Source organism: Microbacterium aurugineum (genome assembly GCF_023101205.1).
Taxonomy (GTDB): Bacteria; Actinomycetota; Actinomycetes; order Actinomycetales; family Microbacteriaceae; genus Microbacterium; species Microbacterium aurugineum.
On the sequence record NZ_CP078078.1, the window covers coordinates 2807314 to 3037999 of the forward strand.

Sequence of the window (230686 nt, forward strand, 5' to 3'; positions counted from 1 at the left end):
GGCTGTCTCTTCGACCGGGCTCGCCTGCCGCGTGTTCGCGACTCCGACACCGCGGACCCAGCCGAGCTTGCCCGCCACGATGTAGAGCGCCATCGAGAGGAAGAGACTGAGCAACGACGGGATGCCCCAGGTCACGAAGTAGCCGACGAGCGCGGACACCAGCCACACGACGATCGTCGCGGGAACGATGCGTGGCGCGGTGGCCGGAAGGGTGCCGGCCTCACGGGTCGCGTCGAGCTCAGGACGCCAGCGGCGCACCACGTAGTACTCGGCGACCATGATGCCGGCGATCGGCGGGAAGGCGACGCTGAGCACGATCAGGAACTCGGTGAACTGTCCGAGGATGCCGACCGCGGCCAGAATGGATCCGACGACGCCCAGCACGATCGTCGTGGTGACGCGGTGCAGGTTCTTGCCGAACGCCGTCGAGATGAAGTTCACCAGGCCCAGGGTCGACGAGTACAGGTTCCAGTCGTTGATCTTCAGGGTGCCGGTGAGCACGATGAAGAGGCCGATGAAGCCGACGGACGACGTCACGATCGCGACGATGTCACCGGTGGCGGCCGCGTGCGCCAGCAGGACACCGGCGAGTCCGATCACGAACTCACCGAGCGAGACTCCGAGCACGGTCTGCTTGACGACGTCGGCGCGAGAACGGTTGAAGCGGGTCATGTCACCCGTGATGATCGCGCCGACGATGAGACCACCCGCGACGATACCCGTACCGGCCCAGACGCTCATCGTGGGTCCGGGTGCCGGCCCCGTGAGCAGCTCGCCGATGTCGTGACGGCTCAGCTCGGTGATGACCGACCAGCCGACCAGGATGAGGAAGAGCGGCACCGTGATGTTCGCGAGCCACTGCATGCCGACGAAGCCGAAGGCGACGATCGCGGTGACGGCGAGACCGAAGATGAGGCTCCACGCCCAGACCGGCAGCGCACCGGGCATCAGGGCGTCGAGGGACTGTGCCGAGATGGCCGACTGGATGCCGAACCAGCCGATGAGGCTGATCCCGATCGCGAGCCCGACCAGCGAGGCACCGATCTCCCCGAAGCCGGTCCACCGGGCGAGCAGTGCGGTGTTGAGGCCCTCGCGCTGGCCGATGAAGCCGACCACGCACATGATCACCTCGAGGATGATCGAGCCGAAGAGGAAGGCGAGGACGGCCTCGCCGAAAGTCATGCTGTAGCCGAGGGTCGCGCCGAGGAGGAACTGCGAGAGGGCCGAGACCTGACCGAATCGCTGCACAGCGATTCCGAACCAGGGTTTGCGGGCCTCAGGAGTCACTCGGGAGAGCGCGAAGTCGTCGGGGTGCGCCGTGCGTGCCATGAGGATCCTTCGGGAGAGGGAACGGGTTGTGCGCCACAGTAGCGATGCCCTGCGCCCGGCCCACATGTGCAGATCGCACGAACATCCCGCACGGATGTGCAGATCGCACACCCCCCGATCGTCTGCCTCCTGTCACCTCTGTCCGTCTCGTCGACGCGCCCTCCCCGCGTCCAGACCCTCGCCCCACGTCGGCGCCCCCTCCCCACGTCGGCACCCCTCCCCACGTCCAGACCCTCGCCCCACGTCGACGCCCCCTCCCCGCGTCGACGCCCCCTCCGATTCGCGGCACGCAGAGGGGGTATCGGCGGGCGGAGGGGGTGCCGACGGACAGAGGGGGTACCGACTGGTGATGGGGACGTCGACGGGCGGGGGCGGGGACGGACAGAGGGGGCACCGACTGGTGATGGGGACGTCGACGGGCGGGGGTGTCGACGGGTGGAGGCGGAGGGGATGCGGGGACGCGGGAGGCGCGGATGTGCGGATGTGCGGGTGTGCTCAGCTCACAGCGTTCGCGGCGATGAACTCGCGGAGTGCGTGCTCGTCGTCGGGCATCTCGGTCACGTGCTGCGGGGCGTCCAGCATCTCCTGCAGCTCGGGTGCGTAGCCGAGCTCCACTCCGAGCGCCTCGTGGATCGTCTCAGCGAACTTCTCGGGCTTCGCCGTCTCGAGCACGAGCATGGGAACACCGGGCTCGACGTACTCTCGCGCGACCTTGACACCGTCGGCCGTGTGCGGGTCGATGACCTCTCCCGTCGTCTCGTACACCGAGCGGATCGTCGCCAACCGGTCCTCGTGCGTCGAGGTGCCGCTGACGATCCCGAACTCCTCGACGAAGCGCTCCTGCTCCGCGGAGAAGTCGAAGAAGCCGCTCTCGTCGAGCTCACGCCAGGCACCGACGACGCGCTCCGCGTCACGGCCGACCAGCTCGAAGATGAAACGCTCCAGGTTCGACGCCTTCGAGATGTCCATCGACGGACTGGAGGTCGCGAGCGTCTGGGCGGCGCTGCGCGGGCGGTAGACACCCGTGCGGAAGAACTCGTCCAGCACGTTGTTCTCGTTCGCGGCGAGCACCAGGCGACGGATCGGCAGGCCCATCTGCTTCGCGAAGAACCCGGAGAGGATGTTGCCGAAGTTGCCCGACGGAACGGTGAACGACAGCTCGGTCCAGCCGCCTGCATCGGTCGCCCGCAGCCACGCCCAGAAGTAGTAGACCGTCTGCGCGGTGATGCGTGCCAGATTGATGGAGTTCACGGCACCGAGGTGGTGGGCACGCTTGAAGTCGAGGTCGCCGGCGAGCTTCTTGACGAGGTTCTGACAGTCGTCGAAGACACCCTCGACGGCGATGTTGTGCACGTTCGCGTCGTCGAGGGAGAACATCTGCGCGCGCTGGAACGCACTCATGCGCCCTTGCGGTGACAGCATGAACACCGCGACGCGCTCCTTGCCCCGCAGCGCGTGCTCGGCCGCCGACCCGGTGTCTCCCGAGGTCGCGCCGAGGATGTTGAGCACCGATCCCTTGCGCTCCAGCGTGTACTCGAGCACCTGGCCGAGGAACTGCATGGCCATGTCCTTGAACGCGAGCGTCGGCCCCTCGGAGAGCCCGACGAGGGTGAGTTCGTCATCGATCGCCCGCAGCGGCACGACGCCGTCAGGGAAGTCGGCGTACGCGGCGGCGGTCATCCGGGCCAGGTCTGCGCGAGGGATGTCGGTCGCGAACAGTCCGAGCACCTCTGTCGCGAGCTGTGGATAGGTCAGTGCCCGCCAGCGCTCGAGCGTCTCACCGTCGACGACCGGCATGGTCTCCGGCACCGCCAGCCCGCCATCGGGCGCGAGGCCCTCCAACAGCGTCTCGCTGAACGTCTGCGGCTGCATGCCGCCGCGGGTGGAGATGAACTGCACGTTGGCTCCTCGGCTCGGGACTCGGCACGTCCATTCTCGCAGGGTGTTCCCGGGCCGAGTGACGGGATGACGGACGCCACCGCTCGCCGTCAGAACAGGGAGCTCGGGAGCGCCCCCTCATGCTCCAGCAGCCAGCGCTTCGTCTCGAGGCCGTGCCCCTCTTCTCCGCCGGAATAGCCGCCCAGCCCATCGCCGGCGACGACGCGGTGACACGGCACGATCAGGGGAACCGGGTTCGCGCCCATGATCGAGCCGACCCCCGGGCCGGCACGTCGGTGCCACTGCGTGCGGCGAGACCGCCGTACGTGATCGTCTCTCCGTGCGCCACGGTCTCATGGAGTGCGGTGAGGACAGCACGCGTGGCCTCGGTCTGCAGGCCGAGATCGACCGGCAGATCGAAGCGACGCAGTGTGCCATCGAAGTAGGCCGACACCTGTGCGAGCGCCTCGACCAGCAGGGGACCGGACCCGGTGTCGGGCACGACGACACCGCCGCCGGGCGGGGTGGTACGCCACGTGACCCGGGTGACGGCCGCACCGTCGCTCACGATCCCGATGACGCCGACCGGGGTCGCGAGCGTGCCGAAGGCGGACATGCGTCGAGAGTACCTCCGCCGTCCGACAGCGGAGTCACGATCCCGCGCCTCATCCGCGGGAGACCTCACGCCAGAGCGCCGCCCAGTGCTCCGGACGCAGATCCCGCGGCCATCGACAGCTGGTCGCGCCCGCTGCCATCACGGCGCGCCGCGCGCGCGACATCGGAGCGCGAGTCGCCGCCGCCAGCACCGCGGGAAGTGTGGCCCCTCTCCCCGTGAACATCGCACGGACGAACGCCTCGTACCCCCGTCGGTCGGACACCGGAACGAGCGGTGAGGCCCGTCGCGTGATCGTGAGCACGCCCCCGTCGACGCTCGGTTGCGGGGAGAAGCCCCAGGCCGGGACCCTCCCCTCGAGGGAGAAGGCGAACCACGGAGCCGACTGCGCGGTCATCATGGTGCCGCCGCCGACGCCCGCACGCTTGCGCGCCACCTCCCACTGGGTCAGCAGCACGGCCTCCCTCCACTCCTTCCGCGACAGAAGACGCCGGAGGATGGGGGTGGTCACGTGGAACGGGATGTTGCCGACGACCACGGCGGCGTCGAGGGGATGACGGGTCGCGTCCCCGAACTCGACGCGGACCCCGGGCAGGGCCGCACGCAACCGCCGCACCCGGTGCTCGTCGATGTCGATAGCCGTGAGCGGTCGGCCGAGCCCCGCGAGTCGGCGCGTGAGGGCGCCATCGCCGCACCCCAATTCGAGGATCGGTCCGGACGTGCGGTCGACGAGAGCCGTGATCCGGGCGAGGGTCGGACGGTGGGTGAGGAAGTTCTGGCCGAGTTCGTGACGGCCGCCATGGGGTGAACGAGGCATGAGTGCGCTCCAGAAGACGAATCGGAGCACCTCGGAAGGAGGGAGGACGCGAAGAGGCGTCAGTGAGTTCTGCCCGTCCCGAGGTGCGATGACATCTCGGTGGACGGCGCGCAGATGCGTGCGGTGAGCGAGCGCGCCGTCAGGCGCGGCGGTCGCGGAACACGAGGGTGCGCCCCATCACGGGCGCGGCGCATATTGTTCCCATGCGTGCCAGCATATCGGCGCTCAGATCCACCCGCGCTCCTCGGCGGTGAGCACAGCCTGCTGGCGGGTGTCGACGGCGAGTTTGCCGAGGATGACGGAGATGTGGTTGCGCACGGTGCCGGGCGCGAGAGCGAGAGCCCGCGCGATCTGACCGGTCGTCTCGCCGCGCCGCCCCGCGCGCAGCACATCGAGCTCGCGATCGGTGAGGGGCGAGCGCTCATCGCTCAGAGCATCCGCCGCGATCTCCGGATCGACATAGCGGGCTCCTGCCGCGACACGGCGGATGACGGCGGCGACCTCGTCCGCACCCCGGGACTTGGGCAGGAAACCGGAGACGCCGGAGGCCAGGGCTCGCCGCAGCACCCCCGGACGCGCATGACGGGTGACCACCACGCAGCGCGTTGCGATCGCCCGGTGCAGTTTCTCGGCGACCTGCACCCCGTCCAGTCCGGGCATCTCCAGGTCCAGCAGACACACGTCGGGGTGCAGGCGCAGCGCCTCGGCGACGGCCTGCTCGCCGTCGGCGCACTCCGCGACGACGTCGATGTCGGCTTCGAGTCGCAGCAGTGCGGCGAGCGCAGAGCGGATCATCGCCTCGTCGTCGGCGAGCAGCACGCGGATCAACGCCCCTCCTCCGGCTGCGACGGAACGGTCACGACGACTGCGAACTCGTCGGCATCGCGCCGCACCTCCAGAGAACCGTGCGCCTCCTCGATCCGTCGCCGAACCCCCTCGAGGCCGGATCCGTCGTGATCGAGCGGCGCGCCGGGCATCCTGTCGTTCGCGATCTCGTATCGCCAGGAATCACCGATCCGTGCCAGCTGCAGCCGCGCGCGACGGCCACCCCCGTGGCGCAGCACATTCGTCGTGGTCTCCCGGATCACCGGCCCCAGCGCAGTCCCCGGTGCGGCATCGGCATCCGGATCGATCACGGCCTCCACGGTGAGACCCGCTGCGGTCAGGAGATCCCGCGCGTTGGCGAGCTCATCGCCGAGCGGAACGGACCGGAAGCGGGTCGCGAGGTCTCTGGTCCCCTGCCGCGCCTCGTCGACACTGAGTCGCGCGGCCCGGAGCTGTTCCATCCCGGCCTCCGCATCGGTCGGCAGGAGCCGCTCCGCGAGTTCCAGCTGCAACGCGATGACCTGGAGATGATGCCCCTGCAGGTCGTGCACGTCGGTCGCCACCCGCAGGCGCTCCTGCGTCGCGGCGAGCTTGGCCTCGGAAGCGCGGGCCCGGTCGAGCGTGACCAGGACATCCCACCACCAGAGCGAGCTCACGGTCATCGCCGGCAGCAGGACGGCATACACAGCGGGCAGCCAGAACGGGAGGCCCGTGTCGAGGCCTCTCGCGGTCGAGTCCACCACCGTCAGGGCCACGAGCAGCAGGGTCGCCGTCGCGGCCACACGCATCCGGATTCCGCGTGGCCATCGCAGGAGCACGAAGAACTGCGCGACCGGCATGGCCGCGAGCGCCCAGCTCCCGACCGCCGACCCCGCCACCAATCCGTATGCGACCGCAACCAGGAAGGGCACGGCCAGGCGCCCCCAGGCGATGCCGGGACCCGCGTCGATACGGCTGCGGTAATCGGCGAGCAGCAGCATGGTCGACGCACACCAGAGCACGCCACCGATCGCGACGACGAGGATCGCGCCGCCGCGCAGATCGACGGCGGCGGTGATGCCGGTCCACGCGACGACCAGCATCAGCTCGAAGAACACCACGGCGCTCGCGGTGTACCACCAGGTGGCGGTGATGCCCCGGGCGAGCTGGCGCGATCCGGGCGTCGGATCGGCGACGGGGAGGGGAGGGACGGAACTCACGCTCCCACGATAGAGGCGTGACACATGTCACGGGATCACCGTGCGAACCGCAGGGGAACAGGTGACGGGCCGACACTGCCGCCACGGCTGCTCCTCGGCTGGACTGGAGTCATCGCAGCGGAGACGCCGCTCGCACCGACAGCAGGGAGCACCCCATGAACCTCATCGAGACCTTCCAGAACCTGGTCGCCCAGGTCCCCGAGCTCGTGCAGCCGCTCATCGTCGCCCTCGCCGGCGCGATCCCCTTCATCGAGGGCGAGGGCGCGGTGAGCATCGGGATCCTCGGCGGCATCCCTCCGGTGGTCGCGGCGATCGCCGCGATGGTCGGCAACTTCCTGTGCGTCGCGGTGCTGGTGCTGGCGAGCTCCGGTGCGCGTCAGGCGGTCGTGAACCGCTCGCGTGCCAGGAACGCTGTCCTCGCCGGCGGCGGCACGACGGACACGGCACCGGCAGCGGAAGCCGTCGACTCCGGGCGCGGTTCCGCCCGGAAGGAGAAGTTCCAGCGCGCCTTCGAACGCTACGGCGTACCCGGCGTCAGCCTGCTCGGCCCGCTCCTGCTGCCGACGCAGTTCACCGCGACGATGCTCGCCGCCTCCGGCATCGGGAAGGCGCGCATCCTCTTCTGGCAGGCCATCGCCATCATCGGCTGGACGACCGTCGTCGCCGTGATCATCGGCAGCGCGGTCTACGCGATCCGCTGATCCCGTCCGGGGGCGCGAGACGACGTCGCGCCCCCTCGCATTGAATACATGAGTACATGAATTCACGGTTTTCTGTATCATCGAGTGCGTGACGACCACTCTCGCATCGCTGACCCACACATCCGCTGTCGCGCGTCTGGGACACGCACTCTCCGACCCGACTCGCGCCGCCGTGCTCCTCGCTCTGCGCGAAGCCCCCGGCTACCCCGCTGATCTGGCCGAAGCCCTCGGCGTCTCCCGCCAGGCCCTGTCGAACCACCTCGCCTGTCTCCGCGGCTGTGGGCTCGTCGAGAGCGTGCCTGATGGGCGTCGCAGCAGCTATCGTCTCGCCGACCGTCACCTCGCACCGGCCCTCGACATGCTCCTGCGGGTCACCCTCATCGTCGAACCGGACTGCTGCTCGGATGAAGGATGCACCTGCTGATGTCGTCGACGCTCACCGACGCGCGTCGGGAGACCCTGCATCGTCGCATCCGCCTCCTCGTCGGTGTCACGATCGGCTACAACGTGGTCGAGGCGATCATCGCGATCACGGCGGGGACGGTCGCATCGTCCGCGGCTCTCATCGGCTTCGGGCTGGACTCGACGATCGAGGTGCTGTCCGCGGCCGCCGTCGCCTGGCAGTTCACCCGCCGCGATCCGGAGCGCTGGGAGAAACCCACCTTGCGCGTGATCGCCGTGGCGTTCTTCGCCCTCGCCGCCTACGTCACCACGACCTCCGTGACCGCGCTGGTCACGGCCGAGCGCCCGGAGCACAGCACGATCGGCATCATCCTCACGGCGGTCAGCGTCGCGGTCATGCCGTTCCTGTCGTTCGCCGAACGTCGCGCGGGCCGGGAGCTCGGATCGGCGACGGCGGTCGCAGACTCGAAGCAGACTCTCATCTGCACGTACCTCTCCGCCGCCGTGCTGATCGGCTTGGTCGTCAACTCGCTGCTGGGGTGGTGGTGGGCCGACGCCGTCGCCGGACTCGTGATCGCCGCCTTCGCCGTGCGCGAGGGCATCGAAGCCTGGAAGGGCGACGCCTGCGCCACCTCGATCGGAATGCTCCTCGAGAACGAGGACGACCACGACCACGGCCACTGACCGTCGGCGCGCACAGCGCCTAAGTTAGGGAGATGGATGCCGCTCCTCTCACACCTGCCGGAGACCTGCGCGGACGCACGGTGCTGGTCACCGGGGCGAACGCGGGCATCGGCTACTGGTGCGCCGAGCAGCTGGCCGCTCGCGGAGCCCGCGTGTTGTTGGGCTGCCGCTCATCGGAGCGCGCGCAGACGGCGGCCTCGGCGATCCGGAGCCGCGTGCCGGATGCCGAGCTGCACGTGCTGGCGCTCGACCTCGGCTCGCTCGACAGCATCACTCACGCCGCTGCGGAGGTGGGCGAGCGGATCGAGGTGGTGATCTGCAACGCGGGGGTGAAGGCGGCCGACCCTGCGGCGCGTACGAGCGACGGCTTCGACCTCATGGTGGGCACCAACTTCCTCGGCCACTTCGCCCTCGTGGCGCAGCTCGAACCGCTCTTCACACCGGATGCCCGCGTGGTCGCGGTGGGCTCGATCGCACACCGTTTCGCGCGGCTCGACCCCGCGACCCTCGACGCCCCGTGGAGCGGTTCCTCGCTCCGCCAGTACGGACGCTCGAAGGCGCTGTTGATGGCCTTCGCTTTCGAGCTCGCACGGCGTTGGTCGGACTCTTCGCGGTCGGCGGTCGTCGCGCACCCGGGCTATGCCGTCGACCCGCTCACTCCCCCGCGCCCCGGCCTCGCCCACGTCTCCGGGTTCCTCCGCGCCCTGACGGCGCCCACTCGGGTGCTCGTGCAGGGCAAGGACGGCGGAGCGCTGCCCATCGTGCACGCGGCGACCTCCGCGGAGGTGGTGAACGGCGACTACTGGGGACCGGGTGGACTGCTCGAGTTCCGTGGGGCACCACGACGAGTGACAGCCTCGGACGAGGTCCGCTCCCCCACGACCGGAGCCGCGGTGTGGGCGGCCGCCGAGCGTCTCACCGGCGTGCGCCCCTGACGAGAAGGCTCACCCGTCGGCATCAGTCCTCGACGGGCTCCGGGCTCTCCTGCGGTGTGACCCGCACACGGGAGATGCGACGACGATCCAGGGCCATGACCTGAATCGAGGCACCGGGCACCTCGACCGTGTCGCCGACGACCGCGAGGCGACCCAACTGCTCGGTCACGAAACCTGCGATCGTGTCGGACGAGCCCCGCGGCATCGCCAGCCCGGTCGCCTCCTCGAAGTCCTGCAGGTTGAGCCGCCCGTCGAGTCCCTCTTCCGCGGAGAAGTACTCCTCGGCGTCGTACTCGTCGAAGATCTCGCCGACGACCTCCTCGACGAGGTCCTCCAACGTGACGAGACCGTCCGTGCCGCCGTACTCGTCGACGACGACCGCGATGTGGTGCCCTTCGGCCCGCATCCGCGTCAGCGTAGGCAGGACGCGCGCGCTGGAGGGGATGTACGGGATGTCGCGGACGAGCGCACGGAGCGGACGCGCTGGGTCGTCGGACGACGCCTCGAACAGGTCCCGTACGTGGACGAACCCCGCGATGTCGTCGATGGACGTGTTCGAGACGGGGTAGCGCGAATACGGGAGGTCCCGCACCTGGGCCAGCACATCACCGACGTTGGCATCTTCGTCGAGGGCCACGACCTCCGGCCGCGGTCGCATGACCTCGCTGACCTGGCGTCCCCGCAAGGACAGCACATCGTCGAGGATGCGGCGTTCGTCTTCGGGCAGACCCTGGTGGCTCGCGACGATGTCGCGCACCTCCTCGTCGGTCATCTCGTCGCCCATCTTCCGGGGGTCACCGCCGAGCAGTCGCACGAGCGCGTCGGTCGACACGGAGAGCAGCCAGATCACCGGACGCATGATCACCGCGAACCCGTTGAGAGCGGGGGCCACGGCGTATGCGAACTGGGCGTTGCGCTGGATCGCGAGCCGCTTGGGCACGAGTTCTCCGAGCACGAGCGACAGGTAGGCGATCACGAGGGTGAGGATGACGGTCGCGATCGTGAGGGCGAGTGCGGGGGCGAGGCCCCATGACTCCAGCAACGGCGCCAAGGACGGTGCGATCGATGTGGCGCCGTACGCGGCCGAGGCGAAGCCCGCGACCGTCACGCCGATCTGCACAGCCGAGAGGAAGGTGTTGGGGTTGCGGGCGAGTGCCGCGACCTTCGCCCCACGGCGGCCCCGTTGCCCGATCGCGTTGATCTGGCTCTCGCGGAGCGTGACCAGGGCCATCTCCGTCGCAGCGAAGACACCGCCGATCAGCACGAACGCGAAGACGAGGGCGATGTTCCAGAGCAGGTCGCCCATCAGCGGGCCACCTCGTCTGTGGTGGGATGAGCGCCCGGGATGAACCGGGCGCTCGTACTGTCAGAGTCCGAAGAGTCAGAACAGCGCTGCGCGCTCAAGAGTGCTCCTTGTGAGTAGGGGTGGTGTCGGTGGAAGAGGTGACCTCGCCGGGCGCGCGACGGGTCTTGAGGAGGCTCGCGGCGGTGGCCACCGCGATGGTCGCGCCGATGAACAGCAGGGAGAACCAGATCGGGATCTCCGGCGCCCACTCGACGCCCTGGCCGCCGTTGATGAACGGCAGCTCGTTGACGTGCAGCGCGTGCAGGACGAGCTTGACGCCGATGAATCCGAGGATGACGGCGAGGCCCTGAGCCAGGTACACGAGACGCTCCAGCAGTCCTCCGATGAGGAAGTACAGCTGGCGCAGACCCATGAGCGCGAAGGCATTCGCCGTGAAGACGATGTAGGCCTGGTCGGTGAGACCGTAGATCGCGGGGATCGAGTCGACGGCGAACACAAGGTCGATGAACCCGATGGCGATGATCGTGAGCAGCATCGGCGTGACGAAGCGCTTGCCGTTCTTCACGACCGTGAGCCGGTCGCCGTTGTACTCGTCGCTGACGGGCAGGTGACGGCGGACGAACGTCATGAACCGTCCGTTCGCGGGGTTGCTCTCATGGTTGCTGAACGCCTGGCGATACGCGAGCACGAGGAGCAGGGCGCCGAACAGGTAGAAGATCCACGAGAAGTTCTCGATGAGCGTCGCGCCGATGGCGATGAAGATCCCTCGCAGGATCAGCGCGATCACGATGCCGATCATCAGCACCTTCTGCTGGTACTTCTTCGGCACGGCGAAGCCGGTCATCACGATCAGGAAGACGAAGAGGTTGTCGATCGACAGCGCCTTCTCGGTGAGGTAGCCGGCGAAGTACTCGCCGCCGAACGTCCAGCCGGAGAAGACGCCGATCCCGACGCCGAACAGCAGCGCGAGGCTGATGTAGAAGATCGACCAGCGCGCCGACTCCGCGATCGTCGGCTCGTGCGGGGTGCGAACGTGGGAGAAGAACTCGTACACGAAGAAAGCGATCGTGATCGCGATCGTGATGATCCAGATCAGCGGGGTGATATCCAAATGAGGGCTCCAGACTCGGGGTACGACCGTACCGCCAAAGTCTTCTCCATTCCGTGAAACAGGAACCGGTGGCCCGGGATGCGACGTGCATCCGTAATGACGATCCCACCGTGTCGGAGTACTCCCCTTGGGAGATCCCAGAGTACGAGGACACCCTTTGCGGTTCCTGTGGATTGGCCGGGAATGCGGCGCGGTGTGGCTACTCCGGGTCGGAGCGGACGAGACCCCGCTCTTCGGCGCGGTCGATCATGCCGCTGAGCACATCGTCGAAGAGAGTCACGAGAACGCTTCTGGTCTCCACCACGTCACGCTCGATCAGCGCCACGCGAAGTGCTTCGACGCACGCGGAGACGGCCTCCGCGTCGAAGGCATCACGAGCGTGCTGAGCGAATCGGCGGATCTGGGGGTCGAGACGCTCGATGGCAGCTGCGCGCGCACCGTTGCCTTCGATGCGGGCGAACGCGGTCGCGAGAGACCGGAGCGCGATACCGAAGCCGGCCACGTCGCGCACGCGTGCGGCCTCGACCACCTCGTCCGCGAGGGCGGTCAGGTGCGCGAGGTCATCGGCCTCGATCACCGCCTTCTCATGACGGAGGGATCCGATCCAGATGTCACCGAAGAGGTCGACGGCGTTGCGGACTCGTTCGAGATCGATCGGGGCCACCCGCGTGTAGCGGTTGCGCTGCATCTCGACGAGGCCGTGATCGGCCAGACGGTCGAGCGCGTGGCGGATCGGAGTCTTCGACGTGCCCAGGCGCTCGGCGAGGTCATAGTCGCGCAGACGTTCGCCCGGGGGCAGTTCGCCCGAGATGATCGCGTCCTGCAAGCGGGCATAGGCCTCGTCGCTCATGGACTTGCGCTCGAGCGGTCCACCCGACAGTGCCACATGTCCTCCAGCGAGAGAGAAAGAACGTAGAACCTGACGTTCTACCCGCTGTGCAATATATCGCATTGCTTTGTGCCGGTCAGGCGGAGATTCGATCCGATCTGTTACAGCCATGAGCAGGGGGTGGCGAAGCCGGACGCCGGCGCGTACCTCACCGCCCTCGAACGGATGGGAGCGCGTGCGGAGGATGTCCTCTTCATCGATGACAACGACGCCCCGGCGCGGGGAGCAGAGAGTTGCGGGATCCGCGCGGTTCCCCACCGCGACAACGCCACGACGATCGCAGCGATCGAGCGGTTCTTGGCGAACTGAACTGCAACTTCAATGTTGCATTCCCCGTGGCACCTCGGTATCGAGATGAGATCGAAGATCTCGGCCCCGGATTCGACGGCTTGTGGATCTCGTCCGGTCTCGCGAGAGCGTCGTGAGCGTGGAGTTCTACGGAATCCACTCCGTGGACCAGTAGTCGACGATGAGGTTCAGGACACTGCCCGCCGGTCGCGCCGACACCCAGACGGTGCGAGGGTCCCAGAAAGTGCCGGGTATCGACATCTGCGGGGTGGCGCCCATCTCTTCTGCGAGCGCCTGCGGGGACTGTCCCGCGGGAGGTCGCACGGTGAAGGTCACCGAGCATCCGCCGCTTCCACAGCCGATGCTGTCGCCGAGTACCTCCGCCCCCTCCGGCAGCGGAACCGACGACGCCGGCGGGACGTCCCCTTCCGTCGCCATCATGGTCAGCCAGGCGACGCGTCCGCCGTAGAACAATGCCAGCAGCGCTGCCGCGATGATGAGCGCGGTCCACATCACCCGTCGCCGCTTGGCCGCTCTCTGTTTCGCGACCCACGCGGCTTGGTCGAAGGGCGTAGCGGTGTCCACGCTGTGAGCCTAGTAGCCGGCCCACGGAGCCGACTCCGAAATATGACCGCGTCAGGAGAAGAGTTGGCGGAGGGCGTTGAGGTCGCCGGAGTCGACGACCTTCTGGACGGCGGCGACGGTTTCCTGGCTGGTGAACATAGCCTTCAGGGTGCCGTTCCAGATCTTCCGCACGGTGTCCACATCACCGGCGTCAACGGCCGCGCCGGCAGACTCAATCGCCTGCTGGTAAGGAATCTGCGGGAACCCGGCAGGCGCATCCCAAGGGTTGTAGTACGGCACCCAAGGGAGGTCGGGGTCGGGCGTGAGCCAAAGCACCTGGCCGGGGTGAATGTCGCGCCTGTGGTTCATCGAGGCAAGAGCTGAGTACGCGCAGAGTCGTTCAGCGACCACCGCCTCGACGTCTCCAGGCTGAACGGTATAGGTCACGGGAGTGCCGTCCCCATCGACTGTCACCTCGCCCCGCGCGAACTCACGTGGGCCCAGATCTCGGAGAGTCCCCCGCCGTTCCCAATACAGACCGCCGCCGTCTCCGTAGACCTCCGACATGCCGGAGCAGGATTCCGGCTCGGTCGATCCCGGCGTCGGCATAGCCCCGGTACTTGGGTCGCCGACAGCCGTGGGAGCGGATGACTTAGATGTCTGATCTGCCGCTGGCACTGTGGCGGTGCACCCGGCCAGCGCGGCTGCAGCCAAGGCGAGTGCGGCGAGTACAGGCGCGAGCTTGTGTGTGCCGGACATGACGCCATACTGACAGACCGGTTCAAGCTTCTCGACGTCGACCGGGGCGGGCAGCGGACGCCCCGCCGATTACCTCCGTAGATCGACGGTTCTGAAGGACGTTAGTTGGTGCCCATCTGGCCCGTTCGGCGGCGTCGTGCCAGAAACGATCCTTTCCGGCCGCCCGGAAGGTATGTGCAAGTTCCACCTGATGAGCTCGCCTCGTTATGGCAGTAACTGTAGAAAGTTGCTACAGTTACTGCCATGAACAGTGAGCAAGAGTCCTCTCCCCTCCTGGAGGCGCGTGGGCTGTCCAAGTGGTACGGGAAGGGCGAAGGGCGGTTCCGGGCCCTCGACGACGTCACGGTGCGGATCCGCAAAGGCGAGTCCGTGGCGATCGTCGGGAAGAGCGGGTCGGGCAAGTCGACGCTGATGCATCTGCTCGCCCTCCTGGACGCGCCGGACGAGGGCGCCGTGATCGTCGAGGGGCGCGACGCCTCCGGGCTGCGGCCGCGGGAGGTGAACGAGCTGCGCAACCGTCAGTTCGGGTTCGTGTTCCAGCAGTTCTTCCTCACCGCGAACACGTCCGTTCTGGATAACGTGACTCTGCCGCTGAAGATTGCCGGTGTCTCTGGGCGCGAGCGTCGCGCCCGCGGCCTTGCGGCGTTGCAGAAGTTCGGCCTGAAGGACAAGGCCAAGAATCGGGCAAGCGATCTTTCCGGTGGACAGAAGCAGCGCGTGGTCCTCACTCGCGCGCTGGTCGGTGAGCCAGCGGTGATCTTCGCGGACGAGCCCACTGGCAACCTGGACTCGGCGACGGGGAGCCTGGTGGAGGAGGAGCTGTTCCAGCTGAATCGGGAGCGGGGGATCACTCTCGTGCTCGTCACGCACGACGAGGATCTCGCCGCTCGGTGCGACCGCCAGATCCTCGTTCGGGACGGCCGCATCGTCGACACGGCGGAGGTGGCGGCATGAAGACTACCGATCTGATCCGGACCGCGTTCGCGAACACGTTCCGAAGCAAGCTGCGCACGACCCTCACCGTCCTCGCGCTGTTCATCGGCGCGTTCACCCTCACTCTCACGACGGCCCTCGGGGCCGGAGTGTCGGACTACGTCACCAAGCAAGTCGCGTCTCTCGGCGCGAACGACGTGTTCCTCGTGTCCAAGGACTCGAGCGCGACCGCTACCGACAGCGGTCCGCAAAAGTACGACCCCGCGACCTCCAGCCCCGGAACGGGCACCGGCAATCCGCTGACTGGCTCCACAAGTGCTTTGTCGGACTCCGACATCAGGACACTCTCTGAGATCGGTGGTCTCCGGGACGTGGAACCCGTGTCGACAGTCGCCATCGACTACGTGGAGGCCGATGGCAGCGACAGGTACCAGTTCACGATCGCGCCAACCTCTTCGATCGCCCAGGCCGACCTCACCGCGGGCGATCAGCTGGACTCGTCGAGCTCCGAGTATCAGGTGATCCTGCCCGAGGACTATGTCAATCCCCTCGACCTGGGCAGCAACGAAGAGGCGGTGGGCGCCACCCTTACGCTCGGATTCACCGACGTCACCGGAACACAGCACGCCGAGACCGCCACCGTCGTGGGTGTCTCGAACACGAGCCTGCTCAGCGCGGGAGCGGGCGCGAACTCGGCGCTGGTTGCCGCGATCGCCCAGGAGCAGAAAGCTGGCTCCAGCGCTCCCGACCGCTACCAGGTGGCCGTGGCCTACTTCGACGCGGACGCCACTGATGCTCAGATCGCGCAGCTGAAAGACAGGATCACCGAGGCCGGGATGTCGGCCCAGACCATCAAAGATCAACTCGGAGTCGTGCAGACGATCATCACCGGGATCACGGGCGTGCTGAACGCCTTCGCGATTATCGCGCTCCTTGCCGCCACCTTCGGCATCGTGAACACGCTCCTGATGAGCGTGCAGGAACGAACAAGAGAGATCGGCCTGATGAAGGCGATGGGAATGGGCAGCGGCCGCATCTTCACCCTCTTCAGCCTCGAAGCCGCCGTGATCGGCTTCCTCGGCAGCGCGCTCGGCGTGGTCGTTGCGATCGCTGTCGGGCTGCCACTCAACGGCGCACTCGCCAGCGGGCCTCTCTCGGGGCTCTCGGGCCTGACCGTCCTGCTCTTCCAGCCCAGCGGGATCATCGGCGTCATCGCACTCATCGTCATCATCGCCTTCCTCGCCGGAACACTTCCCGCGCGACGAGCGGCGAAGAAGAACCCGATCGACGCCCTGCGGTACGAATAGAGGATGAGCGAAACGATGAGCGCGCGCGGGAACAGCAACGCGAGAGGACGAGCCACCGCGCGCGCCATCGAGTCCGCCGCGGTGCGCCTCGCCACAGAGCACGGCGTAGCGGCAGTGACTGTCGATCAGATCTGCGCGGAAGCCGGCATCGCTCAGCGCACGTTCTTCAACCACTTCGACACGAAGGAAGACGCACTTCTCGGCAAGGATCTCCCCCAGGTCGACGAGCAGCGCACCCGTGAATACCTGAGCTCCACCACTGTCGGTGTGCTCGCCGGCGCCCTCAACCTCGTGCGACTCCCGACACCCGGGGACAGCGACCACGAACTCCTCCTCGCCCGGATCGCTCTCCTCTCGACATCACCCGCTCTCGCCGAACGTCAGGCGCTCCGGCTGCGCCCCCTCGCCGACGAGGTGCAGAGCATCATCACGCTCAAACTCACCGACATCGCGCCCGACCGCACCCGAGAAGAACTCCACACGTCCGCCACACTGATCACGCAGATCGCCTCCGGGCTCATGCTCACGTCCGCCCTCCCCCGCCCCGACCAACCGCTCGCCCCGTCGATCCAGGACCTCGCCTGGGTCTGGCCCCGACTGCTCTAGGCCCGACGCGCCACTTCTGGCCCCGCTGACCAACGAAGGAATGAGCACTAGCCGACCACGTCGAATCCGTCTGCCGAAAGCGGGTTCTGGTGATCCGTTCCGGCAGCCCATCACAAGCCTGACAGCGCACACCGCCGGAAACGATCGTTTCCGGCGGGGTCGATGACCCTGCCGAAAATCACAGGTCCGACACCTCTCGTGAGCATCAGACACGTTTCGTGAGTCGTTCCGCCAACTACGCGAGAATCCGCCACCTTTCGTGAGAAGGGACATCTGTCCGATCTCACGAAACTTGTCGGTTGGTGAGACGGAGCACCCCCGGAAAGACGGGTGAGTGGTGCGCTGCGGAAACTGCCGGTTGTCTCACGAAACTTGTCGGAAATCGCGGCCGCTTTCACATTGCCTAAAGGGTCGGGCGGGCCGTTTCGGCGCAACAGGTTCGGGCAGGGGTTTTCGGCAGGTGCGCGACCGGCGTGTCGCACAATCGGCCGGCGACCTCGGTACGTCGGCCGGAAACGATCGTTTTCGGTGATAGCCCTCCACCACAAATGGGTCACGACATCAGCAGAGAATCGAGGATGATTGAGTCGTGGAGATTGAGCTGCTGCATATCGCTGATTGCCCTAGCTGGGTTGAGGCCAGTCGTCGTGTTGCCGAGGCGCTTAGCGAAACAGGCCACGACGGATTGAGCCTGCGTTATCGACTCATCCGAACAGAGGAAGACGCCGCCGGGGTTCAATTTGCGGGCTCCCCGACGATCACGGTGGACGGAAACGATCTCTTCCCGGGGTCGGATCGTAGTAGTGAGTTGGCTTGCCGCATCTACAGCACACCTGCTGGGTTGGCCGGGATGCCAACGGTTGAACAGATCCGAGAGGCAATGAGGGCCTATGGAGACTGAGCTCGATGTCGCCTGCACGTGCTGCGGCCGGCATCTACCACGAAGGAAGCTGCACGCCCTCGGAGACGACGGTGCGTTCATCTGTCGACGATGCGGTTTGTGGGTCGCGCTTCGCTTACGACGTGACCGCCCGCCTACGTAGTCCCCACACTCAGAAGCCGCACGCACGGGCGAGCTACACCACGGCGATTGTCCGGACTTCGCGCTCCCATGCCTGTGTTGCGACCTGCACGGCATCCCAGGGGGAGCCGAGCGGGGGCGTGTAGGAGAGGTCGAGGTCGCTCATTGCGGCGATCGTCATGCTGTGGTGCAGCGCTGCCGCGTAGGTGTCGATGCGCTTGGAAATTTCCGCACCGCGGGTGCCGACGAGCTGCGCGCCGAGCAATAGCGCCGATGTAGAGGGCGAGTTGATGGGTTGTCCCCGCTTCTCAAAGCGGTTTCACTTTGTGGCCTCATCGCCGGCGCGGATCATGAGGAGCGCTCCGGTGACCGCTGCGGCGAAGATCACGATGTCGGCGATGTTCCCGATGAACCAATTTCCGTAGGCGAGAAAGTCCACGACGTGTCCGCGGGCGAATCCCGGATCGCGGAAAAGGCGGTCGCCTGCGTGTGAGGCGGCAGCTCCTCCGAGCGCGCCGATGACGATTGCCCATCCCAGGCGTTGTACTCGGAACGCGAACACGATTGCTGTGACGGTGGCGGCGACGGCTAGCAGCGCGAACACCCAGGTGAAGCCTTCCCCGAAGGAGAATGCCGCTCCGGGGTTGTAGGCGAGCTGCAAACCCAACAGGTCACCGATTAGGGGGACGCGCTCACGCTCAGTGAGGGCCGCTTCAGCCCACACCTTCGTTCCCTGATCAATCAACACGACAATCACGGCGATCAGGAGCGCTCCACCAGTGAGCTGCCACCGCCGCGCCGACGACCGCTCGCGCACAGCGGGCGGGTGAGCTTCTGTTTCGGAAGGGATCATGCGAGGACCTCGATCAGACGGACGATGACCCCGGATTCGATCAGGATGAACAGGCCCAGACCGATGAAAACTGCCGGTACAAGCCAGTGCTCGACGCGCTCCAACCCCTCGGTGACTGCCTTGTTAGTGCCGATGAGCCGGCCCGCCGCGCACCAGACGGCAACGAGGATGAGGAACACGACGATCATGATCGCGACGTCGCCGGGCGTGCTGGTGCGGAAGATCGGCGTGTAGAGGGAGATGTTGTCCGCCCCGTTGGCGATCGTGATACCAGCGACGCCCCACAGTCCGACCGCGGTGATCTTGGAGTCGTCGTCATCGTCATCGCCGTTGCGGCGCAGGCCGCGAATGAGCGTCCAGATGCCGATGCCGAGCGGGATCAGGCCAAGGAAGCCGACCCATTCGTCCGGGACGATGGTGAGGCCGAGCGCGGCGATCACGCTGATGACGACGAGGGTGATGAACCCGAGGTACTGGCCTGCGACGATCTGCCACGGCCGGGGTTTCCCTCGGCTGGAGGCGAGGAAAAGCACGGTGAGCACGACGATGTCGTCGATGTTGGTTGCCGCGAACAGGCCGATCGCTGATCCAATGGTGGCGAGCATCAGCGTCCCAGTCGTGGCGTGCGGGTGCGGGCGGCCCGCAGGCCGTTGAGGATCACGATGACCTCGGCGACCTCGTGGACCAGGACGACAGCCGCGAGCCCCAGGACGCCGAAGAGCGCGAGCGGGAGCAGGGCGGTGATGATCAGCAGCGACAGGATGATGTTCTGGTTGATGATCCGTCGACCGCGCCGGGCGTGATCGAACGCCCGCGGGATGAGGCGTAGATCATGGCCGGTGAAGGCCACGTCCGCGGATTCGATCGCTGCGTCGGAGCCGGTCGCGCCCATCGCGATGCCGACGTCTGCGCCCGCGAGGGCGGGGGCATCGTTGATGCCATCGCCGATCATCGCGACCGGTCCCGCCTTCGACAGTTCCCCGATCGCGGTCGCCTTGTCCTCCGGGCGCAGCTCCGCGCGCACATCGCTGATCCCGGCCTGCGCAGCCAGGGCACGAGCGGTCCGGGCGTTGTCGCCGGTGAGCATCGTCACCCCGACGCCCTGGCCGGTGAGTGTCCGGACTACCTGGGGGACTTCAGGGCGCAGCTCGTCGCGGACGCCGATCGCGGCGACCGGTGACCCGTCTCGGTGCACGATGACGACGGTCATGCCCTGCTCTTCCAGCGTTGCGACCCGCTCAACGAGGTCGCCGGCGTCCAGCCAGCGGGGACTGCCGACGGTGATTCTCGATCCGTCGACGGTGCCGTCAATACCGTGGCCGGCCTGCTCGGTCACATCTGCAGCTGCCGGTGTCCCCGGAGCTGCGGCGGTGATCGCTGAGGCAAGAGGATGTGTGCTGTGCTGCTCCAGCGCAGCCGCCCACGCCAACGCCTGGACCTCGGTTACACCGTTCGCGGTGAGTACGGCGGTGACCACGGGTTCGTTGCGGGTAAGGGTTCCGGTCTTGTCGACGGCGACGTGCCGGACCGTACCGAAGCGCTCGAAAACGGCGCCGGACTTGATGATCACACCGAACTTGCTCGCGGCGCCGATCGCAGCGACGACCGTCAGCGGGACCGAGATCGCCAGCGCACACGGAGACGCCGCGACCAGCACGACGAGCGCGCGGGTGATCCACACCTCCGGGTCACCCAGCAGCGAACCGATGATCGCGACGAGCGCCGCGAGGATCAGAACGCCGGGCACCAGTGGGCGGGCGATCCTGTCCGCGAGACGGGCACGCTCGCCCTTGTCGGTCTGCGCTTTCTCGACCAGCTCCACGATCGTCGTGAGCGAGTTATCGGTGCCCGCAGCCGTCGCCTCAACCTCCAGCGCGCCGGCACTGTTGATCGCACCGGCCGACACAACATCGCCAGGCTCGACCTCGACCGGGATCGACTCCCCGGTGATCGCCGATGTGTCCAGGCTGGAGCGCCCGGATCGGACGATCCCATCGGTCGCGATCCGCTCACCCGGGCGGACCACCATGACCTGGCCAACCGTCAACTCTCTCGCCGGTACCTGCGCGGAGACACCGCCCTGCAGCACCGTCGCTGTCTCCGGCACGAGCTTCAGCAGTGCCCTTAGCCCGCCGCGGGCGCGGTCCATCGCCTTGTCCTCGAGCGCCTCAGCGATCGAGTACAAGAACGCCAGAGCTGCAGCCTCCTCCACGTACCCGAGGATGACTGCGCCGATCGCGCTGATCGTCATCAGCAACCCGATGCCGAGCTTGCCCTTGAATAGTTTCCGGATCGCGCCCGGCGTGAACGTCGACGCGCCCAGCAGTAGTCCGACCCAGAACAGCACCAACGCCGGGATCTCTAAGCCGGACCACTCGAGGATCAGACCCCCCAGGAACGCGACACCCGAGAAGATCGGCACCATGATCCCGCGGTCTTTCCACCAGGGCCGCTCAGCCTCTTCGTGTTCCTCTCCCGCCGTGGCGGCAGGCTCATGCTCGCAACCACACGCCTCGCTCACGCGCCAGCCCCCGCTCCGCAGCAGCCCGCCACCGTGCACGCCGAGTCCACGCACGGGGCGTGCACGTCGACAGCCAGCGTCACGTCCACCAGTGCGACGAGGGCAGCAGCTAGGTGCGGGTCGGCGATTTCGTATCGGGTCTGACGGCCCTCCGGCTCGGCAACGACGATGCCGCAATCGCGCAGGCAGGTGAGGTGGTTCGACACGTTCGAGCGCGTCAGCTCCAGTTCGCGCGAGAGCACAGCGGGATAGCTCGGTCCGTCGAGCAACGTCATTAAGATCCGGGAACGGGTCGGATCAGCCATGGCCCGGCCGAGTCGGTTCATCACATCAAGACGGGAAGCAATGGTCAGCATGCACTGAACTATACAGTGACCGCTGACTGGTTATCAATTCGATCGAATGTTATGGCGTTCTGTTCGTCGCCGCGTCAACCAGTCGTGAGGTGCGCGATCCTGCTGTGGTGGACGACGCCGCATGCCGCCGGGCGCTCGATAGCGATCGTCCCGCGAAACTGCAGCCGGAGGCTGTCGTTCGGGAATAGGCCGGTGCCTGTTGAGTTACATACCCCCAGGGGGTATGTTGTGGGTATGAACGGTTACACCGACAACAAGGCGGATCTGCGCAAGCGATTGAGTCGGGTTGAGGGTCAGGTGCGAGGTATCTCGCGGATGGTCGATGAGGACAAGTACTGCATCGACATCCTGACGCAGGTCGCTGCGGCCACGAAGGCGCTCGAAACGGTGGCCTTGTCGCTCCTGGGTGACCATCTGAGCCATTGCGTCGCTCAGGCAAGCGCTGAGGGTGGCGAGGTTGCGGCGGAGAAGGTCCGCGAAGCTAACGACGCCATCGCTCGCCTGGTCCGTTCATAACCACACGTCTAACGATCTGGAGAAATTCACTATGACTGACCGCATCGAACTCGGACTGAAGGACGCAAACGCTGGTTGCGCATGCTGCGCAGCCCCATCGAACATCGAGGCATCCGCTCCTGTGGCGGCCCCGGTCTCGGAAGAGGTACTGGTCACGGGAATGACGTGCTCGCACTGTGTGTCGAGCGTCAGTGAGGAACTGAGCGCGCTTGACGGTGTCGCGTTCGTCGCTGTCGACCTGAACGCCGGCGGCTCGTCCCGCGTGACGATCCACAGCGCAGCCCCTGTCGATCCCGCTGCCGTGAGGGCTGCGGTCGAAGAGGCCGGTTACAGCCTCGCGACCAGCCAGGCCTGATTCACTTATCCGTCCGCACCCGGCTCGACCCCGGGCGCATCGAACAAGGAGTTCTGATGAGCCAGCACGACGAGCACACCCATCACATCGCACACGAGAATCCCGGCACCGCGCCGACGGCGCAGCATGACCACGCGGCGATGAGCCACGACCACGGCGCTCCTCAAGGTCACGCGGGCCACGGCGGTCACGCGGGCCACGGCGATCACGTGGGCCAGTTCCGGCGGTTGTTCTGGATCATGCTGGTCCTTGCGGTCCCGGTTGTCGGGTTCTCGGGGATGTTCTCGATGCTGCTCGGGTACCCGTTGCCGGAAGCCGCCTGGGTTGGGTGGGTGTCCCCGGTTCTCGGGACGGTCATGTACATCTGGGGTGGGGCCCCGTTCCTCACCGGCGCGGTGAGTGAACTTCGTGCCCGCAAGCCCGGAATGATGCTCCTGATCGCCCTCGCGATCACGGTCGCGTTCCTCGCATCCTGGGGCGCGAGCCTCGGCCTCCTCCATCATGAGCTGGACTTCTGGTGGGAGCTGGCGCTGCTGATCGTGATCATGCTGCTCGGCCACTGGATCGAGATGCGCTCCCTCGCACAGACCACCTCAGCACTGGATTCCCTCGCTGCACTGCTGCCCGACGAGGCGGAAAAGATCGAAGGCGACACGACCGTGACGGTCGCCCCGTCCGATCTGCTGGTGGGTGACGTGGTGGTGGTGCGCCCAGGCGGGCGGGTGCCCGCTGACGGGCGGATCGTGCAGGGCTCGGCCAGCATGGACGAGTCGATGATCACCGGCGAGTCCCGGCCCGTGCGCCGCAGCGACGGCGACCAGGTCATCGCCGGCACCGTCGCCACCGATTCCGGGGTGCGGGTCGAGATCACCGCGATCGGCGACGACACCGCTCTCGCGGGGATCCAAAAGCTGGTGACCGAAGCGCAGAATTCATCCTCGCGCGCGCAGCGGCTCGCAGACAAGGCCGCCGGGTGGCTGTTCTGGTTCGCGCTCGGCGCCGCCGCGATCACCGCCATCGTCTGGACGATCGTCGGCATGCCCGACGCCGCCGTGATCCGCACGATCACCGTGCTGGTGATCGCCTGCCCGCACGCGCTCGGTCTGGCGATCCCGCTCGTCGTGTCGATCGCCACCGAGCGTGCCGCTCGCGGAGGCGTGCTGATCAAGGACCGTCTCGCGCTGGAGAGCATGCGCACCGTCGACACCGTCCTGTTCGACAAGACCGGCACGCTCACCAAGGGCACCCCCGCCGTGACCGCGATCGACCCCGTCTCCGGGACCGACCCTGACCAGCTGCTGGCCTGGGCCGCGGCCGCGGAAGCAGACTCCGAACACCCCCTCGCCCGCGCGATCGTCAACGCGGCGAAAGAGAAGACCCTCACGGTCCCCTCGTCAGCCGATTTCGAATCGTCCCCGGCGGTCGGGGTCCGTGCACGTGTCGATGGGCGCGTGGTGCAGGTCGGTGGCCCGTACATGCTCGAGCAGGAACACGCCTCCGAGCTACCGGTCGCCGACGAGTGGCGCCGTGAGGGTGCGATCATCCTCCACGTGCTCGTCGACGGACAGGTCGCGGGTGCCCTGCGCTTGGCGGATGAGATCCGCTCGGAGTCGCGTCACGCCGTCGAGGCCCTCCACGAGCGTGGCGTGCAGGTGGTCATGATCACCGGTGACGCCGACGCGGTCGCAGCCTCCGTCGCGGGCGAGCTCGGCATCGACCGGTACTTCGCCGGGGTCCGACCCGAAGACAAGGCCTCGAAGGTGAAAGAGCTGCAAGGCGAAGGGCGCAAGGTCGCGATGGTCGGAGACGGTGTCAACGACGCCCCCGCGCTCGCGCAGGCCGACGTCGGCATCGCCATCGGCGCCGGGACGGATGTTGCGATCGCGTCCGCGGGCGTCATCCTCGCCAGCGACGACCCCCGGTCGGTGCTCTCGGTGATCGAACTGTCGCGGGCCAGCTACCGGAAGATGAAGCAGAACCTCTGGTGGGCCGCCGGCTACAACCTGCTCTCCGTCCCCCTCGCCGCCGGAGTGCTCGCCCCGATCGGGTTCGTGCTCCCGATGTCCGTGGGCGCGCTGCTGATGTCCCTGTCAACCATCGTCGTCGCGCTCAACGCGCAGCTGCTGCGCCGACTGGATCTGCGCCCGGACGCCGTGGCCGGTAAGTAGCGAGAAACAGTTAGGTCGACGGATGTAGGCTGGGGCGAACGGGAGGTGAGTATGTCGCTGATCAAGGTCTCACAACAGGTGCGCGGACCGCGCACGCTCACCCACACCGTCCTGGCCGTCCTCGCGATCGCCGTGGGCATTATCGCCGGCCTACTGGCGATGCACTCCTTCAACTCGCATGCGACGGCCGCCGGTCACCATGACACCGTCACCGTCAGCACTCAGGCCGAAGTATCCGCCCATCACCCCGACGCCTCCGCGACCGCCCTCGTGCCAGCCGCGCCGACACAGGAGGCGGGATGCGCGACGTGTGGGGCCGGAGATTCGATGACGTGGATGGCGTGCGTCCTCGCGCTCCTGGTGGCCACCATCCTTCTCAGGCGGATCGGGCTCGGCTGGCGGCACACCCTCTTGGTTGCGACCCGCGCGCCCGCGACAACACGCGGGCCCGCCCGCGCTCACGCCCTTCCCCCGCCTCCATCTCTCACGGTTCTCTGCATCAGTCGCACGTGATCACGCGCTAGCCCGCTCTGGCGGGCAACGCACCCTCGGGCACCGGCAGCCGCCGGGCCCCATCACTGACCCTTGGAGAACCCTCATGAAGATTCGACCCGCGGCGATCGCCGCACTCACCCTCACCGCACTGCTCGCCCTCGCCGGCTGCGCGGGAACCACCGGATCCGACAACGGCATGGAAGGCATGGACCACGGCGGCAGCTCGTCCGCGCCCGCAGAGACAGCAGATGCGAATGACGCCGACATCATGTTCGCCAGCATGATGAAGGAACACCACGCACAGGCCATCGAGATGTCCGACGTCCTCCTCAGCAAGGACGGCGTTGACGAGCGCGTCGTCTCTCTCGCCGAAGAAATCAAAGCCGCTCAGGAGCCCGAGATCCAGCAGATGGACCAGTGGCTCGAAGACTGGGGCGCGGAGATGGACAGCATGGAGGGCATGGATCACGGCAGCGGCATGATGTCCGAAGAGGACATGCAGGCCCTCGAAGATGCCGCCGGTCCCGATGCGGGGCGTCTGTTCCTCGAGCAGATGATCCAGCACCACGAGGGTGCCGTCGACATGGCGCAAGACGAAGTCGACAACGGTCAGAACAGCGACGCCGTCGCACTGGCCGAGACCATCATCGACACGCAAACGGAAGAGATCGCCACCATGAAGGAGATCCTCGCAACTCCGTGATCCACGGGTGGGGTGCGGGACTCCCGCACCCCACCCATAGATCTGTTTGCGGACACCATCATGCGAACCCTCAAGAACTTCACCCTGCCTACTTCCCGCCTGCGACGTCGCGGAGCACTCACGATCGCTACGACAATCGCGGCCAGCATCGTGCTCGCCGGGTGCACAGCACCTGCCGAGCCGACCACCGGACACGACCACGCCACCACCATCGAACACGTCCACGCGATCGTGCCTGACCCCTCAGGAGACGGCTACCTACTGGGCGCCCACGACGGGATCTACACGGCCACGCTTGACGGCGAAATTGGCGACCGCGTCCAGAACACCGACTTTGACGCGATGGGCCTCACCGCCATCGGGGATACCCTCATCGCGTCTGGACACCCCGGGCGAACGACTGCCCCCGAACTCGGTTCCCCCAACCTCGGAATCATCCGAAGCGACGACAGCGCCCGATCCTGGTCACCGGTCTCGCTCACCGGAGAGAAGGACTTCCACGCTCTCGCCGCCGGCCCGGACGAGAGCCTGTACGGGCTTGCGTCAGACTCCATCGAACTGCTCCGCAGCGACGACACCGGACAGACATGGTCGCCCGCCGGGGAAGTCGTCGCGGTCAACCTCGCCATCGACGCCGCAGGGCAACTGTTCGCCGCCACACCCGACGGGCTGCAAGTCAGCGCGGATGAGGGCGCCACGTTCACCACCGTGAACGATGCACCGCTGCTCTACCTCCTCGCCGCTTCACCCGATAGCAAGCGCCTCGTCGGTGTCGGCAACGGCGGACAGATCTGGGTCAGACCCGCATCAGGCGCGGAGTGGGTTCCCGCCGGCACAACCCACGGCTCCGCACAAGCGATCACCATCACGAACGGCGGCGACATCTTGGTCTTCGATCAGAGCGGACTCACTGCGCTGCCCCGCTAGGCCGCCCCGAACGGTCACAATCTTTCCCGGGTTCGGATCGCAGCAACGACTTGGGCTGAGGTAGCCGATCCTAGGGGTTACTTACACCAAAGTGCTCGTCCGAGTTTGGCGCTCCCATGCCTGCGTTGCGAGCTGCACGGCGTCCCATGGGGAGCCGAGCGGGGGCGTGCAGGAGAGGTCGAGGTCACTCATCGTTGCGACGGTCATGCCGTGGTGCAGAGCCGTGGCGTAGGTGTCGACGCGCTTGGAGATCTCCGCACCGCGGGTGCCGACGAGCTGCGCGCCGAGCAGCAGACCCCTTTTGTTCCCCTGTGCGCGTGCGGTCGGGTGGCGTTGTCCCTGTACTTGCTGCATGGCGGCCTCATCGCGCTCTGGAGTAACGCGTATGGCCGCTCTGCAGAGAACTTCTACTTGGGCTGGCTGGTGATCGTTCCGGGCATGATCGTGGTGGGTTGGCTGTGGTGGCGCTTCGCCGGAACTGGCCCAGTTGAATGGGCGATGGGCTGGCTCAGCGGACGTCCCAAGACTTCCTCGTTTCGCCGGTAGAACCAGCGCGTGGCTCACGAGTTCGCAAGGAATCTTGATTGGTGGGGCTGGTAGCATCCTGAGGTCATGGTCGTCTACGGTCGCACTCGCAACTGCGCCAGCCGCGCCGACGATTTCCTGATAACGAAGATCATTACAGCCCTCGGGCTGGCGCTTCTTCTCGTTGTCGGAGCATGGCCGGGCGGCCACCGTGACGCGACGGACGCGACTCCGTATCTGAGCACGACATCCTCGTCGTCACTAGGAACGCCTTCCGCCGGCCATGTCTCGGCGGGTTCGGGTGAAAGCGTTGCCGGCGCGACCGCCGAACAATTCGTGACCGGGGACACAGCAAACGACATCATGATCGGTGTTGCCGGGTGCCTCTTGGGTATCATCTGCTGCTTCTTGGTGCTCATCGTCACGCGGACCTTCCTCCGTCACGTCCCCTCTTCTCGCATTCGCGAACGTTTGCCGCGCGCACCATCACTGGCGGCCATGACGGGGCGCCTGTTCGCATTGCCTCCTTCTCTCACACAGCTTTCTCTGTCGCGGACCTGACCCTGGCGGCGCCATCTTTTCGATGGCGCTCCACTGGTCGTCCTCGTTCGTTGTGTGTGTTTGGAGTGTCTATGAAATCTTCCGTGAAAGCGGTACTTGTCACCGTGGCTTTTGCCGTGGTGTTGCTGGTCGTCGCGCTGGTCTTCGTCCTCATCAATCAGAATCAAGCTGCCGCACCCGAGACGGGGCCCGCTGATGGTCCACAGGTCGTCCGTGAGAACTCGCATGTCCTCGATGACGGAGGGGAAGGGGCGGTGACGGTTGTCGAGTTCCTCGATTTCGAGTGCGAGGCCTGCGGTGCTTTCTATCCCCTCGTCGAGGATCTCCGCGGCAAGTTCGATGGCGAGATCACTTACGTGATCCGCTACTTCCCGCTGCCGGGTCACCTCAACTCGAAGAACGCCGCGATCGCTGCCGAAGCCGCAGCGCAGCAGGGCCGCCTCGAAGACATGTATCACCGCCTGTTCGAGACGCAGCCTCAATGGGGTGAGGCTCAAGAGTCGCGGGCGGACCTGTTCCGGGGGTTTGCGGAGGAACTCGGATTGGACATGGCCGCGTTCGATGAGGCTGTCGCTGATCCTGCGACAGCAGAACGGGTTCAATTTGATCTAGACGAGGGTGAGCAGCTCGGTGTCAGCAGTACCCCCTCGTTCTTCATCGATGGGGAGCCTGTCGTACTGGAGACGTGGACCGATCTGGAGGACAGCATTGAAGCCGCGGTGAACGGTGCTGAATGATGGCGCATTCGCTATCGCACCGTCGCGTCATCATCGTTGGCGCCGGGCACTCCGGATTGGCGACAGCCGCCGCGCTCAGGTCCTCCGGGTTTGAGCCACAGAAAGACTTCGTGATCATCGATTCTGCAACCCCCGGTCAACGAAGCTGGGTCACACGGCGGCAGTCGATGAAACTACGCAGTGCGGCACGCCACAGTGTCGTCCGCGGGTTCCCTTTCCCGGGCGATGAAGACCGTCATCCGAGTGCGGATGAGATGTCCGACTACCTGTCTTCGGTGGAGAAAGCCATCGGTGTGAAAACCGTGTGGAGCACACGAGCTCTTGGAGTCAACCGGTTGGGCGACGGATCCACGCTGCATCTGTCGACCTCCGCCGGGGAAGTGCAAACCCGAAATGTGGTCTGCGCAACGGGGGCTGCCGCCGTGCCGCGCATACCGGGGTGGCGCCAGGAACTAGCAGTACCCGGTTTTGTGCTGCATTCCAGCCAGTACCTCTACCCCGCGCAGGTACCCCCCGGCCCCGTGTTGGTTGTTGGCGGCGGATACAGCGGAGTGGAGATTGCTGAGGAACTCGCGTCCTCCCACGACGTCACCCTCTCCACTCGAGCGGAACCCTCACGAGTATCAGAGCGGCCCATCTGGTCAAGGCTGCGGCGTAAGGGTCCGATGTCCGAGGCACGCCCCCGCGTAGCTTCGACAGACGTCACTCATGCCGCCGCCGTAACGGAGATTCGCGGAGACACCGTGATGTTCGCCGATGGGGCGTCCATGAAGCCGTATTCCGTGGTCCTTGCGACCGGATACAGGCCGGCAGACACATGGCTGCCCGATTCGGAGCCGCCCGGGCAGCCATTGCACGTCAGTGCACGCATCCCCGGACTGTTCACTGTTGGCATGCCGCGATACTCCCGCGCGGACGCTGACACCCTCGCTGGGGCGAGTCGCGATGCGGCGACCGTCGCCCGGCTCATCGTTGGACGGCCGTAAAGGAGCACCATGACAGAAACAGGGCACAGTCACGGTATTGGTGACGCCACTCCCCGCAATCGCCTGGTCATCGCGTTCGCGATCACCTCCTCGGTCTTCATCGTCGAAGTGATCGGCGCGATCATCACAGGTAGCCTCGCACTGCTCGTTGATGCTGCACACATGCTCACCGATGTCATCGGGTTGGCGATGGCCGTCACCGCTGCGCATCTGATGAACCGTCCCCCGACTCCCAAATACACCTTCGGTCTTCAACGCACGGAGGTGCTCGGTGCGCTCGCTCAAGCAGCTCTGCTGCTCGGAGTGGGCATCTTCGCGCTCGTGGAAGGCGTACGGCGGCTGTTCGAGCCCCCTGAGATCGCTTCGGGGAGTCTGCTGTTCTTCGGCATCGTCGGTCTCGTCGCCAACATCGCCTCCATGCTCGTGTTGTTCAGCGGCCGCGGACGCAATCTCAACATGCGCGCCGCGTTCCTCGAGGTCGTCAACGATGCCCTCGGTTCCGTTGGCGTCATCGCCAGCGCCATCCTCATCGCCGTTTTCGGTTGGTATCAGGCAGACGCCCTCGCGGGTGTCTTGATCGCGCTGCTCATCATCCCCCGCACCCTCATCCTGTTACGAGCATCCGGTCGGGTGCTGTTGGAGTCCACACCCGCCGGCCTCGACCTCGAGGATGTCCGCCGCCACATCCTCGCCCTTCCGCACGTGGTCGCTGTGCACGACCTCCACGCGACCCAGGTCTCGACCGACCTCCCCACGCTCACCGCCCATGTTGTGGTCGATGACACCGTCACGATGGAAGCTTCCGCCGCATTGCTGACATCACTTCAGCAATGCGTCAGCGAACATTTCGCCGTGAGCATCGAACACTCCACGTTTCAGATCGAACCCGAATCCCACCCCGGAGAGCACGACACCCATGCATAAACGCCTCTCGGCACGCACCACTGCCGTCCTCACCACCCTGTTGTTGTCGGCATCCGTCGTATTTGGGACTGCATCTCCGGCCGCCGCTCATGACGACTTCGTTTCGTCGTACCCCACCGCCGATTCGACCATCAACGGCTCTCCCGACGAGATCTCTCTGATGTTCACCGGGACCCTCACCGGTGGTGACGACGCAACGGTCGTTGAGGTTGTCGATGAAAGCGGAGCAAACGTCGCCGTCGACCCGCCAACGGTGAGCGGTGACTCGATCACTCAACACCTCTCCCCCGACGCCGCAACTGGCATCTTCACCGTCCGCTGGAAAACCGTCTCTGCCGACGGACACCCGATCGCCGGGGAGTATGTGTATACCGTCACGCCCGCGATGGACACGGAACCCAGCACTCCGACCACAAGCCCCACCCCTGAAACCTCCCCAGAAAGCACGGAGGAGCCGGAAGCGGCTCGACCCGCGCAAACATACGGTGGCACGGCATCCGGCGGCGGTGCTTTCGAACTGCTGCCCTTGTTCTTCCTCTCGGGTCTGGCACTGATTCTGGGGATCGGCGTTGTGGGCGTGGTTATGGCTGGGCGCCAGCGTCACCGGCGCGACCGCGCCCAGGCCGCCAAGGATGCCGCAGCTACGGAGAAAGACGCCGATGCGTGATCGAGTCCGCCGGTTGGCCGTGGTGCTCATCGTCGCCGCCATCGTCATCCTGATCGATCAAGGCACCAAGACTCTTGCCCTGAATACGTTGCGGCAAGATGCGCGTATACCGCTGATCGGTGACTGGCTCGGTCTTCAACTGGCCTTCAACCCCGGGGCGATCTTCTCGCTCGGGGAAGGCTCCACGTGGGTCATCACCGTCATCGGGGTCGCTGTCACCGCGGTCCTGATCGGTGCCGCCACCCGAGCCCGGGACGTGTGGTCGGCGGTTGGTTTCGGTTTCATCGTGGGCGGTGCGATCGGAAACCTCATCGACCGTTTATTCTCGCCGCCCGCGTTCGGGATCGGGCACGTCACCGACTTCCTCGCCTACGGGAACCTGTTCATCGGCAACCTTGCCGACGTCGCTCTCGGCATCGGTGCCGTATTCCTCATCGTCGCGGGTCTGCGCACAAGCCGTCGCCGGCCAGACCCCGCGTCCCGCCCCGATCCCGTCGACCCTGTACCCGCCGAAGAAACGGTTCACCCATGAGTCCCAAAGAACGCGTCCCCTCCACGTACCAGCGGAACGCCCTGGCCCCCAGCCTCGTCGCCGCCGCGATCCTGTTCCTTGCCCCGGCGCTCTTCCAGGCGAACTGGGCACCCCTCGTCCTCTTCATCGCCTCAATTTTCGGGCTGATCGTCGCGTGGTTTGCGCTGCAGGCGCGTCACTGGTGGTGGATCCCGGTCTTCCTCGCGATCGCCGTGCTCTGGAATCCGGTAATGCCATTCCCCTTCTCCGGTGTCGTGTGGACTACAGCACAGCCCATCGCGGCCGTGGTGTTCCTGGCAGCGGGTGCGACGATCAAGGTGATCCGGAAGTGAGCGGCATGAGCTTCGTGTCACGACCATGCGTGTGAGCGGCGAGATCCCCAGCAGTCCCCCGTCTCTGCAGACGTTCCTCGCACCAGCCGACATCCCGCTTCCGGTGCTACCCATCGTCGCGGGGATTCTCGCTGCGCTGTATCTCGTCGGAGCGATCCGATTGTGGACGCACGGGCGTCGTTGGCCTGTGTGGCGGACGGTCAGCTTTCTGCTCGGGTGCATTCTCCTCGCGGCGGTCACCGGTCTGGGCGTTGAAACGTATGGCCAGGCGCTGGTGTCCGTTTTCATGTTCCAGCAGCTCACTCTGATGATGATGGTGCCGCCGCTGCTGGTCCTCGGCTCACCCGGAACCCTTCTTCTGCGAGCAACACCGCATCACGGAGCGGGACGGGTAGTCCTGAAAACAGCGCACGGCGCTCTTCGAAACCCCGCCGCGAAGTGGGTGCTCAGTCCGTGGGCCACTGTCCCGCTCTACCTGTTCGCGTTCTACGGCATCTACCTTGCGGGTGCTGCCGATGCCATCCTCGCTCTCGCCGGGGGTCACGTCGCGCTCGAGGTCGGATTCCTCCTCGCCGGCATGCTGTTCACCATCCCCATCTTGTCCTCCGATCCTCTGCCGATCAGGTTGGGCCATGGTGCGCGCGCACTGGACGTGTTTGCTGAAGCCGCACTGCACGCGTTCTTCGGGGTGTTCCTCATGATGGCCAGCACGATCCTGGTCGGCTCATTCGTCGCCCCCACCAAAGCACTGGGCATCGATCCCCTCGCCGATCAGCAGCTAGCCGGCGCTCTGGCATGGTCCTACGGTGAAGCCCCGACCGTGCTGATGTTGATCTACGTGATGCATCGCTGGTTCCGCAGCGACACCGCCCGGGCTGCCGCGGCCGACCGGTACGCCGACGTGCACGGGAACACCGACCTCGACATGTACAACGCCTACCTCAAAAAACTGAGCTCTCATGACCGTGACCGCTGACCCATTGGTGAGACACGCCCTCTCCGTTCGACCACGGCGCGGGAACCCCCGAGCGCACGATGCGCGCCTACCAGCTGGGGTGCCGTTTCCCGTAGCGATCGTCGCGTCCGCCATCGCAGGAGGCATGCTGGATCTCGCCTACCCCGCAAACGGGTGGTGGCCCGCAACGTTCGTGAGCGTAACCATCGGGCTGTGGACGCTCCGCGGACGCTCTCTACCCGGGGCGTTCCTGATCTCCCTCGTCTACGGCGCGACCTTCTACTTCACCCACCTGGTATGGGTGACCCGGTTTCTGGGACCCATCCCATGGGTCGCGCTGGCTGGCTTGGAATCCCTGCTGTTCGGTGCCGGCGGTGCGCTGATCGCACTCGCCTATCGGGTCACCACCACCCGCGCGGGATACGCGTATCGTGCGATCACTCCCATGCTCGTCGCCGGGGTATGGATGCTGCGAGAAACACTGATGGGGAGTACGCCGTACACCGGGTTCCCATGGGCGCGCGTCGGTTTCAGCCTCGCCGAGAGCCCGCTCGCGGAAGCCGCTTCATGGGTGGGAACCACGGGGCTGTCCTTCCTGACCGTTCTCGTCTGCGCGAGCGTCGTGGAAGCCCTCATCCTCCGCCGATGGGAGCCAGCAGCAACGGCCGTGGTCATCGTCGTTGCCGCGATAGCCATCCCTCTGTTCCCCACCGAGCAAGCGGGAATGATGCGCGTCGGATGGGTACAGGGCAACGGACCCAGCGGCTACTTCGACACCAGGACACCAGGCGACATCCTGCGCGCACAGGAAGAAGCGACATCTCCTCTCCTGGGGCGTGAAATGGACCTTCTCGTCTGGCCAGAAGGGGCCGTCGACGCCGATCCCCTGCGCGATGCCGCCGTCGCAGACCGCCTTGATCGACTCGTGCAGAGTGCCGGCACTCCGGCACTGGTGAATGCGGCAACCACCCGCGGAGCCGACACGTTCAACACCTCCATGCTGTGGACCAGCGCCGGGCCGCAGCAGCTCCACGACAAGGTCAACCCCGTCCCTTTCGGCGAATACGTCCCGGACCGTTGGTTCTACGAAGCCATCGCCCCCGACCTCATCGGATTGATACAACGCGAGTACACGCCCGGCTCCAACACACCCCTCATGAACGTTGACGATGTGCCCATCGGTCTGGCGATCTGTTTCGACGTCATCTACGACGACGTCATCCACCAAAGCGCTGCCTCTGGCGCGCAAATGTTCGTGTTTCAAACCAACAACGCGGACTTCAGAGGCACCGACGAGAACCTCCAACAGCTGGCCATCGCCCGCATGCGCGCGCTCGAAACAGGGAGAACTGCGGTGAACGTCTCCACCACCGGGACCAGTCAAGTCATCGGCCGCGATGGAAAGGTGCTGGCGCAGGTTGCGGTGGACACGACCGCGGCGAAGATCACCGAGGTCCCCCTCCGCACCGGCACGACTCTCGCTGTCGTGCTGATGCCGTGGCTCGACTGGATGCTCAGTATCGGAACGGTACTAGCGCTGCTCGTCATGTCGATCCGACCGCGACGGACTCGTGCTGACTCCCAGGAAGACGGATGGATGACGTTGTGAAGCTCAAGATTCTGACCTCTGTCGCGGCGCTGTGCGCACTGCTTGTGCTCACCAGCTGCGCACCCACCATCCACCTCGAGCCCGCAGCAAACGCGAAGGACCCGCTGTGCGCAGAGGTCACCGTGCGACTACCGGACTCGATTGGCGACCAGGCTCGCGTGTGGACGGACGCTCAGGCCACCGCAGCATGGGGTACCCCCAGCAGCGTGCTCCTCACCTGCGGGTTGGAGCCCCCGGCCCCCACCACCCTGCAATGTGTCAGCTTGGGGGGCGTCGATTGGATCGTCGACGAGGAGGAGACCCCGAATCTGCGGCTCACAACCTACGGCCGGGAGCCGGCTGCCCAGGTGTACGTAGACACGACCACCCTGTCGGCGGACGCGGTTCTCGAATCTCTTGCCGGGGCGATCCAGCAGCTCACCAAGACCGGTGAATGCACGGCGCCTGTGACGGAAGACCCGGACGCTCCTGGCACTGGGACGGGAGATACCACTCCATGAATCCCGTCGTTCTCCGGATCGTTGGACCAACGATTCTCGTTGTCGCCGCACTCATTTCTGTGGTGGTCGGGCTCGCAATCGGTGGAGGAGCTGCACCGAGACTCACCAGTGACCCTGGAGCGCTCGTGCGATGGGGACTCCCGGCCGCGAAGCTGTTCGTCAATCTCTCCGGTGCGGCGATGCTCGGGCCCCTGGTGCTGGCGGTGTTCGCTCTCCCCTCAGGGGGGAAACCCTTCATCGTCGCGCTAAATATTGCCTCTGCCGGCGCCGCGACCCTCACCATCACAAGCGGGGTGGTGGCTTTTCTCACCTTCCTGTCGTCATTCAATCCGCAAGTGAGCTTGGGCGCTGAGTTCGGTGCGCAGCTGGGCCGCTTCCTCCTCGACACGGAGCTGGGACGATCATGGCTTATCACCGCGATCCTCGCCTCGGTCGTGACAGTCCTCGCATTCGCTGTGCGCAGCTATGGTGCGGTGCTGTTCACGACCGTGCTTGCGGTCATCAGCCTGATACCCATGGCCACCCAGGGCCATTCGGGTGAGCTCGCCAACCACGATCCCGCGGTCATGTCCCTCGTCCTGCATGTCATTTCAGCAGCGATATGGCTCGGGGGTCTCATCCTGCTCGTCGTCGTGCGACCGATTAGCTCTCCGCACGAACTCGACAACGTGCTTCGCCGGTACTCGACGGTGGCGCTCATCGCGTTCATCGGTGTCGCCGTCTCGGGATACGCGCGGGCGCTCACTGCCCTCGGCCGGTGGGAGGATTTGGCCTCACCGTACGGCCTCATCCTCTGCACAAAGATCGGCGCTCTTCTGGTCATGGGCGTCCTGGGTGCCGCCTACCGCCGTCGACTCATCGCGAAAGCCAGCGAGGGCCGTGGCGCCTTCTGGATGATCGTGTGTGTCGAACTCGGTTTCATGGGTATCGCGAGCGGGGCCGCCGCAGCTCTCGCCCGCACCGCCGCCCCCGCCGATACGGTCACACTGCCGCAGAACACCGCCGCGGAGATCCTCACCGACGCACCTGTCCCGATCGCACTCACCCTGCAGAGATGGTTCACGGCGTGGAGCCCCGACCTCCTCTGGGTGCTCGTCGCGGGTTTCGGAATCGTCTTCTACCTCGTCGGCGTCCAACGCGCACGGCGCCGCGGGTATCCGTGGCCAGCCAGGCGGACGGTCAGCTGGATTGCGGGGATGGGGGTGCTTCTGTGGACGACCAGTGGCCCGCTCGCCGCCTACGACGACGCGCTCATCAGTATGCGATTCCTCTCCTTCGCTCTCCTCAGTCTCGCGATCCCCTTGCTCCTTGTCTTCGCGGCGCCCGTCACCCTCGCAGCCTTGGTCATCCATCCACGGGAGGATGGAAGCCGAGGACCGCGGGAATGGCTTCTCTGGGCCGCCCACAGCCCGCTGGCACGGTTTACTCTGCGCCCCGTCGTCGCGGCGGCTCTTTTCGCCACGTCGCTGTGGTTGTTCCACTACTCCGACCTGTTCCGCTGGTCGCTCTACGACCAGCTCGGAGCGGAATGGATGATCAGCCAGCTCCTCGTCACCGGGTGCCTCTTCGCACGATCGATCGCCCTAGATGCGTCCACGACCCCCGAGGGGCGGTGGCGTGTGGCCTCACTCACTGCGCTCACAGGCGTGGCAGCGTTCTTCGGCATCGCCACGATCACTCGCTCCGACCTCATCGTCGCGGAATGGTTTGGCGCCATGGGGCGGACATGGGGACCCACCCCCCTCCAGGACCAGGCCCTCGCCGGAGCCGCCACCTTGGTGATCGCGGGAATGCTCGCAATCCTCACCGGCTTCTCCGTCCTCCACACGAAACGCAACAACCGACCTACCGACAGCACCCCCGTGCCCGCCGTACGAAAGGACCCGCACCTGTGACCTCCACCCACCGCACCCGCTGGCTCGCCAGCACACTTCTAGCTCTCATCACACTGGGAATCTTGGCTACACCGGCCCCCGCAGCTCTCGCGCACGACAACCTCCTGGACACCGTGCCCGGGGCAGACGAAACCGTCACCCAACTTGACGACGTCGCTCTCACGTTCAGCGGGGAACTCATTGACTTCAGCCAGGCCAGCTTCGCCCAAGTGCAAGGACCCGACGGCCTCTTCTACGAATCCAGCTGCTCCACCATCGACCGCAACATCCTCACCACCCCGGTCGCACTCGGAGAACCGGGCGTCTACACCGTGCTGTGGAACGCCGTCTCCAGCGACGGTCACCCCATCTCCGAGAGCTTCACGTTCACGTACGCTCCCACCAGCAGCGAGCCAGGGCTGGGATGGGACAAACCAGCATGCGGGAACGAACAATCACGGATCCAACCGGCAAAGGCGTCGCCCTCCACCGCGCCAACCACCGAACCGCCAGCAGCGGACACCCCTGCCCCGGTGGTATCTGCAGGCGAGAACGAGGTGGCTTCAATCGCGATCCCGCTCATCATCGCCGTTGCTGTCATCGGTGCCGCGGTGATCACCGCCACCGTTGTCGTACGGCAAGTGAAGAAGAAAAAACACAACCGGTCGAGCGCCGACGTCCACACGGACCCGAAAGAGTGAGCCTCGTGCCAGGACAGTCGAACTCAAGTTCGATGCGTCAAATATGGGCCACAGATCAGAGATCACGGGCGAGTCGGCGCGACTTCGGCCCCCACGAACGGACGATAGACCAGACAGCGGGCAACGCGAGCATGGCCAATCGGCGCGCCCATGGCAGCAGAATCCACGAAGCCGAACTCGAGGAGAGGGCACAGTGAACGAACGACGCGTCTCCGCGGCTGCTACGGAGGCGGCTGAAGAATGCGGGTGTGCACCCACGCCCGCCGAACGCGACTCATTCTGGAAGCTGAGTGTGACTCGACGTGGCGCTTTCGGACTCGGCGCCCTCGGCGTCGCTGCATTCGCTGCATTCGGTATCGGCTCCGGCGTCTCAGCGGCGTACGCTGCGTCCTACCCGAGCTGGGACGATGTCCAACGCGCCAAGAACAACGAAGCTGCCAAGGCCGCCGAGATCACCCGAATCGAAGGGCTGATCCAGTCCTTGACGCAGAAAGTCGCCGAGACCCAGGCTGCCGCCGATACAGCCTCCGACGAGTTCTACGCAGCACAACAGGAATACTTCGCTGCGATCACGGAAGCCGAGAGCCTGCAGGCGCAGGCCGACGAACAATCAGCGATGGCCGAAACCTCTGCGCGCAGGGCCGGTCAAGTTGCGGCACAGCTGTACCGCAACGGTGGAGACGACTCAGCACTGCAACTGTTCTTCTCCGGTTCCGCGGACAACGCCGATGAGCTCCTGTCCCGGCTGGGCACCATGGACAAGCTGCTCGAGTACAACCGGTCGGTCTACGATGACGCAATCTCGGCGCGCAACACCGCCCAATCGCTGACCGATCAGGCGAAGGTCGCCCGCGACGAACGAGACCGACTACAGCAGGTCGCGGAGCAGAAGATGATTGCCGCACAAGAAGCGGCCGACGCCGCGCAAGCCGCGCTCGACGAGCAAGCCGCGAACCTCGAGACGATGCAGGCGCAGCTCGCCGCGCTGAAAGACACCACCACGCAGACGGTCGCCGGCTACCAGGCGGGTGTAGCCGCGCGCGAGGCCGAAGAGCGCGCCCGTCGCGAACGCGAAGCCGCCGAAGCGGCAGCCAACGGAGGCGGCAACGGTGGCGGCGGAGGCTCCGCCGGGAGCGGCGGTTGGGTTCGGCCCCACGGGGGCGGCCGAAGTTCAAGCTACGGCCCGCGGACCCCCATCTGTGGTTCGCAGGGCTGCTCCTCGAGCTACCACTACGGCGCCGACCTGGCCAACGGCTGCGGAGCGGCGATCTACGCCGCCAACTCCGGAACCGTGGACTACGCCGCCGCCAACGGCAACTACGGCAATTACGTCCGCATCCAACACGGCGGGGGCGTCAGCACCGGGTACGCCCACATCAAACCCGGTGGCATCGCCGTTGGCCGGGGGCAGTGGGTCAATTCCGGCCAGGTCATCGCATACGCGGGTGACACCGGACGCTCCTTCGGGTGCCATCTGCATTTCGAGGTCTACATCAACGGTGGCTACACCAACCCCGTCCGGTTCATGGAAGATCGCGGCGTCTATATCTAAGGTTCCGACGCCGGATCACGAAGTGGCGCCGTCGACATGAGCAGTTGGGTAGAGAGGACTGCTCCAGTCGGCACTCGCGACGTCCCTGCTAGGGATCTCAGAGAGGAAGGATGACGCTGCCCATCACCGCCGTCAGCCGCGACATGATGTCGGTCCACAGCCCGGTCACCATCAGGATGCCGAGGACGATCAGCAGTATGCCGCCGCAAACGTTCAGCACCCGGATGTGACGTCGGAGAAACTCGACCGTCTTTGCCGCCCAACCGAACCCCAGTGCGACCAGCAGGAACGGGATGCCGAGGCCAAGCGAATACGCGAGACCAAGGAAGCCAGCCCGGACAGGGTCGCCGGCGTTGAACGAGAGCGCGATGATCGCGGCAAGCGTCGGCCCCATGCACGGCGCCCAGCCGATACCGAGTGCCACTCCGAGTAGCGGCGCCCCGACGACACCGGCCCGGGAGCCGACGTGGAAGCGGACCTCCCGCTGGGCGAAACTGAACAACCCGAGGAAGACGAGCCCCATCAGGATGACGACGACTCCGAGGATGCGCGTGACCAGGTCACCCCAGCGTAGGAAGAACACGCCGGCCGTCCCGCTCAGCGCAGTGATGAGAACAAAGACGACACTGAAGCCGAGGATGAACAGAAGCACGCCGACAACGAGCTGACGGCGCTCAGGCGCGACTGCGTTCGTCGCGTCACCCTTCGAGCGCGGCGCGACCGCTCCGCCGAGGAAGCCGAGGAAGCCGGGGACCAGCGGGAGCACGCAGGGCGACAGGAACGACACGAGGCCGGCGAGCATCGCGACGGGGACTGCGAGCCAGAGCGCACCGGACCCGATGATGGTGTCTGCGTTCACGGCGTCTCCGCTAGGGCGTCTTTGACGAGGGTCGAGAGGATCGAGGTGCCGTCGATGGGCCCGATGATGCGGGCGGCGACACGGCCCTGTCTGTCGAGCACGAGAGTGGTCGGTGTCGCCTGGATCGGCACAGCCTCGGAGAAAGCGAGTTTCGCCTCGGCCGTGTTCACGTCGATCAGGCTCGGGTAGGTGATGCCGAACTCGTCAGCAAAAGCCTGGGCAGTGTCCGCCTGGTCGCGGGTGTTGATGCCAATGAAAGCTACATCCTCGCCGCCGTATTCCTGCCAGACACTCTCGAGATCCTTCGCCTCGATGCGGCATGGCGCGCACCCGGCGTACCAGAAATTGACCACCGTCACCTTGCCGGCGTTGTCGGCACTGTCGAAATCATCACCAGTTTCCGTGATGCCGCTGAAGGCGACCGGTTCGCTCCGCTCGGCCACCGGGATCTCGACGATCGAGCCGTCAGCGGCCACATACCCGGTGTTCTCACCCTTGAGGAAGGAATCGCTGACCGGATCCGGCGCACACCCGCTCAGACCGATGGCGAACACGGCAGCGAGCATGACTCCGACCGCACCACGAACGGTACGAAAGCGTGGGTCTCGAGGCACATTCGCACTGTACGCAGATCCCCTATGCGTCCGCCGAACCACGCCACCGCACTGTCGAAATCGCTTGCCGCTTCCGACGCTTCTCCAGAGCTAGTTGATGTGTAGGCGACCTCGGCGTTGCTGACACAGGTGTCGATCCCGGAAGACCGTGTGACAACATCCGCGAGAATCCGCCACCTTTCATGAGAACAGCGACAGGTTTCGTGAGAAACGACAATTGTCCGATCTCACGACAGTTGTCATGACGCGAGACACGACTGCCGCAGAATTCCGCGTCGGTCACGTGCGGCTCACGAGGCGGTTCGTCTCAAGAGAGTTATCAGACTTTCAGCACGAGAGAGCGGTCGTATTCAGCTGCTGTTGCGAGGTTCGGGTCCCCCCTCACTACTATGAGCAAAAGTCCGTATCCACTTCCGTCGTAACGAGCAGATATTTCTCCGTCTGACCCCACCAGGCTCACCTCGGATCATCATGTGAGCGGTAGCGGTTCAGGATGATCGTGATCCCAGGGCTCTGGAGCTGAAGCCAGTGCTCGAATGAGCAGGTGGCGCGTACCGGCCTCCCCCGCGAGGCCATCCTCCAGTCGCCCGATCTTGTCGCGAACGAGGATCTCCAGTTCTCCAAGGACACTCGTCTTGGACTTGTATCGATATGAGGTGGCCTGCTCAATCTCCGCCACCCCGAGATGGTCGTAGAGGAATCCTCGTAACATCGGGTTGCTGAAATCAGCGCGAATCGCACCGGATACTGATTCCCAGAAGGCCGAAAGATCTGAAGCTTCCACGTTAGCGTCTGGCGCTTCCGTCTCGTCCGCGCGGTGCACCGTGATCAATGGGTTGGGACGGGCGATAGCAACCCAGGCAGATGGAAACGGTGCCGAGATGCTGAGTAACTTGGCCCGGTCTTCGGCTGCGAGGGCGAAACCTTCCTGGAGATCGGGGAGCAGTTCTATCATGCGAGTGAGATACGGCAAGTGATGTCCATCGACCATAAACTGCAATCGTCGCACGCTTACCTTGTTCTCGAATAGGTCAAGGAACAAGCTTGAGACCCCTTGAGCGTCAAGGTCGGTTGGGTCAATCAGCGTCAGGCGATCATGGTCGAGACGACAGTACGGCCGTTGCGCGAGCCATTGATGGATCTCCTCGTTGCCCTGCGCGCTCGTCAGTACAACTTCTCCCGAGAGAAGCCTTCCGATGGTTTCAACATGCACGTCATGCAACACCTCCGCTAGCGCCAGCGCCTCCTCAGTCGCCGTCAGTTCGCCGCTGACTTCGCTTAGGAGCGCCCCCCGAAGACTCTCTAGTGCCTCTGACGAAAGCAGATGCCCATGACCGTCGACCACCGAGTAACTGTCCACCGACCATCGAACAACCCATCTGTAGGCACCGCCATAGTAGGCAATGTCAAGGTCGATCGGCTCGGCCCTGAACTGCTGCTTCACATTCTCTCTTGCCACCGCCATAGGTGAGATCTCGGATGTGGAGAGCGCATGTTCGATGAGGTCGTCTCCGACTAGGAGCATTATGGAGTGTTCCTGAAGGGTCCGGTAACTGCCGTAGACGTTCCCATTGACTCCATTCAAAGCGATCATCACGCCGATCGTTTGCGGGGCACTGAGGCGCTCGATGAACACCTTTCCAAGAAATCGCTGCCACATCGGCATGTTGATCGGGGTCGCGTAGGCCTTCGCCTCACCGACCAACGGCGTTCGGTGCGTGGAATTTGCAACCTGCGTCGAAAGGTTCGCCACAATGTCGAGCTCGTTTCCCCCAGCACGAATCACATTAAGGCGGACGTCCTCGAAGCCCTGGCCGCGCAAGATCGTTCGCACGAGCGCCTCCAGCTGCGCACCCTTATCGTCAGCGTTGACCCCAAGAACAAGCATGTGCCTCCAATCAATCAGACGAGCGTCGTCAGCCCAGCGCTCGTCCCGAGTAAGCGTAGCGAGTGAGGCTCCCGCGGTGCGTATGGGTCCCCCCTTCCGCCCGAGAGCTCGATTGATTCTCGCTAAGACCTGGGTGCGGGTGCGGATCGGGACCACGAGTTCCCTCGAATTCCGCGATTCGCGCCGAGCGCGTGAAGATACCCTTCTCCCGAAACTGCCGGAGACCGACGCGGGCGCGCGATGCTGAAACTGTTCTGCCTGGAGGTCCCTGCGAGTCCGCAGCAACGACCAGTCAAGCTGGTAATCATTTCAGCGCTCTTCGTAGAGCCTTGTCTTCTGCGATCGGCAGAGTAGCGCTACGAGGCTCTGAAAGACTCGACGCCATGGGGAGCCACGAAGCCCAAGCGCCCGCACATCTTCACCGAGAAGTATCTGGCCGCACGGGCTATCGCGAAGAAGGTCTCGACGTCCTCGATGATCAGAAAAGCACCGGATTGAGCGAAGGAGCGTCGTCGTCCAAACCGGGCGAGGTCAACGTGTGCGCGCGCTCCGAGACTCACTCATTGTTGTACTCCTCTTCGAACAGCTCGGCGACGTCCTCCAGGGATCCTTCTGCCTCAAACGAAAGATCGACTTCGGCCCGCTCAAGAAGATCTGCTTCGCCAAGGATAAGGTGACAGGATTCGCAGGCTAGTTCCTCCGTAGCAATGACTAGGGTGACGTGCGGATCTGGGTCATCGTAGGACGCTCGCACGAGCTCGCGATCCAGGATCTCTTCGCCTCCGATATCAGCCCCATTACCGCAAGCAGGGCATTCATGCGAAGAGCGATAACTCCAGCCACTGGCGGTGTTCTCGAATCGATCCCAGTCGATCTGCATACGTCCCGCCATACTGTTCGACAGGTGCAGACGAAGACGCAGTTGCGCGTTCTCGATCAGGGACTTCAGCCGTCGATCCCGATTGGCTCTGTTCGTCTCCAAATGCTCCTCGACCACAACGGCGCGCGCCGCCCCGACGTAGTCCTCCACGACCTTGTCACAGTGAGCAATGAGTACGTGAGCGAGGGCCCAGAACCGTGGCCACCAGTCTGCCGGAGGAATGACGTCGAAGCCAATATCCGCCGAATGGATGTATGCATTCCTGCCGAGCGAGAGCACTTTCGCCTCCGGGACGTTGAACTGCTTGAACGCTCGACCACAGCGCGCCCACACCGCTTTCGCCTGAATCGTGACGAAGCTATCGGCACCTTCGACCGCACCACTCGCGACGAGCAGGCTAGTGCCGTCGTCCGTTGGGAGTGCGATCAGTAAGGGACTGACTCGAGAGAGCGCGCTCTTGCCCAGCAGCTCGAGCGCACAACATGCCCAGAAGGCTGCTTCCTCAAACTCGACAGCGGTGTCCATGGCACGGTTGATGAAGAGCCTGCTCTTGAGCCACAGCCCTTCGCTGTCATATGGCATCAATCGCGTCATGGCCGGCTCCACTGGAAGGTGCGTCGTTCTAACACACGCTCAGCGTCTCCCGCGGAGACCTCGCCCCGGGCGTGTAGGCAATGCCGGTTGTCGATGAGAAGGATCGTGTCCGCTTCATCCCAATGATGCGCCACCGGCTTGAGACTCGAGAAATGCTCCGCTGCCTGCCGCGCGTACCCGTCTGCGGGGCTCATGCACGTTGGATCGAAGCGAACGGTCGCCCCCTCGGCGGCAGCCGCGAGGAAAGAGTTTCTCCCGTTGCGGACGGTGAACAAGCCGAACTGGGCGAACTCGGGATGCCAGGGCGTCCCGTTCTTTGTTGTCGCTGACCACACGTACGTCGGTGTGTTGTTGGGCTCCGCGGAATAGAGAGCGATGACGTCGGGTGGTTCCCTGAGATGTGCGCCGTCGGTGTGCAGGGGTTGTGCGCCGAAGCCGACTTGAGCACTCATCGTGAGACGCGGCGCATCACTCTTCGAAACGGGCTTTAAGGTCTGCCGCGTCGCGCCACGTTGCGTTGCCGCCCTCGAGTAACCATTGATGATCAACGCAGTCGTAAGTTCGATCGGTTTCCCTGTCACCGTGGTCCACCCGTTCCATCGAAGCTCGTTCAGGGCGTTGTCGATATCCACGTTGGTGACGATACCGCGACCCTAGGACAACGACGCGTATACACGGTGGTGCCCATCAACGCCGAACGCCGAGAAGCCCGCCTGCTCCGCTGACGTCAGTAGGTTTCGGACGAACCGCTGCTGGCGATCAGCTCGACCTGCAGTGAATCGAGGTAGCGGAAGCTCTGTGGGGGCCCAAATCCCAGCAGAGCTCGGAGCGAAGCGAGGGAGACTGGCCGCTCCCACGCTCTCGGGTGCTCAACTTCGAGAAGGGTGGAGGCGTCAGCGCCTTCGAGGTATTCACCGAGGGCCTCTTCTGCGATATCGATCGCGTCCGAGTGCAGCTCCCAGACACGGTCTGGTGGCAGTTTGCTTGCCTGCTTGAGGCGCACCGTGCCCACGATCGCACGCTCCGGCGAGCTCGAGTAAAGCACGATGGTTGTGCCGGCGGGGAGGTCGGGGAACTTGCGTCTGACTTCGACCGTCTTGCGTCCTTCGAGGATTGACCTCGCGTACCGCGGCTTTATCGACAGGAACAGAGCGCGGGTCATCGTCCCTCCCATCCAGCCTGAGTTCGAATGACGTCATCGAAGAGCCCGGGTGTTCCAGTGCGTGTCGTGATGAGTGAGGTGGTGACACCGTGCTTGCGTAGTAGCGCATCGAGTGATTTTCGCCCCAGCGGCGCGTCAAGCACGTGTGTGTCCTCGAATCTCAGCACCAGCACCTTCCCGTCTTTTGCGTGCCCTTGGATCTCCCCGCCCCGGAGGACCCCCAGGGTTCGGTACCGGTCAACTGCGTCCTGCACATGCATCACTTCGGCGTCGACCACACGAGAGTGTGCGACGACGGCGCGAACTGCGCGGTGTTCAGGGGCAGTCGGGTCCTTGGTGACATACCACAGCACCCGGGTTGGGATCTCCCAGTGTTTCATCTTTGGCGCCGCGAAGTACACGAACTCGCGAGCGAGCCCAAGGGCGGGTCGATCACGGACCTGGATAAGAGTGTCGTTGAAGCCAAGGAGTTCGCGGGCATAGCGCGGCTGGATCGGCACGACCCTCACGGGGACATCCGTCCCAAGCAGGAGTTGCGGCCAGTGCCGTCGCTCATACTCCGTCACTTCCGCCGGGGTGGTAAGGGAGGCGGTCTGTGACGGATCCGGGTGGCGTGCAAGCCGGGCGGTAGGTGGCTCGGATTGGAAGCCGTCGGTGACAAGTGCGGCTCGCAACACCGGGTTCAGAGCCCCTTCCACGATCGACACGGCGCCCGCGGCTCGCTCCAACGCCAGGGCACGGAGGTACCTAGTCAGTTGGAAGGCGATAGTTCCGCCGAGCGAACCTCGCGCGACCCGCATCACCGAAACGCGGAGCGTATCGTCGGTAGATTCCGTTCCGAGAAGAGCCCAACGCCGCCCGCGATCATCGAGGAGAACCTCAAGGCGCGCCGTGGCCGGTCTCGCAAGCACCGCACGAAGCTGCTTCCGGAACACTGTCCCCTTCTCGCCGTTGCGGATGTCGACAAACTCGTCTTCTAGATCCGCGGTGACTTGATCTACGGGCTGCCAGCGCAGGCCGGCCGATTCCAACTGCCCAGAGCGGAACTCAGTCGGCGCGGACGGGGGGATAAACGCACGAAGCAAATCCACTGGACGGAGCACGTCGATGGCGTACTGTTCTCGCGCCCACTCCGCCGTGGCTGCGAGAAAGCTCTCGTCCCGTGTAACAAAGTAGTCGGCACCAGCAAGCACGGCGTCCGCGAGGTGTTTAGCGTCATTTCGGAGGCTGGAGTCTCGCTGTATCGCCGCGGTAGACATGCGCGCGACGAACTCTGCTGCGAGCGGCCTCATTGTCTCGCGTCGTCGCAGCGCGACCAGTCCCTGGAGACTGCGTTGCACCCGTTGCCGTTCGACGGGCGGTTCCAAATGATTGACTTCGACGGACACCTCTGGTGACACCGCGAGCTCAACCACATCCACCAACCAGTCCGCGGCCAGCCCCTTCGACTCCTCTCGGTCTGGGCGCTCCATCTGGTTCGAGGCATACAGGTCAATCACGACGTTCGAATCGAGCACGGCGATGGGGCGCAAGGAGTCGTAGAGGGCGCTCTCAAGCAGGTCGAGTTGCCCGATCTTGCGTGTCCAGATCGTGAGCGTCGAGCCTTTAGCTGCTCTGCCAGGGCGTTCAGCAGTCGGCGCCATGTCCAGCGATCGCCAGAAGCCGTCCATGTCGTAGTCCGACCGACAGTGCGCGGTGATCACTGCACGATCGAGATTCGCAGCGATCGCTGCGTTGACCATTGCCTTGGCGAGGCCGGTCCCACGTGCGAGCGCATCAACACAGACATGTACAAGTTTCAGTGTCTGCTGGCGCGGCGTGCTGTAGAGGAGATAGCCCTGAACAACATTGTCGACCGTACCGAGAATGAGTCGTCGCCGCGCTCCCGCCTCCTCAAACGCGGCGAAAGGAAGATGGCCGAGCGTCGTGCGGTTCTTGCGGTGCAGTTCGATTACGCGTGCGTACTCTTGGTCCGCCTGGCCGCGTGTTGCATCCCATGGATAGATCTTCACCCGCGACATAGCGCTAAGCGTAGGGGTAGGAACGTCTCCGCGGGATAACACCCCAGACCGCGTGAAGACGGAGTCATGCACCCATTGCCGTTGCCGATGCCGTGCAACTGCGCGCGATGACTGTCGCCTCCTGGCCTATGCGGCGACCGTCGTACTCCATGACTAGGAGCGACTCGCACCCGAGCCACAGTGGTCCTAGGCTCGCGCTATGGCCATCTCGGAGCCCCCGTTCGTCACGCCAACGCGGCCGAATACCCGGCCAGCCCGAACACCGCAAACTCGCGCAGAGGTGTCTGATCGTGGATAGGCGTTCTCATCAGCGCACTGCACTGCTTGCGCTCGATGTCGATGGCACAATCTCCCGGATCTACCGCGACGAAGAGCCCGCGCCGCATCAGAACGATGAAGGCTGGCGCTCCTGGATGACGGTCGACGATGACATGGTGGACGCACTTGACGACCTCGCCCAGCGACCCGGCGTGCAGGTCGCCTGGCTGACGACGTGGCCGCGTGATCAGGTCGGCTGGTTGATCCGCGAGCCGTTGCGAGGCAAGCTCATCGGCCCGTACGTGCCCTGGCAGAACTGGCCCAAGCGTGGATGGCGGACGGCGAGCCTGACATCGTACATCCGGCAGACGAGCCCAAACGCAGTCGTGTGGGTAGACGATCAAGCTCCCGAGGAGGCTGAGCAACGGCTAACCGCGATGACGGAGGTCCCGTCGCTGGTCGTCCGCCCCAACAAGTTCGTGGGCGTCACCCTTGCCGATATTGGGGGAATTGATCAGTTTCTAGCCGAGCAGCTCGGACTCTGAACGCCCGCCGGGCACTGCGGGTGTTCATTCGGCGGCTTCCTCGGCCTTGGCACGGGCGTGAGATGCGCAGAGTGCCCACACCCACATTCGGATCGTGTAGGTCCTCGCCGGCGCCCCGCATTCTTCGCAGGTCGTCGTGCTCTCCCACTCAGCGGCAAGGATGGCTTCGCTGAACTCTTGGTTGTAGTCGTAGACGTCTTCGGATGCCCGAGCGTAAAAACTGAGAGAGCCGAACTTCGATTTGACCTGCTGAACAACGTAGCCCGGAGCGATCGCCGCGAGCTTTCTGTCAAGCCGGTCGAGAAGCGGGTACCAGCCGGAGCTCACATCGATGAGCTCAGGCCAGCCAGGTTCGATGCGAGCAATGATCCGCCGAAGCCCCGGCGGAGCGTCCTCAGTCATATCGTCCCCTCCTGATTGACGTTCTCCGCTCTAGACGACTCGAATGGGCTAGTGGTGGCTCACGGGTACCTCGGCTCAATGGGAGCCTACGTACCTTCGTTCGTTTCGTCAGCCACCTCTAGCGGTTCCTCAGGCAGTACCAGTCTGGAATGCTTCGAACCGTTACGGGCAACTAGGGACGCTCGGGACTGTTGCCGCAGTCGAGAATGCTCACGGAACGCGCGCCCTACGCGCAGACTGCGCATCACGGCCCTGTCGAAGCTAATCATTCCTCGACGACGCCACTCGATAGCGGCGTGACCTCGAAATCCCGTGACCGCCCGTCGGCGCTCCATGAACTCGAGTTCTGGGAAAGGACCCGGCAATCCACCGGTGTCGGGCAGCAGGTGGGTGAAGAGTTCGGCGAACGTCGGACCGAGGCCCGTGCGGCGTCGAGTCTGCGCGATGAAGATGGCGGCAGCCAGTGCCCATTCCTCCGCGGTGTCATCGCCGGTGAACTCTTCGAACATGTACACCCATTCTGTAGGCGGCGGACTCGTGATGTCCTGCCACCAGATCGGGAACGCCTCACACATGACGCACACCATCACATTTCGCGGTCGCATGCACGGGCCGATCCCGCGGCGCGACCGCCAGTCACCGGGATGGGCAGCACACGTGCAGGGAGTAGCGGAGCAATCCGACGAAGATGATGATTGTTTCGTATGGCCTCCCAAATTATGCCATACCGATTAGGCCAAACATGAGCGCCCGGATCTAGACGCTTGGAAGGTGCGCCAGCGGAACGACGACTTGGAAGCAGATTGGGCTGCGTTCGCGCAGCGCTTCGCCACTTCCCTTCGCACTGCTCGCCACAAAGCCAATCTGAGCCAGGAAGACGTGGCCTACCGCGCCGGGCTGACCCGGTACACGTATCAGAAGTACGAGAAGGGCGAATCACGCCCCGGCCACTCGGCTAACCCGACGTTGCGAACTCTCCTGGCTCTCACCCAGGTGCTCGGCATCACCTTGACCGATCTGGTCCCGGGGAACGCTCCCGATCTTCGAAGTCGCTGAGCGCTGTTCAGTCCCCTGCGTGACCCACGGTGCATCGTCAGCCCAGCCGGGAACGATGCGCCGGGATACGACCCGAGATGCAGGTGCCGCACGCACAGCACGCTCCACGATGTCCGCTCTTCTGCCGGAGCGCGTGACGTGGCGCAGGAGAACCGCTTTCTCACGGTAGGACGCTTCCGCGACCCCCTTCTCAAATGGCGTTTTCGATACCGTCGCCCCGCTCGATTTCGGCATTCGGATCGCGGTGTACATCGCGGCGCGGTGAACCGCTACGACCGTGGCTGCGGTCGATTCCAGTTCCGCCGTCCGGCTTCCACCTCCAATGCCTACGACGAGCCCGATAAGCCCTTCGACCTGCTGGGAGTCGCTCTCGGCGAGTGCAAACAAGCTGAGCGTGACGTCAGGGTGCGTTAGCGTCACGAGCAGGTCAACTGCCGGCGCATACGAGCACGAGGCTCGGAGCCAGCGCGCGTCAGGTCGCTCTTGCCAGCTGTCGATGATCAAGCGCAGGGCAAGGTCGTATTCGCCCGTGTGCATCGTCACCCCGCGTCTCCAAAGGATTCCTGAAATCGACTGTTCGGCGCGATGGCACGCCGACGGGGTGGACAGGAGTTCATCTTCACCGAGGAAGTGCCATCGACGGTGGCGAATGCAAAACCCACCTCCCCTACTGAACACCTCAGTCGGGTTTCCGTCGCTGCATACCAAGCACGCGGAGCGAGCGCGATCAACAACTTCGCACGTGGCGCAGCGTCGAAGCATCCACCGAACGTGGTGGCAGCGCCGATACAGACGGAAGCGTGCGCGCTCCTTGGCGAAGTATCCGGGAGGCAGCGCACCGATTGCCTCAGTCGCAGATGTGAATCGAGCGTTGGTCGAGCTCGACCTGTTGGCACCAACCGTCCGCTCCAAATAGTGGGTGAGCGCGCTGAGATCGAGGGAGTTGGCGACGGCCAACCTAGCTAGGAAACCGGTAGGCGTCTCCCCGGGCAGCGGAATCACACGACAGGGAAAAGTTCGCATGCCTACCTCGACCTCAGTTCCACACGATGGTTCAGCACATGCGCCCTGATCGCCTTGACCCTCGGAAGCATGCGCCTGGCAGCGGGCGTAAGCACGCAGCCGCCTTGCGTAGCGACCGCGGACCTGCCGATCCAGAGTTCCCGTCCCTGAATCCTCAGGCTGTCGAAGATGCCGTCCACGGCGCGATGCCCTAGAGAGTGCGCGGCGACTACGCGATCGAACAGCATTGCCAGTGCGTACCCACCGAGACCCTGCGACATCAGAACGTTCGCGAGACGAGCGTCAGTGAGCCGCGCAGTGAGCGCGATTCGCCGCGGAAATTGAGGAATCTCGTCATCCAGAAGTTCAGCTGCGCACCCACCTTCGAGATTTCGCAGTCGCAGCAACTCCGCGGCCGCATCAACTTCGGGTGACCGATACGGCACACCTCGAAGAGTGAGAGTTCCATTCAGCAGGCGTTGCGCGAGCAGGTGCTTGTGCCTCCCCGGCAGGGGAATATCTCGACCGCTTCCGTGCCACCTCCGGTGTCGCACGCAGACCGGACCGTGCATACGCGCGACTGTGACCTGATCGCCTCCGGCGCACCGTCTGCAGAGAGCCACAGCTGCCGGAATCATGCGACAACTCGGGCATTCGACTTGACGCGTGGCGCCACCATGTCCACAGGCGCGACCGCCGGCTTCGCGGAACAATGCACCATCCGGAAGCCCACCTAACGCCTCGATCTTCCAGAGGGCGCTTCTCGGTGTCACCCGAATTGGGAGGGTTCGATCCTCGCGTCGCAACGCCAACCAGAGGTCCTTTTCGCCGATTGCATTTGCGGCGCAAAGCCGCGCCCAGTAGCTCGCCGCCGTTTCCCCCGGATACAGGCGAACGGAAATCGGAAGCCCGAGACGCGAGGTCATGCCGCACTCGCAGGCGTTCGCGATCGTCGCGGCTTGCTTGTGTGGAGCGTTGCGGCCGTCTGACGGCGGGCAAGGTCGCGTTCGAATGCGGCCGCATCGAGCTTCTCGGTTCCGTCGTCCATCGCGCTCAGGGCAGCGAACTGCAAGAGGTCCTTGAGCAGTCCGATCTCCCCGCCCGTCAGCGCGTGCAGTGTCGGCGCCGCGGACAGAATCGATCCTGGCCGTTGCTCTGCTAGACACAGTGAGCTCTCCATGGCGAGAAGCAGATCACCCCAGCGAGCCTTCTCCGCGGTCGAGATCAAAGGAAATGGTAAGGCCACGTGCACTTCGAATCGCTTCCCGATCTGCCCACCACGTGAGCCGTCGAGAAGTCCGGTCCCCTCAACTGCGATTCCGGCGTAGACGAACGTGCCTCCACATCGCTCAGAAAGCTGCTTGAGCATGTCGGATGCCTCGACGTTCTGCCGGTACTTCAGATCGAGGTGATGCACGTCATCGACCAAGACGAGTTCGGTGGAGCATCTGCGCAGGGCGTTCGAGACCGCTTCCAGCAGGTCCCCGTAGGTCATCCTGCCGAGAACCGGGAGACCAAGGAATCGGGCGAACTCATGCATCAGAGCTTTGGCTGAGCACTGGGCGGGTACCGCGACATACACGACTGGGAGCATGCCCGGCCCCGCAGCCGGGTGGCCGGTGTCTCGCCGCCTGCGTTCGTGTGCTCTACCGATCTCGACTAGCGAAGTGGTCTTGCCCTGGCCTGGCTCCCCCGAGAGGATCAGGCCTAGCTTCCCGACTCGTCGGTAGGCGTTGAGCATGACGCGATCCCGAACGGCTCGCTGGAAGGCTTCGAACTGCGGTGTCCGCACGAAGGCGCCTGCCTGCGAGTATTGAGCTCGTCCCTGGTTGTATAACGCGCGGTCCCCGAAGCTCATGGCCCGAAGCTCCTCGGATGTGACCGGCGCCGGGCGCTCATACGCGGTGTCAACGTGCTCGCGCCAGCCTTCCTTGGTCGCGATCTCGATCATTCGTCGATCCTCCGCCGCACCTCGTCGAGCCTGTCTCCGATGAGAGGGAAGCCACCGCTGTTAGGCCATTCCTCGGTAGAGGTGGTCTCGATGGACGAGTTGTCACCGTCAGCAGGTCGTTTCTCGTCCTCGATGCTCTTCACACTGGTGAAGTTCATCGGATCTTCAGCGATCGCTGCCAATCGAGCGCGCTCTCGCCCGCTTCGCTTCTGACCGTTGCTTCGAGGGGCCGGATTCCCTTGACCGGCGAACGCCTTGATCGCCATCGCAAGCTCGCGACGTTCAGCATCGAGCTCAGCGACATCACCGGAGCGCGACGTGCGGGCGTACCGCCAGACATCACCCAGCATCGGGAGTTCATGGACCTGATTGGACCATCTCAGAGGGATGAACTCGCCGTCCCGCTCGAGCCAGACGACGTGCAGATTGTAGGGGTCTACGCGGATCGGCCATCGGCCGTTCCGCGCTTTGTCAGGAGACTTGCGCCTCCACAGGCCTTTGAGCCGCTCGGAGTTGTAGACGCGGTTATCGATGCGCACGCCGTAGCGGTTCAGAACTCGGTAGTCCACAGGTAGCAGCGCGATGTAGTCGTCTCGCGTCAGCGGTACGTGGAGTTCGGGCACGTAAGCACGGAACGCGCGACACATCTCGTTCGGCGACAACTTGATACGCGGATGCAACGGGTCCCGCAGTCCGTCATGCGGACGATTCTGCCACTCGACCGCGATCCAGTCCTCTAGGAGCTCCTGGGCCTGTGCGATCGTCAGTAGTTCGTCGGATTCCGTGTCTGTGTCGCGACCGCGATGTTCGACGCTGCGGCCGACATATCCCTTCACGTGCTGCAGCAGCATTGAGTTGATTGCCCCGAACGCTCGCTCTACGTGCGGTTTGTCCGTTGGTGTGTGCGGCGCCGAGGTGATCAGCGAGATATTCAAGGTTTCACACGCAGCGCGGAAATGCCGCGACAAATAGTTTCGTCCGCGGTCGGTGGTGATCGTGTCGGGAAACACATACGGCTGCGCGAGACGCAATCGCTCAAATCGCTCCTGATCGATCAGTTGATCGTCAGCCCATGCCGTCGAAATCAGCTGTCGGGTCTCGCGAACCCCTTCCATACGCCGGCCATAGGGCACCAGGGCCCGTGCAAGGACAGCCACCAGGTCGACGCTCTTCGTCCCTTCGGGGCGCAGCATCGCGGCAAGAATCGAGCGAGTTGCGACGTCAAGGAGAATCGTCAGTTCGGGCCGGCCGACGGTTTCGTCATCGATCCGCAACATGACATCGATCCGCGTGGAGTCCATCTCGACCAGTTCGCCGGGACGCAGTGCGGTGCGAGTGCCGAATGTGCCGTCGGGTTGAAGCGCAAGCGACTCGCGAGTCTTGGCCGAACCGAAGGTGAATTGCCCGTGCTCGTCTGCTTCGAGAAGTCGGAAGAACGTCGCTCGGCTCGGCAGCTTCACCGCATCGCCGTGGAGACGTTCGACGCGCCTCATGATTTGTTCGATCGCTGTAGTTCGACTCACAGTCGAGGCGCGGCTCTTTCCTCCGAGTACGTGGTTGATGGCCTCGACGAGGCGTGGATCCCATGTGCTCTTGCGTGGGGAGCCTTTGCCTGCAGTGGTCGTCCCCTGCTCTCGGAACGCTTTAAGCCGACGCTCCACGGCGCGCGTGGAGACAGTTCTACTTAGGCGCACCTCCAGCCACTCGCGCTCTGCTTCAACAGCCTTCCCGACCCCGATCTCTTCTCGGGTCGCCTCGATGCGTATGCACGATTGCAGCCACGGATCCATGTCCGGTGTGATGTCCTGCACCTGCAGAGAAAGGTTCAGCAGACCTGAAGTGTCGCTAGGCACCGGTGTTGCATCATGTCGAAGCTCGTCGAGAGCGACTTCGACCTCACTTCCGTCCTCATCTCGGAGCATCGCCGAATCCTTCTCAATAAACAAGACCGAGAACTTGCGTTGACGCCACGTGAGCGACCCGCCAACTACAACGCGCATCACACGCTCCTTTGCCACACGATCGTTCTGATGTTGAGGGCTTGATCGAGATCTGCCTCGAGCGCCCCTGACCAGAGGTGCGCGTAGCAGTGTGCGAAGCCCTCGGATCCGACACCGAGCAGCGCAGCTACCTCAGCCAGGGGTAGCCCATCTTCTGGGAGCATTGGCAGTTCTTCGCTGCTCGCCCAGTCTCGGAACGGGCCCAGGAATCGGAGGTTGGCCTCGCGGACTACCGATTCCGCGTCATAGACGACATACCGCCAGCCGCGCTCAGCGGCGAACACCGCTGTCATGTCGAACTGTCTTCTGACGTCGTCCTTGATCTGAGTCGCCGGCTTGACGTCCATCAGCACGGCGTGCCCGTCGTCCAGACGCACGAAGTAGTCCGGGCAGTGCTCGCGCGGGCCGTCGGGCGTGGTCCATCGGATCCACATGGGCTGGCTGGCGATCGCAACCACGCCCGGGGTGCGGTCCAATTCGATGAGGCAGCCCCGCTCCGTCAGCGACTCGAATCCGACAGACGCGCCAAGCGCTCCCATCCAGTGGTAGCCGTCGTAATGCCGCTTGAGCCGCCAACTGGGAAAGTTCCGAACGGGATCGCCTCGTTCGAAGGGCACGCTGTCGCAGTCGACGGCGTCAAGCTCTAATTGCACGCCATCGAGACGGTACTCAACGCGAGCTCGCGTCCGGTTCGCTTCAGTGGTGGGAGGAACAGGCCACTGCTGAGTCAGGTCCATAGGGATCCAATCGACATCGACGGATACTTCCTATTCGGCAGTCAGCCTCTCTCCTGGGGAGCGGTACTGGCCTATGTCCTGAGCCCTGACAAAGATGCCCCAACTGGGGATCTGCTCACGGGCAGACTATGTCCGGCACCCAACGAGGCTGGTCGACACGCCGCTCTTCCGACACGTCTAGTGAGACTCCGACACTTTCGTGAGACTCTCCGACAGCCTTCGTGAGACTCCGACACTTTTCGTGAGATCGGACAACATCTGTGCTGAAAACCGAAGATTCCGTGACCAAACCGTTGCATTCGTTATCTCGCCGTTATACAGTGATCACACGGTGAATGTTTGCTGTGGCACTCACCGCATGTGATTGCAGGACACTCTTGGTGCAAGGGACAAGGGCCGGTCGGGAGCCTCTCCGACCGGCCCGTTACTGTTCCCACTATTCTGTGAGGATGACCGACCGCAAGCTCGCCATCGAAGCCTGGGAGAGCCTGTTCCGCGCACAGCACGAGGTGTTCACCGCGATGCTGGCCGACTTTGAAGAAAACCACCTCGCACAAGCGGAGTACGACGTGCTTCTGACCGTCACCCGCTCCCCCGACATGACCGCACGGCTGCGCGACATCACCTCCAACATGCTGATCAGTCAGCCGAGCGTCTCTCGTCTGGTCGACCGGATGGTCACCCGAGGTCTCGTGGCGAAGTGCTCGGATCCCGACGACGGTCGCGGCGCCCTGATCCGCGCCACGGACGAAGGGGCCAGGGCCTTCCGCGCACTCGCGACCGTGCACGGACGCTCGATCGCCGAGCGCATGTCGCGCCTCGACGACGATGAGCTGCGCACTCTGCGCGACCTCGCCGAGAAGCTCCGCTCCCGCTGACCTGCGCCTGTGGGCGCCGAGAACGACCTCCGCCTTTTCTGGCAGGGTGGGTGGCATACGCCTGCGCATTCGGCGGGCACGTCAGACCGCCCCCTCGGGGGGAACCAGGGAGGTCATTCATGGAGATCGCCGGAATCGTCGGCATCCTCGTCATCGTGGGCATCGGCGTCGTCATCGCCGTCGTCCTGCTGCTGATCCTGTTGCTGTTCGCACGCAGCTGGATCAAGGTCGCCCGAGCCGACGAAGCCCTCGTCATCTCGGGGCGCAAGCAGAAGATCCAACGCGCAGTCATCGCCGCAGACGGCACGACCAGTTCGGAACTGGCGGAGTCGCCCGTCACCGTGATCGTGAACGGCAAGTCGCTCGTCAACCCGATCACGCAGCGCCACGAGATCATCTCTCTGCGCTCCCGTCAGGTCTCCCTCAACGCCGAGGCGCAGTCGCTCGACAGTGTGACGCTGAACGTCGACGGCGTCGCGATCGTGAAGATCGGCTCCGACCCGCTCTACGTGCGCCGCGCTGCCGAGCGTTTCGCATCGCAGGACAAGGCCATCGAGCAGTTCACCACCGAACAGCTCGAAGGTGCGCTCCGTGGCATCGTCGCGACCCTGTCGGTCGTCGAGCTCATGCGCGAGCGCAAGAAGTTCTCCGATCAGATCGCCGCCGATGTCTCGCAGGAACTCGCCGAGCAGGGACTGATCCTGGACTCGTTCCAGATCAAGGGCATCACCGACAAGGTCGGCTACATCCAGTCGCTGGGTGCCCCCGAGATCCAGGCGAAGCGTCAGGCCGCCGAGATCTCTCAGACGAACGCCGACCGCGCGATCAATCAGAAGAACATCGCGAACCAGGAAGCCAACCTGATCGAGCAGACCGCGCTCGACACCAACACCGCCAACGCCGACTCCGGCATCGGACGTGCACGTGCCGAAGCAGAGCAGGCAGAAGCTCTCGCACGCGCTCAGGCGGAGCAGGCCGTTCTGCAGCAGCAGGCCGAGAACAAGCAGGCTCAGCTCGACGCCGACGTCAAGCGCGTTGCCGACGCCCAGCGGTACGAGGCGGAGACCCGCGCTCAAGCCGAGCTCTACACCCGCGAACGCGCGGCCGAGGCCGCCGCGATCGAGCAGGTCAAGCAGGCGGAAGCCCGCACCCGTATCGCCGAGCAGCAGGCGCAGGCTGACAAGGCTCGTGCCGAGGGTGAAGCAGCCGCCGCCATCGCGAAGGCGAGCGGTGAGGCGAACGCCCTCCGCGCCCAGGCCGAAGCCGAAGCGGAAGCCCGCCGCCTGCGCGCCAGCGCCGAAGCCGATGCCATCCGCGCCGAGGGTGACGCGCGTGCCGGCGCCCTCGAGGCCGAGGCCAAGGCCATCGCCTCGAACCAGGACGCCTTCCTCTCGCAGCGCGTGCTCGACGTTCTGCCCTCGATCATGGCCGAGTTCTCGAAGGGCTACGCGGCGATCGGCAACGTGTCGATCATCGGCAGCTCCGGCGAGGACGGCGCATCGAACGTGGTCGGCGCCGACAACGCCAAGGCCCTCCGCTCGGTGTTCGACAGCGTCCACTCCGCCACCGGGCTCGATCTCGCGGGCATCATCCAGGGCCAGGCGGTCGGCCGTGGTTTCGGCGCCGGTGTCGCCGAGGCCACGCCTCCGACGCAGTCCCCCGCGCGTGCGTCGACGCCCACCACGGCGCCACCCGCCACAGAGCCTGCTCCCGCCGCGGAGTAGCACCCACGCAACACGAAGCGGATGCCGCGGCCGATCAGGTCGCGGCATCCGTTTTTCGCTTCCGGCATCCCGTTCGCCCGTTCACAATTCAGGAAGAACGAGGTGGTCGGGGCCAGTGAGTGCCGCTCGGGGCCGGCAGGGCGCGTTTCTCCTGAGTTGTGAACGGCTCCGGCCGCTGACTCGACGCGGCAGACTGGACGGATGATGCCCGCCGCCTTCGATCTCGACGCCATCGGCGCGGGGCTGTCGTTCGCGGGCGCCCTCGACGATCTCTCCGCGGCCCTCGACGCCGGTGGCTCGGTGGTCGTGACCGCACCGCCGGGCACGGGCAAGACCACGCTCGTGCCGCCGCTCGTCGCCTCGCGGTGCACCGGTCGCGTGATCGTCACCCAGCCTCGCCGCGTCGCCGCCCGTGCCGCAGCTCGACGACTCGCCCACCTCGACGGCTCTCCGCTCGGCTCGCGTGTGGGGTTCACGGTCCGCGGCGAGCGCTCCGCGGTTCCCACGACGCAGATCGAGTTCGTCACCGCCGGCGTGCTCCTGCGGCGGATGCTCGACGATCCCGGCCTCGACGGCGTGGACGCCGTGATCCTCGACGAGGTGCACGAGCGCGCGCTCGAGACCGATCTCCTGATCGGCCTGCTCTCCGAGGTGCGTGAGCTGAGGGAGGACCTCGTGCTCGTCGCCATGTCCGCCACCCTCGACGCCGAGCGGATCGCATCGGTCCTCGGCAGCGAGTCGGCCGCGGCCCCGATCGTGGACCACGATGTGCCCGCCTTCCCCCTCACGGAGCGCTGGGCCCCGAGCCCCGTACCGCGCCTCGACGAGCGTGGGGTCACCTCGGGTTTCCTGGACCACGTCGCGCGCGTCACGACGTCTGCGGCCCTGACGCAGATCGCGGAGGATCCGGAGGCCGACGTCCTGGTCTTCGCACCGGGGGCCCGGGAGGTGTCGGAGATCGCCCGGCGCATCCGGGAGTCGAGCGAGACGTTCGATGTGCGGGAGTTGCACGGACGCATCCCACCGGCCGAACAGGATGCGGTGATCCGAGGTCGTACGTCGAAAGACCGTCCGCGCATCATCGTCACGACCTCGCTCGCGGAGTCCTCGCTCACGGTCCCGGGCGTACGCCTGGTCGTGGACACCTGCTTGTCGCGGCATCCGCTGCGCGACGCCTCCCGAGGAATGACGGGTCTGGTCACGACCGCAGCATCCCGGTCGTCGAGCGTGCAACGAGCGGGACGCGCCACCCGCCAGGCTCCCGGTGCCGTGCTCCGCTGCGTCGACGAGCGGACCTACGCGGCGGCTCCCGCGCGCCCGGTACCCGAGATCGCGGTCATCGACCTCGCGGATGCGGCCCTGCTGCTCGCGTGCTGGGGATCCCCCGGCGGCACCGGGCTGCGGATGATCGACCCGCTGCCCGCAGAGAACCTCGCCGATGCCCTCACGGTCCTCCGCGGTCTCGGCGCGATCGATGACGAGGGTCGTGCCACCGCGGAAGGTCGCGCCCTCGCCCGCGTTCCGACCGATCCTCGACTCGCCCGCGCGCTCCGCGACGGCAGTCCGGCAGTCGGCAGACGCCTCGCCGCGGAGGTCGTCGCGCTGTTGGGCGGCGATCTGCGAATCGCCGATGCCGACGTCGCACAGGCTCTCATCTCCTTGCGGGGCGGACGCACGCCGGATGCCCGCCGATGGCGCGATGACGTCGATCGCCTCGAACGTCTGGCCCCGCCGGCACCACACGCCTCTGCGGATCTCGACGGCGTCGGGCTCGTGATCGCCCTGGCCTTTCCCGAGCGGATCGCCCGCCGCGTCGAGCGCACCGCGGCCGGAGCGACGTTCCTGCTCGCATCCGGGACGCGAGCAGGAGTGACGGGCCCGCTCGCGGCGGTCGAATGGCTCGCCGTCGCCGACGTCGCCCGCGCCTCCGGGCGCGCGGCAGCCGGGTCCGGAGCGGTCATCCGCGCGGCAGCGGCGCTCACCGAGGCGCAGATGGAGCAGGCCGCCGACCACCTCCTGACGGACCGCGTCGAGGCCGAGTTCAGCGGAGGCCGTGTCCAGGCCCGACGCGAACGCCGGCTCGGGGCGATCCTGCGCACCTCGGTCCCGGTCCGGGCCTCCGCGCAGGAGGGGCGGGATGCTGTCCGCCGCACCCTGCGCCGCGACGGACTGGGCATGTTCGCGTGGTCCGACGGCGCGGAGGCACTGCGCCGTCGACTGGCGCTGCTGCGGCGCGAGCTCGGCGACCCCTGGCCGGATGCCTCGGACGCGGGCCTGGTCGACACCCTCGACGCCTGGCTGGCACCCGAACTCGATGCGCTGGCGTCCGGCACCCCGGTGGGACGACTCGACCTGCTGTCCGCCCTTCGCCGCCTGCTGCCGTGGCCGGAGGCGGTGCGCCTGGACGAACTCGCCCCGGAGCGCCTCGAGGTGCCCAGCGGATCCCGCGTCCGCATCACCTACCCGGAACCCGACGGCGACACGTCGGCACGGCCCGTCGTCGCGGTCAAGCTTCAGGAGTGCTTCGGGTGGGCGGAGACTCCTCGGCTGGTCGATGGGCGCGTGCCGGTGCTGTTCCACCTGCTGTCCCCCGCCGGGCGCCCGCTCGCGGTGACCGACGACCTGGCCTCGTTCTGGTCCGGTCCGTACGCGCAGGTCCGCGCCGAGATGCGGGGGCGCTACCCGCGGCACCCCTGGCCCGAGGACCCGTGGGCCGCCACGCCGACCAAGCACACCAAGAACCGCGCCGCGCGTTGAGCAGCGGAACGGACCGAGACTTCAGCGTGTACGCCGCCGCAACGTGAGCGACGCGAGCACCAGGGCACCGACGGCGAAGGCGACGACGATCAGCAAGGGACCGAACACGTCCCAGCCCTCGTCCCCCGCGGCGACGGCATTGATCGTGTCGATCGCGTAGCTCAGCGGCAGCCAGTCCGAGATCGCGTACAGCACGTCGGGCATCTGGTCGCGGGGCATGAAGAGCCCCCCGAGGATGATCTGCGGGAACACCAGCAACGGCATGAACTGCACCGCCTGGAACTCCGTCTGCGCGAACGCACTCGCGAGCAGGCCGAGCGCGGTGCCGAGCAGTGCGTCGACCACCGCGACCAGGCCCAGCTGCCACAGCGGCCCGTCGACGTCGAGCCCGCACACCCCGACCGCGAACGACACCGTGATCACCGCCTGGACCACCGCCATCGCTCCGAACGCCAGCGCGTAGCCGAGGATGAAGTCGGCCTTCTCGAGAGGCGTCGTCATCAACCGCTCGAGCGTGCCCGAGCGGCGCTCCCTCAAGGTCGTGATCGAGGTGATGAGGAACATCACGATGAACGGGAACAGCGCCAGGATGGCACCGCCGACCTGGTCGAAGACACCTTCCTGGTCGCTGAACAGCCAGGCGAAGAGCCCCACGAGGAGGCTCGGCGCGATGAGCATCAGGGCGATCGACCTCGGATCATGCCGCAACTGCGTGAGGACGCGGCCTGCCGTGGCGAAGATCCGGCGGCCGTTCATTCCCCGACCTCCCCGTGCATCCCGCGCGTATCTCGGCGCGACCTCCTGGTGTCTCCGAGGCCGGCCGCGCGGTCACGCTCGATCAACGCCAGGAAGGCGGCTTCGGCGTCGGTCGTCCCGGTGTCGGCGAGGAGCGACGTCGGAGTCGTGTCGGCGATGATCCGCCCCTCCCGCATCAGCACCAGCCGGTCGCAGCGCACGGCCTCATCCATCACATGGCTCGACACGATGAGTGTCACCCCGCGATCCGCGAGACGACGGAAGAGGGTCCACAGCTCAGCGCGCAGCACCGGATCGAGTCCCACCGTCGGCTCGTCGAGCACGACGAGCTCGGGCGCACCGATCAGCGCCACCGCGAGCGACACCCGCGTCGCCTGTCCTCCGCTCAGGGCGTCGACGAGCTGCCCCGCCTGCGGCCCGAGACCGACCTCCTCGATGACCCGATCGACGTCGCCCTTCGGGGCTTTCAGCAGCGAGGCGAATGAGGCGAGATTCTGACGCACGCTGAGGTCGCCGTACACCGATGCGCCCTGCGTGCCGTAGGCGACCCGGTGCCGGAGCCCTCGCGAGCCGCCCGGCTCTCCGAGGACCCTGACGTCTCCGGAGGCGATCCTCTGCACGCCGACGATCGAGCGCATGAGAGTCGTCTTGCCGCACCCCGACGGCCCCAGCAGGCCGGTGATCTGCCCGCGCGGAATCGTGAGGTCGATCCCGTCGAAGACCTGGACGGCGCCGCGGTGCACACGCAGCTGCGAGATCTCGACAGCCGAGTTATTCATCATGTGATGAATTATGCGCCCGAGCACCGATGGCGTCAACGAGATCCGCGCGCCTGAGCCGGCGTCCCTCAGTCGAAGAGGTAGCGCTGCACGGTCGGACCGACTCGTCCGACGAGTTCATCGACCGATGCACCGGCGAGCGCGGGGAGCCGCAGCACGTAGCGGGCGATCAGCATGCCGGCGATCTGCGAGGCGACGAGCGCGGCGCGCAGATCGGCATCGTCGGTGTCCAGACTCCGGGCGACGCGGGAGAGGAGTTCGCGCGAGAGGAAACCGGCCAGCAACGGGGTCGTCAGCCGACTCCCCACGGCGGTGCGGATCAGCATGACCCCTCGCCGACGCACCTCCGGCTGCTCGAACGCCTTGAGCACGTACCGGACGAGTCGCTCACCGACGCCGTCGCGAGATCCGGCCAGGATCCGCGGCACGTCGATGTCGGGACGCAGAGGGATGCCCACGGCCTCGGCGAAGAGGTCGGCTTTGGTCCCGAAGTAGTGATGCACGAGCGCGGAGTCGACACCGGCGCGGGCCGCGATCGAGCGGACCGTCGCCCCGTCGTAGCCCTTCTCGGCGAAGTCGTCGACCGCGGCCGCCAGAATGCGCGCCCGCGAGTCCGAGGCACCTCTCGGGCGTCCTCGCCGGCGCGGTGACTTCTGCTCGGTCATGCCCGCCAGCCTACGACTTCGCTCGCCGCGATCGACCCGGGCTCAGTCGAGCAGATGACGGAGGTAGCGCGTGGGGTGGTCGAGGAACGAGCGCCAATGGTCCACGATCTCGAGGTCACCCCAGTCCGCCGGACGCACGCCCCACTCCCCGACCTCGAGGATCTTCGCGCCGGGGAGGGCCGCGAGTACCGGCGAATGCGTCGCGCAGAGCACCTGGCCCCCCTCGTCGGCGATGCGGCGGAGCACCGCGATGAGGGCGAGCGTCGAGGTGAAGGACAGGGCCGCCTCGGGCTCGTCGAGGCAGTAGAAGCCCGGCTCGTCGAACCGGCTGTCCAGCAGCGCGAGGAATGACTCCCCGTGGCTCATCTCGTGGAACGGAACGTCGCCGCTGGCCGAGGGGTTCTCTTCCAGATACGTGTAGAACGAGTGCATCGTCTCGGCGCGGAGGAAGAAGCCCCAGCGATTCGCCCCCACCCCGCGCTGCAATCGAAGCCAGTCCGACACCGGCGACTCCGTGGCGCGCGTGCGGTGCCGTGCCTGCCGTGACCCGCCCTCGGGCGACAGCCCGTACGCCAGCGCGATGCCTTCGACCAGAGTGGACTTGCCGCTGCCGTTCTCGCCCACCAGAAAGGTCACTCCGGGGTCGAGGTCGATCCCTTCGCGGAGCACCTGGGCCACGGCGGGGATGTTCGTCGGCCACTCCCCGTCGGGCGTCGGGGCATCATCGTTCGGCCGGACGGCGACCACCGGCTGCTGCCGTCGACGGCGAGAGCTCGGCTCCCAGAACGCATCCATCGTGCTCCCTCCGCGCGTCACGTCTCGTGGAGGCTATCGCCACCCGCGGACACGATCACGATCGGGCGGTCAGCACTCGATGACGTTGACCGCGAGACCGCCCTCGCTGGTCTCCTTGTACTTCGTCGACATGTCGGCACCGGTCTGGCGCATCGTCTCGACCACGGCGTCCAGGGACACGTAGTGGCTTCCGTCGCCGCGCAGGGCGAGTCGGGCCGCCGTGACCGCCGTCGACGCGGCGATCGCGTTGCGTTCGATGCACGGGATCTGCACGAGCCCGCCGATCGGGTCGCACGTGAGACCGAGGTGGTGCTCCATCGCGATCTCCGCCGCGTTCTCGATCTGACGATTCGTGCCGCCCATCACCGCCGTGAGCCCGCCGGCGGCCATGGCGCACGCGGATCCGACCTCGGCCTGGCATCCACCCTCGGCCCCGGAGATCGATGCGTTCGCCTTGAAGAGCGATCCCAGAGCCGTCGCAGTGAGCAGGAAGCGGCGGATGCCACGGCGACGGTTCGCCTCGGCCGTCTGCTCCTCGTCGAGCCCGCTGGCGCTCTCCAGCGTCCGCACATCCGACTCGAATCCCAACAGCGCGCTGCCGACGAGTTCACCGTAGGGGGTCACCGCGTTGCCCGCTCCCAGCCCCGAATCGGCGAGGAACCGCCACCAGTACATCGCGACGGCCGGAAGGATACCGGCGGCTCCGTTCGTCGGGGCCGTCACGACCCGTCCGCCTGCCGCGTTCTCCTCGTTCACCGCGAGCGCGAAGGCGCCGAGCCACTCGCCCGGCAGCTCACGATGCCCGTCGGCCTCGACCGCCTCGAGCTGACCGCGGATCACTCCGGCCCGCCGCTTCACCTTGAGGATGCCCGGGAGGGTTCCTTCCGCGTGCAGACCGGCGTCGACGCAACCCGCCATCGCATCCCAGATCGCGTCGAGTCCGGCGGCGACCTCTTCCTCGCTGCGCACGGATGCCTCGTTGAGTCGCGCGACCTCGGCGATCGACAGCCCGTTCTCGTCGCAGAGCGCGAGCAACGAGGCCGCATCCGCATACGAGTACGGGAACCCTGCGGTCGCGAGCTTCGCCTCCTCACCGTCCCTGCGGATGAATCCTCCGCCCACCGAGTAATAGGTCTCCTCGGCGACGACATCGCCCGCTGCATCCCGCGCGGTGATCGTCATGGCGTTCGGGTGCCCGGGAAGCCGGGTGCGCGGCGCGAAGACGATGTCGTCCTTCACGAACGGCACCTCATGGGTGCCGTCGATGCGGATCACGGCACCCGCGGGGAGGTCGGCCCAGGCGGCACGGACCTCAGCCGGGTCGCACGTCTCCGGCGTGAGCCCACGGAGCCCGGCGACGACGGCGTCCGGAGTGCCGTGACCGATCCCCGTTGCACCGAGCGAGCCGTACAGCGCGACCTCGACACGGCCGACTCGCGCCAGTGCACCGCTCGCCGTGAGGCGTCGCGCGAAATCGAGAGCCGCCCGCATCGGTCCGACCGTGTGGGAGCTCGAGGGACCCACTCCGATCGAGAAGAGGTCGAAGGCCGAGACGTACGCTGTCACCCTTCCAGGCTACGCCGGATTCACCGGTTCGGTTCACCTCGGTTAACTCGACGGGGAGTCAACCCCCTTCCGGCGAGCGCGCGGGCGGGGCATCGTGGTCCGAGGACATCGCCGAAAGGGGCCACCATGACCGACACCACTCCTGAGCCGGAACCCACCGACGAGCTCTCTCCTGAAGCGCAGACTCCGACGCCCAGCCCTTCTTCGGACACGAGCCAGACGGAGGCGACGACCCCCTCCGAGGCCGAGTCACCGGAAGACGTCGACTCGAGCGAGGTCCCGAGCACCGAGGAACTCGAAGAGCCGAGCACCGAGAAGGACCCCGGCGAGGAACCCACCGCGCCGAAGCGGGATGAGCCCGAGCCCGACCACGAGGCCGTCGGCATCGGCGTGATCGACACCGAGGAGCCGCAGGCCGGCTGATCCGTTCGCCGAGACCCCCGGTCGCCGCCGAGACCCCTCCCTGCAACCGACGGTAGGGCGGGGTCTCGACGATGGGGCGGGGTCTGGACGGACTACTCGACGAGCTTGCCCTCGGTGTCGACCTCGCGCATGAGTTCGGCTATCTCGGGTGCGACCTCCGGGATCTCCGCGCGGGTGACGCCGGCGGTCGGCGACCACACCAGATTCACCTGCAGCGTGGGGTCGGTGTCGGGGAAGTCGCTGCGGTTGTGGCATCCGCGTGTCTCTCGACGCTCCAGCGCCGCTTCGAGGGTGGCCCGGGCGGCGAGCGCCGACGCCTTGAGGTCGAAGGCGTGGGCGAGGTCCTGGAACCCCGCGATGTCCGGGTGGATCCCGATGTCCTCCATCCGCCCTTCGATCATGTCGAGGTCGGCGAGTCCGGCGAGCAGCCCTTCTTCGGAACGCACGACCCCCGCGTACTCGGTCATGAGGTTGCGGATCGCGCGTTGCAGAGCCCGGACGTTCTCGCGCCCCTCCGCGGCGAGGAGGTCGTCGATCTCGGCACGCGCCTCGGCCACTGCCGTCGCCGAACGGCGCTGGGCATCGAGGCCCGCCGCATGCTCCATGGCCGCCTGACCGACGATGCGTCCATACACGAGCAGCTCGATGAGGGAATTGCCGCCGAGTCGGTTCGCGCCGTGCAGTCCGCTCGAGGCCTCACCGATCGCGTAGAGCCCGTCGACATCGGTCTGGTGGTCTTCCGGTCGCACCCAGACGCCACCCATCGAGTAGTGCGCCGTGGGGGCGATCTCGATCGGATCGGTCGTGATGTCGAGCATCTGCAGTTCCATCATCGTCTGGTAGACGCGGGGGAGCCGGGTCATGATCGTCTCGCGGGGCAGGTGCGACACGTCGAGCCACACACCGCCGTTCTCCGTGCCTCGGCCTTCCTTGATCTCGGTGTAGGCCGCGAGCGCGACGCGGTCACGGGTCGACAGCTCCATCCGCTCGGGGTCGTACTTCGCCATGAACCGCTCGCCGAGGGCGTTGCGCAGGATCCCGCCCTCTCCGCGGGCGGCTTCCGAGATCAGGGTCCCCGCAGCGCTCTCCGGCTCGATGATGCCGGACGGGTGGAACTGCACGAGTTCGGGGTCGCGCAGTCGGGCACCCGCATCCACCGCGAGCCGGAACGAGTCGCCGGTGTTCTCATCGCGGCGGGATGAGGTGCGCCGCCAGATGCGATTGTGGCCACCGGCCGCCAGGATCACGGCGTCCGCGTGGATCAGGTAGCGGGTGCCATCGGCCTGATCGAATCCGTAGGCACCGAACACCACGTTGTCACGCACGAGCAAGCGGGTGATGTAGACGTGGTCGAGGATGGGCACGTCGAGCTGCTCGGCCTTGCGCACGAGCGTGCGCTGGATCTCGAGGCCCGTGTAGTCGCCGGCGAAGGCCGTGCGACGGAAGGTGTGCGCACCGAAGAACCGCTGCGAGATGCGCCCATCGTCTTCGCGAGCGAAGTCCATGCCCCAGCGCTCCAGGTCACGGATGCCGCGCTCCGCGCCCTGCGTCACGATCTCGACGGTGTGCGGATTCGCGAGCAGGTAGCTCTCCTTGATGGTGTCGGCCGCGTGCTGCTGCCAGCTGTCGTCCGCATCCATGGTCCCGAGCGCCGCGTTGATGCCGCCGGCGGCGAGGGACGTGTGCGCATCCTGCCGCGGCCGTTTGCCGACGGCGAGCACATCGACGCCGTGCTCGGCGATCTCGATCGCCGCTCGCAGCCCCGATCCGCCGGTACCGATGACGAGGACGGTGGTGGATATCTGACGTTCGCGCGTAGCCATGGGATCCACGCTAATTAGGGGATCCTAATAACTCCAATGCATAGTCTCACTGGAAACGATACGCGTAGACTATGGTCATGAACCTCGAGCAACTCCGCGGGTTCGTCGAGGTCGCGCGTCTCGGACACTTCACCCGCGCCTCCGAGCACCTGCACCTGGCACAGCCGTCGTTGAGTCGTCAGATCTCCACCCTCGAACGTGAGCTCGGCGCCGAGTTGTTCCACCGGGCACGGGGCCACATCTCGCTCACCGCCGCCGGAGAGACGCTCCTCCCCCGCGCGCAGCGCATGCTCGCCGATGCCGATGCCATCCGCGACGAGATGGGTGAGCTGGCGGGACTCCGCCGCGGACGCGTGCGGCTCGGGGCTCCGCCCACCCTGTGCATCAGCCTCGTCGCCGAGGCCGTCAGCTCGTTCCACGCCACCTACCCCGATGTCGACCTGCACCTGACCGAGAGCGGCTCACGGCTCCTGGTCGAACAGCTCGCCGTCGGCGCCGTCGACATCGCGCTCATCACCGCGTCCGACGGTCTTCCCCCGGCCGGCGTGAGCCTGACCAGGATGCCGCTGCTCGCGGAGGAGCTCGTCGTGGTGTCCTCGGCTGCGGAGCCGCCGCTGACGGATGGACCTGCCATCGACCTGGAACAGCTGGCCGCCCTCCCCCTCATCACCTTCGGCGAGAGCTACGAACTGCGCGCGACGACGGATGCCGCCTTCCGTGAGGCCGGCCTGACGCCTCACCCCGTGCTGGAAGGGGCCGAGATGGACACGGCCCTCCGCTTCGTCGAGCGCGGCCTCGGCGTCGCCGTGGTGCCGGCGATGGTCCTCTTCGATCGGCCGGGCCTGCGGTCGGTGCGACTCTCGCACCCCATGATGACGCGGACGGTCAGCCTGGCCCACCGTTCGGACGTCACTCCGGCGATCGCCGTGGCAGCGATGCGGAAGGCGATCGTGTCGACGTCCGCGGAGGTCGCGCGCCGCGATCCCGCGATCACGAGCCTGCTCTGACCGGGTCGACGGCCCGGAACAGCAGAAGGTCCCCGCCGCTCTCGCGACGGGGACCTTCTGTACTGTCTCAACACAGTGTGCGCCCGAAGGGACTCGAACCCCTAACCTTCTGATCCGTAGTCAGATGCTCTATCCATTGAGCTACGGGCGCCCAGCCCGCTCAGCGGGCCGTGGAACAGCCTACAACAGTCCAGACGCGAAAGCGAAACGGGACCTCACTCCCCGGCCGCCGCAGCTTTCTGCTGTTTTTTCCGACGCTTCGCCTTCGCTCTCTGCTCCGAGGAGAGTGCCTGCAGATCGACGAGTCGCAGCGCTTGCATGCGGGCTTCACGCATTCGCCCGTAGTCGGGATCATGGTCGGGGCGCATGCCCTCGACCCGCAACCGGCGGTCGAGGTTGTGCCGCACATCGGCCCAGGCGGCATCCCTGGCCTCTTCCACGATCTGTGCGAGGCTGTCGCGATCCTGCATCATCTCGCGCAGGCGCTCGGCCACCCCGGTGGACTGCTTCGCCCGGCGTCGGAGGTTGCGGACGTCGCGGTCACGATAGTCGTGCGTGCTCACCGGATCGGAGTGCCTCCCCCTCGCCCGCTTTCGCAAGGCGGTGACGGTGGCGGCGGCCTCCTCGGACTCCTCGGCCATCGCCCGCAGCGCCTCGCGCGCATCGTCGATGTACTTGTCCATGTCGAAGACGCCGTCTTCCGCGATGGTGCCGATGAGGATGTGGTTCTTCACGGCGAGGCGCGCGGCAGCGGTCGCGATCGCGACGCCTTCGGCGATGGCATCCGCTGTCCGTCCCACCGGTACCTCCTCTCCTTGAGCGTACCGGTATCACTACGGCCCGGTGTCGGCCAGAATGGTTCGGAATCAGCTTGCCCCACCCATCCGACATCCGCGGGTTCGCACCCGGGTCGCGCCCGCAGGAGACACATGAGACACCTCGATCTCGTCGGCAGCACCACGGTGATCACCGGAGCCGCGAACGGGATGGGCGCCGACATCGCCCGGCTGCTCGCCGCACGGGGAGCGCACCTGGCCCTGATCGACCACGATGCCGCAGCGCTCGAGGCGATCGCCGGAGAGCTTCACGACAGCCGGGTGACGACCCACGTCGTCGACCTCCGCGACGATCAGGCCGTGTTCACCGCCGCCGCCGCGATCGGCGACGCACACCCGCGGATCAATGCACTGATCACGTGCGCCGGGTCGTCGATGCTCGGCAACCTCGACCAGCTCACGATGGAGGAGATGCGCTGGCTCACGGATGTGAACCTCTGGGGCACGGTCTCGATCACCAAGGCGCTGCTGCCGGCGCTGCGCGCGGCACCCGCGGCGCACATCACCCATCTCGCCAGCGTCTACGCTCTGGCCTCCCCGGCCGGACGCATCCCCTACGCCATGAGCAAGTTCGCCGTGCGGGCCTTCTCCGAGGCTCTGCGGCACGAGCTCGAAGGCACGTCGGTGAGCGTCGGCGCGGTCTACCCCTCGGGCGTACGCACCGGGATCATCCTGCACGGACGTTACGCCGCGGCCATCGACCCCGCCGTCGCCGCCCGTGCCGCCGCCGCGCAGGCCGCGATGTACCACACGGAGCCCGCGGAGGCCGCCGCCCGCATCGTCCGGGCCACCGAGCGGCGGGCGGCGAGGACGATGGTCGGACGCGAGGCGCGCCTGATCGACGTCCTCGTGCGGATCCTGCCGTCGTCCTATTGGCGAGTGATGCGGCGCCCCCTGCGGGACGCGGTCGACACGACCACCCCGGTGGCGTGAGGACGTCTCAGCGGACCGCTCCGACCCAGATCCCCGAGGCCCAGGCCTGCTGCTCGCCGTTGCAGCCGACCGAGCCCGGATAGCCCCGGACGGCAGCCATGCAGTTGGCCAGGAACTCCGGGTCGCCGCCGAACAAGGAAGCGTACGCACCCGACGACGTCAGCGCACCCCAGACCCGGAACTGGTAGATGTGCGCGAGCTCGTGCGCCATCGCCCAGTTCAATCGCCCCGAGCTCCAGTTGGCGATGTCGGCGCGGTACTTGATGTACCCGTTGCTGTTGGCACATGCCGGTGCACTCCCGCCCGCGCACGACGAGGACTCGTACAACCCCACCCCGCCGCCCCCGACGAGGTCCAGTGCCGCCCGCACCCGGGCGTAGCCGCCGGGACCGCTCGAGGTCCAGGCCGGCCCTCCCGGTCCGGCGCTCTGCGCGGCGAGCGCGGCCTGTGCGGCCCGTGCCGCTTGGACCTCGGTGCCGACCTTCTCCGTCAGCGCATGCACCGTCGCGGTCGCCGCCGTCACCGTGTCCGGGTTCACCTTCTCGGCCAGCACCGTCTGCTGGGCGGAGAGGGCAGCGGCCCGGTGCGCGGCCGTGTCGACCACCCCTCGCGCCCCGTCCAGAGCGGCGGCGAAGGCGGTGAGCTCGGTCACGAAGGCCGGACGGACGGCGAGCACCGCCGCACGTTCCGCGGTGTCCCGCTCGGCACGATCGACCGCCCCGTCGAGATAGTCGGTGCGCTGGGTCGTCTCGTGGTACTCCCGGGTGAGGGAGCTCAGCTCGGCCACCGCCACCGCACGTTCCTGGTCCAGCGCGTTCGCCCGCGCGAGCACCCCGGCGGAGAGCATCACCGTCATCGCGACCACGACCGCCAGCATCCGGCGGATCATGGCAGGAACCCCGTGGTATCCGCGATCTCGCCATCCTGCTCGGCGATCTGCGAACGGAGGGCGGTGAGCTTCTCAGCGAGCTCCAGATTCTCGCCCTGAGACTCATCCAGAGCACGCTCGACTCTCACGATCTCCGCCTTGACGGCATCGACGGCGGCTGCACGCTCCTGGTCGGCGAGCGCCACGACGACCACTCCGCCGAGCAGCAACAGGCATCCGACCGCGACAGCAAGATTCCGCATCTCGCTCCCCAGAACAGCGCAACATTTCCGGACCGACTCCGATCGAACCAATATACAACCGATGCCGTCGCCGGTGCCCCTGACTTCGCGCGGCCGACCGTCGTCGCGATCAGACCATCAGGTCGCTGCTGCGCGCGAGGCGGCGTTCCGCGGCGGCCTGGCCGCTGGCGAGGTGCGCCGGGATGATGCGGCGGAGCGCTGCCGTGTCACGAGCCGTCATGGTTTCCAGGATGATGCGATGCTCGTCGGCCATCGCGAGGAGGTCGTCGTGCTGACCGAAGAGCCACCTCAGACGCGTGAGGAACACCGCGATGAGTTCCCCGAACATCTCGTTCCCGGCCAGCTCGACCGCGATCTCGTGGAACTCCGCTGCGGCGATCCTCGCGGCCTCGGCGTCATCTGCTTCGGCGGCAGCGAGCTCGCGCTCATAGGCGCCGCGCATCCGGACGATGCCGGCCTCGTCGTGCCGCTCCGCCGCGAAGACGAAGATCAGCGTCTCGATGGCCTCGCGCACCTCAGCGAAGTCCTGGATGTCACGTCGCGTGAACTCGCGCACGACGGCCCAGGTGCGGGGGCGGGCGACGACGACCCCTTCGGCGACCAGCGTGCGGATGGCCTCGCGGACGGGAAGGCGGGACACGTTCAGCTCAGCCGCGATGTCGCGCTCCACGAGCCGGGAGCCGGGGGCGCGCCGCCCGAGCACGATGTCGTCACGGAGAATCCTCGTGACCCTCACCGACTCGAGTTCACCGTTTCCCCCCACAGCCCCCGCCATCTGGGCATTCTCGCACTCCGGGGTCGGATCATCAACTTTTTGGTATCCCAACACGCCCGGCCGTGCGCGCCCCGAGCGGGCACGACGAGTGCGGGATGCACCCCCACGCCCGCCCGGGATCCGATCAGGGCAGCCGGTTGGCGGCGGCGATGTTCGCGGTCAGCTCCGCGGCGTTCTGCCGCACGACATACGCGGGACGATCGCGCTCGACCCGCCACGACTCGCTGAGCGGCCCGACGTTGACCGTGTCGAAGCCGGCCTCGTCGTAGAAGCGCGTCACGAACGCGACGGCCTCCGCGTCGTCACCGGCCGTGGCCAGCGCGCGTCGATCAGCGGTCCCGGCCGGCGTGCCGTCCGCGGTGATCTCGGACGCGTAGATGTGATTGAACGCCTTCGCGATCCTCGACGTCGGGAGCGCGCGCTGCACGAGCTCCGACGTCGTGGTCTCCCCCTTGTCGAGAGCCTCGATGCGCCCGTCGCGCTCGAAGTAGTAGTTGTTGGTGTCGAGCACGATCTTGCCTGCCAGCTGCTCGGCCGGGAGCTTGTCGATCGCATGGAGCGGCACGGTCACGACCGCGATGTCCGCTGCGGCGGCGGCATCCTCCGCGGTGGCCGCCTTCGCCCGCGGTCCGAGCTCGGCGACGAGGTCGGCGAGGGTCTCCGGCCCGCGCGAGTTCGCGATCACGACGTCATAGCCGTTCGCCACCGCCACCCGGGCGACCTGGCTGCCGATGTGTCCTGCACCGATGATTCCGAGAGTTGTCATGTTCGGCCCAACGCAGCTCGCGCGTGACTATTCCCGTCGCGTCCTCCGCTGAGGACCTCAGAGCTCCCGAAGCAGGCTCTCCTCCGTGCGGCGATAGCCGAGCTGCTCGTACAGGTCGATCGCGCCGGTGTTGAAGCCGAAGACGTGCAGCCCGATGGAGTCCGCACCGAGCCGGCGGGCCTCGCGTTCGGCGGCGTGCATCAGCGCACGCCCGTATCCCTTGCGACGCTCAGCGGTGTCGACCTCGATGTCGAGCACGAAAGCATGAGGGCGACCGTCACGGACGCGCATGCCGAGCCAGAGGATCCCGACCTCCGCACCGTCCACCGAGGCGGTGAACAGTGCCTGCCCCTTCGTCTCCACTCCCTCCGGAAGCTCCGCGACCAGCTGGCGATGCGATTCGGCCGCCGCTTCCTCGGGCGAGTATCGGCCGGAGGCGACGAGATCGTCGGCGAACCCTTTCTCCGAGGCGGCGACGAACCGGGGGAACCGCTCGGCCGTCATGGGCACGACGTCCACGTGCACGGGAACCTCCCGCACCGGCAACGGCTCGAGGACCATCTGGATCGACGCCACCTCGAACCCGCGCCCCTCCAGGAGAGCGTGACCCGCCGCGTCGTGCGGGAACAGCGGTGCGCTGATCCGCGCCACGCCCCGGTCGCTCGCGATCGCCAGGATCTGCGCGAGCACATCATCGTTCCGGGCATCGGAGAGGGGCTCCTCGACGGCGAGCTCGAGAAGGAAGAGCTTGTGTTCGCCGACCGCGAGCCAGAGGGTGCCGAGCTCGCGTTCGTGCTCGTCCACGATGCGCAGGATCCGCACGGTCGGGGTCGCGAGGCCGTCCGGCAGCAGCTCCGCGAAGAACGCGTCCGCGAAGTCGACCGCGTCCGCGCCGATCCGGTACCCCGACGCCCGGTTGCCGTCGATGACCCGTTGCCTGGCCGCGCTGCGCCACTCCTCGAAGCGTTCGGCGGGCAGAGGACTCAGCTGCAGAGGCATGCGTCCATCCTGCACCTCACCCGCGTGTGAGCGCGTCCTCCGCGGCGACCCAGGCGAGCATGGCGCACTTCACGCGGGCCACGTACTTCGACACCCCTCCGAGAGCGGCCGCATCTCCGAGCAGCTCCTCGTCCGGTTCGATCTTCCCCCGCGACCTCATCGCCTCGCGGAACGCGGTGATCCGCACTTCGAGCTCCGCGACGGTCAGCCCTTCGGCGAGTTCGGCGAGCAGGGACGCCGACGCCTGGGAGATGGCGCATCCGTGTCCTTCCCACGCGATCGCCTCGACGCCGCCGTCGGGACCACGATGCACTTGCAGCGTGATCTCGTCACCGCACGTCGGGTTCAGCTGGTGCGACTGCGCCGCGATCTCGCCACGCAGACCGTATCCGTGCGGAGTGCGTGAGTGGTCCAGGATCAGCTCCTGGTACAGGTTCTGCAGGTCGCTCATACGCCCCTCCGGAAGAAGTCGATCGCTCCGGCGACGCCCTCGATCACGGCGTCCACCTCGGCATCGGTCGTGTACAGGTAGGTACTCGCCCTCGTGGACGAGGTCACTCCGAGGCGCCGATGCAGCGGCTGCGCACAGTGGTGCCCGACCCGCACGGCGATCCCGCGGTCGTCGAGGAACTGCCCCACATCGTGGGAGTGGATGCCGGCGACGTCGAAGCTCGCCAGGCCCACGCGCGGGAGATCGATGTCGGCGCCGAGCACGCGGACCCCGTTGATCGCCCCCAGACCGTCGACGAGGCGCCGACCGAACGCGGCCTCGTGCGCGGCGATGCGCGACATCCCCACCTCGGTCAGATAGTCCACGGCCGCGGCGAGCGCGATGGCCTGCGACACCCGTTGCGTGCCCGCCTCGAACCGCTGCGGCGGCGGAAGGTATTCGGCCTCCGTCGTCGTCACCGTGGTGATCATGGACCCGCCGGTGAGGAATGGCGGCATCGCGGCCAGCACCTCGCGCCGACCGTAGAGCGCGCCGATCCCGGTGGGGCCGAGCATCTTGTGCCCGGACAGCACGGCGAAGTCGACGTCGAGCGCCCGCACGTCGAGCGTGAGATGCGGCGCCGACTGGCACGCATCGAGCACGGTCAGCGCGCCGACCTGGCGGGCCGCGGTGACGAGGGTCTCGACCGGATTGATCACGCCGAGCACGTTCGAGACGTGCGTGAACGCCACGAGCTTCGTGCGTGCGGTGATCAGGTCGGCGGCGACGTCGAGCCGCAGCGCGCCATCGTCGTCGAGCGGGATGACCTTCAGCGTCGCCCCGGTCCGCGCGGCGAGTTCCTGCCACGGGATGAGGTTCGCGTGGTGCTCCATCTCGGTGGTGACGATCTCGTCTCCCTCGCGGAGGCGGAATCGTTCGGCCGCCGCTCCCCCACGCCCGAGTGACGCGTTCGAGAGTGAGTACGCGATGAGGTTGATCGCCTCCGTCGCATTCGACGTCCAGACGATCTCGTCCTCGTCCGCCCCCACGAACCGTGCGATCGTGCCGCGGGCCTCTTCGAACAGCTCCGTCGCCTCTGCTGCCAGGGTGTGAGCGCCGCGGTGCACGGCGGAGTTCAGAGTGGTCGAGAACTCGCGCTCGGCGTCGAGCACCGCGAACGGGCGCTGCGCGGTCGCCCCGGAATCGAGGTACACCAGGGGATGCCCCTGCACCTGTGTGTGCAGGATCGGGAAGTCCTCACGGATTCGCCGCACCTCGTCCTCACTCAGGGGGGCGATCACGTCGACGCCGGAAGAAACGCTCATCGTTCCAGTTTCCCACCTGCACGACAGGCGTGGGCCCGCACGATCGCTCGACCGCGGACGTCCGCCCCTCTAGGCTCGACCCATGATCGCCCCCGACACACTGCTCGCCCTCATCGCGGCGGCGTTCGTGATGGTGGTGATCCCGGGCCCCACCGTGCTGTTCACGATCGGACGGGCGATGTCGCTCGGGCGGATGGGCGGGTTCCTCAGCATCCTCGGGACAGCCGCCGGCTCGATCGTGCTCTTCGTCGGCGTCGCACTCGGTGTCGGCACCGTCATCGCGCAATCGGTCCTGCTGTTCACGATCATCAAGGTGCTCGGCGCCGGGTACCTCGTCTACCTCGGCGTCCAGGCGATCCGCCACCGGAAGGACGCGGCGCGAGCTCTCGTCGCGGAGCAGGCGAGACGCTCCGGATGGCGTCTGCTCCTCGAAGGATTCGTGGTCGGCGTCACCAACCCGAAATCGATCGCGTTCTTCCTCGCGATCCTGCCGCAGTTCGTCGACCTGCAAGCCGGGTCGGTGCCCGCCCAGCTCTTCGTGCTCGGTGTGATCGTCGTGGCGATCGGTGTGACCTGCGACGCGGTGTGGGTGCTTCTCGCCAGTGCGGCGCGCGGGTGGTTCGGCCGCTCTCCGCGGCGAATCGAAGCGATGGGCGCGACCGGAGGCGGGCTCATGATCGCTCTCGGCGCGTTCCTGCTCGTGTGGAGCGAGAAACCTGCGACCGCCTGAGCGGCCGGCGACGAGATACGCGGACTCACATGCGGGCGAACCGCGCGCGGGCGATGCAGAACACGCCGTAGACCGCCAGTCCCACCCCGACGGCACCGAGGAGGACGGGCCCGAACGGCAGCACCAGCAGGCTGTGCAGAGCAGCGTCCAACCCCGCTCCCTTCTCCGGATCCTGCGTCACGGCCGCCACCACGAAGAGCACCCCGGTCACCCCGACGGCGATGCCCTTGCCGAAGTACCCGATGACGCCGAGCGTGACGATGCCGCCGCGGGCGACTCCGGAGGGGAGGTCGAGCAGCTTCTCGAACCCGCGGGTGAACCCGCCGACGATGAAGCCGACCCCGACTCCCGCGACGGACAGGCCGATGACGACGAGCAGTGCCACTCCCCCGGGGGCCGCCAGCACGACCGCGCTGAGGGTCTTCGACGCCTTCTCCGAGTCGGCGTGGCCACCCACCGCGTAGATGAACGCCATGCCTCCGACGACGAGGTAGGCGAGGGAGATGCCGACGAGCTTGATCCGCTGACCCCACTTCTTCGTCTCGGCGGGATCGCTCGCGAGGAAGGCACTCGCGACCTGCCAGGCCGCCAGGGCGAACAGCCCCACGGCGATGAGCACCAGCAGCAACCCTCCCACGGGATTCTGACGGATCTGCTCCATCGCTCCGTCCTGATCCGCGTCACCGGATGCGCCCGCGGCGATGGAGATGGCGATGGAGCCGAGGACGACGTGGATCAGCCCGAGCACCACGAAGCCTGCGCGCGCGATCCTTCGGAAGGCGGAGGAATCCTTGGCGACCCGTGCGGCGTGCTTGACCGTGCTCATCGATGAAGAGTATCCGTCACGGCACACCGCCAGAAGAGGCTTGATTTCACGACGCAGTCGTGCGGGCGTCAGGTGGTCGGTGCCACCGGCTGCCGGAGGATCGTGCGCAGCTTCGCCGGATCGCTGCGACGCGGATCGCTCAGATAGATCTCATGGTGCCGCCCTCGCATCCGCAGCCCGTTCTCGGGGATGAAGCGGTGATGGAGATCGTCGAGCACGGGACCCTCGTCATCGAAGGGGCCGAGGTGCAGGGTCTGCACACAGATTCCTTCGTCGAGGGTCTCCAGTCGCACGCCTCCGAGTGCGGGCAACGGCTCCTTCTTCTTCGCCGCCTTCTGCGCCACGGCCTCCACGGCGTCGGTGAACATCTCCGCGGTGATGTGGTCGCCGACCATGATCATCATCGTCCACAGCCACGCCGACTTGTCGCGACGAGAGGTGAACGACTCCATGTCGGGCGCATGCCAGAGTCCTTCGAGTGGCATCACCACGGTGTCGATGCCGAGTTCCTTCCGGCTGGCGAACTTGAGCGTGTACGCCACCGGGAACAGTGCGGAGACGGCTTCGGCGTACGCAGGAGCCGTGTTCGGATCCCCCGCTCCATCGATCGCCAGATACTGCAGAGGGGGAACCTCGACGACACGGAACTCACCCCGTTTCGCCTGGTACGCATCGAGTGTCTTCTTCGGGTCGATCGCCGCCATGACGTGCCTCCCTGGGTCGTGTGCCCAGTCTTGCATCGAGGTCCGACACCCGCACCCGACTTCTGCGGTCGGATGCGGTCATCTCCCGCTCAGAGCTCGACGGGCGGAGCGGGCTCCGTCTCGGCTTCTTCCGGGTGACGAGCGAGGTTCACGATCCCGGCGACCAAGCCGCCCCAGACCGTGACCATCGCGATGATCATCATGACAATCGCCGTCGTGGTCATGCGCCGGTTCCCTTCGTGGTCGTGTCGATCAGCGGGATCGCCGAAGTCTCCGCATCGGGTTCGTATTCTTCCTTCGAAAGGAATTCGTCGTACTCGGGATCGTCCTTCGCATGCGAACGCCCGCTCCACGGCAGAGCCGAGAGGATCAGCGCCAGCACGACCAGGGCTACGACCATCCCCCAGCCGAAGATCGCGAGGAACCAGGCAGGGTAGCCACTGTAGGGCTCAGACGTCTTGGCGATGAGCTCGCTGATGAAGAGGTACCCGAGCACCACCGGCGCCAGGATGCCCACGAGCACCTTCCAGATCGTCCCTACCCGGAAGCTCGAACGCCGGTTCAGGTGCTCCGCCAGCACCGGCAGCTTGTGCAGCAGCCAGGCCACGACGATCACGGCCACCAGCGCGACCGCCATGATGCCGAAGGAGTTGACGAAGGCATCCGCCGTGTCGAGGACCGACAAGGCCGTGGTCGTCGAGAAGAGCGCCATCGAGATGATCGCCAGCGGGATCGTGACCGTGAGCGTTGTACGCACCCGAGCCCAGCCGAGCTTGTCCTGCAGCGCGGCCACGATCACTTCGAGGATCGAGATCAGCGAGGTGATACCGGCGAAGACGAGGGCGCCGAAGAACAGGACGCCGATGATCGACCCGCCCGTCGCCTGCGACACGATCGTCGGGAAGGCGACGAAGGCGAGTCCGATGCCGGAGGAGGCGACACCGGCTACCTCCGTGCTCTGCGCCTGCGCCATGAAGCCGAGAGCCGCGAAGACACCGATACCGGCGAGGATCTCGAAGCCGGAGTTCGCGAAAGCGACGACGAGTCCCGAGCCGGTGAGATCGGTCTTGCGCTTCAGGTAGGAGGAGTACGTCACCATGATGCCGAAAGCGACGGACAGCGAGAAGAAGATGTGGCCGTACGCGGAGGCCCAGACGCCGGGATCGGCCAGGGCCTCCCAGTTCGGGGTGAAGAACGCGTTCAGACCGTCCATCGCCCCCGGAAGGAAGAGGGACTGCACCACGAGAATCGCGAACATGAGGGTGAGCAGAGGCATCAGGATCATGTTCGCCCGGCCGATGCCGCGTTTCACTCCGAACGCCATGATCACGATGACGATCAGCCAAGCCGCGACCAGGGGGATGCCCACCTGCGGCACGAACTGGGTGGAGACGCCGACGTCCGCGACTTTCTGGGACTGCAGGAAGTCACTGAAAAAGAAGGCGTCCTCGTTGCCCGCACCCCAGGTGAGCTGGGCGGAGAACCACGTGTACATCGCGGCCCAGGCGACGATGACGGCGTAGTACACCGCGATCACGACGCAGATGAGGACCTGCCACCATCCGAGAGGCTCGGCCGCACGGTGCATCCGTCGGAACGCCAGCGGTGCCGACCCGCGGAAGCGGTGGCCGATCGCGTAGTCGAAGAACAGCAGCGGGATGCCTGCCGTGAGGAGCGCGCACAGATAGGGGATGAGGAACGCTCCGCCACCGCCTTCGTAGGCGACGTAGGGGAAGCGCCAGATGTTGCCGAGGCCGACCGCCGATCCGATCGCCGAGAGGATGAACACGTTGCGCGAGCTGAAGGCTTCGCGTTTATGGGTCTGCGTCGCTGCGGTGGCCATGCGGGCGAGACTACCCGAGGGGGACACCGGTTCACACTCCGTGTACAGAGTTCGCGAAAGCGCGTCGCGTAATCTCAACATATTGGGGACCTCTGGGAAGAGCGACGGGGCATGAACGCGAATGATCTGCTGATCGGCATCCCATCCGGACTTCCGGCGCTCCCGGACGCGGAGAACCCCTTCCTGACGCCCGACGCTCTCATCGATGCCCAGATCACCCGGGTCATCGTCGATGTGCTGGGCGGATCGGTCGGCGTGCTCCTCGAACTGCGTCAATCCTCGCGCCTCCGCGGCAACACCGCCCTGCTTCGGGTGAAGGATGTCGCGCAGCAGAACTGGCTGTGCACACGGACCGCCAACGAGTTCACGGCCTGGTCGATCACCGGTTCGAGGGTGTACCCGCACGAGCGGGAGTTCCAGCTGATCATCGATTGCCTCCCCGTGGGCACCCTGAGCATCGTGGGCTCGGCAGCAGAGTTCGTCCTCCTCGACGCAGCCGGACTCGACACCGTGCCGCCGGACTACCGCTCCGCCCCTCAGTCCCTCGTCAGGTTCGGCGTCGCGGACGAGAACACCCCGGTCGAGCCGATCGGTGTGGCGCGATCCTTGCCGCTGCTGTAGCGCAAGGGGTTTCCGCTCGACACCTCCCGGCGGCGTAGCGTGAGAGACATGTCGGACACGGGAGCAGCAGATCGAGCGAAGCCTTCGACTCCTCTGCAGATTCGACGGCAGACCTGGACGTACATCGGGCGTCGCGCGGTCCAGGAGTTCGTTCGCGACGGGTGCGTGGACGCGGCGGCCGCCCTGACCTTCTTCGCCGTCCTCTCGGTCTTCCCGGCGGGGCTGGCGGTGATGGCGCTGGTCGGAGTGCTCGCGGATACGGACGAGGTGCTCGATCGGCTGCTCACGCTCCTCTCCGAGGTCGCGCCCCCGGCCGTGACCGACACGCTTCGTGCACCGTTGACCGATGCGGCAGGCACGTCCGCTGCGGGCATCACCTTGATCGTGGCCGTCGTCACCGCCGTGTGGTCCGCCTCGATCTATGTGAGCGGATTCGGTCGGATACTGAACCGGATCTACGGCGTCCCGGAAGGGCGACCGTACTGGAAGCGCAAGCCCTGGCAGCTCGGCGTCACCGTCGTGCTCCTCGGACTCGCACTGGTGGTCGTCGGGGTGGTCGTCCTCTCCGGGCCCGTCGCTCGCGCGGCCGGACATGCTCTGGGCATCGGCGACACGGCTCTGGGCGTCTGGAACGTCGTGAAGTGGCCGGTCCTGGCCACAGCCGTCGTCATGATGGTCACCCTGCTCTACAAGGGCACCTCCAATCTGAAGCAGCCCCCGCTTCGGTGGTTGGGTCTGGGTGCCGCGTTCGCCGTCGGGGTGCTCTCCCTCGCCTCTGCCGGCCTCTTCATCTACGTGTCGAACTTCGCCGACTACAACCGGACGTTCGGCTCGCTCGCCGGGGTCGTGGTCTTCCTCCTGTGGTTGTTCGTCATCAACGTGGCTCTGCTGATCGGCGCCGAGTTCAACGCGGAACTCGAACGCGGCAGGCAGCTCCAGGCCGGGCAGAAGGCGGAATCGGAGTTGCAGCTCCCCTTGCGCGAGTCCACCGGGGTCGACCGGACCGAACGGTCGCGCGAGATCACGATCGAACGCGGCACCCGTCTCCGCCGAGGCGAGACGCTCTCACCGCGCGAAGACACGGTGTTCCGGAGGGCCAAGAGGTTCCTGGATCACCTCTGGCACCGAAACGATCGACGCTCCTGACCCCCCGCTGTCGCGAGGTCGTCAGGGCAGGCGGCGGACGGTGCCGTCCAGCCGCTCGAGCACGGGGGCGGCATCGGTGGGCGGCGGATCCGTGGCGACGTAGGCCGAGCGGAACGCGGCGATCTCATCCCGCAACCGCAGACGATCTCCCCCGGTCATCGCGGCCTCCAGCCGTTCGAGGAGCCCGACGCCCGCACGCACGACGAGCGGGTGGTTCATCCCGTACGTGCGAAGGGCCAGAAGCGCGTCGGCGATCAGCTCGATGGGAGACGGCCAGCGGCAGACGACCCGCAGTTCGCCGTCGTCGCCGGGATACCTTCCGTCTGCCGCCGGACGGCCGCAGAGGGTCACGAGGGCCGAGCTCAGCGCATCGATCGCAGCCACCGCCGTGTAGGGGTCGTTGGTTCCCGCTGCGAGCCCGCGGACGCCGATCTCGGTCAGCCCCTGAACGGCGAAACCGAGGTCCTGGTGGGGAGTGCGCGCTGCTCCGACGGCGATCGCGGACGTGATCGCCTTCGACGCCGCCTTCTCCGTGCTCTCGTCCCGCCCCTGATTCCGGGAAACCAGAGACTGAGCGATCACCTGGCCCTCCAGCACGTGGGTTCCCGGCGGAGTGGCTATGCGGACGACGACCTGATGCGCGCGTGCGAAAGCGACGAGGTCCTCGAAGTCGACGTATTGCACATAGCCCGAGGCGGTGGCGAAGAACTCCTCATGGACGATGAGGTCATCCGGTTCCGTCGCCACCGTGTCACGGTCCGACGCGTCGGGATAGAGGAGGTCGATGACCTCGACGAGCTCCCTCAGCACCCGCCCCTGCAGGGTGGTCACCTGGACCGACCTGGCGATGTGGTGGATGAAGTACACGAGCACCGCGACGTCGGCGATCGCCAGGAAGACGGCGAACGTCACTGCCGTGACGGGGACGAACGCAGAGATCGAGTCCTGCTCGGTCCGCACCGCGCGCAGCACCACCAGCGTGTAGAGGAACGTCGAGGTGAGGACCGCGAGGACGAACTGGTTCCCGCGGTCCGCCATGAAGTTCCGCACCAGGCGGGGACCATAGGCCGATGATGTCGTGGCCAGCACCGAGATCGTGATCGAGAAGGATGTCGCCGCCACCCCGAGCATGGTCCCGCCGATGACGGTGAGGATCGCGCGCCCGCCCGTCGCGGACAGATCCGCCAGGAGGGCGCCCGACGTATCGCCGTTCGCGAGCAGCAGGCGGTCGAGCTCGGTCAGTCCGATCGCGAGGGCGATCGCCGCCACCCCGAACACCGTCGGCAGGAACCAGAAGGACTCGCGAGCGCGAAGGAACCAGGTACGCATTCCCGAAGGTTAGTCGTGGATCAGCCCACAGCACACGACCTGACGCGTGGCGGGGGCGGATTCCCTCCCTGGAAAAAGTGCGGAGACGAGGGGATTTGAACCCCTGGTCCCCGTGAGGGGACTCCACCTTAGCAGGGTGGTGCACTCGGCCGGACTATGCGACGTCTCCAGGCATCCGACCCGAAAGCACGGATGCACCTCACCATCATAACCGGAATGCGGAGCTGTCACGAACCGGCGCCCGCATCGCCCGGAAAGGGTGACACTCGCCGAGCGCTCGGTCCGCACGGATGTCACGATGAGCGTGCGACGCCGCCCGTACCCGCCCCGGAGACTCTCCTCCGGCCCTCCGGCTCCCGCGCCGTCGACAGACGGGGGCGAGGTGCGACATGACGGGGATGCGAGAGTTCCAGACGGGTGCGACGCCGACGTCCGGCACCGTCTTCGACGGGGTGTCGGGATACGTGATCATCTTCGCGCTGCTCGTCGTCTCCTACGCCTTGTGCGCGGCACAACGCGCCACGGATCCGAGCCCGTGGGCGTTCCTGGTCATCCTCGTGACGGTCGCCGTCGTGTTCCGCGTGACCGGGACACCGCCGGTGATCCAGCACGTGGCCTGGGTGATCCTGTCGGCGGCCGGGCTCGCGACGATCATCACGGCGCTCAGCAGCGCGGGCGGGCACGTACTCGACATCGTGTTCTCGGCCGCGACCATGGTCGCGCTCCTCGTGGCGCCGGTCGCGATCATCGGTCACCAGGTGAAGCGGCGTAGGCTCAACCTCGAAGCGCTCCTGGCAGCCATCACGGCCTACGTCTTCGTCGGCCTCTTCTTCACGTTCGCCTTCAACCTGCTCTCCCTCGTCTCCCCCGCCTCGATCTTCGACGGCACGGACGACGACTCGCTCGCCAACCAGCTCTTCTTCTCGTTCACGACGCTCACGACCACCGGCTACGGCAACCTCGTCCCCTCCACCGCGACGTCGCAGGCGGTCGCCGTCGCAGAGGCGATCACGGGACAGCTGTTCCTCATTACGGCCGTCGCGCGCATCATGCGCGGCGCAGGTGCTCGCGCGGGAGTCCCCGCCCCCTCCGAGGAGTCACCCTGAGCGAGCGGGCATCATCGCCGTGGACCGTCCCGCGGCTCACTCCCCGGCGTTCGCCGCAGCCACCAGCTGCTCGATCTGCTCGAACGTGACGGGCAGCCCGGGGAATCCGGCGAGGCGGCCGATCGGGAACGACGCCATCATCTTCTGCATCGCGTCGTCGTTCGGCATCATCGACGCAGCAGCCGCATCGCCACCACCCATCAAGCCACCGAGGGCCTGCTGCACGATCGGCCCGGCGACCGGGTGGGACATCAGATCGCCGACCGAGGAGTTCATGGTCAGCTCCTGATGCACCGGGTCGCCCACGATCTCGACCGAGACGGTCGAGCGGAGGTCGCGGCTCGACGCAGCGACATCGACCGTGTAGGTGCCGCCCTCGACGATCCAGCCATCGATGCGCACGTCCCAGTAGGCCAGGTCCTCGCGCCGGACGGTGAGCTCGACGACACGCGCCTCCCCTGCGCCGAGGGCGACGGACGCGAACGCCTTGAGCTCACGAGGCGCCCGCTGCACGATCGACTGCGCAGGGGCGACGTAGACCTGCACGACCTCACGACCGTCGCGGTCGCCGGAGTTCGTGATCTCGACCCTCACGGTGATGTCGCCGTCCGTGCCGACCTCGGCCGTCGCGGGGCCGTACTCGAACGTCGTGTACGAGAGCCCGTGGCCGAACGGGTAGGTGACATCCAGGCGTTTCGCGTCGTACCAGCGGTAGCCGACGAGCAGCCCTTCGCCGTAGCGCACGTGCCCGAACTCTCCCGGGAAGTTGCCGTAGGAGGGGTTGTCCTCCAGTCGCACGGGCACGGTCTCGGTGAGCTTGCCGGAGGGGTTGACGACACCGTAGAGCACGTTGGCCACAGCGCCACCTCCGGCCTGCCCCAGCAGCCAGCTCTCGACGATGGTCGGCACACGGTCCGCGAAGGGAAGCGCCACCACTCCGCCGTTGGACAGCACCACCACCACGCGAGGGTTCGCCTCGAGCACGGCATCGAGCACCGCGAGTTGCGCCGCAGGAAGGTCGATGTGCTCGCGATCGAAACCCTCCGACTCCTCCGCGGCAGGCAGACCGAGGAAGAGCACGGCAACGTCGGCGGAGCCCGCCGCGTCGACAGCCTCGGCGCGGAGGTCATCAGCCGACCGTCCCTCTGCCGCGATGGCGCCGCCCTCGACCGCGAAACCGGGCGCGTACGTGACCTGCTCCCCGCCGAAGGCGCGTATCTCGTCCAGCGCCTTGTCGATCCGGGTGGGATTGATCAGCGATGAACCCGCCCCTTGGAAACGGGGTTCGGTCGCGAAGGCACCGATCACGGCGACCTTCTGGTCTTTCTGCAGAGGCAGCAGTGCGTCATCGTTCTTCAGCAGAACGATCGACCGTCCTGCGGCTTCGCGGGCGAGTGCATGGTGCGCGTCGACATCGAGGGGGCCCTCCGCGACCGGGCGCGCGCCCGCCTTGCGAACGAGGTCGATCGCGCGGTCGGCTGCGGTGTCGAGCACACTCTCGTCGAGGGTTCCCGCGCGCACCGCGGCGACGAGCTGCGCGTCCGTGCGTCCGCCGGAGGCGGGCATCTCCAGGTCGAGGCCGGCAGCGACACCGACGACGCGATCATTCACGGCGCCCCAGTCCGAGACGACGAGACCGTCGAAGCCCCAGTCATCACGGAGCACGCTGGTGAGCAGCCAAGGATCCTCCGAGGTCCAGACCCCGTTGAGCTTGTTGTACGAGCACATGACGGTCCAGGGCGACGCGTCCTTCACGACACGCTCGAATCCGCGCAGGTAGATCTCGCGAAGCGGACGGGGGTCGACGTCGGAGCTCGCCCGCATGCGGTCGAACTCCTGGTTGTTCGCCGCGAAGTGCTTGAGCGAGGTGCCGACCCCTTGCGACTGGATGCCTCGGACCGAGGCGGCCCCGAGCACTCCGGAGACGATCGGGTCCTCGGAGAAGTACTCGAAGTTTCGTCCGCACAGCGGCGAGCGCTTGATGTTGATGCCGGGTCCGAGCACGACGGCGACGTCCTCGATCGCGGCCTCGACACCGATCGCCGCACCGACCCGCTCGATGAGTTCGGGGTCGAAGGAGGAGCCGATGCCGACAGCCGGCGGGAAGCACGTGGCCGGAACGCTGCCGGCGAGTCCGAGGTGGTCGGTGCTGCCCGCCTGCTTGCGAAGCCCATGAGGACCGTCGGTCATCATCACCGAGGGGATGCCGACCCGATCGACGGCTTTCGTGGTCCAGAAGTCCGCGCCGCTGGTGAGCGACGCCTTCTCCTCGAGGGTGAGGTCGGATGCCGAGATCTCGGTCATGGTCTTCCTTTCGCGGGGACAGCGATGTCTTGCGAAAACCTTACGTGATTCAGTATTAGATTTCAAACAACATTCAGGATTACGCTCGTGATCATGGTTCGACGAGGTTCATACGCGAAGGGCGTCGCGCGACGCGAGGAGATCCTCGAGAGCGCCCTCGACGTGATCGGGCGCAAGGGGTATCAGAACGCCTCGCTCAAGGAGATCGCCGAGGTGGTCGGTGTGACCCCCGCCGCTCTGCTGCACTACTTCGGCTCGAAGGAGGAGCTCTTCACCGAGGTGCTCCGCAAGCGCGACGAGCACGACGGCCTGGATCCCTCCGTCGCCGGGGCCGCCGGAGCCCGCGACGGCTTCCTCGAGGTCATCCGCCACAACACGCAGGTGCCGGGGCTCGTCGCCCTCTTCTCCCGGTTGTCCGTGGATGCCGCCGATCCCGAGCATCCGGCCCACGCCTACTTCCTCGAGCGCAGCGAGCGCCTGCGCGGGACGATCGCGGAGAGCTTCGCCACCGAGGAGCAGCGTCCGGCGCTCGACCCCGAGACGCTGGCGCGGATCATCCAGGCCGCGTCGGACGGCCTCCAGCTGCAGTGGATGATCGACCCCTCGGTCGACATGCCCGGCATCATGACCTCGCTGATCGACACTCTCGCCCCCCGCCCCGCTCCCCACCCGTGACGCCGAGACCCCGCCTTCTCGTCGAGACCCCGCCCTGGGGGCGACAACGGCCGGGGGTCTCGGCGGGAGAGGGGGGTCTCGGCTAGCCCTTGACGGCTCCCCCCAACCCCGCCGAGCGCAGGAACACGGATTGGAACAGCAGGAACATGCCGATCGGGATGAGCGTCGCGATCGCAAGTGCGGCGAGGAACACATCCAGCTCGGTCTGCGACTGCACGGCCGGAAGACGGACCGACAGCGGCTGGACGGCGGGATCGGGCAGCACCAGCATCGGCCAGAGGTAGTCCTTCCAGGCCGCGATGATCGCGAACACGGAGACCACGCCGAGGATGGGCTTCGACATGGGCAGCACGATCGACCAGAACAGGCGGAAGGGGCCGGCACCATCGGTCCGCGCCGCCTCGAACACTTCGCGGGGCAGGCTGTCGAAGAACCGCTTCACCAGCAGGATGTTGAACGCGTTCGCGCCCATAGGCAGCCAGACCGCGAGGTAGTTGTTGAGCAGGCTCACATCCCCGAGGAGCGGTGGGTGGACGATCGTCAAGTACAGCGGCACGAGCAGCACGATGCCCGGGATGAACAGCGTCGCCAGCACCAGCGCGTTCAGGATCGGGGCGTACCGCGGCCTCAGCACCGAGAGCGCATAACCGCCGGTGGTCGCGATGAGCAGCTGGACGAACCAGGCGCCGAGCGCGATGATCACCGTGTTGAAGAAGTACTGATCGATGTGTATGTCGTTCCACGCAGTCGACAGGTTCTCCCAATCGGTCCCGTTCGGCCAGAGCGCGAACGGCTGCTGCAGCGTGTCCTGCGTCGGCGTGACGGCCGACTTCGCCAGCCACAGAATCGGCCCGAGTCCGGCGATCACCAGCCCGACGGTGAGGAACACATGCGTGAGCGACATGCCGACGCGGATGCCACGCCGCCGCCGCTCCGAGTCCGAGATGACGGTGCGGTCTCCGACGCGATCGGCGGCCTTCTCCGCTGCCTTCTCCGCCGCACGGGTCGAGAGGCGGGTGGTGGGACTCATGTCGTGCTCCAACGGTCGGTCAGCCTGAAGTACAGCCAGGAGAGCAGGGCGAGGACGATCGCGAGCAGGACCGAGACGGCCGTCGCCTCTCCGTAGTCGCCGCCCAGACTGTTGCGGAAGGCCTTGTCGTAGATGTACAGCAGCACGGTCTTGGTCGCCCCGGCAGGGCCGCCCCCGGTGAACAGGAACGGTTCGAGGAAGACCTGAGCGGTCGCGATGATCTGCAGGATCAGCATGATGAAGAGGATGCCGCGCAGCTGCGGCAGCGTGACGTGCCAGATCTTCTTCCAGATTCCGGCACCGTCCACCTCGGCGGCGTCGTAGAGCTCGGGCGGCACCCCCAGGAGTGCGGCGAGGTAGATGATGATCGAGCCTCCCGCTCCGGCCCAGGTGGCTTCCAGCACGAGGGACGGCATCGCCTGCACGGCATCCTGGATCCACGGTTGCGGGGGGATGCCGACATATCCGAGCACGGTGTTGAACACACCGGAAGGGTCGGCACTGTAGAAGAACTTCCACAGCAGTACGGCGACCACGGGCGGGATCACGACCGGGAGGTAGGCGAGGGCCGAGTAGATGCCTTTGCCGCGGCGCACCTCGCTCATCAGCACGGCCATCAGGAGCGGCAGCGGAAAACCGAAGAGCAGAGCGAGCACAGCGAACCACAGCGTGTTGATCACGGCCCGACCGAGTTCCGGATCACCGATCACCGCGACGTAGTTATCGAACCCGACCCATTCGGAGACGATCAGGTTCGTCTTCTGCAAGCTCATGATCACGGACTGCACGATGGGCGACCACGAGAAGAAGACGAACACGAAGAGCATCGGGAGCACGAACAGGAGGTTCGCGAGCCCGCCGCCTCGGAACCACGTGAGCGGCGAGCGGCGACGGGAGGTGCGCACAGCGGGCGGCGGAGAATCCTCCACCGCCGCCCGCTGCTCGGAGAGCGTCATCGTCATGAAGCGCTACTCGTCGAGCTTCGCCTGCGCATCGGTCTGCGCCTGAGCGAGCAACGCGTCGATGTCGGCGTTCTGATCGGTGAGCACCTTCTGCACGACGGTGTCGAGGAGCGCGTAGACCTCCTGGGTCTTCACCTTCGGCTCACCGACCGGCGTCTGATCCCAGATACGGTCGCTGAACGGCGCCATCTGTTCGACGGGCACGTTGATGTAGTCGGCGATCCACTCCTGCGACTCGTCGTACAGTTCGCGGCTGAGTACAGGCAGGAGCGGGGTGCCGACGGCCTGGCCCGACTCGTTCAGGGTCTTGGCGTCGAGGACGGCGGCGTCCTCATCCATCAACTTCTGCATGTAGTACCAGTCGATCCACGTCACCGCCGCCGCCTTCGTCGCGTCGTCGACCGTGGGGCTGATCACCGCGATGTCACCGCCGCCGAGGGTCCCGGGGTCGTCGCCCTCCATCGGCACGACGGTCATGCCGTAGATCGACGGCTCCATGCCGAAGTCGCGGACGAGAGCGGTGTAGATGTCGGATCCCGACGTGTACATGCCGATGTTGCCGGCCGCGAACTCCTGGTTGATCGTGCCCCAGTCGAGGTCGACCTTGGAACCGAACGAGCCGTCCTCCCACTTCACATCGTGCAGGAACTGCAGCGCGGCCGTGGTGGCGTCGTTGTCGATCGTCGACTCCGCCGTGCCGTCGCTGTTGTCGGTCTGCGTGCGACCCCCGCGCGCCACGGTCTGCGAGGTGAGCTGCCAGCCGCCCGTGTTGTTGATCGCCATCTGCGCGTAGCCGGCTTTGCCCGTCGCGTCGGTGATCGCCTTCGCGGCCGTGCGGATCTCGTCCCACGTCTGAGGCGGGTTGTCGGGATCGAGCCCCGCCGCCTCGAACAGGTCCCGGTTGTAGTGCAGCGCTGCTGCGTAGGCCTGGCGCGGGAAACCATAGATCTTCCCATCGGAGCCGGTGACCCCGTCGAGGATGATCGGATTGAACTTGTCTGTGTAGCCGAGCTCCTCGATCGCGTCGGTCACGTCCATCAGCTGCCCGTTCTCGAGCAGTGTCTTGGAGTCGGTGAAAGGCACGGTGAACACGTCGGGCAGGCTGCCACCGGCGAGTTGCACCGCGAAGGTCGGGCCCTCCCACTCGTACTCGACGCCGATGATGTCGATGTCGGGGTGCTCCTCCTCGAACTGCTTCTCCTGGGCGGCGAACGCCTCATAGGCCGCGGCGTCGGCTCCCGGGGGGAACGTGGCGACGCGCAGCTCGGTCTTGCCATCGGCACCGTCATCGCCGCTCGGCGTGCAGCCGGCGAGTGCGCCGACCGTGGCGAGCACGGCGACGCCGGCGACCAGGGCTTTCGTTGGTGACTTCATTGTCAGTCCTTCCATGTGATGCGGATCGGGTGATGCAGGGCTACTTGTGCGCTCGCGGAGAGCGCCCGGGAACGGCTCGAAGAGCGAGCCAGGCAGTGGAGTCGGGGGGCAGTGCGCCACCGTCGAGGAGCGTGCTGGCGAGCAGCACCTCATGGTGCGCGGGCAGCGGAACCGGCACCGCGCCGAGGTTGGTGATGCTGACCGTGCCGTCGCCGCGACGGAACGCGAGGACATCGGCGCCGAGCTCGAGCCACTCCAGTTCGCTTCCGGCGAAGTCGTCGATGCGTCGGCGCACCGCGATCGCCGCACGGTAGAGGTTCAACGTCGAGCCCGGGTCGGCGTCCTGGGCCTCGACCGAGAGCCCCGCCCAATCGGCAGGTTGCGGGAGCCACGGCGCTCCGCCGAACCCGTAGGGGCTCGACGCGCCCGCCCACGGCAGTGGCACGCGGCAGCCGTCCCGTCCGGGGTCGACACCGCCGGAGCGGAAGTGCATCGGATCCTCGATCACGTCGAGCGGAAGCTCCACCTCGGGGAGGCCGAGCTCGTCCCCTTGGTAGATGTAGAGGCTCCCGGGGAGGGCGGCGACCAGCAGCGCCGCGGCCCGTGCTCGGCGCGCTCCCCGCTCCACGTCGGTCGCGGTGCCGCGCCGCTTGCGCTCGAAGGCGAACGAGGAGTCCGCCTGCCCGTAGCGCGTCACCGGACGGGTCACGTCATGGTTGGAGAGCACCCACGTGGCCGGAGCTCCGACCGGCTCGTGCTCGGCAAGGGTGCGGGTGATGGAGTCGCGCATCGCCCGCGCGCTCCACGGCTGCGTCATGAACCCGAAGTTGAAGGCCGTATGCATCTCCCCCGGACGCAGATAGCGAGCGAATCGCTCTGCATCGTCGAGCCAGACTTCGCCGACGAGCACCCGCTCGCCGTCGTACTCGTCAGCGACGGCACGCCAGTCACGGTAGATGTCGTGCAACTCGTCACGATCGATGTGCGGGTGCCCCGCCGTCGGAGTGCCGCCGGCGGGGAGGTCGGGCAGAGCCGGGTCCTTGACCGGAAGGGCGGCGGAGTCGATGCGGACGCCCGCGACGCCTCGGTCGAACCAGAAACGCAGGACGTCCTCGTGCTCGCGGCGCACGTCGATGTGGTTCCAGTTGAGGTCGGGCTGCTCGGGAGTGAACAGGTGCAGGTACCACTCGCCGGGGGTTCCGTCGGGATTGTGCGTGCGCGTCCACGTCTCGCCCTGGAAGCTGGAGACCCAATTGGTGGGGATGCCGGAGCCGTCGGCGCCCCGACCGGGGTGGAACCAGAAGCGCTCGCGCTCGACACTGCCCGGCCCTGCGGCCAGTGCCTGCTGGAACCAGTCGTGCTGGTTCGAGATGTGGTTCGGCACGATGTCGACGATCGTGCGGATGCCGAGTTCGAGCGCCTCCGCGATGAGCTGCTCGGCCTCTTCGAGGGTGCCGAAACGGGGGTCGATGCGCCGGTAGTCCTGCACGTCATAGCCGCCATCGGCGAGCGGACTCTGGTACCACGGCGTGAACCAGAGCGCATCGACCCCGAGGCTCTTGAGGTATCCGAGGCGGGAGCGCACGCCGGCGAGATCGCCGATGCCGTCGCCGTTGCCGTCCGCGAAGCTGCGCACGTACACCTGATAGATGACGGCCGTGCGCCACCACCCCTCACCCGCGGGCATCGTCAGGGTGCGGGTAGGTGCCGCGCTGCGCAGAACATCAGTGTCCACGGAACTCCTCGTCGTCGGGGGGCGATGAGTTGAATGTAGCTTTTCCGTGCTCTTAACGCAAGAAGTAAACAAGATGTTGGAAATTTGCGATACGCTACGGGCGCACGAAGCCGTTCGTCGCGACGCCGGTGCGCCTCCCGGTCAGGCCAGCGGACCCGTCGAAGACCGCAGGACCAACTCCGGCTCGAACAGCAGCTCGCCGCTCGGCCGCGAGGTTCCGGCGATCTGTGCGAGCAGCAGCGCGATCACGGCGCGCCCCATCGACTCGATCGGTTGCCGCACGGTCGTCAGCGGTGGCTCGGTGCAGCTCATCAGCGCCGAGTCGTCGAAGCCGACGATGCTCACGTCACCGGGAACCGCGAGCCCCGCCCGCCGCGCGGCGCGCACCGCGCCGAGGGCCATCGGATCACTCGCACAGACGATCGCCGTGGCTCCGGCGGCGAAGAGCCGCGCCGCGCCGGCCTGTCCCGATTCGAGCGAGTACATGCCGCGCACCACGAGTTCTTCGGACAGCGGCTCACCGAGCTTCTCCAGCAGACGACGCGCAGACTCGAGCTTGCGCTGCGACGGGACGTGGTCGTCGGGCCCCAGGAGGAGACCGATGCGTCGATGCCCGAGCTGATGCACGTGGAGCACCGCCTGTTCGGCCGCCGCCGCGTCGTCGGTCGAGACTGTCGCGAACTGCAGCTCGGGCACGCGGGCGTTCACGAGAACCGTCGGCAGGTTCACCTGGCGCAGCCGCTCATAGTGCTCGTGCGCGGCATCCGCCTGTGTGTAGTTTCCGCCGAGGAAGATCACTCCCGAGACCTGCTGCGCGAGAAGCAGGTCGACGTAGTCCGACTCCGTCACGCCGCCCGCGTTCTGCGTGCACAACAGAGGCGTGTAGCCGTTCTGAGTGAGCGCGCCACCGACGATCTCGGCGAAGGCGGGGAAGATCGGATTCTGCAACTCGGGGAGCACCAGACCCACCAGACGCGCCCGCTCGCCGCGAAGCTTCGTCGGCCGTTCGTATCCGAGCACGTCGAGCGCGGTCAGAACCGCCTGCCGCGTGGCATCGGAGACCCCCGGCTTGTCGTTGAGCACACGGCTGACCGTGGCTTCGCTCACTCCGACCTTGCGCGCCACCTCGGCGAGTCGCTTCGACATGGGGTCAGCTTACGCAAATCCTTGCAAGACTGCGCAAGCGAATTGCACGGAGCGCAGGCGTCTCAGCGGACGTTGCCGTTGGAGCAGGTCGTCTGCGCGGCCGAGTTTCCCTTGATCGAGTCGGGCAACGCCACCACGGTGTCCGGGGTGGCCGTGGGATCCGGCGTGGCCTCGGTGACGGGCTCGGTCGGCTCCTGCACGATTACGCCGTCGTTGCTGGTGTTCTGGTGCGTGATCTGCAGCTGCGCGTTCGCCTCGATCGCATCCCAGAGGGCTGCGGCGGCCTCCTGGTTCGGGACGACCTTGTTCGGGTCGGCGTAGTCCGCCCCGGTCGGGTACTGCACGAAGACGATGTCCTCGAACGGCACCGACTTCACCGCGAGCGCGATCTGCACGAGCGTCATCGGGTTGTTCGCCAACGAGGTGCTGGCTTCCAGATTGCTGAGCGCCGTGTTGGCGAGCTTGAGCATGACCGGGACGTTGCCGAGCACCTCACCACTGATCATCTTGCGGGCGAGGCTCGACATGTACTGCTGCTGGTTGCCGATGCGGCCGAGGTCGCTACCGTCACCGACACCGTGGCGCGTCCGCAGGAACTGGAGGGCCTGCAGGCCTTCGACGGTGTGCGTGCCCGCGGCCATGTCGAGGCCGGTGTAGCGGTCCTTGATCGGGTTGGCGAGGCACACGTCGACGCCACCGATCGCGTTGGTGATCTCGATCACGCCGCCGAAGGTGACGGAGGCCGCGAACTGGATCTCCTGATCCGTCAGCTCCGAGATCGTCTTGACGACGCAGTTGAGACCACCGTCGGTGTATGCCGTGTTGAGCGGCTGCTTGCTCATCGCCGAGCGGACGTTGCCCTCGTCATCGACGCACTCCGGGATCGGGATCATCAGGTCGCGGGGGAAGCTCACGACGGTGATGCGACGCGGCTCCTGAGAGACGTGCACCAGGAGATTCACGTCGTTGAGGGTGCCGCCGGCATCGCTACCGGTGCACCGCTCGCCGAACAGACCCGCGTACTTCTCTTCGCAGGTGTCGACGCCGGTGAGGACGAGGTTGAAACCTTCTTCATACTCACCGATGTCCGGCGGGACCGCCTCCTGACCCTCGAGGTCGACGGCGTTCGCGGCGACCGTGCTCGAGAAGTCGTAGGCGATGTAGGCCGCGACACCGAACCCACTGACGAGCACCACTGCCAGACCGATCGCGATGAGCTTCAGCAGCTGGTTGACGGGACCGGGGGTCGCCAGCTGACCGTGTCGCGCGACCGTGCGGCGGCGGCGGGGGTTCTCGCTCACTCGGGGCCTTTCGGATTCAGCGCCGGTGAGGGGCCACCGTGCTCAGCTGCGGAGGGTGTGGGATTCGAACCCACGAGACATCTCTGCCCACTGGTTTTCAAGACCAGCTCCATCGGCCGCTCGGACAACCCTCCTCGACAGACGCATCTGTCGACAAGGCGTGAGTCTAGCCGAGTTCTATTCTCCCGCGCTGACCTGGGCGGGTGCTGGAAGCGTGTCGAGGGCCTGCGCCAGTCCGCCGTCCTGCACGTCTGCGGTGACCTCGCTCGCGGCATCCTTCACTTCCGCGGGGGCCTGACCCATCGCCACGGCCCGTCCGTCGAGAGCACGCGCCCAGCCGAACATACCGATGTCGTTCCGACCATCGCCGGCGACGAGGATGCGCCCTCCGTCGAGTCCCAGTTCGGTGCGCACCAGCTCCAGTGCGGTCCCCTTGTCGACGCCCTGCGGGGCGATGTCCAGCCAGGCCGTCCAACCGATCGCGTACGAGACCTCGTTGAGACCGGCATCCGCGACGAGCCGATGGAAGTCGTCCTCGTCGTGCCCGGGCGAGACGACCACGATGCGTGACACAGGGAGTCGGCCGAGTTCCTCGAAGTCGACCTGGCGACCGCCGTCGAGCGTCCAGTCGTCGAGCTGCTCGGTGTACAGCCGCTGCCCGGAAGCGAGCTCGACCATGTACCGGGCCTCGGGGAGGCGGTCGCGCAGCAGTCCGAGAACGGGGGTCGGGTCGAACGTCTCGACGCTCCAGCGCTCCCAGTCGTCTCCGTCGCGACGCATCGTGACCGCGCCGTTGGAGCACACGACATAATCCGCGGTGAGGCCGAGCTCCTCGACGTAGCGCCGCGTCGCCATCCAGCTGCGCCCAGTCGCGATCGTGACCACGTGTCCGGCGTCGCGAACCCGCGCGATCGCTTCGGGAACTCCGGGACTCATGGTCTCGTCCTGCAGCAGGATCGTTCCGTCGACGTCGAGACCGATGAGCCAGGATACCGTCACCGAGCTGCCCGCCCCTCGTCGAGCGGCCGGATCACGTCGAGGCCGCCGAGGTACGGGCGCAGAACCTCGGGCACCCGCACCGAGCCGTCGGCCTGCTGATGCGTCTCGAGCAGCGCAACGATCCAGCGGGTGGTGGCGAGCGTTCCGTTGAGCGTGGCGACGTGCTGCGTCTTCGCCGCGCCTTCTGACGCGTCGACCGCCGGCCGGTAGCGGACGTCAAGGCGGCGGGCCTGGAACGTGGTGCAGTTCGAGGTCGACGTGAGTTCACGAAACGCGCCTTGGGTGGGCACCCACGCTTCGATGTCGTACTTGCGTGCGGCGCTCGACCCGAGGTCTCCCGCGGCGACGTCGATCACGCGATAGGCGAGACCGAGCGAGGTCAGCATCTCCTCCTGCAGCGCGACGAGGCGAAGGTGCTCGGCCTCGGCGTCTTCCGCGGTCGTGTAGACGAACATCTCGAGCTTGTTGAACTGGTGCACGCGGATGATGCCGCGGGTGTCCTTGCCGTGGGAGCCGGCCTCGCGCCGGTAGCACGTCGACCACCCCGCGTAGCGGAGGGCGCCGTCGCCGAGATCGACGATCTCGTCCTTGTGGTAACCGGCGAGCGCGACCTCACTGGTGCCGACCAGGTAGAGATCGTCATCCTTGTCGAGGTGATAGACCTCGTCGGCGTGCTCACCGAGGAAGCCGGTCCCCTGCATGATCTCGGGGCGGACGAGGGTCGGCGTGATCAACGGCACGAAGCCGTTCTGCAGTGCCTTGTCGAGCGCGAGGTTCATGAGCGCGATCTCGAGGCGTGCGCCGATGCCACGCAGGAAGTAGAACCGCGCGCCGGAGACCTTCGCGCCGCGCTCCATGTCGATCGCGCCGAGAAGCTCACCGAGTTCCAGGTGGTCGCGCGGCTCGAAGTCGAAGGCGGGGACGTCTCCGACCCGACGCAGCTCGACGAAGTCAGCCTCGCCGCCGGCCGGCACCCCGTCGATCACGACGTTCTCGATGCGGGCCAGCGCAGCGGATGCCGCCTCGGCCGCGTCGTTCGCCGCGTGCTGGGCCTGCTTGACGCGCTCCGCCAAGTCCTTGGCCTGCGCGACGAGCGCCGCCTTCTCTTCCTTCGGGGCTTTCGCGACCTGCTTGCCGAAAGCGTTCTGCTCCGCGCGCAACTCCTCGAAGGTCGACAGCGCAGCCCTCCGCGATCGATCGGCCTCGAGTGCGACGTCGACGGTGCTCTGGTCGTTTCCACGAGCAGCCTGCGAACGGCGGACGGTCTCCGGTTCTTCGCGGAGGAGTGCGAGGTCGATCATCTTCCAAGTCTACGGTGCGGCAGACACCGCCCTTCGGCTGGACGGATGCGCGCAGTCCGCGAGACGCGGCATCGCGGATTAGAGTAGCGCCATGACCACGCCCGCCCCCGTCCGACGACAGGCGGCACTCGTCTACAACCCGATCAAGGTCGACGGGAAGCATCTCCGTGAAGCCGTGAGGGACCTGTCCCGCGAAGCGGGGTGGGAACACCCGGCCTTCTACCCGACGACGGTGGAGGATGCCGGGCAGCAGGCCACTGCACAGGCTCTCGAACGCGGCGTCGACGTCGTCCTGGTGGCGGGCGGCGACGGCACGGTCCGCGCCGTGTCCGAAGCGATCGCGAACACCGGAGTCCCGTTGGCGATCCTGCCCAGCGGCACCGGGAATCTCCTCGCCCGTAACCTCGGACTTCCGCTCGCCGACCCGACGGAGATGATCCGAGCCGCTCTCGGCGACTTCCGGCACGCGATCGACATCGGCTGGGCGCGCCTGACCAGAGCCGACGGTGAGGAGCAGGAACACGCCTTCGTGGTTCTCGCCGGCATGGGTCTGGATGCGGACATGATCGCGAACACCCGCTCGAACCTGAAGAAATCGGTCGGATGGATCGCGTACGTCGACGGCGCCGCGCGGTCACTGCCCCGCGCGAAGCCCTTCCGTGCGGTCTACCAGGTCGATGACGGCCGCCTGCATTCGCATCGCGCGTACAGCCTGCTCTTCGCGAACTGCGGGACCCTTCCCGCCGGCATCGCGCTGATCCCTGACGGGTCGATCACCGACGCATCCCTCGACATCGCCGTCATCAAACCCACCGGGGTCCTCGGATGGTTCGCCGTCTGGCGCAAGATCTGGTGGGACAACTCGGTGCTGCGGCGCTTCCGTGCCGGGCGTCGCGTGCTCGAACGTCGCGGCAAGAACGCCTCGGTGCACTACTTCCACGGGGCAGCCGCCGAAGCCGCTGTGCCCGGACCGATCCCGATCGAACTCGACGGGGATGAATTCGGTGAAGCCGTGCGGATCACCTGCTGGGCCGACCCGGGAGCGCTCCTGCTGGCGCTTCCGTCCGGCCACCCGGTGCACATGCTCTGAGACCCACGGCGACGCTACCGGACCTCGACCGTTCCGTCGAGACCGCCGCCGACCAGGGTCAGTGTGAAGGTGCCGTCGTCCTCGACGGTGTCGTCGCCGAACGCGAGCATGGTCGCCCGCGGCCCCATGTCCATCGTGCAGACCTGATCGTCATCGGTGACGAAGGTGGCGGTGCCGGAGGTACCGGAGCCCTCGAGGGACTCCACGACCGGGATACAGCTCGAGGATCCCCAGGTGAGCAGCACGAGAGCACCGTCGTCGAACCAGCCGGCGGTCGGCAGGTACTCGGTCGAGCTTCCAGGCGTTCCTGCGGCAGCGGGGTCGCCGTCGAGGTCGATGTCGTCGGTGAGATCGCCGTAGGTGACGTTCAGGGTGATGTCCTTCGTCGGGTCCACGCCTTCGGGCAGGGCGCCGAGGCTCGCCCGCGGAGCGAGATCGGCCGTGCACGGCTTCTCCGCTTCCGCGGCCGGATCCGCCAGGGTCACGGTCACGGTCTGGCCCTCGCCCGTGACCTGGTCCACCTGCGGCACGCAGGTCGAGGATCCCCACGTGACGACCGCGAACATGCGACCGTCATCGAGCAGGGTGCCCTCCATGTCGTTCTGATCGTCGACGTCTCCGGCGCTCGGAGCCGGTGAACTCGTCGGGGTGTCCGCACCCGGCCCGGCGGTGCACCCTGCGACGAGGAACGCGGCGGCGACGAGGCCGACGACGGAGGCGAGGGGACGCAGCGCGGAGGTCATGCACACAGAGTATCCCGCGCCACGATCACCCGGAAGGCACTCGCGTGCTACTGCAGGGCGGAGGTGAGACGCGCCAGGTTGTCGAGCACGGTGGAGCGCAGCGGCTGCTGCATCCACTCCTCGAGGGTCAGCTCGCGACTGAGCGAGCGGTACTTGTCCTCGACTTCGCGCATCTCGGCGACGAACTCCTCGCCCCGCACCAGCATCGAGACTTCGAGGTTCAGACCGAAGGAGCGCATGTCCATGTTGCTGGACCCGATGACCGCGACCCCGTCGTCGATCGTGAGCGTCTTGGTGTGCAGGATGTACGGCTTGCGATACATCCAGATCCGCACGCCGGCCTTGAGCAGCACCTCGTAGTAGCTGCGTTGGGCGTGGTAGACCATCGCCTGATCGCCCTCCTCCGACACGAAGAGCTCCACGTGGACGCCTCGGTCGACGGCTGCGGTCACCGCCAGCAGGAGCGCTTCGTCGGGGACGAAGTAGGGGCTGACGATCATGATCTTCTTCTTGGCCGCGTACAGCAGCCCGAGGAAGAGCCGGAGGTTGTTCTCGACCTCGAACCCCGGTCCCGACGGCACGACCTGGCAGTCGAGGTCGCCCGAGCCCATGTTCGCATGGGCGATGTCGATCCCCTCGAGGACCGTGTCGGTCTCGCTGTACCAGTCGGCCACGAAGATCGCGTTGACACTCAGCACCACGGGACCGTCCAGACGGACCATGAGGTCGACCCAGTGCAGACCGCGCTTGATGTTCTTCGGCAGGTTGTACGTCGAGTCCGTGATGTTCTGCGAGCCCAGGAACGCGATGTTGCCGTCGACGACCAGGAGCTTGCGGTGATTGCGCAGGTCAGGACGCTGCATCTTGCCCTTGAACGGCTGCACGGGGAGCATAAGATGCCAGTCGGCGCCCATGGCGTCGAGACGGGCGATGGTCTGCTTGTACCGGGGCTTGCCGCGGTTGGCCCAGTGATCGAGGAGGACTCTCACCTCGACGCCACGCGCCGAGACCTCTTCGAGCGCTCGGAAGAAGTTGTCCGTCGACGCATCCGCTTGCAGGATGTAGAACTCGACGTGCACGTACTCCTGAGCGGTGCGGATGGCCTCGGCCATCTCGTCGAGGGACTCCTGGTAGTCCGAGATCAGGTGGGCGCCGTTGTCACCCGAGAGCGGCAGCGCGCCGAGCTTCTGATTCATCTGGACGATGGGCCCCAACCACTCGGGGGCGTTCGGACGCAGAGTCCCGAAGTGCAGGTGCTCACTCGTCTGGGCGATGTATTCGTTGATCTGGTCCTGCTTGCGCCGCCGGGCACGCGGGAGCCGTGGGTTTCCGATCAGCAGGAAGAGGAACACGCCGACGAACGGGATGAAGAAGACCGCGAGGAGCCAGGCCATCGCGGCCGTCGGTCGGCGATTGCGCGGGATGATGATGATCGCCGTCACGCGGATGACGATGTCGAGGGCCACGAGGAAGGCGGCTATCCACCAGCCCCAGGTCTCCGCGGTCATCGTGTCCCCTCACACCGTGGTGACGATCACCTCGGACTCACACCGGAGCCGGTGTGCTGGCTTCACAGTAGCGGATGGGTCGGACTCAGACGCGCGGCGGGAGGCCGCGCGCCGCGCGCTCTTCGGCCTCGATCTGCGCGTGGACCTTGCGCTCTTTGCGATCGAAGCGAAGGATGCCGCGGAGCACGAAGACGAACACGATGCTCACTCCGACGGTCGGCAGGAGAGACCATGCCGCGGCGAGCCAGAAGTTGTCCATCACCCCATGGTACGCGAGCCACTCTTCGTGCACATTCCCGCTCTTTCAGGATCCGCGTCCACAGCCCGCCTCTTCCGCCCTGCGTGGCCACGCGTTCCGCGACACTCTCGGCATGACAACAGTTCTTCGTGCCACCGATTCCGCCGCGTTCCTCGCCCTGGTCCCCCCTCTCGCCGGGTTCACACCTCGTCGGAGCATCGTCCTGCTCCCTTTCTGCGGCGCCCGCACGGAAGGAGCCATGCGGCTGGACCTCCCCGACGACGAGACCGATCTCGAGCACTACGCTCATGCGGCAGTCGGCCTGGCGTCGCGCGTCACCGGCACCGATGCCGTGGCACTCGTGGTCTACACCGACGAGGAGTCCCAGGCCACCCGCGACGGGCTCGTGCTGCCGTACGCCGTTGCCGTCGACGAGGTGCTGGGGTCCGCGGAGGATGCCGGTCTCCGAGTGGTCGACGCGCTCTGTGTGACGCCGTCGGGATGGTCGAGCTATCTCGACCCGGCGCCGCGTCTCCACCCCCTCGCGGAGGTCCTCCCGCCCGCGGAGGTGCCATCGGTGGGCGATGTCTCCGGGGATCAGTGGGCCGGAGCGGAGCTTCCCGAGGTCGACCTCGCAGAGAAGGAAAGGGTCGGGCGAGCGATGCAGGAGCTGACGGCACTGCTCGATCAGGAGGAGACAGGACGCAGCGCGCGTGTGACCGGACACGAGAACCCCCAGCTGATCGCTGCGCTCGTGCTGTTGGAAGACATCCCGGCGCTCTTCGAGTCCGTGCTCGCGACTCCCGATACGCTCCCGCCGTTCGCGACCGCGACGTTGCTGTGATGTCTCGAGCGCCCGCTTCTGCGAGATGTGGCGATCGCCCAGTGGGCCACCGATCTCCTCGGCGGCAAGCGCGCCTACAGCGCACAGATGGCCTTCGCGACCAGCGGCGAGATGGTCCCGGACGAACTGGGGCGGTTGTTCCTGGGCCAGGGGCCCGGCCCGGACCCGGAACGGCTTCGCGTCGCCCTCTCGGCCGTCCGCGCGGCGGCCGCACGGGCACCGCGGGCTTCACGACCGGCACCGCTGACGGCGGCGGCGTGGTTGGCCTGGGCCCTCGGCCGCGCCACGCATGCGGGTCACTACCTCGACCTGGTGCGCGAGATCGATCCCGGCTACTCTCTCGCAGCGTTGCTGGAGACCATGATCGGCAGCGCCCTGTTGCCGGAATGGGCGTTCCGTCGGGGCCCGGCACGATGAACGCCGGGCCCCGCGGACTACTTCACCAGCGGGAAGAGGATGGTCTCGCGGATCCCCAGGCCGGTGATCGCCATCAGCAGACGGTCGATCCCCATGCCCATCCCCCCGGATGGCGGCATGCCGTGCTCGAGTGCTCGCAGGAACTCCTCGTCGACAGGCATCGCCTCGACGTCACCCCGTGCGGCGAGCTTCGCCTGCTCCACGAAGCGCTCGCGCTGGATCACGGGGTCGACGAGCTCGGAGTACCCGGTCGCCAGCTCGAACCCACGGATGTACAGGTCCCACTTCTCCACGACGCCGTCGATCGAGCGGTGTTCACGCACGAGAGGGGAGGTGTCGACGGGGAAGTCCATCACGAACGTCGGGCGCACCAGATCGCCCTTCACGAAGTGCTCCCACAGCTCTTCGACGAGCTTGCCGTGGGTGGCCTGAGGCGGAAGATCGACACCGGTCTGCTCGGCGAAGGCGATGAGGTCTTCGACGGAGTCCTGCGGGGTGACCGTGCGGCCCGATGCTGCGGAGAGCGACTCGTACATCGAGATGCGGTCCCACTCGCCGCCGAGGTCGTACTCGGTGCCATCGGCCCAGGTCACGGTCGTCGACCCCGCGACCGCGATCGCCGCCTTCTGTACGAGTTCCTGCGTCAACGCGGCCATCTGGTTGTAGTCGCCATAGGCCTGGTAGGCCTCGAGCATCGCGAACTCGGGGCTGTGCGTGGAATCCGCACCCTCATTCCGGAAGTTGCGGTTGATCTCGTAGACACGCTCGATGCCCCCGACGACCGCGCGCTTCAGATACAGCTCCGGCGCGATGCGCAGGTACAGCTCCGTGTCGAAGGCGTTCGAGTGGGTGATGAACGGGCGTGCGGATGCCCCTCCGTGCTGCACCTGCAGCATCGGGGTCTCGACCTCGAGGTAGTTGTGGCTGGTGAAGGTGGCACGCAGGCTCGCGTTCACGGCCGCACGCGCACGGACCGTGGTGCGTGCCTGCTCACGGACGATGAGATCGAGGTAGCGGCTGCGCACGCGCCCTTCCTCGCTGAGCTCGGAGTAGGCGTTGGGGAGAGGAAGGACCGCCTTCGACGCGATCTCCCAGCCATCGGCCATGATCGACAGCTCTCCGCGACGGCTGGAGATCACTTCTCCGTGCACGAAGACGTGATCGCCGAGGTCGACGTACTCCTTCCAGTCCGCCAGCGACTCCTCGCCGACGTTCGCAAGCGAGATCATCGCCTGGATGCGTGCGCCGTCGCCGGCCTGCAGCGTCGCGAAGCAGAGCTTGCCGGTGTTCCGGCTGAACACCACACGACCGGCGACGCCGACCACGACGCCGGTCTCATCGCCGGCTTCGAGGTCACCGTACTCGGCGCGCAGCGCGGGGATGGTGTGCGTGATCGGCACGCCCACCGGGAAAGCTCCCCCACCGGCATCCGTCCGCTTCTCGATCAGACGCTCGCGCTTGGCGAGTCGCACGGCCTTCTGTTCGTGGACGTCTTCCTCGGCGGGGAGGTCGTTCGAGGCCGGTTCGGGCGCGGCGGACGCGTCAGTCATGTGCGGGGCTCCTTGAAAGTCGTTCCCAGTTTACCGAGGCGGCGCCTCCTCCCTCGGCACGGGCTGGGTAGCCTCGAAGAATGGCCCACACACGGATCCTCCGCGCGTTCGCTGCCCTCTCTCTCGCTCTTGCCGGGATCGCCACGCCAGTCACCGCGGAAGCGGCACCCGTGTCCACGGCCGACGTGGACGACTTCTCGTATGCCTCGTGGGATGCCGACTACGAGGTCGGCCTGGATCAGGAGGGCCGCGCGCTGATGCGGGTGACTGAGACGCTGGTCGCCCGCTTCCCCGAGACCGATCAGAATCGCGGAATCGTCCGGGGACTGCCGACCTCATACCAGGGCGCCAGCACCGAGACGCGGATCATCGCGGTCACGGATGAAGACGGTACTGCCGTCCCCTACGAGACCGACGAGGAAGACGGACTCACCTTCGTGAGCATCGGCACCGACGACTACGTGCAGGGCCTCACCACGTACGTGATCGAGTACGAGATGCGCGACGTGGTGCTGGCGACGAGTCCGACCGATGGGTCGTCGACGCCGTCGGTGGACGAATTCTATTGGGACCTGCTCCCCCTCGACAGCACACAGCCCATTGAACGCTTCCGTGCCGACATCACGTTCGACAGCGAGATGTCGGCGGCGCTCACCGGCTCCGCCCGCTGCTATACCGGTGCTTTGGGCTCGAGGGACAAGTGCGACCTTCAGGGCCCGACCACCGACGGTGGGGCCGCGACGTTCCGGGTCGAATCCGCCCAGTTCCCCGCCGGTCACGGGGTGACCGTGGCAATAGGCTTCGACGCGGACACCGTCGCACAGCCCCTCGCGCGGACGCCGGATCCGGTGGGCGACATCGCCCCGCTGATCGCCGCCGCCGGTGCGGTCGGCGTCTCCGTCGGCAGCTGGGTGGCCGTCGCAGGGTTCACGCGCCGACGCCGGAGAGCGACCGGGATCGTCATCGCCCAGTACGACGTGCCGGATTCGCTTCCTCCCTTGCTCGCCGGCGCCGTCATCCCCGGCGCGAAAGACATGATCCCCGCCGAGATCGTCCACCTCGCCGTCCGCGGCAGCCTGCGCATCGAAGAGGGCGCGACGGCGGAGGAACCCCGGTTGCGGCGTCTGCGGGCGACGACCGGGTCCGACGAGCTGGACGAGGCCGCGCTCGAGGCGCTCTTCACCGACGCCGACCCCGACGGTGTCGTCGACGTTCCTGCCGCAGACGAGGCGTTCGCCGCGCGGATGTCCACCCTGGAGCAGAGCGGGAAGGTTGCCGCGGCATCGCGTGGCCTGACCGAGAAGGCCCGCAGTCGCGCGGCCGTCATCCTGCAGTGGTGCGCGATCGGCATCGCAGCGATCGGCCTGGCCCTCGGCATCTGGGCCGCCACGACCGGCCGCCTCTCCGCCATCCCCGGTGTGGTCGTGATCTCCTTCGTCGCGTTCCTCGTTCTGCTGTCGAGCCTGTACGCGTTCTCGAAGCACACCGTGCTCACCGCAGAGGGCGCCCGTACCTACGAGTACCTGCAAGGCGTGCAGGAGTTCATCCGGGTCGCCGAGGCCGACCGCCTGCGCATGCTCCAGTCCTACAGCGGTGCAGAACGCCGACCGGACGGCACCGCCGACGTCATCCACCTGTACGAACGGCTCCTCCCTTACGCGATCCTGTTCGGCATGGAGAACGAATGGGGCGATGTCCTCGAGCATGCCTATGCGCATGAGCATCGCGGAGCGACCTGGATGGGCGACCCCGCGTCCTTCGCCGTCCGGATGCAGCTCGCGGCGTTCATGGCCTCGTCGCGCTCCGCCGCGACCTACACGGCACCCTCGACGAGCGCCTCGTCGAGCGCAGGCGGATCATTCGGCGGCGGGTTCTCCGGGGGCGGAGGCGGCGGCGGGTTCTCTGGCGGGCGCTGAGCCCGGGCCCGGGAGAGACCTCGGCTCAGCGCCTGTCGTACCGTGCGCCCGCGGGATTGGACGGCTGAATCGTCAGCACCAACAGCACGATGTCCCCGACAGACGGAATGAGCCGCAGCAGGACGAACCACCCCGAGAGGTTCGTATCGTGCAGGCGTCGCACGGCCAGCGCGATTTGTGGCACGAGCGTGGCCAGGGTCCAGACCGCCAGGAGCGTGATCCCGACGTTGAAAGCGGGTCCCAGGGAGAAGACCTCAGTTCCGGTGTCGAATTCGCCGCCCGCGACGCCTATGGCAACAATCGAGCCCGCCAGAACCAGATAGACGACGGTGGTGGCGAGTTGCCACCACCAGTACTCCGAGCGACTCGCACGACCGGAGAACGTGGCGTACTTGCGAAAGAACCTCGTGATCGCTTGCCCCAAGGAAGCACCGTAGAGCGGATCAGTCACGCTCGCCGTACTCATGAGTCGCCCCTCTCATCGCCCGCCGAAGATCATTGCGGCCAGCGGAGGATCGTGATCGCGCTGCCGAAGGTGTTCCGCGGGATGGTGTCGCCCGTTCCCAGCTGTCCGAACGCGTTGCTCCCCGCCGAGCTGAACGTGCCGTCCTGCCCGAGATACAGAGCATGATCTGCGCCGGCCCCGGTCTGGAGTGCGACCGACCCCGGGGCGAGCGTCACCGGCGTCGGTGAGGGCACAGACCCGCCGGTGGTCCCCAGCCCCAACTGTCCTTGACTGTTGTCTCCCCAGGCGAACAGGGCCCCGTCTGCGCGCCACGCGTAGAACGACGAGGAGCCTGCAGCGGGGAAAGAGGCGTCCGCTCCGACGATGCCGGTCGCACCGACGACGACCGACGCCGCCGCAGACGTCGCGGAGAAGAGGGACCCATCCTGACCCCAGGCGAGGACGACGTCGGTGCCCGCCGCGACACCCCCGACCGTGGAGGTGATCCCCGTGAGCGTCACACCCGCAGCAGTCCCGAACCCGCTGCCCCACGCCACCGTGACTGCACCACCGTCGACCGAGGCGATTCCTTGGAAGCGTCCCGCGGCAGCGCCGACGACGACCTGCGTATCCAAGCCCTGTGCCGTCACGCGCGCCGGCGGACTCTGCCCCGTCGCAGGGCGACCGAGACGACCGCTTCCTCCGGTACCCCAGGAATACAGAGCGCCGCTCTCCGTCCACGCCAGGTAGTAATAGCCGCCGCTGGAGACGCCGACGACCGGGTCGCCGAGTGAGTCGAAGAACGCGTTTCGTGAAGGAGTAGGGCTCGTCCCGCTGATAGCCCCGTTCCCCCAGGTGTAGACGCCGCCGTCCGCGGCGAGAGCGATGACGGTATCCAACCCGCCGTCCGCCTTGACGACCTCCACCCCCGGTGGCAACATCACCCTTTCAGGAACAAGACGTGAGCCGCCGACACTCCCGTTTCCCAGTTGGCCTCCGGAGTTCCCGCCCCAGGTGAAGATCTCACCGGCAGCTGTCCAGCCCATCGAGTAGTTCTCTCCGGCATCGATACCGACGAAGCTCAGCGGAACGGAATCCACAGCCGCCACGCTCGACTGCACCCGGCCCGCGTCCCCGAACTGAGCGACGGACCCTTGACTGGCTCCCAGCACGGATGCCGCCACCGCGATCGCGATCGCGACGATGAAGGGGGCGAGGCGTCTGCGTCGTCGGGCCGTCATGCTTCTCCTGCGTGATCTGTCTTCGTGCGCTCGGTGTTCTTGCGCGAATGGGGACGTGTCGGTATCGCTGCCAGCACGACCAGAGCGACGACCGCGCCGAGGAACCAGGGCGACTTCATCACGGCAAGGGCCCCGCCGGCGTGGGGAATCGCGAACGCTACCGTCTGCGTCTGGGCGCCGAGGGCATACGGCGCCGCGTCAGCCGCGGGGTTCGCATCGCCCTTCAGCGTCGCGAGGGTGAGCCCGTCACGAACGGTCAGATCGACGATGCGGTGGGTCACCAGTTTCCCGTCCCCCGCACGGGGGACGCTGATCACGTCGCCGACCTGGAGCTCGTCGGTGTCACGAGGAATCGTCATCGCCGCGGAGCCCTCCGGAATCGCAGGAGCCATCGAGCCGGAGGAGAAGATGAGGACTCGCGCTCCGATGATGGCGGCGAAGAGCGCGATCACCACCGCTGCGGCCCCGATGATCGCAGCGGTGTTCAAGAACACCCGCCACCCCTTCCCTGACGACGAGGTAGACGTCGAGGCAGGCGTCGATGCGGTGGTGTCGATCATGATCCCCGCCGTTCCCGCCGTCGTCGCCTCCCGAAGCGGAGCGCTGCGCCCACCGGCAGGCATGCCAACGCGAGAAGCAACGTCCCGCCGACCGCCACCCCCGTCGGAGGCAGAGCGTCCGGTGGGTTGGCCGGTGGACTCGAGAGGACGCAGACGTCTGCTTCGGTCGCGGTGACGATGTAGTTCGCGACCCCGGACTGACCCTGATACTCGTTTCCGGCGGTGATGGGCAACTCGGCGACCATCGTCACCGTGACCGTCCCCTGCGCCGGGATCGCCTCCGGGTTGTCCGAGCACCGACCTTCCTCCGACAACGAGAAACTGACGTCGAGCGGAGTGTCGCCCCCGAACAGATCACCGGACTGCATCAGCTCCGAGGACAGCTCGACAGGTACATCGTTGCTGTTGGTGAGCGTGAGCGTCCGCACCTGTGGGTCGCCGGGCTTGATGTTCTCGACCGTGACGACGGGCGGAACCCAGACGAGCTCTGAGGGGACCCCGACCATGTCACTCATGACGGACAGCGCTATGCCTGCGTCGCTTCGAACGGGAACACCACCGTGACACCCTGTCCAGCGGCGCCGACCGGAGCGGCCGAATCGAAGGAGACGACGATGTTCAGAGTGGTCCCGTTGGCCGCTCCGCCCGAGGAGATGTCAAGCCCGGTGAACGACGCCGAGGCCAAAGTTCCGTTGAACAGCTCGGTGGACGTGCCGGTATCGGTGATGACGACCGTCAGGTAGTCCTCCAGAGCCGTCGCCGGCGTTCCCTCCGAGTTCGTCAGAATCGGGGCGCCGAGGCTGAGCAGCGCATCGATCGTGCCGGAGTTGTAGACGAGCAGGTCGAGGTCGACGGAGTCGCCCGGCGCGAGGTTGTCGAACCCTGCGCTGAAGTCGACGAGGTAGTTGTCCGGGTTGCCGTCCTGGTCGTCGTCGAACTTGAGGTCCAGTGTCCCCGAGGTGAACGTGGTCTCCACGTTGCCTGTGTCGGTGAACGCCGCGAGGGTCGCGCCCACGGCTGCCACGGCGATTATCCCGATCGCTGCCAGCACTTTCGCGCGGGTACTGATCTTCACGTCCATCTTGATCCTCCGATGCACCTAAGACCCGCGTCAGCGAGTCGTAATCTGATCTCCCCGCGGTGCCCGGAAGATATCACCATTCAAGACAGAGGGGGTCGTTTTCACATGATCGACCACAAATCGTGATCATTCCTGTTCGTCGTCGAGCGCGGTCGCCCAGCCGCCGATGCCACGCTACGGTTCGGATTCGACGCTTGAGTGGCGAATAGTCGCGATTCAGTAGTCGCGCCGGCGGGATCAGTGCCGAGCGTCCCACGGGGGTCCCCTGGATGCACACGCAGATCCGCACCGCGACGCACCCAATTTCCGGTCCGCCGCCTCTCACCACCCGGGGATCCGCCGTTCCGCATCGATGACGACTGCTGGAATGAGATCTTTCGTCCCGGCTGGAAGGTCTTCATGTACAAGCGCGAGTTCGCGAACGACGAACGCCACGCAGATCTGCGTGATCGCTCGCGACGGTTGCGGAGGACCGCTCGCCTGTCGAGAGATCGGACGACTCGGCAGGCGAGAGGGTGGTGGGGCGCGATCGGCTATGGAGCGGCGCTCGTCGGCCAGGTGGCGATGATCGTCCTGGGCGTCATCGTGAACTTCGGCGTCGAGAACGGCGTCGCGCAGCTCGACTGGCTCGGCGCATGGGCTCTGGTCGGGACCCTCTATGCCTCTTTGGCACTCCTCGGGCTCGGCCTCTCCGCCCGGCTCCCGGCGGACGCTCGGCCGCATCGCTTCATCGCCAGCAGACTTTCGCGGATCGTGGCGACGTCCACGACGATCCTGGCGAGCATGACCGGCCTCACCGCCGCCCTCCGTGTCCTCGCTCTCAGCCCGGACTGGCTCGTCGGGCTGAGGACGACCATCATCGGCGTGTGGGTGATGGTTCTCGCGTGGGGTTTCCTGCACTGGGGCTTCGCACAGATCTACTTCCAGCGCAGTCTCACGGCCGACGAGCCGCAGTTCGACTTCCCCAGAACCCCACTTCCTCGCATGGTGGACTTCGTTTATTTCTCCTTCACGGTCGGAAGCAGCTTCGCCGCGTCCGATGTCACCGTGCTCTCCAGCCGCACACGGTGGACCGTGGTCTGGCACTCCGTGTCCAGCTTCTTCTTCAACGGCCTGATCATCGTGCTCGCGCTCAACACGATCATGTCCAACGGCTTCCGATAGTCGAGGTCACCGCACGGAGAGGGACGCAACTCACGCACGGGTCGGGGAGTCTGAATACCTCAATCGACGCAGCCGACACGGAGAAGCCACACCTGAGCGCGCACGCGAGTCCAGGTCGACGTAGCTTCATGGATCGCACCTGTTGCGCGCCCCCGTTCCCGAGGTGGGTGTTCCGCGCAACACCTCAGGGTGCGCCTTCCCGGGGAACGAACCCCACGCGCTCCCGCGCGTTTCACCATGCAAAGAAAGAACCCCATGCACACCAGTCCTTCACGCCCTCTTTCCCGAGGAGCGCGCTTCGGCCGAACCACAGCCGCCATCATCCTCTCCATTCTGGCCATCGTGGTCGGCGTTGCACTCGCCGTCGTCTTCGCCGTTCTCGGGCTGCACCTCAGCCTGGTCGCGGGTCTGATCGCGGGTGCCGTGGCCCTCTTCGGGGCTACCTGGCTGCTGACCGCTCTCGCCCACAAGACGTGGCCGCCCTCGAACACACGACCGCGCCCCGCGCTGGGCCGACGCAAGTCTCCCTATCTGGTCGCGGGCGCCACTCTGGTCGTCGCCTCTGTGACCGCCGGCACCACCGTGCTCGCCCCGGTCGAGGGTACGGAGACGCCCATCGCCGCGCCGGAGCCCAGCTTCTGGGACCTCGAGACCGGGTCCCGCATCGCGTACTGGGAATATGAGGCAGAAGGCGACGAGACGTCGCCGACGCCGATCATCTACGTCCACGGCGGCCCCGGCGGGTTCACCGACGAACAGGACTTCAGCTTCATCCCCCAGCTGGCCGAGACCGGGCACGATGTCTATCTCTACGATCAGCCGGGCGCAGGTCTCTCACCCGACCTCGAACTCGACGAATACACCGAGGAGCGCTGGCTCGCTGACCTCGACGCCATCCGCGAGAAGACGGAGTCGGAGAAAGCAATCTTGATCGGCCAGTCGGCCGGTGGGTACATCGTGGAGGCCTACGCAGCGAACTACCCGGACCACGTCGAGAAGGCGATCCTCACGGCTCCCGGCGGCTACCTCGCATCTGACGAGCTCACGGCAGCGGAGGCCGCCGAAGGGGCAGAGCTCGAGCGTCTCGACCCGGATTTCCACAACCGCAGTGGCGATGTCGCGAAGATGCAGGAAGCGCTGACCCCTCGGATCCTCGTGGCAGTCGCCTTGCAGGGATTCGGCATGACAAGCGCTTCGGCCAACCTCGTGTCGCAGGACGAGCTCAAGCGGTGGTCGGCGACAGCACTGGATTCGGGCTTCGGACTCAACTTCATGTCGAACATGGAGCTCAACTCCGAGTTCACGGAGCACATGCCGGACACGATCCAGCGTCTCGAAGAGCTGGACATCCCGACGATGATGCTCAAGCCGCAGTTCGACTACGTGAGCTGGACGGCACAGTACGCCTACGTCGAAGCGAACCGTGACATGCAGGTCGTCTACATCGAAGGGGCGGAGCACCGGGCATGGGCCCTGCAGCCGGAGGCGTCGTTCGATGCCATCGCCACCTTCATCGACGGCGGCGTGCAAGAGGTGTACACCGGTTCGGAGTCCCCCGCCATCACGCTCGGCGACGACTGACGGATCGAGCCCCCGGCCACCGCGATCTTCCGGGATCGCGGTGGCCGACGCGATCACCCGACACACGACGCCCGGTCGGAGCGACTCAGCGAAGGGCCTCCAGGTGGTTGCTCAGGCCCTGTCGCCCTTGCAGATCCAGCTTGCGGAGAAGTCGATGGATATGGCTCTCCACCGTCCTGACACTGAGAACGAGTCGGATCGCGATCTCCGGATTCGTCAGGCCCTCGGCCGCCAGCCGACCGACCTCCTTCTCCCTTTCGGTGAGCGCAGTGGCCGTTGCGGCGAACCGAGCGGTGTCTATCTGTCGCCCGGCAAGGTCGGTCCGGAAACGCTCTTCTCGTGCCCGTGCCGCGGCTTCCCGCTCCGGATCCGCGGCCTTGGCGAACGCCGTTGCGGCGAGCTTGCACGCAGAGAGAGCCAGACCGGTCAGACCTCGGTCCTCCAGAACGTCGACGGACGCGAGCATCGCCGCGGGGTCTCCGGCCACGCCCGCCGCGACGAAGTCCGCATATGCGGCGAGCGAGCGAGCATCGGGGAGGTCTCGCAGTTTCTGTCGAACGTCGGCCAGGCGTTCGGGAGACGGCACCAGCTCGAGCGAGGACAGGAGCTCCGTCACCCCTGCGTATCGTGCATTGCGATTCCACAGATCCGTGCCGGAACTCCACAGGACCTCCCCCGCCCGAGTGAGGTCGCCCTCGAAGGCCAGGAGTTGCGCCCTCGGCCAGGCTCGAGACTGCCCGGGCAAGGGGCCGTCGGGGTATTCGAGCTTCTCTATCTCCGCGGCGAACCGCTCCCCCGCCGAGACCTTGCCTCGTCGGATGTTGATCACCGCACTGATCGACAGCAAGGCGAGCGGGATGCCCGGCGGATAGACGGCCGGATCACCCGCGGAATGCAGGGTCTCCAAGACGTCATCGGCGGCGGTGTAGTCTCCTGCGAGCATGTGCCCCAGGGCGAGGGCTGCACCGAACGTGCGTAACGCATCCACATCGAGATACCCGTGCGCTTCGTCGAAGCCGCGGCCGAGGAAGTCCATCCCCTCCCGATGCCGGCCGGCTCCGAGCAGGGCGAGTCCCATGAGCGCCCGCGAAAGGTGGGAAGCATGTCCGTCGTCGAGCGTCGACACCTCCGCGAAGACCCGCCTCGCATCATCGAATCGACCGAGGCAGACGAGCACGAGCATCTGCGTCTCCCACAGCGTGATCTTCACAGGGCCGGGCAGATCATCCTCGACCTCGAGCTTCGAGGTGAAGTCCTGGGGAACTTCACGGAGGTTGACGAGCAACCGCACCTGAGCCGCATCGAGGAGACGTCGATACGGCCCCAGGGAGAGATCAGCGGCATCCCGTCGGAGTTGCGCGAGCGCCTCGTCGAGTTCCCCCGCCACGTACGCGCGCCACTGTGCTCGCAGGACCACGAACTCGGCCAGACTCGCGCCGTCCCCCAGACTCGGGTCGACGGTGTCGATGATCCCTTCCACCGTGGATCGCACCGTCTCGGTACTCGCGTGCATGAGCGCCGTGGCGTATCGGACCGCTGCAGCCGGTGACGGATTCACCGCCCATTCCGCAGCCGTGACCAGGCGCAACGTCCGCGCACGTTCCTGGAGAAGACGCACGAAGAGAGCATCGTCCACGCTGCTGATGCTGCGCCGCGGCTCGTCAGGCTCCGACTCCTGCTCCCCGAGCCCTGCCCCGAGCTTGTCCTCGACGAGTTCGATGAGGCGAGTCCTTCTCGTCGCCAAGGGCTCATGCCGGAAGTATTCGACGAGGAGGGGAGGAACGACCGTCACGAGTCGTCGTCCTGCGCTCGGGACGATCGCGATCGTCCCCCGTTCCTCGAGCAATTCGAGGATCTCCCACGGCACGAGTTTCCGCACCGTTTCGAGGTCTGCGACGCCGACGACCGCGATGATCTCCAACGCGTCCCGCGTGTGATCCTCGAAGCCCTCGAGATGCGCTTCGAGCACCGCACGGAGAGCTCCGCTCCAGAGGTCGCGCGATGCCTCCCACTCCCCGGTGCTCCGACGAGACATGCGCTGTTCGCGAATCGAGGCGTCGACCAGGGTGAGGAGAAGCCCGACATTTCCTCCGGACTTCGCGAAGAGGCGGCTCATCGTTCCCGCTTCGACCGGTGCGTCGAGGTGTTCCCTGAGCACCGACTCCATCTCGTCGAACCGGAGGGGCTCGATGTCGATCACGTATGCAGGCTCGAGCGTCGACGCGGGCAAGCCCGTCGGGGTATGGCGTGCACGAAGGCCCTGGAGGCGCGATATCACGACCGGCACGCCGGCGTCTCGGCGGACGTACTCGACCACTCCCCAGGATGACTCGTCGAGATCATCCCAGTCGTCCACGAGCAGCACCCCTGTTCGCGCACGGAGTCGCTCGGCCAGCGCGCGTGCCGTCTCATTCAGAGTCGCTGGTCGAGCACCCGTCGCGGTACCGAACCCGGCGAGGTGCAGCGCGCCCAAACTGTGCTGCCGCAACGACGCGATTCCTCGTGCCCTGACGACGGTCCATTCCCGATCCTCGAGGCGGGAGGCCAGGGCACGGAGGAATGTGCTCCGACCGCTCCCCCGCCCGCCCACGATGTCGACGCTGACGCCTGCCATCAGGAGATCCATGGCGGCGGCCAGCGGACGCTCTCGACCGATGACCATGGGCCACCTCCTCTCAGGCGCTCCGATGCCCTCAAGATAGACCTGGTGCCCACCGGGTACAAGCACTCGCTCCAGGACTCGTGCGCGCAACACGGTCAGATCAGCGGAGAAGGATCCGATGCCTCGCGAAGGGCGCGTTCGACGGTCGACTGCACCAGCGCCGACAGGTATCCGCCCGGGTTCTCCACGCCGATCTCACGCAGCCTTGCGGTCGACTGCCCAATGATCGACCGGGAGAACTCGGTCGCGGTGGCGATCGCGTCGGCGTACGCGGGACGGTCGGCCTCGGCGATCACGACCGGTTCGCAGCCCATCTCCACGGCGAGCGCCTGAGCGATGGGCAGCACAGCAGCGGGCGCGGTCACCGCGGCGAAGCCGGCCTGCAGCTGGCGGAGGTCGATCGACGTCCCGGTGAAGGTGATCGCCGGGTGCACGGCGAGGGGGATCGCACCGCGTGCGGCGGCAGGACTCAGAACCTCGATGCCGAACGCCGGATCCGTGTGCAGCACGAGCTGTCCGACCTGCCAACCGCCCACCTCGGCGATACCCGCGACGAGCGAGGGCAGCTGCTCCGAGGGGACCGCGATGATCACGAGTTCGGCGCGACGCACGACGTCGAGCGCATCGAGCACCGGCACATCGGGAAGGACCGCAGAGGCACGCTCATCGTCGGAGCCGCTCGTGATCCCGACCACGGCGTGCCCTGCCCCACCGAGCGCGGCTCCGATCACGGGACCGACGCGCCCGGCGCCGATGATCCCGACGCCGAGTCGCCCGTCCCGCGGCACCGTCACTGCTCCGACCGCGGCTGCGGCGGCGTCGCCGGTGGAGGCGGCGGCGCGGCGGGAGGCCCGGAGTACGGAGGCGGAGGTGCGACCGGAGGCGTCCCTGTGTACGGAGGCGGAGGAGAGACCGGAGGCGGCCCCGTGTAGGCCGGGGGCGCCGGAGGAGTCGGCTCAGATGCGGTGGGCGAATGCTCGCTCCATCGGTGGCTCCTGTCGCGCGACGCGGCCTCAGCGGCGGCGACCACGACACCGTCGAGCAGCGCCAGGGCATCGGCACGCTCGAGTCCGGAGAGGTAACCCGTGATCGGACCGGGAACGGTGTGAACCTGTGCCCCCGACACCCGCTGTGCTCGATCGATCGGTCCCTGGCTGAGGGACACGCCCTGCAGGCGCGCGAGCGGGAACACGGCGAGCTTGCGCCACACGATCCCGCGACGAAGCAGCAGCCCGAAATCGGTCACGAGATAGCCGTGCCGCTTCCACGAGAACGGACGCCGCCACCGCGCTCGACGAGGCATCGTCCGGTAGGCATCGCCCTCCGCCGGACCCACGATGCCGTGCTCCCAGAGTTCCGGGATGTTCGCCGCCGGAACGTCCGGCAGAACCAGCCCGAGGACACGCTCGACGTCGGCCCGCTTGCCGACCGGGAGCACCACGTTGAACTGCTGTCCGCTTCCGGAGGACTGCTGCGCGGCGCTCTTGCCGCTCATCCGGTTGATCCGGATCGTCCACCAGCCGAACGGACGCCACAGCAGGGACTGCGACACCTCGACCGCGAAGATGCGTCCGGGCGGAAGCGTCTCGGTCACCGTGGTGAGGAGACCGTAGGTGATGCGTACGCCGTCGGGCGTCGGGGCGATCGAATAGCGCAACGACTTCGAGATCTGCGCCCAGGTGATACCGACGACCGCGATGACCATCGGCACACCCATGCCGAGGCCCAGGCCGAGCAGCACGATCCCGCCGCCCGTGTCGCCGTCGACGAACATGCCGATCAGCGCGCTGCCGAAAGCGATCGCGAAGATCGCGCCGAAGAACACGAACCAGAGCAGGCCCGAGATCAGCTGGGAGCCGACCAGACGGCCCGTCGGGATCTTGACGACGCTCTCAGGGACGACATCGGCGAGGTCCACCCCCGCGAGGAGTCCGTTGACGCCCTCGTTCATCGAGCCGACCAGCTGCGCGCGAGCAGAGGTAGGCGCGTCCGCCGCGGCAGTGGGATCAGGGTTCTGGGCCGCAGCGCGTGCCGCCCTCGCTCCGGAAGCCAGGCGGAGGATGTCCGACCGGACGGACTCCGCGCGAGCCGTTGCGAGATACTCCAGCTCCACGTTCGCGTCGTTGCCCGCGCCGACGACCTCGAGCTTGGCGAGGCCGATGATGCGAGCGGGGAAGGGGCGGGTGAGATTGACGCCCTGCACCCGATCGAGCGGTGCCCGACGGTGCGAGCGGAAGATGATGCCCTTGCGCACTTCGACGTGGTCACCGGTGATGCGGAACTGCTGGAAGCGCCAGACGAACCAGAAGATCAGTATCAGCACGATCGCGAGACCGAGCACGCCGAGCAGCACGACCAGGATCAGGTTGTTCGCGAGCACCCACTCGACGGGGTCGGCCCCGGCGTAGTCACCGTAACGCGCCTCCTCCGGCGCGAACAGGGCCACGGCCCACGCGATGAGGCGATCGCGCATGTTCGCGATCGTGATGCCGGCGACGATGATGAGCACTAGCCCGCCCTTGAAGAGCGGGGTGAGCGGATGCATGCGGTGCCACTCGCCGTTGGCGAGGCTCGTGGACGGCTCCGAGGCCGTCGCCTGCGCACTCGGAGACGGCGGGAGCTGCGGCTCGCTCACAGGCCGGTCCGACGGGTCTCGGCAACGTGGATGAGCGTGTCGCGAAGTGCCTCCGCGGCCTCCTGGGTGAGCCCGGGGATCTGCACGCCGGTCGTCGCCGCCGCGGTGACCATCTTCAACTGGGCGATACCGAAAGCGCGATCGAGAGGTCCTTGCGTGATGTCCACCAGCTGCATGCGTCCATAGGGAACCGCGATCATGCGCTGCCAGAGGATTCCCTTGCGGAAGACGATGTCATCGGCACGCAACATGTATCCGATCGCCCTGGCCTGGCGCGGAAGGATGACGAGAGCGAAAACGGTGATCAGCAGGATCACGCCGGCGGGGATCCACACCCACTGCTGGTGCAGCACCAGGTTCAGCACGACGGCCGCGACGGCCACCAGGACGATGAAGATCACGTTCTGCACGATCTGGGACACGACGTAGCGGGGCGAGATCTGGTGCCAGGTGCCGTCGAGCTCCAGCCGGGCCTCGTTGCGCGCGGTGCGCAGCTTCGAGTATGTGCCCTGGTCGAGGGCGGCGAGATCAGTGCCCTCCGCCGGGTTGAGGGGCGTGGTCTCTGGGTTCTGAGTCATCAGGATCCTTCGGCAGGGTGCAGAACTGTTCGGCGACGAGAGCGGCGATCACGAGGATGATCGCGCTTCCGATCAGGGCCAGCATGGCCACAGTCGACCCTACCTGCGGAACGACGGGACGGGACAGGAGGAACGCCAGTAGGCCGGCCCCGAAGCCGGCCATGATCGCCCCGAGCAGGCTCGAGGCACGGGCGAGTGTCGCCGCACGGAGGGCGCGGAACGGATCGATGCGGATCCCCGACCGCACGCTGCGCCGGACCGGCCAGGCGACCCCCACCGAGGCGACGGCGATCAGCAGGAGCAGCACGGGCAGCAGCAGCGACGGCGTGAACGTGATTCGGCCCGACACCGTGAGGATGTGATCGAGGAGGAATCCCGCGCCGCCGGCGAGCAGTGCGAGGACGACGAGGACGCCGAGGGACGTGCGCCTCATCCCTCGCCCCGTGCTCGAAGCCCGGCGACGAGGTCCGACACCTTTCCCTTGCCGAGCAGTTCGGCCTCGGGGTCGACATCGAGCCACGGATCGAGGACGAACAGCCGCTCGCCCGCCCGGGGATGCGGCAGCTGCAGGCGGGGGTCGTCCGACACGATGTCGCCGTACGCGATCAGGTCGAGATCGAGGGTGCGGTCGCCCCACCGTTCTCGGCGCTCCCTGCCGTTCTCGTCCTCGATGGCGTGGAGCATCCCGAGAAGGATCTCGGGCGCGAGTCGCGTGGTGACCAGGACGACCGCGTTCACGTAGCCGGGCGCGTCGGGGTCCGGACCGTCCAGGCGGAGTGCGACGGTCTCGAACAAGCGAGAGAGCCGGACGTCGCTCACCAACGGCAGCCGGGCGATCCGCTCGGCCGCCGCGCGGATGGTCCCGTGACGGTCCCCGAGGTTCGCGCCGAGCGCGACGACCGCCACGGTTTCGGGGCGGCCGGCGCGGCGGTCCGGCAGATCGAGCGGGTTTGCGAGGTTGCGGCTCATATCGTGATGTCTTCCATCGCCTCGGGCGCACGGCTGCGGTGCACCGTGACGGCCACATCGGCGAAGCTGAGCGGAATCGGGGCGTGCGGCTTGTGCACGGTGACGGTGACGTTCTGCACGCGCACGTCTTCCAGCGCCACGGCGGCGATCCGTTCGGCGAGCGTCTCGATCAGGTTCACCGGCTCGCCCCCCACCACCGCTGCCACCTTCTCGGCCAGTTCTCCGTAATGCACCGTGTCGGCCACGTCATCCGACGCCGCCGCCTGGTCCAGCGACATCCGCAGACGCAGATCGATCGAGAACTCCTGCCCGTCCTCCCGCTCGTGCGCATAGACGCCGTGGCGGCCGAAGACGGTCAGGCCGGTGAGGACGATCTCATCGAGGAAATCCATGCCTCTAGCGTACGGGGGACGCCTTCCGGCGGCTGAGCGGACGTTCAGCCCGTCCAGGCATGCGTTATCGCGAGCGCATCGCGGGTCGCGGCCACATCGTGGACCCGCACGGCCCACGCTCCGGCCTGCGCGGCGAGCGCGCTCGTGACAGCCGTCGCGAGATCACGGCGCGACTCCGACACCTCGTCGTCGGTGCCGGTCTCCTGGCGCAGTGTCTCCGCCAGGAAACGCTTGCGCGACGTGCCGATCAGGACCCGGGGCCCGAGCGCGACGATCTCCTCGAGTCCGCGCAGCACGTCCCAGTTCTGCGCCCCGGTCTTCGCGAAGCCGATACCCGGATCGACGATCACGCGCGACGGGGCGATCCCGGCCACGGCCGCCTCCCCCATGCGCTCGTGGAGTTCGCCGGCGACCTCGCGGGCGACACGGCGGTACTCGGCGTTCGCGTACATGTCCGCGGAGAAGCCGCGCCAGTGGCCGATGACGAAGTCCGCGCCAGACTCGGCGACGGCCGCACGCATCTCCGGGTCGGCGAGCCCGCCGGAGACGTCGTTCACGATACGGGCGCCCGCACGCACGGCCGCGGCAGCGGTGGCCGCACTGAGCGTATCGATGCTCACGGGCACACCGGCAGCGGCGAGTCGCTCGATCACGGGGATGACGCGCTGCTGCTCGACGTGCTCGCCGACCCGCTCCGCACCCGGCCTGGTGGATTCACCGCCGACGTCCAGCACGGTCGCTCCCTCGGCACGCAGTCGCAAACCGTGCGCGACCGCATGATCGACATCGAGGTAGCGCCCGCCGTCGCTGAAGGAGTCGGGCGTGACGTTGACGATGCCCCAGATGCCCGTCATCAGCGTGCTGCTCCGGACCCTGCCGCCCCGATCAACGTGATGAGCTCGGTCCGGGCGACAGCGTCCGTGTACTCGCCCCGGGCGGCGATCGTGAGCGTGGAGGTCTCGGTCTGCCGACCGCCCCGCATCGTCACACAGCCGTGGGCGGCGTCGAGCACCACCAGCACGCCGCGGGTGTCGAGGTGTTCGGCGATCGTGTCCGCGATCTGCTCTCCGAGTCGCTCCTGCACTTGAGGGCGCGCGGCGAGGATCTCGACCACGCGAACGAGCGCCCCGAGCCCCACGACCTGCTCCCCCGGAAGATACGCGATGTGGGCGTGCCCGGCGAACGGCAGCAGGTGATGCTCGCAGACCGAGCGGAAGCGGATGTCACGCAGCAGCACAGCGCCGGAGGGCAGGGTGTCGGGCGCCGGGCCGCGGGAGACGCTGATCGTGCGGGCGAGCGGCTCCGCCGGGTCCTCCCCCACCCCGGAGAAGAACTCGGAGTACAACTCCCCCATCCGCGACGGGGTCTGCTTCAATCCCGGTCGATCCGGATCCTCACCGATCGCCTCGAGAAGCTCGCGGGTGAGCCGCTCGACACGCTGTCTGTCGACGGTCACGTCACGCCGTCGCGGGCCGCGGGTGCCCGGCTCCCGCCGAACCCTGCTGCGTGCGCGGGGCACCAGCCGGGGCTTCGACGGATGCCGCGAGCGAGACGTCTTTCTTCGGTACTTCGATCGGAGGACGCTCGGACACCGGACGACCTTCGCTCGAGAGCCACAACGGGCGCTCCGGGAGCTTCTTGATCTCGGTGAAGATCTCGGCGATCTGGTTGTGGTCGAGGGTCTCCTCCTCGAGCAGGGCCAGAGCGAGCTTGTCGAGGATGTCGCGGTTCGCGCTGAGAACCTCGTAGGCCTCGTTGTGCGCCTGTTCGATGAGCGCGCGGACCTGGGTGTCGACCCGCTCGGCGATCGTCTCGGAGTACTCACGTCCGCGGCCCATGTCGCGCCCGGCGAACGGCTCGCCGCCCTCGGTGCCCAGCTTGACCGGACCGAGTTCGGTCGTCATGCCGTATTCGATGACCATCTTGCGAGCGATCGAGGTCGCCTTCTCGATGTCGTTCGAGGCACCGGTGGTCGGATCGTGGAAGACGAGCTCCTCGGCGACGCGGCCGCCCATGGCGTAGGTCAGCTGGTCCTGGAGCTCGTTGCGGGTGACGGAGTACTTGTCGTCGAGCGGCAGCACCATCGTGTAGCCGAGAGCCTTGCCGCGGGGCAGGATCGTGATCTTGGTCACCGGGTCGGTGTAGTTCATCGCGGCGGCGGCGAGTGCGTGTCCGCCCTCGTGATACGCGGTGATGAGCTTCTCCTTGTCGCGCATCACCCGGGTGCGGCGCTGCGGACCGGCGATCACACGATCGATGGCCTCGTCGAGGGCGCGGTTGTCGACCAGCTGCGCGTTCGAGCGCGCGGTCAGCAGCGCCGCCTCATTGAGCACGTTGGCGAGGTCGGCACCCGTGAAACCGGGGGTCTTGCGTGCGACGACCTCGAGGTCGACGTTCTTGGAGAGCGGCTTGCCCTTGCTGTGCACCTCGAGGATCTTCTGACGTCCCTTGAGGTCGGGGGCGTCCACGCCGATCTGGCGGTCGAAGCGACCGGGGCGCAGCAGCGCGGGGTCGAGGATGTCCGGACGGTTGGTCGCCGCGATCACGATGACGTTCGCGTTCGGGTCGAAGCCGTCCATCTCGACCAGCATCTGGTTGAGGGTCTGCTCGCGCTCATCGTTTCCGCCGCCCATACCGGCGCCGCGGTGACGGCCGACGGCATCGATCTCGTCGATGAAGATGATCGCCGGGGCGTTCTCCTTGGCCTGGCCGAAGAGGTCGCGCACACGCGAGGCTCCGACGCCGACGAACATCTCGACGAAGTCCGATCCAGAGATCGAATAGAAGGGGGCTCCTGCTTCCCCGGCCACCGCGCGGGCGAGCAGCGTCTTGCCCGTTCCTGGGGGGCCGTACAGCAGGACGCCCTTCGGGATGCGGGCACCGATCGCCTGGAACTTGGCGGGATCCTGCAGGAACTCCTTGATCTCGTGGAGTTCCTCGATGGCCTCGTCGGCGCCGGCGACATCGGCGAAGGTGACGGTCGGGGTCTCCTTGCTCACCAGCTTGGCCTTGGACTTGCCGAACTGCATGACCTTGCCGCCACCGCCCTGCATCGACGACAGGAGCCACCAGAACAGGAGGCCCAGCAGCACGAGCGGGAGAAGGAGGGAGAGGAAGCCGTCGAACCAGGTCGCCCGCGGCACGGCGTCGTTGAAGCCGTCCTTGGGAGCGGCCTCGTTGATCGCCGAGACGACCTCGTCGGCGCGTGCGTCGACGTAGTAGAACTGCACGTTCTCGGAGCCCTCGAACGGCTTGGAGAGTGTCATGTCCACGCGCTGATCGCCGTCGGTGGTGACCACCTCGGTGACCGTGGTGCCGGAGAGGAGCTTGAGCCCCTCCTGCGTCGTGATCTGCTTGGGCGCACCCAGATTCGAGATCAGCAGGAATCCGCCGAAGAGCAGCACGCCGATCAGCGCGACGTAGATCAGCGGATTCCGGGTGAGCTTCTTCACATCCATGATCGGATCAGCGTATCGCGCGCGCCCTAGGGGGTCGCTGTGCGTTCACCCACGGCGTACCCCGGCAGCACACCCGTCGTCGCGCGTCAGGAGTAGACGTGCGGCGCGAGCACGGCGACGTCGCGCAGGTTGCGGTACCGCTCGTCGTAGTCGAGGCCGTAGCCGACGACGAAGTCGGTGGGGATGTCGAAGCCGACGTACTTGCAGTCGATGACGACTTTCGCGGCCTCGGGCTTGCGCAGAAGTGCCAGCACCTCGATCGACTCCGCTCCACGCGAGCCGAAGTTCTCGAGCAGCCAGCTGAGCGTGAGACCGGAGTCGATGATGTCCTCGACGATCAGGACGTGCTTGCCGTTGAGGTCGGTGTCGAGGTCTTTGCGGATCTGCACGACGCCGCTCGACTTGGTGCTCGCGCCGTAGCTCGAGACCGCCATCCAATCCATCGGTGCGTGGAAGGGCAGTGCCCGCGCGAAGTCGGCCATCACCATCACGGCGCCTTTGAGGACGCCGACGAGGACGAGGTCCTTGCCCTCGTAGTCCCGGGCGACCTGCGCCGCCAGTTCCTCGAGTTTGGCGAGGATCTCCTCCTCTGTGACGAGGATCTGTGCAAGGTCGTCCTGGATCTCCGCGGCGCGCATGGATCGATTTTAGGCGACGCCACCCCATGCTCCGGTATCCGCACTACTGTGAGCGGTGACGCGGGCGGACGCCCCTGAGGGAAGGATTCACCATGGCTCTTGACGACATCCTCGCGCAGGTACCGATCGATGACATCGCGCAGAAGCTGGGGGTCTCGCGAGACGAGGCCAAGGTCGCCGTCGAACAGGGTGGTGCCGTGCTCCTGGGCGGCCTCGCGAAGAACGCGGAGACCGACGAAGGCTCCGCAGCGATCCAGAACGCGCTCAAGAAGCACGAGGGCACCGCCGGCGCCTCGAAGGTCGATGACATCGATCAGGCCGACGGCGGCAAGATCGTCGCGCACATCCTCGGCTCGAAGGAGAAGGAGGTCACGAAGGAGCTCACGGAGTCGAAGGCGACTCCCGGCATCGACTTCGGCAAGCTCCTCCCCATCCTGGCGCCGATCGTGATGGGCCTCATCGCCAATGCGAACAAGGACAAGACCGCCAAGACGGACACCGGAGCCGAGAGCTCTGGCGGGATCGGCGACCTCATCGGCGGCCTTCTCGGCGGAGGCGGCAGCAGTGGTTCCGGCGGAGGCGGGATCGGCGACGTGATCGGCGGACTGCTCGGCGGCGGGAACGGCAGCGGATCGGGCGGCGGCATCGACCTCGGCGGAATTCTGGGCGGTCTCTTCGGCGGTAAGAAGTAGGGCTTCCCCCTCGCTCAGCGACCGGACGCGGTGAAGACGATGCGCCCACCGCGGCGCACGGCCGAGCACTCGGGCAGGTCGATCGGCCCCTGACCGTTCCAGTCGGTCACCAGCCGCGCGACCTCGATGGTCTGCGTCCTCGTCAGGCTGACGCCGAACTCACTGTCGACGACCAGGCGAATGATCCGGTTGCGCAGCGCCGCCGGGTTCGCGGCGAGCGCCGCGACGCTGGCGGAGATGCCGGCCTCGGCGTGCTCGACGATGTCTTCGATCGTCTCGTGGATCATCTCGTCGAAGGCTTCCGCATCCTCCCGCAGCTGCTCGGCGGTGCGCACGAGCGCATCGGCGATCCCTGGACCGAGTTCCGTCTCGAGCACCGGGAGCACGCGCTCGCGCACTCGAACCCTGGCGTAGCGCTCGTCACGGTTGTGCGGGTCGTCCCAGGGCGTGAGCGCGGAGGCGACGCAGAAGGCCCGGGTCGTCTCCCGCCGGACGCCGAGCAACGGGCGTACCCACCGCACACCGTCGGCGTCTTCGCGGACCGGCGCCATGCCCTGCAGGCTCGTGGCCCCGGATCCGCGGGCGAGACCGAGCAGCACGGTCTCGGCCTGGTCATCGAGGGTGTGCCCGAGCAGGACCGCAGCGGCGCGGACGTCCGCCGCCGCATCCCGCAGCACCCCGTAGCGCGCCTCACGCGCCGCGGCCTCCGGCCCACCCTCCCCGGCGACGTCGACACGCACGATCAGCGGGTCGAGACCCAGCGCCGCCGCCGCCCGCGCCGCCTGCGAAGCCACCGCGTCCGATCCTTCCTGCAGACCGTGATCGACGGTGAGCGACGCCGCGCGGAGCCCGAGCTTGGGAGCTTCGAAGGCCGTGGCGGCAGCGAGCGCGAGGGAATCCGCTCCCCCGGAGAGGGCGACGATCACCGTGGACCCCTCGGGCATGTCGGCGAGCGCGGTGCGCACGGCCAGGCGGATCTCGGCGATGGCGGGAGACAGGGAGGGCACGGTTCCACGGTAGGGCACAGCCCCGGTCCGTGCGCCGGTGCACCCTCGGGGCTATCCTGGCGCCGTGACAGCTCAGCCCCGCACGCAGCAGTTCCGCACCGAACGCTTCAAGGCGTTCGTCGATGCCGTCGTGGCGATCGCGATGACGCTGCTCATCCTGCCGTTGTTGGAGTCCGTCTCCGACGCGGCGTCCGGGAGGCTGACGACGGCGGAGTTCTTCTCCGAGCACTCGCCTCAGCTGGTGAGCTTCGGGCTGAGCTTCGTCCTCATCGCGACGTTCTGGATGGGGCACCACAGCCAATACCGCGATGTGGAGCTGATCACCACGCCGCTCCTGTGGATCAACGTCGCCTGGATGGCGACCATCGTCTGGCTGCCCGTGCCCACCGCGATGCTCGGGCAGTTGGACTCCGACGCCCTCCAGGCCGTGGTCTACATCGGGACGTTGATCATGACGCAGGTCACGACCTTGGCCGGGTGGATGTACCTGCGTCGCCACCCCGATCTCACGACGGCACCGACGGAGGTGCTGAGAGCGGGGATCGTCGGCGACCTCGCCGCGATCATCCTGTTCGCCGTCTCCTTGGTGATCGCCGTGCTCACCGTGCCCAACGGCTATTTCGCCTTGCTCCTCCTCCTGCTGAACGGCCCGCTCTCGCGCCTGCTCAACCACATCGCACACCGTCGCGGGCGGGGGTCGGACGCCGAGGAGCCGCGGGTAGGCTAGTCCGCGGTATCCAACCGAACTTTTCCTGAGGAGTACACGCATGGGCGCACACGACGCCGTCATCGAGATCCCGCGCGGCAGCCGCGTGAAGTACGAGGTCGACCACGAGACCGGACGAGTGCACCTCGACCGCGTTCTCTACACGACCTTCGGCTACCCCGCCGACTACGGCTACTTCGACAACACGCTGGGCGAGGATGGCGACCCGCTCGACGTGCTCGTGCTGCTGGACCACGCGATCTACCCGGGCGTCGTCGTCGAGGTCCGTCCCGTGGCCGTGCTGAAGATGAGCGACGAGGCCGGCGGAGACGACAAGCTGGTCGCCGTGCTCTCGAAGGACCCTCGCTGGGCGCACATCCAGGACATCGACGACATCGCCGAGTACACGAAGAAGGAGATCGCGCACTTCTTCGAGCACTACAAGGACCTCGAGCCCAACAAGTGGGTCAAGGTCGACGAGTGGGGGAACGCCGCCGAAGCGCAGCGCATCCTCGACGAAGCCATCGTGCGTTTCGGAGAGCAGGGCCACTGATCCCCGCGCCTTCGACGAGAAGACCCCCGGTTCCGCAGCTGCGGCCGGGGGTCTTCTCGTCGAAGATGAGGTGCTGATCAGGCGGAGACGCCATGCCGAGCGAGGAACTGCACCGGGTTGATGGCGCTACCGCGGTCGTAGACCTCGAAATGCAGGTGGCAGCCGAACGAGCGCCCGGTGTTGCCCGCGTAGGCGATGACCTGACCGGACCTGACCCACTGGCCCGACCGCACGACGATGCCTCCGTCGCGGATGTGCGCGTAGCCGGTGCCGATTCCCCCGCCGTGCTGGATGCGGATGTAGTTTCCGTAGCCGCCGTTGTAGCCCGCGTAGTCGACCGTGCCGGACTGGGCGGCATAGATCGCCGCGCCGCAGCCGTTCGCGAAGTCCGTGCCGTAGTGGAAGCTCGAGGAGCAGCCCTGCGGGCCGCACTGCTGCGAACGGGGTCCGTAGCCGGAGCTCTTGCCGCCGCCGTGAGGACGGCACCAGCCACCGCTGCCCTGAGAGCCGCCGCCGCCGCTGTTGCCGCCGGCGTTGGCCGCAGCTTCCGCAGCTTCGCGCTCTCTGCGCTTCTTCTCCTCGGCCGCGACACCGGCCTTGTAGCCCGCGACCGTCTTGGTCGTCGCGTCCTTGAGAGCGGCGAGCTGCGCCTGCATAGTGGCGAGGTTCGCGGACTGCTCGTCGAGCGCAGCCTGAGCGGCGTCGGCGGCCTGCTGAGCGACGACCATCTTCTCTTCGGCGATCTTCTGCAGGCGGTCGCGCTCATCACGAGCGAGCACCGCCTGGTCGCTCATGGACTGCGCGGAGTTCCGGGCGGCGACCGCATCGTCGTACACCGACTGGTTGTACTCGAACAGCTTGTCCATCGTGCCGAGGCGCGCGAGCAGCTCGTCGGCATTGTCGGCGGATCCGGTGAAGAGCAGTTCGAGAGAGGTGTCATCGCCACCGTTGCGATACAGCTGCGCGGCGACCTGGCCGGCCTTCTTCGCGGACGCGTCGGCCTTCGCGGACTGCTCGTCGGCCTTGGCCTGCAGAGAATCGGCCTCGGTGGACGCGGCGAAGAACTTCTGCTGTGCCTCGTAGAACTCGTCCGCGGCGACCTTCGCGGCCGCCTGGGTCTCGGCGACCTTCTGGGTCAGGGACTGGATGAGGCCCTCGATGCGGGTGACCTCGGCGGCCTTGGCGGCCTCGCTCTGCTTCGCCCGCTGCACATCGTCCCAACTCGGGTACGTCGCGGCGTAGGCGGCGGATACGCCCTGGGAGATGCCGAAGGCGCTGAGCGCGACGACGCTGAGCACGCCGAGGCCGAGAGCGCCTCGGCGGCTGAGGCCGTCTTTGCCGAACGCTCGGCGCTCGGCAGGACTGGGCGCGCAGCCGCAATCATCTGAAGCCGCGGCAACCGCAGCATCCAGAGTTGTCTGGTCGTCGTTCACGCGGCCCCTTCCGCCGGTTTCACAAATGCCACACTAACAACAACTTTCACATCCGCACCAGGGTCGATCCGACGACGGTCATCGCACGCCTGACCCTTCCATCGTCCTCCTGAAACACGCCCGGGGGTAGCCGCCTCGCCCTCGATTCGCGATTTGCCCGGATCATCCCTTATGCTTGAGCGTCGGCAAGGAAGTCCTCCGGGACTGACTCGGCCCCATCGTTTAGCGGCCTAGGACGCCGCCCTTTCACGGCGGTAGCACGGGTTCGAATCCCGTTGGGGTCACACCTTCCGATACACCCGTTGGGGTCACACCTTCCGATACAATTGAAAACAAGTATGGCCCTGTAGCGCAGTTGGTTAGCGTGCCGCCCTGTCACGGCGGAGGTCGCGGGTTCAAGTCCCGTCAGGGTCGCTCCGTGCGATGAGCTCTTTCTTCGGAGAGGGCTCTTCGTCTAGGACGCGACAGGTTCGCCGGTCGCGCGGCTCTGTAGCTCAGTTGGTAGAGCGTTCGACTGAAAATCGAAAGGTCACCGGATCGATGCCGGTCGGAGCCACACGAGTGATCGTTACAATCACTCCAGAAACCCTCGCCTAGCTTCTACATGGCGGGGGTTTTGCTTTGCCCTGGTGAGGTTGAGTCCTCTCCTTCGCCAAGTCGAGTTCACTTCTTCGTCAATGCGCCCGCGGGCCCACTAGAACTGCACGTTCGCTCGATAGCGCTCCGGGGCCATCCTCTGAACGCGCCCCGCTCGACGCTCCTAGCTGTCGGGCGCGTCGCCGGGACGAAGGGTCACGGTTCCTCCTCGCTCCAAGAGCCCGCCGGCGGGTTCCTGGAACGAGACCTTGTCGTCGGCACTTTCCGGTTCGGGCACGGCGCCGTCGAGGTGCACCGTGAAACCCAACGCTTCGAGTCGTGCGGCCGCCTCCTCGACCGGCATCCCCACGACGTCGGGAACCTCTGCCTCGAAACGCTTCGTCAGACGGGCATCGGCCTCGGCGAAACGCCCTCCACCGAACAGGCTGTTCGCGGCGCGCTGCACGTCACGCGCCAGTGCGTATCTGCGCTCTCCGAACCGTCGGGTCATGTCGTCAAGGCCGGTAGCGTTCCCCACCCACGCTCCCGTCGCGACCTGCGTGCTGGATTCCATCATCCAGGTCTGCTGCACCTCGTGCGATCCCGTCTTCCCGATGATCGGGGTGCCGTCCCAGGGGTTCGCTCGTGACCCCGTCCCGCCGTTCATCACGTCCTGAAGCACGGACGCGGCCGTGGCTGCGACGCCGGCCTCCAGCACGCGCGTGCATGCAGCAGGCGGCGGAATGATCTCCTCGCCGTTCGGCCCGACCACGCGCTCGATGGCTGTCGTCGGGCAGAACATCCCCCCGCTCGCGACCGTCGCATACGCGTTGGCCATCGCGAGCGGCGACACGTTCGCGGATCCGAGCACCGAGAAGAGCGTGTTCATGGTCAGATCGCCGCCCGCGAGATCCTTCACCCCGAGCCTGCTCGCCACCCGGGAGATGTCGCAGAGGTCAAGCTGTTCCGCCATCGCGAGATACCCGGAGTTCAGCGATCTCGATGTGAACTCCGCCGGTGTCCCGACATAGCCGGGCTGGTTGCCCCAGTTCCTGATCACCACGTCGCTGTGGTTCACCCAATCCCCGTCGCAAGAGTTCTTCACCCGTGGAATGGCACGGACCCGCCCATCGACCCTCTCGTTGACGGAGCGCCCGGCTTCGAGCCAGGCCAACAGAGTGAAGAGCTTGAACGTGGATCCGGCGTTGAAACCCGCAGATCCGCCGCGCGCCGGATCGCCCGCATAGACGAGCGCGGAGTAGCTGGGATCTTCCGCGTGCGACTCGTCCTCGGTGAAGTTCGTGTTCTGAGCGATGGCCAGCACACGACCAGTGCCGACTTCGACGTTGACGACGGCTCCCCCGAGGTCGAGTCCTTCGGCAGATGCCGGCACGTGACGTCTCATCGCCTCAGCGACCGATTCCTGCAGCGAGGCGTCGACGGTGGTGTGGATCTGCAACCCGCCTTGCCGCAGCCGCGTCTCACGTGCGACCGCCGTGTCCCCGAATCGGGGATCGCTGCGGATGCTCGCGATGACGTACTGGCAGAAGTAGGCCGCGTCTCCCGTGCCCGCGCACCCGCTCGTCGGAGGCGTCACCGCCGGGCGCACCGGGTCGAGGACGGCCTCCGTGTACTGCGCGTCGGCTATCTTCCTGTCCTCGTGCATCCGGCTCAGCACGTAGAGCTGTCTCCCCTTGGTCTCGCTATATCCGTCGGCGGCGTGGACGTACTGCTCCTCGGTGATCGCCCCGTCGCCGCGCAGCTCCTCGAGCGCCGCCAGCGTACCGGGCGAGACGTCATCGACCGCACCGTCGGGCGCCTTGTTCACGCGCTCTCCCGACGCCGTGGCGATTGCCCCCTCCGGGCGGTCGATCCGGTAGCTGTTCGGATTCTGCACGACACCGGCGAGCACAGCTGCCTGCCCCACGGATACCGCTGATGCGGAGGTGTTGAAGTAGTACCGCGCGGCCGCCTCGATACCGTAGATCGTTCCGCCGAAGTTCGCGATGTTGAGATAGCGCTCCAGGATCTCGACCTTCGAGTAGCGCTTCTCGAGCGCGATCGCGTACCGCATCTCTTGCAACTTCCGGATGTATCCATCGCTTCCCTCGGCGGAGGTCACCTTGCGCCAGCACTCCTGGAGGGTCTCCGAATCGTCTTCCGTGGCCTCCGGCGCGGTCGCCTCGAGCTCGCAGCGCTGCACGAGAACGTTCTTCACATACTGTTGTGTGATCGACGAACCGCCCTGGGTCTGCCCTCCCTTGACGTTGCCGAGGATCGCCCTGGTCGTCCCGATCAGATCGATCCCGCTATGGGTGAAGTACCGCGGGTCCTCGCTGGAGAGGATCGCATCGATCATCGTCGGCGAGATCTGCTCGTACGTCACCGGCATCCGGTTCTGTTCGTAGAACCGGGTGAGGACCTTCTCGTCGCCGCTGTCGGCGTCGCGGGCGTACACCGTCGTCGGAAGCATCGACTGTTCGATCGTGAGGTGCGCGGGAAGCTCCTCGAAAAGGTCGAGCGCCGCGTTCCCCGCCTGCCCCACGAGAACGAGCCCGGGGACGAACGGCAGCACGACCAGGATCCCTGCGACCATGCTCATCACGATCAGGCCGGCCAGGCCTCCGAGCGCAGCACCGACCGAAGGATGGGAGAGGTCACGCGTCGTCGATTCCGCGCGGGTGAGATCAGGAAAGCTGTGAGACACGCTATCCAGCTTCCGTGTTGACCATCGATAAGTACAGCGAAGAGAATTCACCTAAACTCATAAGAGTAGCTAACCTTTAACGTCGGTCGAGGAGTCACCCGTGCTCAATGTGAACCGCCTCCGCATTCTGCGGGAACTCTCCAGACGCGGCACGCTCGCGGAAGTCGCCCGGGCACTCAACTACACGCCGTCAGCCGTATCGCAACAGCTCAGTGCTCTGGAACGTGAAGTCGGGACCACGCTCCTCGAACCGTCGGGGCGCCGCGTGAGGCTCACCGGCCCGGCGATGCTGCTCGCCGAACGGGCCGATCTGATCCTCGAACAGATGGAGCTCGCCGAGGCCGACCTGCAGAACCTCGCAGGCACGACGAGCGGTCTCATCCGGGTCGGCTCCTTTCAGAGCGCGCTCATCGAGCTCGCTCCGGCGGCACTGACGCTACTATCGCAGCGCCACCCGCACCTGGTCGTCGAACTCTGCCATCGCGAGGTCGACGAGGCACGGGACGGCCTTCTCGCCCACGATTTCGACATCGTCCTGGGAGAGGAATTCCCCGGCGGCGAGCAGCCGCCGACCGCCGGAGTCCACCGGCAGGACTTCCATTCCGAACCTCTGCATCTCGCGCTGCCCGAGTCGGAGCGCGTCGGCGACCGCGCCGGCTCCACGACACTGAGCGACCTCCGACACTGCGGCTGGGCACTCGATCTGCAGCAGTCGCGCATGGGCGCGTGGGCGAGGCAGAAGTGCCGCGGGGCGGGTTTCGAGCCTCGTGTGGTCTGCGAATCGCCCGACCCCCTGCTGATGCTGCAGCTCGTCCGCTCGGGACACGCCGCGGCCTTCATCCCTGCGCTCATCACGCAAGCGCGCTTCGGAGGAGTGGAAGTCGTCGCCCTCGCCTCCGAGCCGCATCGAACCCTGTACACCGAAGTACGCGCCGGCAGGCAGGAAAGCGGGGCCATCGCTGCCGTGCAGCAGGCCTTCGCCGACGCTATCGCCGCGCACACCAGCGCGGTACCGACAGCCGTGCTCGCTCTCGAACCACCCTCCTGATACGTGATCCCGGCCAGGTTCTCTCTCGTCTGAAGGCACGATGATCGAGCGATGTCTGGCAACCGCTGGACGTCGTAGCCTGGCAACCCGTTCTCAACGCCACGACCGCGGCCGGAGCCCTCGGACGAAGCAAGCGGACGTGTGGCTCCACCGCAGTCTCTCGTCGATGCCGTGAAACCTTCCCGCGGCCCAGTAGGCTTCGGTCATCATGGATGACGAGAGGTCGGCGCGGGATCCCGGAGCGGGCGTCCGCAGGATCGAACTCACGATGCGGCGCCCCCGATTCGCGCTCTACGCAGGAGTCAGGCCCACGCTCGTCATCGGCGAACGCGGCCAGCCGACGCAGTGGGGTCGGGGCACCTGGCAGATCCCCACCGACCGCCCCGTCGTCATCGAAGTGTTCCTCTTCAACCGCCTCTGGCGCTTCGGTCGCGCGGAAGCCTCCCTCACTCCCGAGGATGACACGAACTGGGAGTACCGAGCTCCGATGCTGCCCTTCCTCCGGGGCCGTCTCCGTCCCGCGTGACTCGACTCGAAGCAGCTCTGCGGAAACTGCACGCTAGAGGGCGTCCAGAGCCTTCCGCGCGAGCGCTGCTGCCTCCGCGGCGTCGTCCACCCGCTCTGCGGCAATCGCCCGGCGCTCCTGCACCTCCGGGATGTCCCGTTCGACGTGGCTCGCCGCCACGCGGGTCCGGGTGAGTTCCGCCTCGAGCTCTTCCGCTTTCTCGGCCAGCTCGGCCGCCCGGTCTCGGAGTCCCTGCAGCTCCCTCTCCTGCTTCGCGAGCTCCCGTTCCGCGGCCGTCTGGTCCTTCTCGGCCGCGGCGAGGCGACGTTCGGCTTCTCTCCGCGCGCGCCGCTCCTGCAACTCGTCGGTCGGCCGCTGCGGGGCGGCTTCCCGCGAATCGATGTCGCCGGCCACAGCGTCCCGGATGTCGGTGGCCGACGCCGTGGGTTCGAGCGCCCGCAACAGCCGCCCGGAGGCGACCGCGCTCGCAGCCAGGGGATCGAAGAACGCCGCCGAGATGCTGCGCTCGACGGCTTCCTGCGTCGCGGGTGTGATGCGTTCGCCGCGAGAACCCGCGATCTCGGCCGCCGTCTCCGCGAGCCGGCGCGTGAGGGCGCGACGTTCTCTGCCGAGCTTCGCCAGCGCAGGCGCATCCAGTTCGTCCTGCGCCTCACGAAGCTCGGCCGCCAGCCGCAGCGCCTCCCCCAGCTGGCCGGCCCGCTGCTGCGCGAACACGTTCACGACCCAGGCCGCGATCGAGGGCTTGCGGAGCGCGAGGATGCGGGACGCGAGTTCCGCGTCGTCGACCTCCGAGGCCCGGTCCTTCCGCGACGCGACGAAGGCTTCCGGGGAGCCCGCGTACAGAGCGGCCGCGATCTCCTCGAAGGTGGGGTCGACCATGCACCCACGATACGCCGCACACCTTCTCCAGCGTCGGTTCGCGGCTCGACCTGGACTACTCGATTGCCAGTTGGTCGGCCCAGTCCGCACTGATCAACGATCTGGTGCCGACATTGCCGTTGCCGAGTCCCGGGTAGAAGTAGAGCTGACCGGCGGGGGTGCGAGCGACCAGATCTGCGAGCCCATCGCCGTTGTAGTCGACGCCTCCGGTCAGGGCGGTGAACTCCACCCACCCCGAGCCCACCGCACGCGGCGTACCGAACCTCCCCGGCGACCCAGGATAGAAGTAGAGCGTTCCCAGACCGTCGACCGCCATCAGATCGCCACTCCCGTCGTTGTCGAAGTCGCCGCCGACGAGGAAGTGGTAGGACTGCCATCCGCCACCGACCGTGATGTGCGGGGAACCGAACCTTCCGAATCCGTTGCCACGGTAGATGGTCAGGATGCCGGACGCGGAGACACCGAGGACATCCTGCTTCCCGTCACCCGTGTAGTCGGCTCCGGAGACCACATGCAGCATGCTGTACCAGCCGTTGCCCACGGAGGCGGCTGAAGCGAATCCGCCGGTGCCGTTGCCCGCATAGAACTCGAGGGCGGCATCGGACCGCGCCACGAGGATGTCGGCCTTGCCATCACTATTGAAGTCAGTATGGGTGAGATGCCTGCGGGTATCGCCCCACCCCGCGAACAGGGTCGTCCCCGACGAGAAGCGCCCCGCGCCCGTGCCCGGCCGGAGACGGAGGGCACCGTTTCCGGCGATCTCCAGCAGGTCGGCGTTCCTGTCGCCCGTGTAGTCGGCCGACGCGACACCTGGCGCCTGTCCGGCACCGAGGCCGGGGAAGTACAGGGGAAGCGAGGCACCCCGCACGACGTTCGAGAGGCAGACGAACCCGTTGTTGACCGCGGTGTACACCGCACCTCTGAGCCGCACCTCGAAGTGCAGGTGGTACGCCGGGGAGTTGCCCGTGTTGCCGACGACGCCGATCTGCTGGCCGCGGACCACCCGGGTGCCCGGCGCATACATCCCCGGCGACGCCATGTGCGCATACCTCGTGACGTAGCCGCCGGCATGCTCGACGTCGGTGTAGTTGCCGTAGCCGCTGTTCGCGGTGCGCGATTTGATGACACCGTCGTAGGACGCGACGATGGGCGTGCCGCCGGCTCCGGAGATGTCGATGCCGTCGTGGGCGCGGTAATTGCCCCGACAGCCATCGCCCACCTTCGACTGGATGTTACCCGAGGCCGGATACACCATCTGGGGTTCGCTGGCGGCGGTCGCGGTCAGATTCGAGGACAGCGATGGTGCCGACGCACCGATCACGAGTGCGAGCACGGTCGCGATCCCGATGCGACCGAGACGCACGCGGGATGGTCGCTTCATCTCGAAGTTCTCTCTTGTTCGGCGGCCCCAGGGACGTGATGCCCTCCGCCGTCACCGTACCAGTGCGGCGGAGGTCTCCCGCGAACGCCACCGAGGAACCGGTGGATCCGCTGCCACCGGCGCCGTCCTGATCAGACCAGGTCGTACTCCCCGCCGTAGGGCGTCCCACCGTCGCCGTCGTCGTGCCCGCCCTCATCGGCCGTCGAGGTCGAGATCACGACCTGTGTGGTGGAGCTGATCAGGACGCTCACCGACCGCTCCCCCGCGACGTCGAACTCGACGAATCCGCCGCCCGAGCGAATGGCCTCTTCGATCCTCCGTCTGAGGTCTGCGACATCCTGGCCCTCCGCCAGGAAGTACTCCGCCTCGTTGAGCGCGATCCGCGTGCGCATGATCGTGTACATCTCGCCTCCGGTCGTCGTCATCTTCTTCCGGTTCGCTGCTGACGCTATGCGACTCGGCTCTTCGTCGAAACGGGGTTGCGCCGCGGGGCGGGAGGAGGCAGGGGGTCACGGATGTGCCGTCGGCCGGAGCTGTGCCCTCCCTCCGAGACCGGCAAAACAGGCTCACAACTTCGCGCCGTCGCAACTAGGCTGGGAGGAGCGCCTCGCCGTCCGGACCTTCCCGGTCATGGCGGCGTGAGCCCAGACGACCTCCTCCTCCGGTCGCACGGTCCCGCACTCCGGGATGGAGCCGCAGCCCGCCGTGTGTCCACGCCAGAAAGGCACGAACCTCATGAGCGATTCTCCCGGAAACGCCGGCCGCGACGACGAGCGCTCGCCGGACTTCTTCGACCAGCTGATCGAGACCACGCCGCGCGACCAGCAGGGCGCCTTCACGGTCGGCTTCCGCGGCTACGACAAGGCCGAGGTCGACTCCGCGCTCGCGGCCCTCCGCAATCAGCTCAAGCAGGCTGCCGCCGACGTCGCCGAGGCACAGGCCCGTGAGGAAGAGGCCGTCGAGACGGTCCGGGAAGAGGAGCGCAAGGCCCGCGAAGCCCTCGAGAGTGAGTTGGCCGCCGCGAACGCCAAGGCCTCCGACGCCGAGCAGCAGGTCGCCACGCTCACCTCCGAGCTCGTCGACACCCCGCAGCCCGACGGCGAGGAGGCCCCGTCGCGTCAGCAGTTCGAGGCGATCCTCCGCGTCGCCGAGGAGCAGGCGAACGTCCTCATCCAGAACGCCGCTGTGCAGGCCGACCGCCTGATGACCTCTGCCCGTGAGGAAGTGACCGCGCAGCGCGCCGAGGCCGAAGCCGACGCCGAGCGCATCAAGGAGCAGGCGCAGCGCGACGCAGACCAGGTGCGCTTGAAGATGGACACCGAGTACACGGCGCACGAGGCCCGCATCGAACGCGAAGCCGCACATGCCGCGGAGAAGGTGAACCAGGCCGCACAGGAGGCGACGGCGATCCGCACCGAGGCGGAGAAGGGCGCCGCCGCGTTGCGTTCCCTCGTCACGCGCGAGACGACCCAGCTGCGTGCCGACGCCGAACGCGACGTCCGCGACATGAACGCCCGAGTGCTGGAGTTCGAGGAGACCCTCACCCGTCGTCAGGACGACGCGCAGCAGGAGTTCCTCGTTCTGCACAACCAGGCCGTGGCGCACGCCGAGCGCATCACCAACGACGCCAACGAGCAGGTCTCGGCGTCGCTCGAACACGCCCAGCGCATCTCGGCGCGGGCAGAGGACTACGAGCGCCTGACCCGTTCGCAGGCGCAGGCCATCGAAGCCGACGCGCAGGTCCGTGCTCGCGAGACCCTCGAACGCGCTCGCGCGAAGGCGCAGAAGATCGTCGACTCGGTCACCGGTCACACGACGGCCGTGCTGCACGATGCGGAGGACCGCACGCGTCAGTTGCGCTGGCAGCAGCAGCAGCTCTCGAGCTTCATGGCCGAGGTGCGCGAGCTGATCCGTCCTGACGGCATCTTCTCCGACGACGCGCTGCCGACGGAGATCACCGGAGCGGACGCACCCGGCGCAGCCCCCGCAGAGGCCGTCGCGGACGAGGCCCCGGAAGAGACCTTCCTCGGCGATGAGGTCCTCGAGGATGAGCTCGACGACAGCCCGCTCGAGAAGATCACGATCGACGTGGTGGAGACGAAGAAGAAGTCCTCCAAGTAGTCACGCAGACGAGAGAGGCGCGAGCAGGGATTCCCTGATCGCGCCTCTCTCGTTCCCGGACTGATCAGCGCCCGGGTGGTGTCTGAGGGCTACGCCCGACCGAACTGCGCCACCGCCGGGCAGTCGAACGGGTCGGCGCCGGCCGCGAGGCCGACCCGGTTGAGGTACTCGATCACGATCAGGTACGAGCGTCCGAGGCTGGTCTCCGTGTACGGCACGTTGTTCGCGGCACAGTAGTCGCGCACGATCTCCCGCGCCTTCGCCAGATGCGGTCGCGGCATGCTCGGGAAGAGGTGGTGCTCCACCTGGTAGTTGAGTCCGCCCATGAGCCAGGTCGTCCACCAGCCCCCGCTGATGTTGCGGGAGGTGCGGACCTGCTTGGTGAAGAAGTCGAGACGGGCGGCAGGATCGACGATCGGCATGCCCTTGTGGTTCGGCGCGAAGGCGGCCCCCATGTAGACACCGAACACCGCGAACTGCACGCCCATGAACGCGAACGCCATCCCGAGCGGGAGCATCATGAACACGGGCACGAGGATCAGGGCGAACCGCAGTGCGATGATGCTCAGCTCGGTCCAGCGTCCCTTGACGTTCTTGGTCGTCAGGAGGTACTTCAGTCCGAGGAAGTGGAGGTTCAGTCCCTCGAGCGTGAGAAGAGGGAAGAAGAGCCACCCCTGCTTGCGAGTGATCAGCTTGATCAAGCCCTTCGCCTTCGCCGCGTCCTCCTCGAGGAACGAGATGGTGTCGACCTCGATGTCGGGGTCCTTGCCGACCTGGTTCGGGTTGCCGTGGTGTTTGGTGTGCTTCGAGTCCCACCACGAGTAGCTCATGCCGATGCTGGCGATCACGATGCGTGCGAGCTTGAAGTTCGCGGGACCCGTCGTGAGGATCTGGCGGTGCGCGGCCTCGTGTCCGAGGAACGCGATCTGCGTGAGGACGATGCCGAGGCCCGCCGCGATGAGCAACTGGAACCAGCTGTCGCCGAGCAGGATGAAGCCGGTGATGAGGCCGCCGAGAGCGACGGCGATGCCGACGGACACCAAGACGTAGAACCACTGCGTCCGGCCGAGCAGCCCGGTCTCCTTGACCACCTGCGACACCTGCTTGTACGCCTTGGCCATCGGCGGGAAATCCGCATTGCCGGAGTACGTCTGACGAATCGGGCCCAGCGTTGCCGCGGTCGGTTCGATCTGTGTGATGGAGATGATCTTCTCCTGACGTTCGGAGCCCTTGAGCTGTGAAAGCCCAAGGCAGCCGCCCAACGCTTACCTCACAGTAGCCCCCACCGCATACGCGTCAGGGAATACATCGGAACCTCACGACGAGCACCCAGGCGCGGTCAGTTCCGGCGTCTCGCCGCTCGGTCAGGCGCGGGCGCGGCGAGCGCGGCGCCGCCAGGCTCGCGGGAGGAAGGCAGGACCCTGTGGGGTCGGCTCGTGTGCGTCTTCGAGCGCACGGAAGGCCTCGTCGAGCGAGCCGAATGCGCCGAGCTCGGCGCCGTGGTTGTCGCGCACGAGATGGGCGCTGCCGTCGAACTCGACGAAACCGGCGAATTCGCCGGCACGGGTCGCGACGTGGACGTCGTCGTCAGCCTGCTTCCAGGTCAACGGATCGGATGGAGGAAAAGTGGTCGTGCTCATGGTCATGCTCATTGCTGTGTGGCGGAAACGCGTGGCGCTCCGCAAGATGTGAGATCGAGGGCGGATTCCGCACGCATCGATGTGCGCGGTCCGTGATGGCCCTGATCAGTGGCGACGTGGCGGCCGAGAGGGGCGATGCACACACGTTGCATGATCAGCATAGCAGACCGTTGCATCACCCTGTGGCGCGCTGGATCAGCGCCGCGGCTCGCGCGAGACCTCGTTGCCGTCTGCCGATACCACCGGCGGCCGAAGGACCAGCACCACGACGACGCCGACGAGGATCAGAGCCGTCAAGGTCACGGGGATCGGAAGCACCGGGTCCAGCAGCACGAGAAGAGCAGCGATCGGGACGACGGTGTTCACCACGCGGTCGGCGTTCTCCCGGATCGCGATCCACCAGATGCCGAGCAGGAAGATCGCGATCGGGATGGTGACGGTGAAGGAGGCCGCGACGTTGGACAGATGGCTCTCCCCCGTCAACACGTCGAGTTCGACCTCGATCCCGGCCGAGAAGGCGGCGGCAGCTGCAAAGACGAAGTAGTGCGTGTAGCCGTATCGCAGTGAGCGCTGGAAGCTGGTGATGGCCCGGTGGTGCGGTGGCCAGAAGTAGATCCACCACAGTGACGCCGTGACGACGAGCGTGAGCACCGAGATCGCGATCAGCGGACCGAGGCTCTCGACCTCCTCGATCGCTTCGATGATGGCGTTCGCGGACGCGAGCAGACTCTCCCCCAACACGATCAGGGTGAAGAGCCCGTAGCGCTCCGTGATGTGGTGAGGATGCCAGGGCGTCTGCTTCCGGTACTCGGCGAACACCGGGATGCCGATCTCGATGAGGGCGAAGACGACGAACGCGGCGATCTGCCAGGGCCCGCTCGGAATCACGAGGAAGAGGATCCACAGCACCTGGACCGCGGCGATGCCGAACGCGTATCGCCGTGTCGCCGAACGCAAGGGACCGGCCGAGCGTGATGCCCGCAGCCACTGCGCCACCATCGCGATGCGCATGACGACGTATCCGAGGACCGTGATCGTGAAGTCACCGTCGGTGAACGCCCGTGGGATGCCCGCCGCGACCACGAGGACACCACCCATCTGAACGAACGTCGTCACGCGATAGAGCCAGTCGTCGGTGTCGAAGGACGTCGCGAACCACGTGAAGTTCATCCAGGCCCACCAGATCGCGAAGAACAACATGGCGTACGAGGTGATGCCGTGCAGGAAGTCGCCATGGCTCAGCGCGTGGTGCAGCTGCGCAGATGCGATACTCACCGCGACGACGAACACGAGGTCGAAGAACAGCTCGAGCGTGCTGGCGGTGCGGTGCGGCTGGGCAGGATCGCGCGGCAGCATCGGGCGGAGGTGGAAGCGCGCAGCGGTCGGGTTCGCGGTCACGGCGACAGGATAGCGCCAGGCCTCATCCCCGCGGCGACACTCGATACAATCCATCGCCATAAGCGTCTTCCCCTCATGGGCTCGATCCGCTACAGTGATCAACGTCTGCAGTGCCTGCTGTATGCAACCGCCGTTTAGGGATGGCGAGATGCGCTCCGTGATGTGGGATCACGGTGAACCAGCAGGACCCGAGGGGTCGGGACGCAGATAGATGCCGTGAACGTGGGGTTCACGGTTTGGGGAATCTGGGGAATCAAATGACGCACTGGGGAATGTTGCGTACATTCACGGCTCATGGGGCCTCGGCATGACTTCCGTCGAGGATGCCCTGAGCATCACTCGCACGGGCTTCGTGCCGGTGGCGGCTCCGCGAGCCACCAAGTCGGTGACGCGCACGGTGGTCACACCGCGCGCATCGGCGACCTTGGAACGACGTCGTCAGTGGGAGCGCGGCTATCGGATGCGCCTGCGGATCACGGATGCGGCTGTCATCCTGTTCGCGGTCGGTCTGACGGCGGCGGTCCAGCTGATCACCGACGTCTGGGCCGCCGAAGCGCTGCGCAACGCGGCGTTTCTCGGTCTGGCCTGGTATCTGATGCTGTCGGCCCTCAACACCCGGGCGGCCGCCATCTTCGGATCCGGGGCCATCGAGTACCGCCGCGTGGCACACGCCGGCGGTCTCGCCTTCGGTATCGCCGCGATCGCGGGCATCCTCCTGGAGTGGGAAGGACTGCAGCCGCTGTTCTTCGCCGCGCTCCCGGTCGGGATGCTCGGGCTTCTCGTCGCACGCTGGACCTGGCGCCGCTGGCTGCAGCAGCAGCGCTTGAGGGGACAGTACGCGTCGCGGACCCTGGTCGTCGGTGCCACCGGAGACGTCGAGTACGTGATCAAGTCTCTTCAGAAGGGTGAAGAGAACGGCTACCACGTCGTGGGGACGACGCTGCTGGATCGCAACGCCGGCGCGCTCGCCGTCGGGGAGAGCATCTACCCGGTCGTGGGCAATCTCAACACCGTCGCCGCAGCGGCGACGCAACTCGGGGCGGACACCATCATCGTGGCGAGCCGCCCCGAGGGTGAGCCCGACTTCATCAAGCAGCTCAGCTGGGAACTCGAGGGAACCGCTGCCGAGTTGGTGCTCTCGAGCCGCCTGACGGACGTCGCGGGGCCCCGTGTCTCGCTTCGCCAGGTCGATGGCCTGCCGCTGATCCAGGTGAAGATCCCGACCTATGAAGGCGGCGTCCACGTGCTCAAGCGAGCTCTCGACATCGCCGTCGCGACGGTCGCATTGATCCCGATCGCCGTGATCACGCCGCTACTGGCTCTGCTCGTCAAGCTGGACTCACCTGGCCCGGTGTTCTTCTTCCAGGAGCGCGTCGGTCGCGACGGACGCACGTTCAAGATGGTCAAGTTCCGTTCGATGAAGACCGACGCCGAGCAGCAGCTCGCCGCTCTCAAGGAGCAGAACGACGGCGCCGGCCTCCTCTTCAAGATGAAGGACGACCCGCGTGTCACTCGAGTGGGCAAGGTTCTGCGCAAGCTGTCGCTCGACGAGCTGCCCCAGTTCTGGAATGTCCTGACCGGCGACATGAGCGTCGTCGGGCCGCGTCCGCCGCTGCAGAGCGAAGTCACGGCCTACGACGGAACCGTGTTCCGTCGCCTCTACATCAAGCCCGGCATCACCGGCCTGTGGCAGGTGTCCGGACGCAGCGACCTGTCCTGGGACGAGAGCGTGCGCCTCGACCTGCACTACGTCGAGAACTGGTCGGTCATGAATGACCTGCAGATCATGTGGCGCACTGCCAAGGTCATGGTCCAGCCGAACGGAGCCTACTGATGGACACCACGGAACAGGTCGAGACGCCAGAGACGTCACCACGTCGACGCACGCGCTGGATCGCGGTCGCGGTTGCTTCGGCTCTCGCTCTCGTGGCCGGCGGCGTCGGAGTGGCTCTCGTCGTGAACAACGGGGCGACTCCACAGGCCGCCTCGACGTACACCCCCGTTGACGACGGCGACGCTGACGATGATGCGTCCGAAGAGCCGCTCACCACGATCCCCGCAATCGTTACCGGGCCGCTGAGTGACGATGAGAAAGCTGAAGTCGATCGCGCCACAGCCGCAGCGGACGCCGTTGTCGCCGCGCTGGACGAAGTCGCACAGCGCGGCGACGGTTCCGCCGTCGGAGTCGAAGCGGTCGCCACCGGTTGGGTCCTCGGCGAGGTGCAGTCGCACGCTCGTGAACAATTCGATCTCGGCTACAAACAGACCGGCGACGCCAGAGTGACCTCGGTCACACCGACTGCGGTCGATCTGGCTGCCAGCCCCGCCACCATCATGTTGAAGGTCTGCGTCGACGTCTCGGATATCGACGTGACCGATGCGGCAGGAAAGTCTCTCAAGGACTCGCTGTACAACCCGGGCCGGCCCGTGGCCCACCTCTATGGGGCTGTCTTCGAAGACAAAACCTGGAAGATCTCGTCCCATGAAATCCCGGATGTCCAGGACTGCGACGCAGCCTGACCCGTTGGACCCGACACTCGAAGAAGGATTCCCGATGAACATCAAAGCAAAGGCGCGGGGGACGAACCCCGCCCGGGTAGCCGCAGGCGCGATCGTCGCCGCGGCCGCCCTCGTGGGTTCGTTGCTCACGCCGCTCGCCGCCGCATCGGCAACTGCTCCGCTCCCCGACGGCCTGTCACAGGAGACTGCCGCCGCCTCGTGCTGGGAGATCAAGCAGAACTATCCCCAATCCACCGACGGCGTGTACTGGCTGGTCACGCCCACCCTCGTCGCCCCGGAGGAGTTCTACTGCGACCAGACGACGTCCGGTGGCGGATGGGTGCTCATCGGGCGCGGTCGCGAAGGGTGGAAAGAGGGATACAACGGGCTGCGCACCGCCGCACAGATCCGCAACACCCCCACAGGAACCGACGCTTTCCAGCCCGCGCAGCTCCCCGCAGCGACCGTGGACGGTCTCCTCGACGGTGGTCGCGTCGATGCGTTGAGCGACGGAATCCGTTTGCGTCGAGCCACGAACACGGCAGGAACCGGCTGGCAAGAAGCGCGGTTCACCTTCACCCAGCGCGACCGCTGGGTGTGGACCTTCGGCGCCGAGCACCGCGTGAAGAACTACTCCTTCGATGGCGCGAACGGCACCGGCGGACAGACCAACAATTTCGGCAACAACAACCAACTGCGCCGCGTCGTCTTCAGCGAGCAGTCGTCGCACAACTACCTCAACGGCTGGGCATACGGATCCAGCCAGGGCGGAAGCACGTCGGAGACTTCCTACCTCTGGGCTCCGTCGGGACAGTCGTACGCGCGTCCCTTCACCCAGGTCTTCCTGCGGCCACAGCTCAAGGTCGCCGACCTCGACTTCGGCACCATTCCGGCAACGGGAAGCCCTGCGACCACGGTGGCTGCGATTCCTGAAAGCAACGCGATGACCACCGTGTGGGGCGTCTCCGGCTTCGCCAACGGGAGTAGCGGCGAGCTCAACACCGAGGTGGCCGAGTTCGGCGAGGTCGACGGCAAAGTCTTCGTCGGCGGTAACTTCCGCTACGTTCAGCGGAACGAAGGCGGCTCCGGGCAAGTCGAGCAGCCGTACATCGCCGCATTCGATGTCAACACCGGCGAGTGGGTCTCGTCCTTCCGACCGCAGCTCAACGGACAGGTGAAGGCGATCGTCGGTCTCCCCGACGGACGCGTCGCCATCGGAGGCCAGTTCTCCACAGTCAACGGCACTCCGCAGGCTGGAATCGCGATCCTCGACCCGAGCACAGGGCAACTCTCCGGATGGCAGGTAGCGGCAGAACACCGGGCGACCGGAAGCGTGCCGTACATCCGCGACCTCGATGTACAGGACGACTTCCTCTACGTCGCCGGATCGCTCACTCATCTGAGTGCGGTCGGATCCACCACGAGCGCGAGCACCTGGAACGGTGGCCGGATCAGCCTGACCACCGGGCGCCCCGACACGAACTGGAACGCCTTCCTCAACGGCACCTCGATCGCTGTGGATGCCTCCGACCAGGGAGACCGTACCTACTTCTCCGGCTATTTCAAGATGAAGCAGACGACCTCGACGCCCAGCGCGGCCGCCATCCAGACAGGAGCCGGCGCACCGCTGGTCGACCCGCTCTGGGTTCCCAAGTTCAGCAAGGCTTCGATCGACGCCTCGGGCAACTACTCCGGCAACATCTGGCAGCTCGGCGTGACAGAGGCCGGCGGCAAGGTGTGGCTCGGCGGTTCTGAGCACTCGCTCTTCTCCTACGATCGAAACACCTTCGAGCGCGTCGGTGGCTCGATCACCAAGGCCGGCGGCGACTTCCAGACGGTCGAGCACAACGCTTCGCTCGTCATCGGCGGATGCCACTGCGGCCACTGGGTCTACCAGGACGCCTACGAGTGGAGCAACGTCGGCACGGGGTGGACGCAGGCTGACAAGATGAACCTCATGGGCGCGTGGGACGCGCAGACTGGCAAGTTCGTCAAGGAGTGGTCGCCCGTCGTGCAGGCGCGTGCAGGATACGGCGCGTGGGGCACCTTCTTCGACAGCACCGGCGTCCTTTGGGCCGGAGGCGACTTCAGGCGATCCGTCAGGGCCGGCGAAGTCAACCAATGGTCCGGCGGGTACATCCGGTTCGCTCCCAAGGACACGACCGCGCCGACGACGCCGGGGCCGATCACCGCGACTCCGGGGAACGGCGGCAGCGAGGCGACGCTGACCTGGGCGGCGTCCACCGACGCGGGTGGCGTCTCGTATGAGATCCTCCGTGACAACCGGGTGATCGCATCGACCACGACGACGACATACACGGTGCCGATCACCGAGACGCCGACGAACTACTTCGTTCGGGCTCTGGATAGCGGTGGAAACCGTTCTGCGAGCACCGCGGCCTTCGTCGCCGAGCCCGCTCCGGAGAGCGCACTCACGTTCATCGAGAACGGCGCGACCTGGTCCTGGCGATACACCACGGACGCGTTGCCTACCGATTGGAACAGCACGGACTTCGACGACACGGCCTGGAATGTCGGCGACGGCTTCTTCGCCCGCGGCGTAGCCTCGGCGACCACGGACATCGACCCGACCAACCTCGCGCCGAAACCTCTCAGCGCACAGTTCCGCAACGAGTTCCAGGTCACGAACGCGCTGAGCGTCGTCGACGGCAAGATCTCGGTGATCGCGAATGACGGAGTCGTGCTGTATCTCAACGGCGTCGAACTGGGCCGGGAGCGGATGCCTGCAGGCACTCTCACGCAGAACTCGTACGCGACGGGCGTGATCTCGCACACCGGGGCGGCGGCGAACCGCGTCACCTTCGACGTGCCACAGGGCATCCTCGTGGACGGCACCAACGTCCTCGCTGCCTCCGTGCACGCCAACTACCGATCGACTGCTGACATCAGCTTCGATCTCGCCTTCACCGCAGAGCGTGGGGAAGCACCGACGGCTCCGAACACTGTGACCGGGCTCTCGGGCACGAGCACGTTCGACTCGGCCACCCTCACCTGGACCGCTCCCACGAGCGGGACGACCCCTCTGTCCTATGTGATCAGCCGGGACGGCGAGCAGGTGGGTACGACGGACGCGGCCACGACGACGTTCACGGAGAGCGGTTTGGCCGCATCTACCGAGTACGAGTACAGCGTCGTCGCCGTCGGAGTCGGCGACCTCACCTCTGCACCGGCTGTCACACAGGTGACGACCGCTGCACCGCCGGCGGACGACGAGGTGCCGGTCACGATCTCGAGCGGCTCCACCTGGTCGTGGCGCTACTCAACGGATCCTCTGGCTGCCGATTGGAACGCCACCGGCTTCGACGCGTCCGCCTGGAACTCCGGCGCGGCTGTCCTCGCACGGGGCGTTGCCAGCGCAGCGACGAACATCGATCCGACGAACCTCTCCACCAAGCCGCTCAGCGCCCAGTTCCGCCACGCCTTCACTGTGACGGATCCGTCAACGGTGCAAGACGGTACCGTTACCGTGACGGCGGATGACGGGGTGGTCGTCTACCTCAATGGCGTCGAGTTGGGGCGCGCGAACCTCGGAGCCGGAACGCTCACGCAGAACTCGTACGCGACCGCTGTACCGCGAGCGAGTACTGCCGCGGCCAACCCGGTCACCTTCTCGGTGCCAGCGAACCTGCTCGTCGAGGGAGACAACGTGATCGCGGCCTCGGTCCACGCGAACTACCGCGCGACGCCCGATCTGAGCTTCGACCTCGCATTGAGTATGCTTCGCGGATGAGCCGGCTCTCCTACACCGAAGCACGCCGAGCGCTCGCCTCCGCCCAGAAAGCGGGGGCGGGCGTTCCCGCGTACCTCCGATGGGTCAATCGCCCTCTGGGCGGAAAAGCAGCGGTCGTGGGAGCGACGTGGGGCGCCACCCCGAACGGCGTCACCGCACTCTCCGCCGTGATCGGACTGGCGGGCGTGGGGGTGCTGGCCGCGGTCACAGATTGGTGGGCCGGCCCCCTCGCCGCTGTGCTTCTTCTCGTCGGATACGTTCTCGACTCCGCAGACGGTCAGCTCGCGCGTATCCAAGGGCGTGGCGGCCCCGCAGGTGAATGGCTGGACCATGTCGTGGACGGCGTACGCGCACCCCTGGTGCACATCTCCGTCGCGATCCACCTGCTGCGGACGGATGCCACCCCTTGGCTCATCCTCTGCGCCGGGCTCTTCTCCGTCCTCGTGTCCGCGTGGTTCCTCTCTCAACTCCTCGCCGAGAAGCTCCTCCCGAAACCGGTGCCTTCCTCCGACGACGGCCGCCGTGGCATCCTGGAATCCTTCATCAAGCAGCCGCAGGATCCCTCCACGACGTATGTGGTCGTGGCATTCGTCGGACTGCCGATGGTCTTCACCGTGCTCTATGCGGCGTTGTTCGCCTGGCACATACTGATCTTCGCGGGCTCACTCCGCCGCAAGTATTCACAGCTCACCGCACTCTGACCCCGGACGAACCTCGCATGGCTTCACTCATCGCCTCCCCGAGTCGATCGCTCATCGCGGCGACCGGCCAAGACGCGAGCCTCGAAGTCGAGCCGAGGGTCCTGCCCGCCTGGCCCGTCCTCACGGTCCTCTGGGGCTACCCGCTGTTCTGGTTGGTGGGGATGCTCCCCTTCGCCTCCGTCATCATGGCGATCCCGATGCTCGCACTGCTGATCATGCGAAGGCGCATCCTGATCGTGCCGGGAATCCTCCCCTGGATCGGCTTCGTGCTGTGGATGATCCCGTCCGCCCTGATGATCGACCAACTCGGACGAGGCGTCGGACTCGGGGTGCGGTTCAGTCAGTTCCTCGCGCTGGCCATCATCATGGTCTACATCGTCAACGCTCGGACGTCGCTGTCTCCGAAGCGGATCTTCAACGGGCTCACCTTCATCTGGATGTTCGTGATCGTCGGCGGCTACCTGGGGATGTTCTTCCCCGAAGTGCAGCTCACGATGACGATCGGACGATTGCTGCCCGACGCGATCTCGAGCAACGACTACGTGTCGGAGCTGGTGTTCCCCACGCTGGCCGAGATCCAGACGCCGTGGGGTGCCGAAGAACCGTTCGTCCGTCCTTCCGCACCGTTCTCCTACACCAACGGCTGGGGCGCTGCCATGGCGGTGCTCACGCCGATCGCCATCGGGACGGCGATCGGACACCGCACCGCCCGCGCGATGTGGGTGCTCGTCATCGCGTTGGTCGCTGCGATCCCCCCTGCGATCGCCACCACGAACCGTGGGCTCTTCCTCGGTATCGCCGGCGCCGTCGCCTACGTGCTCTTCTGCCTCCTGATCCGGGGGCGCCTGCTCGCGTTCTTCTGGGTGACCATGCTGGGCCTCGCCGGTGCCGTCATCCTCTTCCTCTCCGGCTTCCTCGACGGCATCGTCGCACGGCAGGAGACGGTCGACACGACCGAAGGTCGCGGCAATCTCTATGCGGAGACGTGGGAAAGGACTCTCCAATCCCCTGTGATCGGGTGGGGTGCGCCAAGGCCCAGCACGTGGAGCGAGATCTACGTGGGCACTCAGGGGGCGATCTGGAACGCCATGTTCTGCTTCGGCCTCGTGGGCCTCTTCCTGTTCCTCGGCATGATCGTCCTGGGTGCGGTTCGTACGTTCGACGCCCCCAATCTCTCCGCCGTCTGGATCCATGCGAGCGTCGTCGTCACCGTCTTCTTGTCGATCTTCTATGGACTCGACCGTCAGCTCGTCTTCGTCGGGATCGCGCTCGCGGTGCTTCTGCGAGAGAAGTACTTGGGCAACTCGTCGTACTGGACGCCTCAGCCGACTCCGTTCGCTAGAGCCAAGAATGAGGAGTGAGGGTCTCGCGCGGAGCGGAGTGATCAGTCTCTTCGGTTCCGCCTTCGCGGCGCTCGCCGCGCTTCTCCTCACGGCAATCGTAGGAAACACGCTCGGCGCCAGCGGTACCGGCCTGTTCTTCCAGGCGATGGGTATCTTCACGATCCTCACCCAGGTTCTGAGGCTCGGCACGAACAGCGGCATCGTCCGGTTCATCTCGGAGCAGCGAGCCTTCGACCGTGTCGGCTCCGAATGGCGGATCGTCCTCTTCGCCGCCGTTCCCGTCGCGATCGTTTCCGGCCTCGTCTCCCTGGCGGTGTGGTTCTTCGCCGACGCGCTCGGCGCCTGGCTTGCTGCGCCGACGGAGGCCGATACGCTCGCCGATCTCCTTCGTGCGATGGTTCCGTACATCGTCATGGGTGCACTCATCGGTGTCCTTCAGATCGCCGCACGTATGCTCCGCGGCGTCACCGCCTTCACCCTGCTGCAGAGTGTCCTCCTCCCGGCGAGCCGCCTGCTCACAGTGCTTCTCGCCGTCTCCCTCGCCGGAGTGGCGGCATGGGGCGCGTTCGAGGCGTGGCTGTGGCCCTTGCCGGTCTGGCTCGTCATCACCGTGATCGTCGTGGCGACGCCGTTGATCCGTGATTTCCGCCGGCGAGCGGAGAGTCCGCCGACGGGGCGGCCGTCACTCGCCTCCTTCTGGCGCTTCAACGCGCCGCGCTCGGTGAGTTCGGGGCTCGAGACGGCCCTGGAGTGGTCGGATGTGCTGATCATCGCGGCGGTGGCTTCTCCGGCCGCAGCCGGCGTCTACGCCGTCATCACTCGGGCGGTGCGAGCGGGCGGCGTCGTGGACAAGGCAATGCGTGTTGCCGTGTCTCCCACGATCTCGGCGCTGCTCGCTCGCGAGAACTACAGTGAGTCGACGCGACTGCACACCTCGGTCGTGCGCGCGATGATCCTGATGAACTGGCCGTTCTACATGCTCCTCATCGCCATGGGACCCGCCGTGCTCGACATCTTCGGTGACGAGTTCCGCTCGGGCTGGGGACCGATGATCCTGCTATCACTCGCGATGATGTTCCAGACTGCGTGCGGGATGCTGCAGAGCATCCTGCTCCAAGGCGGGAAGAGCACATGGCAGATGTACAACAAGAGCATCGCCCTGGCATTGAGCATCACAGGAAACCTGGCGCTCGTCCCCCTGATGGGCATCTGGGGTGCGGCAGTGACGTGGGTGTTGGTGGTCGTCGCGGACAACATGATCGCCGCCGTACAGGTGCACCGTGGAATGCATGTCGACCTTCAGCCGAGGAAACTCGTCGGAGCCATGATCCCGCCCGTCGTCATCTTCGGCGGCGGCGGCCTGCTCTTCACCTGGTGGGGCGGCTCGAGTCTTCTCATCCTGCTACTTGCCGGCGTCGTGCTCTGCCTGATCTATGGCGTGGTTCTCTGGCTTCTTCGACGCCTCCTGCACATCGAGTCGCTCTGGCGCCGAATACCATTCGTCGGCCGCTGGGCGTGATGCTCGAGACGGACTCGATCAGCCGCGAAGCTTCGCCGAGAGGATGGCGGCACCGCTGCGCAAGGATCGCGGGATGAACGCGTACCAGGGCGCTCGTCGGATCGGGCGCTCGAGCAACGTGCGCACCGCATCGGCGCCGGGGGTCGCGATGGTCCCTGACGCAGGGATCTCGCCAGACAGAGACTGGTCGAGGAGGGTCGCGAGCTCGGACGCCGTGAGCGCCCGACGGATGATGCCGAGGTCAGCCATCTCGGCGCTGAAGACAAGCTGATGGTCATCGACCACCTCGCCTCCTCCGGGCACGCGGGGCACGACGATCGGAACGATACCGAGTGCCCGCATGTCCATCACGCCGCCTGCACCCCCTTGGAGCACGACGGCGTCCGCGTGGCGGCATAGGTCCAACAGCTCCGAGTACGGAAGGATCTCGACATTCTCCGCACCCGCGACGGGCACTGACGGCCCGTGCTGCATGACGACGCGCGCATCTGGGTTCTTTCGAAGCCACTCCTCCACCCAGGCAGACAAACGGTCGAACGGCAGATGGTAGGTGCCTGCGGAGACGACGATCAGCGCGGCGCTCACAGCACGACCCCCACGTTTCGGGAGCCAGGGTAGAACTGGCGCATCTGCTCCCACTGCACGAGGAACTCATCGGCGAACGGGTATACGAGCCGACCGCTCAATCCCGGCGACGTGATTCGGTCCACGGGTTCGAGATACACCGTCCTGGCGCCGAAGAGCCGAGCCTGCGTGAAGAACGGAAGCGCGATCGCGGCGCCTGTGGAGAAGACGATGTCGGGGCGTTCTGCCGCCAGGACCCGACGCGCCAGCGCGAAGTTCTTCAACAGGTTCGGCAGATTGCGGACCGTCGGGTAGTGGATCTCGTACACCTTCTCCTCGGCGAGCCGTGAGCGCGCGTCCTCGACGGGGAACGTCGCCCACGACCTCTCGTGCTCTCCCCACCACTCGCGCAGCGCGAGAGCCTGAGTGAGATGCCCACCCGACGAACAGGCGATGAGGACCTTCATGCGATCAGATCCCTCGTCCGAGCTTTTGGACGATCTTCGTGATCGTTTGAGGTGTGACGAGCTTCCAGGAGATCGCGACCGCGAGCATCGCCTTCACCTGCTTGGGGTTGTGGCGGAGCGCCTTGCGCGCCCACGCCCTGGCACCGCGTGCGTCTCCGCTCGCAGCGAGCGCAAACGCGACCTGCGCCTCTATCCGGCCGAGCGCGGCGGGGATCGAGGCGAAGTCCGGATGCTTGCGCAACAGGTATTGCAACGCCTCCGCGTATGAGGCCCACTGCCCGAAGTAGTACGACTGCCCCTTCCACAGAACGCGCACGAGCGGTTCGTTGACCACGCTCACGAGGCCGAGCGAGGACGCGCGCAGGAGGATGTCGTAGTCTTCCCCGTAGCTGCGCGGGAGGTCCTCGTCGATAAGACCGAGCTCACCCAAGAGCAGTTCTCGGCGGAACATCAGACTCGAGGAATGCAGACCCGGGTTGCGATTGCGCAGGAAAGCCTCATGCGAGAGCTCTTCATCGGGAACGAGACGCACGTGAGTGCTCTCCCCGTCGTCGATGATCATGGCCGTCCCGACGACGATCGCCTCCGGTTTCTCCTCGAAGCGGCGGAGTTGGGCGTCGAGCTTTCCTGACAACCACTCGTCGTCATCATCGAGGAAAGCCACGAGGCGACCCTCGGCCGCGTCGATGCCCGAGTTTCGAGCACCAGCCAGGCCTCGGCTGCGTGAGTTGGCGATTCCCCGGACGATCCAGCCTTCCGGGATCTCGAGTTCCGGAACCTCGATGGGGCAGGCGTCGAAGACGATGATGACTTCCCCGCCTACCGAGGTCTTCTGCGCCAGCACGCTCTCGACGGCGAGCTTCATCAGCTCGGGTCTATTGTGTGTCGGCACGACGACAGAAACTTCACGCAGCATGCGCACTCCCCTTATGTGACGCATCCGACTCACGTCGGACGTGGTCGGAATCCCCAGATGTTCGGCAGGCCCCATCCCGCCGAGAAGTCCCCACTGACATCAGCGCGGCCTTCGGGTTAGTATATCGAATGGAGCGCCCGTGGGAAGGGGCTCCATTCGAGGGGAAAATCTGGGGAAGGGGATTTTGTCGTGCCAGAAGAAGCTGTCACACGACGCGTTCGCGTCGGAGTCGTGGGAGTCGGCAAGATGGGCTTGTCTCATCTCGCGATCGTTCGCGCACTGAAGAACGTCGAGCTCGTGGGGGTCGTTGACGCAACGGACTACCTCCTCGACATCTTGAACAAATACACGGGAGCGGCAACGTACTCGTCGCTCGACAAGATGCTCGACGAGGCGAAGCCGGAAGCGATCTTGATCGCGACACCGACCGGTTCGCACGCGGCCCTGGTCCGCAGCGCCCTCGAGCAGGGTGTGCATGTCTTCTGCGAGAAGCCGCTGACCCTCACCGCTGTCGAGTCGGCGGAACTCACCGCTCTCGCCGCCACGAAGGGGCTCGTCGCTCAGGTCGGCTATCACAACCGCTTCATTGCGACGTTCCAGGAGGTCAAGCGCCTTCTCGATCTGAATGCGATCGGCAACGTCACTCATGTGCTCGCGGAGGCGTACGGCCCCGTGGTGCTCAAGCCCAAGGGCTCGACCTGGCGGAGCAAGCGCACGACAGGCGGCGGGTGTCTGTACGACTACGCCGCCCATCCTCTCGATCTCGTGCACTGGTACCTGGGGACGCCGCAAGGAGTGCGCGGATCCGTACTGAACAGCATCTTCTCTGCAGACACCGATGATGAGGTCTACTCAACGCTCGACTACGCGGACGGACTCAGCGTGCAGCTCTCGGTCAACTGGTCCGATGAGTCGTATCGGAAGATGTCCACGTCTATGACGGTCACCGGCTCGCAGGGACGCATCGTCGCCGACCGGCAAGAGATCCGCGTGTACCTGCGCGACGGTGCGGCTATCCCGGAGGGCTATCGGGCCGGGTGGAACATCCTGTACACGACCGACCTGACCGAGCAGGTCTCTTTCTATCTCCGCGGTGAGGAGTACAGCGCTCAGCTCGAGGCCTTCGTCGCGGCGGTCGCTGCAGGAGAAAAGGAAGCCCGACAGAACAGCTTCGCCAGTGCCTCCGAGACCGATCGAGTGATCGAGTGGATCCTGCAGGATGCCGCGACAGGAACCGCGACCGGGGCGGCACCGATCGCGATCACCACAGCACCTGCGCAGAAACGCGGGTTGTTCGGACGGGGGAAGAGAGCATGAGCGAGATCACGACCACGGGCATGGATCGTCTCCTGCTCGGCGACAACCAGTTCTTCGGCATCAATCACATGTCCGAAGAAAAGGCGCGCGCGCAGGCGATCCGATTCCAGGACACCCAGGCGATCATCGATGTCATCGACATCGCGTACGACAACGGCATCCGGACGCTCATGTGCACCACGCACGAGCGCATCGCAGAGGTCTGCGACCACGTGCGCGCGAATCCCGAGCGCTACGCCGACTATCGGTTCTACCCGTGCATGCCTTACGCGCACAAGTACGCCAACGCCGTCACCGATCACGGGATGTTGGGCGCGCTGAAGCAGTTCCTCCCCGAAGAAGGACTACTGAACGCGGCTCTGCGAGGAGGCAAGTCTTTCGTCAAGAAAGACATCGAAGGCATCATCACTCTGCTCGTGGACGCCGAGATGAAGATGTTCCAGGGGCTCAACACCCCTGTGATCTTCCTCCAGAACGTCGTCGTCGACCTCATGCTCGGACTCGGGTTCGACGAGGCCTTCGTCATCTTCGACCGGCACGTCCGCGAACGTTACGGCGCCGAGCCGGCCTACATCACCATGAATCTACCGATGCTGCTCGACACACTCGATCGTGTCGGTATCGAGAACCCGATCGTGTGCGCGAACATCAACGAGATCGGGTTCCGCATGTCCGGGGGCATCGAGGCGTACGAGGCTGCCCTGCGCGAGCGGCCCTTCCGCCCGGTCGCCATGTCGGTGTTCGCTTCGGGAGCGATCCCGCCGCGCCGCGCCCTCGAGTGGATCCATGATCACGCGAACGTCGAGGCGATCGTTTTCGGGGCATCGTCGCGGGCGTCGATCACGAGCACGACCGAAATTGTCAGGGACCTTTGGGGAAAGGAACCCGTACACTAGGCCGAAACACGTCAACAGGATGCATCGAGGGGGAAAGCTCGTCCCGCATCCACAACCCGGATAAGGCTCCGGCGAACCGCGTTGCCCGTGCAACTCGACTTCGCACCCCCTCGATATGAAGCTGACACATCACATACGACACTCATCCTTTCGATTCCTGTTCGCTTCCCTCGCTGCCCTGGCAGTGGTGGGCGCCTCGCTCGTGGTCGGGAGACCGGCCGTCGCGGCTGAGTCCTCGAGCACCATCACGTCGGTGATCCCCCGTGGGTCGACCGACTGGTCCTACTACCGGGGAGCAGAGGCTCCCGCCGCGGGCTGGCAGACTTCCACGAAGTCCTGGGCGACGGGGACGGCACCGTTCGGCATCGGCTCGAGCACCGGGGCGGTGAACACGCTGCTTCCCCGCGTTGCAGGTCGCCAGCCTCTCGCCACCTACTTCACGAAGAGCTTCACGCTCACTTCTGACCTCCCTGAATGGTCGTGGGTGAACACCTGGGCAGATGACGGGATCGTGATCTGGATCAACGGCGTGGAAATCGGCCGCAAGAACGCGCCCTCGGGAAAGATCACGGCCGGGAGCTACGCGACCGCGGCGCCGACTTCCACGGCTGCGAGAAAGAACACCGTCTCGTTCTCGGTTCCTGCGGGCATCCTCACGGCGGGGGAGAACACGATGGCTGTGCAAGTGCTGTCGAACTGGCGTCAGACTCGCAATCTCAGTTTCGACGCGCATCTCGTCCGCGAGGACCGCACGCAGAAGCCTGCTCCACCCGTAACGCCTCCGGCGAATCCGACCCCTGCTCCGCCTGTGACGCCTCCCACGAAGCCGACGGTTCCTCCCACGGCTCCGACGGTTCCTCCCGTGGGTGACACGAGCGTCCCCGGCTGGGGCACGCCGTCATGGAGCGACGAGTTCACCTACAGGGACGACTCAGGAAGACCCTCCGTCGATCCCGCCAAGTGGAACGTACGCGGCCAGGACGATCTCGGTCTTCTCTTCGACGCGGCCGTGGTCGACCGCAAGCAGGTTTCGGTCGATGACGCCGGCGTTCTGCACATTCGCGCCGACTGGCTCGACACTCCAGCGATCCGCCCGTCCACCCAGACGGGCCCGCGGGAACTCTGGCACAAGACCGGCTATCTCGACCAACGACGACTCAGCTCCGACGATGTGAGTATGTCGCAGCAGTACGGCCGATGGGAGATCCGAGCCAAGACGCCCAGCGGCCCGAACACGTTCGGGTCACTCGCCGCGTTCTGGCTCCGCAACAACCAGTCCGGTGAGATCGACATCATGGAGGCCTGGGGGTATGACGACGCAGCGGTACGCGACCAGCGCATCGACACGGCAACGACGACGGTCCACACTCACACGTCGACCCCGTCGCTGAACCAACGCTACATCTGGCATCACGCAGACTACGGCGCCGCGACGCCGGTGTGGAAGGACTTCCACACCTACGCGTTCGAGTTCACGCCGACGTACGCCGCAGTGATCGTGGACGGTGTGGAAATCCTGCGAGCGACCCCATCGACGCATCCGAACCTCTGGAACCCGAACTACTTCGGTTCACCGCTCCACATGCGTCTCAACCTGCATGTCGGTCCGTCTTCGACTTACTGGGGTCTTCCGAATCCGAACAATAAGGCCGCTACCCAGAATCTCGATTTCCAGGTCGACTACGTCCGGGTATGGAGATACGAAGGCTAGCGACGCCGCTTCTTGGTGTGGCCGCGTTGCGGCGCTACCATCGGCTGCGCCACGGCAGCATGGGAGTCGTCGGGCTCGATGAGTGAATCATCGTCATCGAGCTCGACCTCCTCGCCCTCGACATAGAAAGTGTCCTCGTCGTCGATCACGTCGTCGTCGATCGCGTCGTCGTCGGTCTCCTCTTCCAGAAGGCTGCGCTTGTAGGAGGATCCGGGGCCGTTTCGCACTCGCGACACGATCAGCGCGGCGATCGCACCGACGAGGATCCCCAGGAAGAGTCCTGCGGCGACGAACACGAGTACCGACGGGCGATTGGATTGCTGCGGAGGATCTGCGGGAGTCACCAGCATTCCGGAGTAGAACGGCGTCGCCGTGATCCGAGCCTGCTGGTCCAGCAGCGCCTGCAGCTGCAGTTGCGTGGCCGCACGCTCGCTACTCCCGACGGGCTGGGAGTCGAGCACCGTTTGGAGCTGTGTGATCGAAGTCCCGAGCTCAGCCGTGGTCTTCTCCACGACGGCCCGGGCGTTGTCGGTCCGTTGCTCACCGTACGCGGCCGCCAGCGCGTTCGCTCGCTCGGCCGCGAGCTTCGGAGTATTGGCCGTCACCTGGAACATGAGAACCTGCGAGTTGCGGGGCACCTCGACCACGGTGTTCGCACGCAGAGCCTCGATCGACGTGTCGTCGAGATTCTCCACGGCACGCTCCAGCACCGCGGTCGACGTCGCGACGACCTTCTCGGTCTCCATGTTGACGGTGTTGAAGCTCGATCCCGTCGAGAGTACGCTGATCGGCTCGACGGTGTGCTGCGCCTCCGCGGTGTACTTCTGCGGATAGATCGCGAAGATACCGAGGCCGACGAGCGCGAACGCGACGATCGTCCCCACGAGTACGAGCCACGACTGCATGACCCCTCGGTACAGGTCTTCGAGTGTCCAGTGTGTCGCCAAGGTGCGCTCCCCCATCCGCGCGTTCGACACGGTCGTCGGACGCAAACCCCCGTCATCCTACAAGTTGCTGCTGGCTGCCCGCCGTGAGAGGTCGCGTGGTCAGTGCGGATCCGGAGCTTCCGAGACGACCAGGCGCGCCTTTCCCGCTTGGCTCTCGATGCGCGACACCTCGATCGTCGTCACGTCGACGTTCTCCCCGACAAGTGCGGTGAGCGCGCGGGCGGCTCGGGCGGCTGCATCCGTGGCCTCCCCCTTCCGCGTAGCGACATAGCGAATGACGATCGAGTAGTCCGAGGCCTGCACGATCTGCATCTGCCGAATCGCTTCGGGATCCCCGAGGAAGAGCCCGCTGAGACCGCCCGTGATGCGGCGGCCCGAAGGCGTACGAATCACGTCGGCGAGTCGCCCCTGCACGGGGGCGATGCGAGGGAACACCCGCCCGCAGCCGCACGCGCCGTTCAGAAGCCGGGAGCGATCACCCATTTCGTATCGCACGAGGGGATACACCTCGTTACTGAAGTCGGTGACGACGACCGACCCTTCTACGTCTGGCTCGACGCGGCGGCCGGCATCGTCGACGATTTCGACCATGCGCTGGTCTCCCGCGACATGCAGTCCCTCATGCTGCGGACATTCGGCAGCGATCCATGGGATCTCGGCAGAGCGGTAGGTGTCATACACCGGCGCACAGAACACCGATTCGAGGAGTGCGCGTTGTCCGGGTTGCAGCATCGCCGCCGTGACGGACACCGCTGTCGTCGGCAGAGTGCGCCCTGACTTCGCCAGGTGGGTGGCAACCGCGGTCGCACCTTCTACATAAGCCACAAGGAGACGGGGTCGAACACGGGACCATCGGTTCGTGAAGTCCTCGATCGCTTCATCCGTGATCGCCCGGGCATCGAGGTGAATGTGCCTGCTCGGCCACCACTGGACCGCGTACTTCAGCGCTTCCCGCCCCTGCCTCAGCCGCCGATAGATGAAAGCCATGTCGTCGCCCGGATGCACGTCCCACCACCGATAGATCCGCCACCACATGGGGGCTGTCGGTGCTGCGGCATCGTTCCGCACCCGCAGCGGCGCTCCCGTGCTGCCACCGGTCTGCGACACCAGCGCGCGCTTCGATGGGATCGCGGTCGAGAGCACGCTGTCCCCCGCTTCCCGGAGCGCGGCCTTCGTCACGATCGGAAGCCTCTCGAAGTTTCGCGGTTCGGCGACGTCTTCCCGCGAGAACCCCGCGCCGGAATACAGGTCCAGGTAGAAGGGAGATGAGTCGTACGCGTGGAGAGCCATCCGCGCCGCCGCGGTCGTGGAGAGCGCCTCAAACTCTCGGACGCTGAGTCGTTCATTTTCGACCATCGTCTCGAACGCTCGGCGATCACCCCGCATGAGCAGACGCGTCTTGGCGTCGAAGATCTCTCTTTTCACCGCTCCCCACAAGCTCCGGCTCGCGCCGATCCTCTCCATGCTAGGCGTTGTTCCCCGACACGTAGTGAACGGCTGAGCGAGGCGAGGACCGTCACTCCGACACCGGGCTCGTGTCAGGCTGACGGCTCCCCCCGGGCCTCCCCCTGTCGCACGCCCGTGCTTCGAGGTTCGCATCGAAGGCTCGATTGTGGATAACTTCGACGGGCTGCAGGCGAACACCGCTAGAGTCTCTCGATCACCGACCTACAGGGGCGCTCGGCGAATAGCCGCGAGGTCCGATCTGCGACCGTCGCAGGGCACTGAGTGCGCCACCATCGACCAAGGAGACAGCCAGCATGCCCGGACATATGAAGCGCATCACGCGAATCGCAATGGCGGGAAGCGTTCTTTCGATACTGGCTCTAGGTTCTCTGCTCGTACCCGCGGCGAGCGCAACCGACACCCTCATCAGTGATGTCGAGGTGAACGTCGCCTCAGGTGAGTCGCGCATGCTGAGCCTCACCGAAGATGCGCCGCAGAACTCCGTCACCAGCGTGACCTTCACTCCTTCAACGCTGCCCGACGCCGGGCCGGGGCACATCATCGGGGTGCAGAGCCGAGCCACGCAGTCCGGCAGCTACATGCTGTGGTCGAGAGTGGCGCCCACCGGTGAGGTCTTCGTCGGTATCGACCGTCTCGCCGCGCACAAGTACGGCGTGCTGGCTCCGGTCGAAGTCGTGCTGGCCGAATCCAAGCTCGCAGACGTCGCCGGGCTCGGCGAGAGCATCCAGCTGTCATTGACGACCGCAGATGCTGGGGCGGAAGTCCACCTGAGCGCCGAGGCCGGCGTGGGCGAGGGCAAGACACAGGACTTCACAGCGGCCGACACGGGTGATGACAGACTGACTGCCGGCGGCGGCGCGGACATCGCGTTCTTCGGAGCCAGATCGTCCCCCGGCCTCACGGTGAAGGTGAACGACGCGAACGTCGCGGAGGCACCCGCGGCCCCGACCTGGGAGGACGACTTCGAGGGCGCTCTGGATACCTCTTCGTGGGAGGCCCGCCGATTCATGGACGCAAACACTCTCGACGGGGCGAACTTCCCTGAGAACGTGAGCGTCGTGGACGGCAACCTCCGGTTGCGTATGCAGAAGCTGGCCGCGCCACAGCAGTTCAACGGCAAGACCATCACCTACAGCGGAGGTTACGTCTGGTCGCGCGGCAAGCACCACATCGGGTACGGCAAGACCGAGATCCGGGCGAAGATGCTGACGCCGGGATCATCCACGGGGCTCTGGTCAGCGATCTGGTTCCGCGATGTGAATCTCGGTGGTGAAATCGACCTCTTCGAAGCTATCGGCACGCCGAACCTGCAGCCGGGCTACTACCCGAACGACGGCACCGGTATCCAGCAGACCATCTACAAACAGACGGGCGTGAAGACAAAGGGGGAATACACCCAGCGCAACTTCACTCTGACGACGCCGAGCGATCAGTGGCATACCTACACGCTGGAGCAGACTCCTCAGTTCATCGCACTTTCCGTGGATGGGGTCGAAACGTTCCGCACGTCTGACCCGAAGATCCTCGCCGGATTCAGCGGTCAGCTCGACATCCGTTTCTCCCAGTTCATCGGAGAGAGCTGGGGCGCCCGCACCGGCCCCACCACGGGCGCCATCAACGATGTCCTCATCGACTATGTGAAGCACTGGGCATACGCGGAATAGGGCAGCGGCTTGAACCGGATCCATCAGCTCGTTGCCCGCTACGACGACACGCGACCGTGTACCGCACCGGAGGCGCTCACGGCTCCGAGGTCGGACCTCGGGGTCTCCGCGCCCTAGAGCTCGCCGGGCTTCATCGCTTCAGCGTCGATGGCCCGAATCACACGCAGCGCGGCGGTATCCGGCTTCGGCTCGGATGCCGCCGCCTCGTCGTTCCGGCGCCGCTTCGGGGCGTAGACGACGAGCGAGTGGAAGAGGAACCGTGCGAAGAAGGCCACGATGAGAGAGAGGGCCGTCGCGAGCACGCTCGAGATGTGCCAGGACTCGACCATCAAGGCCATCACGGGGATCCGCAGTGCCGCCTCGACGTTGTTGAAGGCGAAGGAACTGGCGAAGCGGACCCCGAGGCCACGGGCGTCGGTGCGCATGTCGGCGAAGACGAAGCGCTCCTGCAGCAGGAAGTTCCCGATGATCGTGACCTCGGCGCCCATGATGGCCGCCCAGATGTAAGGGACGCCGGCGGCGGTCAGCCCCCACATGATCCCGAGGTTCGCGGCAGCGCCGATCGCGCCGATCAGTGCGAACAAGGACATCTTCCCGAATCGCAGACGTGCGAGGTGCGCGATGAAGGTCGCTCCCTGGCGCAGACTCGCCTTCGACGTCCCGTGCCGGCGCTCGGCGAACTCCATCGGCACCTCGGCGATGCGAAGGTCGTTGCGGGCCAGGATCTCGAGGAGGATCTTGAAACCCTGAGGCTGGAGATTCGCGACGTCGAGGCGCTTCCGGTCCACCAGGAAGAAGCCCGTCATCGGGTCGGTGCTGCGAGCGAGCCGGATCGGGAACATCGCCCGGGTCAGCCAGGTCGCCGCGCGCGAGACGCCGAACCGCACGGCCGTCCCGAGGCCGCGGGTGTCCCCTCCGCCGACGTAGCGGGACGCGGCGACGAGATCGGCATCCCCCGCGTCGTATCGGTCGAGCAGGGCGGGCAGGAGCTCCGGCGGATGCTGGAGATCGCCATCCATGACGATGCAGACGTCGAAGGACGCGGCTTCGATCCCGACGACCACGGCCCCGCCCAGACCGCCGTGGTTCTCGGCGCGATGGATAACGCGCACCGGGACCGGGGCATCGGCCGCGACGCGCGCCACTTCGGCAGCGGTGTCGTCGGTGCTGTCGTCGACGAAGAGGATCTCGGCATCCCCCTCGGGGAGCGCAGCGGCGATGCGGGCGACGAGTTCCGCGACGTTGTCGCGTTCGTTGAACGTCGGCACGATGACCGTGACCGGTGTCCCCACGTCAGCCCCCTCTTCCGCACGCGCAATGCCTGCGGCCTCCATCGTTCCATGTGTTCCTGTGGGGAAAGAAACCCGAACCTGCTAGACTCTCGACTTGCGGCTGTGGGAGTCGCTGAGCGGGTGGGGATCCGCTTACTGGGGACTACTGATCTGGGGAGATCATGGGGACGCGTATCGGCTATGCCGTTGGTGCTTTCGACCTTTTTCACGTCGGGCATCTGAATCTACTTCGTCACGCCAAGCAGCACTGCGACATCCTGATCGCGGGTGTCGTCAGCGACGAGATGCTGCGCCAGGTGAAGGGCATCGAGCCCGTCATCCCGACGTCCGAGCGCGCGGAGATCGTGAAGCACATCTCCTTCGTCGACGACGTCTATGTGGAGACCACACCATCGAAGATGGACTCCTGGCGCGACGTGCACTTCACGCACTTCTTCAAGGGCGACGACTGGCGCGGAACCGACAAGGGCCTGCGCCTCGAGCGCGAATTCGCCGAGGTCGGCGTCGAGGTCGTGTACTTCCCGTACACGGCGCACACCTCGAGCTCATCGCTGCGCCGAGCGCTCGACGCGATCACGGCCGGCGCGAACGCCCCGGCCGTCGCCGCGACCCGCTGACCATCGGGCGTCGCTCAGTTCGCGACGCCGAGAAGGCTGCGCGCCATCCGCGCCACGTGTGGAGGAGTGTGCGGGCCCAGCCAGACGGTCCACGGGGACCACGGTTCGCCGCATGCCCATTCCACACACCAGGCGTGGACGGCGTTCGCGAGTCGCTCACCGCGAGCGTGCGCACGGATGCCGTCGCCACGCACGAGCCACCGCACCGAGACGCCGTCGGGAACATCGATGTGGCGGAACTGGATGCGCGCCGCGACCTCGAGGAGGATGACCCCCTGGGCGTCCCAGGGCAGCCGCGCCGCGATGCCCGCGATGGTACCGGCATCGGCCGCATCGCCGGCGATGAGCACGGCCCCCTCGATGCTGTCCCAGTCAGGGTCATCCAGGTGTTCACACGCGTTGCTCATGCCACCAGCTTAGATAAGGGTAGCCTTACCTATCAAGAGGCTTCTCAGCGCCACCCCATCCACGCAGCCGTAGGCTGGAGGCATGACTTCTCCTGCCTCCGACACCATCACGATGTTCGGCGCCGACTGGTGCCGCGACTGCATCCGCACCAAGAAGCAGCTCGATGCGCTCGGCGTCGAGTACACCTATGTCGACCTCGTCGCGGAGCCCGCTGCCGCGGACATCGCGAAGGAGATCTCGGGGCGCACGAACATCCCGGTCGTCGTGTACCCCGACGCCTCGCACCACGTCGAGCCGTCGAACGCCGATGTCGAGTCGAAGCTGCGCGAGCTCGCACTGATCTGAACGGTCGCCGTGGCGCCGCTACACTGGCGCGATGAGCACTGAGGCTCGGTCCGAACGAGCATCCGTCCGCCTCTCCCCGCGTACGATCGTGCTGTACGCGATCGGGTCGCTGGGGACCGGCGGTTACGCCACCCTGCCCGGGCTGGTGCTGACGTACTTCCTGACCGACAACCTCGGCGTGGCCGCGCTGGCCGCAGGACTCATCGTCACCGCGGCGAAGATCTGGGACGTCCTGATCGATCCCCTGATCGGCGCGGCCTCCGATCGACAGCTCGCACGCACGGGGTCCCGCCGCGGATTCATGGTCACGGGCGCCCTCGCGCTCCCGCTGTTCTTCGCCCTCACCTTCGCCGTCCCCCCTTCCTGGGGACCGGTGACGGGAGCCGTCAGCGTCCTGCTGGCGTTCCTCGCGACCGCGACGGCCTTCAGCCTGTTCCAGGTGCCCTACGTCGCGCTCCCCGCAGAGCTGACCGGCAACTACGACGAGCGCACCCGCCTGCTGGGTTGGCGCGTCGTCGTGCTCACCGCGGCGATCCTGCTCTTCGGCGCCGGCGGTCCGGCGCTGCGCAACGCTGGCTCCGATCCCGTCCTGGGATACCTCCTGATGGGGATCGCCTCCGGCCTGGCGATCGGCATCGGCATGCTGATCGCCGCCCGCACGGCGGACATCGCGGCGCGGCGCAACGCGCACACCTCCGGCGCACCGATCGTGTCCTCGACGTGGCGCGACCAGTACATGTCCGGCTTCCGGGCACTCGGACGCAGTCAACCGTTCCGCGCCCTGCTGGGGACCTTCGTCCTGCAGGCGCTCGCGACGGGGACGATGCTCGCCGGCGCCCAGTACGTCGCGACCTGGGTCCTGCGATCCGAAGACGCGGTGACGCTCGTGTTCGTCGCCCTCGTCGGACCCGCGCTGCTCACGACGCCGGCGTGGACCGCGCTCGCCCGGCGCACCGGGAAGGAACGCGCATTCGCCATCGCCAGCGGCCTGTTCACCGCCGCAGCGGCAACCCTCGTCATCGCGGTCTGGACGCCCGGCGCGTGGATCTACGCATCCGTCGCCGTCGCCGGCATCGCCTACGCGGGGCTCCAGTCCCTGCCGATGGCGATGCTGCCCGATGTCATCTCGCACGACGAGCGCACCAGCGGGCCGGGACAGGCGGGCACGTTCACCGGCATCTGGACCGCGGGCGAGACCGTGGGCTTCGCCCTCGGTGCGACCGCGGTGTCACTGACCCTCGCCACCACCGGCTACATCTCCACCGTCGCCGGCGCCACCGTCGAGCAACCGGCGGCCGCGATCACGGGCATCGTCCTGAGCTTCAGCATCCTCCCCGCCGCGCTGATGGCGGCGAGCCTGCTGACCCTCCGCCGCTATCGCCTGCGCAGGGAAGACATCGACGCCGTGGCGAGCCTCGACGCCTAAGCTGGGATCCCGTCCGAAGGAGACATCGATGACTTCTGCGAGCACCTCCACCGCCGCCACGCCCGCTCCGAAGCGCGCGCCGAAGACCGAGGCTCCCGGGATGAGCGCGGGCGAGCGTGAACGGCTCGACACCGCCGTCGACGACCTGCACGCCGGCGCACGCACGTGGTCGGCCCTCACGATCGCTCAACGCGTGACCCTGCTGCGCGCGGTGCGCACGAGCGTCGCCGCCACCGCCGAGGACTGGGCGAACACGGCCTCCGCCTCCAAGGGCCTCGACGGGGCGCATCCACTGCGGGGCGAAGAGTGGCTCAGCGGCCCCTACAGCGTGATCGGCGCGCTCGACGCCTACATCGCGACCCTCTCCCGCCTGGCGGAAGGCACCAACCCGCTCGACGGCATCACGATCGACCGCGCCCCGGGTGGGCGTACCCGGGTGCACGCCTTCCCCCTGACCGGGATCGACAGGTTCCTGCTGTCAGGCTTCACGGGCGAGGTCTGGCTGGAGCCCGGGATCACCCCGAACGCCGCGCGCGCATCCGCCGGTCTCGCGCAGCGCACACCTACCGCGTCGGGCGGCGTCGGACTCGTGCTCGGTGCCGGCAACATCACCTCGATCCCTGTCCTCGACGTGTTCTACGAACTGCTCGCCCACAACCGCACGGCGCTGCTGAAGGTGAACCCCACTCAGGACGCCCTCGTGCCGGTGTACAAGCGTGCGCTCGCGCCCCTCATCGAGCCGGGATTCCTGCGCATCGTGCGAGGCGGCCCGGCGGTCGGCGCATTCCTCACCGACCACCCCGGACTCGCGCACGTGCACATCACCGGGTCCGCCGCGACGTTCGACACCATTGTGTGGGGGCCGTCGAAGGGCGAGGGGGCCGCGGCCACGAAGCGCCGTCGCCGCGAGAACCGCCCGCGCTTGAAGAAGCCGATCACGGCCGAGCTCGGCGGCGTCTCACCGATCATCGTGGTGCCCGGCGCGTGGACGGAGGCCGACCTCACCTACCACGCCGAGCACATCGCGACCATGCGGCTGCAGAACTGCGGACACAACTGCATCGCGGGCCAAGTGGTGATCATGTCGTCGGAGTGGGATCAAGCCGATGCGTTCCGAGCCGCGCTGCGCCGTGCATACGCCAACGCCCCCGAACGTCCGACCTGGTACCCGGGCTCCGCCTCGCAGATGGAGCTCGCATCCGACGCCTACCCCGACGCCCTCGTGCTGGGCGATCGGCTGCTCGTCGAGATCGACGCCGACGACGACGCGACCGCGCTGGAGACCACCGAGTACTTCGCCCCGGTGCTGGGAGTCGTGACCGTGCCGGGAACCGGCCAGGACTTCCTGGATGCCGCTGTCGCCCATGCGAACGACAGGCTGGAGGGCACCCTCGGCGCGAACCTGCTGATCGACCCTGCAACGGAGAAGTCGCTCGGTGCCGGATTCGAACGGGCCATCGCCGCGCTCCACTACGGCTCCATCGCCATCAACAGCTGGACGGCATTCGCGTTCATCACCCCGACACTGACCTGGGGCGCGTTCCCGGGCGGCACGATCGACGAGGTCGGCAGCGGCCTGGGGGTCGTGCACAACGCGCTCCTGCTCGACGGGGTCGAGCGCTCCGTGCTCCGTGGACCGTTCCGCCCCCTCCCGCGCTCACTACCGATCGCGAACGGCGGTGGACGGTTCACGATCCTGCCGAAGCCACCGTGGTTCGTCTCCGCGCGCACCGGTGCGGCCGTCAGCGAAGGACTGACCCGCTACCGGGTCGACGGCAGTCTCGTGGGGCTCGTGAAGACCTTGACGAAGGCTCTCCGAGCCTGACGGTCAGCGCGCACCGAGCCTGACGGTCAGCGCGAAACGAAGGAGAAATCATGGAATGAAGGAGCCGGTCGCGCATCCACTCCTTCGTTCCATGAGATCTCCTTCACGTCGTGCGGCTCGCACGAGCGAATCGGTCGGTCGCCGCGCGTAGCGCCTTCTGCGTGCCGGGCTCGGTCGCCGCATGACCGGCATCGTCGACCACGATGAACTCCGCCTCGGGCCACGCCCGGTGCAGATCCCACGCCGTCATCATCGGGGTCGCGACGTCGTGTCGACCCTGCACGATGACCGCGGGGATGTGGCGGATGGCGTCGACGCCGGCGATCAGCTGCCCCTCGTCCCACCACCCGCGATGGACGAAGAAGTGGTTCTCGATGCGGGCGAACGCGGTGGCCTTCTGCGGATCGGACAGGGCGGCGATCTGCGCGGGATCCGGTGTGAGCGTCACGGTCGCCGCCTCCCAGGTCGACCAGGCGATCGCGGCGGGCACGTGCACCGCCGGGTCGGGGTCGAAGAGTCGGCGGTGGTATGCCTCGATCAGGTGCGAGCGCTCCAGGATCGGGATCTGCGCGAGGAAGCTCTCCCAGAGGTCCGGGAAGAGGGCCGCTGCCCCGCCCTCGTAGAACCACTCGAGCTCCTCGCGACGCAGCGTGAAGATCCCGCGGAGCACGAGTTCGGTCACCGCAGACGGATGTGCCTGCGCATAGGCGAGTGCGAGGGCGCTCCCCCACGACCCGCCGAACACCTGCCACTTGTCGATGCCGAGGTTCTTGCGCAGCAGCTCGATGTCGGCGATCAGGTGGGCGGTGGTGATGTGACGGAAGTCCGCATCGGGAGCACTCGCGTGCGGTGTGCTGCGCCCGCACCCCCGCTGATCGAACAGCACGATGCGATAGGCCTCCGGGTCGAAGAACCGCCGCTGCCAGGGCGAGGTTCCACTGCCGGGGCCGCCGTGCAGGAAGACCACCGGTTTGCCGTCGGGGTTTCCGCTGACCTCCCAGTACACGCGGTGACCGTCTCCGACGAGCATCTCCCCCGTGTCGTACGGTTCGATCGGTGGATACAGTGCGTCTGTCTTCGTCATCATCGGCCCCCCAGCCGGTCGTGCAGTACTGCCTCTTCCACCGTAACGGACCTGCCTCGCGGGTGCCCCTTTGCTAGAGGTCACCTTCGGCGAGGGTGAACACCTGGCCGCAGGCGCCCAGCCCGTTCTGGTACCCCTCGGCGAACCAGCGCTGACGCTGATCACTGGAGCCGTGCGTCCAGCTCTCCGGGTTCACGAAACCGGACTGCGCCTGGATGTTGTCGTCGCCGACCGCTGCCGCCGCGTTCAGGGCGTCGACCCGTTGCGCCTCGGTGGTCGGCTTCAGGTACGGGACACCCTTGCTGTCGGTCTCCTCCGAGATCCGACCGATCCAGGCCCCGGCGTAGCAATCCGCCTGCAGTTCCATCCGCACCCCGTTGCTGCCCGGGCCCGTCCCGTTGTTCGGGTAGCGGTCCATGTCGCCCGTGATGTTCTGGATGTGGTGGCCCCACTCGTGCCCGACGATGTAGAGCTGCGCAAGGTCACCGGCCGACGCCCCGAACTGCTGCTGCATGAGCTGGAAGAACGTGGGGTCCACGTAGACCCCCTCCTCGGGCGGGCAGTAGAACGGTCCGACGGCATTGGACGCCGTACCGCACTGCGTGGGCGTGGAGCCGTCGACCACGATCATCTGCGGGGCGCGATACCCGTCGACGTTCTCCGCCCAGAAGTCATCGAGCGCGAGCTGCGCGCCGGCCATCCGGCAGTCGATGTCCGCGTTCGCATCCGCGCCGGTGTCGCAGTTCTCGATGACCGATCCCCCGACGGGCTCGCCGCTCCCGCTCGGCGCACCACCCCCGAGCAGCCCGGTCAGGTCGATGCCGAGGAGGGGGCCCGCGATGAGCGCGATGATGCCGAGCACGCCCACTCCCGCACCCCCGGCGATGGCTGCGGTGCGACCGCGTCGACGGGTCGTGTTGCCCGAGATGTCGGCGTCGGGATTGAAGGTCATGCGACGAGGGTACTCCGCGGGACGACCGGCGTGATCGGACGTATGCTCGGGGCATGACGACCACGATCACCCTCACCGGCGCCGGCGGCCAGATCGGCTACGCACTGCTGTTCCGCATCGCGGCGGGCGACCTGCTCGGACCGGACGAGAAGGTACGGCTCCGCCTGTTGGAGATCCCGCAGGGGCTCGGTGCCGCGGAGGGCGCCGCACTGGAGCTGCAGGACGGCGCGTTCGGCTTGCTCGAGCATGTCGAGGTGACGGATGACGCCGCGGTGGGCTTCGACGGGTGCGACCTCGCCCTGCTCGTGGGGGCCCGCCCCCGCGGGCCCGGGATGGAGCGCGCCGACCTGCTCGCCGCCAATGCCGGCATCTTCGGCCCGCAGGGCGCGGCCATCGCGGCGAACGCGGCGGCGGGTGTGCGCGTCACGGTGGTCGGGAACCCCGCCAACACCAACGCCCTGATCGCGGCCGCGTCGGCGGACGGCGTACCCGCCGAGCGCTTCACCGCCCTGACGCGCCTCGACGAGAACCGCGCGCGGGCCCAGCTCGCGCAGACCCTCGGCACCCCGGTGCACACCGTGCGCCGCGTGCCGATCTGGGGCAACCACTCGGCGACGCAGTTCCCCGACATCTCGCACGCCACGGTCGCCGGCCGTCCGGTGGCGCCGGCTCTGGAACAGATCGTCGGCGACGTGCCGGCATGGCTCGACGAAACGTTCATCCCGCGGGTGGCGAAGCGCGGAGCGGAGATCATCGCGGTGCGCGGTTCGTCGTCGGTGGCGTCGGCCGCGAACGCGACCATCGAGCACGTGCGCGACTGGGTCCGGGGCACCGACGACTGGACCTCGGCCGGCGTCGTCTCGCACGGCGAATACGGCGTCCCGGAGGGTCTCGTCTCGTCCTTCCCCGTGCGCTCCGTCGACGGTGAATGGCAGATCGTCGAAGGGCTGGAGCTGAGCGAGTGGGCACGCGCGCGGATCGACGCGTCCGTCGCAGAACTGCTCCAGGAGCGAGAGACGGTGCAAGCCCTCGGCCTGTTGTGAATCCGGTCGCCGCGGCGCCGTCCGACAGGGCAGAATGGATGCCGGAGGTGCGCGATGAGCGAGACGATCGATCCCATGAAGGCGACTGCCGTCGATGAGGCGCTGACGAGCCCGTTGCACCTGCCTCATGATGCCGCGGCGTGCCCGAAGTGCTTCACCGAGTTGCAGCAGAACCGCAACTTCTGGACCGCACGCCCTGACGGCTCGCGCCTGGTCGGTCTCGTCGTCGCTCGGGAGGGCATGCCGTCGGTCGTCAAGCAGCGCGAAGACCTCACCCGCTTCGGCGTGCCGATCGAGGGGTTCCGTCACCCGGCACCCGACATCCTGGAGAGCTGGAACGACCGTCTCGCGCGTCTGATCGCGACTCTGACACACGGCGATGTGTTGGTCGTCGTGAACATCAAGGCTCTCGGCCGCGACGCCGAAGAGGGCGCCCGCACCGTCGCCGAACTGCGCCGCCACGGGATCATCGTGAAGGTCCTGGGCCACGACGCTCGGCACCTCGCCGACGCCGCACGCTGACGACGAAGAGGGCCGACCACCTGGTCGACCCTCTCCGTGAAACCGCGCCGTTCGTCAGCTGCCGGCGAGCTGCTGATCCAGATCCTGGATCGCGCGCATCATCCCCAGCAGCGACTCCGACATGTCATTGATACCGTCGACCGCGGTCTTCAGACCCGTCGTCAACTCCGTGTACCCCTCACCGAACTTCCCCGACGCATGCTGCGTCTTGAAGTCCTCACCCAGAAGAGTGTCCACCTGACCCTTCAGCGTGTCCAACTGACCCTGAATGTCATCACGAGCCTGCGACAGCGACGACGCCACCTGCTCCATTTCTGCATAAGACGCACCGAAATCGGCCATCGTCCACACCTCCGCAAATCGAGAGAACCGGACCCCTCCGGCCCGAATACCACCACCCTACGCGGCACCCATAAACACCGTCGATGGGGACAACTCCCCATCACCGACCCGTCCCCCACCGGATGGCGGAACAAAGCCGCAGTCGCTCACCCCGAGCCCGGAACCGTCTCCGGCATTGCCTGCTCCCACGCAACGGTGGAGATCATCAGATCGCTGAGCAGTGTCATGCCCTGAATCGCTTCGTCGGAGATCCCGCCACCGTCTGGCGTGAGGATGGTCGTCGTGAACACCAGCGCGCGCGTGCGGTCGGTCTCCGGCACCGGCAGGGCGTACGTGATCGTTCGTCCGGTCACCTGTTCGAGCTCCGCGCCACGGGGCGCCTGGGCCGCCGGGCCCTCCCACCGCACGACATGCTTGGCATCCTCGAGGAAGCTCGCTCCACGCAGCCGGAACGCATCCGTGATCCAGGCGTCGAGATTGCGGCCACCCTCGCCATCGACCGCCGACGCCGTGATCGACATCGGCAGGAGTTCGTCGGCTTCGACATCCTCCTGCCGGTAGATCGCGAACACCTTCGCCCGCGTCATGCCCTGACGCACACGGGCCATCATCGCCCGATACTGCGCCTCGAGATCGGGGCGTCCGGCTTGGCGGAACAGCTCCGATGCACGCGCGAGGTCAGCCTTCTCGGTTGCCGTCGACGCAGCCCTTCGATGCCACCCCGGCGGCAGCGCGATTCGGAACGGGGGGATGCCGTACCGCAGCTCCACACGAAGATCGTTCATCTCCCCATCCTCACAGGAAAAGCCCCCGAGACGGCATCATGCGATGACGGCGTCGGGGAGCACGATGCCTTCGACGAGGGCCAGCAGCTCACCCTCGAGCTGGGCAAGCACCGGAAGCGTGGTGGCCATGACGTTGGCGGCGATGAGCACACCGTGCACGTGGAGCAGCAGATCCCACTGGGCGACCAGCAGTGCACTCGAGTCTTGAGCCTGCACTCCGGCGGTGCGGCGGATCAGAACTCCTGAGCCATGCGTATCCGACTCGATGGCGATCCCGTCGGGCGCGGTCGCTCCCGGATTCTCGGTCACACGCTGGACGATCTCCCTCGCCGAGTCCCCTTCGGCGTCGGTCACCACAAGGCTCACCAGCACATCGCTGTAGAACCCGGGCGGAGCGAACCACAGGCGCATCACGAACGGCTCGGCCATGCTCAGGAGTGCCTCGGCGGTCACCGTCAGACCCTGGCGGTCACCTTCGGTCAGCGGTGCCGACGCCGCGTAGTGCTCGAGAACCTCCCCGACCCACATCGGCCCGCGCTCCGGATCGGCGGCGAGCTCCTCCGCCGAGGGAAGGGGGATGAACAACGCGGCGTCGTAGTTCAGATCCCACCCGGATTCCGACAGTGACGTGCCCATCTCAGAACAGCCCATTGATGGCGCCCGCGGGCGAGAGGGCGCCGGAAGGGCGTCCTCCCGTCGCCGACACACCGCGGTCGATCCACTTGTACACATTGAAGACCTGCTCGAACGTCGTCGGTGCTCCGCCGACGACATTCTGCAGCGCCGTCGGCAACTGGCTGAACAGCTGGGTTCCCATGGCCTGCTTCGGCGCCGACCCGACAGCGTCCGTGAACGCGATCGTGAAGGAGCGCCCGGTACCGCCGACGAATCGGTCGAGCATCCCCTTCAACGAGAAAGGGCCGGTCATCTTGACGCCGGACACCCGACCGGCGAAAGCATCGAACTTCGGCAGCCAGTCGGCGCGCCATCCGCTGCGCGGGGCGAACTGGAGCCCCCGGAGGCCCTTGACCTGTTGGAACGGCTTCGCGATGCCCTTGCCGATCTCCCCGAGGAACTTCAGCTGTCCGCCCTTCTTGAACAGCAGGCCGAGCTTGCCGATGGGGAGGATACCCACCACCGACCACAACAGGTCGCCGATGCCTTTGCGCCCGTCGAACATGAGAGCGACCGTGACGAGCAGCGACGCGACGGCGACGATCACGGCAAGCGCGGCGATGAAAGGGCCGCCGATGATCAGGCCGAGGACAGCGAGACCGAGTCCGACCCAGCTGAGCACTTCAGCGACGACGGCGAGGACGCCGGCGATGTTCTCCCAGGTGGAGTCCTCGCCGATCTTGTTGGCATCCTCGAGGTCGCTCACGGCCGTCTCGTAGGCGCCCTCCCACGTCTCGAAGACGCCGTCGTAGGCGCGGAGGTTCTCGGCGTGCGTCTCCCTCGCCTGCGAGAGCGCGAGCGCCGCACTCGCAGCCGCCTGCTCGAGTCGGTCGCTCTGCTGCGCGCTCGCATCCTGCTCCTCGGGAGCGGGAGGGGCAGCGGCGACCTCGGTGCGGAAGCTGCTGAACGCACCCTGTGCATCCGAAGCATCACCTCGGGCCGACTGAACCGCACTCAAGGAGGTCTCGCAGTCCGAGACGATCGTGGCCATCTGCTGCTGCGCCGTCGACAGCGCGGTCGCGTAGCGACTGAGAACGGTCCCCGCCGGGCGATAGCGCTCGCCCGCCTCCTTGAGGTCCTTGTGCGAGTCGTCCACGACCTCGCGGATCTTGTCCATGGCATAGCCCTTGCCGCGGATGCTGCCATCGCCGATGCCGCGCAGTGTCGCCGCAGCGGACAACATGTCGTCAGCGAGATCGGAGATCTGCGTGGCTCTGGCGTCGATGTCGCCGGGGTTCCCGGCGATGACCTCGACCGTGCGCCCTCTGGTCGTCTGCATGTTGTTCTCCTAGACTGCCTGGGCAGCGCCGGGGCCCCGCCCCGCCGGCTGGCTCGACGGGGAAGACGGCTCCATCTGGCTCGCGAGGTCGACGTCGGCCTGCTGCGTCTCGTCGATCGTTCCCTGCACGCGCTCGCTCACCGTGCGGAGCTTGCTGAGGAGTTTGTCCCGGCTGTCGTTCCAGCTGCCCTCGAAGGAGTGGCAGCGGTCGCGCAGTCGCCCATCGCCGGCCGGCCGACCGACCGCTTCTTGGACATCTCCCTGTCGCGCGCTGGCCGACTCGAACTCGGTGATGATCGAAGTGATCTGCTGTGACATCTCCTGCAGCTCGCTCATCGGAAGCAGCATCCCGTCATTGCCCGCCATCAGTGGTCCTCCCTCGCCGGATTCGACGATAGCGGTCACCCGGCCGCTCAGGCGATGGGGAGAAGTCCCCACACTCGATCAGCGTCTTTTCTCCTGTGCGGTCTTGACGACGATCTGCATCGCATCGGCGCCCAAGGCCGTCAGCTGCGCCGCTCCGAGACCACGCTTCACGAAGCGCTTGGACTCCTTGCGGAACAACTCCCGGGGGTCACTGCCGAGCAGGGCGGCAGCCGCCTGCCAGCGGTCCAGAGAGACCCCGTCCAGCTCGCGGCGGTGGGCACGGCGGACCCGCGAAAGACGCCGGGCCGCCTGGCTCCGCTCGCGTGCGGCTTCGGCGAAGGGTTCATTCGAGCGCTTCTTGATCGCCGCCGCCTGGTTCTTCGCCGCGTCGCGGATGATCTCCGCCACCTCGACCGCGTAGCCCGGCAGGGGCCCGAGCACGCTCTTCTCCTCAGCGACCCAATCGGCCAGCGCGCGATCTCCACAGTCGAAGCAGAGCCTCGCAGGCGGCGTGCCGGTGGCGAGGTAGCCGCAGTCGCAACGGCGGCCCGAGATGCGGGACCTGTCCGTCTGATTCACTCGGCCACCTTATGGGATCGGAGGGGCTCACTGCCACTTGGCGGGCCGACATCTCACACGGGCCGCCGTCGGGCGGGTGACGACGAAGAGGGCCGACCACCTGGTCGACCCTCTCCGTGAAACCGTGCCGTTCGTCAGCTGCCGGCGAGCTGCTGATCCAGATCCTGGATCGCGCGCATCATCCCCAGCAGCGACTCCGACATGTCATTGATACCGTCGACCGCGGTCTTCAGACCCGTCGTCAACTCCGTGTACCCCTCACCGAACTTCCCCGACGCATGCTGCGTCTTGAAGTCCTCACCCAGAAGAGTGTCCACCTGACCCTTCAGCGTGTCCAACTGACCCTGAATGTCATCACGAGCCTGCGACAGCGACGACGCCACCTGCTCCATCTCTGCATAAGACGCACCGAAATCGGCCATCGTCCACACCTCCGCAAATCGAGAGAACCGGACCCCTCCGGCCCGAATAACACCACCCTACGCGGCAGCCACGAACACCGTCGATGGGGACAACTCCCCATCCAGGCGCACGATCAGTGCACCACTTCGATCGAGGTGAAGAGCGCCGAGATATCGTGCTGCGCCTCGTGGAGCGCACCGCCGTCATCGACGAACACATCGAGCATGAGCAGCATCCGCGCCGTCCGTCCGAGAAGGCGCCTCAGCGCGATGGTCGTGTCGTCGACCGGGACGAGCAGCACACAATCCAGGGCCGTGTCGAACGCGGTTCCCTCGACCTCGGTGATGTTCTGGACCATTCCTCCCGCGCCGAGGAAGACGAAGGAATCGAGGGGCTGCTCGTGGAGCGACTCGTCGAGTTCGACGGCCGTCAGATGCGCGACCACGACCGATCCGCCGATCGAGGGGAGCCACCAGAAACGCTCCCGCACGCCGGGAAGCGGCGGCTCGGCGCGCACGAGAGTGAGCGCGCTCTCGGCGATCGCCGTGCGGACGGCCGCAGGCGCGTCGGCAACTGCTCTGTCATCTGCGACCTCGGCGGCCCAGGAGACGTCATCGACGAAGTCTCCCCACGGGAACTCGAGCGGAAGTGTCAGCCAGGCGGCTTGGTCTGGCAGCACCCGGTAGCCGGTCACGCACGCCACCGGAACGTCTCGACGACCGTGTCGCTGAGCTCGATCAGACCCTGCACCAGATCAGGTGCCGTGTCGTCGAGCGTGGTGATGGAGGTCGAGACGATCATGCCGCGACGGTCACGCGGGTTCGGAAGCGCGATGCCGTAGTCGATCTGCCGCCCGATCACCTCCGCGAGCTCGTCTGTGCCGCGGCGCTCGCTCTCGGTCCGCAGAATCCGATCGATCGACGTGTCGAAAGCTTCGACGGCCCCCTTCGCCATGTCGCGGAACGCCGACTCGAAATCGGCTCCGGGACGAGCGACGTATTGGATCAGCGCGAACGACATCGGCAGAGGTGTCGAGTCGTCCCCCATCGCGTCCGGAAGGTAGACCGCACCGACACTCCGCGCCTGCATCTGCTTCCATTGCTGGCTGATCAGCATCCGCGCCTCGACATCGAGATCGGGGCGACCGAGCGCTCGAATCTGCGACGACATCCGCATGATCAGGGCTTTTCGCCCCTCATCATCGATGAAGTACCGTGTCCATCCCGGCGGGAACAGGATGCTGAATCCGCCGGGCTCGTCTTCGGCCATCAACTTTCCTGACCCGGGGTCCATATCGGGCGTCCTTCACGCTGACGAGCACGGTCATCTCGGACGGCGAGGATCAGCGCTGCGACCATCAGAACCACAGTGGCGGTCCCGTCGAGACCGGCCGCTACCCACCGCAGCGTAGCCTCGGTCGCCCCTTCCGAAGGGAGCATCCACGCGAACATCGCCGAGGACGCGGTGGCCGCACCCGTCGCCGCGAACGCTCCGCCCACTCGACCGGAATCGTTCACACGCGCCGTAGCGAGAACAGCGGCGGCCAGGATGAGACCGATGACGGACACGACGAGAGATAGCAGCCCTGGAAAAGAGAACAGGGGGTAGTCGATGGCAACGCCCCACATCGGCGCACGACCGGCGGCGATCTGTCCTCCGGTGAGAAGCAAAGACCCAACCAGATAGACGATCAGCGCCGCCGCCTGCATCATCCGCAGCAGGAGATACATCGTCGTGATCCGCTTGTGCACGGAGGCCCGAGGGGAGGTCATGGGGTCACGCGTCTGCCGCTGAGGGCGGTGCCGCACGGAACCGGAACGAACGGAAGATCTCCTCCAGCTCCGGCTGGACGGCCTCCAGACGCACCGGATCCTCGTCGAGATAGTCGATCAAGAAGAGGAGGCCGTCGCGCACACCGATCGAGCGGACCGCTCCGATCGTCATGACCGGCGACCCTTCCCTCGTCACGTCCTCGATCTCCGCGCTCACGGCGACGTTCACCGCGACGTCGAAGGCGGTTCCTTCGACGATGCTCCAGGTCTGCACGAACCCGCCGATGCCGAGCCGCGCGTACTGCAGCAGGTCTTCCGCCGTGGTCGCCCACGTCTCGTCGATGTACAGGTGGATGATGATCGGATAGCCGCCGACGTACTCCGTACGCCAGAAGCGCTCCTGCGCTCCGGGAATCGGCGGCGGCGCAGCCTGCAGCGTCAGCGCCTCCTGCGTCAGCGCGTCGGCGGTGGACTCCGCACCGGTCCCCGCGAGCAGGTCGGAGGCGAGCGTGGACGCCCACTCCTCGGCGGTGGCGAACTCGCTCCAGGGGAAGGTGAACGGGATCGGGATCCAGCGGCGCCCATCGAGGGCCATCTGGTACTGCAGTTCTACTGCCACCGGAAGGTCTCCAGGATCGAATCGGCGAGTTCGATAGCGGCATCCACGAGAAGGGTATCCGCATCGTCCGGATAGGGCAACGAGGCGGTGAAGACCAACCCACGACGGGAGTTCTCCTCCGGCAGCGCGAACCCGTACCCGACGGAGCGAACGGTGATCCCCTCGAGCTCACCCTCACCGGGCTTCGTCCACTCCCAGCGGAGAACTGGCCCGATCGCCGTGTCGAAGGTCACGATCTCGGCGGTCGTGAGCGTGTGGAGGCCGGCCGCGAAGGTGGAACCTGCGGGACCGATCTGCTGGCGGACGGCGATCGACAACGGGAGATGGGTCAGCCCTTCGACCTCCCGATCGGCGAGATAGATGCTGTGTGTCCGCGTCTGTTCCAGCCGACGCCACTGCGAGGTGGCCAGCATCCGCAGCCGCACGTCGAGCTCCGGTTGGCCCAGCTGCTTCATCCGCGAGGACACCTTGGCGATGTAGCGCTTGCGCCCGTCTTCATCGACGCGATACTGCGACCAGCCGGGGGGCATCATGATGCGGAAACCGCTGAGGGCGGTCATGCGCGAGCGCGTTCCCTGGAGCGGGCCGCCAGGATACCGAGCAACAGAACTGCGAGTGCCACGACGAAGAAGATCGCTGCGACCCATTGAGTTCCGATGAACGCGTCGCCCCAGCGCGTGGGGTTCTCCGGCACGACGCCCGCCAAAATCACGGACGAGACCGCGGACGCCGCGATCGGGCCGATCAGTCGCCGTACGCCCTCCTCGTTCGAGCGGCCGTTGGTCGCGGCTACGCCCACCGCCAGGAGAATCGACATTGCGCCGAGGATCACGAGAAGCGGCTTAGGCACCTCGAAGAGAGGATACGCAAAGACGACGCCCCACTTCGTGTCCATGGTCTCGCTGGCCTTACCCCCGGAGAAGATCAGCGAGCCGACGAGAAAAGCGACCAGTAGCGCGGGAGCCACTAGCACAACCACGCCCATCGACACGCGGAAAAACTTCGCGACCGCTGATCGTAGCGCATCTCTTCTTGCCACGTAGCTCAGCCTATCCTGACGTCCCGAAGACCCGGGATCTCTGGCTGCGCATCGAACAGGCCCAAACCATCCGAGAGAGAGACGCCACCCCACGCCACCACATTGAGGCTTTGCCGGATCCCGCCGGGAAGACTGGCCGCCGTGGACGAGATGAACTGCTGGACGCCGGGGCTGGTGGCATACGGCGAGCTGCGCATCGTGTTCACGAAGGTCGAGACCTGAGCCGTCTGCGATCCCCCGAACCTGATCGCATCGAACGGGTTGGTGAGCATCCCCGGTTTCGGCAGCGCTCGCGCCGACTGCAGCGGCGCGAACAGCGATCGGAAGGGCGTCCCCCACGTCGTCGGCCTCAGGAAGGAGAAACGCGGGAGGGCACCTCGGATCGCCGCCGTGACGACACCGCGTCCGCCCTGGATGACGCTCGACAGAGTGGGCACTCCCCGGGAGAGCACCTTGCCGAGGCCGAACGGCAGCAGCCCGACCGCGCTCCAGGCAACGTCGCTCAACGTCGCCCGGCCGAACGCGAACTTCAGCGTGGTCAGCAGGAAGGACGCCGCTGCCAGGGTGAAGATGATCGCCCCGAGCAATCCGGTGAGCGGAGCACCGATGACCAGGGCGATGATAGTGAGCACCACCAGGACGATCGCGATGACATCGAGCACCTGATCGATGAACTCCCAGAAGCCGTCGTTGTTGCCGGCTGTCTCGATGGCTTTCTCGATGCCATCCACCGCGGCGTCGTAGGCATCGGACCACTCGTCGAAGACACTGTCGAACGCCGACCACATCTCATTGCGCGCCGTCGTGGCGTTCGTCAGAGTCGCCCGTGCCGACGACGCCGCGGATTCGGCGTCGTCCAGCGCATCCGTTGCCGCCGAGTCGGGTTCGGCTTCCGCGGCGCGCGAAGTCGCCAGGCTCGCGGCGAGTTCTGCGTCCTCCTTCTCGTCGAGCGCAGCCTGGTACGCCCGCTCCGCCGCCTCGACCTCGTCGATGTTGCTCGCGAGCCAGCCGTTGGCGACGCCCAGGGCCTCACCGTACGTCGTCAGCGTCTTGCCTGTGCCCGAGTAGCGGATGGCCGCTGCCGACAGATCGGTCGCGGTCTCGCTCGCCATCTCGGCGAGCTTGTCGGTGCCCTTGCTCTTGTGCACCGTCGAGTCGCCGATGCTCTTCAGCTGGGTCGCGGTCTCGTCCATCGTCGTGGCGAGCACCGTCAGCTGATTGCCGCGGGCGACGATGTCCGCCGCATTGCCTTCGAGGATCTGAAGTTCGTTGCCTGTGTTCGGGGACCGCATCAGACCGCCCTGCTCGCGCTGACCTGCTGCGTGCTCGTCGACCCTTCGAGCTCGCTCGCGGTCGACATGTCCCACTCAGACCAACCGTCGATGATCGACGTGAGCTGATCTTTGATGTTCGTGAGGTTCTCCTGCAGCTTGCCGCGCTTGTCGCGCCACGCCACCTCGAAGTCGACGACCTGGTTCAAAAGCTCCCCCCGGCCGACCGGGCGCTTGATCGCGTCCTCGAGGTCGTCGTTGGTGTTCGCTGCCTGATCGAACTCCCCGATCGCTGCTTCCAGCCCCAGCTTCGCATCCTTCAGCTGGGCGAGGTCGAGCATGATGTCCATCTGGCGTCCCCCCTCCGGTCTTTCCTGCACGGCGACGGCGGCCGTCCCGGCTCCGAAACCCTAACAAGGCCTCGTGCGTTCGGTCGATGGGGACAACTCCCCATCGACCGCCTACTCCTCGACCAGCGGCAGCTGCACCGTGACCTGGCGTCCGGCCTGCACGAAGATGCCTCGTCCTTCGGGGAAGTCGGTGCGCTTCACCTTCGGGAACGGCACCTTGAACACCGCATCGCCGTCGAAGGAGTCGGGCTTGAGGATGATGCCCTTACGCCCGGCTTTGAAGTCTCCGATGAACCCGAAGCCGCTCGTGACCTGCGTGACGTCGGCGTCGCCGATGAGCAGATGGTCGCTGCGGTTGATCGCCTGGAAGAGGGCCTTCATCTCGCGCTCGGCCGGGCTGTCGGCGAACTGCGGCACGTCCTCGACCACGATCAGCACCCTCGTCGGGAGGGAGTCGTCGGCGATCAGCTCGGTGATCTCCTTGGCGAGCTCCTTCGCATCGTCCGGCGTCACGGCGCTGCGTGTCCAGCTCGCGTAGTCCTTGAGCTGGGCACGTCGGCCTCCGAAGTGGAACAGCACGGTCGCCGGGTCGAGTCGCCGCATCGAGGTGATGATCGACTTGAGGGCGTTGGTCTTGCCCGACGACGGCGGGCCGGCCACGACGAACGTGCCCACCGGGTCGAAGTCGCGCGCCGCCAGGGTGTCCTCCGCGACCCCGAGTGCCGGGAACTCGCCGAGGCGATCGGGCAGATCGCGCACAGACAGACGGGTGGGCAGCGCGCCGATCTCCGGCACCTCCCTCGCTCCGGCCGCACGGAGCCTCTCGGCGAGACCCTCGAGCAGCTTGGTCTGCTCGGCCACATTCGGAGTCCCGCCCAGCGTCGCGATCTGCGTCTCGCGGCCGTCGATGATGGCGCGTCCCGGGGCTGACCGCTCGTCCAGCACATCCTTGGGCGCGTTCAGCATCGCGTATCCGGACTCATCCGAGAGACGCAGGACCACGCGCCGCGAGACGTTCGCGCTCACCGCCGTGGGGACAGAGCCCGAGCGGTCGGCGCTCGCGACGACGTGCACGCCGAGCGGGCGGCCCTCGCCGAGGATGCGCATGAAGATCTGATAGAAGGGCATCCGCGCCGTCGTCGACTCCCACTCTCCACGGAACTGCGGGAAGCCGTCGATGAGCAGGACGATGCGTGCCTCGTCCTGCCCGGTGAGCTCCCGGTACTCCGTGAGGCTGGAAGCGTTGGCGGCACTGAAACGCTTGCCACGGTCGTCGAGCACCGCGGCCAGCGAACGCAGCACCCGCTGCACGCGTTCGGAGTCGTCGCCCGAGATGATCGAGCCGACGTGCGGCAGCATCTCCAGGCTCTTGAGCGAACCGGACCCGAAGTCGAGTCCGTACACCTCGACGTTCGAACGAGCGGGATCGAAACCCGCCGCGATCGCGATCGTGCGCAGCACCGTCGACTTGCCCGAACCGCTCGTCCCGTAGACGAGCAGCGAGCCGTCCTTGTCGGGGTGGAAGTAGGCCGGCTCCTGAAGCTGCCGTTCCGGGACATCCATCTTGCCGAGCAGCACCTGCCCGTCGCCGAGCACCGGGAGATCGCGCAGGTCGACCGCGCCCTCGAGGTCGTCGAGCCACGGCCGTCGGGGGGCGGGGATGCGGGCCTCGCGCGCCGCATTCACGAGTGTCGCCACGATGCGCTTCTGGTCGTTGGGTCCGAGATCCTCGTCGTGCGAATCGGACTCCGGCGCCTGCTCGGCCTCCCAGGTCTGGATGGACCCGAAACGGAGCTCGGCGACCTTGACCTCGGCGACCTGGGCCTCGTCCGTGGTCCATCCGCCGGCGTACGCGGACTGGAACGGCACGAGTCGCCCGGGACCGGTCTTCGCGATACCGCGTCCCGGCAGCGAGGGCGGGAAGGTCGCCGCCACCGGGTCGTCGACGACGTCCTTGGAGTCGGACTCGTCAGCCATCCGCAGCGCGACGCGCAGGTTCGTGTTCGCGCGGAGGTTGTCCTTGATGACGCCGGCGGGACGCTGCGTCGCCATGATCAAGTGGATGCCGAGGGACCGTCCGCGCTGCGCGATGTCGACCACTCCGTCGACGAACTCCGGCACCTCTCCGGCGAGCGCCGCGAACTCGTCGATCACCAGCACCAGCGCGGGCGGCGTCTCCGGGTCGCGTCGCTTCTCGAGCTCGAGGAGGTCTTTGGCCTTCTTGCGGTTGAAGAGGTGCTCACGATGGTGCAGCTCGGCCCGCAGGCTCGTGAGCGCGCGGCGCACGAGGTGCGGGCTCAGGTCAGTGACGAGGCCGACGGTGTGGGGCAGGTCGACGCAGTCCGCGAAAGCCGAGCCGCCCTTGTAGTCGACGAACAGGAACGTGACCCGGTCGGGGCTGTGGGCGGCCGCCATGCCGAGCACCCATGCCTGCAGGAACTCGCTCTTGCCGGCACCGGTCGTCCCGCCGACCAGGGCGTGCGGCCCCTGGGTGCGCAGGTCGAGGGTCATCGCATCCGTCTGCGACTGTCCGATGATGGCGCGCAGGTTGCCGGCCTTTTTGAGCCGCGACTGCGGAGCGCCGGAACGGTCGATGATGGTGTTGTTCTGCCGCCAGCGATCGATCACCGCGCTGGCATCCTCGGCGACCTCGGTGCCCACGAGCGAAAGGAAGCTGACCGAGTTCGGGATGTCGGAGGAGTCCTCGATCACCGTGCTGGAATCGACGACCGGCGCCAGGCGCTTGGCGAACATCGTCATGTAGGCGTGCGAGACACCCTCGACCTGCACCCCGCGGTAGTCCACGCCGCTGCGGACGGTGCCGACCACGGCATCGGAGAGCCCGGCGCTCACGTCGACGAACGTGCGGCACGCCGCGGGCAGTGCCTCGACGACCGGAGCGACGAACAGGGCGTAGACGCCGACGTCCGCGCCGCGTTCCAGGATCTGGGTCAGTCTGGCCCGATCGACGGGGGCGTCGTTCGTGATGATCACCAGGATGGCCGTCTGGCCGGGGAACGTCGCCTCCTCGGCCGCGCGCTTGACGTCGGTGCCGTACCGCATCGGATCCCAGTCGGCTCCGTACGGGGGCCGCGCAGACTTCGACTCCCGCGAGCGGCGCAGGACGATCTCCTCGAGACCGCTGAGCAGGGCCGTCCCTGTCGAGGCGGAATCCGCTAGTGGCATCTCCTTGAACGGGTTCCGCTCGCTGGAGGTGTGGGGGAGCCACTTGAGCCAGTCGAGCTCGTTCGCCCACCCCGGTTCGGTCAGCGCCACGGTGACGAGTTCGTTCGGGGAGTGCGTGCCGAACAGTTGGACGGCGATCCCCCGCAGCGCATCGCTGGCCAGCGACGTGGGACCGGCGACACCGACCGAGCCCACGCTCTGGAGCGATTCCAGGATGGGGACGTCGTCGATCATCCGGTACCGCTCCTCCAGGCGATCGACGCGTTCGACGTATTCGACGAGCGCCTCCGGAGTCTCGGTGCGCTTGATGCGCGTGCGCGCTTCGGTCTCGCAGACCCCGAGACGCATCGCGAGGAAGTTCCAGTGCTCCGGTCGCCGGGTCCACAGCAGGGGACCGAGACGCATGGCCTCATCGAACACCACGGCGACGGCGGGGACCTCGTTCTGCCGTACCTCGCGCTCCTTCGGACGCGAGTGGTACAGCGTCTCCTCCAGCCGCTCGAACTGCTCCTCGAACGACTCGGCCTCCTTGCGCAGCCGCTGACCGATGTTGGTCTTCTGCGAGATGAAGTTGCCGAACATCATCATCGGCGACGCAGCCGCGATGAGCAGCGAAGCCGGACGCTGCGTGATGCTGAACATCGTCACGGCCAGGAGGATCGGCGCGACGAGCATGGGCCAGGGGAACAGCCGCGACGGCTGGTCGCGGGGATAGCGCGGCTCATCGAGATCCTCCCCGGTGTACCGCTCCTCGACACGGGGGCTGCGGTTGAACATGAGCGCTCCCCCGCGCTCGAGCACCGGGTCCCCCGTGGCTGAGCCGTCGAAGTCACTCACCATGTGCACGACGAACTCGCAGTCCCCGAGCACGAAGCTCTGCCCGGGGATCACACGGAGACGCTGCACGAGCCCGCCGTCGACGAGGATTCCGTTCGCCGAGTTCAAGTCGACCAGCTCGACGAACGTCGCGGCGACCTCGATCCTGGCGTGCCGCTTCGAGACGAGCGGATCAGCGATAGTGACGTCGTTCGCGGCGTCGCGTCCGATCAGGAAGTGACCGATCGGCAGCGGGAACTCCTGCCCGACCGCAGGGCCGGAGACCACCCGGAGGACGGCGGCGGGGCGCGCACCCACGGTGCCTGCGGCGGCACGGTTCGGGCCGACGTTGACCACCTCGGCGAGGAAGCCGGAGCCGAGCGGGGCGTCGCCGACGAGCAGGTCGGGATTGAGCATCGTGAGCTGCTCGCTCGTCGGAGGGGCGACGGAGAGCGTGAGCACGTCGGTCGGCGTCGCGACGATGCTGCGCGCCGGGTCGGTGGTGGCGATCTGGCGCGCGACATCGGCGATGGTCGCTGTCGAGTCCGCCATCACGACGACGTCGGTCAGGGGTGCTGCGGGTCGACGCAGGGTCAGCTTGACTCTCATCGCTCGTCCTCACCGCGCCGGGGGCGCATCTCACTTCTCCGGGTCATACCCACTCCACCTGCAGGAACCGATCGCCGAAGCGCACCGTGTCCCCGGTCCGCAGCTCGGCCGGGTGTCCGGCGGCCAGCGCGGTCTCGACACCGTCTCGGACGATCGCGCTGCCGTTGGTCGACGCGCGATCGACGATGAACACGCCCCGTCGAGCCGGCATCACCGCGATGTGCGTCTTGGACACCGAACGCGTGTCGTCGACGACCGGGACCAGGAGCGCTTCGCCCTCGCCGGCTGCCGCGCTCGGCGACCTCCCGAACAGCGTGGTGCCGCGCACCTCGACGCGCTCACCGGTGTCGAGCACGAGAATCGCCCGCACTCCGACGGGAACGTTCGGAGCATCGGCGGGCACCGCCGGCACATCGGCGGGAACGGCGGCGGGAGCAGGGACCGGCGGCTCGGGGGCAGGAACCGGCTGTGCTGCGGGTGCGGGCGCGGGTGGCATCACGGGCGCGGGCGACGCCGCGGGAGCCGGCGCGGGAGCTGGCGGTGCGAACGAAGCCGGGGGCGCGGTGCCGGTGGCCAGGGAGGGCGGTGTCGACGACACGAGGGAGCCAGGAGCCGGAGTCTCCGGACGCTCAGGGGCAGGTCCCGCGGCGGACCGGTGCGCGCCGATGACGCCTCCCGAGAGGCGCGCGCTCGGGACGTACTCGGCCGGAGCATCCCGGTGCACCGGGGTGGCGAGCGACGGGAGGGGCGCCTTCTCCTCGTGCTCGGGCGTCTTCACACGCTTGCGCGCGATACGCATCCGCTTCTGGTCATAGGGGTTCAAGCCGCCGCGCACGTCCACGAACCAGGTCGCGGCGGCGAGGTCGAGCCATCCGCGTCCTCGCCGCTCGATGTCGAAGAGCGGGGAGAGCATGATCACCAGTACCGGTCCGATGAGCGGAACGAGGAGCGAGGCGTACGCGACGAGGTAGCGCACGACCGCGCCCCGCCAGAAGCCGGGACGCTCGAGAGTCCGGACGTTCACGGAACGGATACCGCAGATCGCCTTGCCGAGCGTCACCCCCTTGCGGCCATGCAGGACGAGCTGGACGACGAGGTAGGCGATCATGAGCCCTTGGGACACCGCAGCGGCCACGATGAGCCACACCAGATCCTCCCGCGCGAAGAACTCCTCCGCGTCGAACCGTCCTGACGCCGCCTGCACGAGCACCGGCGTCAGAGCGATGAGGGCCGGGAGGGCGATGATGACCGCCACCGTCCACTCGATGAGTGCGGCGAGCACACGCGCACCCCGTCCCGCGGGGCGCAGGCCGAGAGCCTCCGCGTACGCAGGGTCCGGGCGTCCGTGCGCGTCGAGTCCTTCGACCTCGGGCGCGCGGTCGTCGATCTCCCAGATCACTCCTGCTCTCCCTCGACGTCGTCGATGGAATGCTCGGTGTCGAGCAGCGGCAGGTCGCTCTTGCCGACCAGGCGCGAGGCGATCACATGCTCGACCAGGCGTGCGCGCCTGTTGGTCGCGAAGCTGCGTTGCCCGCCGCGCATGCCGGGCACACCGACCCGGTCGAACTTGTCGCAGACGTTGTCGAGCTTGCGATTGAACCGGGTGACCGTCCAGCCCAGCCGCTCCGCCGCCTTCGCCGAGGTCGGGATCTCACTCATCCCGGTGCCGTCCCTGCGCAACTGGGGTTCGGCGAGCGCCAGGATGAGCAGCTTCTGGCTGAGGGTCAGCGGGACGTCGCCGATCGTGGACGCCCCGTCGTCGTCGTGCTCGCGCCTGGTCGCGCGAAACGTCGGCTCCGCCGCATGCAAGGTGAGCTCGTAGGTGGTCGGCCCCGCGCTGAAGACGATCGTCGTCTTCTCGAAGACGAGCGGGAGCCGAGCACCCGGCGCCAGCCACGCCTGCACGCCACCTGCCGAGTCGGTCACCGTCGCGGTGAGCCGGGTACCGACGTTCGACAGCCACCACAGCCCGTCGGAGTCGGTGATCTCCAGGAAGTGCCGATGCAGGAACAGATTGTCGTCGAGCTCGAGGTCGCCCTCGCGTCCCACGATGAATCGATCACCACGGCTCACGCGGAAGTACTCCCCCGCGAACTCGACGGTCACCCCTCCTGCACTCGTCACTCCACACACCCCCGCACGGTTTCCGAGGCACGACCGTCGTCGCGCCGCAGCATCACGTCGATGCAGACGGTGCCCGCCGCTGCGGGGACCGTCGCGGTCGCCTCCGGCGTCTGGTGCGGATCGACCTCTCCCGACACCGCGACCGGTGTCCAGATGAACGAGTCGCCCTCGAGCGGACTCGGATTGGTCCAGGTGAACACGATCCGATCGCCCTCGCGCGTCCCGGAGATCTCGGTGACCTTCGGCACGACGTCCGTGCCGACGTCCTTTGGCTCCACGGCCTGCTCGGTCTCCTGCGCTTCGGGGGTGACACCCGCCACCAGGAGGTTCATCCCGACGATCCCGCCGACCACGAGTACGACCGCGGCGGCAGCGAGCACGATCCAGAGGCCCTTGCGACTGCGCGGCGCCGGCGGCTCTCCCGGACCCGCGACAGGAGCAGCCGTCACGGCCGGAGGCGGCGTCGCCTCTTCCGGGGCGACCACCATCGGCGCTCGCGCGATGGTGCGGTCGTCGGCGGAGGGGGCGAGTGGAGCCGCGGCCGTCGGAGTCGGCGGGCGCAACTGGGTCTGCTCGACGAGCGGTTCCTCGGGCGTCGGGGCGTCGAATCGCGGAATGCCCGACAGCGGAACCGGCGGTTCCTTTCGCTGCGTCTGGGCTGAGGGGCGAGTGAACGATGCCAGTTCGGGGTCGATGCTGACGATCTCCCGCACGCGGGTCAGACCGTCGCCGTCGTCCTCCAGGTCTTCCGCCGGCGGATGGTCATCGACGATGTCGATCGGGGTCACCGAGTGGGAGAGCTCGATCTGCACCTTCTGCAGTGCCCGCGCGAATGCCACCGCACTCGGGAAGCGATCGGCGGGGTTCTTCGCCATCGACCGTTCGAGGAGCCTCTGCAGACTCTCCGGCGAATCCGGCCTCTTCAGTGAGGGGAGAGCGGCGCGCTCGATGCGCTCGATCAGATCGGCGCTCGAGTTGCGTTCGCCGGTCCGCTCGAAGGGCGAACGACCCGCCAGCAGCGTGTACAGCGTGGCGCCGAGCGCCCAGACATCGGTGCGCGGACCACTCTGCGGAGGCTCCGCGAACGACTCCGGCGGAGACCAGGGGATGGACATGCCGGAGGCCTCACCCGTCGCTCCGGTCGTCGATGCGATGCCGAAGTCGGTGAGGGCCGGCCGGTTGTACTCCGTGACGAGGATGTTGGCCGGCTTGATGTCGCGATGCAGCACGCCCGCCCGGTGCGCGGTCTCGACGGCTCCGGCGACCTGGATGCCGACGCGCAGAGCCTCGGCGACCGAGAACGGCTCCTTGCGGGAGCGGATCTGGAGGTTCGGCCGCGGGCAGTACTCCATCACCAGGTAGGGGCGACCGTCGCCGGCGACACCCGCCTGGTAGATCGTGACGATGGCCGGATGCGTCGAGAGCATCGCCATCACGTTGGCCTCGTCGGCGAACTCCTGCGCCGCACCACTCGAGATGCGGTCGGCGACCAGCACCTTCACCGCGACTCGGCGACGCGGCATCTCCTGCTCGTACAGGAAGACATCGGCGAAACCGCCGGTGCCCAGCGGCTCCACATAGGTGAAGCCCGGCAGATCGGGCGGCGGGGAGGGGCGACGCGTCACGGCAGCTCCTCGAACGCGACGGTCACTCCGTCGCCGAGATCCACGACATCGCCGGACAGCACGAGCGTCTGCTCCCCGGGATGCAGCCGCACCGGGTCGGCACCGGGACGGAGCAGGGTGGAGCCGTTCGTGGTGTGCAGGTCGATGACCACGACGGTGTCACCTTCCGGCCGCACTTCGAGGTGGCTGCGCGAGATGTCCTGCTGCGGGCTCTCGACGGCGATCAGGTGCGGGAGGTTCGCACCGCTCGCACGGGTCGATCGCGGGCGTCGGCCGATGATGACCGTGCGATCGAGCGCCGCCACCTGACCGGTGGAGAGACGCACGCGGCCCGTCGAAGCGATGGACGGCACCGGGGTCACGTCGAGCACGTCGGTCGCGACATCATCGGCGACGGGAGGCTGCTGGCGGAGCGCACGCAGGTCGGCCGCGGAGACGGTCGCCCCGTCATGATCGCCTTCGACCGGGACGGGGGTGGGCGCCGCGGCTGCGGCACCGACCGAGTGCACGGTCGCACCCCAGAGCTGATCGAAGTCGTCGTCGACGGGCGGTGCGAGCGTCACCTCGGTCGGTGGGAGGAACGCATCCTCGATGACCGGCGCAGGAGTCGGCTCGGGTTCGGGCGCAGGAGTCGGCTCGGGCTCGGGCGCCGGCTCGGGCTCCACGGCCGCCGGCTCCGGCGCCGGCTCGGGCTCCACGGCCACCGGCTCCGGGGCCTGCACGGCTGCAGCGGGTTCGGCGAGCACGGGGGCCGGGCCGAGCGCACTGGTCAGCGGATCGGCGTCGCTCGGCTCGAGCTCGGCGCTCACCGCGGCAGCCCGCACGATCCCGCTCTGCACGGGGAGGCCGTCGGCCTCGGTCGTCGTCTCGACCGTGATGTCGATCGTCGTCGCGCCACCGAGGAACCGCTCGTTCCAGGTGGTGACGTCCGCCCCGGACAGCTCGAGGGATTCCGTCGCGGTCGTCACGTGTGCCGAGACGTCACCTCGGAGGGCGATGCGCACGTCTCCTCCCTCGGCGACGGCGGCGACGAACGACGGCAACGACGTGAAGGACCGGCCCGCCTGCGTCGTCAGGAGATCGACGACGGTTGCGAGCGTCTTCGCCTCCGGCAGCCGTTCCCACAGCCGGGCGACGACATCGCCGGGGACATCGGGCGGGAGCGCGACGAGCGCGCCGGGGATGACGATCAGGTACCACTGTCCCGGTCGGTAGATGGTCTGCATCAGCGAACCCCTCCTGCTGTGGCTTCTCGTGGACGCGTGTCGGCGTCGATGTCGTCGTCGTCGGTGGCCGTCAGCGTTCCCGGCCGCGACGCGACCGAGACCGCGTCCACGACGATCACGGTGATGTTGTCTCGACCCCCGGCGCTCACCGCATCGGCTGTCAAGGCGTCGGCGGCCTTCTGCGGATCGGATTCCGAGGCCAGCACCTCGCGGATACGCGTGTCCGGCACTTCGGAGGTGAGACCGTCCGAGCAGACGAGGATGCGATCGCCGAGTTCGGCGGGGAACATCCAGTAGTCGGCGTCGCCCGTGCTACTTGCACCGATGGCGCGGGTGATGATGTTCCGGCGGCGATCCGAGACGGCATCTTCGACGGAGAGCTCACCGGACTCGATCAGCTCCTGCACCACGGAGTGATCGACACTGATCTGCTCCAGCTCGCCGTCGGCGAGACGATAGGTCCGGGAGTCTCCGATGTTGACCGCAAGCCAGTACCCCATGCCGTCGACCGAGGCGATGACGACACCGCTGAGAGTCGTCCCGGCGCGTCCGTTGCCCGAGGTCGACAGATCCTCGACGCTCGTCCGTGAGACGGAGAGGGCGTGCCGGACGTCGTCGAGCTCGAGCGCCGGTCGGCCGATGTACCGGGCGAACTCGGCGATGACGGCGGCACTCGCACGCTCACCGGCCTCGTGCCCGCCCATCCCGTCGGCGACCAGGAACACCGGGGCCGAAGCCAGATGCGCGTCTTCGTTCAGCGCGCGCCGGAGCCCCGGATGCGTCGCCGACCCGGTGGAGACGATGAGCCCCGGCCTCATGCGTATCCGCCGATCGTCACGATGCGGTCGCCGATCTCGATCGCGTCGCCCAGACGCACCGGCACCCGCTGCCCCGCCGGGCACGCGATGCGCTGGCCGTCACGGACGATGGTCATCCCGTTGGTCGAGTGGCGATCCCGCACCCATCCGCCGGAGGTCTCGGCGGCCGCCTCGAAATGCGTCTTGGAGAGCGACAGCGTCTCGTCGCGCACGGGCACGAGCGTCGCCCCCTCCTCCGGGGCGGGGTTGCGGCCGAAGATGGTCCGTCGCGAGACGGAGACCCGTGTGCCGTCATCCCACGTGAAGACCAGACGATGGCCGGGGACGCTGATCCGGGTCTCTTCGAGGTCGTCGTCCTGTTCGACGACCTCCGGCGCTGCCGGCGCGGGTGCCACCGGGAGCGGCGGGACCGGCGGAGCAGCGACCGGCGGAGCAGCGACCGGCGCCGGAGGGGCGGGCGGGACGGGCGACGTCACGGGAGCCACGGGGTGCTGCTGGACGGTCGCGTCGAGTTCGGGCTCGGGCTCGGGCTGCGCGGGAGGCTCCGACCGCGACGGCGCATCCTGGGTGATGCCCGGGACGAAGGCGATGAGGGATCCGCTCTCGGCCACCGGCGCAGGGGGCGCAGCCGGCCGCGGCGGGAGCGACGAGGATGCCGGAGCAACGGGAGCAGCCGGGGCCGGAACGGCCGGAGCAGCCGACGCCGCCGAAGCAGCCGGAACGGACTGCGGGAGTCCGGGGATCGCCGGTCCGGTCGTCGGTGTAGCAAGGCCCGGCGCAGAGGCGGACGAGGAGGAAGTGGCCTCGGACGCCGATCCGACGGGACCCGTCTTCCGCGCATCCAGGATCAGAGAGCCTGCGACCTTGTCGTGCCACCCCTGGAAGCGCCCCGACCCGTCGAAGAGCGGAGTGAAGTACCCCACCACGACGGCCGCGGCGAGGCCGAAGATCACGTTGCGCAGCAGTGCGCGCCCGAAGCCGAGCGGGCCGCCGTCCGCAGCGGCGACGAGCTGCACGCCCTGGGCGCGCATGCCGATCGAGCCGGCCCCTGCCTGCATGACGGTGTAGACCACGAACCAGCCGAGCAGCACCAGGCTCACCACCGGACCGCCGACGAGGAGGACTCCCACCATCCCCTCGACACTGCCGGTGAGCGACGCGGCGACCAGGAGTCCCCCGCCGAGCACGATCGCGAGGCCCCCGGCGATCAGGGCATCGATGACATAGGCGACCGCGCGACGGGAGAGGGGCGCGATCTGATCGAGCGCAGGCTGCGTCATGGGGTCTCACTCTCGGAGGACGGGGGCGTCGTGCTGTTCTTGATGGTGCCAGGTTCGCGGCGTACGCGCGCGGTCGCGGCGTCCTTGAGGCTCTGCAGGCCGTTCGAGATCGCGGTGCCGCCGACGAGCGAGCGAACGCTCAAGCGCGCCTTCACGCGCTTCCAGAAACCGGCGTCCTTGCCGAGACCGCCGACAATGCCGTCGACCTCGTGCCAGAAGGACTCGACGTCTTGTGGGCTCGGCTCTGTGGGGCCGAACACCTCGGCGTCGGCCCGCTCGGCGAGCGCGGTGACCTGTGGAACCGTCAGCGCGGTGGCCACGACCTCGGCTTCCTCGGTCCGGGTGCCTCCGGGCGTGAGCCGCGCACCGTAGTCGATCGCGCGATCGGTCAGCTCGTCCCACCCGCCACTGATGCGGTCGGCGGTGCGCGCGGCGGCGCGGCGCGACCGACGCTTCGCCGCCTTCCAGGCGCCGATCACGATGAACGGCGACGCGAGGAGCGTGATCACCGCGAGCGAGATGCCACCGATCACGAGGATCGCACCGATGATGCCGGCGAGGTTCAGGCTCTCGTCCTCGGACTCCCGGTCGTCGGGAAGGGTGGGCGGCAGATCGACGGGTTCCTGCGGCGGGGGTGGCGGCTGCAGCACCTGCGGCTTCGGGTCGACGCGGGGCTTGGTGTTCTGGTCGTTCGGCACCTGGTCTTCGGGCGGAGTCGGGTTGAAGGTCACCCAACCGATGCCCTCGAAGTTCACCTCGACCCAGGCGTGGACGTTGTCGCCGGTGGCGGTGAACACCGCTTCCCCCGCCTGCTCCTCGTCGGGGTAGTACCCCATGACGACGCGCGCCGGGATGTCGAGCTGCCCCGCGAGCAGTGCCATCGCCACGGCATACTGCTCGTCGTCACCGATCATCTGGTCGGCACCGACCAACGTCGAGATGCGCTCGGCGGTGTGGCCCGCACGGGACAGCACCTCTCCCTCGAGCCCGTGGCTGAAGAAGCCGCCCTCGGAGAGGAAGTTCTCCAACGCCCGCACCTGCTCGATCGGCGTCTCCGCACCCGACACGGTCTCCGCCGCGAGCGAGGTGAGCTCTTCCGGCACGTTGCTCGACGTCGGCAGCGCCACCTTGCCGAACGGCACCTCGGCGAGCTGTTCGTCATCGGGGACGGCGGGCACGACGGCATCCACGACGTACTCGTCACCCTGGGTGAGCTTCGGCGTCGCGACCGCGGTACCGGTCACGGTGTTGACGTACGTGCCACGACGCAGGTCTTCGGCGCGCGCTCCCTCGAACCGGATCTCGGACAGCTCTCCGGCGGTCGGCATCCAGACACCGCGGTAGCCGTCGATCGCGAACTTCAGCGTGACCGGGACGCCCTCGGCATCCGGTGCCATGTTGGAGCGCAACGGTGCGAACGCGCTCGACGACGTCGGGCCGCCGTCCGTGACGTTGTAGACCATGCCGTCGAACTGATCCATGACCGCGGTGCGGACGCGTGCGCCCTGGGGGAGACCCTGCACCGTGAAGAGGGTCTCGGAGGCCTCGTCGCGCACGTTCTTTCGGAACGCCTGCAACGGGCTCGGGTAGTCGCGGATGTCGAACGGCGGGATGATCACGTCGCGGAACACGTGCCGCGGCTGTGCCGGGTTCGCGACGGCGCTCGCGGCGACGCCGGTGCCTGCGGCGACGGCCAGCACGGCGACGCCCGCCAGCAGCCGTCGGGTGCGCATCTGCGTCGCACGCGAAGGGTCGACCTCGCTGACGGAGACGGCCATGTTCTGTGGTGCCCACAATTGCCGCAGAGCGAGCCACGACATGCTCACCACGGCGAAGACGAGCCCCTGCACCAGAGGGAAGGCGGGCTCCGGTGTGCCGAGGGCGATGACGAGCATCAGCAGCACCCCGGCCGGGAGCAGTGCCCAGGCGACCTGTGGCAGCCGGAGCGCGAGAGACGCGGTGAGCGTGGTGACGACGAGCGCCAGCAGGAACGGGACCACCAGGTGTCCGTCGACCGCAGCCACGGGGGCGACGGTGGTGAGCATCTGCTTCCAGGCGGTAACGGTCCCCACCGCGAGCTTCTGCAGCGTCTCGATCGTCGGGATGACGCCGAGGATGGAGGTCTGCGGGAGCGCGAGGGCCCCGCCGAAGACGAAGTAGGCGGCGACCGTGAGCCCCGTCGTGATCAGGATGCCCCATCGTCGCCAGGTCGCGACGGCCGCGATCGCCAGCCCGATCAGGATGCCGCCGACGGCGGCCGGGAGAAAGGACGGACCGGCGAACGTCGGCCAGAAGCCGATCAGCGCGGTCGTCACGAGGAGTGCGGTCGCTCCCAGATCGAGGATCCATCGGCGCACGGCGAGACCCCCGGGGCCGGCGGCGGGCACGGTCATGCGAGAACCTTCTGCAGAGCGAGCGGAATCTGTTCGAGCGCGCCGACGGTGACCACGTCCGCGTCACCGATCCGCCGAAGCGTCGGAGCGGACACGCTGGTGTCGGCGACGACGGCCAGCGCCTTCGCGCCGAAGGGCAGCCGCGAGCACGCGAGGCGCAGATCGTCGGAGCGCACCCGCGAGCCGCACACGAGCACCACCACACTGGCGAGAGGCATCGTGACCGACACGATCCCGGCGAGGTCGGCGATGCCGCCCTCGCGCGGCTTGCTGCCCTCGACGGCGGAGAGGGAGTCCAACAGCTGCTTTCCGGTGCCGGCCGGGAGCTCGCGCCCCTGCACGCGCACGTCGACGCGCTGCGAGTCGCGGAGCGCGCGGAGGCCGATCGAGCCCGCGGCCGAGATACCGAGCTCGAAGTCCTCGGCGGTCGCGTAGTCGGACAGCGAGCGCGACAGACCGATCACGAAGTGGGAACGCCGCGTCTCCTCGTACTGGCGGACCATCATCGTGCCGGTGCGGGCGGTCGAACGCCAGTGCACATGACGCAGGTCATCGCCCGGCTGATACTCCAGAAGCGCGTGGAAGGAGACGTCGTCGCGCGAGAGGTCCGTGGCCGGAAGCCCCTCCAGGTCGCGCAGGTAGCCGAGGGACTGTCCGTCGAACAGCACGGTGCGCGGATGCACGAACAGGTCCACCGGGTCGTCGCGGCGGTGCGCCCGTTCGAAGAGACCGAGCGGGTCTCCGCGCACGACACTCACGGGTCCGACCTTGACGACGCCGCGCTTCTGGGTCGGGATGGCGAAGAGCTCCTCCGCCTCCTCTCCGGGGGCCAGGCGCTGGATCCCGAACTCCCCACGACCGGCCCCCACCGGGAGCACCACGCGCGAGGGCAGGATCGCCCTGTTGCCACGGTTGGCGAGGGTGAGTGCGCCGACCGCGCGCTCGCCCACCACCACACGGGTGCGGGCGAGGTCGAGCGACACGTCGTAGGCGGTGCGGCCGATGAGGAACAGCGCGCACAGGGTGACGGCGATCGCGATCACAACGGCGGCGACCGTGAACTCCGCCCAGCCGGCGATCTGTCCGAGCACCCAGAACACGATGGCGAGGGACATCAGCACCCACGCGAGCGGACGGATCGCCGCGGTGATCTTCCGGAGGCGCGTCAGGGCACGGGCACCGAGGACGGCCGCGATGTCACGCCATCCGGCGTCGCGTTCCGTCGGCGGCGTCGACGCCTGAAGGGCCTCCGCGGTCATCAGGCCGCCGCTCGTGCCTGGGGAGCCGCGACACCGTCGAGCACGCGGGCGATCACGGTGTCACTGCTCGTGCCGGCGAACTCCGCCTCGGCGTCGAGCAGCAGACGGTGCTGCCACACGGGCCGCGCGAGCGCCTTGATGTCGTCGGGGAGCACGAAGTGACGACCCTGCGCGGCGGCCCACACCTTGGCGATGCGGACCATCGCGATCGCGCCGCGCACCGAGACGCCGAGCCGGATCGCGTCGTCCTCACGGGTCGCTTCGGCGAGCTCGGCCACGTAGCGGAGCACTGCGGGCTCCACATGCACGGTGGAGGCGAGGTCGGCCATGTCGGCGACCGCACTGGTCGTGATGATCGCGGAGAGTCCGGCGGAGGGGTTGCGGTCGGAGGCTCCGGCGAGGATGCTCTCGGTGACCGCGAGGTCGGGGTAGCCGATCGAGGTCTTGATCAGGAAGCGGTCCAGCTGCGCCTCGGGAAGCTTGTAGGTTCCCGCCTGCTCGATGGGGTTCTGCGTGGCGATCACGAGAAACGGGCGACCGGTCTCATGCGTGACGCCGTCGACCGTGACGCGGGACTCCTCCATGACCTCCAGGAGCGCCGACTGGGTCTTCGGCGAGGCGCGGTTGATCTCATCCGCCAGCACGATCGACGCGAAGATCGGTCCCTTGTGGAACTCGAACCGGTGGGACTGCTGGTCGTAGATGGTCACACCCGTGACGTCGGAGGGCAGCAGGTCCGGCGTGAACTGGATGCGCGCGCTGGTGCCCTGCACGGTGGCCGCGAGGGCCTTCGCGAGGCTCGTCTTGCCGGTGCCGGGCGCGTCCTCGAGGAGCACATGCCCCTCGGCGAGCATCGACGCCAGCACGAGGCCGACGATCTCCTGCTTGCCCTGCACCGCCTTGTCGATGTTCGCGACGAGACGCTGGAAGGTGCCCTGGAACCAGGCAGCCTGCTCAGGGGTCATTGTCATGGGAGTACTGCTTCCTCTCGGATGGAAGGGGCGCCGCTACCAGGCACGGCGTTCGTAGTCGGTGTTGCCGATCGTGACCCACACCTCGTAGCCACGGCCACCCGCGCCGTGGAAGCAGCCGATCTCGATGGAACCGTTGGCGGGGATGTTCCAACTCGAGCCGCCCGCGAACTTCGGTCCTGCGAGTGGCGCATTGCTGTTGCACCAGACCTGGTACCTCCCGGCAGGGAAGTTCGAGGTGTTGATGACGAACTTCGCGCAGGTGCCGTCGGTGCACTGCCCTGGCCAGTTCCCGGCCGTGCCTCTCGTCACCCAGGCACGGGGCTGCGGCGGGGGCGAAGAGGTCGCGGATGCGGTCCCACTGGGATCGGACCAGGCGCCCGTCGAGTCCTGCGCGCGGGCGCGGATCGAGTGCGTCTGGCTGTGCCCGTTCCCGACGTCGGTCGAGCCGGTCTTGCTCACGTTCTGCCAGCCGCCGCCATCGATGCTGATCTGCACGTTCTCGATGGGTCGTCCGTTGTCGGAACCGTTGGCGTTCCACTTCAGACGCACCTGGGTGGAGAGCGGATCCGCGCTGACCGACGGGGCGTGCGGCTTGCCGTACGGCTTGCCGCTGGCCGACTTCGATGCGGCTCCCGCGTACGTGGAGCCGCTGACGTTCGCGACGGCGCGCACCTCGACACTGTAGGAGGTTCCGTTGGTCAGTCCACCGATCTTCTGGTTTCCGGGAAGGGCCGACCATCCGCCGCCGCCGTTCAGACGGTACTGGTAGCTGATCTCGTTGCTCGCCGCCCCACCGCTGGAACCGGCGTTGAAGGCGAGGGTGAGACTGCGATCCCCGTCCGTGACCTTCAGGCCCGTCGGCGCTCCCGGCGGGATGACCCCGCGGCGAGGGGCCGACTGCGCACTCATCTCGCCCCACCCGGCCTTGTTGTAGGCCTGGATGCGGTAGGTGTACGGGGTCTGGGAGGGTTGGACCTGGATGGCCTGGCTCCGCGCCTCGGGCCCGGGGGTCAGCGTGTTCACGACCTGGCCGCCCTGCAGGATCTCGAGACGGTATACCTGGATGGCGTCACCGTTGTTGTCGGGCGCGACCCAGTTCACCTGCATCTGGGCCTGGTCGCCGACCGGGGCGAGCTCGGTCGTCGTGGGCGCGGCGGGAGCCTTCGGCGGGCCGGCCGGGATCTCGGAGGCGGACCAGCCGCTCCAACTGGAGGGGTCGGGGGCCCTGTTGTGCGCCTGGACCCGCACCTGGTAGTCCGAGCCGTTCTCGAGCCCTTCCCACGTGGTGGAGTTGCCCGTGACCTCCTTCTGCGTGACGCCGGACGGCGGCGCGGGCGAGATCTCGAGCGTGTACCGCTCGACCGGCGAGCCCGGGGTGCTCGGCGTCTTCCAGGCCACCTTGAGGGACTTGTCCCCGAAGTCCAGAGAGGGCGGGTTCGGTGTGTCGGGACGCGCATCGGGCCGCGCCGGAGCGGAGGCCGCGGAGGGCTGCGACTCGCCCACACGGTTGGTCGCGGTCACCTGGAACGTGTATTCGACGTTGTTGGTGAGGCCGTCGAGCGTGCACGTCGTGGACTGGCACTCCTTGGTGTACGGGTTCCCGCCCACGGACCTCACGGTGTACTTCGTGATCTCGGCTCCGTTGTTCGACGGCGCGGAGAACGACACCACGACCGTGCGGTCCTGCACGCTCGCGATGACCGGAACCCCGGGCGCGTCCGGAACGTCCTGCACCGTGACGACGATCTGTCCGTTGACCTCCCGATCGGGGTCCTCCGTCGCGTCCTGGATGCGATAGCGGACGACGAGCGTGCCCACGAACGACTTCGTCGGAGTGATGGTCACCTGGTCGTCGGTGAAGCCGACCTCGCCGCCGCCGGACTCGGTCACCGCGGACACGATCTTCAGCGGGGTCTCGGGGAACGGGTTGAAGTCGTTGGCGAGAGCGGGGACCGTGATGGTCTCGCCCGCATCCGCTTCGGAGATGGTGTCGGTGTTGGCCGCGGGCATGGGACGGGTCGATGCTGTGACGAGCACCGTGACGGTGCCCTCCACCGGCTCGGTCGTGCCGTCGGACACGCGGAGCTTCAGCGTGACCGTCGTCCCCTTCTTGGCGTTCGACGACGCTTCCACGCGGAGTTCGTCGCCGTCGACCCGCGCGGAGACGCCCTTGCCCTCGCCGCCGACGAGTGCGTAGTCGTGCTTCCCCTTGTCTTCGGGGTCGGGGTCGTCGGTCAGCGCGGCGAGGTCCAGCGCCACCGCCGATTCACCGGGTGCCACGTTGACCTGTCCCTGGACGAACGTCGGCTGCTGGTTCTCCGGCGGCAGCACGTTGATGGGGATGCTGAGCGTGGCCTTGCGCCCCTCCGGGTCGTCGGGCCCATCGCCGTCCGTGACCTCGAACGTGAGCGCGTCGGGCCCGAAGTAGCCGTCGGCGGACGTGTAGACCAGTGTCTTCGCGTCTTGGAGGAGATCTGCGCCGTCGGCATGGCTCGCGCTGATCTTCGCCTTCTCGGTGATGACGACGTCGCCGCCGCCCGCCACCGTCACGTACTTCGACAGCGGCAGGATCTCGGTCTCGCCACTGACCACTTCGAGCGGCTTCGTCGACGTGAGCGTCGGGCGAAGGTCTGCCCGCGAGGGGACGAAGATGAACGCCGACGCCTGCAGGTCGTCGCGGTCGGTGAGGGTGTACCGGATCAACTGCAGCTCGTCCGTGACGGTGACGCGCACCTTCCCGTTCTCGAGCCGTGTGCCGCCTTCGCCGACATCGACCGTGAGCCGGTCGGTCGTGCCGTCCGGGTCTTCGTCATTGGCCAGGATGTCGAGGTCCGCGGTCAGTCCGCCGTCCTTCAGATCCGCGGGCTGCAATCGGTCGTCGCGTGCGACGGGAGCTTGCAGGGGAACGTCTTCGTCGACCGTGATCTGCAGGGTCGCCATCGCCGTCGCCCCGCGGGAATCCGACACGGTGTACTGCAGCGAGGTCTCGGTGGGCGCGTCGGGTGCCTGAACGAGCACGCGGTCACCGGAGACCCGCGCATCCAACCCCTCCGGAAGCTCGAGCCCGTCCTTGACGAGGGAGACCTTGTCGCCCTCGGGATCGGAGTCGTTCGCGAGGACGGGCACGGCGATCTCACGCCCCGGTCGCACGACCACGGCGTCCTTCACCGCATACGGCGGCTGGTTGATCTCCTCCGCGGGGGCGATGCCGACGCGGATCGTGGCGACGCCCTCCTTGCCGAGGCGATCGCGCACGCGGTACTTGAACACGTCGACGCCGGACGCCCCGTCGAACGCTTCGTACGTGAAGTAGTTCGGCCCGTTGAGCACCCGTCCCTTGCTCGGACTCGAATCGAGGCCGACCAGCTCCACGGAGTCGCCGTCGGTGTCGATGCCGTCCAGCGGGACGGCGATGTTCACCTCGGTGCCGGCGAGCGTGCGCGCCACGAGGTCTTGAGGACGCGGAGCGGCGTTCTTCTCCTCGTCGATCGGCAGGATCTGGATGGTGACGTAGCCGGCGGCCTTCTGCTGGCGCGAGTCGACGACCTCATAGGTGAGGTACACCGTCTTGGCCTCCGGGCCCGCTTTGAAGCGCACCGCGTCCTGCGAGACGAACGCCTCGCCGTCCTCCGGGTCGACGAAGGGCTCGATGAGCTCCGGCTCGAGGTGCATGACGTCGTCGCTGGGATGCGTGTCGTTGTCGAGCACCGGGATCGTGACCACATCGCCGGCGCGCACGGTCGCCGTATCCGGGTTGGCGATCGGCTGGAGGAGTTCGTCCGGCGCGGGGATGGGGATCACCACGACCTCACCCTCGGCCGACTTCGAGCCGTTCGAGATCCGGTACTTGATCCGCACCTGCTCCTCGAGCGCTCCCTGATCGGTGATGCGCAGCGTCTCGTGGTTGAGCACCGAGACCGAGATGCCGCTGTTCGGCTCCAGCGACACCGACTGCACCACGAGGATCCCCCCGCCGGGATCGGTGTCGTTGTTGAGCACGCCGAGCAGCACATCCCCGCCGGTGGGCAGGAGCGCGACGTCACGAACGGCGACCGGCGGGAGGTCGGTCTCCGATTCGGGCATCACGTCGACGCGGACGAGACCCTCGCCGTTCTTGGGCCCGGTGGTGACCTGGTACTGCACGTAGTAGACCCCGGCCTTCTCCGCCATGAAGGAGAAGGTCTTGTTCGGGGTGTTCGGGATGATCGTCGCGCCCGGGGTGTCGAGAACCCGGCTGAGGCGCAGCGGCTCGCGGGAGGTGCTCGTGTCATTCGCCGTCGGCGCGATGGTGACCTGCTCGCCCACCTTGGTGATGACGTGGTCGGCGTTGGTCTTCGGGTTGGTCGAGCCCTGCGGCCGGACATCGAGCGCGATCGTCGACGTGCCCAGCTTTCCGAAGGCGTCCGCCACGGTCACCTGCACGTCTTTGCGTCCTTGCAGGCTGGCGGTGGCCTTGTAGGTGATCTGACCGTCCTTGCTGAAGTCGACCTCGTCGCCGGGAGCCGCGATCACCTCCTTCAGATAGATGTCGTCGCCGTCAGGATCGATCCAGTCGGGGAGGATGTTGTACGAGATCGTGCCGCCGGTCTCCACGGCGAGCGCGGTCTTGCGCTTGGGCGTCGGAGCGCCGTTCTCGTTCCAGTCGTGCACGGCGAGCGACACGACGGCCGTGTCTTTGCCCCCGCGTCCGTCGTCGACCTCATAGGTGAAACTCGCGGTACCGGAGGCCTTCTCTTCGACGGCGATCTGGAGCGAGCCGCCGTTGTTGATCGGCTGGACGGTGCCGATCGCGGGCTGCGCCTCGGCGAGGGCCGCGACGAGCACATCCCCGTCGGGGTCGTTGTCGTTGTCGAGCACGGGGAGCAGCGTCGTGGCACCCGGCCGCACACCGTAGGAGTCGTCCTCCGCGATCGGCGGGGTGTTCTGCTCGCTGCGCTCCGGAAGGGTGGTCTCGACGGTCTCCTCGGTCGAGTCCTCCTCGTTCTCCGTCTCGCCCTCGGGCGGAGTCAGGTCGTTCCAGTTGTCGACGCGCTGCAGGCTCTCGTTGGCCATCCAGGCGGCACCGCCGACGGCATCGTTGAGGATGATCACGTCCCGGTTCACGCGGAAGGTCAGGTTCGCGGAATCCTCTGCTCCCTCGATCGGGGAGTTCACGTCGTTGGAATCGCCGGGGCATTCCCGGATGAAGGTCGCCGAACCCGCCCAGGCACCGTAGGTGCAGCCGCGGAGCCAGACCGGTGCGGCGGCCGTACCCGCGCTCCCGGCCGAGGTCTCTTCGGGGTCGCTGCCGTCGAGCGGCACACGCACCAGAGCGGACGGGGTGGCGATCGCGACCGCGTCGTTCGCGGCGGACGCCTGTTGCAGCACGGCATCCTTCGCGCCCGGGACCTCCGTGCGGAAGCCGCCCGGGGTCGTGACGACGCCCGCCGCCTCGTCGAACACCACGGGCGTGCGACCCACGGCGGTGATCGTCGGCTTCGCGGCCGCATCGACCTCGCCGACCGAAGCCGTGGAGGTGTCCCGCGGCGCACCTTCGTTGTCGACGGGAACGGTCACGACCTCGCCGCGCTCGGCGGAGAGTGCGAACACCGTGCCGTCATCGGCGACGGTGACGTCGGCGTTCTCGCCCAGCTCGGCGACGGGTTCCGCCGCCTCGATCTCGAACGACGCGATGCCCTTCACCGGGACGACCCAGAGATCTCCGGACTTCTCATCCAGGATCGCCGCCGTGTTCGCACCCATCGCGACCTTGGCGGTGGAGGGGATGATCGCCGAATCTCCGAGCGAGACCCGTGCCGGGTCGATCGCCGTCACGGTCGATGCACTCTCGTCGACGACGAGCACGTTCGCTGCGGCCTGGAGGATGTCGTAGTTCTCGCTCGTGGTGCGCAGACCGCCGTCGAGGACCGTGGACTCGTTGTTGAAATGCCCGACGAGCAGGCTCGAGGTCTTGGTGATCCAGACGCCGCCGTCGTTCAGGTCGACCTTGGTGGTCGGGAACCCTTCATACGTGAAGGCCATCGTGGTGAGGGCGATGACCCCGACCGTGACACCCGCCGCGGACGCCAGCGTCTTCGGTCGCGCGCGCATCCATGACAACGCCTTCATTCCCGGTTTCCCCCCCAGGGTGACACTCTGTGATCACTCGTGCGCGGGCCCGTCTGGCCGACGACGCACCCGTTCATCCTAACCGCGTGCCCGAGGACCGCTCGATGGGGAGTAGTACCCATCGCCGGAGCGGCGTCGAGTCGACCTCGGCGCCGCCCCGGCGATAGGGGGAACGGAACGCTCTCAGCTGCCCGCGCGGCGCCTCCGGGCGAGGAGGAACCCGCCGAGCGCCGCGAGCAGCAGGCCGCCGCCGAGGAGGAACCAGCCGGGCTCACCGCCGGTGGCCGCGAGTCCCCCGCCGGTCGACGGTGCATCCCCACCGCCGGAGCCCGGCGCGACGCCGCCCGGCCCCTCACCCGCCCCCGTGACGGTGAGCGGGGCGGTGACCTCGGTCCCGTCCGGCAGGATCACCGCCAGCGTGTGAGCACCCGCCGGCGTCGTCGAGGGGATCGTGACGGTCGTGCGGAACGCTCCGTCGACGTCGGCGGTCGCCACGCCCACCCGCACCGGTGTGGAGCGCAGCTCGATCTCGACCTCGGTGTCGGCAGGGAATCCGGTGGCCGCGATCGTGACCCGGCCGCCCGCTGCGACGCTCTGCGTGCTCAGTTCCAGGGTGGGATCGACCGGATCGACGGGATCGACGGGGTCGACCGGAGCCGCCGTCGGCCGCGGGACGTCGACGTGCTTGATCTCCGTCGCGCCGGTGGAGGAGAAGGAGTACACCGTGACCCGCACGCGGTCGTCGTACAGCGCGGCGCGCAGTCCGACCGGATCGGCACCGCCGACGGCCTTCTCCTCCCAGTCGCCGCTCGGCCCGTACATCGTGGTCACCGCTCCGGTGTTCACGACCGTCGGGGCATGGGCGAGGCTCGGATCCGTCCGCAGCTCGGCGCTCCAGTCATTCAGCGTCGGCGACCAGTGCGTGTGGCCGTTGAACATGATGACGTTCGGGTTCTGCGCGAGGAGCGCGGCGAAGCGAGCCTCTTCCTGGCCGTAGTCGTTCTTGTAGAACCGCGCGTACGACCCCGAGACCGAGTAGGGCAGCAGGTGGTGCGAGAACAGCAGCACCGGCCTGTCCTGGGCACGCCAGTGCGCGAGCCGGTCGCGCAGCCAGGTGAACTGCTCCTGGCTGAAGTCGATGAACGGGCCCGAGCCGGTCTTCGCCGCGTAGTCGTAGAACTCGCTCCCGATCCAGATCAGGGGAAGCTGCCCGTCGACGAGGACCTCTCCCCACAGTCCGCCCTGCCCGCCGACCTCACGCATACCGGTCGAGTCGAGGAAGCGCTTCTGATACACCGCCGATCCCTCACTGCCGTAGTACTCGTGGTTGCCGATCGTCGAGACGACCGTGCCGTAGTCGCCCCCGCCCCCCGCGGCGAGCGCCGACAGATAGGAGGTGTAGTTGGCGGTCGACCCCGTGCTGACGAGATCGCCGTTCGACACCAGCACATCCGCCGCCTGCGGCATCGCACGGAAACCGGGAAGCACGTTCTGGCTCAGCCGGGTCGTCGCTCCCTGCACGTCGCTGAAGATGTCGACGACCGCGTCCGCCTCGACCCCCTCGGCGAGCGGGGTGAGCGGGCGCAGCACCTGCACGTCGTCGAGCATCCACGACCCCGCGGCGCTCGCGGCCTCGAACCCGAATCGAATGCTCATCGACGACGCGCCCGCGGGCACCGCGACCGGCAGACGGAGTCGCGCGGACTCCTCATCCGCGTCGGAGAGCTCGCGCAGCACGGCCTCGGTCCCGTCGTCGAAGAGGGCCGTCACCGATCCCTGCTGTCCCCCGCCGCGCTTGCGGTAGTGGCTGTCGAGGCGCACCTCGAGCGTGTCCCCCGCCGTGACGGCGATCGGTGCCGATGTCAGGGTGCCCGAGAACGCCCCCTCCGTCGCTTCCGCCACCGCGATCCGTCCCGAGGCCCGGGTGAACGCGTGTCGGCGGTCGGTTCCGTACTGCCCGACCACGCTGTCGAGAGTCGACAGCGACCACGCACCCGTCGTGATCCAGGTGTCCTTCTCGAAGCCGTCGAACCAGAGCAGCGGTTCGGTGGTCGCCGAGTCCGGATCGCCTGCCGCGAGCACCGTGATCTCGAGCGACGTCGAGACGATGCCGGCGCCTCCGAGCGACAGCGCCACGTAGCCGGGGGCGAGGTCTTGGGGCAGGGTGACGGAGAACGAGGTCTCCCCGGCGGCGTCGGCCACGGGGATACCCGGGATCGGAGTGGCGGAGTCCCCCCACGTCGCGGTCAGCTGCTGGCCGGGGCGGAGGCCGCCGATCGTGACCGGCACTGTCGCACCCGCCGTCGCGACGGGCTTGGACGCGGAGAGGATTCGCGGTGTCGAATCGGCCGGTGGCGCCTCGCTGATCTGCACGTCGTCGATCATCCAGAACCAGTTGTTGCTGCTCTCGGCATACGACCAGCCCACCGTGACGGCATCGACTCCCGCCGGCACCGGGATCGAGACATCCACCTGCTCGTCGAGCCGGTTCCGCGCGAACGACTCGACCACGACGGGCGCTTCGTCGTCGAACCGAGCCACCAGCTGAGCGGTCTGCGGTGCCTGTCCCTGCTTGTAGTGGCTGTCGAAGACCACCCGCACCGCCCCGTCGCCGCTCTGGAGGTCGACCTCGGGAGCCCACAGGACCGAGCTGAAGCGCCCCTGCGTCGGCCGGTTCGCGTCGGAGTGCACGACCGCGGTCATCCCCTCCGCGCGGGAGAAGGAACCGCGGTCTCCGCTGTTCCCCCACACGGACACGACCTCGGCCGGCGTGTGGAACGACCAGCCCTGCCACTCGGTGCGCATGCCGTCGACATTGGTGTTGTCGACCGACCACCCCGCCGGTGGCTGCGTCGCAGTGGCATCGGCGAAGCCTTCGTCGAGCGGCGGGGCCGCGGCGAGCGCGGGCGTCGCCGCGGTCCCGCCGAGCAGGGTGAGGGCGCACGTCACCGCAAGGGCACCGATTCCGCGTCTGGTTCTCATGTCTCTTCCTTGGAGTTGGTCGACCGCACATCTCGGCCGAGGCAGGGTGGAGAATCTCCGGGTCTCTTCCGAGCATGCGGAGCGAAAGTAGTCATGACAACTTTTTGCCGCAGTATTCTCGAAGTGTTCACCGACATGAGGCAGAGTGGCCCTGGCTGGCAGCGTCGAGGAGCGAGAAGTCATGACAACGGGAGCGAGGACGCGAATGCGCAGACCGCTGCACGAGCAGCTGTACGAACAGATGCGCGATCGCATCAGGAGCGGTGAGTGGCCCGAGGGCGAACGGGTGCCGAGCGAGCACTCCCTGATCGCCGAGTTCGGCACCTCGCGGGGGCCGATCAGGCAGGCGCTGGCGACCCTGCGCGCAGAGGGCGCCGTCGACGGCGGACGGGGCGCACCGCCGCGTGTACGGCGACTCGTGCCGACGCAGTCCTTCCAATCGTTCGTCTCGTTCACCGACTGGGCACGGTCGATCGGCCGCCGCCCCGGACAGCGGGTCATCGAGGCCGCCCGGCGTCCGGCATCGGAAACCGTCGCCGACGATCTCGGCGTGGAACCGGGGGCGGCGATCGTGGAGATCGTGCGGTTGCGGCTGCTGGACGACGAGCCGGCGATGCTCGAGAGGTCGGCATTCCCGTTCGCCGTCGGAAAGCTGCTGTTGGCGGCCGACCTCGATACGGGGAGCATCTACCAGACGATGCAGGAGCACGGATGCGCACCCGTCCGCGCACGCCATGTCTTCGACGCCGTCCCCGCGGATGACCTCGATGCCGCGGCGCTCGCCGTCTCGGTGTCGACTCCGCTGCTGCGGGTGCGGCGAACGGCGTGGGCCGAGGACAGCTCCCTCGTCGAGGTCGCCGATGACCGCTACCTGCCGACGATGGCCAGTTTCGCGGTCGAGAACACCTCCGACGCGCGCTCCGCACTCACGCGGGAGACCGGCGAACGCTGAACCTCGCGGTTCCGATGATCAGGCGCGCCAGCACCCCGCGATGTGGTCGTCGACCATCCCCGCCGACTGCATCAGCGCATACATCGTCGTCGGACCGACGAAACGGAAGCCTCGTCGTCGCAGCTCCTTGCTCAGCGCCGTCGACTCCGGCGTGACAGCGGGGACGTCGCTGAACGACGCCGGTCGGGTACCGGATGCCGGCGGCGCGAACGACCACATCAGCTCGTCGAGCTCGCCTGTTCCCATCGAGCGGACCAGCTGGGCGTTGCCGATGGTCGCCTCGATCTTCGCGCGATTCCGGATGATTCCGGCGTCTCCCATCAGGCGCTCGACGTCGTCTTCGCCGAACTCCGCGACGATCTCGGGCTCGAACCCCGCGAAGACCTCACGGAACCGCGGGCGCTTGCGCAGAATCGTGATCCACGACAGTCCGGCCTGGAAGCCCTCGAGCGCCATCTTCTCGAACAGCGCGCGGTCGCCGTGCAGGGGCGTGCCCCACTCCTCGTCGTGGTAGCGGCGGTACTCGGCGTCGTCACCCACCCAGGCGCAGCGGTCACGGGCGTCGGGTCCGGTGAGGAGAGAGCTCATCCGTTCAGGCTATCCGCCAGGACCGACACCGCCACGGGCGCCTGCCGCCTGCCGCCTGCCACCTGCCACGTGCCGTCTGCCGCCCGCCGCCTGCCGCCTGCCGCCTGCCGCGCGCCGCCCCGGTCCCCGCTTCCGCGTCTCCGTCCCCGTCTCCGCTTCCGTTTCCGTCGACACCCCCACCCACCGTCGACACCCCCGTCCACCGTCGGCACCCCCTCTCACTCGCGTGTCTCAGAGGAGGTCCCGACACGGAGAGGAGGCCTCGACAGCAAGAGGCCTGACGAGGCGAGCGGACCGTTCACCGCACACACACCTATCCACCGTCGACCCGACCAAACGCCGACGCCCCCGCCCACCGTCGATGCCCCCTCGTGCTCGCGCGTCTCAGAGGGGGTCTCGACACGGAGAGGGGGCCTCGACAGCAAGAGGCCTGACGAGGCGAGCGGACCGTTCACCGCACACACACCTATCCACCGTCGACACCGAGCCACCGCCGACGCCCCGCCCACCGCCGACGCCCCCTCTCACTCGCGTGTCTCAGAGGGGGTCCCGACACGGAGAGGGGGCCTCGACGAGGAGAGGAGCGGGAGCGGGGGCGGGCGGGGTCAGCGCTTCTTCTTCAGGGCCTTCTCCTGGATGGGAGCCTGCCCGGTCGCCGCGAGGTCGGCATAGTATGCACGCGCCTCGTCCTGACGCTGCTTCTCGATGCCGCTCGCGATCGGTGCACGCACATGCTCCGGCTCATAGCCGAACGCGTTGATCAGGTCCAGGGCGTACGGGCGCAGCCGCGCGCACAGACGGTCGATGTAGCTCGACACGGCCGCTGCGCGCTGGGTCGACAAGCGTCCGTTGATCAGGTGCCAGGCGAGGTGCTTCTCGATGAGCTGCAGCCCGAAAAGGTCACGCAGCCACGTGAGGACCTTCTTCGTGTCGGGGTCGTCCATCTGATGCACGGCGTCGGTGAACGCCTCCCACTGCAACAGCTCTCCGTGCGCACGAGCGGCTTCGATGAGTTCCGCCTGGTTCTCGTTGAACAGACGCGCGCCGAGCACCTTGTCCTTCGCCCCCGGACGCAGCCGAGCCGCGATGTCGGCGACCATCTGCTGCACGCGCCCGGCGAGCAGGTCGTGCTGCTGCTCCTCGCGCAGCCCCCGCTCGACCGAGCGACTCACCTGACCGAAGTCGGAGACGGCCTGGCCGAGCTGACGGAGCCCCGCGCCGTGGAACACCTTGCCCGCGGTCATTCCGACGGCGAACTTGGCCAGCGCCGCCGCGTCCTTGCCCTGGAACTGCTTGGCGTAGTCGGTGAGCAGGCGCTTGCCGACCAGCTGCAGGAGGACGTTGTTGTCGCCCTCGAACGTGACGTAGATGTCGAGGTCCTGGCGAAGGCCGACCAGACGGTTCTCGAACATGAAGCCGGCCCCACCGGTGGCTTCGCGGGCCTCCTGCAAGGTGTCGAGCGCATGCCAGGTCGAGAGCGGCTTGAGGGCGGCCGCGAGCGTCTCGAGGTCCTCCCGGTCGGCGGGCGTGTCGGTGCGGCCGGAGAACACGCCGTCGAACTTCTGCAGGAACTCGTCGTGCGCGAAGATCTGCGCGTAGGTGGTCGCCAGGCGCGGGAGCAGACGGCGCTGGTGCTTGCCGTAGTCCATCAGCACGACTTCCTGGCCGTCCGCCCCGTCGAACTGACGACGCTGCGTGGCGTAGGTGATCGCGATGTGCAGGCCGAGCGCCGATGCCCAGGAGGCCGCGCCGTCGAGGGACACGCGCCCCTGGACGAGCGTGCCGAGCATCGTGAAGAAGCGGCGGCCGGGACTGTCGATCGCGCTGGAGTACGTCCCGTCGGCGGCGACGTCGCCGTAGCGGTTCAAGAGGTTGGTGCGCGGGATGCGCACGTGGTCGAACGACAGTCGTCCGTTGTCGATGCCGTTGAGTCCCCCCTTGAGCCCGTCGTCCTCGCGACCGATACCGGGGAGATCGTTGCCGTCCTCCCCGCGCAGCGGCACGTAGAAGCAGTGCACACCGTGGTTGACACCGTTCGTGATGAGCTGAGCGAACACGGTCGCCGCGACGCCATGCAGTGCGGCGTTGCCCAGGTACTCCTTCGTCGCGCCCCGGAAGGGGGTGTTGATGACGAACTCCTCGGTCTCCGCGTCGTACGTCGCGGTCGTGCCGACGGCGGCGACGTCGGAGCCGTGTCCGATCTCCGTCATCGCGAAGGCACCGGGGATCGACAGGTCCATCACGCCGGGGAGCCACTTCTCGTGGTGCTCCTTCGTGCCCAGCTGGAGGATCGCGGAGCCGAAGAGTCCCCACTGCACACCGGACTTGATCTGCAGACTCGGGTCGGCGACCACGAGCTCCTCGAAGCCGGCGATGTTGGCGCCGTTGTTCTCCTCACCACCGAGCGACTTGGGGAACGCACGGTGCACCGCCTTGTTCTCGACCAGCAGGTGCAGCTGGCTGAGCACGCGCTCGCGGTGCTCGTCCTTGCCGAGCTCATCCTTGCGCCAGAACGCCGAATCCTTGATCATCTCGCGCGCCTGGCGGCGGACGTCACCCCACGTGCCCATCAGGGCATCGTTCACTCGGGCGACGTCGATCTGCGGCGGGGCCGCGATCTCGTGTGATTCATCGGGTGTCGTCGAAGGACGGACGGCAGCGTCGACCATGGGGTTCCTCCAGGAAAGTAGGGAGACCACCATGGTAGGTCTGCGACAAACGTCGAGGAACTCCTCTGTAAGCATCCTCCAACGCGTTGCCGGGGCACCCCCGCCGCCGCTTGTCGCCTCGCGACAGGAACGGCCGAGCCTCCCTCCTGCCCACGACTCCGAGAGGGTCGCGGGCGGGAGGACGGCTCGAGAGCGACTACAGCGAGAGACCGTGGCCGAAGCGGAAGAGGGGATCCGCGGTGTCGAACGGGACATCGGGGCGTGAGGCTTCGACAGCGGCCATCGACCTCGGCAGATCGAACGGCAGTCTGCCCCGCGCCTCGACCGCACCGCTCAGCACGCCGAGCAGTGCGGCGCCGGACGCGCCCCAGTTGACGGTCACCGCAGCAGCCACCTCGGCGATGGGGGTGAGGATCGGCGGACGGTCGGCCAGCACATCGACGACGGTCGGGACCGCGTGTGCGACCTCACGGACGTGGGCGACGAGCTCGGCGGGGAACTCCAGGGATCCCGCGTGGAAGAAGTTCTCGAACATCGTCGCGCGCTCTTCGAAAGGCGCCTGCAGGCGGACGATCGCGAGGTCGGCCTCGGCAGGAGTGTCGACGACCTCGCCGAAGGCGGCCGCCACGTCCGCATCGATGCCCTCGAGGTAGAGCTTCGTCCCCCGCGCGAACGGCAGCGCACCGTCGTTGGACAGGACGGTGATCGAGGCGCGTTGCGCGTCCTCCCCCGCGGCGCGGAAGTCCGCGCGTCCGACGATCTCGTCGGCGGCGTCCTCATCCACGAAGGGGTTCTCGAAGAGACCGAGCTCGAACTTCTCCCGCAGGATCCGCCGCGCCGAGACGTCGAGTCGCTCTTCCGTGATCTCGCCGTCGGCGACGAGCTCGAGCAGCAGCTCCGGGTTCGCCTCGCCGCCGAACTGGTCGGCACCGGCATCCAGCACCTTCTTCATGCGCTCGCGGGGCGTGAGGTGTTCAACTCCCCAGGCGCGGGCGGAAAAGGGCTGCCCGAAGATCTCGGAGTCGCTGATCAGCCCCCAGTCGGTGCAGACCACCCCGTCGAACCCGTAGCGCTCCCGCAGCAACCCGGTGATGACCGACTTGTTGAAGCCGAAGCCGACCTCTTCATACTCGGTACCGACGGGCATGCCGTAGTACGGCATCATCTGGCGCGTGCCGGCGGCGAGCGCATCCTCGAAGGGCTTCAGGTGCAGCTCGAACTCTCCGCCGGGGTACACCTGCTCGCGCCCGTAGGAGAAGTGCGGGTCCTCGCCGTCCTTCTGCGGACCGCCGCCCGGGAAGTGCTTCGTCATGGTCGACACGGATCCGGGTCCGAACGAGGCGCCCTGGAAGCCGCGGATGTACGCGGCCCCGAGCCTGCCGGAGAGTTCCGCATCCTCTCCGAAGGTCGCGGTCTGCCGGGCCCAGCGCGGTTCGGTCGCGAGGTCGACCTGAGGGTGCAGCGCCACGCGGAGGCCGACCGCGGTGTACTCCTGTCGGGCGATGTCGGCGAATCGCTCCACGAGCGCCTCATCCCGCGTCGCGGCGAGCCCGAGCGTCTCGGGCCACTGGGAGAAGGGACCTGCGAGGATCGACGCCCCGGGGTTCTCACTGAACGAGTGGCGGGGGTCGGTCGACAGGGTGACCGGGATGCCGAGACCCGTGGATGCCGCGAGACGCTGCAGGGAGTTGTGCCAGGCCGCGATCTCGCGGCCTGTCGGTGCAGCCCCCAGCAGGTTGAAGTGGGTCATCCGCTTGCCCTCGAGGAACTCACGGGCCGAGGGCGTCGCGAACGTGGGGTCGGACTCCTCGAGATCGCCGATCGCGATCATCGTGTGGAAGAGGAGGCCGGCCTTCTCCTCGATCGACATGGCATCCAGCAGCAGCTGCACGCGCTCGTCGACCGGGAGAGCGGCATCGAGCCAGGGACGGACGGTGGTGGCGGTATCGGTCATGGTCACTTGACTCCCTTGATGCGGTAGACGAGGAGGGCACCGGCCAGCGCGACGAGCGCACCGAACAGATACCAGGCCGTGTAGCCGCCGAGCGGCGTGGCGGCGCCGAGCGCGATGATGGCCGGGGCGATGGCCGGCGCGATCGACTGCGGCAGCGCGTTGGCGATGTTGAGCACCCCGAGGTCCTTGGCGGTGTCGGCGGGGTCGGGCAGCACCTCGGTGGCGAGGGCGAGGTCGACCGAGAGGAACGAGCCCGCACCGAGCCCGATGATCGCCTGCGCGGCGACGACCGTGGTGACGTCCGGAGCAACGGCCAGGATGACGAGACCGACCACCATGATCACACCGGCGACCGCGACGAACGGACGCCGCTTGCCGATCTTGTCGGAGAGGAAGCCACCGAGCGGCGAGGAGATCGCCATCGCCGCCATCGAGGCGAGGTTGGCCAAGAGGATCGTTCCGACCGCGCCCTGCTCGTCGAGGCCGAACTTGGTGATCAGGTACAGCGGAAGGTAGGTGGCGATGCCCGCGTAGCCGAACATCACGAAGAACTTGGTCAGCCACGTCCAGCCGAAGTCCGGGTGCTTGCGCGGATTGAAGACGAAGGAACCGAAGAAGGTGCCGACCGTGAAGCGCTCCGCCGGCTTCTCTGTGAGTCGACGGTCCTGGAGGACGAGGACGAACACGATCACCAGGATCAGCGCGATCACGGCGGGCACGACGAAGCGCTCGAAGTCACCGGGGAGGAAGTTGACGATGAAGCTCCCGGCGAGGATGCCGATGGGGGTGGTGATACCGATGATGCCGGACACCTTGCCGCGGCTCGAGACGGGCACCTGATCGGGCAAGGTGGCGTTGGCTGCGGCGAGCACCGCGTTCATCGACGCCTGCACGAGGCACCAGGCGAGCAGGACCATCCACACGGACGTGGCGACGCCGATGATCAGGAATCCGCCGAGGCCGACGATCGCGCCACCGAGGATCCACGGGCGACGCATGCCCCAACGCGAAGTGGTCCGGTCGGAGAGCCGACCCACCAGCGGGTTCGCCACGAGCGCGAACGCTGCGCCGATGCTCATCACCAGCCCCAGGCTCGCCTCCGTGCTGACCGGATCGATGTGCTGGATCTTGAACGCCATCGACACCATGACCGGCGTGAGAAGCGCGAGGTACACGCCGAAGTTCACGGCGGCGAGGCCGGGCGTGTAGCCGCGCGGCGTCTTCGACGGCGTCGTTCCGGGCGCTTTGAACCCGGTGGTGCCGACCGCAGCCGCGTTCGCGGCGGATGACAACTCTGTCATGACAGTCCTTTCGAATCTCCGCACGTCTTCGGGCGATGCGGCTCTCCGAAGAAGATACACGAATCCAGACCGATTGGTAAGTGAATACCGACCGAGTGGTAATGAGCGAGGATAGAGAGCGGAGAGGAGGATGCGATGACCACGACCGCACCGACGGGCTCGCGGCACGCCCGTGCCGCCGCCACACGGGAGCGCATCCTCGCTGCCGCCCACGATCTGTTCATCTCCCGCGGCTATCGGTCGACCTCCCTGCGCGACATCGCCGCCGCCGCATCGGTCAGCCACCCCGGGCTGCTCGGGCACTTCGGCTCGAAGGACGACCTGCTCGCCGAGGTCGTCGGCGCACTCGAGGCCGACAACGAGACGGTCTTCGCGGAGATCGCCGCCGCCTCCGAGCCCGGCGACCTCGTCTTCACCCGACTCGCCGAGCGGAACGCCCACACCGAGGGATACCTCGAGCTCTTCGCCGCTCTCACCGGCGAGGCATCATCGCCCGGGCACCCGGCGCACGAGCGGATGCGGGAGCGCTATGCGCGGCTGCGCGAACTCAGCGTCGACGTCCTGGAGGACGCCAAGCACCTCGGCGTGGTCGCCGCCGACCGCGATGTCGACGGTGAGATCGTGCGGCACACCGCCGGCTGGGACGGCTTGCAGCTGCTCTCGCAGTACCTGCCCGACCGTGTCGACGTGGTCGAGGAGCTCGAGGAGCGGGAGAACCTGTGGGCCTTGCCGGTCGGCTGGCGCGACCCCGACGACGCGCCCGGCTCCGGCACCGGAACTTCCCGCACCCTCCCCGAACTCCGCACCGGGACCCTGGCGAACACCGATCCGGGGTACGCGGTCGGCCGCCGCCGCCGGGCGCAGATCGTCGCCGACGCGATGCGCCTGTTCTCGCGCGACGGCTACGGCGACACCAGCCTGCAGGACATCGCCACCGCCGTCGGCGTCTCGAAATCGACGCTGCTGCACCACTACCCCTCGAAAGAGCTGCTCCTCAGCGCCGTCCTCGCCGAACGCGACAAGGCGATCAGCGCGACCACGGAACTCTCCGAAGTCGGTTCGGCCGGCGCGCTGCTGCGAGGCATCCCGGACGGCGCGAGGGTCAACGCACGCAACGAACCCGGCCTGATCGAGGTGTACGCGGTCCTGTCCTGCGAAGCCGTCCCGGCGACCCATCCGGCACACGACTACTTCGCCTCGCGGTTCACGAACGCCCTGGACCACTTCACCGAGCTCTTCCGCATGGCCCAGGAAGACGGCGACCTCCCGGCACACCGCGACCCCGCGCACGAGGCCACCTGGCTCATCGCGATGTGGGACGGCCTGCAGTATCAGTGGCTCTACGACCGGAATGCGGTCGACATCGCCGAACAGCTGCGAGCCCACCTCGCCGACGTGCTGCCCGCGCGCTGACGGACAGGACGCAGTGCTCAGGCCGCGGCGATGACCGCGAGCACGCTCTCGCCGTAAGCCTCGCGCTTCTTCGCACCGATGCCGGTGATGCCGTCGAGGTCTGCAAGCGACGCCGGACGATGCTCGGCGAGAGCACGCAGGGTGGCATCGCCGAAGACGATGTACGCAGGAACCCCCTGCTCCCGTGCGGTCTCGGCGCGCCAGGCCCGCAGCGACTCGAAGAGCCCGCGATCCCTGGCGTCCAGCGCATCCGCGGCACTCGCCTTGCGGGCACGGCCGGACGAGACGGGACGGCCGATGGTGTCCTTGCGAAGTGGTACGGCGGTCTCTCCGCGCAGCACCCCGGCCGCCTGCTCGCCGGGGGCCAGCGTGCCGTAGTCGCCTTGGGCCACGAGGATGCCGCGGGCCAGGAGTTGCCGGACCACGCTGCGCCAGTCCTGATCGGACAGGTCGTGACCGATTCCGTAGGTCGCGAGCTTGTCGTGACCCTGCTGCCGGATGCGCTCGGTCGAGGCGCCGCGGAGGATGTCGATCAGGTGTCCGGCGCCGAACGCCTGGTTGCGCTCGCGCTGGAGTCGCACGATGGTCGACAGCAGCTTCTGCGCCGGAACGAGCCCGTCGAACGTCTCGGTGTCGTCGAGGCACGTGTCGCAGTTGCCGCAGGGCTGCGACTGCTGACCGAAATAGCCGAGCAGGTTCTGCCGACGGCACTCCACGGTCTCGCAGAGCGCGAGCATCGCGTCGAGGTGCTGCCCCATCCGCATCTTGAACGTGCGGTCGCCGGGGCTCTGATCGATGAGGCGGCGCTGCTGCACCACGTCGCCGAGTCCGTACGCCATCCACGCCACCGCCGGCTCGCCGTCACGACCGGCACGGCCGGTCTCCTGGTAGTACCCCTCCACGGACTTCGGCAGGTCGATGTGCGCGACGAAACGCACATCGGGCTTGTCGATCCCCATGCCGAACGCGATGGTCGCGACCATGACCACGCCGTCTTCCCGGAGGAAGCGGGCCTGATGAGCTGCACGCACCTCCGCGGGAAGGCCCGCGTGATACGGGAGCGCGTCGATCCCCTGAGCGGCGAGGGAGGTCGCCGTCTGCTCGACCGACTTGCGGCTGAGGGCGTAGACGATACCCGCCGCACCTTCCGGTTGCGACCGGATGAAGGCGACCAGCTGCTTACGGGGGTCGACCTTGGGCACGATCCGGTACTGGATGTTGGGGCGATCGAAGCTCGCGACGAAGTGTGCGGCGGCCTCTCGTCCGCCCTGACCGTCGAGTCGCAGACGCTCGGTGATCTCCTTGTGCGTGGCCGCGGTCGCCGTCGCGGTGAGAGCCATGCGAGGGACCCCGGGGAACCGCTCGCCGAGGTCACCCAGCGCGAGGTAGTCGGGCCGGAAGTCATGACCCCACTGAGACACGCAGTGGGCCTCGTCGATCGCGATCACGCTCAGCGTCCCGCGTTGCAGCAGCGCCGTGGTCTGAGCGTGGGAGAGCCGCTCGGGGGCGACGTAGAGGAGGTCGAGCTCACCGGCGACGTAGGCCCGCTCGACCTCTCGACGCTCGTCGATCGCCTGCGTCGAGTTGAGGTACGCGGCATTGACGCCGTTGGCCCGCAGCGCATCGACCTGGTCGTGCATGAGCGCGATGAGCGGGCTGACCACGAGCCCCGTGCCCTCGCGCACGAGTGCCGGCACCTGGTACGTGATGCTCTTGCCCCCGCCGGTCGGCATGAGGACCACGGCGTCGCCGCCCGCGATGACCTGTTCGACGATCTCGGCCTGGTCGCCACGGAACTCGTCGTAGCCGAAGACCGTGTGCAGCGCGTCGAGCGCGGTCGCGAACCGGCTCGGGGTCGCCCGCCGTGTAACCGACGCGGGGGTCGAGGCCGGCGATGCGACCGGCGTGACGGGCCCGGACCCCCAGTCGAGAGGCGGCTCGTATCCTGCTCCCTGTGGCTCCCAATCCATCGGCTCCGGCGGGGCGGACGGCTCCCAGCCATCGTCGTAGGGCTCGTCGGCGTACGGCAGGTCCGCGTACGGGTCACGGGGAGTCTGCGGCATTCCTCCAGCGTAACCACCCCCGCCGACGCGGGAGCCCCCCTCTCCACAGGGGCGTAGGTTGGAGGCAACCCGTTCGAAGGAGCTCCGATGACCGACATCACCGTGACCCGCAACGAGGGCGAATCGCGCTACGAACTCCACTCGGGCGACGTGCTCGCCGGCTTCGCGGCCTTCGACCTCCGTGCAGGATCCATCCGCTTCCTCCACACCGAGATCGACCCGGCGTTCCAGGGACAGGGATTGGCCGGGAAGCTGGCCTCCGAAGCGCTGACGGATGCGGCCGGGCGCGGCGAGGCGATCGTGCCGCTGTGCCCGTACATCGCGAAGTACCTCGAGACGCATGAGATCCCCGGTGCCGAGATCCGCTGGCCGAAGGCTCCCGAAGGTCACGCCGGATCCGCGGGCGAGGACCCGACCGGGCGGGCGGAATGATCGGGCAGCACCGCCTGATCCTGGAGCCGCGGGAGGTTCCGCTCGGCGGTGTGCGCGGGATGAACGTGCTGCGCGCCCTGCCGCACCGGAACCTGCCCACGATCGGCGCCTGGTGCTTCCTCGACCGGTTCGGTCCCGCCGATACGAAGATGCGGGTCGAGCCGCATCCGCACATCGGACTGCAGACCGTGACCTGGCCGCTCGTCGGGGAGATCCGCCACCGCGACTCACTGGGCAGCGATGCGGACCTGCGGCGCGGGCAGCTGAACCTGATGACGGCCGGGAACGGCATCTCGCATTCGGAGTACTCGATCGGCGACGATCCCGTGCCGCTCGACGCACTGCAGCTCTGGGTGGTGCTGCCCGAATCCGCCCGCCACGGTTCCCCCGGCTTCGAGCGGCACACCGAACTGCCCGCGCTCACACTCCCTGCCGACGAGGGGGCAGCAGCCGAAGCCACCGTCGTGCTCGGTGACTTCGCCGGCGTGCGCTCGCCCGCCACCGTCCACACGCCGATCGTGGGCGCGGAGATCGTCCTCTCCCCCGGCTGCCGCGTGCGTCTCCCCCTGCGGGCCGACTGGGAGCACGCGCTGATGCTCGTCGAGGGCGATGCGGTCGTGGCCGAGCATCCTCTCGACCGCAACGGCCTGCTCTACCTCGGCGACTCCCGCGAGAGCGTCGAGGTGTCGAGCGGCGAGGGGGCACTGCTGTTCCTCCTCGGCGGCGAGCCCTTCGAGGCCGACATCGTGATGTGGTGGAACTTCGCCGGCCGCTCGCACGACGAGATCGTCGACGCGCGCGAGGCCTGGGAAGCGGCATCCGACCGCTTCGGTGTCGTCGTCGGACACGACGTGCGCATCCCCGCTCCGCCGCTGCCACCCGTGCGGCTCATGCCGCGCAGCCGCAAGATCTGACGCGACACGGAGATCGTCACGCCCGGGCGGCGATGGCGGCGGCCTCGACGCCTTCGGGGAGTTCGCCGAACAGTCGCCCCATCCCCTCGCCGAGGCGCGCCGCGAGGAACCCCTCCGCGACGGCGGAAGGGGCGGTACGGATCAGAAGCGACGCCTCCAACGACAGCGCCAGGTCGGCGACCAGCCTCCGTGCCCGCGCCTCGGCCGCAGGATCCTCCGTGATGCGGCGAACGCGATCCCGCGTGCGGGCGATGTGCGCGTCGAGTCGGGGATCCTGCCCGGCGGCGAGCGACACCTCGGCGTCGAACGCCTCGAAGGATTGCGGCTCGCGGGCCAGCGCACGCAAGACGTCGAGGGCGATGACGTTGCCCGACCCCTCCCACACTGCCATGACCGGCTGCTCGCGGTAGCGCTGGGCGAGCGGGAAGTCTTCGGTGATCCCGTTGCCGCCGAGGCATTCGAGCGCTTCGGCCGCATGCGCGGGTCCGCGCTTGCAGACCCAGTACTTCATGACCGCGGTGCCGAGACGACGAAAAGCGGTCTCCTGCTCGTCGGCATCGGCGTCGTAGGCGCGCGCGAGTCTGAGCGCCGCAGCTGTGGCCCCCTCGGTCTCGAGCTGCAGGTCGGCGAGCACGGCGGTCATCGCCGGCTGGTCGATCAGCGTACGACCGAATGCAGAGCGATGACGCACGTGCCAGGCTGCTTCGGCGGTCGCCTGACGCATGCCTGCCAGCGAGCCCAGGATGCAGTCCAGCCGGGTGTGGGTGACCATCTCGATGATCGTGCGCACACCGCGCCCCTCCTCCCCGACGAGGTGGGCGACGGCGCCTTCGTACTCCACCTCGCTCGACGCGTTGGAGACGTTGCCGAGCTTGTCCTTCAGGCGCATGATCCGGATCTCGTTGCGCGTTCCGTCTTCGCGCAGGCGCGGGAGCAGGAAGCAGGAGAGGCCGCCCGGCGCCTGAGCGAGGACGAGGAAGGCGTCCGACATCGGCGCGGAGCAGAACCACTTGTGCCCCGTCAACGCGTAGCGTCCGCCCCCGAGCGGCGCGGCGACGGTCGTGTTCGAGCGCACGTCCGAACCGCCCTGCTTCTCGGTCATGGCCATGCCGAACAACGCGCCCGGCTTTCCGGGGGACAGGGTGGAGTCGTATCGGGTCGACAGGAGTCGCGGCATCCATTGCGCGGCCAGTTCCGGCTGCGCGGCGACGACCGGCAGGACGGAATGCGTCATCGACACCGGGCAGGCGTGCCCGGGCTCGACCTGCGCGAACAGCATGAACGATGCGGCACGAGCGACGTTCGCACCGGGCCGCGGGGCGGCGAAAGCCGAGGTGTGCGCCCCCGCCGCGACGGCCGCGCCGAGCACGCGGTGGTACGACGGGTCGTAGTCGACCTCGTCGATGCGGTGCCCCCAGCGGTCGTGGGTGCGCAGGACCGGCTTGTTCCTGTTGGCCCGTCGCGCATCCTCCTGGAACTGCTCGCCACCCACACGGACGCCGATCTCGTGCAGTCCCGGGTGCGCCCATGCGGCGTCATTGCGCTCGACCCCCTCGACGAGCGCCGTGTTCGTGCCGTACTCGTCCACGCCGACGCGCTCCGGCGCCTGATTCGTGACCTGATGCGTGCTCATCTCTCCCCCACAGCGCGCAGACACAGGGCCGTGATCGTCGCCACGACGGACTCGGGGTCGGGTGCGTCCTCGTCGCCGGAGACCGGGGAGAGCGGTCCGGTGAGCGCCTCACCGATCGCGCCGACGAGTCCCGCCGCCGTGATCGCCGGATCCTGCGGAGCGAAGACCTCAGAAGCGATCCCCTGTCGGACGATCTCATCGAGCAGGGCGGCGTAGCCGCGGCGGTAGGCGAGGCGCTCCTCATCGACGGCGCGGCCGACGGGCTCGGCGAGGAGCGCCCAGGCCAGTCGCCGGCCGCGGAGTGCGCGCGCCGCGAAGGTCTCGATCAGAGCGACCAGACGCGCACGAGCATCATCGGGCGCGGCGTGCACCGCATCGTCCACCGCCGTCAGCTCGGCCCCGGCGCACTGTCGGAAGACATCGGCGAGCAGATCGTCGACGCTGTCCACGTAGGTGTAGAGCAGGCCCGCGCTCATTCCCGCACGAGCGGTGATGGCCTTCACGGTCGCCGCGCCGAAGCCCTCCTCACGCACGATGCCGCTCGCGGCCTCACGCAGTTCGCGACGACGATCTCCGGCCACCACGTTCACGCGTCGGCGTCTCTGCTCCGCCATATCGTCTCCCCACCGGATGCGACTGTTCGAGTCGACTGAATCATGATTCAATAGCCGCATTGAATCACGATTCAGTCGGCGCTGCAAGGCGCCGCCGGACACACCACGACGACGTGAGGAACCACTCCATGAATCTGACCTGGATGCTCGAACGCTCCGCCCGGACCTTTCCGCACACGCAGGCGATCGTGTCCGATCTCGGCACGCTGGACTACTCGCAGCTGCTGTCGGCCTCTCGCCGCGCCGCCGCGGTCTTCCAGGCCGCAGGGGTCTCCGCAGGCGACCGCGTCGGGGTCATGACCTACAACACCCCCGCCTTCGCGATCGCGGCGTTCGGCCTCTGGCGCGCCGGGGCCACGCTCGTCCCGATCAACCACAAGTTCACGGCGCACGAGGTGGGATACGTCGCCGCGCACGCAGGACTCCGGTTGATCGTCACGGACGAGGATCTCGCGCCCCGGGCAAGGGAGGGCGCCCCGTCCGCCCGCATCCTCACGACGACCGACGACGCCTCCGGAGAGTTCGATCAGCTCGTGGCGACGAGTGAGGAGTGGGACGGAGTCGAGGTCGAGCCCGACGCGATCGCCCAGGTGCTCTACACCTCCGGCACCACCAGCAGCCCCAAGGGGTGTCTGCACTCCCACGCAGGACTCGCGAACGTCCCGGCCTACACCACGGCGGCCGTAGGACTCCGACGGGACGACCGGTTCCTCATCGCCATGCCCATCTGGCACGCTTCACCGCTCAACAACTGGTTCCTGTCGATGATCTACCTCGGCGGGACCGTGGTCCTCCTCAAGGAATATCACCCCGTCGGCTTTCTCGAGACCATCCAGAAGCACGGGGTGACCGCTTTCTTCGGCGCACCCATCGCCTACCTGGCCCCACTCAAGGTGTTGCCGACGGTCGGCGCGAGCCTGGCGGACTTCGATCTCTCGTCGGTCCGCTTGTGGGCCTACGGGGGTGCGCCGCTGGGAGCCGAGACCGTGAGCCTGCTCGAATCCGCCTACGGATCCGACTGCTTCTACCAGGTCTACGGGATGAGCGAGATGGGCCCCGTGGGCGCCGCCCTCTACCCCTCGGAGCAGCGGGTGCGGGCCGGCTCCATCGGCGCAGGCGGCATGCCGGGCGTCGACATCAGGGTCGTGGGTGCGGACGCGTCCGACGTCGCGGGAGGTGAGGTCGGCGAGCTGTGGATGCGCTCCGCCACCCGCATGATCGGCTATCTCGACGCTCCGGAAGCCACGGAGGCCGCGTTCGTCGGCGACTGGTACCGCACCGGCGACCTCGCACGTCTCGATGAGGACGGCTACCTCTACATCGTCGACCGGCTCAAGGATGTGGTGATCTCCGGAGGAGAGAACGTCTACTCTCCCGAGGTCGAGGATGCGCTGCGCGCCCACCCGTCGATCACCGACTCCGCCGTGATCGGACGCCCGCATCCGGAATGGGGAGAGACGGTCGTCGCCGTCCTGGAGGCGGCGGACGACGTGCTCCTCGACGACGTCCGGGAGTTCCTCGCCGACCGCCTCGCCCGCTACAAGATCCCCCGCGAGCTGATCGTCCGCGAGGCGCTGCCGCGCACCCCCTCCGGCAAAATCATGAAACACGTGCTCCGAGCCGAACTCGTCGACGCCTGATCTTCCGGACGGAGGCCCGGACGCACACAGCGCCCCGCGGAAGGGAGACCGCGGGGCGCTGTGCTGTGGGGGCTACTCCGGCTTGGCCGTCGGCGGAGCCTCCGTCTCGGGCGCCTCCGTCGGCGGCGCGTCCGTCTCGGGGGCCTCCGTCGGCGGAGCCTCCGTCTCCGGAGCGTCCGTCTCGGGCGCTTCGGTCGGCGGGACCTCGGCGTCGGGCGCTTCACCCGCCGGGACGGTGACCGTCACCACGGTGCGGACCTCGGAGTCGCCGTAGCGGACCAGCCCCAGGTACCGGGTACCGGCCGTGAGGCCCGTCCAGCTGAGCTCGTAGCTCGTCTTCTCGCCGCGAACGGCGGCGATCGGGTTCGGGGTCGCGGCGAACGCGCCCTCTCCGCCGGGCTGCACGTTGGCGTAGGTCATGTCCCACGTCATCGGACCCGTCGTCGAGTACATGTTCGCGACCACGAGGTAGGTCCCGGCGGTCGGTGCGGGGAGCGTGACCTGCTCGTCCGCCGAACCGGTCGCCGACTGCCACCGCTCGTAGTACCGCAGGTCGTCCGGGCTCACCACGCGGTACACGGTGAGGTCCAGGTCGCTGCCGTCGTCGTCCGAGGAGTCGAGGTCGAACCGCGAGAGGGTGGTCCCCTCCGGTACATCGACGATCCACGCCACGTCCTTGTTCGCGTCACCGGAGTTCTCGTCGCCCGAGTGCCCCTCGACCGGGTTGTCCGGGTCGCTGAGCAGGTCGAAGGCGGTGAGGCCCGAGAGGTCGAGCGCCAGGTCGCCGTCGAGACCGGGGGTGATCTCGACCGCCGTGCTGCCGTCCGCGCCGGTACCCGTGACCTCGGCCGGAGCGTCCGCCGTCACCGGGAACACCGCGATCGGGGAACGCACCGTGTTCTTCTTGCTCGTCCAGGTCAGCGTGCCGGTGGCCCACTGCTCCACCGGAGCATCGGTGTTGTCGAACGTGACCGTGAAGGTCTTCGTCTGCCCCGGCTTGTCGAAGGTCAACTGCGACGGGGTGACCTTGACGTGCACTCCGGGGACCGAGGCCTTCGCGGTGAACGTCCCCTTCTGGGTCGACGTGACCGACCGGGTGACGGTCTGCGCGCTGGCCAGTGAGCCGATCGAGATCGATGCCTGGTTCAGGTCGCTGCCGTCGATGGGATCGATGCCGGGGAAGTCCGACAAGCCCTTCCCGTCGAGGAACGCCGCCCAGTCCTTCACTCCGTTGAGGTAGAGCAGACCCGGGTTCAGGTACCGCGTCGCGTCGACCTGTCCCGCGCCCTGTTCGAACGGGTTCGTGTTCTTCGATCCGTCGGGCAGGACGGTGTCATAGGCGGTCGTCATCATCGCCGAACGGATCTCCGCCGGCGTCGCCTTCGGGTGCTCACCGAGGTAGAGCGCTCCGAGACCGGCGACGTGCGGTGAGGCCATCGACGTGCCGGAGAGGATGCCGAAGGTCGGCTTCTCGCCGGGGGCGTTGTTCGTCGCCGCGAGGATCGCGACACCGGGGGCCGCCACGTCCGGCTTCAGCACATCGCTGCCGTCGGCGAGCATCGGTCCGCGGCTCGAGAAGCCCGCGATCTGCGGCGTGGGGGTGGTCACACCCGTCGTGTTCTCACCGACCAGCGTGATCGGCCGATCGACGCCGCCCTGAACGTACGCGAGCACGGCTTCGCGGTACTCGGCGTTGAGGTGGACGGTCGGCACGGCGTGGAAGTCGTTGTCGAGCGAGTCCGCTCCACCGGGCACGTTCACGAGAACCATGCCGATACCGCCGGCGTCCTTCACGACCTGCGACTTCTCGGCACGCGCGTTGCTGCCGCGGTCGCACACGACGATGTGTCCGGCGACCTTGGCCGGGTCGAGGGTGCCGGGCAGGCAGAGCTGCGCGTCGACCGCTCCCGCCGCCCCGGCGTCGACCGCTGCGATGGACGGGCCGGTGACACTCTCGCCGAACGGCACGCTCACCGACGCTCCGGCCTGCTCGAACCCGTCGAACTGCACGGTGCCCTCCCAGGTGGGGATGGTGGAGGCGGCGACCGTCGTGTACCAGGGCGAGGCGTGGTCGGCGGTGACCGGGTCCGGACCGTCGTTGCCGGCGCTGGTCGCGACGAAGACACCCGCGGCCGCGGCGTTGAAGAACGCGAGGTCCTCGGGAGCCATCACCGTGCTGGCGGCACCGCCGCCGATCGAGTAGTTGATCACGTCGACACCGTCGGCGACGGCCTGGTCGATCGCGGCGACGAGGTCGCTGAGGGCGCAGATGTCATCCGTGGTGACCGCAGGGTCGGGACCGACGTAGCAGGCCTTGTAGGCGGCGACCTTCGCGCCCGGCGCGACGCCGGACACCGTGCCGAAGTCGACATCCTCGATGGAGGCCTTGACCTTGAAGTTGCCCGCCGCGGTGCTCGCGGTGTGGGATCCGTGACCGTCGCCGTCACGCGGCGAGAGGTAGTCGTACTGGAAGTCGAAGCCGGCGGCTTCGGCTCCGGCGTAGAAGTACTGGCCGCCGATCAGCTTCGAGGAGTAGTCGCGCTTGTCCCAGTCCTGGGCTTCGACCATCGCGGACTGGAACTGGCCGCCGTCGGACTTGTCGAAGTAGACGTACTTCCCGTCGGTGTAGGGCTGCTTGCCCTTGTGCCGGTCGTGCTGCTTCTTCTGCTTCTTGAGCTTCTTGCCGTCGAACGAGGGGTGCTCCGGGGCGATGCCGGTGTCGATCACACCCACCACGACGCCTTCTCCGGCCTTGTCTACGCCTCCGGTCTGCTGCCACACGCCGCCACGGCCCTTGCGGTCGTCGCCGAGACCGAGGGAGTCGGTCGACGTCTGCGCATCCGGGTGACGGATCTCATCGGGGTACACGCCCAGCACATCCTTCGACGCACGGAGCGCATCGACCTGTTCGCCGCTGAGGTCGGCGCTGAAACCGTTGAGCACGACCTGGTAGGTCGTGTCCGGGGTGACGCCGATATCGCTGACGAGGTCGGTCTGCTTGGATTCGAGGTGCTTGACGTACCGCTGCGAGTCCTGCGATTGGGTCTCGAGCTGCTCACCCTCGGCGGGTTTCGTCGCCTTCAGGCCCTTGACGTCGCCCTCGTAGGTGGCGAGGGGGTCTGCTTTCATGACCACGATGTAGTGCCCTGGGGTGCCGGCGACCGGAACGGGGTGCGTCACCTCCTCGGTCGCCGCGAAACCGGTGGTTGCCGTGGATGCGATGAACAGCGTCGCCAGGGTGGTGGCTGCTGCCATCCGGAGGGGTGTTCGACCCATGTGGTGCTCCCGATGATCACGATGCAGCCGCGTTGCTGCACCGCGGCCAACATAGCCCCGCTCCTCACCTGCGGAGACAGAACTGGTCGATGGTCGAATCCGGCTTCGCCGATACGCCAGGATTTTGCACGGCAGGGCTCCCGATAGGTCGACAGTAAGCTGGAGACGTGGCCCGCACCTCCGTCCTGACGACTCGAGTCCTGCTCGTCTGCGCAGCGATCGGCGTCGCGACGGGCATCCTCGCGGGCATCGCCGGATGGGTGACGCCGGTCCTGCTGGCGAGCCCTCTGCTGTTCCTCTACGGCCTCGTGCTCGGCTCGCACGTGCTCCCGGGGATCATCGCCCAGGAGGTGCTGCGCCTTCGCCTCGTCGCCCTGATCACGCATGTGTTCGCAGCGCTGATCGCGAGCGCCTTCAACCCGGCCTGGGCCCTGCGGTTCATCGGCACGGCCCTGCTGTTCGGCCTGATCCAGGAGGGAGTGGCTGCGCTCACGCGCTACCGCTCCTGGGGTCCGTGGCGCTTCTTCCTCTCGGCCGCGATCATCGGGATCTTCGTGGCGGTCGTCGTGTTCTTCGCCGCCCATCTCTCGGTCATGCCGCTGTGGGCGCAGATCCTGTACCTCGCGATCTCGGTGCTGGGCCCGGTCGCCTGGACCGCGATCGGGCTCGCCATCGGTTCCGCGCTGCGCCGGGCCGGAGTCGCCCGACGCTGACCGGGCTCGATCCGGCGCACTCCGTCACCCCCGCTCGATGGCGGATCAGGTAAGGCTCAGCTAAGTTAGAAGTCCACGATCCGACGACCCGGGACCCCGCCGTGCGCCCATCCGCGCCTCTGCTCCGCGTGCGTGACCTCTCCCTCACCCACGCCGATGCCGCGCACCCCTCTCCCCGTGACGTCACGTTCGACATCCACCCCGGAGAAGTGGTCCTGCTGCTCGGACCGTCCGGATCCGGCAAGTCGACACTGACCCTCGCGCTCAACGGCCTGATCCCTCATGCGCTGCCCGCGAGCATGGTCGGCACGGTCGAGGCCGGTGGCATCGACTCGGCGAGCGCAGAGACCGCGACACTCAGCACGCAGGTGGCGATGGTGTTCCAGGATCCGGACACGCAGATCGTCACGGGCACGGTCTACGACGAGGTCGCGTTCGGACCCGAGAACCTGCTCCTCGACGTCGACGTCGTCCGCGACCGGGTCGAAGCCGCTCTGCGGCGCGTCGGGCTCTGGGATCGCCGCGACGAGAACCCCGATCACCTCTCGGGTGGAGGGAGGCAGCGACTCGCGATCGCCTGCGCCCTCGCGATGGGCTCCCCGCTGATCGTGCTCGACGAACCGACCGCCAACCTCGACCCGCAGGGCGTCGACGACGTATACACGGCGCTGGCGGATGTCGTCGCCGCCGGTGACCGGGCGATCCTCCTCGTCGAGCACAACCTCGATGCAGCGATGGACTTCGTCACCCGCACGCTCGTGCTCGACCGCGAAGGGACGGTCGTCTTCGACGGCCCCGCGGCGGAGATCATCCGCGAGCACGCCGACGAACTCGTGTCGATGGGCGTGTGGCTTCCGGGAGCCACGCTCGCCGCACTCCGGCTGCGGGACGAGGGCCGGAGACTCGATCCGCTCCCCCTCACACCGCACGAGCTCGCTGACGCGCTCGCCCAGGAGGCACCGCACTCCCCCGCGACGGCGGCGGCCATCCCCGCACCGCGTGAAGAGGACCGCGATGCACGCGCACACACCGGCCAGGAGATCATCCGCGCGCGCGGGCTCTCCGTCAAGAAACGGCGCACCGAGATCCTGCACGGGATCGATCTCGTTCTGGAGGCGGGGAGCCTCACGGCGATCGTCGGGGCGAACGGAGCGGGCAAGACCACGCTGATCCAGGCGCTCGCCGGCGTCGTGCCGCCGCCTCGAGGCCAGGTCACGGTCGACGGCATCGACCCGGGCGTCGCCTCACCACGTGACCTCGCCGCACGGGTCGGATTCGTGTTCCAGAACCCGGAGCACCAGTTCATCGCGCACACGGTGTTCGACGAGCTGGCTCACGGCCTGCGACTGCGCCAGGTTCCGGACGCCGAGATCACCGTGCGCGTCGACGACATGCTCACGCGCTTCGGGCTCGCGCACAAGGCGGAGGTGCATCCGTTCCTGCTCTCCGGCGGCGAGAAGCGGCGTCTGTCGGTGGGCACCGCACTGATCACCCGGCCGCGGGTCCTCGCTCTGGACGAGCCCACCTTCGGTCAGGACCGCGCCAGGGCGGCCGAGCTCCTCGACCTGCTGCAGGAGCTGCGCACCGAGGGCACCACCATCGTGATCGTCACGCACGATCTGCAGCTCGTGGCAGAGCACGCCTCCCACGTCGTGGTGCTCGCGGGCGGGCGGGTGCGAGCGAGCGGCCCGACATCGACACTGTTCCAGGACGAGCGGCTGCTCGCCGATGCGGGGCTCTGCCTGCCCGCTCTGCAGCGTGTCCTTTCGTCTGCCGGGCTCGGGGTGCACCGGTGAGCGCCGAAGCCACGGACCGCGTGGTCCCCGGCACTGCGGCCGCCACCGGTCCGGGTTTCGACCCCTACGCCCGGATGACGGCGTCCTCCCCGCGGCAATTCCTCTACGCCCTGAACCCGCTCGCCAAGGTGGCCGGGTTCGCGCCCGCGATGCTGCTGCTCGTGTTCGTCCGCGACCTCGCCACCCCGGCCGCGTTCCTCCTGCTCGCGTATGCCCTGATCCTGCTCGGCGCGCGGCTGACCGGACGCCTCCTGGCCCTCCTGCTGCTCGCCCTCCCCGCCGGGATGCTGCTGATCGGTATCGGCTTCTCGGTCTGGGTCGACACCGCGATCGTCGCCGACACCACCCCCGTCGTGCGCATCGGCGACTGGACGCTCTACAGCGGTGCCCTGCTGCTCGGCTTCGCCACGGCCCTGCGTCTGGGCGCCATCGTCTCCCTCGCCCTCGTCGGCGGTCTCACCACCAGCGGCCCCGACCTCGTCCGTGCCGGCGTGCAGCAGCTGAGGGTCCCGTACCGGATCGGGTATACGGCGCTCGCAGCCTTCCGTTTCGTGCCACGGTTCGGACACGAGCTCGCCGTCATCCGGGCGGCTCATCGGGTGCGCGGCTACCACGGCGGACGCGGACCCTTCGCCCGCATCGCCCGCGGCTGGGGTTACATCGTTCCGCTGCTCGCCGGCGCGATCCGCCACGCCGAACGCGTGGCCCTGGCGATGGACTCGCGGGCCTTCGGCGCGCACCCCACCCGCACGGAACGACACCTGGTGCCGTTCCGCACCCGGGACACCGTCTTCACCGCGGCGATGCTGTTGGTCTCCGCCGCGCTCTTCGTGGTGTTCTTCCCCTGGCAGCTTCCCTGAAAGGCGCGCATGGCATACAGCAAGATGGTCAAGCCCGAGAGCGCCGAGCTCCTCCACCTCACGGTGCTGCGCACGCAACGACTCTCGGCGCACTGGTCCCGGGTGACGCTCGGCGGTGGTGAGATCGAGAAGTTCCGCCCGATGGGGTTCGATCAGTGGTTCCGGCTGTTCCTGCCGATCGGTGGCGACGCGGGACTCGACCGCGTGCCCGCGAAGGCGAACAAGATGTTCGGCTACCTGAAGTTCCTGCGCATCCCCGACGACGAGCGCCCCGTGATGCGGAACTACAGCGTGCGCGCCTACCGCGCGGCCACGGCGGACGCCGGTGCGGAGATCGATGTGGACTTCGTGCTGCACGGATCGGCGGCAGGGGGCACGGCCGGCCCGGCATCGCACTGGGCCGAGACCTGCCAGCCCGGCGAACACGTGCTCATCATCGATGAGGGGCTCACCTTCAACCCGCAGCGCGGCACCGAACGCGTCCTCCTCGTCGGCGATGAGACCGCCCTCCCCGCGATCACCTCGATCAGCGCATCGCTGGCGGAGGACGCCGTCGGCACCGTGATCGTCGAAGTGCCGTCCGACGAGGACGCCCTGCCGTTCCCGCATCCTCCGGGGATCGAGATCGTCTGGCTCGTGCGTCCGCACGACACGGCTCCCGGGGTTCTCGCTCTCGAGACGCTCGGCCGTACGGCGCTACCCGCCGCTCCGTTCCACGCGTATGCGGCGGGAGAGCAGGCACTGGCCTCCGGGGTCCGCAAGCACCTCGTCGGCGAACGCGGGGTCGACAAGAACGCGGTCAGCTTCTGCGGCTACTGGAAGCGCTGAATCCCCCTGCGTGCGGCCGGCGTGCGGGATCAAAAACGCGCCTCAGGTGCTTCCCGCAGGGGCGTTTTCGATCCCGCACGCGGGGTCAGCGACCCGCTGGACGTCTCGAAACAAGCCCATGACCTCCGGGCCCATCTCGACCTGGCTCAGCACGATGCCGAACGAACCGTCGGGGTTGATCCAGAAGTCCGTCCCCTGCCCGCCTGACCATCCGTAGCGACCGGCGTTCGCCCCGGAGGTCTGCATCGCGGCGCCGAAACCCCACCCCGTGCCGTCCCAGAACCCCGGGAAGAAGCTGTCGTCGGTCTTCGCGCTCGCAGGCACCTGGTCCGTGCGCATCGCCGCCAGCAGTTCGGGGTCGAGGACGACCTTTCCGTCATGCCGTCCGCCGGTCGCCAGCATCCGCGCGAAGGCCGCATAGTCGGCAGCGGTCGACACGAGTTCGGAGTGACTGAGGTCGAAGGGCGCCGGCGCGACCGAGAAACCCTCACCCGCAGGCTCTACCTCGACCAGTCCGCCCTCCGTGTGCCGGTTCGCAGCGGGCAGCCGGTGCGCCTGCTCGAGCGGAACCGTGTACCCGGTGTCGACCATGCCCAACGGCTCGAAGAGGTCACGCCGAAGGTGCTCCTCCAGCGACCCGTCGACCACGCGCGAGAGGAGCACCCCGAGGATGCCGAAGGAGTGGTGGTAGCGCCACCCGGAGCCGGGTTCGAACGCCAGCGGAAGTGCGGCCAGCGCGTTGATCCACTCCGGAGCGCCCATCGCCACCGGCTCCTGCCCCGCGGCCGTCCTGTTCCCGATCATCGCCATCGCCAGCGGAGACGGCACGACCTGCACGCCGTACCCGGAGGTGTTGGTGAGCAGATGGCGCAACGTAATGGGTGTCGTCGCCGGACGGACATCGTCGATCGGCGCGTCCGGCGTGCGCAGCACCCGGCGGTCGGCGAGCTCCGGCAGCCAGCGCTCCACGGGATCGTCGAGTCGGAGGCGCCCGTCCTGCACGAGACGCAGTGCCGCAACGGCGAGGATCGGCTTCGTCATGGACTGGATGCGCACGATCGCATCCGCCGGGAGATCACCGGCCGTGACGATCGCGGTAGACCCGTCGGGGGCGCCGAGCACGCCGATGATCCCCGGTGCCGTGCCGCGCGCGACGTGCTCATCCAGGATCTCCAGGAGCGAGGTCGTCATGCCTCGATTCAACCCGGCGACGGCGGCCTTGTCCACGGTCCGACCGCGCGTGTGGGATCAAAAACGCACCCCCGGAGCATTCCGGAGGTGCGTTTTTGATCCCGCGCGGGAAGGTGTCAGCGCTTGCCGGCGATCTGACGGCCGACGAGATCGCGCATGATCTCGTTCGTGCCGCCGTAGATGCGGTGCACCCGAGCATCGGTGAAGGCGCGGGCGATCGGGTACTCCATGATGTAGCCGTACCCGCCGTGCAGCTGCACGCCCGTGTCGAGCACCTCCCACTCGCGCTCGGTCGCCCAGAACTTGACCTTGGCGGCGTCCTCGGCGGTCAGCGTGCCGTCCTTGTAGGCGAGCAGCGCGCGGTCGATGTACGCCCACATCGCATCGGTGGTCGCCGACATGTCGGCGAGGCGGAAGCGGGTGTTCTGGAAGTCGGCGATGCGCTCGCCGAATGCCTCGCGGTCCTTCGTGTAGGCGACGGTCCAGTCGAGGGCGGCCTGCGCAGCGGCGGCGGCCGCGACACCGATCGAGAGACGCTCGAGCGGGAGGTTGAGCATCAGCTGGATGAAGCCCTGGCCCTCCTTGCCGCTGATGAGGTTCTCTTCAGGGATGAACACGTCGGTGAAGCTGAGCTCGGCCGTGTCCCAGCCGTGGAAGCCCATCTTGCTGAGCTTCTTCCCCTGGTCGAAGCCCTCCATGCCCTTCTCCACGAGCAGCAGACTGAACGCGTCGGGACGGTTGCCCTCGCCGGTCTTCACGAAGGTCACGACGACGTCGGCCGTGGTGCCCGAGGAGATGAACGTCTTCGCGCCGTTGAGGATGTAGCCGCCGTCGACCTTCTTGGCGTTGGTCTTGATGCCGCGCAGATCCGAACCCGCTCCGGGATCGGTCATGGCGAGCGCACCGAGCACTTCGCCCGTGGCCATGCGCGGCAGCCACTTCTCCTTCTGCTCCTGGGTCCCCATGTGCACGAGGTAGGGCACGGCCAGGTCGTCCTGGATGCCGAAGGCCCCTGCCAGCGACCCCGCACCGGCGGCGATGACCTCTTCCATGACGATCGTGCGGAAACGGTAGTCCTGCAGCATCCCGGCGCCGCCGAACTCCTCGGGGACCGACAATCCGATCAGACCCGCCTCGCCGGCAGCCAGCATCGTGGCCCGGTCGATCTCCCCCGCGGCATCCCACCGCTCGATCGCTTCGCCCGTCACGTGGCGCTTGACGAAGTCCTTGACCAGGTCTCGGAATGCCTCGTGATCCTCGTCGTAGATGTCGCGTTCCATGCCGTCCTCCTGAACGTCTCATGCATCGTTGCTCCGGAGATTCTACGTCCCCGCAGGCGGGTGAGACAGCACGTTGTGAGAATGCATCCCATATATCGTGACACTGGGTACCGCGGTTGTCGGATGCCGCAACGACCGCGGATGGCCATGATTCAGTGCCCGTAATCGGGGGCCGCCGGGAGCCCGAAGAACTCCTCCAGCGTGTGATATCCGCCATCGTGATACGCCGCGGCGAGGTCGACGCCGACGTAGCGGAGATGCCAGGGCTCCGGCGCATAACCGGTCACCGGCGTGCCGACCTGTTCGTAGCGGACGATGAACCCGTACTCCCAGGCGTGCGCGGCGACCCAGTCGCTCTGCGCCGTCCCGCCGAAACCGTCCAGGCCCCCGCAGCCGGAACCGCAGGCCACCACGTCGATGGCCAGACCCGTCTGATGCTCGCTGTGCCCCGGGCGGGCCGACCCCGCATCCGCGCCCTGCTGACCCTGCGCACGCACGTGCGAGTCGTACGTCGACACCTGCAGTCCGTACGAGCGGTAGCCGTTGTTCGCGCCGATGCGGCCGACCCCCGCCTCGACCGCCGCATCCGCCATCGCGCCGACAGCAGCGGCCACCTCGGTGCGCACCCGACCGGACGGCGTCGTCATCTGCAGCGGCACGGAGGCGAGATCCGAGGGCTCGTACTCGGGTGGGTCCAGCGGAAGCGACTTATTCACCACGACCCAGAGACGTGCCGGGTCGGTGAGCGAGACGCAGGGGGCGTTGCCCGCGACGACCGCATCGCGAAAAGCCCGCCCACCCCCGAAGCCCGCGATCGTAGCCACATCGTCACCGTCGGCGACCGCCTCTTGCACAGTCGGGTCCGCACACGGGTCCGCGGCCGTCGTCGCCCCCACCTGCACGGTCGGCACCTGCAGCACCGCGACCGGCTCCGGCATCGGGACGGCGTCCGATGACGCCGACGGTAGGGACCCGATGGACAGCAGCACGCCGATCGCGGTCACCGCCACCCCGATCGGCAGTGCAGGACCCCGGATCGGGGACCGCGGCGC

Annotated in this window: 214 protein-coding genes and 6 tRNA genes (2 of these 220 running past the window's edge); 81 read left to right on the forward strand and 139 right to left on the reverse strand. The window is 67.2% G+C overall.

Annotated features, from left to right (window positions below):
• The 7 genes from KV397_RS13510 to KV397_RS13540 form a co-directional block, all read right to left on the reverse strand.
• Window positions 1–1329 carry the 5' portion of a purine-cytosine permease family protein gene (locus tag KV397_RS13510; protein WP_047520504.1) on the reverse strand. Its footprint begins 9 nt before the window's first position, so only the first 1329 of its 1338 coding nucleotides appear in the window; its start codon is at window positions 1327–1329; its stop codon lies off the left edge, out of view.
• A 495-nt stretch (window positions 1330–1824) separates the two neighbouring features.
• Window positions 1825–3228: a threonine synthase gene (gene thrC / locus KV397_RS13515; RefSeq protein WP_248569746.1), complete on the reverse strand. Its 1404-nt coding sequence runs from the start codon at window positions 3226–3228 to the stop codon at window positions 1825–1827.
• A gap of 89 nt (window positions 3229–3317) precedes the next feature.
• Entirely contained in the window at window positions 3318–3473 is a 156-nt protein-coding gene (locus KV397_RS13520) for an MGMT family protein (RefSeq protein ID WP_261811476.1), read from the reverse strand.
• Window positions 3449–3823, reverse strand: a complete 375-nt coding sequence (locus tag KV397_RS13525) for a methylated-DNA--[protein]-cysteine S-methyltransferase (RefSeq protein ID WP_261811477.1) — start codon at window positions 3821–3823, stop codon at window positions 3449–3451. Before KV397_RS13525 ends, KV397_RS13520 begins: the two co-directional genes overlap by 25 nt.
• Before the next feature lie 49 nt (window positions 3824–3872).
• Entirely contained in the window at window positions 3873–4637 is a 765-nt protein-coding gene (gene erm, locus KV397_RS13530; RefSeq protein ID WP_261811478.1) for a 23S ribosomal RNA methyltransferase Erm, read from the reverse strand.
• Window positions 4638–4862: 225 nt separating this feature from the next.
• On the reverse strand, window positions 4863–5465 hold the full coding sequence (locus KV397_RS13535; RefSeq protein WP_131494487.1) for a response regulator transcription factor: 603 nt from the start codon (window positions 5463–5465) through the stop codon (window positions 4863–4865).
• Window positions 5462–6661, reverse strand: coding sequence for a sensor histidine kinase (locus KV397_RS13540; RefSeq protein WP_261811479.1), 1200 nt, complete (start codon window positions 6659–6661; stop codon window positions 5462–5464). Before KV397_RS13540 ends, KV397_RS13535 begins: the two co-directional genes overlap by 4 nt.
• 155 nt (window positions 6662–6816) lie before the next feature.
• Here KV397_RS13540 and KV397_RS13545 point away from each other — a divergent pair, with 155 nt between their 5' ends.
• The 4 genes from KV397_RS13545 (at window position 6817) to KV397_RS13560 (ending at window position 9383) form a co-directional block, all read left to right on the forward strand.
• Window positions 6817–7362 (forward strand): small multidrug efflux protein, encoded by a 546-nt coding sequence (locus tag KV397_RS13545; RefSeq protein ID WP_248539724.1) that lies wholly within the window; start codon window positions 6817–6819, stop codon window positions 7360–7362.
• A gap of 88 nt (window positions 7363–7450) precedes the next feature.
• Window positions 7451–7786 carry an ArsR/SmtB family transcription factor gene (locus KV397_RS13550; protein WP_261811480.1) on the forward strand — a complete coding sequence of 112 codons (336 nt, stop codon included), beginning with the start codon at window positions 7451–7453 and terminating at the stop codon, window positions 7784–7786.
• A complete protein-coding gene (locus KV397_RS13555) occupies window positions 7786–8448 on the forward strand; it encodes a cation diffusion facilitator family transporter (RefSeq protein ID WP_261811481.1) in 663 nt (220 codons plus the stop codon). The genes KV397_RS13550 and KV397_RS13555 overlap by 1 nt, the downstream gene beginning before the upstream one ends.
• 32 nt (window positions 8449–8480) lie before the next feature.
• Window positions 8481–9383, forward strand: a complete 903-nt coding sequence (locus KV397_RS13560; RefSeq protein WP_261811482.1) for an SDR family NAD(P)-dependent oxidoreductase — start codon at window positions 8481–8483, stop codon at window positions 9381–9383.
• A gap of 22 nt (window positions 9384–9405) precedes the next feature.
• Here the strand turns inward: KV397_RS13560 and KV397_RS13565 are convergent, their stop codons facing one another.
• From KV397_RS13565 to KV397_RS13575, 3 genes are all read right to left on the reverse strand, one after another.
• Window positions 9406–10689 (reverse strand): hemolysin family protein, encoded by a 1284-nt coding sequence (locus tag KV397_RS13565; protein WP_131494481.1) that lies wholly within the window; start codon window positions 10687–10689, stop codon window positions 9406–9408.
• Between the two features lie 94 nt (window positions 10690–10783).
• Window positions 10784–11800: a TerC family protein gene (locus tag KV397_RS13570; RefSeq protein ID WP_131494480.1), complete on the reverse strand. Its 1017-nt coding sequence runs from the start codon at window positions 11798–11800 to the stop codon at window positions 10784–10786.
• A gap of 199 nt (window positions 11801–11999) precedes the next feature.
• A complete protein-coding gene (locus KV397_RS13575; protein ID WP_261811483.1) occupies window positions 12000–12686 on the reverse strand; it encodes a GntR family transcriptional regulator in 687 nt (228 codons plus the stop codon).
• 72 nt (window positions 12687–12758) lie between these two features.
• On the opposite strand from KV397_RS13575, the gene KV397_RS13580 reads away from it, so the two are divergent.
• Complete coding sequence (locus KV397_RS13580; RefSeq protein WP_261811484.1) at window positions 12759–12998, forward strand: HAD family hydrolase; 240 nt, start codon at window positions 12759–12761, stop codon at window positions 12996–12998.
• Window positions 12999–13124: 126 nt separating this feature from the next.
• Here KV397_RS13580 and KV397_RS13585 read toward each other — a convergent pair whose 3' ends face one another.
• A complete protein-coding gene (locus tag KV397_RS13585; protein WP_131494479.1) occupies window positions 13125–13562 on the reverse strand; it encodes a hypothetical protein in 438 nt (145 codons plus the stop codon).
• Window positions 13563–13613: 51 nt separating this feature from the next.
• Window positions 13614–13988 (reverse strand): hypothetical protein, encoded by a 375-nt coding sequence (locus KV397_RS13590; RefSeq protein ID WP_261811485.1) that lies wholly within the window; start codon window positions 13986–13988, stop codon window positions 13614–13616.
• Between the two features lie 555 nt (window positions 13989–14543).
• Here KV397_RS13590 and KV397_RS13595 point away from each other — a divergent pair.
• The 4 genes from KV397_RS13595 to KV397_RS13610 all read left to right on the forward strand — a co-directional run bounded on the left by KV397_RS13595 (window position 14544) and on the right by KV397_RS13610 (window position 18047).
• Entirely contained in the window at window positions 14544–15254 is a 711-nt protein-coding gene (locus tag KV397_RS13595; RefSeq protein ID WP_261811486.1) for an ABC transporter ATP-binding protein, read from the forward strand.
• Window positions 15251–16540 carry an ABC transporter permease gene (locus tag KV397_RS13600; protein WP_261811487.1) on the forward strand — a complete coding sequence of 430 codons (1290 nt, stop codon included), beginning with the start codon at window positions 15251–15253 and terminating at the stop codon, window positions 16538–16540. Before KV397_RS13595 ends, KV397_RS13600 begins: the two co-directional genes overlap by 4 nt.
• Before the next feature lie 3 nt (window positions 16541–16543).
• Complete coding sequence (locus KV397_RS13605; protein WP_131494475.1) at window positions 16544–17146, forward strand: TetR/AcrR family transcriptional regulator; 603 nt, start codon at window positions 16544–16546, stop codon at window positions 17144–17146.
• Between the two features lie 589 nt (window positions 17147–17735).
• Window positions 17736–18047 (forward strand): thioredoxin family protein, encoded by a 312-nt coding sequence (locus tag KV397_RS13610; RefSeq protein ID WP_081860107.1) that lies wholly within the window; start codon window positions 17736–17738, stop codon window positions 18045–18047.
• A gap of 175 nt (window positions 18048–18222) precedes the next feature.
• On the opposite strand, the gene KV397_RS13615 is transcribed toward KV397_RS13610, so the two are convergent.
• The 5 genes from KV397_RS13615 to cmtR are packed head-to-tail and all read right to left on the reverse strand — an operon-like array spanning window position 18223 to window position 21897.
• Window positions 18223–18432: a hypothetical protein gene (locus KV397_RS13615; RefSeq protein WP_029259149.1), complete on the reverse strand. Its 210-nt coding sequence runs from the start codon at window positions 18430–18432 to the stop codon at window positions 18223–18225.
• 54 nt (window positions 18433–18486) lie between these two features.
• Window positions 18487–19020 carry a signal peptidase II gene (locus tag KV397_RS13620; RefSeq protein WP_231494440.1) on the reverse strand — a complete coding sequence of 178 codons (534 nt, stop codon included), beginning with the start codon at window positions 19018–19020 and terminating at the stop codon, window positions 18487–18489.
• Window positions 19017–19625, reverse strand: coding sequence for a cadmium resistance transporter (locus tag KV397_RS13625; RefSeq protein WP_029259147.1), 609 nt, complete (start codon window positions 19623–19625; stop codon window positions 19017–19019). Before KV397_RS13625 ends, KV397_RS13620 begins: the two co-directional genes overlap by 4 nt.
• Entirely contained in the window at window positions 19625–21541 is a 1917-nt protein-coding gene (locus KV397_RS13630) for a heavy metal translocating P-type ATPase (protein WP_036271584.1), read from the reverse strand. The genes KV397_RS13625 and KV397_RS13630 overlap by 1 nt, the downstream gene beginning before the upstream one ends.
• Window positions 21538–21897 carry a Cd(II)/Pb(II)-sensing metalloregulatory transcriptional regulator CmtR gene (gene cmtR / locus KV397_RS13635; protein WP_029259145.1) on the reverse strand — a complete coding sequence of 120 codons (360 nt, stop codon included), beginning with the start codon at window positions 21895–21897 and terminating at the stop codon, window positions 21538–21540. Before cmtR ends, KV397_RS13630 begins: the two co-directional genes overlap by 4 nt.
• Before the next feature lie 234 nt (window positions 21898–22131).
• Here cmtR and KV397_RS13640 point away from each other — a divergent pair, with 234 nt between their 5' ends.
• The 6 genes from KV397_RS13640 to KV397_RS13665 all read left to right on the forward strand — a co-directional run bounded on the left by KV397_RS13640 (window position 22132) and on the right by KV397_RS13665 (window position 27061).
• Window positions 22132–22413, forward strand: coding sequence for a metal-sensitive transcriptional regulator (locus tag KV397_RS13640; protein ID WP_029259144.1), 282 nt, complete (start codon window positions 22132–22134; stop codon window positions 22411–22413).
• Window positions 22414–22444: 31 nt separating this feature from the next.
• A complete protein-coding gene (locus KV397_RS13645; RefSeq protein ID WP_029259143.1) occupies window positions 22445–22768 on the forward strand; it encodes a heavy-metal-associated domain-containing protein in 324 nt (107 codons plus the stop codon).
• 56 nt (window positions 22769–22824) lie between these two features.
• A complete protein-coding gene (locus KV397_RS13650; RefSeq protein WP_200935185.1) occupies window positions 22825–24936 on the forward strand; it encodes a heavy metal translocating P-type ATPase in 2112 nt (703 codons plus the stop codon).
• A 51-nt stretch (window positions 24937–24987) separates the two neighbouring features.
• Entirely contained in the window at window positions 24988–25449 is a 462-nt protein-coding gene (locus KV397_RS13655) for a DUF6153 family protein (protein ID WP_051671013.1), read from the forward strand.
• A gap of 85 nt (window positions 25450–25534) precedes the next feature.
• Complete coding sequence (locus KV397_RS13660) at window positions 25535–26134, forward strand: DUF305 domain-containing protein (protein WP_029259139.1); 600 nt, start codon at window positions 25535–25537, stop codon at window positions 26132–26134.
• Between the two features lie 60 nt (window positions 26135–26194).
• On the forward strand, window positions 26195–27061 hold the full coding sequence (locus KV397_RS13665; RefSeq protein WP_045278977.1) for a F510_1955 family glycosylhydrolase: 867 nt from the start codon (window positions 26195–26197) through the stop codon (window positions 27059–27061).
• Window positions 27062–27142: 81 nt separating this feature from the next.
• Here the strand turns inward: KV397_RS13665 and KV397_RS13670 are convergent, their stop codons facing one another.
• Window positions 27143–27415 carry a hypothetical protein gene (locus KV397_RS13670; RefSeq protein ID WP_029259137.1) on the reverse strand — a complete coding sequence of 91 codons (273 nt, stop codon included), beginning with the start codon at window positions 27413–27415 and terminating at the stop codon, window positions 27143–27145.
• A gap of 258 nt (window positions 27416–27673) precedes the next feature.
• Here KV397_RS13670 and KV397_RS13675 point away from each other — a divergent pair, with 258 nt between their 5' ends.
• The 13 genes from KV397_RS13675 to KV397_RS13735 all read left to right on the forward strand — a co-directional run bounded on the left by KV397_RS13675 (window position 27674) and on the right by KV397_RS13735 (window position 39516).
• Window positions 27674–28147, forward strand: coding sequence for a hypothetical protein (locus KV397_RS13675; RefSeq protein ID WP_029259136.1), 474 nt, complete (start codon window positions 27674–27676; stop codon window positions 28145–28147).
• Window positions 28148–28218: 71 nt separating this feature from the next.
• Window positions 28219–28884: a DsbA family protein gene (locus tag KV397_RS13680; RefSeq protein ID WP_134352971.1), complete on the forward strand. Its 666-nt coding sequence runs from the start codon at window positions 28219–28221 to the stop codon at window positions 28882–28884.
• The gene (locus KV397_RS13685; RefSeq protein WP_151487250.1) at window positions 28884–29870 is read left to right on the forward strand and encodes an NAD(P)-binding domain-containing protein; all 987 of its coding nucleotides are present in this window, start codon (window positions 28884–28886) and stop codon (window positions 29868–29870) included. Before KV397_RS13680 ends, KV397_RS13685 begins: the two co-directional genes overlap by 1 nt.
• A gap of 9 nt (window positions 29871–29879) precedes the next feature.
• Window positions 29880–30794 carry a cation diffusion facilitator family transporter gene (locus tag KV397_RS13690; RefSeq protein WP_151486939.1) on the forward strand — a complete coding sequence of 305 codons (915 nt, stop codon included), beginning with the start codon at window positions 29880–29882 and terminating at the stop codon, window positions 30792–30794.
• The gene (locus KV397_RS13695) at window positions 30787–31461 is read left to right on the forward strand and encodes a copper resistance CopC family protein (protein ID WP_151486938.1); all 675 of its coding nucleotides are present in this window, start codon (window positions 30787–30789) and stop codon (window positions 31459–31461) included. Before KV397_RS13690 ends, KV397_RS13695 begins: the two co-directional genes overlap by 8 nt.
• The gene (gene lspA, locus KV397_RS13700; protein ID WP_151486937.1) at window positions 31454–31993 is read left to right on the forward strand and encodes a signal peptidase II; all 540 of its coding nucleotides are present in this window, start codon (window positions 31454–31456) and stop codon (window positions 31991–31993) included. Before KV397_RS13695 ends, lspA begins: the two co-directional genes overlap by 8 nt.
• The gene (locus KV397_RS13705) at window positions 31990–32325 is read left to right on the forward strand and encodes a DUF6804 family protein (RefSeq protein WP_045278974.1); all 336 of its coding nucleotides are present in this window, start codon (window positions 31990–31992) and stop codon (window positions 32323–32325) included. Before lspA ends, KV397_RS13705 begins: the two co-directional genes overlap by 4 nt.
• Window positions 32326–32350: 25 nt before the next feature.
• On the forward strand, window positions 32351–33301 hold the full coding sequence (locus KV397_RS13710; protein ID WP_261811488.1) for a cytochrome c oxidase assembly protein: 951 nt from the start codon (window positions 32351–32353) through the stop codon (window positions 33299–33301).
• A gap of 124 nt (window positions 33302–33425) precedes the next feature.
• Window positions 33426–34889 (forward strand): apolipoprotein N-acyltransferase, encoded by a 1464-nt coding sequence (gene lnt / locus KV397_RS13715; protein ID WP_232762584.1) that lies wholly within the window; start codon window positions 33426–33428, stop codon window positions 34887–34889.
• Complete coding sequence (locus KV397_RS13720; protein ID WP_261811489.1) at window positions 34874–35389, forward strand: DUF3515 domain-containing protein; 516 nt, start codon at window positions 34874–34876, stop codon at window positions 35387–35389. Before lnt ends, KV397_RS13720 begins: the two co-directional genes overlap by 16 nt.
• Before the next feature lie 125 nt (window positions 35390–35514).
• On the forward strand, window positions 35515–37284 hold the full coding sequence (locus KV397_RS13725) for a cytochrome c oxidase assembly protein (protein ID WP_261811490.1): 1770 nt from the start codon (window positions 35515–35517) through the stop codon (window positions 37282–37284).
• The gene (locus tag KV397_RS13730) at window positions 37281–37964 is read left to right on the forward strand and encodes a copper resistance CopC family protein (protein ID WP_261811491.1); all 684 of its coding nucleotides are present in this window, start codon (window positions 37281–37283) and stop codon (window positions 37962–37964) included. Before KV397_RS13725 ends, KV397_RS13730 begins: the two co-directional genes overlap by 4 nt.
• Before the next feature lie 193 nt (window positions 37965–38157).
• On the forward strand, window positions 38158–39516 hold the full coding sequence (locus KV397_RS13735) for a M23 family metallopeptidase (RefSeq protein WP_261811492.1): 1359 nt from the start codon (window positions 38158–38160) through the stop codon (window positions 39514–39516).
• Window positions 39517–39613: 97 nt separating this feature from the next.
• Here KV397_RS13735 and KV397_RS13740 read toward each other — a convergent pair whose 3' ends face one another.
• From KV397_RS13740 to KV397_RS13770, 7 genes are all read right to left on the reverse strand, one after another.
• Complete coding sequence (locus KV397_RS13740) at window positions 39614–40375, reverse strand: cytochrome c biogenesis CcdA family protein (RefSeq protein WP_261811493.1); 762 nt, start codon at window positions 40373–40375, stop codon at window positions 39614–39616.
• Window positions 40372–40941: a TlpA family protein disulfide reductase gene (locus KV397_RS13745; protein ID WP_055876938.1), complete on the reverse strand. Its 570-nt coding sequence runs from the start codon at window positions 40939–40941 to the stop codon at window positions 40372–40374. The genes KV397_RS13740 and KV397_RS13745 overlap by 4 nt, the downstream gene beginning before the upstream one ends.
• A 517-nt stretch (window positions 40942–41458) precedes the next feature.
• Window positions 41459–42877 carry a hypothetical protein gene (locus KV397_RS13750; RefSeq protein ID WP_151486929.1) on the reverse strand — a complete coding sequence of 473 codons (1419 nt, stop codon included), beginning with the start codon at window positions 42875–42877 and terminating at the stop codon, window positions 41459–41461.
• Window positions 42878–43433: 556 nt separating this feature from the next.
• Window positions 43434–44351 carry a hypothetical protein gene (locus KV397_RS13755; protein ID WP_261811494.1) on the reverse strand — a complete coding sequence of 306 codons (918 nt, stop codon included), beginning with the start codon at window positions 44349–44351 and terminating at the stop codon, window positions 43434–43436.
• Window positions 44348–44983 carry a TauD/TfdA family dioxygenase gene (locus KV397_RS13760; protein ID WP_151486927.1) on the reverse strand — a complete coding sequence of 212 codons (636 nt, stop codon included), beginning with the start codon at window positions 44981–44983 and terminating at the stop codon, window positions 44348–44350. The genes KV397_RS13755 and KV397_RS13760 overlap by 4 nt, the downstream gene beginning before the upstream one ends.
• A gap of 95 nt (window positions 44984–45078) precedes the next feature.
• Window positions 45079–45513 carry an ASCH domain-containing protein gene (locus KV397_RS13765; protein WP_151486926.1) on the reverse strand — a complete coding sequence of 145 codons (435 nt, stop codon included), beginning with the start codon at window positions 45511–45513 and terminating at the stop codon, window positions 45079–45081.
• Window positions 45510–47534, reverse strand: a complete 2025-nt coding sequence (locus tag KV397_RS13770) for a hypothetical protein (RefSeq protein WP_151486925.1) — start codon at window positions 47532–47534, stop codon at window positions 45510–45512. Before KV397_RS13770 ends, KV397_RS13765 begins: the two co-directional genes overlap by 4 nt.
• A 290-nt stretch (window positions 47535–47824) precedes the next feature.
• Here KV397_RS13770 and KV397_RS13775 point away from each other — a divergent pair, with 290 nt between their 5' ends.
• Window positions 47825–48337: an HAD domain-containing protein gene (locus tag KV397_RS13775; protein ID WP_151486924.1), complete on the forward strand. Its 513-nt coding sequence runs from the start codon at window positions 47825–47827 to the stop codon at window positions 48335–48337.
• Window positions 48338–48361: 24 nt separating this feature from the next.
• On the opposite strand, the gene KV397_RS13780 is transcribed toward KV397_RS13775, so the two are convergent.
• Together KV397_RS13780 and KV397_RS13785 are read right to left on the reverse strand one after the other, a co-directional pair.
• A complete protein-coding gene (locus KV397_RS13780; protein ID WP_151486923.1) occupies window positions 48362–48739 on the reverse strand; it encodes a hypothetical protein in 378 nt (125 codons plus the stop codon).
• 86 nt (window positions 48740–48825) lie between these two features.
• The gene (locus KV397_RS13785) at window positions 48826–49248 is read right to left on the reverse strand and encodes a hypothetical protein (protein ID WP_151486922.1); all 423 of its coding nucleotides are present in this window, start codon (window positions 49246–49248) and stop codon (window positions 48826–48828) included.
• A 262-nt stretch (window positions 49249–49510) separates the two neighbouring features.
• Between KV397_RS13785 and KV397_RS17415 the strand changes: the two genes are divergently transcribed.
• Window positions 49511–49795, forward strand: a complete 285-nt coding sequence (locus tag KV397_RS17415; RefSeq protein WP_205802387.1) for a helix-turn-helix domain-containing protein — start codon at window positions 49511–49513, stop codon at window positions 49793–49795.
• Here the strand turns inward: KV397_RS17415 and KV397_RS17420 are convergent.
• The 5 genes from KV397_RS17420 to KV397_RS13805 form a co-directional block, all read right to left on the reverse strand.
• Complete coding sequence (locus KV397_RS17420) at window positions 49676–50338, reverse strand: hypothetical protein (protein WP_164743609.1); 663 nt, start codon at window positions 50336–50338, stop codon at window positions 49676–49678. The two genes, KV397_RS17415 and KV397_RS17420, sit on opposite strands and share 120 nt — an antisense overlap.
• A gap of 482 nt (window positions 50339–50820) precedes the next feature.
• Window positions 50821–51723 (reverse strand): TniQ family protein, encoded by a 903-nt coding sequence (locus tag KV397_RS17460; RefSeq protein WP_363512367.1) that lies wholly within the window; start codon window positions 51721–51723, stop codon window positions 50821–50823.
• On the reverse strand, window positions 51720–52748 hold the full coding sequence (locus KV397_RS13795) for an ATP-binding protein (protein WP_058631472.1): 1029 nt from the start codon (window positions 52746–52748) through the stop codon (window positions 51720–51722). Before KV397_RS13795 ends, KV397_RS17460 begins: the two co-directional genes overlap by 4 nt.
• Complete coding sequence (locus KV397_RS13800) at window positions 52745–54748, reverse strand: Mu transposase C-terminal domain-containing protein (protein WP_082682575.1); 2004 nt, start codon at window positions 54746–54748, stop codon at window positions 52745–52747. The genes KV397_RS13795 and KV397_RS13800 overlap by 4 nt, the downstream gene beginning before the upstream one ends.
• Complete coding sequence (locus tag KV397_RS13805) at window positions 54748–55485, reverse strand: TnsA-like heteromeric transposase endonuclease subunit (RefSeq protein ID WP_058631474.1); 738 nt, start codon at window positions 55483–55485, stop codon at window positions 54748–54750. The genes KV397_RS13800 and KV397_RS13805 overlap by 1 nt, the downstream gene beginning before the upstream one ends.
• A gap of 449 nt (window positions 55486–55934) precedes the next feature.
• Here KV397_RS13805 and KV397_RS13810 point away from each other — a divergent pair, with 449 nt between their 5' ends.
• The 3 genes from KV397_RS13810 (at window position 55935) to hrpB (ending at window position 60844) form a co-directional block, all read left to right on the forward strand.
• On the forward strand, window positions 55935–56363 hold the full coding sequence (locus KV397_RS13810) for a MarR family winged helix-turn-helix transcriptional regulator (RefSeq protein WP_131494527.1): 429 nt from the start codon (window positions 55935–55937) through the stop codon (window positions 56361–56363).
• Window positions 56364–56482: 119 nt separating this feature from the next.
• Entirely contained in the window at window positions 56483–58087 is a 1605-nt protein-coding gene (locus KV397_RS13815) for an SPFH domain-containing protein (RefSeq protein ID WP_261811495.1), read from the forward strand.
• Window positions 58088–58288: 201 nt separating this feature from the next.
• The gene (gene hrpB / locus KV397_RS13820; RefSeq protein ID WP_261811496.1) at window positions 58289–60844 is read left to right on the forward strand and encodes an ATP-dependent helicase HrpB; all 2556 of its coding nucleotides are present in this window, start codon (window positions 58289–58291) and stop codon (window positions 60842–60844) included.
• Window positions 60845–60865: 21 nt separating this feature from the next.
• Here the strand turns inward: hrpB and KV397_RS13825 are convergent, their stop codons facing one another.
• From KV397_RS13825 to KV397_RS13845, 5 genes are all read right to left on the reverse strand, one after another.
• Window positions 60866–61600 carry an ABC transporter permease gene (locus KV397_RS13825; RefSeq protein WP_047521214.1) on the reverse strand — a complete coding sequence of 245 codons (735 nt, stop codon included), beginning with the start codon at window positions 61598–61600 and terminating at the stop codon, window positions 60866–60868.
• A complete protein-coding gene (locus tag KV397_RS13830; RefSeq protein WP_456085684.1) occupies window positions 61597–62379 on the reverse strand; it encodes an ABC transporter ATP-binding protein in 783 nt (260 codons plus the stop codon). Before KV397_RS13830 ends, KV397_RS13825 begins: the two co-directional genes overlap by 4 nt.
• A 68-nt stretch (window positions 62380–62447) precedes the next feature.
• Window positions 62448–63044 carry a TetR/AcrR family transcriptional regulator gene (locus tag KV397_RS13835; protein ID WP_261811498.1) on the reverse strand — a complete coding sequence of 199 codons (597 nt, stop codon included), beginning with the start codon at window positions 63042–63044 and terminating at the stop codon, window positions 62448–62450.
• Between the two features lie 42 nt (window positions 63045–63086).
• Window positions 63087–63839: an AAA family ATPase gene (locus KV397_RS13840; RefSeq protein WP_261811499.1), complete on the reverse strand. Its 753-nt coding sequence runs from the start codon at window positions 63837–63839 to the stop codon at window positions 63087–63089.
• 69 nt (window positions 63840–63908) lie between these two features.
• A complete protein-coding gene (locus KV397_RS13845) occupies window positions 63909–65405 on the reverse strand; it encodes an L-serine ammonia-lyase, iron-sulfur-dependent, subunit alpha (protein ID WP_261811500.1) in 1497 nt (498 codons plus the stop codon).
• A 126-nt stretch (window positions 65406–65531) separates the two neighbouring features.
• Here KV397_RS13845 and KV397_RS13850 point away from each other — a divergent pair, with 126 nt between their 5' ends.
• Window positions 65532–65828, forward strand: coding sequence for a hypothetical protein (locus tag KV397_RS13850; protein ID WP_261811501.1), 297 nt, complete (start codon window positions 65532–65534; stop codon window positions 65826–65828).
• A gap of 92 nt (window positions 65829–65920) precedes the next feature.
• On the opposite strand, the gene KV397_RS13855 is transcribed toward KV397_RS13850, so the two are convergent.
• Entirely contained in the window at window positions 65921–67651 is a 1731-nt protein-coding gene (locus tag KV397_RS13855) for an L-aspartate oxidase (protein WP_261811502.1), read from the reverse strand.
• Between the two features lie 71 nt (window positions 67652–67722).
• Here KV397_RS13855 and KV397_RS13860 point away from each other — a divergent pair, with 71 nt between their 5' ends.
• The gene (locus KV397_RS13860) at window positions 67723–68658 is read left to right on the forward strand and encodes a LysR family transcriptional regulator (RefSeq protein WP_407665268.1); all 936 of its coding nucleotides are present in this window, start codon (window positions 67723–67725) and stop codon (window positions 68656–68658) included.
• Between the two features lie 78 nt (window positions 68659–68736).
• On the opposite strand, the gene KV397_RS13865 is transcribed toward KV397_RS13860, so the two are convergent.
• A tRNA-Arg gene (locus tag KV397_RS13865) sits at window positions 68737–68809 on the reverse strand.
• 64 nt (window positions 68810–68873) lie between these two features.
• Complete coding sequence (locus KV397_RS13870; protein WP_261811504.1) at window positions 68874–69458, reverse strand: asparagine synthase; 585 nt, start codon at window positions 69456–69458, stop codon at window positions 68874–68876.
• A gap of 129 nt (window positions 69459–69587) precedes the next feature.
• Here KV397_RS13870 and KV397_RS13875 point away from each other — a divergent pair, with 129 nt between their 5' ends.
• Window positions 69588–70427 (forward strand): SDR family NAD(P)-dependent oxidoreductase, encoded by an 840-nt coding sequence (locus KV397_RS13875; RefSeq protein ID WP_131494385.1) that lies wholly within the window; start codon window positions 69588–69590, stop codon window positions 70425–70427.
• Between the two features lie 7 nt (window positions 70428–70434).
• On the opposite strand, the gene KV397_RS13880 is transcribed toward KV397_RS13875, so the two are convergent.
• The 7 genes from KV397_RS13880 to KV397_RS13910 form a co-directional block, all read right to left on the reverse strand.
• Window positions 70435–71316 (reverse strand): hypothetical protein, encoded by an 882-nt coding sequence (locus tag KV397_RS13880; RefSeq protein ID WP_261811505.1) that lies wholly within the window; start codon window positions 71314–71316, stop codon window positions 70435–70437.
• Complete coding sequence (locus tag KV397_RS13885) at window positions 71313–71558, reverse strand: hypothetical protein (protein WP_047521232.1); 246 nt, start codon at window positions 71556–71558, stop codon at window positions 71313–71315. Before KV397_RS13885 ends, KV397_RS13880 begins: the two co-directional genes overlap by 4 nt.
• A 109-nt stretch (window positions 71559–71667) precedes the next feature.
• Entirely contained in the window at window positions 71668–72333 is a 666-nt protein-coding gene (locus tag KV397_RS13890; RefSeq protein WP_131494386.1) for a GntR family transcriptional regulator, read from the reverse strand.
• 124 nt (window positions 72334–72457) lie between these two features.
• The gene (locus tag KV397_RS13895) at window positions 72458–73099 is read right to left on the reverse strand and encodes an NADPH-dependent F420 reductase (RefSeq protein ID WP_134352959.1); all 642 of its coding nucleotides are present in this window, start codon (window positions 73097–73099) and stop codon (window positions 72458–72460) included.
• A 57-nt stretch (window positions 73100–73156) separates the two neighbouring features.
• Window positions 73157–74098 carry a GNAT family N-acetyltransferase gene (locus tag KV397_RS13900; protein ID WP_261811506.1) on the reverse strand — a complete coding sequence of 314 codons (942 nt, stop codon included), beginning with the start codon at window positions 74096–74098 and terminating at the stop codon, window positions 73157–73159.
• A 16-nt stretch (window positions 74099–74114) separates the two neighbouring features.
• Window positions 74115–74549 carry a Fe-S cluster assembly sulfur transfer protein SufU gene (sufU, locus tag KV397_RS13905; RefSeq protein ID WP_248539701.1) on the reverse strand — a complete coding sequence of 145 codons (435 nt, stop codon included), beginning with the start codon at window positions 74547–74549 and terminating at the stop codon, window positions 74115–74117.
• The gene (locus KV397_RS13910) at window positions 74546–75853 is read right to left on the reverse strand and encodes a SufS family cysteine desulfurase (RefSeq protein WP_261811507.1); all 1308 of its coding nucleotides are present in this window, start codon (window positions 75851–75853) and stop codon (window positions 74546–74548) included. Before KV397_RS13910 ends, sufU begins: the two co-directional genes overlap by 4 nt.
• An 82-nt stretch (window positions 75854–75935) precedes the next feature.
• Between KV397_RS13910 and KV397_RS13915 the strand changes: the two genes are divergently transcribed.
• Window positions 75936–76583, forward strand: a complete 648-nt coding sequence (locus KV397_RS13915) for a LysE family translocator (RefSeq protein WP_261811508.1) — start codon at window positions 75936–75938, stop codon at window positions 76581–76583.
• 25 nt (window positions 76584–76608) lie between these two features.
• Here KV397_RS13915 and KV397_RS13920 read toward each other — a convergent pair whose 3' ends face one another.
• The 4 genes from KV397_RS13920 to KV397_RS13935 form a co-directional block, all read right to left on the reverse strand.
• A complete protein-coding gene (locus KV397_RS13920) occupies window positions 76609–77409 on the reverse strand; it encodes a DUF1206 domain-containing protein (protein WP_153243549.1) in 801 nt (266 codons plus the stop codon).
• A 68-nt stretch (window positions 77410–77477) separates the two neighbouring features.
• Window positions 77478–78113 carry a GyrI-like domain-containing protein gene (locus tag KV397_RS13925; RefSeq protein WP_131494393.1) on the reverse strand — a complete coding sequence of 212 codons (636 nt, stop codon included), beginning with the start codon at window positions 78111–78113 and terminating at the stop codon, window positions 77478–77480.
• An 89-nt stretch (window positions 78114–78202) separates the two neighbouring features.
• On the reverse strand, window positions 78203–78337 hold the full coding sequence (locus KV397_RS13930; protein WP_081996931.1) for a methionine/alanine import family NSS transporter small subunit: 135 nt from the start codon (window positions 78335–78337) through the stop codon (window positions 78203–78205).
• Window positions 78334–79956: a sodium-dependent transporter gene (locus KV397_RS13935; RefSeq protein WP_261811509.1), complete on the reverse strand. Its 1623-nt coding sequence runs from the start codon at window positions 79954–79956 to the stop codon at window positions 78334–78336. Before KV397_RS13935 ends, KV397_RS13930 begins: the two co-directional genes overlap by 4 nt.
• 111 nt (window positions 79957–80067) lie before the next feature.
• Here KV397_RS13935 and KV397_RS13940 point away from each other — a divergent pair, with 111 nt between their 5' ends.
• Window positions 80068–80577 (forward strand): hypothetical protein, encoded by a 510-nt coding sequence (locus KV397_RS13940; RefSeq protein WP_131494395.1) that lies wholly within the window; start codon window positions 80068–80070, stop codon window positions 80575–80577.
• Window positions 80578–80625: 48 nt separating this feature from the next.
• Entirely contained in the window at window positions 80626–81723 is a 1098-nt protein-coding gene (locus tag KV397_RS13945; protein ID WP_261811510.1) for a YihY/virulence factor BrkB family protein, read from the forward strand.
• Between the two features lie 21 nt (window positions 81724–81744).
• On the opposite strand, the gene KV397_RS13950 is transcribed toward KV397_RS13945, so the two are convergent.
• Both KV397_RS13950 and KV397_RS13955 read right to left on the reverse strand, forming a co-directional pair.
• Window positions 81745–83052 (reverse strand): DUF2254 domain-containing protein, encoded by a 1308-nt coding sequence (locus tag KV397_RS13950; RefSeq protein WP_261811511.1) that lies wholly within the window; start codon window positions 83050–83052, stop codon window positions 81745–81747.
• A gap of 80 nt (window positions 83053–83132) precedes the next feature.
• Window positions 83133–83221: transfer RNA gene (locus KV397_RS13955), tRNA-Ser, on the reverse strand.
• Window positions 83222–83441: 220 nt separating this feature from the next.
• Between KV397_RS13955 and KV397_RS13960 the strand changes: the two genes are divergently transcribed.
• Window positions 83442–84158 carry an ion channel gene (locus KV397_RS13960; protein WP_261811512.1) on the forward strand — a complete coding sequence of 239 codons (717 nt, stop codon included), beginning with the start codon at window positions 83442–83444 and terminating at the stop codon, window positions 84156–84158.
• A gap of 36 nt (window positions 84159–84194) precedes the next feature.
• Here KV397_RS13960 and KV397_RS13965 read toward each other — a convergent pair whose 3' ends face one another.
• Entirely contained in the window at window positions 84195–86462 is a 2268-nt protein-coding gene (locus KV397_RS13965) for a glycoside hydrolase family 3 C-terminal domain-containing protein (RefSeq protein WP_261811513.1), read from the reverse strand.
• A gap of 93 nt (window positions 86463–86555) precedes the next feature.
• Between KV397_RS13965 and KV397_RS13970 the strand changes: the two genes are divergently transcribed.
• A complete protein-coding gene (locus KV397_RS13970; protein WP_153243541.1) occupies window positions 86556–87137 on the forward strand; it encodes a TetR/AcrR family transcriptional regulator in 582 nt (193 codons plus the stop codon).
• Between the two features lie 82 nt (window positions 87138–87219).
• Here KV397_RS13970 and KV397_RS13975 read toward each other — a convergent pair whose 3' ends face one another.
• The 9 genes from KV397_RS13975 to serS form a co-directional block, all read right to left on the reverse strand.
• Window positions 87220–88167, reverse strand: coding sequence for a carbohydrate ABC transporter permease (locus KV397_RS13975; RefSeq protein ID WP_248569759.1), 948 nt, complete (start codon window positions 88165–88167; stop codon window positions 87220–87222).
• Window positions 88164–89129 carry a carbohydrate ABC transporter permease gene (locus KV397_RS13980; RefSeq protein WP_194239344.1) on the reverse strand — a complete coding sequence of 322 codons (966 nt, stop codon included), beginning with the start codon at window positions 89127–89129 and terminating at the stop codon, window positions 88164–88166. The genes KV397_RS13975 and KV397_RS13980 overlap by 4 nt, the downstream gene beginning before the upstream one ends.
• 6 nt (window positions 89130–89135) lie before the next feature.
• Window positions 89136–90503, reverse strand: coding sequence for an ABC transporter substrate-binding protein (locus KV397_RS13985; RefSeq protein ID WP_261811514.1), 1368 nt, complete (start codon window positions 90501–90503; stop codon window positions 89136–89138).
• Between the two features lie 40 nt (window positions 90504–90543).
• A complete protein-coding gene (locus KV397_RS13990; RefSeq protein ID WP_153244698.1) occupies window positions 90544–92190 on the reverse strand; it encodes a glycoside hydrolase family 13 protein in 1647 nt (548 codons plus the stop codon).
• A 189-nt stretch (window positions 92191–92379) separates the two neighbouring features.
• Window positions 92380–93384, reverse strand: a complete 1005-nt coding sequence (locus KV397_RS13995; protein WP_261811515.1) for a LacI family DNA-binding transcriptional regulator — start codon at window positions 93382–93384, stop codon at window positions 92380–92382.
• 62 nt (window positions 93385–93446) lie between these two features.
• Entirely contained in the window at window positions 93447–94685 is a 1239-nt protein-coding gene (locus KV397_RS14000; protein WP_131492922.1) for an LCP family protein, read from the reverse strand.
• 49 nt (window positions 94686–94734) lie between these two features.
• Window positions 94735–94819 (reverse strand) — tRNA-Ser (locus KV397_RS14005).
• A gap of 43 nt (window positions 94820–94862) precedes the next feature.
• Window positions 94863–95684 (reverse strand): HAD family hydrolase, encoded by an 822-nt coding sequence (locus KV397_RS14010; RefSeq protein WP_261811516.1) that lies wholly within the window; start codon window positions 95682–95684, stop codon window positions 94863–94865.
• Window positions 95681–96985 carry a serine--tRNA ligase gene (gene serS / locus KV397_RS14015; RefSeq protein ID WP_261811517.1) on the reverse strand — a complete coding sequence of 435 codons (1305 nt, stop codon included), beginning with the start codon at window positions 96983–96985 and terminating at the stop codon, window positions 95681–95683. Before serS ends, KV397_RS14010 begins: the two co-directional genes overlap by 4 nt.
• A 91-nt stretch (window positions 96986–97076) precedes the next feature.
• On the opposite strand from serS, the gene KV397_RS14020 reads away from it, so the two are divergent.
• The gene (locus KV397_RS14020) at window positions 97077–98075 is read left to right on the forward strand and encodes a diacylglycerol/lipid kinase family protein (protein ID WP_261811518.1); all 999 of its coding nucleotides are present in this window, start codon (window positions 97077–97079) and stop codon (window positions 98073–98075) included.
• A gap of 14 nt (window positions 98076–98089) precedes the next feature.
• Here the strand turns inward: KV397_RS14020 and KV397_RS14025 are convergent, their stop codons facing one another.
• The 3 genes from KV397_RS14025 to KV397_RS14035 form a co-directional block, all read right to left on the reverse strand.
• Window positions 98090–98818 (reverse strand): hypothetical protein, encoded by a 729-nt coding sequence (locus KV397_RS14025; RefSeq protein ID WP_131492926.1) that lies wholly within the window; start codon window positions 98816–98818, stop codon window positions 98090–98092.
• 47 nt (window positions 98819–98865) lie between these two features.
• Window positions 98866–100326, reverse strand: a complete 1461-nt coding sequence (gene cls / locus KV397_RS14030; protein WP_261811519.1) for a cardiolipin synthase — start codon at window positions 100324–100326, stop codon at window positions 98866–98868.
• Between the two features lie 85 nt (window positions 100327–100411).
• Entirely contained in the window at window positions 100412–100585 is a 174-nt protein-coding gene (locus KV397_RS14035; RefSeq protein ID WP_165875449.1) for a hypothetical protein, read from the reverse strand.
• Between the two features lie 112 nt (window positions 100586–100697).
• Between KV397_RS14035 and KV397_RS14040 the strand changes: the two genes are divergently transcribed.
• Together KV397_RS14040 and KV397_RS14045 are read left to right on the forward strand one after the other, a co-directional pair.
• Window positions 100698–101408, forward strand: coding sequence for a DUF4192 domain-containing protein (locus tag KV397_RS14040; RefSeq protein ID WP_261811520.1), 711 nt, complete (start codon window positions 100698–100700; stop codon window positions 101406–101408).
• Between the two features lie 27 nt (window positions 101409–101435).
• Window positions 101436–101825 (forward strand): DUF4192 family protein, encoded by a 390-nt coding sequence (locus KV397_RS14045; protein ID WP_261811521.1) that lies wholly within the window; start codon window positions 101436–101438, stop codon window positions 101823–101825.
• A 17-nt stretch (window positions 101826–101842) separates the two neighbouring features.
• On the opposite strand, the gene lysS is transcribed toward KV397_RS14045, so the two are convergent.
• On the reverse strand, window positions 101843–103375 hold the full coding sequence (gene lysS / locus KV397_RS14050; protein WP_261811522.1) for a lysine--tRNA ligase: 1533 nt from the start codon (window positions 103373–103375) through the stop codon (window positions 101843–101845).
• 80 nt (window positions 103376–103455) lie between these two features.
• Between lysS and KV397_RS14055 the strand changes: the two genes are divergently transcribed.
• Complete coding sequence (locus KV397_RS14055) at window positions 103456–105291, forward strand: DUF2207 domain-containing protein (RefSeq protein WP_261811523.1); 1836 nt, start codon at window positions 103456–103458, stop codon at window positions 105289–105291.
• 25 nt (window positions 105292–105316) lie between these two features.
• On the opposite strand, the gene KV397_RS14060 is transcribed toward KV397_RS14055, so the two are convergent.
• Genes KV397_RS14060 through KV397_RS14080 form a run of 5 tightly spaced genes read right to left on the reverse strand, consistent with a single transcriptional unit; the run spans window position 105317 to window position 108618 of the window.
• A complete protein-coding gene (locus KV397_RS14060; RefSeq protein ID WP_261811524.1) occupies window positions 105317–105757 on the reverse strand; it encodes a DUF805 domain-containing protein in 441 nt (146 codons plus the stop codon).
• A gap of 29 nt (window positions 105758–105786) precedes the next feature.
• Window positions 105787–106977: an RCC1 domain-containing protein gene (locus tag KV397_RS14065; protein WP_248569767.1), complete on the reverse strand. Its 1191-nt coding sequence runs from the start codon at window positions 106975–106977 to the stop codon at window positions 105787–105789.
• The gene (locus KV397_RS14070) at window positions 106974–107537 is read right to left on the reverse strand and encodes a signal peptidase I (RefSeq protein WP_261811525.1); all 564 of its coding nucleotides are present in this window, start codon (window positions 107535–107537) and stop codon (window positions 106974–106976) included. The genes KV397_RS14065 and KV397_RS14070 overlap by 4 nt, the downstream gene beginning before the upstream one ends.
• Window positions 107534–108052 carry a hypothetical protein gene (locus KV397_RS14075; protein WP_261811526.1) on the reverse strand — a complete coding sequence of 173 codons (519 nt, stop codon included), beginning with the start codon at window positions 108050–108052 and terminating at the stop codon, window positions 107534–107536. The genes KV397_RS14070 and KV397_RS14075 overlap by 4 nt, the downstream gene beginning before the upstream one ends.
• A gap of 11 nt (window positions 108053–108063) precedes the next feature.
• Entirely contained in the window at window positions 108064–108618 is a 555-nt protein-coding gene (locus KV397_RS14080) for a TasA family protein (protein ID WP_131492938.1), read from the reverse strand.
• Window positions 108619–109017: 399 nt separating this feature from the next.
• On the opposite strand from KV397_RS14080, the gene KV397_RS14085 reads away from it, so the two are divergent.
• Together KV397_RS14085 and KV397_RS14090 are read left to right on the forward strand one after the other, a co-directional pair.
• Window positions 109018–109782: a DUF1345 domain-containing protein gene (locus KV397_RS14085; RefSeq protein ID WP_261811527.1), complete on the forward strand. Its 765-nt coding sequence runs from the start codon at window positions 109018–109020 to the stop codon at window positions 109780–109782.
• 342 nt (window positions 109783–110124) lie between these two features.
• The gene (locus tag KV397_RS14090; RefSeq protein ID WP_261811528.1) at window positions 110125–111363 is read left to right on the forward strand and encodes an alpha/beta hydrolase; all 1239 of its coding nucleotides are present in this window, start codon (window positions 110125–110127) and stop codon (window positions 111361–111363) included.
• Between the two features lie 85 nt (window positions 111364–111448).
• Here the strand turns inward: KV397_RS14090 and KV397_RS14095 are convergent, their stop codons facing one another.
• The 11 genes from KV397_RS14095 to hpt all read right to left on the reverse strand — a co-directional run bounded on the left by KV397_RS14095 (window position 111449) and on the right by hpt (window position 122695).
• Window positions 111449–114025, reverse strand: coding sequence for a helix-turn-helix transcriptional regulator (locus tag KV397_RS14095; protein WP_261811529.1), 2577 nt, complete (start codon window positions 114023–114025; stop codon window positions 111449–111451).
• Window positions 114026–114120: 95 nt separating this feature from the next.
• Window positions 114121–114813 carry a DUF2520 domain-containing protein gene (locus tag KV397_RS14100; RefSeq protein WP_256536459.1) on the reverse strand — a complete coding sequence of 231 codons (693 nt, stop codon included), beginning with the start codon at window positions 114811–114813 and terminating at the stop codon, window positions 114121–114123.
• Window positions 114814–114815: 2 nt separating this feature from the next.
• Window positions 114816–116660: a PH domain-containing protein gene (locus KV397_RS14105; protein WP_261811530.1), complete on the reverse strand. Its 1845-nt coding sequence runs from the start codon at window positions 116658–116660 to the stop codon at window positions 114816–114818.
• Complete coding sequence (locus tag KV397_RS14110) at window positions 116657–117238, reverse strand: PH domain-containing protein (protein ID WP_261811531.1); 582 nt, start codon at window positions 117236–117238, stop codon at window positions 116657–116659. The genes KV397_RS14105 and KV397_RS14110 overlap by 4 nt, the downstream gene beginning before the upstream one ends.
• Window positions 117189–117671: a DUF3180 domain-containing protein gene (locus KV397_RS14115; protein ID WP_261811532.1), complete on the reverse strand. Its 483-nt coding sequence runs from the start codon at window positions 117669–117671 to the stop codon at window positions 117189–117191. The genes KV397_RS14110 and KV397_RS14115 overlap by 50 nt, the downstream gene beginning before the upstream one ends.
• Window positions 117668–118207: a 2-amino-4-hydroxy-6-hydroxymethyldihydropteridine diphosphokinase gene (gene folK / locus KV397_RS14120; protein ID WP_261811533.1), complete on the reverse strand. Its 540-nt coding sequence runs from the start codon at window positions 118205–118207 to the stop codon at window positions 117668–117670. Before folK ends, KV397_RS14115 begins: the two co-directional genes overlap by 4 nt.
• Entirely contained in the window at window positions 118204–118599 is a 396-nt protein-coding gene (gene folB, locus KV397_RS14125; protein WP_131492947.1) for a dihydroneopterin aldolase, read from the reverse strand. Before folB ends, folK begins: the two co-directional genes overlap by 4 nt.
• A gap of 44 nt (window positions 118600–118643) precedes the next feature.
• Entirely contained in the window at window positions 118644–119453 is an 810-nt protein-coding gene (folP, locus tag KV397_RS14130; protein ID WP_261811534.1) for a dihydropteroate synthase, read from the reverse strand.
• Complete coding sequence (gene folE / locus KV397_RS14135; protein ID WP_047521289.1) at window positions 119453–120055, reverse strand: GTP cyclohydrolase I; 603 nt, start codon at window positions 120053–120055, stop codon at window positions 119453–119455. Before folE ends, folP begins: the two co-directional genes overlap by 1 nt.
• A gap of 1 nt (window position 120056) precedes the next feature.
• Window positions 120057–122057: an ATP-dependent zinc metalloprotease FtsH gene (ftsH, locus tag KV397_RS14140; RefSeq protein WP_047521291.1), complete on the reverse strand. Its 2001-nt coding sequence runs from the start codon at window positions 122055–122057 to the stop codon at window positions 120057–120059.
• 86 nt (window positions 122058–122143) lie between these two features.
• Entirely contained in the window at window positions 122144–122695 is a 552-nt protein-coding gene (gene hpt / locus KV397_RS14145) for a hypoxanthine phosphoribosyltransferase (protein WP_047521293.1), read from the reverse strand.
• A 92-nt stretch (window positions 122696–122787) separates the two neighbouring features.
• On the opposite strand from hpt, the gene KV397_RS14150 reads away from it, so the two are divergent.
• A complete protein-coding gene (locus KV397_RS14150) occupies window positions 122788–123387 on the forward strand; it encodes a DUF937 domain-containing protein (RefSeq protein WP_261811535.1) in 600 nt (199 codons plus the stop codon).
• A gap of 14 nt (window positions 123388–123401) precedes the next feature.
• Here the strand turns inward: KV397_RS14150 and tilS are convergent, their stop codons facing one another.
• Window positions 123402–124394 carry a tRNA lysidine(34) synthetase TilS gene (gene tilS / locus KV397_RS14155; RefSeq protein ID WP_261811536.1) on the reverse strand — a complete coding sequence of 331 codons (993 nt, stop codon included), beginning with the start codon at window positions 124392–124394 and terminating at the stop codon, window positions 123402–123404.
• A 64-nt stretch (window positions 124395–124458) separates the two neighbouring features.
• On the opposite strand from tilS, the gene KV397_RS14160 reads away from it, so the two are divergent.
• Window positions 124459–125121: a TMEM175 family protein gene (locus tag KV397_RS14160; RefSeq protein ID WP_261811537.1), complete on the forward strand. Its 663-nt coding sequence runs from the start codon at window positions 124459–124461 to the stop codon at window positions 125119–125121.
• A gap of 40 nt (window positions 125122–125161) precedes the next feature.
• Window positions 125162–125653, forward strand: coding sequence for an inorganic diphosphatase (locus tag KV397_RS14165; protein WP_017204665.1), 492 nt, complete (start codon window positions 125162–125164; stop codon window positions 125651–125653).
• Between the two features lie 77 nt (window positions 125654–125730).
• On the opposite strand, the gene KV397_RS14170 is transcribed toward KV397_RS14165, so the two are convergent.
• Window positions 125731–127086, reverse strand: coding sequence for a M23 family metallopeptidase (locus KV397_RS14170; protein WP_261811538.1), 1356 nt, complete (start codon window positions 127084–127086; stop codon window positions 125731–125733).
• 211 nt (window positions 127087–127297) lie between these two features.
• Here KV397_RS14170 and KV397_RS14175 point away from each other — a divergent pair.
• The 3 genes from KV397_RS14175 to KV397_RS14185 all read left to right on the forward strand — a co-directional run bounded on the left by KV397_RS14175 (window position 127298) and on the right by KV397_RS14185 (window position 127642).
• Window positions 127298–127370 (forward strand) — tRNA-Glu (locus KV397_RS14175).
• Between the two features lie 56 nt (window positions 127371–127426).
• Window positions 127427–127500 (forward strand) — tRNA-Asp (locus KV397_RS14180).
• Between the two features lie 69 nt (window positions 127501–127569).
• Window positions 127570–127642, forward strand: a tRNA-Phe gene (locus tag KV397_RS14185).
• A 204-nt stretch (window positions 127643–127846) separates the two neighbouring features.
• Here KV397_RS14185 and KV397_RS14190 read toward each other — a convergent pair.
• Window positions 127847–130420, reverse strand: coding sequence for a penicillin-binding protein (locus KV397_RS14190; RefSeq protein ID WP_261811539.1), 2574 nt, complete (start codon window positions 130418–130420; stop codon window positions 127847–127849).
• A gap of 49 nt (window positions 130421–130469) precedes the next feature.
• Here KV397_RS14190 and KV397_RS14195 point away from each other — a divergent pair, with 49 nt between their 5' ends.
• Both KV397_RS14195 and KV397_RS14200 read left to right on the forward strand, forming a co-directional pair.
• Window positions 130470–131417, forward strand: coding sequence for a LysR family transcriptional regulator (locus tag KV397_RS14195; RefSeq protein WP_131492956.1), 948 nt, complete (start codon window positions 130470–130472; stop codon window positions 131415–131417).
• A gap of 208 nt (window positions 131418–131625) precedes the next feature.
• Window positions 131626–131943, forward strand: a complete 318-nt coding sequence (locus tag KV397_RS14200) for a hypothetical protein (RefSeq protein WP_131492957.1) — start codon at window positions 131626–131628, stop codon at window positions 131941–131943.
• A 33-nt stretch (window positions 131944–131976) separates the two neighbouring features.
• Here the strand turns inward: KV397_RS14200 and KV397_RS14205 are convergent, their stop codons facing one another.
• The 3 genes from KV397_RS14205 to KV397_RS14215 all read right to left on the reverse strand — a co-directional run bounded on the left by KV397_RS14205 (window position 131977) and on the right by KV397_RS14215 (window position 134628).
• Entirely contained in the window at window positions 131977–132822 is an 846-nt protein-coding gene (locus tag KV397_RS14205) for a transposase (protein WP_261811540.1), read from the reverse strand.
• A gap of 55 nt (window positions 132823–132877) precedes the next feature.
• Window positions 132878–134203, reverse strand: coding sequence for a peptidoglycan DD-metalloendopeptidase family protein (locus tag KV397_RS14210; RefSeq protein ID WP_131492959.1), 1326 nt, complete (start codon window positions 134201–134203; stop codon window positions 132878–132880).
• Window positions 134204–134334: 131 nt separating this feature from the next.
• Window positions 134335–134628, reverse strand: coding sequence for a hypothetical protein (locus tag KV397_RS14215; RefSeq protein ID WP_227991969.1), 294 nt, complete (start codon window positions 134626–134628; stop codon window positions 134335–134337).
• Between the two features lie 310 nt (window positions 134629–134938).
• Between KV397_RS14215 and KV397_RS14220 the strand changes: the two genes are divergently transcribed.
• Window positions 134939–136324, forward strand: a complete 1386-nt coding sequence (locus tag KV397_RS14220) for a coiled-coil domain-containing protein (protein ID WP_131492961.1) — start codon at window positions 134939–134941, stop codon at window positions 136322–136324.
• An 89-nt stretch (window positions 136325–136413) separates the two neighbouring features.
• Here KV397_RS14220 and KV397_RS14225 read toward each other — a convergent pair whose 3' ends face one another.
• From KV397_RS14225 to KV397_RS14235, 3 genes are all read right to left on the reverse strand, one after another.
• Window positions 136414–137586 carry a fatty acid desaturase family protein gene (locus KV397_RS14225; protein ID WP_205802341.1) on the reverse strand — a complete coding sequence of 391 codons (1173 nt, stop codon included), beginning with the start codon at window positions 137584–137586 and terminating at the stop codon, window positions 136414–136416.
• Between the two features lie 102 nt (window positions 137587–137688).
• Window positions 137689–137964 carry a hypothetical protein gene (locus tag KV397_RS14230; protein WP_134352921.1) on the reverse strand — a complete coding sequence of 92 codons (276 nt, stop codon included), beginning with the start codon at window positions 137962–137964 and terminating at the stop codon, window positions 137689–137691.
• Between the two features lie 195 nt (window positions 137965–138159).
• Window positions 138160–139320, reverse strand: coding sequence for a low temperature requirement protein A (locus KV397_RS14235; RefSeq protein WP_261812678.1), 1161 nt, complete (start codon window positions 139318–139320; stop codon window positions 138160–138162).
• Between the two features lie 349 nt (window positions 139321–139669).
• On the opposite strand from KV397_RS14235, the gene KV397_RS14240 reads away from it, so the two are divergent.
• The 6 genes from KV397_RS14240 to KV397_RS14265 all read left to right on the forward strand — a co-directional run bounded on the left by KV397_RS14240 (window position 139670) and on the right by KV397_RS14265 (window position 149175).
• A complete protein-coding gene (locus tag KV397_RS14240; protein WP_153243525.1) occupies window positions 139670–141196 on the forward strand; it encodes a sugar transferase in 1527 nt (508 codons plus the stop codon).
• Between the two features lie 110 nt (window positions 141197–141306).
• A complete protein-coding gene (locus tag KV397_RS14245) occupies window positions 141307–141882 on the forward strand; it encodes a hypothetical protein (protein ID WP_261811541.1) in 576 nt (191 codons plus the stop codon).
• A gap of 34 nt (window positions 141883–141916) precedes the next feature.
• Window positions 141917–145612 carry a fibronectin type III domain-containing protein gene (locus KV397_RS14250; RefSeq protein ID WP_261811542.1) on the forward strand — a complete coding sequence of 1232 codons (3696 nt, stop codon included), beginning with the start codon at window positions 141917–141919 and terminating at the stop codon, window positions 145610–145612.
• Complete coding sequence (locus KV397_RS14255; RefSeq protein WP_261811543.1) at window positions 145609–146313, forward strand: CDP-alcohol phosphatidyltransferase family protein; 705 nt, start codon at window positions 145609–145611, stop codon at window positions 146311–146313. The genes KV397_RS14250 and KV397_RS14255 overlap by 4 nt, the downstream gene beginning before the upstream one ends.
• Before the next feature lie 17 nt (window positions 146314–146330).
• The gene (locus KV397_RS14260; protein ID WP_248569787.1) at window positions 146331–147674 is read left to right on the forward strand and encodes an O-antigen ligase family protein; all 1344 of its coding nucleotides are present in this window, start codon (window positions 146331–146333) and stop codon (window positions 147672–147674) included.
• A 19-nt stretch (window positions 147675–147693) separates the two neighbouring features.
• Window positions 147694–149175 carry a lipopolysaccharide biosynthesis protein gene (locus KV397_RS14265; RefSeq protein WP_261811544.1) on the forward strand — a complete coding sequence of 494 codons (1482 nt, stop codon included), beginning with the start codon at window positions 147694–147696 and terminating at the stop codon, window positions 149173–149175.
• 18 nt (window positions 149176–149193) lie between these two features.
• On the opposite strand, the gene KV397_RS14270 is transcribed toward KV397_RS14265, so the two are convergent.
• From KV397_RS14270 to KV397_RS14280, 3 genes are read right to left on the reverse strand one after another with little or no spacing between them, the layout of a single operon-like run.
• Window positions 149194–149760: a glycosyltransferase gene (locus KV397_RS14270; RefSeq protein ID WP_153243520.1), complete on the reverse strand. Its 567-nt coding sequence runs from the start codon at window positions 149758–149760 to the stop codon at window positions 149194–149196.
• The gene (gene pssD, locus KV397_RS14275) at window positions 149757–150206 is read right to left on the reverse strand and encodes a PssD/Cps14F family polysaccharide biosynthesis glycosyltransferase (RefSeq protein ID WP_153243519.1); all 450 of its coding nucleotides are present in this window, start codon (window positions 150204–150206) and stop codon (window positions 149757–149759) included. Before pssD ends, KV397_RS14270 begins: the two co-directional genes overlap by 4 nt.
• Before the next feature lie 4 nt (window positions 150207–150210).
• Complete coding sequence (locus tag KV397_RS14280; RefSeq protein WP_315972129.1) at window positions 150211–151197, reverse strand: glycosyltransferase; 987 nt, start codon at window positions 151195–151197, stop codon at window positions 150211–150213.
• A gap of 114 nt (window positions 151198–151311) precedes the next feature.
• Here KV397_RS14280 and KV397_RS14285 point away from each other — a divergent pair, with 114 nt between their 5' ends.
• From KV397_RS14285 to KV397_RS14295, 3 genes are all read left to right on the forward strand, one after another.
• Window positions 151312–152439 (forward strand): Gfo/Idh/MocA family protein, encoded by a 1128-nt coding sequence (locus KV397_RS14285; protein WP_261811546.1) that lies wholly within the window; start codon window positions 151312–151314, stop codon window positions 152437–152439.
• Complete coding sequence (locus KV397_RS14290) at window positions 152436–153335, forward strand: hypothetical protein (RefSeq protein WP_227991965.1); 900 nt, start codon at window positions 152436–152438, stop codon at window positions 153333–153335. The genes KV397_RS14285 and KV397_RS14290 overlap by 4 nt, the downstream gene beginning before the upstream one ends.
• A gap of 187 nt (window positions 153336–153522) precedes the next feature.
• Window positions 153523–155046, forward strand: a complete 1524-nt coding sequence (locus KV397_RS14295; RefSeq protein ID WP_153243517.1) for a glycoside hydrolase family 16 protein — start codon at window positions 153523–153525, stop codon at window positions 155044–155046.
• Here the strand turns inward: KV397_RS14295 and KV397_RS14300 are convergent.
• Window positions 155043–156038 (reverse strand): Wzz/FepE/Etk N-terminal domain-containing protein, encoded by a 996-nt coding sequence (locus KV397_RS14300; protein ID WP_248539640.1) that lies wholly within the window; start codon window positions 156036–156038, stop codon window positions 155043–155045. The genes KV397_RS14295 and KV397_RS14300 overlap by 4 nt on opposite strands.
• A gap of 54 nt (window positions 156039–156092) precedes the next feature.
• Window positions 156093–157418 (reverse strand): phenylacetate--CoA ligase family protein, encoded by a 1326-nt coding sequence (locus KV397_RS14305; RefSeq protein WP_153243515.1) that lies wholly within the window; start codon window positions 157416–157418, stop codon window positions 156093–156095.
• A 347-nt stretch (window positions 157419–157765) separates the two neighbouring features.
• Between KV397_RS14305 and KV397_RS14310 the strand changes: the two genes are divergently transcribed.
• Window positions 157766–159124, forward strand: coding sequence for a glycoside hydrolase family 16 protein (locus KV397_RS14310; RefSeq protein WP_261811547.1), 1359 nt, complete (start codon window positions 157766–157768; stop codon window positions 159122–159124).
• Window positions 159125–159237: 113 nt separating this feature from the next.
• Here the strand turns inward: KV397_RS14310 and KV397_RS14315 are convergent, their stop codons facing one another.
• Window positions 159238–160458: a glycosyltransferase gene (locus KV397_RS14315; RefSeq protein ID WP_131492978.1), complete on the reverse strand. Its 1221-nt coding sequence runs from the start codon at window positions 160456–160458 to the stop codon at window positions 159238–159240.
• A 119-nt stretch (window positions 160459–160577) separates the two neighbouring features.
• Here KV397_RS14315 and KV397_RS14320 point away from each other — a divergent pair, with 119 nt between their 5' ends.
• On the forward strand, window positions 160578–161033 hold the full coding sequence (locus KV397_RS14320) for an adenylyltransferase/cytidyltransferase family protein (RefSeq protein ID WP_131492979.1): 456 nt from the start codon (window positions 160578–160580) through the stop codon (window positions 161031–161033).
• Between the two features lie 14 nt (window positions 161034–161047).
• Here KV397_RS14320 and KV397_RS14325 read toward each other — a convergent pair whose 3' ends face one another.
• The gene (locus tag KV397_RS14325) at window positions 161048–161440 is read right to left on the reverse strand and encodes an SIP domain-containing protein (protein WP_131492980.1); all 393 of its coding nucleotides are present in this window, start codon (window positions 161438–161440) and stop codon (window positions 161048–161050) included.
• 82 nt (window positions 161441–161522) lie between these two features.
• Here KV397_RS14325 and KV397_RS14330 point away from each other — a divergent pair, with 82 nt between their 5' ends.
• The 3 genes from KV397_RS14330 to KV397_RS14340 are packed head-to-tail and all read left to right on the forward strand — an operon-like array spanning window position 161523 to window position 165037.
• On the forward strand, window positions 161523–161786 hold the full coding sequence (locus KV397_RS14330) for a glutaredoxin family protein (RefSeq protein WP_261811548.1): 264 nt from the start codon (window positions 161523–161525) through the stop codon (window positions 161784–161786).
• Window positions 161787–161817: 31 nt separating this feature from the next.
• On the forward strand, window positions 161818–163212 hold the full coding sequence (locus KV397_RS14335; RefSeq protein WP_261811549.1) for an MFS transporter: 1395 nt from the start codon (window positions 161818–161820) through the stop codon (window positions 163210–163212).
• Between the two features lie 28 nt (window positions 163213–163240).
• A complete protein-coding gene (locus KV397_RS14340; protein WP_261811550.1) occupies window positions 163241–165037 on the forward strand; it encodes an aldehyde dehydrogenase family protein in 1797 nt (598 codons plus the stop codon).
• Between the two features lie 103 nt (window positions 165038–165140).
• On the opposite strand, the gene pip is transcribed toward KV397_RS14340, so the two are convergent.
• Window positions 165141–166124 carry a prolyl aminopeptidase gene (gene pip, locus KV397_RS14345; protein ID WP_261811551.1) on the reverse strand — a complete coding sequence of 328 codons (984 nt, stop codon included), beginning with the start codon at window positions 166122–166124 and terminating at the stop codon, window positions 165141–165143.
• 70 nt (window positions 166125–166194) lie between these two features.
• The gene (gene ypfJ, locus KV397_RS14350) at window positions 166195–167073 is read right to left on the reverse strand and encodes a KPN_02809 family neutral zinc metallopeptidase (RefSeq protein WP_047521340.1); all 879 of its coding nucleotides are present in this window, start codon (window positions 167071–167073) and stop codon (window positions 166195–166197) included.
• Window positions 167074–167126: 53 nt separating this feature from the next.
• On the opposite strand from ypfJ, the gene KV397_RS14355 reads away from it, so the two are divergent.
• Window positions 167127–168116, forward strand: coding sequence for a malate dehydrogenase (locus tag KV397_RS14355; RefSeq protein WP_047521342.1), 990 nt, complete (start codon window positions 167127–167129; stop codon window positions 168114–168116).
• A gap of 54 nt (window positions 168117–168170) precedes the next feature.
• Window positions 168171–168638 carry a recombinase family protein gene (locus tag KV397_RS14360; protein WP_047521344.1) on the forward strand — a complete coding sequence of 156 codons (468 nt, stop codon included), beginning with the start codon at window positions 168171–168173 and terminating at the stop codon, window positions 168636–168638.
• A 54-nt stretch (window positions 168639–168692) separates the two neighbouring features.
• On the opposite strand, the gene KV397_RS14365 is transcribed toward KV397_RS14360, so the two are convergent.
• The 27 genes from KV397_RS14365 to KV397_RS14495 form a co-directional block, all read right to left on the reverse strand.
• Entirely contained in the window at window positions 168693–168980 is a 288-nt protein-coding gene (locus tag KV397_RS14365; RefSeq protein WP_028501988.1) for a WXG100 family type VII secretion target, read from the reverse strand.
• A 146-nt stretch (window positions 168981–169126) separates the two neighbouring features.
• Complete coding sequence (locus KV397_RS14370) at window positions 169127–169765, reverse strand: hypothetical protein (RefSeq protein ID WP_261811552.1); 639 nt, start codon at window positions 169763–169765, stop codon at window positions 169127–169129.
• Between the two features lie 36 nt (window positions 169766–169801).
• Complete coding sequence (locus tag KV397_RS14375) at window positions 169802–170401, reverse strand: hypothetical protein (RefSeq protein ID WP_261811553.1); 600 nt, start codon at window positions 170399–170401, stop codon at window positions 169802–169804.
• Window position 170402: 1 nt separating this feature from the next.
• Window positions 170403–171719, reverse strand: coding sequence for a putative T7SS-secreted protein (locus KV397_RS14380; protein ID WP_261811554.1), 1317 nt, complete (start codon window positions 171717–171719; stop codon window positions 170403–170405).
• A gap of 9 nt (window positions 171720–171728) precedes the next feature.
• A complete protein-coding gene (locus KV397_RS14385) occupies window positions 171729–172085 on the reverse strand; it encodes a hypothetical protein (RefSeq protein WP_131492988.1) in 357 nt (118 codons plus the stop codon).
• Between the two features lie 78 nt (window positions 172086–172163).
• Complete coding sequence (locus KV397_RS14390) at window positions 172164–172664, reverse strand: hypothetical protein (RefSeq protein ID WP_131492989.1); 501 nt, start codon at window positions 172662–172664, stop codon at window positions 172164–172166.
• A gap of 134 nt (window positions 172665–172798) precedes the next feature.
• Window positions 172799–173086, reverse strand: coding sequence for a WXG100 family type VII secretion target (locus tag KV397_RS14395; RefSeq protein ID WP_028501988.1), 288 nt, complete (start codon window positions 173084–173086; stop codon window positions 172799–172801).
• Window positions 173087–173199: 113 nt separating this feature from the next.
• The gene (locus tag KV397_RS14400; protein ID WP_156118323.1) at window positions 173200–173760 is read right to left on the reverse strand and encodes a hypothetical protein; all 561 of its coding nucleotides are present in this window, start codon (window positions 173758–173760) and stop codon (window positions 173200–173202) included.
• Window positions 173757–174335 (reverse strand): hypothetical protein, encoded by a 579-nt coding sequence (locus tag KV397_RS14405; RefSeq protein ID WP_261811555.1) that lies wholly within the window; start codon window positions 174333–174335, stop codon window positions 173757–173759. The genes KV397_RS14400 and KV397_RS14405 overlap by 4 nt, the downstream gene beginning before the upstream one ends.
• A complete protein-coding gene (locus tag KV397_RS14410) occupies window positions 174335–174838 on the reverse strand; it encodes a hypothetical protein (RefSeq protein ID WP_047524667.1) in 504 nt (167 codons plus the stop codon). Before KV397_RS14410 ends, KV397_RS14405 begins: the two co-directional genes overlap by 1 nt.
• 4 nt (window positions 174839–174842) lie before the next feature.
• Entirely contained in the window at window positions 174843–175457 is a 615-nt protein-coding gene (locus tag KV397_RS14415; RefSeq protein WP_261811556.1) for a hypothetical protein, read from the reverse strand.
• Window positions 175448–176017 (reverse strand): hypothetical protein, encoded by a 570-nt coding sequence (locus tag KV397_RS14420; RefSeq protein WP_131492996.1) that lies wholly within the window; start codon window positions 176015–176017, stop codon window positions 175448–175450. Before KV397_RS14420 ends, KV397_RS14415 begins: the two co-directional genes overlap by 10 nt.
• A complete protein-coding gene (locus KV397_RS14425; protein WP_261811557.1) occupies window positions 176014–176496 on the reverse strand; it encodes a hypothetical protein in 483 nt (160 codons plus the stop codon). Before KV397_RS14425 ends, KV397_RS14420 begins: the two co-directional genes overlap by 4 nt.
• A 5-nt stretch (window positions 176497–176501) precedes the next feature.
• Entirely contained in the window at window positions 176502–177788 is a 1287-nt protein-coding gene (locus tag KV397_RS14430; RefSeq protein ID WP_261811558.1) for a hypothetical protein, read from the reverse strand.
• Window positions 177788–178117 carry a hypothetical protein gene (locus KV397_RS14435; protein ID WP_131493001.1) on the reverse strand — a complete coding sequence of 110 codons (330 nt, stop codon included), beginning with the start codon at window positions 178115–178117 and terminating at the stop codon, window positions 177788–177790. The genes KV397_RS14430 and KV397_RS14435 overlap by 1 nt, the downstream gene beginning before the upstream one ends.
• Before the next feature lie 111 nt (window positions 178118–178228).
• Window positions 178229–182728: an FtsK/SpoIIIE domain-containing protein gene (locus tag KV397_RS14440; protein ID WP_261811559.1), complete on the reverse strand. Its 4500-nt coding sequence runs from the start codon at window positions 182726–182728 to the stop codon at window positions 178229–178231.
• Window positions 182729–182771: 43 nt separating this feature from the next.
• Window positions 182772–184127, reverse strand: coding sequence for an RDD family protein (locus KV397_RS14445; RefSeq protein ID WP_261811560.1), 1356 nt, complete (start codon window positions 184125–184127; stop codon window positions 182772–182774).
• On the reverse strand, window positions 184124–184834 hold the full coding sequence (locus tag KV397_RS14450) for a hypothetical protein (protein WP_231555032.1): 711 nt from the start codon (window positions 184832–184834) through the stop codon (window positions 184124–184126). The genes KV397_RS14445 and KV397_RS14450 overlap by 4 nt, the downstream gene beginning before the upstream one ends.
• 14 nt (window positions 184835–184848) lie before the next feature.
• Entirely contained in the window at window positions 184849–186477 is a 1629-nt protein-coding gene (locus KV397_RS14455) for a serine/threonine-protein kinase (protein WP_261811561.1), read from the reverse strand.
• Complete coding sequence (locus KV397_RS14460; protein ID WP_153243497.1) at window positions 186474–187703, reverse strand: FHA domain-containing protein; 1230 nt, start codon at window positions 187701–187703, stop codon at window positions 186474–186476. The genes KV397_RS14455 and KV397_RS14460 overlap by 4 nt, the downstream gene beginning before the upstream one ends.
• Complete coding sequence (locus tag KV397_RS14465) at window positions 187703–188521, reverse strand: PP2C family protein-serine/threonine phosphatase (protein ID WP_047522454.1); 819 nt, start codon at window positions 188519–188521, stop codon at window positions 187703–187705. The genes KV397_RS14460 and KV397_RS14465 overlap by 1 nt, the downstream gene beginning before the upstream one ends.
• Window positions 188518–189801: an RDD family protein gene (locus KV397_RS14470; RefSeq protein WP_261811562.1), complete on the reverse strand. Its 1284-nt coding sequence runs from the start codon at window positions 189799–189801 to the stop codon at window positions 188518–188520. The genes KV397_RS14465 and KV397_RS14470 overlap by 4 nt, the downstream gene beginning before the upstream one ends.
• Window positions 189798–192194 carry a transglutaminaseTgpA domain-containing protein gene (locus KV397_RS14475; RefSeq protein WP_261811563.1) on the reverse strand — a complete coding sequence of 799 codons (2397 nt, stop codon included), beginning with the start codon at window positions 192192–192194 and terminating at the stop codon, window positions 189798–189800. Before KV397_RS14475 ends, KV397_RS14470 begins: the two co-directional genes overlap by 4 nt.
• The gene (locus tag KV397_RS14480; protein ID WP_153243494.1) at window positions 192191–193453 is read right to left on the reverse strand and encodes a DUF58 domain-containing protein; all 1263 of its coding nucleotides are present in this window, start codon (window positions 193451–193453) and stop codon (window positions 192191–192193) included. Before KV397_RS14480 ends, KV397_RS14475 begins: the two co-directional genes overlap by 4 nt.
• Window positions 193453–194424, reverse strand: coding sequence for an AAA family ATPase (locus tag KV397_RS14485; protein ID WP_047522445.1), 972 nt, complete (start codon window positions 194422–194424; stop codon window positions 193453–193455). Before KV397_RS14485 ends, KV397_RS14480 begins: the two co-directional genes overlap by 1 nt.
• Before the next feature lie 36 nt (window positions 194425–194460).
• Window positions 194461–200517 carry an Ig-like domain-containing protein gene (locus KV397_RS14490; protein WP_261811564.1) on the reverse strand — a complete coding sequence of 2019 codons (6057 nt, stop codon included), beginning with the start codon at window positions 200515–200517 and terminating at the stop codon, window positions 194461–194463.
• Window positions 200518–200718: 201 nt separating this feature from the next.
• On the reverse strand, window positions 200719–203517 hold the full coding sequence (locus KV397_RS14495; protein WP_261811565.1) for a metallophosphoesterase family protein: 2799 nt from the start codon (window positions 203515–203517) through the stop codon (window positions 200719–200721).
• Between the two features lie 205 nt (window positions 203518–203722).
• On the opposite strand from KV397_RS14495, the gene KV397_RS14500 reads away from it, so the two are divergent.
• Window positions 203723–204469 (forward strand): GntR family transcriptional regulator, encoded by a 747-nt coding sequence (locus KV397_RS14500; protein WP_261811566.1) that lies wholly within the window; start codon window positions 203723–203725, stop codon window positions 204467–204469.
• Between the two features lie 18 nt (window positions 204470–204487).
• On the opposite strand, the gene KV397_RS14505 is transcribed toward KV397_RS14500, so the two are convergent.
• The 4 genes from KV397_RS14505 to KV397_RS14520 form a co-directional block, all read right to left on the reverse strand.
• Window positions 204488–205057, reverse strand: coding sequence for a DNA-3-methyladenine glycosylase I (locus KV397_RS14505; RefSeq protein ID WP_131494493.1), 570 nt, complete (start codon window positions 205055–205057; stop codon window positions 204488–204490).
• 605 nt (window positions 205058–205662) lie between these two features.
• A complete protein-coding gene (locus KV397_RS14510; RefSeq protein WP_261811567.1) occupies window positions 205663–207726 on the reverse strand; it encodes an acyl-CoA dehydrogenase family protein in 2064 nt (687 codons plus the stop codon).
• Window positions 207727–207922: 196 nt separating this feature from the next.
• The gene (locus KV397_RS14515; RefSeq protein WP_261811568.1) at window positions 207923–209680 is read right to left on the reverse strand and encodes a glycoside hydrolase family 3 protein; all 1758 of its coding nucleotides are present in this window, start codon (window positions 209678–209680) and stop codon (window positions 207923–207925) included.
• 2 nt (window positions 209681–209682) lie between these two features.
• Window positions 209683–210981, reverse strand: coding sequence for an MFS transporter (locus KV397_RS14520; RefSeq protein ID WP_261811569.1), 1299 nt, complete (start codon window positions 210979–210981; stop codon window positions 209683–209685).
• Between the two features lie 135 nt (window positions 210982–211116).
• Here KV397_RS14520 and KV397_RS14525 point away from each other — a divergent pair, with 135 nt between their 5' ends.
• Window positions 211117–212394 (forward strand): TetR/AcrR family transcriptional regulator, encoded by a 1278-nt coding sequence (locus tag KV397_RS14525; protein ID WP_261811570.1) that lies wholly within the window; start codon window positions 211117–211119, stop codon window positions 212392–212394.
• A 17-nt stretch (window positions 212395–212411) separates the two neighbouring features.
• Here the strand turns inward: KV397_RS14525 and recQ are convergent, their stop codons facing one another.
• Window positions 212412–214457 carry a DNA helicase RecQ gene (gene recQ, locus KV397_RS14530; RefSeq protein WP_261811571.1) on the reverse strand — a complete coding sequence of 682 codons (2046 nt, stop codon included), beginning with the start codon at window positions 214455–214457 and terminating at the stop codon, window positions 212412–212414.
• Between the two features lie 87 nt (window positions 214458–214544).
• Between recQ and KV397_RS14535 the strand changes: the two genes are divergently transcribed.
• Window positions 214545–214889, forward strand: coding sequence for a GNAT family N-acetyltransferase (locus KV397_RS14535; RefSeq protein ID WP_131494051.1), 345 nt, complete (start codon window positions 214545–214547; stop codon window positions 214887–214889).
• A complete protein-coding gene (locus tag KV397_RS14540; protein ID WP_153243482.1) occupies window positions 214886–215803 on the forward strand; it encodes a pirin family protein in 918 nt (305 codons plus the stop codon). Before KV397_RS14535 ends, KV397_RS14540 begins: the two co-directional genes overlap by 4 nt.
• Before the next feature lie 16 nt (window positions 215804–215819).
• Here the strand turns inward: KV397_RS14540 and KV397_RS14545 are convergent, their stop codons facing one another.
• Complete coding sequence (locus tag KV397_RS14545) at window positions 215820–217436, reverse strand: acyl-CoA dehydrogenase family protein (protein ID WP_153243481.1); 1617 nt, start codon at window positions 217434–217436, stop codon at window positions 215820–215822.
• Window positions 217433–218050: a TetR/AcrR family transcriptional regulator gene (locus KV397_RS14550; RefSeq protein WP_261811572.1), complete on the reverse strand. Its 618-nt coding sequence runs from the start codon at window positions 218048–218050 to the stop codon at window positions 217433–217435. Before KV397_RS14550 ends, KV397_RS14545 begins: the two co-directional genes overlap by 4 nt.
• Window positions 218051–218178: 128 nt before the next feature.
• Between KV397_RS14550 and KV397_RS14555 the strand changes: the two genes are divergently transcribed.
• On the forward strand, window positions 218179–219690 hold the full coding sequence (locus KV397_RS14555) for a class I adenylate-forming enzyme family protein (protein ID WP_153243479.1): 1512 nt from the start codon (window positions 218179–218181) through the stop codon (window positions 219688–219690).
• A gap of 72 nt (window positions 219691–219762) precedes the next feature.
• Here the strand turns inward: KV397_RS14555 and KV397_RS14560 are convergent, their stop codons facing one another.
• Window positions 219763–222945, reverse strand: a complete 3183-nt coding sequence (locus KV397_RS14560; RefSeq protein ID WP_261811573.1) for a S8 family peptidase — start codon at window positions 222943–222945, stop codon at window positions 219763–219765.
• Between the two features lie 188 nt (window positions 222946–223133).
• Here KV397_RS14560 and KV397_RS14565 point away from each other — a divergent pair, with 188 nt between their 5' ends.
• From KV397_RS14565 to KV397_RS14580, 4 genes are all read left to right on the forward strand, one after another.
• The gene (locus KV397_RS14565) at window positions 223134–223679 is read left to right on the forward strand and encodes an ECF transporter S component (protein WP_261811574.1); all 546 of its coding nucleotides are present in this window, start codon (window positions 223134–223136) and stop codon (window positions 223677–223679) included.
• Window positions 223680–223780: 101 nt separating this feature from the next.
• Complete coding sequence (locus KV397_RS14570; protein ID WP_261811575.1) at window positions 223781–225475, forward strand: ABC transporter ATP-binding protein; 1695 nt, start codon at window positions 223781–223783, stop codon at window positions 225473–225475.
• A gap of 74 nt (window positions 225476–225549) precedes the next feature.
• Window positions 225550–226335 (forward strand): energy-coupling factor transporter transmembrane component T, encoded by a 786-nt coding sequence (locus KV397_RS14575; protein WP_131494066.1) that lies wholly within the window; start codon window positions 225550–225552, stop codon window positions 226333–226335.
• A 9-nt stretch (window positions 226336–226344) separates the two neighbouring features.
• Window positions 226345–227163 (forward strand): siderophore-interacting protein, encoded by an 819-nt coding sequence (locus tag KV397_RS14580; RefSeq protein ID WP_261811576.1) that lies wholly within the window; start codon window positions 226345–226347, stop codon window positions 227161–227163.
• Between the two features lie 42 nt (window positions 227164–227205).
• Here KV397_RS14580 and KV397_RS14585 read toward each other — a convergent pair whose 3' ends face one another.
• From KV397_RS14585 to KV397_RS14595, 3 genes are all read right to left on the reverse strand, one after another.
• On the reverse strand, window positions 227206–228354 hold the full coding sequence (locus tag KV397_RS14585; protein ID WP_261811577.1) for a serine hydrolase domain-containing protein: 1149 nt from the start codon (window positions 228352–228354) through the stop codon (window positions 227206–227208).
• 116 nt (window positions 228355–228470) lie between these two features.
• Window positions 228471–229634: an acyl-CoA dehydrogenase family protein gene (locus KV397_RS14590; RefSeq protein WP_047522398.1), complete on the reverse strand. Its 1164-nt coding sequence runs from the start codon at window positions 229632–229634 to the stop codon at window positions 228471–228473.
• Between the two features lie 152 nt (window positions 229635–229786).
• On the reverse strand, window positions 229787–230686 hold the 3' portion of the coding sequence (locus tag KV397_RS14595; RefSeq protein WP_261811578.1) for a M15 family metallopeptidase. 30 nt of this gene lie beyond the right edge of the window; only the last 900 of its 930 coding nucleotides appear in the window; the start codon falls outside the window, past its right edge; it ends in the stop codon at window positions 229787–229789.

Bases quoted from the DNA above. Each gene is read 5' to 3' on its own strand.
- KV397_RS13520 (WP_261811476.1), bottom strand. From the start codon at position 3,473: ATGGGCGCGAACCCGGTTCCCCTGATCGTGCCGTGTCACCGCGTCGTC.
- KV397_RS13525 (WP_261811477.1), bottom strand. From the start codon at position 3,823: ATGTCCGCCTTCGGCACGCTCGCGACCCCGGTCGGCGTCATCGGGATC.
- erm (WP_261811478.1), bottom strand. From the start codon at position 4,637: ATGCCTCGTTCACCCCATGGCGGCCGTCACGAACTCGGCCAGAACTTC.
- KV397_RS13545 (WP_248539724.1), top strand. From the start codon at position 6,817: ATGAACCTCATCGAGACCTTCCAGAACCTGGTCGCCCAGGTCCCCGAG.
- KV397_RS13555 (WP_261811481.1), top strand. From the start codon at position 7,786: ATGTCGTCGACGCTCACCGACGCGCGTCGGGAGACCCTGCATCGTCGC.
- KV397_RS13560 (WP_261811482.1), top strand. From the start codon at position 8,481: ATGGATGCCGCTCCTCTCACACCTGCCGGAGACCTGCGCGGACGCACG.
- KV397_RS13565 (WP_131494481.1), bottom strand. From the start codon at position 10,689: ATGGGCGACCTGCTCTGGAACATCGCCCTCGTCTTCGCGTTCGTGCTG.
- KV397_RS13595 (WP_261811486.1), top strand. From the start codon at position 14,544: ATGAACAGTGAGCAAGAGTCCTCTCCCCTCCTGGAGGCGCGTGGGCTG.
- KV397_RS13600 (WP_261811487.1), top strand. From the start codon at position 15,251: ATGAAGACTACCGATCTGATCCGGACCGCGTTCGCGAACACGTTCCGA.
- KV397_RS13605 (WP_131494475.1), top strand. From the start codon at position 16,544: ATGAGCGAAACGATGAGCGCGCGCGGGAACAGCAACGCGAGAGGACGA.
- KV397_RS13620 (WP_231494440.1), bottom strand. From the start codon at position 19,020: ATGATCCCTTCCGAAACAGAAGCTCACCCGCCCGCTGTGCGCGAGCGG.
- KV397_RS13625 (WP_029259147.1), bottom strand. From the start codon at position 19,625: ATGCTCGCCACCATTGGATCAGCGATCGGCCTGTTCGCGGCAACCAAC.
- cmtR (WP_029259145.1), bottom strand. From the start codon at position 21,897: ATGCTGACCATTGCTTCCCGTCTTGATGTGATGAACCGACTCGGCCGG.
- KV397_RS13640 (WP_029259144.1), top strand. From the start codon at position 22,132: ATGAACGGTTACACCGACAACAAGGCGGATCTGCGCAAGCGATTGAGT.
- KV397_RS13645 (WP_029259143.1), top strand. From the start codon at position 22,445: ATGACTGACCGCATCGAACTCGGACTGAAGGACGCAAACGCTGGTTGC.
- KV397_RS13650 (WP_200935185.1), top strand. From the start codon at position 22,825: ATGAGCCAGCACGACGAGCACACCCATCACATCGCACACGAGAATCCC.
- KV397_RS13655 (WP_051671013.1), top strand. From the start codon at position 24,988: ATGTCGCTGATCAAGGTCTCACAACAGGTGCGCGGACCGCGCACGCTC.
- KV397_RS13660 (WP_029259139.1), top strand. From the start codon at position 25,535: ATGAAGATTCGACCCGCGGCGATCGCCGCACTCACCCTCACCGCACTG.
- KV397_RS13665 (WP_045278977.1), top strand. From the start codon at position 26,195: ATGCGAACCCTCAAGAACTTCACCCTGCCTACTTCCCGCCTGCGACGT.
- KV397_RS13670 (WP_029259137.1), bottom strand. From the start codon at position 27,415: ATGCAGCAAGTACAGGGACAACGCCACCCGACCGCACGCGCACAGGGG.
- KV397_RS13675 (WP_029259136.1), top strand. From the start codon at position 27,674: ATGGTCGTCTACGGTCGCACTCGCAACTGCGCCAGCCGCGCCGACGAT.
- KV397_RS13680 (WP_134352971.1), top strand. From the start codon at position 28,219: ATGAAATCTTCCGTGAAAGCGGTACTTGTCACCGTGGCTTTTGCCGTG.
- KV397_RS13685 (WP_151487250.1), top strand. From the start codon at position 28,884: ATGGCGCATTCGCTATCGCACCGTCGCGTCATCATCGTTGGCGCCGGG.
- KV397_RS13690 (WP_151486939.1), top strand. From the start codon at position 29,880: ATGACAGAAACAGGGCACAGTCACGGTATTGGTGACGCCACTCCCCGC.
- KV397_RS13695 (WP_151486938.1), top strand. From the start codon at position 30,787: ATGCATAAACGCCTCTCGGCACGCACCACTGCCGTCCTCACCACCCTG.
- lspA (WP_151486937.1), top strand. From the start codon at position 31,454: ATGCGTGATCGAGTCCGCCGGTTGGCCGTGGTGCTCATCGTCGCCGCC.
- KV397_RS13705 (WP_045278974.1), top strand. From the start codon at position 31,990: ATGAGTCCCAAAGAACGCGTCCCCTCCACGTACCAGCGGAACGCCCTG.
- KV397_RS13710 (WP_261811488.1), top strand. From the start codon at position 32,351: ATGCGTGTGAGCGGCGAGATCCCCAGCAGTCCCCCGTCTCTGCAGACG.
- lnt (WP_232762584.1), top strand. From the start codon at position 33,426: ATGCTGGATCTCGCCTACCCCGCAAACGGGTGGTGGCCCGCAACGTTC.
- KV397_RS13720 (WP_261811489.1), top strand. From the start codon at position 34,874: ATGGATGACGTTGTGAAGCTCAAGATTCTGACCTCTGTCGCGGCGCTG.
- KV397_RS13745 (WP_055876938.1), bottom strand. From the start codon at position 40,941: ATGCTCGCTGCCGTGTTCGCCATCGGTCTGAGCGGGTGTGCGCCGGAT.
- KV397_RS13750 (WP_151486929.1), bottom strand. From the start codon at position 42,877: ATGCTTGTTCTTGGGGTCAACGCTGACGATAAGGGTGCGCAGCTGGAG.
- KV397_RS13755 (WP_261811494.1), bottom strand. From the start codon at position 44,351: ATGACGCGATTGATGCCATATGACAGCGAAGGGCTGTGGCTCAAGAGC.
- KV397_RS13765 (WP_151486926.1), bottom strand. From the start codon at position 45,513: ATGACCCGCGCTCTGTTCCTGTCGATAAAGCCGCGGTACGCGAGGTCA.
- KV397_RS13770 (WP_151486925.1), bottom strand. From the start codon at position 47,534: ATGTCGCGGGTGAAGATCTATCCATGGGATGCAACACGCGGCCAGGCG.
- KV397_RS13780 (WP_151486923.1), bottom strand. From the start codon at position 48,739: ATGACTGAGGACGCTCCGCCGGGGCTTCGGCGGATCATTGCTCGCATC.
- KV397_RS13785 (WP_151486922.1), bottom strand. From the start codon at position 49,248: ATGTTCGAAGAGTTCACCGGCGATGACACCGCGGAGGAATGGGCACTG.
- KV397_RS17460 (WP_363512367.1), bottom strand. From the start codon at position 51,723: ATGACCTCGCGTCTCGGGCTTCCGATTTCCGTTCGCCTGTATCCGGGG.
- KV397_RS13795 (WP_058631472.1), bottom strand. From the start codon at position 52,748: ATGATCGAGATCGCGACCAAGGAAGGCTGGCGCGAGCACGTTGACACC.
- KV397_RS13800 (WP_082682575.1), bottom strand. From the start codon at position 54,748: ATGCGCGTTGTAGTTGGCGGGTCGCTCACGTGGCGTCAACGCAAGTTC.
- KV397_RS13805 (WP_058631474.1), bottom strand. From the start codon at position 55,485: ATGGACCTGACTCAGCAGTGGCCTGTTCCTCCCACCACTGAAGCGAAC.
- KV397_RS13810 (WP_131494527.1), top strand. From the start codon at position 55,935: ATGACCGACCGCAAGCTCGCCATCGAAGCCTGGGAGAGCCTGTTCCGC.
- KV397_RS13815 (WP_261811495.1), top strand. From the start codon at position 56,483: ATGGAGATCGCCGGAATCGTCGGCATCCTCGTCATCGTGGGCATCGGC.
- hrpB (WP_261811496.1), top strand. From the start codon at position 58,289: ATGATGCCCGCCGCCTTCGATCTCGACGCCATCGGCGCGGGGCTGTCG.
- KV397_RS13825 (WP_047521214.1), bottom strand. From the start codon at position 61,600: ATGAACGGCCGCCGGATCTTCGCCACGGCAGGCCGCGTCCTCACGCAG.
- KV397_RS13830 (WP_456085684.1), bottom strand. From the start codon at position 62,379: ATGAATAACTCGGCTGTCGAGATCTCGCAGCTGCGTGTGCACCGCGGC.
- KV397_RS13835 (WP_261811498.1), bottom strand. From the start codon at position 63,044: ATGACCGAGCAGAAGTCACCGCGCCGGCGAGGACGCCCGAGAGGTGCC.
- KV397_RS13840 (WP_261811499.1), bottom strand. From the start codon at position 63,839: ATGGATGCGTTCTGGGAGCCGAGCTCTCGCCGTCGACGGCAGCAGCCG.
- KV397_RS13850 (WP_261811501.1), top strand. From the start codon at position 65,532: ATGACCGACACCACTCCTGAGCCGGAACCCACCGACGAGCTCTCTCCT.
- KV397_RS13855 (WP_261811502.1), bottom strand. From the start codon at position 67,651: ATGGCTACGCGCGAACGTCAGATATCCACCACCGTCCTCGTCATCGGT.
- KV397_RS13860 (WP_407665268.1), top strand. From the start codon at position 67,723: ATGGTCATGAACCTCGAGCAACTCCGCGGGTTCGTCGAGGTCGCGCGT.
- KV397_RS13875 (WP_131494385.1), top strand. From the start codon at position 69,588: ATGAGACACCTCGATCTCGTCGGCAGCACCACGGTGATCACCGGAGCC.
- KV397_RS13880 (WP_261811505.1), bottom strand. From the start codon at position 71,316: ATGATCCGCCGGATGCTGGCGGTCGTGGTCGCGATGACGGTGATGCTC.
- KV397_RS13885 (WP_047521232.1), bottom strand. From the start codon at position 71,558: ATGCGGAATCTTGCTGTCGCGGTCGGATGCCTGTTGCTGCTCGGCGGA.
- KV397_RS13890 (WP_131494386.1), bottom strand. From the start codon at position 72,333: ATGGCGGGGGCTGTGGGGGGAAACGGTGAACTCGAGTCGGTGAGGGTC.
- KV397_RS13895 (WP_134352959.1), bottom strand. From the start codon at position 73,099: ATGACAACTCTCGGAATCATCGGTGCAGGACACATCGGCAGCCAGGTC.
- KV397_RS13900 (WP_261811506.1), bottom strand. From the start codon at position 74,098: ATGCCTCTGCAGCTGAGTCCTCTGCCCGCCGAACGCTTCGAGGAGTGG.
- sufU (WP_248539701.1), bottom strand. From the start codon at position 74,549: ATGAGCGACCTGCAGAACCTGTACCAGGAGCTGATCCTGGACCACTCA.
- KV397_RS13910 (WP_261811507.1), bottom strand. From the start codon at position 75,853: ATGAGCGTTTCTTCCGGCGTCGACGTGATCGCCCCCCTGAGTGAGGAC.
- KV397_RS13915 (WP_261811508.1), top strand. From the start codon at position 75,936: ATGATCGCCCCCGACACACTGCTCGCCCTCATCGCGGCGGCGTTCGTG.
- KV397_RS13920 (WP_153243549.1), bottom strand. From the start codon at position 77,409: ATGAGCACGGTCAAGCACGCCGCACGGGTCGCCAAGGATTCCTCCGCC.
- KV397_RS13925 (WP_131494393.1), bottom strand. From the start codon at position 78,113: ATGGCGGCGATCGACCCGAAGAAGACACTCGATGCGTACCAGGCGAAA.
- KV397_RS13930 (WP_081996931.1), bottom strand. From the start codon at position 78,337: ATGACCACGACGGCGATTGTCATGATGATCATCGCGATGGTCACGGTC.
- KV397_RS13935 (WP_261811509.1), bottom strand. From the start codon at position 79,956: ATGGCCACCGCAGCGACGCAGACCCATAAACGCGAAGCCTTCAGCTCG.
- KV397_RS13940 (WP_131494395.1), top strand. From the start codon at position 80,068: ATGAACGCGAATGATCTGCTGATCGGCATCCCATCCGGACTTCCGGCG.
- KV397_RS13945 (WP_261811510.1), top strand. From the start codon at position 80,626: ATGTCGGACACGGGAGCAGCAGATCGAGCGAAGCCTTCGACTCCTCTG.
- KV397_RS13950 (WP_261811511.1), bottom strand. From the start codon at position 83,052: ATGCGTACCTGGTTCCTTCGCGCTCGCGAGTCCTTCTGGTTCCTGCCG.
- KV397_RS13960 (WP_261811512.1), top strand. From the start codon at position 83,442: ATGACGGGGATGCGAGAGTTCCAGACGGGTGCGACGCCGACGTCCGGC.
- KV397_RS13965 (WP_261811513.1), bottom strand. From the start codon at position 86,462: ATGACCGAGATCTCGGCATCCGACCTCACCCTCGAGGAGAAGGCGTCG.
- KV397_RS13970 (WP_153243541.1), top strand. From the start codon at position 86,556: ATGGTTCGACGAGGTTCATACGCGAAGGGCGTCGCGCGACGCGAGGAG.
- KV397_RS13975 (WP_248569759.1), bottom strand. From the start codon at position 88,167: ATGAGTCCCACCACCCGCCTCTCGACCCGTGCGGCGGAGAAGGCAGCG.
- KV397_RS13980 (WP_194239344.1), bottom strand. From the start codon at position 89,129: ATGACGATGACGCTCTCCGAGCAGCGGGCGGCGGTGGAGGATTCTCCG.
- KV397_RS13985 (WP_261811514.1), bottom strand. From the start codon at position 90,503: ATGAAGTCACCAACGAAAGCCCTGGTCGCCGGCGTCGCCGTGCTCGCC.
- KV397_RS13990 (WP_153244698.1), bottom strand. From the start codon at position 92,190: ATGCCCGCGGGTGAGGGGTGGTGGCGCACGGCCGTCATCTATCAGGTG.
- KV397_RS13995 (WP_261811515.1), bottom strand. From the start codon at position 93,384: ATGTCGAAGCGACTCGCCGAGGTGGCGCGCAAGGTCGGAGTGAGCGAA.
- serS (WP_261811517.1), bottom strand. From the start codon at position 96,985: ATGATCGACCTCGCACTCCTCCGCGAAGAACCGGAGACCGTCCGCCGT.
- KV397_RS14020 (WP_261811518.1), top strand. From the start codon at position 97,077: ATGACCACGCCCGCCCCCGTCCGACGACAGGCGGCACTCGTCTACAAC.
- KV397_RS14025 (WP_131492926.1), bottom strand. From the start codon at position 98,818: ATGACCTCCGCGCTGCGTCCCCTCGCCTCCGTCGTCGGCCTCGTCGCC.
- cls (WP_261811519.1), bottom strand. From the start codon at position 100,326: ATGACCGCGGAGACCTGGGGCTGGTGGATAGCCGCCTTCCTCGTGGCC.
- KV397_RS14035 (WP_165875449.1), bottom strand. From the start codon at position 100,585: ATGGACAACTTCTGGCTCGCCGCGGCATGGTCTCTCCTGCCGACCGTC.
- KV397_RS14040 (WP_261811520.1), top strand. From the start codon at position 100,698: ATGACAACAGTTCTTCGTGCCACCGATTCCGCCGCGTTCCTCGCCCTG.
- lysS (WP_261811522.1), bottom strand. From the start codon at position 103,375: ATGACTGACGCGTCCGCCGCGCCCGAACCGGCCTCGAACGACCTCCCC.
- KV397_RS14055 (WP_261811523.1), top strand. From the start codon at position 103,456: ATGGCCCACACACGGATCCTCCGCGCGTTCGCTGCCCTCTCTCTCGCT.
- KV397_RS14060 (WP_261811524.1), bottom strand. From the start codon at position 105,757: ATGAGTACGGCGAGCGTGACTGATCCGCTCTACGGTGCTTCCTTGGGG.
- KV397_RS14065 (WP_248569767.1), bottom strand. From the start codon at position 106,977: ATGACGGCCCGACGACGCAGACGCCTCGCCCCCTTCATCGTCGCGATC.
- KV397_RS14070 (WP_261811525.1), bottom strand. From the start codon at position 107,537: ATGATCGACACCACCGCATCGACGCCTGCCTCGACGTCTACCTCGTCG.
- KV397_RS14075 (WP_261811526.1), bottom strand. From the start codon at position 108,052: ATGAGTGACATGGTCGGGGTCCCCTCAGAGCTCGTCTGGGTTCCGCCC.
- KV397_RS14080 (WP_131492938.1), bottom strand. From the start codon at position 108,618: ATGGACGTGAAGATCAGTACCCGCGCGAAAGTGCTGGCAGCGATCGGG.
- KV397_RS14085 (WP_261811527.1), top strand. From the start codon at position 109,018: ATGTACAAGCGCGAGTTCGCGAACGACGAACGCCACGCAGATCTGCGT.
- KV397_RS14095 (WP_261811529.1), bottom strand. From the start codon at position 114,025: ATGGTCATCGGTCGAGAGCGTCCGCTGGCCGCCGCCATGGATCTCCTG.
- KV397_RS14110 (WP_261811531.1), bottom strand. From the start codon at position 117,238: ATGACTCAGAACCCAGAGACCACGCCCCTCAACCCGGCGGAGGGCACT.
- KV397_RS14115 (WP_261811532.1), bottom strand. From the start codon at position 117,671: ATGAGGCGCACGTCCCTCGGCGTCCTCGTCGTCCTCGCACTGCTCGCC.
- folK (WP_261811533.1), bottom strand. From the start codon at position 118,207: ATGAGCCGCAACCTCGCAAACCCGCTCGATCTGCCGGACCGCCGCGCC.
- folB (WP_131492947.1), bottom strand. From the start codon at position 118,599: ATGGATTTCCTCGATGAGATCGTCCTCACCGGCCTGACCGTCTTCGGC.
- folP (WP_261811534.1), bottom strand. From the start codon at position 119,453: ATGACGGGCATCTGGGGCATCGTCAACGTCACGCCCGACTCCTTCAGC.
- ftsH (WP_047521291.1), bottom strand. From the start codon at position 122,057: ATGGATGTGAAGAAGCTCACCCGGAATCCGCTGATCTACGTCGCGCTG.
- hpt (WP_047521293.1), bottom strand. From the start codon at position 122,695: ATGCGCGCCGCGGAGATCCAGGACGACCTTGCACAGATCCTCGTCACA.
- KV397_RS14150 (WP_261811535.1), top strand. From the start codon at position 122,788: ATGGCTCTTGACGACATCCTCGCGCAGGTACCGATCGATGACATCGCG.
- KV397_RS14165 (WP_017204665.1), top strand. From the start codon at position 125,162: ATGGGCGCACACGACGCCGTCATCGAGATCCCGCGCGGCAGCCGCGTG.
- KV397_RS14200 (WP_131492957.1), top strand. From the start codon at position 131,626: ATGGATGACGAGAGGTCGGCGCGGGATCCCGGAGCGGGCGTCCGCAGG.
- KV397_RS14205 (WP_261811540.1), bottom strand. From the start codon at position 132,822: ATGGTCGACCCCACCTTCGAGGAGATCGCGGCCGCTCTGTACGCGGGC.
- KV397_RS14210 (WP_131492959.1), bottom strand. From the start codon at position 134,203: ATGAAGCGACCATCCCGCGTGCGTCTCGGTCGCATCGGGATCGCGACC.
- KV397_RS14215 (WP_227991969.1), bottom strand. From the start codon at position 134,628: ATGACGACGACCGGAGGCGAGATGTACACGATCATGCGCACGCGGATC.
- KV397_RS14220 (WP_131492961.1), top strand. From the start codon at position 134,939: ATGAGCGATTCTCCCGGAAACGCCGGCCGCGACGACGAGCGCTCGCCG.
- KV397_RS14230 (WP_134352921.1), bottom strand. From the start codon at position 137,964: ATGAGCACGACCACTTTTCCTCCATCCGATCCGTTGACCTGGAAGCAG.
- KV397_RS14235 (WP_261812678.1), bottom strand. From the start codon at position 139,320: ATGCTGCCGCGCGATCCTGCCCAGCCGCACCGCACCGCCAGCACGCTC.
- KV397_RS14240 (WP_153243525.1), top strand. From the start codon at position 139,670: ATGACTTCCGTCGAGGATGCCCTGAGCATCACTCGCACGGGCTTCGTG.
- KV397_RS14250 (WP_261811542.1), top strand. From the start codon at position 141,917: ATGAACATCAAAGCAAAGGCGCGGGGGACGAACCCCGCCCGGGTAGCC.
- KV397_RS14255 (WP_261811543.1), top strand. From the start codon at position 145,609: ATGAGCCGGCTCTCCTACACCGAAGCACGCCGAGCGCTCGCCTCCGCC.
- KV397_RS14260 (WP_248569787.1), top strand. From the start codon at position 146,331: ATGGCTTCACTCATCGCCTCCCCGAGTCGATCGCTCATCGCGGCGACC.
- pssD (WP_153243519.1), bottom strand. From the start codon at position 150,206: ATGAAGGTCCTCATCGCCTGTTCGTCGGGTGGGCATCTCACTCAGGCT.
- KV397_RS14280 (WP_315972129.1), bottom strand. From the start codon at position 151,197: ATGGGGCCTGCCGAACATCTGGGGATTCCGACCACGTCCGACGTGAGT.
- KV397_RS14290 (WP_227991965.1), top strand. From the start codon at position 152,436: ATGAGCGAGATCACGACCACGGGCATGGATCGTCTCCTGCTCGGCGAC.
- KV397_RS14310 (WP_261811547.1), top strand. From the start codon at position 157,766: ATGAAGCGCATCACGCGAATCGCAATGGCGGGAAGCGTTCTTTCGATA.
- KV397_RS14315 (WP_131492978.1), bottom strand. From the start codon at position 160,458: ATGGAGGCCGCAGGCATTGCGCGTGCGGAAGAGGGGGCTGACGTGGGG.
- KV397_RS14320 (WP_131492979.1), top strand. From the start codon at position 160,578: ATGGGGACGCGTATCGGCTATGCCGTTGGTGCTTTCGACCTTTTTCAC.
- KV397_RS14325 (WP_131492980.1), bottom strand. From the start codon at position 161,440: ATGAGCAACGCGTGTGAACACCTGGATGACCCTGACTGGGACAGCATC.
- KV397_RS14330 (WP_261811548.1), top strand. From the start codon at position 161,523: ATGACTTCTCCTGCCTCCGACACCATCACGATGTTCGGCGCCGACTGG.
- KV397_RS14335 (WP_261811549.1), top strand. From the start codon at position 161,818: ATGAGCACTGAGGCTCGGTCCGAACGAGCATCCGTCCGCCTCTCCCCG.
- KV397_RS14340 (WP_261811550.1), top strand. From the start codon at position 163,241: ATGACTTCTGCGAGCACCTCCACCGCCGCCACGCCCGCTCCGAAGCGC.
- pip (WP_261811551.1), bottom strand. From the start codon at position 166,124: ATGATGACGAAGACAGACGCACTGTATCCACCGATCGAACCGTACGAC.
- ypfJ (WP_047521340.1), bottom strand. From the start codon at position 167,073: ATGACCTTCAATCCCGACGCCGACATCTCGGGCAACACGACCCGTCGA.
- KV397_RS14355 (WP_047521342.1), top strand. From the start codon at position 167,127: ATGACGACCACGATCACCCTCACCGGCGCCGGCGGCCAGATCGGCTAC.
- KV397_RS14360 (WP_047521344.1), top strand. From the start codon at position 168,171: ATGAGCGAGACGATCGATCCCATGAAGGCGACTGCCGTCGATGAGGCG.
- KV397_RS14365 (WP_028501988.1), bottom strand. From the start codon at position 168,980: ATGGCCGATTTCGGTGCGTCTTATGCAGAAATGGAGCAGGTGGCGTCG.
- KV397_RS14370 (WP_261811552.1), bottom strand. From the start codon at position 169,765: ATGAACGATCTTCGTGTGGAGCTGCGGTACGGCATCCCCCCGTTCCGA.
- KV397_RS14375 (WP_261811553.1), bottom strand. From the start codon at position 170,401: ATGGGCACGTCACTGTCGGAATCCGGGTGGGATCTGAACTACGACGCC.
- KV397_RS14380 (WP_261811554.1), bottom strand. From the start codon at position 171,719: ATGCAGACGACCAGAGGGCGCACGGTCGAGGTCATCGCCGGGAACCCC.
- KV397_RS14385 (WP_131492988.1), bottom strand. From the start codon at position 172,085: ATGGCGGGCAATGACGGGATGCTGCTTCCGATGAGCGAGCTGCAGGAG.
- KV397_RS14395 (WP_028501988.1), bottom strand. From the start codon at position 173,086: ATGGCCGATTTCGGTGCGTCTTATGCAGAGATGGAGCAGGTGGCGTCG.
- KV397_RS14405 (WP_261811555.1), bottom strand. From the start codon at position 174,335: ATGGCCGAAGACGAGCCCGGCGGATTCAGCATCCTGTTCCCGCCGGGA.
- KV397_RS14410 (WP_047524667.1), bottom strand. From the start codon at position 174,838: ATGACCTCCCCTCGGGCCTCCGTGCACAAGCGGATCACGACGATGTAT.
- KV397_RS14420 (WP_131492996.1), bottom strand. From the start codon at position 176,017: ATGACCGCCCTCAGCGGTTTCCGCATCATGATGCCCCCCGGCTGGTCG.
- KV397_RS14430 (WP_261811558.1), bottom strand. From the start codon at position 177,788: ATGCGGTCCCCGAACACAGGCAACGAACTTCAGATCCTCGAAGGCAAT.
- KV397_RS14435 (WP_131493001.1), bottom strand. From the start codon at position 178,117: ATGGACATCATGCTCGACCTCGCCCAGCTGAAGGATGCGAAGCTGGGG.
- KV397_RS14440 (WP_261811559.1), bottom strand. From the start codon at position 182,728: ATGAGAGTCAAGCTGACCCTGCGTCGACCCGCAGCACCCCTGACCGAC.
- KV397_RS14460 (WP_153243497.1), bottom strand. From the start codon at position 187,703: ATGCAGACCATCTACCGACCGGGACAGTGGTACCTGATCGTCATCCCC.
- KV397_RS14465 (WP_047522454.1), bottom strand. From the start codon at position 188,521: ATGAGGCCGGGGCTCATCGTCTCCACCGGGTCGGCGACGCATCCGGGG.
- KV397_RS14470 (WP_261811562.1), bottom strand. From the start codon at position 189,801: ATGACGCAGCCTGCGCTCGATCAGATCGCGCCCCTCTCCCGTCGCGCG.
- KV397_RS14475 (WP_261811563.1), bottom strand. From the start codon at position 192,194: ATGACCGTGCCCGCCGCCGGCCCCGGGGGTCTCGCCGTGCGCCGATGG.
- KV397_RS14480 (WP_153243494.1), bottom strand. From the start codon at position 193,453: ATGACCGCGGAGGCCCTTCAGGCGTCGACGCCGCCGACGGAACGCGAC.
- KV397_RS14485 (WP_047522445.1), bottom strand. From the start codon at position 194,424: ATGACAATGACCCCTGAGCAGGCTGCCTGGTTCCAGGGCACCTTCCAG.
- KV397_RS14490 (WP_261811564.1), bottom strand. From the start codon at position 200,517: ATGCGCGCGCGACCGAAGACGCTGGCGTCCGCGGCGGGTGTCACGGTC.
- KV397_RS14495 (WP_261811565.1), bottom strand. From the start codon at position 203,517: ATGAGAACCAGACGCGGAATCGGTGCCCTTGCGGTGACGTGCGCCCTC.
- KV397_RS14500 (WP_261811566.1), top strand. From the start codon at position 203,723: ATGCGCAGACCGCTGCACGAGCAGCTGTACGAACAGATGCGCGATCGC.
- KV397_RS14505 (WP_131494493.1), bottom strand. From the start codon at position 205,057: ATGAGCTCTCTCCTCACCGGACCCGACGCCCGTGACCGCTGCGCCTGG.
- KV397_RS14510 (WP_261811567.1), bottom strand. From the start codon at position 207,726: ATGGTCGACGCTGCCGTCCGTCCTTCGACGACACCCGATGAATCACAC.
- KV397_RS14515 (WP_261811568.1), bottom strand. From the start codon at position 209,680: ATGACCGATACCGCCACCACCGTCCGTCCCTGGCTCGATGCCGCTCTC.
- KV397_RS14520 (WP_261811569.1), bottom strand. From the start codon at position 210,981: ATGACAGAGTTGTCATCCGCCGCGAACGCGGCTGCGGTCGGCACCACC.
- KV397_RS14525 (WP_261811570.1), top strand. From the start codon at position 211,117: ATGACCACGACCGCACCGACGGGCTCGCGGCACGCCCGTGCCGCCGCC.
- recQ (WP_261811571.1), bottom strand. From the start codon at position 214,457: ATGCCGCAGACTCCCCGTGACCCGTACGCGGACCTGCCGTACGCCGAC.
- KV397_RS14535 (WP_131494051.1), top strand. From the start codon at position 214,545: ATGACCGACATCACCGTGACCCGCAACGAGGGCGAATCGCGCTACGAA.
- KV397_RS14540 (WP_153243482.1), top strand. From the start codon at position 214,886: ATGATCGGGCAGCACCGCCTGATCCTGGAGCCGCGGGAGGTTCCGCTC.
- KV397_RS14545 (WP_153243481.1), bottom strand. From the start codon at position 217,436: ATGAGCACGCATCAGGTCACGAATCAGGCGCCGGAGCGCGTCGGCGTG.
- KV397_RS14550 (WP_261811572.1), bottom strand. From the start codon at position 218,050: ATGGCGGAGCAGAGACGCCGACGCGTGAACGTGGTGGCCGGAGATCGT.
- KV397_RS14555 (WP_153243479.1), top strand. From the start codon at position 218,179: ATGAATCTGACCTGGATGCTCGAACGCTCCGCCCGGACCTTTCCGCAC.
- KV397_RS14560 (WP_261811573.1), bottom strand. From the start codon at position 222,945: ATGGCAGCAGCCACCACCCTGGCGACGCTGTTCATCGCATCCACGGCA.
- KV397_RS14575 (WP_131494066.1), top strand. From the start codon at position 225,550: ATGACGGCGTCCTCCCCGCGGCAATTCCTCTACGCCCTGAACCCGCTC.
- KV397_RS14580 (WP_261811576.1), top strand. From the start codon at position 226,345: ATGGCATACAGCAAGATGGTCAAGCCCGAGAGCGCCGAGCTCCTCCAC.
- KV397_RS14585 (WP_261811577.1), bottom strand. From the start codon at position 228,354: ATGACGACCTCGCTCCTGGAGATCCTGGATGAGCACGTCGCGCGCGGC.
- KV397_RS14590 (WP_047522398.1), bottom strand. From the start codon at position 229,634: ATGGAACGCGACATCTACGACGAGGATCACGAGGCATTCCGAGACCTG.